The 230,686-nt window shown below is 54.1% G+C and carries 197 protein-coding genes, 2 tRNA genes, 1 other RNA gene and 1 pseudogene (1 of these 201 only partly in view); 110 read left to right on the forward strand and 91 right to left on the reverse strand.

The window, feature by feature from the left end; all coding sequences use genetic code 11:
- The 9 genes from AB0A83_RS05970 to AB0A83_RS06010 form a co-directional block, all read right to left on the reverse strand.
- Positions 1 to 75: the 5' portion of a methyltransferase domain-containing protein gene (locus tag AB0A83_RS05970; RefSeq protein WP_150047387.1), read on the reverse strand. Its footprint begins 843 nt before the window's first position; only the first 75 of its 918 coding nucleotides appear in the window; it begins with the start codon at positions 73 to 75; the stop codon falls past the left edge of the window.
- Between the two features lie 7 nt (positions 76 to 82).
- Positions 83 to 784 carry a methyltransferase domain-containing protein gene (locus tag AB0A83_RS05975; RefSeq protein WP_150047388.1) on the reverse strand — a complete coding sequence of 234 codons (702 nt, stop codon included), beginning with the start codon at positions 782 to 784 and terminating at the stop codon, positions 83 to 85.
- 49 nt (positions 785 to 833) lie between these two features.
- Positions 834 to 1,925 carry a DUF1972 domain-containing protein gene (locus AB0A83_RS05980; RefSeq protein ID WP_367155685.1) on the reverse strand — a complete coding sequence of 364 codons (1,092 nt, stop codon included), beginning with the start codon at positions 1,923 to 1,925 and terminating at the stop codon, positions 834 to 836.
- Positions 1,926 to 2,454: 529 nt separating this feature from the next.
- Positions 2,455 to 2,835 carry a nitrogen fixation protein gene (locus AB0A83_RS05985; RefSeq protein ID WP_150047390.1) on the reverse strand — a complete coding sequence of 127 codons (381 nt, stop codon included), beginning with the start codon at positions 2,833 to 2,835 and terminating at the stop codon, positions 2,455 to 2,457.
- An 84-nt stretch (positions 2,836 to 2,919) separates the two neighbouring features.
- Positions 2,920 to 6,090, reverse strand: coding sequence for an HD domain-containing phosphohydrolase (locus tag AB0A83_RS05990; protein ID WP_367155686.1), 3,171 nt, complete (start codon positions 6,088 to 6,090; stop codon positions 2,920 to 2,922).
- Positions 6,091 to 6,348: 258 nt separating this feature from the next.
- Positions 6,349 to 7,407, reverse strand: a complete 1,059-nt coding sequence (gene arsB, locus AB0A83_RS05995; protein WP_367155687.1) for an ACR3 family arsenite efflux transporter — start codon at positions 7,405 to 7,407, stop codon at positions 6,349 to 6,351.
- A gap of 24 nt (positions 7,408 to 7,431) precedes the next feature.
- Positions 7,432 to 7,875: an ArsI/CadI family heavy metal resistance metalloenzyme gene (locus AB0A83_RS06000; RefSeq protein ID WP_150047393.1), complete on the reverse strand. Its 444-nt coding sequence runs from the start codon at positions 7,873 to 7,875 to the stop codon at positions 7,432 to 7,434.
- A 20-nt stretch (positions 7,876 to 7,895) separates the two neighbouring features.
- On the reverse strand, positions 7,896 to 8,375 hold the full coding sequence (locus AB0A83_RS06005) for an arsenate reductase ArsC (protein WP_367155689.1): 480 nt from the start codon (positions 8,373 to 8,375) through the stop codon (positions 7,896 to 7,898).
- A gap of 23 nt (positions 8,376 to 8,398) precedes the next feature.
- A complete protein-coding gene (locus AB0A83_RS06010; RefSeq protein ID WP_150047395.1) occupies positions 8,399 to 8,734 on the reverse strand; it encodes a helix-turn-helix transcriptional regulator in 336 nt (111 codons plus the stop codon).
- Between the two features lie 322 nt (positions 8,735 to 9,056).
- On the opposite strand from AB0A83_RS06010, the gene AB0A83_RS06015 reads away from it, so the two are divergent.
- Positions 9,057 to 9,533: a NifB/NifX family molybdenum-iron cluster-binding protein gene (locus AB0A83_RS06015; protein WP_150047396.1), complete on the forward strand. Its 477-nt coding sequence runs from the start codon at positions 9,057 to 9,059 to the stop codon at positions 9,531 to 9,533.
- 126 nt (positions 9,534 to 9,659) lie between these two features.
- Here the strand turns inward: AB0A83_RS06015 and AB0A83_RS06020 are convergent, their stop codons facing one another.
- On the reverse strand, positions 9,660 to 9,965 hold the full coding sequence (locus AB0A83_RS06020; protein ID WP_150047397.1) for a hypothetical protein: 306 nt from the start codon (positions 9,963 to 9,965) through the stop codon (positions 9,660 to 9,662).
- Positions 9,966 to 10,133: 168 nt separating this feature from the next.
- Entirely contained in the window at positions 10,134 to 10,877 is a 744-nt protein-coding gene (locus AB0A83_RS06025) for a VacJ family lipoprotein (protein WP_232056795.1), read from the reverse strand.
- A 372-nt stretch (positions 10,878 to 11,249) separates the two neighbouring features.
- Here AB0A83_RS06025 and hrcA point away from each other — a divergent pair, with 372 nt between their 5' ends.
- From hrcA to greA, 8 genes are all read left to right on the forward strand, one after another.
- The gene (hrcA, locus tag AB0A83_RS06030; protein ID WP_150047399.1) at positions 11,250 to 12,290 is read left to right on the forward strand and encodes a heat-inducible transcriptional repressor HrcA; all 1,041 of its coding nucleotides are present in this window, start codon (positions 11,250 to 11,252) and stop codon (positions 12,288 to 12,290) included.
- 50 nt (positions 12,291 to 12,340) lie between these two features.
- A complete protein-coding gene (grpE, locus tag AB0A83_RS06035; RefSeq protein ID WP_150047400.1) occupies positions 12,341 to 12,985 on the forward strand; it encodes a nucleotide exchange factor GrpE in 645 nt (214 codons plus the stop codon).
- A gap of 68 nt (positions 12,986 to 13,053) precedes the next feature.
- Positions 13,054 to 14,988 carry a molecular chaperone DnaK gene (dnaK, locus tag AB0A83_RS06040; RefSeq protein WP_150047401.1) on the forward strand — a complete coding sequence of 645 codons (1,935 nt, stop codon included), beginning with the start codon at positions 13,054 to 13,056 and terminating at the stop codon, positions 14,986 to 14,988.
- Positions 14,989 to 15,105: 117 nt separating this feature from the next.
- Complete coding sequence (gene dnaJ / locus AB0A83_RS06045; protein WP_150047402.1) at positions 15,106 to 16,239, forward strand: molecular chaperone DnaJ; 1,134 nt, start codon at positions 15,106 to 15,108, stop codon at positions 16,237 to 16,239.
- Between the two features lie 4 nt (positions 16,240 to 16,243).
- A complete protein-coding gene (gene dapB / locus AB0A83_RS06050) occupies positions 16,244 to 17,053 on the forward strand; it encodes a 4-hydroxy-tetrahydrodipicolinate reductase (protein ID WP_367155691.1) in 810 nt (269 codons plus the stop codon).
- Positions 17,054 to 17,157: 104 nt separating this feature from the next.
- A complete protein-coding gene (gene carA, locus AB0A83_RS06055) occupies positions 17,158 to 18,276 on the forward strand; it encodes a glutamine-hydrolyzing carbamoyl-phosphate synthase small subunit (protein WP_150047404.1) in 1,119 nt (372 codons plus the stop codon).
- A gap of 30 nt (positions 18,277 to 18,306) precedes the next feature.
- The gene (gene carB, locus AB0A83_RS06060; RefSeq protein ID WP_150047405.1) at positions 18,307 to 21,528 is read left to right on the forward strand and encodes a carbamoyl-phosphate synthase large subunit; all 3,222 of its coding nucleotides are present in this window, start codon (positions 18,307 to 18,309) and stop codon (positions 21,526 to 21,528) included.
- 26 nt (positions 21,529 to 21,554) lie between these two features.
- Complete coding sequence (gene greA, locus AB0A83_RS06065) at positions 21,555 to 22,031, forward strand: transcription elongation factor GreA (protein ID WP_150047406.1); 477 nt, start codon at positions 21,555 to 21,557, stop codon at positions 22,029 to 22,031.
- Positions 22,032 to 22,064: 33 nt separating this feature from the next.
- Here the strand turns inward: greA and yhbY are convergent, their stop codons facing one another.
- Entirely contained in the window at positions 22,065 to 22,334 is a 270-nt protein-coding gene (gene yhbY, locus AB0A83_RS06070; RefSeq protein ID WP_190303262.1) for a ribosome assembly RNA-binding protein YhbY, read from the reverse strand.
- 48 nt (positions 22,335 to 22,382) lie between these two features.
- Between yhbY and rlmE the strand changes: the two genes are divergently transcribed.
- The 14 genes from rlmE (at position 22,383) to AB0A83_RS06140 (ending at position 34,121) form a co-directional block, all read left to right on the forward strand.
- Entirely contained in the window at positions 22,383 to 23,000 is a 618-nt protein-coding gene (gene rlmE / locus AB0A83_RS06075) for a 23S rRNA (uridine(2552)-2'-O)-methyltransferase RlmE (protein ID WP_150047408.1), read from the forward strand.
- Positions 23,001 to 23,126: 126 nt separating this feature from the next.
- A complete protein-coding gene (gene ftsH / locus AB0A83_RS06080; RefSeq protein ID WP_150047409.1) occupies positions 23,127 to 25,049 on the forward strand; it encodes an ATP-dependent zinc metalloprotease FtsH in 1,923 nt (640 codons plus the stop codon).
- Positions 25,050 to 25,127: 78 nt separating this feature from the next.
- Entirely contained in the window at positions 25,128 to 26,468 is a 1,341-nt protein-coding gene (glmM, locus tag AB0A83_RS06085; protein ID WP_150047410.1) for a phosphoglucosamine mutase, read from the forward strand.
- A 54-nt stretch (positions 26,469 to 26,522) separates the two neighbouring features.
- The gene (tpiA, locus tag AB0A83_RS06090; protein WP_150047411.1) at positions 26,523 to 27,269 is read left to right on the forward strand and encodes a triose-phosphate isomerase; all 747 of its coding nucleotides are present in this window, start codon (positions 26,523 to 26,525) and stop codon (positions 27,267 to 27,269) included.
- 20 nt (positions 27,270 to 27,289) lie between these two features.
- Positions 27,290 to 27,682 carry a preprotein translocase subunit SecG gene (gene secG, locus AB0A83_RS06095; RefSeq protein ID WP_197737415.1) on the forward strand — a complete coding sequence of 131 codons (393 nt, stop codon included), beginning with the start codon at positions 27,290 to 27,292 and terminating at the stop codon, positions 27,680 to 27,682.
- Positions 27,683 to 27,688: 6 nt separating this feature from the next.
- Positions 27,689 to 27,773: transfer RNA gene (locus AB0A83_RS06100), tRNA-Leu, on the forward strand.
- Between the two features lie 176 nt (positions 27,774 to 27,949).
- Positions 27,950 to 29,203, forward strand: a complete 1,254-nt coding sequence (locus AB0A83_RS06105; protein ID WP_367155692.1) for a tyrosine-type recombinase/integrase — start codon at positions 27,950 to 27,952, stop codon at positions 29,201 to 29,203.
- Between the two features lie 110 nt (positions 29,204 to 29,313).
- Entirely contained in the window at positions 29,314 to 30,012 is a 699-nt protein-coding gene (locus tag AB0A83_RS06110; RefSeq protein ID WP_367155693.1) for a hypothetical protein, read from the forward strand.
- A gap of 66 nt (positions 30,013 to 30,078) precedes the next feature.
- Positions 30,079 to 30,321 (forward strand): helix-turn-helix transcriptional regulator, encoded by a 243-nt coding sequence (locus AB0A83_RS06115; protein ID WP_367155695.1) that lies wholly within the window; start codon positions 30,079 to 30,081, stop codon positions 30,319 to 30,321.
- Positions 30,322 to 30,324: 3 nt separating this feature from the next.
- On the forward strand, positions 30,325 to 30,480 hold the full coding sequence (locus AB0A83_RS06120) for a hypothetical protein (protein WP_367155697.1): 156 nt from the start codon (positions 30,325 to 30,327) through the stop codon (positions 30,478 to 30,480).
- Positions 30,473 to 32,890: a DUF3987 domain-containing protein gene (locus AB0A83_RS06125; protein ID WP_367155698.1), complete on the forward strand. Its 2,418-nt coding sequence runs from the start codon at positions 30,473 to 30,475 to the stop codon at positions 32,888 to 32,890. Before AB0A83_RS06120 ends, AB0A83_RS06125 begins: the two co-directional genes overlap by 8 nt.
- A gap of 176 nt (positions 32,891 to 33,066) precedes the next feature.
- Positions 33,067 to 33,495, forward strand: coding sequence for a hypothetical protein (locus AB0A83_RS06130; protein ID WP_367155699.1), 429 nt, complete (start codon positions 33,067 to 33,069; stop codon positions 33,493 to 33,495).
- A complete protein-coding gene (locus AB0A83_RS06135; RefSeq protein ID WP_367155700.1) occupies positions 33,488 to 33,676 on the forward strand; it encodes a hypothetical protein in 189 nt (62 codons plus the stop codon). Before AB0A83_RS06130 ends, AB0A83_RS06135 begins: the two co-directional genes overlap by 8 nt.
- Before the next feature lie 238 nt (positions 33,677 to 33,914).
- Positions 33,915 to 34,121 carry a hypothetical protein gene (locus AB0A83_RS06140; protein WP_367155701.1) on the forward strand — a complete coding sequence of 69 codons (207 nt, stop codon included), beginning with the start codon at positions 33,915 to 33,917 and terminating at the stop codon, positions 34,119 to 34,121.
- A gap of 23 nt (positions 34,122 to 34,144) precedes the next feature.
- On the opposite strand, the gene AB0A83_RS06145 is transcribed toward AB0A83_RS06140, so the two are convergent.
- A complete protein-coding gene (locus AB0A83_RS06145; protein WP_367155702.1) occupies positions 34,145 to 34,513 on the reverse strand; it encodes a hypothetical protein in 369 nt (122 codons plus the stop codon).
- 1,069 nt (positions 34,514 to 35,582) lie between these two features.
- Between AB0A83_RS06145 and AB0A83_RS06150 the strand changes: the two genes are divergently transcribed.
- A complete protein-coding gene (locus tag AB0A83_RS06150) occupies positions 35,583 to 35,837 on the forward strand; it encodes an Arm DNA-binding domain-containing protein (RefSeq protein ID WP_367155703.1) in 255 nt (84 codons plus the stop codon).
- A 3-nt stretch (positions 35,838 to 35,840) separates the two neighbouring features.
- Here AB0A83_RS06150 and AB0A83_RS06155 read toward each other — a convergent pair whose 3' ends face one another.
- The 3 genes from AB0A83_RS06155 to AB0A83_RS06165 form a co-directional block, all read right to left on the reverse strand.
- Positions 35,841 to 36,455 carry an HAD-IA family hydrolase gene (locus AB0A83_RS06155; RefSeq protein ID WP_367155704.1) on the reverse strand — a complete coding sequence of 205 codons (615 nt, stop codon included), beginning with the start codon at positions 36,453 to 36,455 and terminating at the stop codon, positions 35,841 to 35,843.
- 212 nt (positions 36,456 to 36,667) lie between these two features.
- Complete coding sequence (locus AB0A83_RS06160) at positions 36,668 to 37,126, reverse strand: SRPBCC family protein (protein WP_150047427.1); 459 nt, start codon at positions 37,124 to 37,126, stop codon at positions 36,668 to 36,670.
- Positions 37,127 to 37,187: 61 nt separating this feature from the next.
- The gene (locus tag AB0A83_RS06165; protein ID WP_367155705.1) at positions 37,188 to 38,150 is read right to left on the reverse strand and encodes a hypothetical protein; all 963 of its coding nucleotides are present in this window, start codon (positions 38,148 to 38,150) and stop codon (positions 37,188 to 37,190) included.
- A 173-nt stretch (positions 38,151 to 38,323) separates the two neighbouring features.
- Between AB0A83_RS06165 and AB0A83_RS06170 the strand changes: the two genes are divergently transcribed.
- Positions 38,324 to 41,359 (forward strand): PKD domain-containing protein, encoded by a 3,036-nt coding sequence (locus AB0A83_RS06170; protein ID WP_367155706.1) that lies wholly within the window; start codon positions 38,324 to 38,326, stop codon positions 41,357 to 41,359.
- A gap of 292 nt (positions 41,360 to 41,651) precedes the next feature.
- Positions 41,652 to 42,224: a cohesin domain-containing protein gene (locus tag AB0A83_RS06175; protein WP_150047430.1), complete on the forward strand. Its 573-nt coding sequence runs from the start codon at positions 41,652 to 41,654 to the stop codon at positions 42,222 to 42,224.
- Here AB0A83_RS06175 and AB0A83_RS06180 read toward each other — a convergent pair.
- The 3 genes from AB0A83_RS06180 to AB0A83_RS06190 all read right to left on the reverse strand — a co-directional run bounded on the left by AB0A83_RS06180 (position 42,214) and on the right by AB0A83_RS06190 (position 46,306).
- Positions 42,214 to 43,347 (reverse strand): HupE/UreJ family protein, encoded by a 1,134-nt coding sequence (locus AB0A83_RS06180; protein ID WP_150047431.1) that lies wholly within the window; start codon positions 43,345 to 43,347, stop codon positions 42,214 to 42,216. The two genes, AB0A83_RS06175 and AB0A83_RS06180, sit on opposite strands and share 11 nt — an antisense overlap.
- Positions 43,344 to 44,513 (reverse strand): hypothetical protein, encoded by a 1,170-nt coding sequence (locus tag AB0A83_RS06185; RefSeq protein ID WP_367155708.1) that lies wholly within the window; start codon positions 44,511 to 44,513, stop codon positions 43,344 to 43,346. The genes AB0A83_RS06180 and AB0A83_RS06185 overlap by 4 nt, the downstream gene beginning before the upstream one ends.
- 152 nt (positions 44,514 to 44,665) lie before the next feature.
- A complete protein-coding gene (locus AB0A83_RS06190; protein ID WP_150047433.1) occupies positions 44,666 to 46,306 on the reverse strand; it encodes a DUF4331 domain-containing protein in 1,641 nt (546 codons plus the stop codon).
- A gap of 404 nt (positions 46,307 to 46,710) precedes the next feature.
- Here AB0A83_RS06190 and AB0A83_RS06195 point away from each other — a divergent pair, with 404 nt between their 5' ends.
- From AB0A83_RS06195 to AB0A83_RS06210, 4 genes are all read left to right on the forward strand, one after another.
- The gene (locus AB0A83_RS06195) at positions 46,711 to 48,147 is read left to right on the forward strand and encodes a hypothetical protein (RefSeq protein WP_367155710.1); all 1,437 of its coding nucleotides are present in this window, start codon (positions 46,711 to 46,713) and stop codon (positions 48,145 to 48,147) included.
- Positions 48,144 to 50,111 carry a DUF3857 domain-containing transglutaminase family protein gene (locus tag AB0A83_RS06200; RefSeq protein WP_367155711.1) on the forward strand — a complete coding sequence of 656 codons (1,968 nt, stop codon included), beginning with the start codon at positions 48,144 to 48,146 and terminating at the stop codon, positions 50,109 to 50,111. The genes AB0A83_RS06195 and AB0A83_RS06200 overlap by 4 nt, the downstream gene beginning before the upstream one ends.
- Before the next feature lie 804 nt (positions 50,112 to 50,915).
- Entirely contained in the window at positions 50,916 to 51,275 is a 360-nt protein-coding gene (locus tag AB0A83_RS06205) for a hypothetical protein (RefSeq protein ID WP_150047435.1), read from the forward strand.
- Between the two features lie 8 nt (positions 51,276 to 51,283).
- Positions 51,284 to 52,102 (forward strand): hypothetical protein, encoded by an 819-nt coding sequence (locus tag AB0A83_RS06210; RefSeq protein WP_150047436.1) that lies wholly within the window; start codon positions 51,284 to 51,286, stop codon positions 52,100 to 52,102.
- Positions 52,103 to 52,125: 23 nt separating this feature from the next.
- Here AB0A83_RS06210 and queA read toward each other — a convergent pair whose 3' ends face one another.
- The 15 genes from queA to AB0A83_RS06285 form a co-directional block, all read right to left on the reverse strand.
- Positions 52,126 to 53,145 (reverse strand): tRNA preQ1(34) S-adenosylmethionine ribosyltransferase-isomerase QueA, encoded by a 1,020-nt coding sequence (gene queA, locus AB0A83_RS06215; RefSeq protein WP_367155712.1) that lies wholly within the window; start codon positions 53,143 to 53,145, stop codon positions 52,126 to 52,128.
- 149 nt (positions 53,146 to 53,294) lie between these two features.
- Positions 53,295 to 53,636: a zinc ribbon domain-containing protein YjdM gene (locus tag AB0A83_RS06220; RefSeq protein WP_150047438.1), complete on the reverse strand. Its 342-nt coding sequence runs from the start codon at positions 53,634 to 53,636 to the stop codon at positions 53,295 to 53,297.
- 59 nt (positions 53,637 to 53,695) lie between these two features.
- The gene (locus AB0A83_RS06225) at positions 53,696 to 54,352 is read right to left on the reverse strand and encodes a thiopurine S-methyltransferase (RefSeq protein WP_367155713.1); all 657 of its coding nucleotides are present in this window, start codon (positions 54,350 to 54,352) and stop codon (positions 53,696 to 53,698) included.
- A gap of 14 nt (positions 54,353 to 54,366) precedes the next feature.
- Positions 54,367 to 54,576 (reverse strand): hypothetical protein, encoded by a 210-nt coding sequence (locus AB0A83_RS06230; RefSeq protein WP_367155714.1) that lies wholly within the window; start codon positions 54,574 to 54,576, stop codon positions 54,367 to 54,369.
- A gap of 362 nt (positions 54,577 to 54,938) precedes the next feature.
- Entirely contained in the window at positions 54,939 to 57,206 is a 2,268-nt protein-coding gene (rnr, locus tag AB0A83_RS06235) for a ribonuclease R (protein ID WP_150047441.1), read from the reverse strand.
- Positions 57,207 to 57,269: 63 nt separating this feature from the next.
- Positions 57,270 to 58,862 carry a hypothetical protein gene (locus tag AB0A83_RS06240; protein ID WP_150047442.1) on the reverse strand — a complete coding sequence of 531 codons (1,593 nt, stop codon included), beginning with the start codon at positions 58,860 to 58,862 and terminating at the stop codon, positions 57,270 to 57,272.
- A gap of 322 nt (positions 58,863 to 59,184) precedes the next feature.
- A complete protein-coding gene (locus AB0A83_RS06245; RefSeq protein ID WP_232056796.1) occupies positions 59,185 to 59,628 on the reverse strand; it encodes a hypothetical protein in 444 nt (147 codons plus the stop codon).
- A 79-nt stretch (positions 59,629 to 59,707) separates the two neighbouring features.
- On the reverse strand, positions 59,708 to 62,680 hold the full coding sequence (locus AB0A83_RS06250; protein ID WP_150047443.1) for a DUF748 domain-containing protein: 2,973 nt from the start codon (positions 62,678 to 62,680) through the stop codon (positions 59,708 to 59,710).
- An 8-nt stretch (positions 62,681 to 62,688) separates the two neighbouring features.
- Positions 62,689 to 64,461 (reverse strand): hypothetical protein, encoded by a 1,773-nt coding sequence (locus AB0A83_RS06255; protein WP_150047444.1) that lies wholly within the window; start codon positions 64,459 to 64,461, stop codon positions 62,689 to 62,691.
- A 205-nt stretch (positions 64,462 to 64,666) separates the two neighbouring features.
- Complete coding sequence (locus tag AB0A83_RS06260; protein ID WP_150047445.1) at positions 64,667 to 65,065, reverse strand: RNA-binding S4 domain-containing protein; 399 nt, start codon at positions 65,063 to 65,065, stop codon at positions 64,667 to 64,669.
- On the reverse strand, positions 65,058 to 65,417 hold the full coding sequence (locus AB0A83_RS06265) for a rhodanese-like domain-containing protein (RefSeq protein ID WP_150047446.1): 360 nt from the start codon (positions 65,415 to 65,417) through the stop codon (positions 65,058 to 65,060). The genes AB0A83_RS06260 and AB0A83_RS06265 overlap by 8 nt, the downstream gene beginning before the upstream one ends.
- Before the next feature lie 43 nt (positions 65,418 to 65,460).
- Positions 65,461 to 66,417 (reverse strand): 4-hydroxy-3-methylbut-2-enyl diphosphate reductase, encoded by a 957-nt coding sequence (gene ispH / locus AB0A83_RS06270; RefSeq protein WP_150047447.1) that lies wholly within the window; start codon positions 66,415 to 66,417, stop codon positions 65,461 to 65,463.
- Positions 66,418 to 66,454: 37 nt separating this feature from the next.
- Positions 66,455 to 66,940: a ribonuclease E activity regulator RraA gene (gene rraA, locus AB0A83_RS06275; protein WP_367155716.1), complete on the reverse strand. Its 486-nt coding sequence runs from the start codon at positions 66,938 to 66,940 to the stop codon at positions 66,455 to 66,457.
- A gap of 12 nt (positions 66,941 to 66,952) precedes the next feature.
- A complete protein-coding gene (gene yegQ / locus AB0A83_RS06280) occupies positions 66,953 to 68,311 on the reverse strand; it encodes a tRNA 5-hydroxyuridine modification protein YegQ (protein ID WP_150047449.1) in 1,359 nt (452 codons plus the stop codon).
- 34 nt (positions 68,312 to 68,345) lie between these two features.
- A complete protein-coding gene (locus tag AB0A83_RS06285; protein WP_367155717.1) occupies positions 68,346 to 68,591 on the reverse strand; it encodes a hypothetical protein in 246 nt (81 codons plus the stop codon).
- Positions 68,592 to 68,639: 48 nt separating this feature from the next.
- On the opposite strand from AB0A83_RS06285, the pseudogene AB0A83_RS06290 reads away from it, so the two are divergent.
- The 8 genes and pseudogenes from AB0A83_RS06290 to AB0A83_RS06325 form a co-directional block, all read left to right on the forward strand.
- Positions 68,640 to 69,302 (forward strand): annotated as a pseudogene (locus AB0A83_RS06290) (IS3 family transposase); the annotation flags it as partial.
- A gap of 51 nt (positions 69,303 to 69,353) precedes the next feature.
- On the forward strand, positions 69,354 to 69,794 hold the full coding sequence (gene ureE, locus AB0A83_RS06295; protein ID WP_367155718.1) for an urease accessory protein UreE: 441 nt from the start codon (positions 69,354 to 69,356) through the stop codon (positions 69,792 to 69,794).
- Entirely contained in the window at positions 69,784 to 70,458 is a 675-nt protein-coding gene (locus AB0A83_RS06300; protein WP_367155720.1) for an urease accessory protein UreF, read from the forward strand. Before ureE ends, AB0A83_RS06300 begins: the two co-directional genes overlap by 11 nt.
- Before the next feature lie 90 nt (positions 70,459 to 70,548).
- Positions 70,549 to 71,169, forward strand: coding sequence for an urease accessory protein UreG (gene ureG, locus AB0A83_RS06305; RefSeq protein WP_150047452.1), 621 nt, complete (start codon positions 70,549 to 70,551; stop codon positions 71,167 to 71,169).
- 782 nt (positions 71,170 to 71,951) lie between these two features.
- Positions 71,952 to 75,389 (forward strand): dockerin type I repeat-containing protein, encoded by a 3,438-nt coding sequence (locus AB0A83_RS06310; protein WP_367155721.1) that lies wholly within the window; start codon positions 71,952 to 71,954, stop codon positions 75,387 to 75,389.
- 80 nt (positions 75,390 to 75,469) lie between these two features.
- On the forward strand, positions 75,470 to 76,090 hold the full coding sequence (locus AB0A83_RS06315; RefSeq protein WP_367155722.1) for a hypothetical protein: 621 nt from the start codon (positions 75,470 to 75,472) through the stop codon (positions 76,088 to 76,090).
- Between the two features lie 99 nt (positions 76,091 to 76,189).
- On the forward strand, positions 76,190 to 76,609 hold the full coding sequence (locus AB0A83_RS06320) for a hypothetical protein (protein WP_367155723.1): 420 nt from the start codon (positions 76,190 to 76,192) through the stop codon (positions 76,607 to 76,609).
- A 16-nt stretch (positions 76,610 to 76,625) separates the two neighbouring features.
- Positions 76,626 to 76,916 (forward strand): hypothetical protein, encoded by a 291-nt coding sequence (locus AB0A83_RS06325; protein WP_367155724.1) that lies wholly within the window; start codon positions 76,626 to 76,628, stop codon positions 76,914 to 76,916.
- A gap of 50 nt (positions 76,917 to 76,966) precedes the next feature.
- Here the strand turns inward: AB0A83_RS06325 and AB0A83_RS06330 are convergent, their stop codons facing one another.
- From AB0A83_RS06330 to AB0A83_RS06340, 3 genes are all read right to left on the reverse strand, one after another.
- A complete protein-coding gene (locus tag AB0A83_RS06330; protein ID WP_150047456.1) occupies positions 76,967 to 78,355 on the reverse strand; it encodes a sensor histidine kinase in 1,389 nt (462 codons plus the stop codon).
- Entirely contained in the window at positions 78,348 to 79,022 is a 675-nt protein-coding gene (locus tag AB0A83_RS06335; RefSeq protein ID WP_367155725.1) for a response regulator, read from the reverse strand. The genes AB0A83_RS06330 and AB0A83_RS06335 overlap by 8 nt, the downstream gene beginning before the upstream one ends.
- A gap of 118 nt (positions 79,023 to 79,140) precedes the next feature.
- The gene (locus tag AB0A83_RS06340; RefSeq protein WP_367155727.1) at positions 79,141 to 80,520 is read right to left on the reverse strand and encodes an L-serine ammonia-lyase; all 1,380 of its coding nucleotides are present in this window, start codon (positions 80,518 to 80,520) and stop codon (positions 79,141 to 79,143) included.
- A 600-nt stretch (positions 80,521 to 81,120) separates the two neighbouring features.
- On the opposite strand from AB0A83_RS06340, the gene AB0A83_RS06345 reads away from it, so the two are divergent.
- The 8 genes from AB0A83_RS06345 to AB0A83_RS06380 all read left to right on the forward strand — a co-directional run bounded on the left by AB0A83_RS06345 (position 81,121) and on the right by AB0A83_RS06380 (position 92,864).
- Positions 81,121 to 81,426 (forward strand): hypothetical protein, encoded by a 306-nt coding sequence (locus AB0A83_RS06345; RefSeq protein WP_367155729.1) that lies wholly within the window; start codon positions 81,121 to 81,123, stop codon positions 81,424 to 81,426.
- Between the two features lie 322 nt (positions 81,427 to 81,748).
- Positions 81,749 to 82,210: a DUF4381 domain-containing protein gene (locus tag AB0A83_RS06350; protein ID WP_367155730.1), complete on the forward strand. Its 462-nt coding sequence runs from the start codon at positions 81,749 to 81,751 to the stop codon at positions 82,208 to 82,210.
- On the forward strand, positions 82,207 to 83,199 hold the full coding sequence (locus AB0A83_RS06355) for a VWA domain-containing protein (protein ID WP_367155731.1): 993 nt from the start codon (positions 82,207 to 82,209) through the stop codon (positions 83,197 to 83,199). Before AB0A83_RS06350 ends, AB0A83_RS06355 begins: the two co-directional genes overlap by 4 nt.
- Positions 83,199 to 85,079 (forward strand): VWA domain-containing protein, encoded by a 1,881-nt coding sequence (locus AB0A83_RS06360; protein ID WP_367155733.1) that lies wholly within the window; start codon positions 83,199 to 83,201, stop codon positions 85,077 to 85,079. Before AB0A83_RS06355 ends, AB0A83_RS06360 begins: the two co-directional genes overlap by 1 nt.
- Before the next feature lie 266 nt (positions 85,080 to 85,345).
- On the forward strand, positions 85,346 to 86,461 hold the full coding sequence (locus tag AB0A83_RS06365; protein ID WP_150047461.1) for an efflux RND transporter periplasmic adaptor subunit: 1,116 nt from the start codon (positions 85,346 to 85,348) through the stop codon (positions 86,459 to 86,461).
- Positions 86,462 to 86,475: 14 nt separating this feature from the next.
- Entirely contained in the window at positions 86,476 to 89,634 is a 3,159-nt protein-coding gene (locus tag AB0A83_RS06370; RefSeq protein WP_150047462.1) for an efflux RND transporter permease subunit, read from the forward strand.
- A gap of 5 nt (positions 89,635 to 89,639) precedes the next feature.
- Complete coding sequence (locus AB0A83_RS06375) at positions 89,640 to 91,079, forward strand: efflux transporter outer membrane subunit (protein ID WP_367155735.1); 1,440 nt, start codon at positions 89,640 to 89,642, stop codon at positions 91,077 to 91,079.
- Positions 91,080 to 91,178: 99 nt separating this feature from the next.
- Positions 91,179 to 92,864, forward strand: coding sequence for a BatD family protein (locus AB0A83_RS06380; RefSeq protein WP_367155736.1), 1,686 nt, complete (start codon positions 91,179 to 91,181; stop codon positions 92,862 to 92,864).
- Between the two features lie 60 nt (positions 92,865 to 92,924).
- Here the strand turns inward: AB0A83_RS06380 and fae are convergent, their stop codons facing one another.
- Positions 92,925 to 93,476: a formaldehyde-activating enzyme gene (fae, locus tag AB0A83_RS06385; RefSeq protein ID WP_150047465.1), complete on the reverse strand. Its 552-nt coding sequence runs from the start codon at positions 93,474 to 93,476 to the stop codon at positions 92,925 to 92,927.
- 138 nt (positions 93,477 to 93,614) lie between these two features.
- Between fae and AB0A83_RS06390 the strand changes: the two genes are divergently transcribed.
- Together AB0A83_RS06390 and AB0A83_RS06395 are read left to right on the forward strand one after the other, a co-directional pair.
- Positions 93,615 to 94,487: a fumarylacetoacetate hydrolase family protein gene (locus tag AB0A83_RS06390; RefSeq protein WP_150047466.1), complete on the forward strand. Its 873-nt coding sequence runs from the start codon at positions 93,615 to 93,617 to the stop codon at positions 94,485 to 94,487.
- Between the two features lie 100 nt (positions 94,488 to 94,587).
- The gene (locus AB0A83_RS06395; RefSeq protein WP_150047467.1) at positions 94,588 to 95,085 is read left to right on the forward strand and encodes a hypothetical protein; all 498 of its coding nucleotides are present in this window, start codon (positions 94,588 to 94,590) and stop codon (positions 95,083 to 95,085) included.
- Positions 95,086 to 95,136: 51 nt separating this feature from the next.
- Here AB0A83_RS06395 and AB0A83_RS06400 read toward each other — a convergent pair whose 3' ends face one another.
- A complete protein-coding gene (locus AB0A83_RS06400; RefSeq protein ID WP_150047468.1) occupies positions 95,137 to 97,026 on the reverse strand; it encodes a potassium transporter Kup in 1,890 nt (629 codons plus the stop codon).
- Positions 97,027 to 97,232: 206 nt separating this feature from the next.
- Between AB0A83_RS06400 and AB0A83_RS06405 the strand changes: the two genes are divergently transcribed.
- The 3 genes from AB0A83_RS06405 (at position 97,233) to AB0A83_RS06415 (ending at position 99,298) form a co-directional block, all read left to right on the forward strand.
- A complete protein-coding gene (locus tag AB0A83_RS06405) occupies positions 97,233 to 98,042 on the forward strand; it encodes an energy transducer TonB (RefSeq protein WP_367155737.1) in 810 nt (269 codons plus the stop codon).
- Positions 98,043 to 98,212: 170 nt separating this feature from the next.
- Positions 98,213 to 98,878, forward strand: coding sequence for a MotA/TolQ/ExbB proton channel family protein (locus AB0A83_RS06410; RefSeq protein ID WP_150047470.1), 666 nt, complete (start codon positions 98,213 to 98,215; stop codon positions 98,876 to 98,878).
- A gap of 9 nt (positions 98,879 to 98,887) precedes the next feature.
- Entirely contained in the window at positions 98,888 to 99,298 is a 411-nt protein-coding gene (locus tag AB0A83_RS06415) for a biopolymer transporter ExbD (protein ID WP_150047471.1), read from the forward strand.
- Positions 99,299 to 99,475: 177 nt separating this feature from the next.
- Here the strand turns inward: AB0A83_RS06415 and AB0A83_RS06420 are convergent, their stop codons facing one another.
- Entirely contained in the window at positions 99,476 to 100,207 is a 732-nt protein-coding gene (locus tag AB0A83_RS06420; protein ID WP_367155739.1) for a class I SAM-dependent methyltransferase, read from the reverse strand.
- A gap of 48 nt (positions 100,208 to 100,255) precedes the next feature.
- Positions 100,256 to 101,044: a sterol desaturase family protein gene (locus AB0A83_RS06425; protein ID WP_150047473.1), complete on the reverse strand. Its 789-nt coding sequence runs from the start codon at positions 101,042 to 101,044 to the stop codon at positions 100,256 to 100,258.
- 3 nt (positions 101,045 to 101,047) lie between these two features.
- On the opposite strand from AB0A83_RS06425, the gene AB0A83_RS06430 reads away from it, so the two are divergent.
- Entirely contained in the window at positions 101,048 to 102,193 is a 1,146-nt protein-coding gene (locus tag AB0A83_RS06430; protein ID WP_367155741.1) for a GlxA family transcriptional regulator, read from the forward strand.
- A gap of 98 nt (positions 102,194 to 102,291) precedes the next feature.
- Here AB0A83_RS06430 and AB0A83_RS06435 read toward each other — a convergent pair whose 3' ends face one another.
- The 13 genes from AB0A83_RS06435 to AB0A83_RS06495 form a co-directional block, all read right to left on the reverse strand.
- Positions 102,292 to 105,591: a diguanylate cyclase gene (locus tag AB0A83_RS06435; protein WP_367155742.1), complete on the reverse strand. Its 3,300-nt coding sequence runs from the start codon at positions 105,589 to 105,591 to the stop codon at positions 102,292 to 102,294.
- The gene (locus AB0A83_RS06440) at positions 105,588 to 107,339 is read right to left on the reverse strand and encodes a TadG family pilus assembly protein (RefSeq protein ID WP_367155743.1); all 1,752 of its coding nucleotides are present in this window, start codon (positions 107,337 to 107,339) and stop codon (positions 105,588 to 105,590) included. The genes AB0A83_RS06435 and AB0A83_RS06440 overlap by 4 nt, the downstream gene beginning before the upstream one ends.
- 3 nt (positions 107,340 to 107,342) lie before the next feature.
- Positions 107,343 to 107,684 carry a DUF3613 domain-containing protein gene (locus tag AB0A83_RS06445; RefSeq protein ID WP_367155744.1) on the reverse strand — a complete coding sequence of 114 codons (342 nt, stop codon included), beginning with the start codon at positions 107,682 to 107,684 and terminating at the stop codon, positions 107,343 to 107,345.
- A 5-nt stretch (positions 107,685 to 107,689) separates the two neighbouring features.
- On the reverse strand, positions 107,690 to 108,469 hold the full coding sequence (locus tag AB0A83_RS06450) for a tetratricopeptide repeat protein (protein WP_150047478.1): 780 nt from the start codon (positions 108,467 to 108,469) through the stop codon (positions 107,690 to 107,692).
- A 98-nt stretch (positions 108,470 to 108,567) separates the two neighbouring features.
- On the reverse strand, positions 108,568 to 109,479 hold the full coding sequence (locus AB0A83_RS06455; protein ID WP_150047479.1) for a type II secretion system F family protein: 912 nt from the start codon (positions 109,477 to 109,479) through the stop codon (positions 108,568 to 108,570).
- A gap of 4 nt (positions 109,480 to 109,483) precedes the next feature.
- Positions 109,484 to 110,389 carry a type II secretion system F family protein gene (locus tag AB0A83_RS06460; RefSeq protein ID WP_150047480.1) on the reverse strand — a complete coding sequence of 302 codons (906 nt, stop codon included), beginning with the start codon at positions 110,387 to 110,389 and terminating at the stop codon, positions 109,484 to 109,486.
- Positions 110,382 to 111,620: a CpaF family protein gene (locus tag AB0A83_RS06465; RefSeq protein WP_367155745.1), complete on the reverse strand. Its 1,239-nt coding sequence runs from the start codon at positions 111,618 to 111,620 to the stop codon at positions 110,382 to 110,384. Before AB0A83_RS06465 ends, AB0A83_RS06460 begins: the two co-directional genes overlap by 8 nt.
- Before the next feature lie 367 nt (positions 111,621 to 111,987).
- The gene (locus AB0A83_RS06470) at positions 111,988 to 113,190 is read right to left on the reverse strand and encodes a response regulator (RefSeq protein ID WP_150047482.1); all 1,203 of its coding nucleotides are present in this window, start codon (positions 113,188 to 113,190) and stop codon (positions 111,988 to 111,990) included.
- The gene (locus AB0A83_RS06475) at positions 113,187 to 114,515 is read right to left on the reverse strand and encodes a type II and III secretion system protein family protein (protein WP_367155747.1); all 1,329 of its coding nucleotides are present in this window, start codon (positions 114,513 to 114,515) and stop codon (positions 113,187 to 113,189) included. Before AB0A83_RS06475 ends, AB0A83_RS06470 begins: the two co-directional genes overlap by 4 nt.
- The gene (cpaB, locus tag AB0A83_RS06480) at positions 114,512 to 115,339 is read right to left on the reverse strand and encodes a Flp pilus assembly protein CpaB (RefSeq protein ID WP_150047484.1); all 828 of its coding nucleotides are present in this window, start codon (positions 115,337 to 115,339) and stop codon (positions 114,512 to 114,514) included. Before cpaB ends, AB0A83_RS06475 begins: the two co-directional genes overlap by 4 nt.
- 70 nt (positions 115,340 to 115,409) lie before the next feature.
- Complete coding sequence (locus AB0A83_RS06485) at positions 115,410 to 115,925, reverse strand: TadE/TadG family type IV pilus assembly protein (RefSeq protein WP_367155748.1); 516 nt, start codon at positions 115,923 to 115,925, stop codon at positions 115,410 to 115,412.
- Positions 115,903 to 116,403 (reverse strand): prepilin peptidase, encoded by a 501-nt coding sequence (locus tag AB0A83_RS06490; protein ID WP_367155749.1) that lies wholly within the window; start codon positions 116,401 to 116,403, stop codon positions 115,903 to 115,905. Before AB0A83_RS06490 ends, AB0A83_RS06485 begins: the two co-directional genes overlap by 23 nt.
- 13 nt (positions 116,404 to 116,416) lie before the next feature.
- The gene (locus AB0A83_RS06495; RefSeq protein WP_150047487.1) at positions 116,417 to 116,605 is read right to left on the reverse strand and encodes a Flp family type IVb pilin; all 189 of its coding nucleotides are present in this window, start codon (positions 116,603 to 116,605) and stop codon (positions 116,417 to 116,419) included.
- A 393-nt stretch (positions 116,606 to 116,998) separates the two neighbouring features.
- Here AB0A83_RS06495 and AB0A83_RS06500 point away from each other — a divergent pair, with 393 nt between their 5' ends.
- Positions 116,999 to 118,606: a methyl-accepting chemotaxis protein gene (locus AB0A83_RS06500; protein WP_150047488.1), complete on the forward strand. Its 1,608-nt coding sequence runs from the start codon at positions 116,999 to 117,001 to the stop codon at positions 118,604 to 118,606.
- A gap of 97 nt (positions 118,607 to 118,703) precedes the next feature.
- The gene (locus tag AB0A83_RS06505) at positions 118,704 to 119,564 is read left to right on the forward strand and encodes an HDOD domain-containing protein (protein ID WP_150047489.1); all 861 of its coding nucleotides are present in this window, start codon (positions 118,704 to 118,706) and stop codon (positions 119,562 to 119,564) included.
- Between the two features lie 162 nt (positions 119,565 to 119,726).
- Here AB0A83_RS06505 and AB0A83_RS06510 read toward each other — a convergent pair whose 3' ends face one another.
- Positions 119,727 to 120,236 carry a hypothetical protein gene (locus tag AB0A83_RS06510; RefSeq protein ID WP_367155751.1) on the reverse strand — a complete coding sequence of 170 codons (510 nt, stop codon included), beginning with the start codon at positions 120,234 to 120,236 and terminating at the stop codon, positions 119,727 to 119,729.
- 205 nt (positions 120,237 to 120,441) lie between these two features.
- Between AB0A83_RS06510 and AB0A83_RS06515 the strand changes: the two genes are divergently transcribed.
- From AB0A83_RS06515 to AB0A83_RS06545, 7 genes are all read left to right on the forward strand, one after another.
- Positions 120,442 to 121,266 carry a class I SAM-dependent methyltransferase gene (locus tag AB0A83_RS06515; RefSeq protein WP_367155752.1) on the forward strand — a complete coding sequence of 275 codons (825 nt, stop codon included), beginning with the start codon at positions 120,442 to 120,444 and terminating at the stop codon, positions 121,264 to 121,266.
- Between the two features lie 134 nt (positions 121,267 to 121,400).
- Complete coding sequence (locus AB0A83_RS06520; protein WP_367155753.1) at positions 121,401 to 123,614, forward strand: heavy metal translocating P-type ATPase; 2,214 nt, start codon at positions 121,401 to 121,403, stop codon at positions 123,612 to 123,614.
- 69 nt (positions 123,615 to 123,683) lie between these two features.
- On the forward strand, positions 123,684 to 124,085 hold the full coding sequence (gene cueR, locus AB0A83_RS06525; RefSeq protein WP_150047491.1) for a Cu(I)-responsive transcriptional regulator: 402 nt from the start codon (positions 123,684 to 123,686) through the stop codon (positions 124,083 to 124,085).
- 142 nt (positions 124,086 to 124,227) lie between these two features.
- Positions 124,228 to 124,443 (forward strand): hypothetical protein, encoded by a 216-nt coding sequence (locus AB0A83_RS06530; protein ID WP_190303265.1) that lies wholly within the window; start codon positions 124,228 to 124,230, stop codon positions 124,441 to 124,443.
- Positions 124,444 to 124,764: 321 nt separating this feature from the next.
- The gene (locus tag AB0A83_RS06535) at positions 124,765 to 125,415 is read left to right on the forward strand and encodes a phage tail protein (protein WP_367155755.1); all 651 of its coding nucleotides are present in this window, start codon (positions 124,765 to 124,767) and stop codon (positions 125,413 to 125,415) included.
- 279 nt (positions 125,416 to 125,694) lie between these two features.
- Entirely contained in the window at positions 125,695 to 128,190 is a 2,496-nt protein-coding gene (locus AB0A83_RS06540; RefSeq protein ID WP_367155757.1) for a DUF2339 domain-containing protein, read from the forward strand.
- On the forward strand, positions 128,187 to 129,542 hold the full coding sequence (locus AB0A83_RS06545) for a DUF3999 family protein (RefSeq protein ID WP_150047494.1): 1,356 nt from the start codon (positions 128,187 to 128,189) through the stop codon (positions 129,540 to 129,542). The genes AB0A83_RS06540 and AB0A83_RS06545 overlap by 4 nt, the downstream gene beginning before the upstream one ends.
- A gap of 14 nt (positions 129,543 to 129,556) precedes the next feature.
- On the opposite strand, the gene ylqF is transcribed toward AB0A83_RS06545, so the two are convergent.
- On the reverse strand, positions 129,557 to 130,471 hold the full coding sequence (gene ylqF / locus AB0A83_RS06550; protein ID WP_150047495.1) for a ribosome biogenesis GTPase YlqF: 915 nt from the start codon (positions 130,469 to 130,471) through the stop codon (positions 129,557 to 129,559).
- A gap of 172 nt (positions 130,472 to 130,643) precedes the next feature.
- Here ylqF and AB0A83_RS06555 point away from each other — a divergent pair, with 172 nt between their 5' ends.
- The 3 genes from AB0A83_RS06555 (at position 130,644) to AB0A83_RS06565 (ending at position 135,683) form a co-directional block, all read left to right on the forward strand.
- The gene (locus AB0A83_RS06555) at positions 130,644 to 131,612 is read left to right on the forward strand and encodes a Cache domain protein (protein ID WP_232056800.1); all 969 of its coding nucleotides are present in this window, start codon (positions 130,644 to 130,646) and stop codon (positions 131,610 to 131,612) included.
- Between the two features lie 48 nt (positions 131,613 to 131,660).
- Positions 131,661 to 132,200: a C40 family peptidase gene (locus AB0A83_RS06560; RefSeq protein WP_150047496.1), complete on the forward strand. Its 540-nt coding sequence runs from the start codon at positions 131,661 to 131,663 to the stop codon at positions 132,198 to 132,200.
- Between the two features lie 177 nt (positions 132,201 to 132,377).
- Positions 132,378 to 135,683 carry an EAL domain-containing protein gene (locus AB0A83_RS06565; protein WP_367155759.1) on the forward strand — a complete coding sequence of 1,102 codons (3,306 nt, stop codon included), beginning with the start codon at positions 132,378 to 132,380 and terminating at the stop codon, positions 135,681 to 135,683.
- Between the two features lie 145 nt (positions 135,684 to 135,828).
- Here the strand turns inward: AB0A83_RS06565 and trpC are convergent, their stop codons facing one another.
- The 12 genes from trpC to AB0A83_RS06625 all read right to left on the reverse strand — a co-directional run bounded on the left by trpC (position 135,829) and on the right by AB0A83_RS06625 (position 147,963).
- Positions 135,829 to 136,629, reverse strand: coding sequence for an indole-3-glycerol phosphate synthase TrpC (gene trpC, locus AB0A83_RS06570; protein ID WP_367155761.1), 801 nt, complete (start codon positions 136,627 to 136,629; stop codon positions 135,829 to 135,831).
- Positions 136,630 to 136,810: 181 nt separating this feature from the next.
- Positions 136,811 to 137,413, reverse strand: coding sequence for a hypothetical protein (locus AB0A83_RS06575; protein WP_367155763.1), 603 nt, complete (start codon positions 137,411 to 137,413; stop codon positions 136,811 to 136,813).
- Positions 137,414 to 137,513: 100 nt separating this feature from the next.
- Complete coding sequence (trpD, locus tag AB0A83_RS06580; RefSeq protein ID WP_367155764.1) at positions 137,514 to 138,521, reverse strand: anthranilate phosphoribosyltransferase; 1,008 nt, start codon at positions 138,519 to 138,521, stop codon at positions 137,514 to 137,516.
- Positions 138,522 to 138,552: 31 nt separating this feature from the next.
- Positions 138,553 to 139,011, reverse strand: coding sequence for a DUF411 domain-containing protein (locus AB0A83_RS06585; RefSeq protein WP_150047502.1), 459 nt, complete (start codon positions 139,009 to 139,011; stop codon positions 138,553 to 138,555).
- Positions 139,012 to 139,077: 66 nt separating this feature from the next.
- Positions 139,078 to 139,497, reverse strand: a complete 420-nt coding sequence (locus AB0A83_RS06590; RefSeq protein WP_367155766.1) for a secondary thiamine-phosphate synthase enzyme YjbQ — start codon at positions 139,495 to 139,497, stop codon at positions 139,078 to 139,080.
- A gap of 262 nt (positions 139,498 to 139,759) precedes the next feature.
- Positions 139,760 to 140,299 carry a GNAT family N-acetyltransferase gene (locus tag AB0A83_RS06595; protein WP_232056802.1) on the reverse strand — a complete coding sequence of 180 codons (540 nt, stop codon included), beginning with the start codon at positions 140,297 to 140,299 and terminating at the stop codon, positions 139,760 to 139,762.
- A 13-nt stretch (positions 140,300 to 140,312) separates the two neighbouring features.
- Positions 140,313 to 141,035, reverse strand: coding sequence for a phosphate signaling complex protein PhoU (phoU, locus tag AB0A83_RS06600; RefSeq protein WP_150047505.1), 723 nt, complete (start codon positions 141,033 to 141,035; stop codon positions 140,313 to 140,315).
- Between the two features lie 12 nt (positions 141,036 to 141,047).
- Positions 141,048 to 141,881 carry a phosphate ABC transporter ATP-binding protein PstB gene (gene pstB / locus AB0A83_RS06605; protein WP_150047506.1) on the reverse strand — a complete coding sequence of 278 codons (834 nt, stop codon included), beginning with the start codon at positions 141,879 to 141,881 and terminating at the stop codon, positions 141,048 to 141,050.
- Positions 141,882 to 141,916: 35 nt separating this feature from the next.
- On the reverse strand, positions 141,917 to 143,572 hold the full coding sequence (gene pstA, locus AB0A83_RS06610) for a phosphate ABC transporter permease PstA (RefSeq protein ID WP_367155768.1): 1,656 nt from the start codon (positions 143,570 to 143,572) through the stop codon (positions 141,917 to 141,919).
- Positions 143,569 to 145,851, reverse strand: coding sequence for an ABC transporter permease subunit (locus AB0A83_RS06615; RefSeq protein WP_367155769.1), 2,283 nt, complete (start codon positions 145,849 to 145,851; stop codon positions 143,569 to 143,571). The genes pstA and AB0A83_RS06615 overlap by 4 nt, the downstream gene beginning before the upstream one ends.
- A 447-nt stretch (positions 145,852 to 146,298) precedes the next feature.
- Complete coding sequence (locus AB0A83_RS06620) at positions 146,299 to 147,288, reverse strand: PstS family phosphate ABC transporter substrate-binding protein (protein ID WP_150047508.1); 990 nt, start codon at positions 147,286 to 147,288, stop codon at positions 146,299 to 146,301.
- Positions 147,289 to 147,474: 186 nt separating this feature from the next.
- Positions 147,475 to 147,963 (reverse strand): dihydrofolate reductase, encoded by a 489-nt coding sequence (locus AB0A83_RS06625; RefSeq protein WP_367155770.1) that lies wholly within the window; start codon positions 147,961 to 147,963, stop codon positions 147,475 to 147,477.
- Between the two features lie 48 nt (positions 147,964 to 148,011).
- Between AB0A83_RS06625 and AB0A83_RS06630 the strand changes: the two genes are divergently transcribed.
- The 3 genes from AB0A83_RS06630 (at position 148,012) to AB0A83_RS06640 (ending at position 149,789) form a co-directional block, all read left to right on the forward strand.
- The gene (locus AB0A83_RS06630; protein ID WP_367155772.1) at positions 148,012 to 149,034 is read left to right on the forward strand and encodes an asparaginase domain-containing protein; all 1,023 of its coding nucleotides are present in this window, start codon (positions 148,012 to 148,014) and stop codon (positions 149,032 to 149,034) included.
- 61 nt (positions 149,035 to 149,095) lie between these two features.
- Positions 149,096 to 149,172 (forward strand) — tRNA-Pro (locus AB0A83_RS06635).
- A 125-nt stretch (positions 149,173 to 149,297) separates the two neighbouring features.
- Positions 149,298 to 149,789: a hypothetical protein gene (locus tag AB0A83_RS06640; protein WP_367155773.1), complete on the forward strand. Its 492-nt coding sequence runs from the start codon at positions 149,298 to 149,300 to the stop codon at positions 149,787 to 149,789.
- Positions 149,790 to 149,900: 111 nt separating this feature from the next.
- Here the strand turns inward: AB0A83_RS06640 and AB0A83_RS06645 are convergent, their stop codons facing one another.
- A complete protein-coding gene (locus tag AB0A83_RS06645) occupies positions 149,901 to 150,317 on the reverse strand; it encodes a PIN domain-containing protein (protein WP_150047512.1) in 417 nt (138 codons plus the stop codon).
- Positions 150,314 to 150,571, reverse strand: a complete 258-nt coding sequence (locus AB0A83_RS06650; RefSeq protein WP_150047513.1) for a hypothetical protein — start codon at positions 150,569 to 150,571, stop codon at positions 150,314 to 150,316. Before AB0A83_RS06650 ends, AB0A83_RS06645 begins: the two co-directional genes overlap by 4 nt.
- 314 nt (positions 150,572 to 150,885) lie before the next feature.
- Here AB0A83_RS06650 and AB0A83_RS06655 point away from each other — a divergent pair, with 314 nt between their 5' ends.
- The 24 genes from AB0A83_RS06655 (at position 150,886) to AB0A83_RS06770 (ending at position 177,071) form a co-directional block, all read left to right on the forward strand.
- Positions 150,886 to 151,116, forward strand: coding sequence for a DUF1902 domain-containing protein (locus tag AB0A83_RS06655; protein ID WP_150047514.1), 231 nt, complete (start codon positions 150,886 to 150,888; stop codon positions 151,114 to 151,116).
- Positions 151,116 to 151,310 (forward strand): type II toxin-antitoxin system HicA family toxin, encoded by a 195-nt coding sequence (locus tag AB0A83_RS06660; RefSeq protein ID WP_150047515.1) that lies wholly within the window; start codon positions 151,116 to 151,118, stop codon positions 151,308 to 151,310. The genes AB0A83_RS06655 and AB0A83_RS06660 overlap by 1 nt, the downstream gene beginning before the upstream one ends.
- 497 nt (positions 151,311 to 151,807) lie before the next feature.
- The gene (locus tag AB0A83_RS06665; protein ID WP_150051834.1) at positions 151,808 to 152,119 is read left to right on the forward strand and encodes a helix-turn-helix transcriptional regulator; all 312 of its coding nucleotides are present in this window, start codon (positions 151,808 to 151,810) and stop codon (positions 152,117 to 152,119) included.
- A gap of 122 nt (positions 152,120 to 152,241) precedes the next feature.
- Positions 152,242 to 152,679 carry a rhodanese-like domain-containing protein gene (locus AB0A83_RS06670; RefSeq protein ID WP_150047516.1) on the forward strand — a complete coding sequence of 146 codons (438 nt, stop codon included), beginning with the start codon at positions 152,242 to 152,244 and terminating at the stop codon, positions 152,677 to 152,679.
- Positions 152,680 to 153,264: 585 nt separating this feature from the next.
- Positions 153,265 to 153,741 carry a protein-export chaperone SecB gene (secB, locus tag AB0A83_RS06675; protein ID WP_150047517.1) on the forward strand — a complete coding sequence of 159 codons (477 nt, stop codon included), beginning with the start codon at positions 153,265 to 153,267 and terminating at the stop codon, positions 153,739 to 153,741.
- Between the two features lie 5 nt (positions 153,742 to 153,746).
- The gene (locus tag AB0A83_RS06680) at positions 153,747 to 154,754 is read left to right on the forward strand and encodes an NAD(P)H-dependent glycerol-3-phosphate dehydrogenase (protein ID WP_367155777.1); all 1,008 of its coding nucleotides are present in this window, start codon (positions 153,747 to 153,749) and stop codon (positions 154,752 to 154,754) included.
- A 238-nt stretch (positions 154,755 to 154,992) separates the two neighbouring features.
- Entirely contained in the window at positions 154,993 to 156,081 is a 1,089-nt protein-coding gene (locus AB0A83_RS06685; RefSeq protein ID WP_367155779.1) for a hypothetical protein, read from the forward strand.
- 71 nt (positions 156,082 to 156,152) lie between these two features.
- Complete coding sequence (locus AB0A83_RS06690) at positions 156,153 to 157,871, forward strand: hypothetical protein (RefSeq protein WP_367155781.1); 1,719 nt, start codon at positions 156,153 to 156,155, stop codon at positions 157,869 to 157,871.
- A gap of 6 nt (positions 157,872 to 157,877) precedes the next feature.
- On the forward strand, positions 157,878 to 158,414 hold the full coding sequence (locus AB0A83_RS06695; RefSeq protein WP_367155783.1) for a serine O-acetyltransferase: 537 nt from the start codon (positions 157,878 to 157,880) through the stop codon (positions 158,412 to 158,414).
- Between the two features lie 61 nt (positions 158,415 to 158,475).
- Positions 158,476 to 159,291: a glycosyltransferase gene (locus AB0A83_RS06700; protein WP_367155785.1), complete on the forward strand. Its 816-nt coding sequence runs from the start codon at positions 158,476 to 158,478 to the stop codon at positions 159,289 to 159,291.
- A gap of 36 nt (positions 159,292 to 159,327) precedes the next feature.
- Positions 159,328 to 160,533, forward strand: coding sequence for a lipopolysaccharide biosynthesis protein (locus AB0A83_RS06705; protein WP_367155787.1), 1,206 nt, complete (start codon positions 159,328 to 159,330; stop codon positions 160,531 to 160,533).
- A 4-nt stretch (positions 160,534 to 160,537) separates the two neighbouring features.
- The gene (locus tag AB0A83_RS06710; protein ID WP_367155788.1) at positions 160,538 to 161,698 is read left to right on the forward strand and encodes a glycosyltransferase; all 1,161 of its coding nucleotides are present in this window, start codon (positions 160,538 to 160,540) and stop codon (positions 161,696 to 161,698) included.
- A 23-nt stretch (positions 161,699 to 161,721) separates the two neighbouring features.
- Positions 161,722 to 162,510 (forward strand): WecB/TagA/CpsF family glycosyltransferase, encoded by a 789-nt coding sequence (locus AB0A83_RS06715; RefSeq protein WP_367155790.1) that lies wholly within the window; start codon positions 161,722 to 161,724, stop codon positions 162,508 to 162,510.
- Between the two features lie 610 nt (positions 162,511 to 163,120).
- The gene (locus AB0A83_RS06720) at positions 163,121 to 163,378 is read left to right on the forward strand and encodes a hypothetical protein (protein ID WP_367155791.1); all 258 of its coding nucleotides are present in this window, start codon (positions 163,121 to 163,123) and stop codon (positions 163,376 to 163,378) included.
- Positions 163,379 to 163,581: 203 nt separating this feature from the next.
- On the forward strand, positions 163,582 to 163,956 hold the full coding sequence (locus tag AB0A83_RS06725; RefSeq protein WP_367155793.1) for a VOC family protein: 375 nt from the start codon (positions 163,582 to 163,584) through the stop codon (positions 163,954 to 163,956).
- A gap of 40 nt (positions 163,957 to 163,996) precedes the next feature.
- Positions 163,997 to 164,686 (forward strand): YafY family protein, encoded by a 690-nt coding sequence (locus AB0A83_RS06730; RefSeq protein ID WP_150047530.1) that lies wholly within the window; start codon positions 163,997 to 163,999, stop codon positions 164,684 to 164,686.
- 759 nt (positions 164,687 to 165,445) lie between these two features.
- Complete coding sequence (locus AB0A83_RS06735; RefSeq protein ID WP_367155795.1) at positions 165,446 to 167,722, forward strand: hypothetical protein; 2,277 nt, start codon at positions 165,446 to 165,448, stop codon at positions 167,720 to 167,722.
- A gap of 30 nt (positions 167,723 to 167,752) precedes the next feature.
- Positions 167,753 to 168,370: a VPLPA-CTERM sorting domain-containing protein gene (locus AB0A83_RS06740; RefSeq protein ID WP_197737418.1), complete on the forward strand. Its 618-nt coding sequence runs from the start codon at positions 167,753 to 167,755 to the stop codon at positions 168,368 to 168,370.
- Between the two features lie 197 nt (positions 168,371 to 168,567).
- A complete protein-coding gene (locus AB0A83_RS06745; RefSeq protein WP_367155797.1) occupies positions 168,568 to 169,446 on the forward strand; it encodes a peptidyl-prolyl cis-trans isomerase in 879 nt (292 codons plus the stop codon).
- Positions 169,443 to 170,393: a HupE/UreJ family protein gene (locus AB0A83_RS06750; RefSeq protein ID WP_150047533.1), complete on the forward strand. Its 951-nt coding sequence runs from the start codon at positions 169,443 to 169,445 to the stop codon at positions 170,391 to 170,393. Before AB0A83_RS06745 ends, AB0A83_RS06750 begins: the two co-directional genes overlap by 4 nt.
- 192 nt (positions 170,394 to 170,585) lie before the next feature.
- Positions 170,586 to 171,209, forward strand: a complete 624-nt coding sequence (locus tag AB0A83_RS06755; RefSeq protein WP_367155799.1) for a putative 2OG-Fe(II) oxygenase — start codon at positions 170,586 to 170,588, stop codon at positions 171,207 to 171,209.
- Positions 171,210 to 171,385: 176 nt separating this feature from the next.
- Positions 171,386 to 174,052 (forward strand): fused MFS/spermidine synthase, encoded by a 2,667-nt coding sequence (locus AB0A83_RS06760; protein ID WP_367155801.1) that lies wholly within the window; start codon positions 171,386 to 171,388, stop codon positions 174,050 to 174,052.
- 164 nt (positions 174,053 to 174,216) lie between these two features.
- Positions 174,217 to 175,776: an alkaline phosphatase D family protein gene (locus AB0A83_RS06765; RefSeq protein ID WP_197737419.1), complete on the forward strand. Its 1,560-nt coding sequence runs from the start codon at positions 174,217 to 174,219 to the stop codon at positions 175,774 to 175,776.
- Between the two features lie 83 nt (positions 175,777 to 175,859).
- A complete protein-coding gene (locus tag AB0A83_RS06770) occupies positions 175,860 to 177,071 on the forward strand; it encodes a glycerophosphodiester phosphodiesterase (protein ID WP_150047537.1) in 1,212 nt (403 codons plus the stop codon).
- Positions 177,072 to 177,252: 181 nt separating this feature from the next.
- On the opposite strand, the gene AB0A83_RS06775 is transcribed toward AB0A83_RS06770, so the two are convergent.
- The 3 genes from AB0A83_RS06775 to AB0A83_RS06785 form a co-directional block, all read right to left on the reverse strand.
- The gene (locus tag AB0A83_RS06775) at positions 177,253 to 181,791 is read right to left on the reverse strand and encodes a PAS domain S-box protein (RefSeq protein ID WP_367155804.1); all 4,539 of its coding nucleotides are present in this window, start codon (positions 181,789 to 181,791) and stop codon (positions 177,253 to 177,255) included.
- A 498-nt stretch (positions 181,792 to 182,289) separates the two neighbouring features.
- Complete coding sequence (locus AB0A83_RS06780; protein WP_150047539.1) at positions 182,290 to 183,465, reverse strand: phosphoglycerate kinase; 1,176 nt, start codon at positions 183,463 to 183,465, stop codon at positions 182,290 to 182,292.
- A 190-nt stretch (positions 183,466 to 183,655) separates the two neighbouring features.
- On the reverse strand, positions 183,656 to 189,019 hold the full coding sequence (locus tag AB0A83_RS06785; RefSeq protein ID WP_367155806.1) for a PAS domain S-box protein: 5,364 nt from the start codon (positions 189,017 to 189,019) through the stop codon (positions 183,656 to 183,658).
- A gap of 329 nt (positions 189,020 to 189,348) precedes the next feature.
- Here AB0A83_RS06785 and AB0A83_RS06790 point away from each other — a divergent pair, with 329 nt between their 5' ends.
- Entirely contained in the window at positions 189,349 to 190,863 is a 1,515-nt protein-coding gene (locus AB0A83_RS06790) for a GGDEF domain-containing protein (RefSeq protein ID WP_150047541.1), read from the forward strand.
- Between the two features lie 76 nt (positions 190,864 to 190,939).
- Here the strand turns inward: AB0A83_RS06790 and AB0A83_RS06795 are convergent, their stop codons facing one another.
- Positions 190,940 to 192,256 carry a hypothetical protein gene (locus AB0A83_RS06795; protein ID WP_367155809.1) on the reverse strand — a complete coding sequence of 439 codons (1,317 nt, stop codon included), beginning with the start codon at positions 192,254 to 192,256 and terminating at the stop codon, positions 190,940 to 190,942.
- A 175-nt stretch (positions 192,257 to 192,431) separates the two neighbouring features.
- Here AB0A83_RS06795 and AB0A83_RS06800 point away from each other — a divergent pair, with 175 nt between their 5' ends.
- A complete protein-coding gene (locus AB0A83_RS06800; protein ID WP_150047543.1) occupies positions 192,432 to 193,238 on the forward strand; it encodes a ParB/RepB/Spo0J family partition protein in 807 nt (268 codons plus the stop codon).
- 27 nt (positions 193,239 to 193,265) lie between these two features.
- Here the strand turns inward: AB0A83_RS06800 and rimK are convergent, their stop codons facing one another.
- From rimK to AB0A83_RS06830, 6 genes are all read right to left on the reverse strand, one after another.
- Entirely contained in the window at positions 193,266 to 194,153 is an 888-nt protein-coding gene (gene rimK / locus AB0A83_RS06805) for a 30S ribosomal protein S6--L-glutamate ligase (protein ID WP_367155811.1), read from the reverse strand.
- Between the two features lie 10 nt (positions 194,154 to 194,163).
- The gene (gene mtnC / locus AB0A83_RS06810; protein ID WP_367155813.1) at positions 194,164 to 194,841 is read right to left on the reverse strand and encodes an acireductone synthase; all 678 of its coding nucleotides are present in this window, start codon (positions 194,839 to 194,841) and stop codon (positions 194,164 to 194,166) included.
- Positions 194,838 to 195,395, reverse strand: a complete 558-nt coding sequence (locus tag AB0A83_RS06815) for an acireductone dioxygenase (RefSeq protein WP_367155815.1) — start codon at positions 195,393 to 195,395, stop codon at positions 194,838 to 194,840. Before AB0A83_RS06815 ends, mtnC begins: the two co-directional genes overlap by 4 nt.
- Positions 195,392 to 196,015: a methylthioribulose 1-phosphate dehydratase gene (locus AB0A83_RS06820; protein WP_367155817.1), complete on the reverse strand. Its 624-nt coding sequence runs from the start codon at positions 196,013 to 196,015 to the stop codon at positions 195,392 to 195,394. Before AB0A83_RS06820 ends, AB0A83_RS06815 begins: the two co-directional genes overlap by 4 nt.
- Positions 196,016 to 196,041: 26 nt before the next feature.
- An RNA gene (gene rnpB / locus AB0A83_RS06825) (RNase P RNA component class A) lies at positions 196,042 to 196,393 on the reverse strand.
- A 194-nt stretch (positions 196,394 to 196,587) separates the two neighbouring features.
- Entirely contained in the window at positions 196,588 to 197,178 is a 591-nt protein-coding gene (locus AB0A83_RS06830; protein ID WP_367155819.1) for a hypothetical protein, read from the reverse strand.
- Between the two features lie 586 nt (positions 197,179 to 197,764).
- On the opposite strand from AB0A83_RS06830, the gene mmoX reads away from it, so the two are divergent.
- From mmoX to AB0A83_RS06875, 9 genes are all read left to right on the forward strand, one after another.
- Complete coding sequence (mmoX, locus tag AB0A83_RS06835) at positions 197,765 to 199,348, forward strand: aromatic/alkene monooxygenase hydroxylase subunit alpha (RefSeq protein WP_367155821.1); 1,584 nt, start codon at positions 197,765 to 197,767, stop codon at positions 199,346 to 199,348.
- 32 nt (positions 199,349 to 199,380) lie between these two features.
- Entirely contained in the window at positions 199,381 to 200,559 is a 1,179-nt protein-coding gene (mmoY, locus tag AB0A83_RS06840; protein WP_367155823.1) for an aromatic/alkene monooxygenase hydroxylase subunit beta, read from the forward strand.
- A 12-nt stretch (positions 200,560 to 200,571) separates the two neighbouring features.
- Positions 200,572 to 200,994, forward strand: a complete 423-nt coding sequence (mmoB, locus tag AB0A83_RS06845) for a methane monooxygenase regulator MmoB (protein WP_367155825.1) — start codon at positions 200,572 to 200,574, stop codon at positions 200,992 to 200,994.
- Positions 200,995 to 201,004: 10 nt separating this feature from the next.
- The gene (mmoZ, locus tag AB0A83_RS06850; protein WP_367155827.1) at positions 201,005 to 201,508 is read left to right on the forward strand and encodes an aromatic/alkene monooxygenase hydroxylase subunit gamma; all 504 of its coding nucleotides are present in this window, start codon (positions 201,005 to 201,007) and stop codon (positions 201,506 to 201,508) included.
- A 320-nt stretch (positions 201,509 to 201,828) separates the two neighbouring features.
- Positions 201,829 to 202,080, forward strand: a complete 252-nt coding sequence (mmoD, locus tag AB0A83_RS06855) for a soluble methane monooxygenase-binding protein MmoD (RefSeq protein WP_367155829.1) — start codon at positions 201,829 to 201,831, stop codon at positions 202,078 to 202,080.
- Between the two features lie 13 nt (positions 202,081 to 202,093).
- Positions 202,094 to 203,122: an aromatic/alkene monooxygenase hydroxylase FAD-binding subunit MmoC gene (gene mmoC / locus AB0A83_RS06860; RefSeq protein WP_367155831.1), complete on the forward strand. Its 1,029-nt coding sequence runs from the start codon at positions 202,094 to 202,096 to the stop codon at positions 203,120 to 203,122.
- 5 nt (positions 203,123 to 203,127) lie between these two features.
- Positions 203,128 to 203,415: a hypothetical protein gene (locus AB0A83_RS06865; protein ID WP_367155833.1), complete on the forward strand. Its 288-nt coding sequence runs from the start codon at positions 203,128 to 203,130 to the stop codon at positions 203,413 to 203,415.
- 66 nt (positions 203,416 to 203,481) lie between these two features.
- Positions 203,482 to 205,164, forward strand: a complete 1,683-nt coding sequence (gene groEL / locus AB0A83_RS06870) for a chaperonin GroEL (protein WP_367155835.1) — start codon at positions 203,482 to 203,484, stop codon at positions 205,162 to 205,164.
- Positions 205,165 to 205,385: 221 nt separating this feature from the next.
- Positions 205,386 to 207,131 carry a sigma 54-interacting transcriptional regulator gene (locus tag AB0A83_RS06875; protein ID WP_150047558.1) on the forward strand — a complete coding sequence of 582 codons (1,746 nt, stop codon included), beginning with the start codon at positions 205,386 to 205,388 and terminating at the stop codon, positions 207,129 to 207,131.
- A 24-nt stretch (positions 207,132 to 207,155) separates the two neighbouring features.
- On the opposite strand, the gene purM is transcribed toward AB0A83_RS06875, so the two are convergent.
- A complete protein-coding gene (gene purM, locus AB0A83_RS06880) occupies positions 207,156 to 208,199 on the reverse strand; it encodes a phosphoribosylformylglycinamidine cyclo-ligase (protein WP_367155837.1) in 1,044 nt (347 codons plus the stop codon).
- Between the two features lie 93 nt (positions 208,200 to 208,292).
- Here purM and AB0A83_RS06885 point away from each other — a divergent pair, with 93 nt between their 5' ends.
- Positions 208,293 to 209,093, forward strand: coding sequence for a DUF2066 domain-containing protein (locus AB0A83_RS06885; protein WP_367155839.1), 801 nt, complete (start codon positions 208,293 to 208,295; stop codon positions 209,091 to 209,093).
- Between the two features lie 32 nt (positions 209,094 to 209,125).
- Here the strand turns inward: AB0A83_RS06885 and AB0A83_RS06890 are convergent, their stop codons facing one another.
- From AB0A83_RS06890 to AB0A83_RS06910, 5 genes are all read right to left on the reverse strand, one after another.
- Positions 209,126 to 209,626 carry a hypothetical protein gene (locus AB0A83_RS06890; RefSeq protein ID WP_150047560.1) on the reverse strand — a complete coding sequence of 167 codons (501 nt, stop codon included), beginning with the start codon at positions 209,624 to 209,626 and terminating at the stop codon, positions 209,126 to 209,128.
- Positions 209,627 to 209,648: 22 nt separating this feature from the next.
- Positions 209,649 to 211,007 (reverse strand): hypothetical protein, encoded by a 1,359-nt coding sequence (locus AB0A83_RS06895; RefSeq protein ID WP_150047561.1) that lies wholly within the window; start codon positions 211,005 to 211,007, stop codon positions 209,649 to 209,651.
- A 90-nt stretch (positions 211,008 to 211,097) separates the two neighbouring features.
- Entirely contained in the window at positions 211,098 to 212,519 is a 1,422-nt protein-coding gene (gene ntrC, locus AB0A83_RS06900) for a nitrogen regulation protein NR(I) (protein ID WP_150047562.1), read from the reverse strand.
- 49 nt (positions 212,520 to 212,568) lie between these two features.
- On the reverse strand, positions 212,569 to 213,633 hold the full coding sequence (gene glnL / locus AB0A83_RS06905; RefSeq protein ID WP_150047563.1) for a nitrogen regulation protein NR(II): 1,065 nt from the start codon (positions 213,631 to 213,633) through the stop codon (positions 212,569 to 212,571).
- 276 nt (positions 213,634 to 213,909) lie between these two features.
- Entirely contained in the window at positions 213,910 to 214,698 is a 789-nt protein-coding gene (locus AB0A83_RS06910) for an ATP-binding protein (protein ID WP_150047564.1), read from the reverse strand.
- Positions 214,699 to 215,031: 333 nt separating this feature from the next.
- Here AB0A83_RS06910 and AB0A83_RS06915 point away from each other — a divergent pair, with 333 nt between their 5' ends.
- Entirely contained in the window at positions 215,032 to 215,379 is a 348-nt protein-coding gene (locus AB0A83_RS06915) for a DUF6316 family protein (protein ID WP_367155842.1), read from the forward strand.
- Between the two features lie 13 nt (positions 215,380 to 215,392).
- On the opposite strand, the gene AB0A83_RS06920 is transcribed toward AB0A83_RS06915, so the two are convergent.
- The 3 genes from AB0A83_RS06920 to AB0A83_RS06930 form a co-directional block, all read right to left on the reverse strand.
- Entirely contained in the window at positions 215,393 to 217,129 is a 1,737-nt protein-coding gene (locus AB0A83_RS06920) for a bifunctional protein-serine/threonine kinase/phosphatase (RefSeq protein WP_150047566.1), read from the reverse strand.
- Between the two features lie 76 nt (positions 217,130 to 217,205).
- Positions 217,206 to 218,684, reverse strand: coding sequence for a NarK family nitrate/nitrite MFS transporter (locus AB0A83_RS06925; RefSeq protein WP_150047567.1), 1,479 nt, complete (start codon positions 218,682 to 218,684; stop codon positions 217,206 to 217,208).
- A 448-nt stretch (positions 218,685 to 219,132) separates the two neighbouring features.
- Positions 219,133 to 219,570: an FxsA family protein gene (locus tag AB0A83_RS06930; RefSeq protein WP_150047568.1), complete on the reverse strand. Its 438-nt coding sequence runs from the start codon at positions 219,568 to 219,570 to the stop codon at positions 219,133 to 219,135.
- A gap of 238 nt (positions 219,571 to 219,808) precedes the next feature.
- Between AB0A83_RS06930 and cutA the strand changes: the two genes are divergently transcribed.
- From cutA to AB0A83_RS06945, 3 genes are read left to right on the forward strand one after another with little or no spacing between them, the layout of a single operon-like run.
- Positions 219,809 to 220,126 carry a divalent-cation tolerance protein CutA gene (cutA, locus tag AB0A83_RS06935; RefSeq protein ID WP_150047569.1) on the forward strand — a complete coding sequence of 106 codons (318 nt, stop codon included), beginning with the start codon at positions 219,809 to 219,811 and terminating at the stop codon, positions 220,124 to 220,126.
- Positions 220,096 to 222,336: a protein-disulfide reductase DsbD gene (gene dsbD / locus AB0A83_RS06940; RefSeq protein ID WP_367155846.1), complete on the forward strand. Its 2,241-nt coding sequence runs from the start codon at positions 220,096 to 220,098 to the stop codon at positions 222,334 to 222,336. The genes cutA and dsbD overlap by 31 nt, the downstream gene beginning before the upstream one ends.
- Positions 222,333 to 222,857, forward strand: coding sequence for a TlpA disulfide reductase family protein (locus tag AB0A83_RS06945; protein WP_150047571.1), 525 nt, complete (start codon positions 222,333 to 222,335; stop codon positions 222,855 to 222,857). Before dsbD ends, AB0A83_RS06945 begins: the two co-directional genes overlap by 4 nt.
- Positions 222,858 to 223,182: 325 nt before the next feature.
- On the opposite strand, the gene AB0A83_RS06950 is transcribed toward AB0A83_RS06945, so the two are convergent.
- A complete protein-coding gene (locus AB0A83_RS06950; protein ID WP_367155849.1) occupies positions 223,183 to 226,638 on the reverse strand; it encodes a hypothetical protein in 3,456 nt (1,151 codons plus the stop codon).
- A gap of 459 nt (positions 226,639 to 227,097) precedes the next feature.
- Positions 227,098 to 227,841 (reverse strand): polyphosphate--glucose phosphotransferase, encoded by a 744-nt coding sequence (gene ppgK, locus AB0A83_RS06955; protein WP_150047573.1) that lies wholly within the window; start codon positions 227,839 to 227,841, stop codon positions 227,098 to 227,100.
- Between the two features lie 337 nt (positions 227,842 to 228,178).
- On the opposite strand from ppgK, the gene AB0A83_RS06960 reads away from it, so the two are divergent.
- From AB0A83_RS06960 to AB0A83_RS06970, 3 genes are all read left to right on the forward strand, one after another.
- On the forward strand, positions 228,179 to 228,808 hold the full coding sequence (locus AB0A83_RS06960; RefSeq protein WP_150047574.1) for a sigma-70 family RNA polymerase sigma factor: 630 nt from the start codon (positions 228,179 to 228,181) through the stop codon (positions 228,806 to 228,808).
- 13 nt (positions 228,809 to 228,821) lie between these two features.
- Entirely contained in the window at positions 228,822 to 229,667 is an 846-nt protein-coding gene (locus tag AB0A83_RS06965) for a cupin domain-containing protein (protein WP_367155852.1), read from the forward strand.
- A 116-nt stretch (positions 229,668 to 229,783) separates the two neighbouring features.
- Positions 229,784 to 230,686 (forward strand): cation diffusion facilitator family transporter, encoded by a 903-nt coding sequence (locus AB0A83_RS06970; protein WP_150047576.1) that lies wholly within the window; start codon positions 229,784 to 229,786, stop codon positions 230,684 to 230,686.

Consider the following 230,686-nt stretch of genomic DNA (forward strand, 5'->3'; position numbering starts at 1 on the left):
GGCCTGTAGCGGATAGGTTTGACAATGCGGACAGCAAAAATCGGCGGCGTATTCGGCGAGTCTGGACGATAGCATAAGCACCTTAATTTTTTTCGGCGACGAGTAAAATGTCGGAATCCGGACCGGGCCAATCGGCAAGGCCTAATTTTTCGCCGATTCCGGCGATGAAATAGTAGGGCAAGGCCGCCAATTTACGTTTTAAACTGCCCGAGGTAATTCCGTAGGCTTTGGCGCCGTCGTATCGGCGGTAAAACATCACCTTCATGCCGTGCTGGTCCAGCCAGGCCGATATGCGTTTGTCGTCGACCAAAGGATGGAAAGGCGTCGGAAACACATCGTAATGGCCGTCGCCTCGGTCTTTTTTACCGACTATCCAGCGGTAGTACCAGCGATGAAAGCCATACGGCGTCAAACGGGTAATCAGCCCTTTCAAACTGCCGCGGTTGGGAAAACCCAAAATCATGATGCCGCCCGGAACCAGGCTTTGGATCAATTGGGTCAAGGCGATATCGGGTTGTTGCAAGTGTTCGATCACGTTGAAACAAATCACTGCACGGATGCAGTCGGCGCGAATAGGCAAGCGGTGTAGATCGGCTTGCACCCTGGCTTCGATTTGCCGGTTGCGCGCCAGTTGGCCGTAGTCGATATCGATGCTCAGAAATTGACTGGCGCCCGGCAAGTTAAAATGGCTGAAACTGCCGCCTCCCGCCTCCAGCACAAAGCCTTCCCAGGCGGTATTCCCGGCATAACGTTCGGCAAGATAACGGTTGCATTCGGCTATCATATTGCAGCTTTTGGGGGGTCAGGTTTTAAAGTAGCGAAGTGAAAGCGGTTTAGATCCATTGCTCGAATAAAGCCTGATACTCGGCCAGAATTTTTTCCCAAGTGAAAGCCTCCTGGTGCCTGCGTAGCGCTTGCGATTTTAATTTCGCCAACTGTTTATCGTCCGTCAACAAGGTATCGATGATGGCCGCGCAGCCGTCTTCATCGGAAAAATACAGCGCCGCATCGCCGGCAACCCAGCGGTTGAATTTGTTGTCGTGCGCGACGATGGCGTTACCGGCACCCAAGGCTTCCACCAAGGACGGATTGGTGCCGCCAACCGTATGTCCGTGCAGATAAAACAGCGCGTTGACTCTTAAGGCCTGCACAATCTCTTTATCGTAAATGGCGCCGGTGAACAACACCTCGTCGGACGCCGCGGCTTTAACGGCTAACTGATAAGGCAAACCGAGCTGATAATCGCCCAATACTACCAGCGTTAGTTTGCGAGTTTTACGCGACCAAGCCCGCACCATGTCCAAAATAAGGTTCTCCGGTTCCGCGCGGGCAATGACTACCGCATACGTTTCCCGGCGCAAGCCGTAGGGTTCCGGCGCATGCATCTTTATGCAATCCGCCCCGTAGGGAATCATCGCGATCTTGTTCGGACTCACCCTGCCCGACAATAGCGCCTTGATTTCCGGATGGTCCGCGATTAAATGATTCCCGATAAAACAGCCTAGCCAGTCGTTCAACCATAGCCAAAATCTAGCCCAAGCCGGCCATTTTTGCCGGCGCCATTCTATGCCGTCCATGTTGATGATGTTACGGGTTCCGGTAAGTCGGTAAATCAAGCCGAAAACAGCGGTGTTGTAGCCCAAGGTCAAAACCAGTCCGCTTTCCCGGCAGGCATGCCAGGTGGATTTCCAATCGAACAGAACGGTACTAATCGCGCCTTGAACGGTTACGGGAACATGAACCCGTCTGATGCCGCGCCATGTGTCTTCGGAAATGGCGTTTCCGCTACAGGCTTGACAATACACCGTTACTTGCCAGCCCTGTTCCTGTAAATAAACAGCCAGATGTTCGGCGAAAGTCTCGAAACCGCCATGGGCCGCGGGTACCCCCCGTGTACCCAGAATACGGAGTTTTTTATTCGTCACGATAACTTTAGTTGGAATATTGAAAGAATAAGCAGGTAGTTAGCCAAGTCAGCCGTCGGATTGCCTACGGGCTTGAGTGAAAACCAAACGATATTGTCCCGGTTTTGACAATCAGCTTGTTTAAACGGCATTTTTTGTAGTCTGGCAGACGAGAATTTAAGTTTAGGGCGAAGTTTTCCAACCGTAGTCATACAGGAGTCATACAGGGGGCGATGAACGTGTTTACGCAACTTAACACAGATAAATTTCAGCGTAAATTTAGGTTACGCATTCGGAACGATTTAAAGACGGAATTTGTGCGAATGCGGCCAAGCAGTTGGAGTGGCAGAATCGCCGATGTATCGGCGGCAACTCGCAAGGTGGAGTTTGGAAAGGTTTTTTAAGCGGTTAAGACATGAAACGTAGCCGTCGAGCGGTAGAGTCGAATGTATTCGACCCGATACCGCCGGCCGCGTATAAATCAATCCGCATGATTTTTTAACAACGGCATTGCATTGGTTTATGGGGGAGGGCTGAATGAAGGGCGATCTTATTGCTTGTGGCAGGCGTGCTCATCATGCGGCAAGCCTGCGGCCAAATTGCCGCGCATGTAAGCCTCGATGGCGCTTAACGGGTTGGTTTCCGCGGTTGTCAACAATGCGGTATTACGCAGGCCGAGATTGCGGATGACGCCTTCCCCGGCCGAACCGGCAATCGCAACGTCCACGTAATGCAGAGGGTGGCGGTTTCCGTCGCCGCGAATGTGCCATTCGTGCAGGCTGCCGGTTTTCGATAAGGCCAATTTCCAAACCGGATCGGCGGTTCCGTTGGTTAGGTCGACCGCAAATATTTGCCAATCCGCAGCCCTGCCGGCGTGAGCTGCAATGTTTCCGCTATCGTCAAGCGCGACCGCAACCAGGACTTCCGCCACAATTCTCCCCCTTAGCAATATAAATTCTGCATAAATTGTATGGGAATTACTTGCAAATGCCAACCGTTACAGAGTTTGTCCGGCTTAACAGTCGAACCCGCGCCGATCGCCGTGACCTGCGAGTGCGCTGAAGTCTAAAAAACCGGAAATATCGGCGCAATCCAGCTGATCCGGGTGTAAAAACTGCCAGCCGTATTCCAAATAAACGCCGCTGGTCAGAAAAAAACGGAATACTTCAGCATCGATGTGCCGATCCAGCACCATGTTCCGCATAATCGCCAAGGCTTCGCTGAGTCGTTTGGGTGTTTTATAAGGCCGGTCGGCGGCCGTTAACGCTTCGAAAATGTCGGCGACGGCCAGCATCCGTTCCGGTATGGACAAGTCTTCGGCCGTTAAACATCTGGGGTAACCGGTGCCGATTAAGGTCTCGTGGTGCGTGGATGCGTAACGCGCGACCTTGGCCAGTTCCTTGGGGAAGGGGAGGCTTTCCAGCATTTTGATCGTGCTGATCATGTGTTCGTTGATTTTGAAACGGTCTTCCGCGGTTAACGTGCCGCGCGACACGCTCAAATTGTACAGTTCGCCTTGGTTATACAGCAGTTCGGGGATGGGCATGCGGATGCCGAATTTGGCTTCGTATCCGTTATGGTGCAAGCGCGGATGCCAATGTTCGGGTTTGTCGGCCAACAGGGGTTCCTGGGTCGGCAACGACGCTGGTGCGGTGGGGTAACGTTGCAGTTCGACGGCGGATAAGCCCAGCCGGTCGTCGAAATGGCGTAGCCAGGTGGTGTTGGCTAATGTTTGCAAGCGAGCGATATCCGATGCATCCAAATGTTCGCCACCGAGGTTGGTTCGGGCGACGAAGGCAAAGTCCTCTTGCAAGCGGGCTTGGATTTCGTCTCTACGCAATGCCGCTGCGGCACTGGGTGCGGTCAAATAGTCGATCTGTGCGTCGCGCCACAGCACTTCGAAACGCATGCGGACCTCGTGGATGCGGTTGTATATGGTTTCCAGTTTGCTGGCTTTATCGACGATGTGTTCCGGGGTGGTGATTTTGCCGCAATCGTGTAACCAGGCCGCGATGCGAAACTCGGTCCTCTCGTCTTCCGATTGGAAACGAAAGTCTTTAAACGCACCCGCCGTCGCCCGTTCGGCGGCTTGGGCTATCATCAAGGCCAACTGCGGTACCCGGGCGCAATGCCCTGCGGTATAAGGCGATTTGTCGTCGATCGCTTGGGCAATCAAGCGGATGATGGACTCCATCAGTTCTTTTTGTTCCCGCTCGTGTTGCTGCATCGCCGCGGCCATTTCGCCTATCGAATGCGACAACTCGTCGATTTCGATGATCGCGCTATCGCGGACCCGTACCGCCTGGTAGTCGCGATGTTGGATTTTTTGGTTTTCCTGGGCCAGACTTTTGATCGGCCTGACGATAGGCGAAGCGAATAGCCAGGATACCGGGAGCAGCAACAGCAAGCCGAAGGCGGAAGCCACTGCGGAAATCGCCACTTTCTGCAAGCTGGGTGTCAGGACGACGTCGATAGGGACCAGGACGGCGAAATATTCATCCGGGTTATCGCTGCCGTGTAGCCGGGTCAGGTAAATGAAATGCTCTTGCCCGGCGATGTCGGTTTGGAAAAACCGGTCGCCACCGGGCGCAAGGTCGGGTTGAGGCAATATTTGCGGATAAGGTACTACGGCTAAGTCTGCAACGGCGTTTTGTGCATCGCCGTTGCCGAACCATTTGCTTTCCAAGCGCTTTAGCTGTTCGGGCGAGAGTGCCGCCAAGGCTTGATTCAAAATGTCCAGCAATTCGGCGTGGTGTTTGTGCACCAACAAGTTCAACTGGTCCGGAAAGTCCAAATCCTGTTTGTTCAGGTTTTCGTTGAAGCGCAAATGTTCCAGAAAATATTGATTGGCAGTGAAACGCAAAATAGCGGCCGAATCCAAGGTCGCGTGTGCCGTGCCGTTCAATACGGCGACTAACGACTCGCGCACCGAGCCGGTCTCCAGTACCGTGATTTGCGGGTAGGCGGCCCGGACGGCTTGAATGCTGGACCAGCCGGCCGGAATGGCCAACACTTTACCGTTCAATTGCGTCAGACTGGTCACGGGTTCGACATCGTCGCGAGTCGCTACCGCCGGCGGCAAGCTGATGATGGGGGCGCTGAACAGGCCTAAATCCCGATTGGCGGAGGTCGGAACCAAAGGTTGCAAAATGTCCAATTCACCTTTTTTAAACAGCTCCACCAATTGCGGCCAACTGTAGCCGTTAACGAATTCCACCTGCAGTCCGGTCATTTGCGCCAGCAAATTGATCAAATCGATGGCATAACCTTTCGGTTGTCCCGAGACCGCGTAGTCGATGGGCGGCCAATCCATTTCGTTGGAAACCCGTAGCCTTCCCGAATCGGCCACCGAACGTCGCTGTGCCTCGGTCAATGGCAGGGGAGAGACGCCGGCTAAAGGCGGGACGTCCAGCGACAGTCGATTGCCGGCGACAATGTCGCCTGTGGCGCTATAGATAAAAAGTTCGCCGTCGTGGCTGACCGGCAAGCGGTTCAGATAAGCGGATAAAGACGACAAAGCGATATCGACCGCCAATACCGCGCCGCTGCCGGCGACCACGGTCGAATACGTTTGGCCGGGCGCTTGTAAATGCTGAAACAAATAAGGCGGCGATTTTTCCACCTTGTCTGCGCCGGCTTGTTTAAACCACGTGCGTTCGCGCGGATCGTATGCGCTCCGTTCGCGCTGCGTGCTGCGCTTTTCGAACGCCGCATCGTAATAGTCCACGCTACGAAAGCGTCCTTCCGCATCGCTGGATAGCTGTATCACGGCCCAGCGGTCTGCCGGCATTGCTTTCAGCAGCATGCGAACTGCAGGGTCGGCCTCCAGATTGACCAATTGATACAAACTGCCGTCCGGGAAGGCCACGTATATGGCGTAAAACAGCGGGTTGCGTTGCATGACTTCCGCGAACAAACCTCGCGCCTCCGGATTGATCCGCGGGCCGAGCAGCAAATTCGGAAAGCGCGCCAACAGGGCCGCGCTTTCGCTGGCACGCGTGTCGATTGCGCTCAGGTAATCCCGCGTTCTGGCGGCGCTGAGCCGGTATTGCGCCAGTGCGGCGTCGACCGCCATCTGCCGGCTGAAATGGTATTGCAAGCCTATCGCCGCGGCGGCGGTAAGCAGCGTCGCGATCACGAAAATGCTGACTACCGTCAGGCGGATGGAAAAGCGCAGTCTTTGCACGGGGGCGGCTGGATTAAATGGCGCTGAGAATGGTTACGGCTTGCGGCAACTATAGAACATTTGGCGACTAACTACCGATGAGAGTTGCAGACGTGGTAAAGCTTGGGTTGACGGCGTTAACGAACCTTGAACGGGGGGATGTCAAGTTACAGGAATCTCGGGCTATTCAGTCGGTTTAACCCTTAACGCACGCCACCTGACGGTTGGCTGGATTATTGTCAGACGGAGCCTTTGCCGCAAGGTCCGCATCCTTAGACGTTAGCGGACAACAAACCAGCGTTTCTGAAATAAAAAGGCCACATTGACCAAGGCGATCATTACCGGTACTTCAATCAACGGCCCGATGACCGCGGCAAAAGCGGCTCCGCTATTAATGCCGAACACCGCCACCGCCACGGCGATAGCCAATTCGAAGTTATTGCTGGCGGCGGTAAAGGCCAACGTGGTGGTTTGCGAGTAATCGGCGCCAACCATTTTGCCCATGGCAAAGCTGATCAAGAACATCACGACAAAATAAAGCAGCAGCGGTATAGCGATACGCAATACGTGCAACGGCAATTGCACAATCAACTCGCCTTTCAGCGAAAACATCACCACGATGGTGAATAACAAGGCAATCAACGTCAGCGGACTAATCTTAGGGACAAATTGTTGCTGATACCATTGATTGCCCTTGGTTTTCACTAGTATCCAGCGCGTGCTGAACCCGGCTATAAAAGGTATGCCCAGATAAATCAATACGCTTTGGGCTATATCGACCATAGAGACGGCAACCAAACTGCCTTGCAAGCCGAACAGCGGCGGCAGTACCGTCACAAACAGCCACGCATAGACACTGAAGAACAACACTTGAAAAACGCTGTTGAAGGCGACTAAAGCGGCGCAGTATTGCTTGTCGCCGTGCGCCAGCTCGTTCCAAACGATGACCATGGCAATGCAGCGTGCCAGGCCGATCAGGATCAATCCGGTCATGTAATCGGGATAGTCGCGTAAAAACCCAATCGCCAACCCAAACATTAGCAGCGGGCCGATCAGCCAATTCTGAATCAGGGACAAGCCTAAAACGCGCCAGTTGCGAAACACGTCCCCCAGTTCTTCGTAATGAACCTTGGCCAGAGGAGGATACATCATCAGGATTAAACCGATTGCGATGGGTATATTGGTCGTGCCGACCGATACCAACGTATTGATTCGATTGACCTGATCGGGTAACGCGAAGCCTGCGGCCACTCCGATCGCCATCGCGATAAAAATCCAAAGCGTCAAATATCGATCGGGAAACGACAGTCGCGGACTCGGGCAAATTGGCTGATTCATGATGGTTGCCTGCGGGATGAAAAATCAGCTTGGGCGGCAATTTGACGAGGGACCGCAACAAGACGTACTCCGGTCGGTCGGCAAATCGGAGTCGTTACCGAACGTCGGAATATTTTTGAGCGAGTGGAAGGCTTCCCAGGGGATGCCCTGCGGGTCTATCGTCCAATACTTATCGGATTCGGCGTAACAGCAGGCTGCTTGTTTTTGTTCAATCACCGGCAAAGCCGCACCGTGCAGAATCTGTTGCACTTGTTCCAAGTCCGACGCCGATTCGACCTGAATGCCTAAATGATCCAATCCGGTTTGGCGGCCGCGGCTGGAAATCGCGAAATTGATGCGCGGGTCGTCCAGCATCCATTTGGCGTAATCGTCATGCAGCACGCTCGGCTCGGTTTGGAATAAGGCGCTGTAGAAGGCGATGTTTTGTTGCAAATTGTCCACGGCGAGATGGATATGAAAACGTTTCATAGGGATACCCCTTTGTGTGGTTAAGACAGCAAGCTGCCGATACGATCGAGTTCCGCTTTCAGGCTTTGCGGATCAGTTTGTAAGGACTGTAGAGGAAGAGCCAGAAACTGTTCGATGCGGAAACGGAGAATGCCGTATGCAGTTTCGAATGCCGCCTTGATTTCCTGCTCGTTTCCTTCGAAGTGCGCGGGATCTTCGACGCCCCAATGACTGCGCAAAACCGGACCGAGATAGGCCGGGCAGGTTTCTTTGGCGGCGTTGTCGCACACGCTGATCACGATGTCCGGCACAACCGGTAAATCGTTCCAGGATTTGCTGTAATAGCCTGCCGTCGAAATGCCTTTTTCCTGCAGCAAAGCCACCGCCCTGCTATTTAGTTTGCCGATGGGATTGCTGCCGGCGCTGATGGCATGCCAACCGTCAGGCGCCAAATGATTGAAAATCGCTTCACCCATCAACGAACGGCAAGAATTGCCGGTACAGAGAAACAAAACATACATAGCGGAATCATCCAGTAAAAAAATCAATCGGTCGGACGGCAAGACGATGGCGAGGTATCGAAGCAGCAATCCGGCTGTCCTGCGCAGCATTCGGCCGTCAGGTAATCGATCAATGCTTGCATCACGCTCAGATTGGCTCGGTAACGTAGAAACCGGCCTTCCTGGGTGACCGTCACCAAGCCTGCATAAGTCATGGCTTTCAGGTGAAAAGACAAATTGGTCGCGGGTAGCGCCAAAGCGCTAGCAATTTCCCCGGCAACCAAGCCGTCCGGCGCATGCTTAACCAGTAAGCGAAAGACGTCCAGACGTACGCCGGAGGCCAAAGACTCGAATAAGGTGGTGGCAAGTTCTTTATCCATAAATCCACTATACAATAATTATTGAAATAATGAAATATTTATTGCCGGGTCTCGATAGTCGGCTGTTAGCTGTAAGCGGACCGGCCTGCCGGGTAACTTGATATTGGCTTGCGCGTCGTGTCCTACAAGGGTTTGCCCTAAAAATAAACGTCTTCTAAGCGATTAAATAGCGGTATGCTAAACCGGGTTGGGGTCGGCCGGCCGAATGGCCGCCGATGTTTGCTTATCGGCTGCTGCGAGTCGGTAACATACCCGTCATTCAATTCGGCCCAAGACTTGCTGCGCTCAAGTTTTGGCCCAGTCGTTTATTGAGGAGTTTTAAATGAGTCAACTTGCTGAAGTAAATAGTGTTGCGGAAATAGAAGTCGATGAGAAAACCCTGAAAGTCGCGTTTGCCACTTCAGACGGTGAAATTGTCAATCAGCATTTCGGTTCGGCTTTGGGGTTTCACGTATACGGTATCGACGGCACCACCGCCACACCGTTGGCAGTTAAATCGTTCGATAAAGAAAAACGTGACGGCAATGAAGACAAACTGGTGCCTAAGCTTGCCTGGTTAACCGGTTGCGATTTGGTGTATTGCGGCTCTGCCGGCGGCTCGGCCACCAATCAATTGATTAAGCTGGGGGTATATCCCGTCGTCGTTAAAGACGGCCCTGAAATTGCTGAGATCATTGGCGACTTGCAAAAGGAAATAACCGGCAGCATGTCGCCTATGCTGGACCGGATTTTTAAACAAAAAGTCCGTAAAGATGAGGGGCGGTTTGACGAAATCGCGGATGAAGAGTGGGAGGAATAAGCGCGCCTTCCACCCATCATTAAAATGGCTCGCTCCCCGGACATTGATCGTGGGAGCGATGCTCTCGCCATGACGTTAGGCGCAAACAACTTGTGCCAGGCGTTTGAACGGCTTAAATCTAGCGCTTTATTCGATATCGCCCGCTAAAGCGGTGTCCACCGCCCGCAAAATGTAATCGTTGCCGCGAATGTTGCGCGCAAGATCGACGATTTCTTCATAAGCATAATTGTGCAGATTGAAGCTCATTTGGTCGATTTGTTTGTCGTCTATAAAAATATCGAGTAGCAATAGCACAAGGTTGTCGTGCTGATGTGCGTTATCCAACACCTTTACGCTGGATACGATGCGCATATGCTCGTCGATGTTGTTGATGTATCGTAACGACGATAAATGCTCGATTTGTGAGGGGCTTAGAACGTTGTTATTAGTCATCATGAAGCTCGAATTAAGGCCAAGACGGTTTATCCGGAGTCATTGGGCAACAAAATTTATGCCAAATTTTCCGGGATCGAATCCTGATTCGATCCCAAGTCGCCAAATACTAACGCGTGCTCCAGCCGGCATTTTTATTCGGAGCGATTTGCCTTGGCGGCATCCGCCTCAATAAGGATTTACCGGGGACAGTTTGTCATCCAGTTCCTCGATGTCCAGCAAGTCTTGCGGCGGTACGTTGCCGTCATGAACCAAATAATTTCTTTGCGACAGGTAGGCACCGCGGAAAAAAGCGTAGCGATCTAAAGCGGCTTCAGTGGCGATTTTTTCGTTTTCCAAATTATCCGCCCGTAAATCGGTCGTATTTAGCGCGCCTAGGCCGATGGATACGGCCCGGGAGACCGTGGCCGAGGAAAAATATAAGCCCGTATAGCTAATCGGATTGGTGGCTGTGTCGCCCAGCAAACCGAATATTCCACGCGGCGAACTCGGTCCTAATAACGGCAAGACTAAATACGGGCCGGCGGGGACTCCCCAGACGCCCAAGGTTTGATCGAAATCTTCCTTATGCTTGGGGAAGTCCAAGCCGCTGGCAACGTCGATTAATCCGCCTATACCCGCCGTGGTATTGAGCAGCAAGCGCGCGGTATCCTGGCCGGCTTCGTCCAGCTTACCTTGCAGGGTGTTATTGATGACGACGCGGATGTCGTCCAAGTTGCTGAAGAAATTGGTCACGCCGCTGTCTACGATGTCGGGCGTTATCCAGCGGTAACCTCTGGCGACCGGTTTCATCACGTAATCGTCCAGGCTATCGTTGAATCCCTGCATGCTGCGGTTCCACCCCTCGAACGGGTCGTCCGGGTTTTTCGCAGCGCTTGAGGCGCATCCGGTCGCTAATATGATGATGGCCATTGCGGGCGCTAATAAACGGGATGGTCCCAAACGCATGCTTTTATACCTCGTTAGTTGTAGGCCGGCACAAGGGGTGGCGCAACATAGCACACAATGCCGGCTAGTCGGCAAGGAATTATAGGCGGTGGCGGAACAAATAGGACCTGCCGGCTTAGCTACCGATTAAAGTTAAATTTCGCTATCGCAACAGGGCTCGTTTGCCAGTTCTTCGCAAGCAGCATACGTAAAATCGGCTCATAAAGCGTTAGCCCGTGTAAGTCGTATTTGGAGAAACCGGCCGGCAGGGCGGTTGACAAGGTTTCGGCTTGCTGTTAGCTTTCCTGGCACTCTTGGGCTTAGAGTGCTAATAGTGGTTTTTCGGGTGGAGTGGTTGTGGCCAGTAATCCAGATTTAAACGACAGGTCTTTGTACCTATTAAAAACCTTGGTTGAGCGTTATATCCAAGACGGACAGCCCGTTGGATCGCGCGTGTTATCCAAGGATGCGAATCTCAAACTGAGTCCGGCAACCATTCGCAACGTGATGGCCGATTTGGAAGATTTGGGATTGATTCATTCGCCGCACACCTCCGCCGGCAGAGTACCCACCGTCAGCGGCTACCGTTTGTTCGTCAACAGTTTGCTGACGGTTAAGCCTTTGCAATTGCAGGAATTGGATCAGTTGCATAGCCACATGTTGTCGGAAGCCGACGCGCCGGCCGAGTTATTGTCCAAGGCTTCCAAGTTGTTGTCTGAAGTCAGCAAAATGGCAGGTGTGGTGACTTTGCCGCGCCGGGAGTCGGTCACGCTGCGGCACATCGAATTCCTGCCGATGTCGAGTGGCCGGGTTCTGGTGATATTCGTGACCGACGGCGACGAAGTGCATAACAAGATTATCCATACCGAGCGGGTTTTCGCCGCATCGGAATTGCAGCAGGCCGCCAATTACCTGAATTCGGTCTATAGCGGTCAAAGTCTGGCTCGCATCCGGGAACTGATTTTATCCGACATGGAACAGGATAAGAACCAGGTCAATCAGGGCATGATAGATGCGGTGAATATGGCTAAATTGGCGTTCGAGCAGCAGCCGAAGGAAGATTATGTGCTAAGCGGCGAGACCAATCTGATGGGGTTTTCGGAATTGTCGCATATGGATAGATTGAAACAGTTGTTCGAGGCATTCAGTCAGAAGCAAGGAGTGATTCACCTGTTGGATCAATGTCTTAACTCGGAAGGCGTGCAGATTTTCATCGGCGAGGAGTCCGGGTACCGGGCCTTCGATCATTGCAGTTTGGTGACTTCGTCCTATTCGGTCAACGATGAAGTGGTCGGGGTACTCGGAGTGATCGGCCCTACCCGGATGGCTTACGAGAAAATCATTCCCTACGTCGACGTTACCGCAAAATTATTGGGAGCGGCCTTGAATAGTAAATAATCGTCCCTATCGTTTACGGACTGAAAAAAATTAATACTGTGGAGTAGAACATGAGTCATCAGCAATCAAGCCACGAGCAGCAGACAGACAGTGAATTAATTGCCGAAGTGCTTGAGCAAACCAAACACGCGTTTAACGAGCCGGTTGGAGAAGAGGCGCCGCAGTCTGCCGAGCAAAGCGCGGAACTGGATGCTTTACGTGCCCAGTTGGAAGAAGCGCAGCAACAGGCGGCGGCCAATTTGGATAAAGCCATGCGTGCTGCGGCGGAGATGGACAATCTGAAAAAGCGCATACAAAAAGAATTGGACGACGAGCGCAAATACGGATTGGCCAAGTTCGCAAAAGAATTGCTTTCGGTCCTGGATAGCCTGGAATTAGGTATACAAGCCGCTACCGGCGACAGCCCGGAGATGGCTAAATTACGCGAGGGCAGCGAGCTGACGATTAAGCAGTTCGAATCCGTATTTGCAAAATTCAACATCGAAGCAATCGATCCCACCGGTCAACCGTTTAATCCGGAGTTGCATCAGGCGATGGTCATGCAGCCGAGTACCAGCGTTGAGCCGGGTCACGTTATTACCGTATTCCAAAAAGGTTATGTGCTGAACGGCCGCTTGTTGCGCCCGGCTATGGTGGTCGTGGCAAAAGCGGAAGACAAACCCGCCGATAGTGCAAAAATCGATGAGCAGGCTTGAAATTTAAATCATCAACCGCATATCGCTAACAACTTATTTACAACTAAATTCAAGTCCGGAGAACATCAATGGGTAAAATGATCGGTATAGATTTGGGAACCACCAATTCTTGCGTGGCGGTGCTGGACAACGGCACCGCGCGCGTCATCGAAAACAGCGAAGGCGCGCGTACCACGCCTTCCATCATCGCCTTTACCGGCGACAACGAAGTGTTGGTCGGTCAGTCCGCCAAACGTCAGGCGGTCACCAATCCGGAAAACACCTTGTTTGCGATCAAGCGTTTGATCGGCCGCCGCTTTAAAGAAGACGCGGTGCAAAAAGACATCAAAATGGTGCCTTACAAAATCATCGAAGCCAACAACGGCGACGCTTGGGTGGAGTGTCACGGTAAGAAAATGGCGCCGCCGGAAGTGTCTTCCCGTGTATTGATGAAACTGAAAAAAGACGCCGAAGCCTTTTTGGGCGAAGAGGTTACCGAAGCGGTCATCACCGTGCCGGCCTATTTCAACGATTCGCAACGTCAAGCCACCAAAGACGCCGGTCGTATCGCCGGCCTGGATGTGAAACGTATCATCAACGAGCCGACTGCGGCGGCGTTGGCCTTCGGCATGGACAAGCCGAAAGGCGACACCACGATTGCCGTGTACGATCTGGGCGGCGGTACTTTCGATATTTCCATCATCGAAATCGCCGAAATCGAAGGCGAACACCAGTTCGAAGTATTGGCCACCAACGGCGACACCTTCCTGGGCGGTGAAGATTTCGACTTGCGCATCATCGATTTTTTGGCGAACGAATTCAAAAAAGACAACGGTATCGATTTACACAACGACCCTCTGGCTTTGCAACGGCTGAAAGAAGCGGCGGAAAAAGCCAAAATCGAACTGTCGTCGTCCGAACAAACCGACATCAATCTGCCTTACATTACGGCGGATGCGTCGGGTCCGAAACACTTGAACATCAAGCTGACCCGCGCCAAATTGGAGTCATTGGTCGAAGATTTGATCGAAAAAACCAAGGGTCCGTGCTTGCAGGCGATCAAAGATGCCGGCATATCCAATGCCAAAATCAACGACGTGATTCTGGTCGGCGGTCAAACCCGGATGCCTAAGGTCCAAGCATTCGTCAAAGAATTGTTCGGCAAAGAGCCGCGTAAAGACGTTAATCCGGACGAAGCGGTGGCGTTGGGTGCGGCGATCCAGGCCGGCGTATTGGGCGGCGACGTCAGAGACGTCTTGTTGCTGGACGTGACCCCGCTGTCGCTAGGTATCGAAACTTTGGGCGGCGTGATGACCAAATTGATCGAAAAAAACACCACGATTCCGACCAACGCCTCGCAAGTGTTCTCGACCGCCGAAGATAATCAAACCGCCGTGACCGTGCACGTGCTGCAAGGCGAACGGGAAATGGCGTCGGCCAACAAGTCGCTGGGCCGTTTCGACTTGCAGGACATTCCGCCGGCACCGCGCGGCATTCCGCAGATCGAAGTATCCTTCGACATCGACGCCAACGGTATTTTGAACGTGTCGGCTAAGGACAAAGCCACCGGCAAGAAACAATCGATCATCATTAAAGCGTCCAGCGGTTTGTCGGAAGACGAAGTGCAGCGCATGATTAAAGACGCCGAAGCCCACGCCGACGAAGACCGCAAACTGAAGGAATTGGTTTCGGCCCGCAACAGCGCGGAAGGCATGATCCACGCCACCGAGAAATCGCTGAAAGAACTGGGCGATCAAGTCAGCAGCGACGAAAAATCGGCTATCGAGTCGGCTATCAAAGATCTGCATGCCGTGTTGAAAGGCGACGACAAAGACGCCATCGAAGCCAAAACCAATGCCTTGACCGAGTTGTCTGGCAAGCTGGCCGAGCGGGTTTATGCGCAAAAAGGCGGCGCGGAAGCGCAGTCCGGTGAACATACCGCCGGAGGCGCGCATCAGCAAGCGGCGCCGGACAACGATGTGGTCGACGCCGAGTTCGAGGAAGTTAAAGACGACCACAAATAAATCGTCACCGGCGGTTTAATCGAAGTAGGGTAAGAAGCGGGGGGTTGGATAACCCCGGCTTCTTAGTGCTGAATCACTCTATATAACCGCCAATTTACGTTGGCGGTTTTCCACGTCATGGCAAAAGAAGATTTTTACAAACTGCTGGAAGTCGATCGCAACGCCAGCGAGGCGGAGATCAAGAAAAGCTATCGCAAGATGGCGATGAAGTTTCATCCGGATCGAAACAAAGACAATCCTGAAGAGGCCGAGCAAAAATTCAAGGTGATCAAGGAAGCTTACGAAGTGTTGTCCGATCCGAAGAAGCGTTCGGCATACGATCAATTTGGCCACGCCGGCGTGGATCCGTCCATGGGCGGACGCGGCGGTTTCAGCGGCGCGGAAAGCTTTAGCGACATCTTCGGCGACGTATTCGGCGATATTTTCGGCGGTGGCCGCCAGCAACGCAGCAGCGTACAACGCGGTGCGGATTTGCGTTACAACCTGGAATTGACCTTGGAGGAAGCGGTAGGCGGTACCGAAGCGGTCGTCAAGGTGCCTGTGTTGGTTGCCTGTGGCGAATGTAACGGTTCCGGCGCCAAGAAGGGCAGCAGTCCCGTTACCTGTACGACTTGTCACGGCCACGGTCAAGTCAGAATGCAGCAAGGCTTTTTTTCGGTTCAGCAAACTTGTCCGAATTGCCGCGGTACCGGCAAGCAGATCAAAGATCCGTGTCCCAAGTGTTACGGTCAAGGGCGGGTGCAAGAGACTAAAACCCTCAACGTCAAAGTGCCGGCCGGGGTGGATACCGGCGACCGGATTCGTTTGGCCGGCGAAGGCGAAGCCGGGATGAACGGCGGTCCGGCGGGCGATTTGTACGTGCAAGTGCAAGTTAAAGAACATCCCATCTTTACCCGCGACGGAGCGAATCTATATTGCGAGGTGCCGATCAGCTTTCCGACCGCTTGTCTGGGCGGTGAAATGGAGGTGCCGACTTTGGATGGTAAAGTCAAACTGAAAATTCCTGCGGAAACGCAAACCGGCAAATTGTTTCGCTTGCGCGGCAAAGGCGTTAAACCGGTACGCGGCGGCTCGATCGGGGATTTATTGTGCCGGGTGCAAATCGAAACGCCGGTACGTTTGACCAAAGAGCAACAAGTCTTGCTGGAAAAGCTGCAAGAATCGCTAACCGGCGGCGGTAAGCAGCACAGTCCGCAAGAGCATAGCTGGATGGATGGCGTGAAAAGCTTTTTCGATAAATTGACAGGATAGTTTCATGGTGCGTATTGGATTGGTCGGAGTTTCCGGTCGTATGGGCTTGTGCTTGATCAAGGCGGCAGCCTTGACGGAGCATGCCGAATTTACCGTCGCGGTATCGCGTCCGGAAAGTCTGGCCATAGGCAAAGATGCCGGCGAGCTGGCAGGGATCTCCACCCTCGGGATAACCGTGAGCGATGATTTGCCCGCTGTCTTGGACTATTTCGATGTGTTGATCGATTTTACCCGGCCGGACAGCTCGATGGACTATCTCGACATTTGCCGGCAAGCCGGCAAGAGGGTAGTCATCGGCACTACCGGTTATTCCGATGCGCAAAAACAAGCGATAGCCGTTGCAGCGCAACAAATACCTATCGTGCTGGCGCCGAATTTCAGCGTAGGCGTTAATTTGTCGTTGAAGTTGCTGGAAACCGCTGCCAAAGTGATGGGGGAATACACAGACATTGAAGTTATAGAAGCCCATCACAGACATAAAGTCGACGCACCGTCCGGTACTGCCTTACGGATGGGCGAAGTGGTTGCGGCAACATTGGGGCGTGATCTCAAACAATGTGCAGTTTATGGCCGGGAGGGCGAAACCGGGACCCGCGATCGGAAAACGATTGGCTTTTCGACGATCAGGGCGGGAGACATTGTGGGCGAGCACACGGTAATGTTTGCGGATGAGGGCGAGCGAGTGGAAATTACCCACAAAGCCACCAGCCGGATGACGTTTGCCAACGGCGCCGTTAGGGCGGCAATTTGGCTGGAGGGCAAGCCGGCCGGGCTGTACGACATGCAAGATGTGTTAGGTCTAAAAAATTGTTAATGACCGGCACGGCATAATTTCGTAAAATTACATCAGTTTTTCTCACTCCGGAACGGGATTAGTCGTCAGACTCATCCCGTTTTCTACATCTAAGGTGGCCTAATTTGAATAATCCCGCAATACTGGTATTGGAAGACGGAGCTGTGTTTCAAGGCACATCGATCGGGGCAGACGGTTGTTCAGTGGGCGAGGTGGTTTTCAATACGGCATTGACAGGATACCAAGAAATTTTAAGCGACCCCTCGTATGCCCGGCAGATCGTTACCTTGACCTACCCGCATGTCGGCAACGTCGGCGTCAATGCCGAAGACGACGAAGCCGGACAGGTTTTTGCCAGCGGATTGGTTATCCGCGATTTACCGCAGCTTGCCAGCAACTGGCGCATGCAACAGAACTTGCCCGATTACTTGCGCGCGCGTGGTGTAGTGGCCATCGCCGACATCGATACCCGCCAATTGACCCGCTTGTTGCGCGATAAAGGCGCGCAGCGCGGTTGTTTAATGGCCGGTGCAGACCTGGATATAGAAGCCGCCAAACAAGCGATCGACGGTTTTCCCGGTTTGCAGGGCATGGATTTGGCTAAGGAAGTGACTACCGCCGGCGTTTACGAATGGAGCGAAAACACGTGGCAGCTAGGTAAAGGTCATCCGGCGGCGACTCATTTGACCAAACACGTGGTGGCTTACGATTTCGGCGTCAAACGCAATATTCTGCGTCTGCTGGTCAATCGTGGCTGCCGGGTTACCGTGGTGCCGGCTACTACCCCTGCGGACCAGGTGTTGGCGATGAATCCAGACGGCGTGTTTCTATCTAACGGACCGGGGGATCCCGAGCCTTGTGATTATGCGATCGATGCGATCAAGACAATTTTGGAACGCAAAGTACCGGTATTCGGTATTTGTTTAGGCCATCAATTGCTGGCATTGGCGAGCGGCGCTAAAACAGAAAAAATGAAATTCGGCCATCACGGGGCCAATCATCCGGTACAAGAACTGGCAAGCGGCAAAGTGATGATCAGCAGTCAGAATCACGGTTTTGCGGTCAGCGCCGAGAATCTACCGGTCAATCTGAAAGCAACTTACGTATCGCTATTCGACGGCAGCTTGCAAGGCATAGCCCGTACCGACGTACCGGCATTCAGTTTTCAAGGTCATCCAGAGGCCAGCCCCGGCCCACATGACGTCGAAGCTTTGTTCGACCAATTCGTCGCATTGATGAACTAAGCGTCTTTTGCCCAATTTTCACTGAGTATCATGCCCAAAAGAACTGACATAAAATCGATTTTATTACTGGGGGCCGGCCCTATCGTGATCGGCCAGGCTTGCGAATTCGATTATTCCGGCACCCAAGCGTGTAAAGCCTTGCGCGAAGAAGGCTACAGAGTCGTCTTAGTGAATTCCAATCCGGCCACCATCATGACCGACCCGGATATGGCGGATGCCATTTACATCGAGCCTATCGATTGGCAGACCGTCGAAAAAATTATCGAAAAAGAACGTCCGGATGCGATTTTGCCAACCATGGGCGGGCAAACTGCACTGAATTGCGCGTTGGCATTGGACAAACACGGGGTATTGGCGAAATACGGCGTGGAAATGATAGGGGCCAGCAAAGACGCCATCAACAAAGCCGAAGATCGGGATTTGTTCAATAAGGCCATGCGCAAAATCGGTTTAGAAGTGGCTAAATCCCGCGTGGCGCACAGCATGGAGGAAGCGTTCGCCGCACAAGAGGAAGTGGGTTATCCGACCATCATTCGGCCGTCGTTTACCATGGGCGGTAGCGGCGGCGGTATTGCTTACAACCGCGAGGAATTCATCGAAATTTGCGAGCGCGGTTTGTCGCTGTCTCCGACTAACGAACTTTTGATCGAAGAGTCGGTTTTGGGTTGGAAAGAGTTCGAAATGGAAGTGGTGCGCGACTCTAAAGACAACTGCATCATCATATGCTCCATCGAAAACTTCGATCCGATGGGCGTGCATACCGGCGATTCGATTACCGTCGCGCCGGCGCAGACCCTGACCGACAAGGAATACCAGATTCTGCGCAACGCTTCGTTGGCGGTATTGCGTGAAATCGGCGTCGATACCGGCGGCTCTAACGTGCAGTTTGCGATCAATCCGCAAGACGGCCGTCTGATCGTGATCGAAATGAACCCGCGGGTGTCGCGTTCCTCGGCTTTAGCGTCCAAGGCTACCGGCTTTCCCATTGCGAAAGTCGCCGCCAAATTGGCGGTCGGCTATACCCTGGACGAACTGCGTAACGAAATAACCGGGGGTAAAACGCCGGCTTCGTTTGAACCGACGATCGACTACGTCGTCACCAAAGTGCCGCGCTTTGCCTTCGAAAAGTTTCCGCAAGCCAACGACCGGTTGACGACGCAGATGAAATCGGTCGGCGAGGTGATGGCGATAGGCCGGACTTTCCAAGAATCGTTGCAAAAAGCCTTGCGCGGCCTGGAAGTCGGTGTGGACGGTTTGGACGAAACCGTTGATTTAAGCGACTCCGGCAGCCAAGACATCATACTGCGGGAATTGCGCTACCCTGGCCCTCGCCGCTTATGGTTTTTAGCCGATGCGTTTCGTAGCGGTTTGAGCTTCGACGAAATCCATCAAGCCTGCAAAATCGATCCTTGGTTCTTGGCGCAAGTTGAAGATTTGATAGTCACCGAAAAAACCTTGGCTACCAAAACCTTGGCGACCTTGGAAAAAGGCGAATTGCTCAGGTTGAAACGCAAAGGTTTCTCCGATGCGCGTCTGGCCAAACTGTTGGCCACTAAAGAATCCGAAGTGCGCAACGTCAGGCATAAACAAGGCGTGCGGCCGGTTTACAAGCGCATCGACTCGTGCGCGGCTGAATTTGCTTCCGATACCGCATATCTTTATTCCACTTACGAACAAGAGTGCGAAGCCGCTCCGTCCGCGCGCGACAAAATCGTCATTTTGGGCGGTGGCCCCAACCGGATCGGGCAGGGTATAGAATTCGACTACTGTTGCGTACACGCGGCATTGGCCTTGCGTGAAGACGGCTACGAGACCATTATGGTTAACTGTAATCCGGAGACTGTTTCTACCGATTTCGATACGTCGGATCGCTTGTACTTCGAGCCCTTGACCTTGGAAGATGTGCTGGAAATCATCGATTTGGAGAAACCCAAGGGCGTAATCGTGCAATACGGCGGGCAAACCCCGCTGAAATTGGCGCGGGCGTTGGAAGCGGCCGGCGCGCCTATCATCGGGACTTCCCCGGATTCGATCGATTTGGCCGAAGATAGAGAGCGCTTTCAGCAGTTGTTGGAGCGCTTGAACTTGAAACAGCCGCCGAATGCGACTGCGCGCTCGGTGGAGCAAGCGGTGAGTTTGGCCAAAGAAATCGGCTATCCCTTGGTGGTGCGCCCCTCTTACGTGCTGGGTGGCCGGGCAATGGAAATCGTATTCAACGAGGAAGGTTTGCGCCGCTACATGAAAGAGGCGGTCAGCGTGTCCAACGATTCGCCGGTATTGCTGGACCGCTTTTTGGACGACGCGGTGGAAATGGATGTGGACGCGATTTACGACGGCGAAACCTGTTTGATTGGCGGTTTGATGGAGCATATCGAACAAGCCGGGGTGCATTCGGGCGATTCCGCTTGTTCTATCCCACCCTACGATTTGCCGGCGCACATTCAAGACCAGTTGCGCGCACAAGTAGCGAAAATGGCCGAAGCTTTGGGTGTTTGTGGTTTGATGAATACCCAGTTCGCCATTCAGGGTGAGACTATTTTCGTGTTGGAAGTGAATCCGCGTGCCTCGCGTACCGCGCCGTTCGTATCCAAAGCGACCGGTTATCCGCTCGCTAAAATCGCCGCGCGTTGCATGGTTGGTAAATCGTTGAAGGAACAGGGCGTTACCGAAGAGCGCATACCCGAGTATTTTTCGGTTAAAGAGGCGGTGTTTCCGTTCATCAAGTTTCCCGGCGTCGATCCCTTGCTAGGTCCGGAAATGAAATCGACCGGAGAAGTGATGGGGGTTGGCAGAACATTCGGCGAGGCTTTCGCCAAATCACAACGGGCCGGCGGGGTGGATTTGAGTCAAAGCGGTAAGGTGTTGATCAGTATTCGGGATGCGGATAAGCCGAAATTGCCGGATTTGGCCAAACGCTTGATCGAGAAAAATTACGAAATCGTCGCGACCCGTGGAACGGCAAGAGTGTTGAAAGAGGCCGGAATTCCTTGCCAGGAAATTTTCAAGGTCAACGAAGGCCGGCCGAATACCGTCGATATGATCAAAAACGGCGAAATTCAATTGATCGTCAACACGACGGAAGGCGTCAAAGCCGTAGCCGACTCCTTTACCATGCGTAGGGAAGCGTTGCAGCGCAAAGTAACCTATTACACCACCATGGCGGGGGCCAGGGCGGCCTGTTTTGCATTGGGAGAGCTGTCTGCGGGCAATGTCAATTGTTTGCAGGATTTACACAAAACCTTCGAGGGATAAAAATAACAAATGTTTAGGAGTTGTACATGAATAAAGTGCCGCTAACCGTGGCAGGCGCAAACAAATTACGCGCCGAGTTGGAAGAGCTTAAAACGGTGACTAGACCCCGTATCATTCAAGCCATCGCGGACGCCCGCGAGCACGGGGATTTGAAAGAAAATGCCGAATACCACGCTGCGCGTGAACAACAAAGCTTTGCGGAAGGCCGTATCGCCGAAATCGAAAGCAAATTGTCGAACGCCAACATCATTGACGTTACCAAGACCGACGCCGGCGGCAAAGTCGTATTCGGCGCGACCGTCAAAATAGAAGATTTGGATTCCGGTAAACAAGTAAGCTACCAGATCGTCGGCGAGGATGAAGCCAATATCAAGGAAGGCCGTATTTCTGTCGGATCGCCTATCGCCAGAGCCCTGATCGGTAAAGAAGAGGGTGATACGGTAATCGTCAAAGCCCCCGGTGGCGACATCGAATACGAAATTATCTCGGTAGAATATCTATAAGCGGAAATAGAGGAGGCGAATCGCCTCCTCGAATTATTTTTTCTTGGGATTTTTTCTATACAGAACCACGATTTGGCCAATCGATTGCACCCAGTCAGCGCCTGTGTCGGCGATAGCCTGCTCTGCGATTTCGGCCCGCTCGTCGCGTTCAGCCCGAATCCTGATTTTGATCAATTCGTGGGCGTCTAAAGCTGCATTGATTTCTTTGACGACTGCAGGCGTCAAGCCGGCTTGGCCGACGATCACTACCGGTTTGAGCGTATGAGCTTGCGCTTTCAATTTTTTTCTTTGGATAGGGTCCACTGCGAGTCCTTTAAAATTTAGCCGCGCAATTTTACACGAATCGAATTCATGGCACGTAGCAAAAGTAGCCAGCAATGGATGCAGGAACATTTTCACGACGAATACGTCAAAAAAGCCCAAGCAATGGGTTACCGTTCGCGAGCGGTATTCAAACTCAGCGAAATTCAGGAAAAGGATAAAATTATCCGGCCGGGTATCAATGTGGTCGATTTGGGGGCCGCGCCCGGCGGCTGGTCCGAATATGTTAGAAAACTTTTAGGAAAAAACGACAAGATTGTCGCGCTGGATTTATTGGAGATAGAACCTATCGCCGGAGTCGACTTCATCCGCGGCGATTTTCGCGACGACGACGTGCTGCAAAAACTTTACGAAATTCTTGCCGATCAGCCCGTGCACTTGTTATTGTCGGACATGGCCCCCAATATGAGCGGTAACAAGGAAACCGATCAGCCGCGCAGCATTTATCTGGGGGAACTTGCACTCGATGCCGCCCAACAACTATTGGCTCCCGGCGGCACCTTACTAATCAAAATGTTTCAAGGGGAAGGATTCGATGCCTATATGCAGGAAGTGAAACGCAATTTTAAATCTACAGTTATTCGCAAGCCGAAAGCCTCGCGTCCCAGAAGCAACGAAGTCTACATTTTGGCGAAAGGTTTTAAATAGGCTGGTAAACTGTGTTATTAAGGTCTGTCGGAAGCTGTAATTTAGTTTCGAAAGGCATTTGAACAAAAATTAAAGTGTTTTCAATTTTGGGGCCGAAGTCGGTCCGGAGCGCGTAAATTGAGCGATATGTTAAAAAATTTAGTGCTGTGGGTTGTCATCGCAGTAGTGTTGATGGCGATTTTCAACAATTTCGGCGCCAGGTCGATGCGTAGCGACGCGACTTTATCGTATTCGCAACTGATAGACGCAGTTAAGGCCGGTCAGGTGCAGCAAGTAGCGATTAACGACAACACCGTGCGCGGCAGAATGCAGTCCGGCGAGAAGTTTAAAACCTACATGCCGAACGATCCGCATTTGATTGACGACTTGCTGGCCAACAACGTTGAAATCGTCGTGCAGCCGCCCGAAGAACCGTCGATGCTGATGCAGATTTTCGTGTCTTTCGGACCGATTTTGCTGTTGATTGCGGTGTGGGTGTTTTTCATGCGGCAGATGCAAGGCGGCGGCGTTGGCGGGCGCGGCGGGGCGATGGGTTTCGGCAAGAGCAAGGCTCGCATGTTGGATCAGGATCAGAACAAGGTGACCTTTGCCGATGTTGCCGGTTGCGACGAAGCCAAGGAAGAAGTCGAAGAAATGGTCGACTTTTTGAAAGATCCGTCCAAATACCAAAAGCTGGGTGGCAAAGTACCGCGCGGAGCATTGATGGTCGGTCCTCCGGGTACCGGCAAAACCTTGCTGGCGCGGGCTATCGCCGGCGAAGCGAAAGTGCCGTTTTTTACCATTTCGGGTTCGGATTTTGTGGAAATGTTCGTCGGGGTCGGTGCTTCCAGGGTGCGTGACATGTTCGAACAAGCCAAAAAGCACGCACCTTGCATCATTTTTATCGACGAGATTGACGCCGTCGGCCGCTCGCGCGGTGCGGGCTTGGGTGGCGGTAACGACGAACGCGAACAAACCCTCAACCAATTGTTGGTGGAAATGGACGGTTTCGAAGGTCACGAGGGCATCATCGTGATCGCGGCGACCAACCGTGCCGACGTGCTGGATAAAGCCTTATTGCGCCCCGGACGCTTCGACCGTCAAGTCGTGGTCGGTTTGCCGGATGTCAGAGGTCGCGAACAAATTCTGAACGTGCACTTGAAAAAAGTGCCGGTCGCGGACGATGTGAAAGTCAAATATATCGCACAAGGTACACCCGGTTTTTCCGGCGCCGATTTAGCCAACCTGGTTAACGAGGCGGCTTTGTTTGCGGCACGCTTCAACAAGCGCTTAGTCAGCATGGCCGATTTGGAAAAAGCCAAAGACAAATTGATCATGGGTGCCGAACGCCGTTCGATGGTGATGGACGAAAAAGAAAAGCGCATGACCGCTTATCACGAAGCCGGCCACGCCATCGTCGGTCGTATCGTCCCCGAACACGATCCGGTGTACAAAGTCAGCATCATGCCGCGTGGCCGAGCACTGGGTATTACCATGTTCTTGCCGGAACGCGACCAATACAGCGCCAGCAAATGCAAGCTGGACAGCATGATTTCCAGTTTGTACGGCGGACGGATTGCCGAAGAACTGATTTTCGGCTGGGAACAAGTCTCCACCGGCGCTTCCAACGATATCGAGCGTGCGACCGAGCTTGCCCGCAACATGGTAACGAAATGGGGCTTGTCGCAACGGTTAGGACCTTTGGCGTACAGCGAAGAAGAAGGTGAAATCTTTTTAGGTCGTTCCGTTACCCAACATAAATCGGTCGCGGAGGAAACCGCGCACACAATAGACGAAGAAATTCGGTCTATTATTGATCGGAATTACGAGCGTGCTGAAAATATCCTGAAAGAAAACGAAGATATATTGCACGCAATGTCCGAAGCGCTGATCAAGTACGAAACCATAGACAAAGATCAAATCGACGACTTGATGAATCGGCGTCCGGTGCGCGAACCCAAAGGCTGGGACGACACTCCGACGCCGCCGTTCAACAAGAATGCCGAGGCGGAACCTTGGGGTAAAGGTGCCGATCAGCCTTCGATAGGAGGGACTGCCGAGCAAGGTTAAAACGCTTGGGCAGTTGGAATTGAAGGGAGAGAGACTTCGGTCTCTCTTTTTTTTGCAAGTAGATATACAGGATCATAGATGGCGAAAAAATATTTTGGTACCGACGGTATTCGGGGAAAGGTAGGTCAATATCCGATTACGCCGGATTTTATGCTAAAGCTGGGCTGGGCGACGGGGAGGGTGTTTGCGAAAGAAGGTAGCGGTTTCGTGCTGGTGGGTAAGGATACGCGTATCTCGGGCTATATGTTCGAATCCGCGCTGGAAGCCGGCTTATCAGCGGCCGGAGTGGATACCAGAATGATAGGGCCTATGCCGACGCCGGGGATCGCTTATTTAACCCGCACCTTGCGCGCAAAAGCCGGCATCGTGATCAGTGCTTCTCACAATCCTTACTACGATAACGGCATCAAATTTTTTTCGGTCGACGGCACCAAATTGCCGGACGAATTGGAACAGGAAATCGAGCATTACATCGACGCACCGATGACGACGGTCGAATCGTCAAAACTCGGTAAAGTGAAGCGCATCACCGATGCCGCCGGGCGCTATATCGAATTTTGTAAATCTACGGTTCCGGCTTCGCTGGCCTTCAAAGGCCTTCGCATTGTCATCGATTGTGCAAACGGGGCGACCTACCATATCGCGCCGCACGTATTCAGCGAAGTCGGCGCGGAGGTAGTCACGATAGGCTCGGAACCGGACGGGCTGAATATTAATGACGAATGCGGTGCTACCAAGCCCGAAATATTGGCGGCAAAAGTGTTGGAATGTCACGCTGATTTGGGTATTGCGTTGGACGGCGACGGCGACAGAGTAATCATGGTCGACCACAAAGGCGAAATTGTCGACGGCGACGAATTGATATACATCATTGCCAAATCGTTTCAGGAGAAGGGTAAATTGTACGGCCCGGTAGTCGGTACTCTGATGTCGAATTTAGGCATGGAGCATGCGTTAAAAGCAATGGGCGTGCCGCTACTCAGAGCGAATGTCGGCGACCGTTACGTGATGGAATTACTAAAAGCGCGCGGCGGTTGTTTGGGCGGGGAAGGATCCGGACATATCATTTGTTTGGACAAAACCACCACCGGCGACGGTATTGTTGCCGCGTTGCAAGTATTGGCGGAAATGCAATTTACCGGCAAAAATCTGCACGAGTTGAAATCCGGTATGAAAAAATATCCACAAGTGCTGATCAACGTCCGGGTCGATAAAAAAGTCAATTTAAACGAGATGGATGGGGTCAAAAAAGCCGTGGCGGCGGTCGAGCAAAAGCTTGGCGATAAAGGCCGGGTGCTGCTGCGCGCTTCCGGCACCGAGCCTCTGGTTAGAGTCATGGTGGAAGGCGTAGACCAGGACGATGTTAGTCAATACGCCAGACAATTGGCCGACGATGTCAAGCAGGCAATCGCAGCTTGAACTGAATGCGTCTAAGGTTTATCATTGCCGGCTTTATTTGCTTCGGAGTTTGTGATGCGGCAATCATTGATCATGGGAAACTGGAAAATGAATACCTCACGGGACGAGGGCGTGCAGCTGGCCAAAGCGTTAGCGGAAGGCTTGGGCGGCGTCAGTCAGGAAGTGGCGGTATGCGTTCCGTTTGTTTACCTGTCTGATATTCGCAATGCACTGGCCGGCTCGCCGATTGCCGTTGGCGCGCAAAATGTCGCGGACCAAGCTGTGGGTGCCTACACCGGCGAGGTGTCTGCAGCTATGTTGGCGGACTGCGGCTGCAAATATGCATTGGTCGGCCACTCCGAACGCCGCAGCTATTACGGCGATAGCAACCGAAGTGTGGCGCAACGCTTTTGTCAGTCACAAAAACAAAACATCATTCCGGTTTTGTGTGTCGGCGAGACTTTGCAAGAGCGCGACGACAACAAAACCTTTCAAGTCGTCGACGAACAATTGGATGCCGTCATAGACGCAGCCGGAATCGAAGCGTTTGCCAAGGCCGTTATCGCCTATGAGCCGGTTTGGGCAATCGGTACCGGTAAAACCGCGACCGATGAACAAGCCCAGGAAGTTCACCAATACATCCGCCAACGTATCGCAGCTAGAAGCCAGGAAATTGCCGACAAAGTGCAAATTTTGTACGGCGGTAGCGTTAAACCGGATAACGCCAAAGGCTTGTTCGCAATGCCGGATATCGATGGCGGTCTGGTAGGTGGGGCGTCGCTCGATGCCAAAGGATTCTTACAAATCTGCCACTCGGTTTAGAATTTATCGTTAGGATTAACATGCTGTATCAAATTATCATCGTTTTTCATATCCTGTTGGGTATCGGCATTATAGGCTTGGTATTGATGCAGCAGGGTAAAGGTGCCGACGCCGGTGCGGCTTTCGGCAGCGGCGCGTCGGGTTCGGTATTCGGTGCCCAGGGTTCCGCGTCTTTTCTGTCCAGGAGTACCGCGATATTTGCGACTCTGTTTTTTATCACCAGCCTGGGCTTGGCGTTTTTGAGCGGGCATCAAAGCAAAAAAGCCGACATCATCATGGACACACCGGCTGCACCCGCACAAAAAGAAGACGTCCCCCTCACACAAAGTACTGTTGAGCAATCGGTCCCGGTCGCGACCTTGCCGAGCGAACAACCGATCAAAGAAGTGGATCCCTCAGCCCCAGCAGAATAAGACATTGCCGACGTGGTGAAATTGGTAGACACGCCATCTTGAGGGGGTGGTGACGCAAGTCGTGCCGGTTCAAGTCCGGCCGTCGGTACCAAATTAGGGTTTGAAGAAACCCAACGAAGTACAAAAACCCGCAAGTTTCCTGGCTTAGCGGGTTTTTTATTGTCCAGCGATGTGCAAAGAATACTTATACAATGCACCAAAATTAGTGACACTGAGAGTGATAGCGGCTAAAGTTACTTCATCCAGTATCACTTTTGGTGTCACAAAATGGCTGAAAAAATCAACAAGGATGCGGCTTACAAGGCTGCCAAGCCAAAAGAAAAGGATTACACGATTAGCGACGGTGGCGGGTTGTCGCTTTTCGTTAAATCAAATGGCGTAAAGCGTTGGATTTTTATCTATCGCTTTGACGGTGTTCAAAATCGGTTAGGTTTTGGTACTTACCCCGATACCTCTTTAGAGAACGCCAGACGCAAAGCCGAAGAAGCGCGCGAACAAATCGCCAATGGTATAGACCCCGGCGGAATCAGAAAAGAAGCCAAGGCAGCCAAGCAACTTGCCAAGGCCAATGACGAGCGGATCAGCGAAGGTTTGCCAATATTAAACAGCTTTGCGGATATTACCCGGCAATGGCTGGATTCTATCGCCCACCTTACCAGTGATAAAACCCACACCAAGAAAACCAGCAGGATTGAACGCTTAGCCATTCCATTGCTGGGGGATAAGCTAATCAGGGAAATCAAGTCGTCTGAAATACTGACAGTGCTAAAGCCGATGATTGATAAACAGCAGCTTGAAACGGCCCACCGGCTACACGCTGAAATCAGTTCGATCTTTGCCTATGCCATTGTCCACAACTTTACTGATTACGACCCGGCGCAACCAGTCGCCAAACAGATACCGGCCCAAAAGGTTAAACATCGAGCTGCAATCATCGATCCTAAGCTTGTGGCGCAATTGCTCAGGGATATAAGCAACTATCAGGGAACCTTTGTGGTGCAATCGGCGTTCAGGCTGTCGCCGTTGTTGTTTCAACGTCCCGGCGAAATCCGGAAAATGCTTTGGTCTGATGTTGACCTGGTGGCTCGGGAATGGCGGCCTTATGTGTCGAAAACAGATTTTCATCATATCGTTCCTTTATCAACGCAAGCTATCGCCATTCTAGAGGCAGTTCAACCCCTTACAGGTGGCGGCCAGTATGTTTTTCCGTCAAGTCGTGGGGATGGTCGGCCTATGTCGGATAACACCATCAGAACGGCGCTTAAATCGCTAGGTTATGAATCTGACGTGATGACCGCTCACGGCTTTAGAACCACAGCATCAACGCTACTCAATGAACAGGGATGGAATCCGGACGCTATCGAGCGGCAACTAGCCCACGCGCCACGGGATCAAGTGAGAGCGGCCTACAACCGCGCGCAATACCTGGATGAAAGGCGGCGCATGATGCAAAGCTGGGCGGATTACCTGGACGGCTTGAAGGCTGGCGCGCAAGTCTTGCCATTTAAGCAGGTAAGTTAAAACGTTATAATCAAATTTAACCGGATAGCCCGACGGGGCGACAAGCGGGATTCGTCCCCCGTTTCCGGTTAATCCTTATAGACGGCTTGCACTTTGACGAGGTGTTTTGAATGATGATTAGTTTTGGCCGACTTAGTTATGACAATTTGTCTGATTTAGAATGGATTGCTTTAAAACATTATCTTGATGAAAACGACCAGAAAATTTTGTCGAACATAATACTCAGCCAAAAAGAATTAAGTCCTGATATGCGTCGCTTTATAGTCGATCATATCGCCGGAAGAGTTTCGCGACCAGCAGGCAAAAAAACCTCAGTCAAAACGAGGAACAGCGCTATTGTTAAAGGCATTTTTTACCTTTTAAAAATTAGACACAAACTCACTTCCGGCGCACATGGCGATGGATCCGCCCAGATAATGGCCAAAAGGTTTAATGTAACGGAAGACGTTGCTCTCGATGCCTATAAAAAATTAAAACATCAAAAAGCCGATATTATGCAGCCTGGTTTGGAAGACGTAACATATTACAACGATCTGCCATCACCGCCGCCGATAAGACTCACGCCAGATTACCGCAAGGCATTGGCTAAGAGTGAAAAGGCTATTCTGGACATGCTGAACAGCATCCGAGAAACAAAATCTAGCATACTAGGTAAGGCTTCGCCGAAAGCGTCCAAGTGCAAAAATTTGTCGTTCGAAGCTATCGAAGCGTTAGAAGCGCAAATGCGCGAGGAACTCCGGGATTTACTGCAACTGGCAAGAGAACGAGCCAAGAAAAAAATGGAAAATGAAATAACGCATATTCCATGACACCATAAAAAATATTCCCATAATGCAGTGCCATATCCTACACAAGCCAAAGGAGGCTTATACGATATGGCAACATTCAAAACAAACATTACCGACCAACAAACTGTAATAGCTTTCGGCTATCTGCGAATCTGGCACATCGTCGGCGACCGCAAACGCGGCATTGAACCCTTATTACCGGTTGGCCGCTCCACCTTTCTGGCTGGCGTCAAATCCGGCAAATATCCCAAACCCGTCAAGCTAGGCGAGCGAACCACCGCCTGGAGAAAGGCTGATATTCTAGCTTTGCTGGATAGCGTGGAGGGTTAAGGAATGACGGGCAATAAAAAACCGCAAGAGGTAGGCGAACCCCAAGCGGCTTCAAAATCATTCAGCGATGGCAATTTTAACCAGTTCTTACACCGTATAAAAGCAGCAATTTACAAGCTGGCCCCTTGGTTGTTTTTCATGGGGGTGATGCATGGTTAATGCCGTCGAATCTTTCAAAACCGCAATACAAGCCCACGGCCTGCAACCGCCGGACACGATCCAACCCGGCAAATTGCACCGTTTCAGCGGCTATGACAAAGGGCGCGGTAATGATGCCGGATGGTGCAAATTGTTCGATGACTTGCGCGGCGGCGTGTTTGGCGATTTTTCCACCGGCTTAGATGAGCATTGGCAAATTGAAACCGGACACACCTACCCCGCCGAAGAACGGGCAGCCTTTAAGCAACGGATTGAAGCCGAGCGCCAGCAACGCCAAGCCGAGGAATTACAACGGCATGAATCGGCAGCAAAGCAAGCGGCTGAAATCCTGGCGGAGGCTGGTGGCGATCCGGCGCAACACCCTTACAGACTGAAAAAAGCCGTGTCGTTTGGCCCCAGGGTGAAGCGTGGCGAGTGGACGCAACGCGGCTGGCCTGATGCTTTGCTGATTCCGATCTATGGCGCAGACGGCAAAATCTGGACGCTGGAAGCGATCAACGCCGACGGCGAAAAAGACTACCTGAAAGGCGGACGCAAGGGCGGCGGCTTTCATCCGTTAGGCAAAATCAGCGGCACCAACCGGGTTTTGATTGGTGAAGGCTTGGCAACGGTGGCGGCGGTTCATGCAGTTGACGGCGCGCCAGCAGTCGCAGCCATGGACGCGGGCAACCTAACCGCCGTGGCGCGGGCTGTTCGTGTGTTGGCCCCGGATGCTGAAATTGTTTTGCTGACCGACAACGACATTAAACCGGACGGCAGCAACCCAGGCGTAAAGGTAGCCACCGAAGCGGCGCAAGCCGTGGGCGGGCGCGTGGCGGTTCCTGAGCTGGATGGGCAAAAATGCGACTTTTGGGATGTGTGGCAGCAACGCGGCGCTGATGCCGTGCGGGAGGCGCTGGTTAATATTCCGCAGGTTGCCGCCGTTGAAGGCTTAGCCAGCCCCTGGCCTAGGCCGCAGCCACTGACGGCCAAAATCGAACCAGAAGCCTATCCCCTGGACGCCTTGCCGGACACGATCCGGGCGGCGGTGGAAGAAGTCACGGCCTTTGCCAAAGCCCCGTTGCCATTGGTGGCGGGTTCGGCACTGGGCGCGCTGTCGTTGGCAATTCAAGCCCATTGCGACATCCAGCGAGCCCCGCTACTGGCCGGGCCGGTTGGCCTGTTCCTGTTGAGCATTGCCGATTCCGGCGAACGGAAAACCACGTGCGACGGCTTTTTTACAAAAGCGATCCGCCAATATGAAGCTGAGCAGGCCGAACTTGCCGTGCCATTGTTGAAGGATTACGCTGCGGAATTAGCGGCCTGGAATGCCGAACGAGATGGCTTGTTATCTGCGATCAAGGATGCAGGCAAAAAGGACAAGCCGACACAAAAGCACCGCGACGACCTGAAAGAACTGGAACACCACAAACCTGAACCGCCCAGAATCCCGCGGCTGATATTGGGCGATGAAACCCCGGAAAACCTTGCCTATACCTTGGCTAAAAACTGGCCTAGCGCGGGCGTGGTTTCGAGTGAAGCGGGCGTCGTGTTTGGGGCGCATGGCATGGGCAAGGATTCTATAATGCGCAACCTTGGCTTGCTGAATGTGCTTTGGGATGGCAAAGAATTGTCGATAGGCCGCCGGTCGTCGGAATCCTTCACCGTGAAGGATGCGCGGCTTACCGTGGCCTTGCAGATTCAAGAAGCCACCTTGCGCGAATTCTTCAACCGATCCGGCGCACTGGCACGGGGCACCGGCTTTTTAGCGCGTTTCCTGGTGGCGTGGCCGGAATCAACGCAAGGCTTTCGGCCCTTTACCGATCCGCCGGACACATGGCCGAAACTGGCGCGGTTCCATCAACGCGTTACCGAGATATTGAACACCCCGGCACCCTTGAAAGAACAAGGCGGGCTCAGCCCTGTCCTTCTCACATTCGCCCCGGCGGCAAAATCGGATTGGATAGCCTTTCACGACGCCATAGAAAATGAATTGAAAGCAGGCGGCGAACTGTACGACGTGCGGGATGTTGCCAGCAAGACCGCCGATAACGCGGCACGATTGGCGGCGCTGTTTCATGTCTTTACGCATGGCATAGGCGGCGCGGTGGATATAGATAGCTTCGAGGGCGCAAGCCGTATAGCGGCCTGGCATTTATCCGAATCGCGGCGTTTTTTCGGTGAACTGGCCTTGCCCGCCGAACTGGCGAACGCGGCGCGGCTGGATGCCTGGCTGATCGATTACGCCAAACGGGAGCGGACGCACCTAATCAGCAAGCGGCATGTGTTGCAGCATGGCCCAATCCGAAATAATGCGGCGCTCGTGGCGGCATTGAAAGAACTCGACGACCTGGATAGAGCAAGACTGGTTCAGGACGGCAAGCGTAAAACCATCAAAATCAACCCGGCTTTGCTGGTGGGCGGTGAATAATGGCGCTGTCGGCATTGATCCACAAATCCCAATCCAAGCCAATTGCTACAGCTACAGTTGCTACACCTGCTACAGATAGCCCCTATAGCCTCCCAAGTGTAGCAAACGTAGCAAGTGTAGCCGTAGCAAACCCCAGGAACGAAAACAGGCTAAAACCGGGCGACCGCCAAAAACTAATGGATTACTTGGCAACCATTGGCGAAACCGACCGGGAAAGCATCGACGAATATCTGACCGAATGCGGCAAGGATGCCGATATTCTGACGAGAGCATTACAACAGGCCGACGACTGCTTAAGGATCAATTCCGGCGACGTTTCCGGGCTGGCGCAATGCTCAGGCTGTCGGCAATTATCCGGCGATACTTGCCAGCGTCACGGCTGGCGCGTCGTGGTCGATAAGTGGCGGCGCTGTTCTGACTTCGAAGTACTACAGAAAACTCCAGTTTGTGAACTAATCACCTGCAAGGCCTGTAGTCACTTCCAGAGCTACCACCCACACGGTGGCGGCGCTGGTTCATGTGCTGCTGACGTTCAACCCTTCGGCGCTTGCTGGTGGGCGGATACCCTGCACGAGTGCAGCCAGTGGAGCCGAAAAGATGATTGAAACCGAATTGAAGGCGCTTAGCGACTTGGCCGAAGAGGTTTTGATGGCATGGCTTGCGGCGGAAAGTCCGAGCGATAGGCGACGGCAACAGGCCTTAGCCTTGCTGGCCGATGCTGGCATGTTGCTATTGAATGCTCACAAGAACCTGACGATTGACACGAAGGGAGATTGGTATAATTAAACATGGTTCAACTTAATTGTTTGGTATCTTTCCTCGTACAGTATGCTGACACAAGACCATAACAATCAATAACCTACCCGAAACACCTTGTTAATTGCCTGGTAACCAAAACCTGGTATCCAACCGAGTCTCCAGAAAATCCAACTAAGTAGGCAGCTCACTTCCAGCCTTAAAAATCAATCACCTACCTAATAAAACCCAATACCAAAATACTAGCTTTTACTAACATCGGGGCTTAATGATGGCTGCATCGAGTTTTAAAACATCCGCCGAATATCAACGGGAACGGCGAGAACACAACCGACAGCGCGGCGTGCGTCGGCTGGATATTGAAATCGACGCAAAGCTAATGGCAAGGCTACAACGAGAACTTGCCGACTATGGCGCGGCCACGCATCCGGGCGCGGCGCTGGTGGAGTGGTTGGGCGATGTATTACCGGAATAAATAATGACCTAATTATGTTTTTATTATCTACATTCAGTGCCGCCGCCTGGCTTGCTCCGGCATAGCTTGGGCGCGGTACAATCAGTATCTACTTTACATTCCATAACCTCGTTAAAGACAACTTCTTTTGATGTCTCGTTTGATTCGCCTCGCTCAACAACGTAACCGCGTTTAGTCATGCACTCTTCATAAGATGAAGCAGCTACTTCCCTGTAGATTATTGTGCCAATTCCAAACAACCACGGCCCCTCAGTTCTGCTAATTGCGTTACATTCAAGGTTATCGAGTTGTGTTTGTTGCTTTGTTGCTGATGCCGGCTCTCTTTTAATAGTAAAAGGCACTGTAGAGCAGCCGGATAAAATCAGCATTGAAATAATAATCATATTTCGCATAACGTCCATTCCGTAGAGATTAAAGCGGCTAGGGTAGTTGCATTATTTGCAGTTATCAACCAAAGCATGGAAATCGCTATAATTGAACATCGTTTAATTAAGGTTGGCACATGCCTCCTAGTATTTCGGAAGTCAGAAACATTTCAGGCTATGAAGGCTTGTCGGATGATGCGAGCATCCCATCTTGATTCATTTGGCGTACCGTAAAAGCCCTATAAAAAACAGCCACCGGCCGAAGCGACCCAAGACGAAGCCCGCGCTTTACGCAGTTATGGCGTTACCCCATTTGCCAAAGGTTTTAGGGTACGAGAAACGCCAAACTGCCGATAACTTATATGATTTGGTGAAGTGGACGGTAGTTTACAAAAACAGCGTTCACAATGCCCCTGTAAGCCGCATTCCGCTTAACTTTTGGCGTTTTGGCGTTCACGATAGTACGAACCAAAGGCAACACAGTAACCCAGGCGCGGCGCGGCTTGAAGGGCAAACGCAACACATAAAACGCCGCAGGTTTCCGCTCAGTTCTCGAACCAGTTAGCTATCTAATCGCCTAATAAATCAAGCTGATATATATTGTGATAATGTTGCAGTTATGTCGAAAAAACCTGTATTCATTATCGAATCTCACTGGTGTATTTTCTGTCGAAATTAAGGCAGCGTCGAGCGCGTGCCGGTAGTGTATAGAGCGAACCTAAGCGGTTTAATCGATCATGGACAGCAACCGCAAACGGCCAGGAATCGGCGGCAAGCTTTGAAGCGAATCAGATAACGCCATCCAAAATGAGGGCAAAAACCAAAAGTGTGACACTAAAAGTGATACTGTCTTATTGTGTTGTTTGTATTATTAATATTTTCAATTGGTTAGTATTTAATTCAAGTCCGGCCGTCGTACCAATCGCGCATCTTAAGAGATGCAAAGAAGTCCAGAAACCCGCAAATCTTCTAGGTTTGCGGGTTTTTTTATGCCTTATTACCGCTCAATAAACTTAAGGGAATACAACAAAAGTTGTTGTACCGAGCGTTGTATCAGGTAAATTGTAGGGCCTCAGTACAACACCGCTACAACAAAATGGCTCTGAATCTCAATAAAGACGCGGTCTACAGGGTAGCTAAGCCCAAAGAAAAAGATTGTCGGATTAGCGACGGCGGTGGGTTGGCATTGCTGGTTAAGTCAACCGGTTTGAAACGTTGGGTGTTTGACTATCGGTTTCAGGGGAAGGGAAATCGCTTGGGGGTTGGCGAATATCCGGCTGTGACTTTGGAAAATGCTCGTCGCCAAGCGGAAGCGATCATATTCGTTCCGGTTTTCAACCCGCATGGCTAGCTGTCAAATCACCCCAACTGCCTCCAACCCCTCGGCAATGTCCACACTCGATCTTACCAGCACCGCTTGCAGGCCGGCCCGTTTGGCGGCCTCGATGTTTTCGGCGGTGTCGTCGAAAAACAGTATGTCGGCTGCGGCTACGCCGGTCGTTTGCAAGACGTGCCGGAAGATTGTGGGCTCGGGTTTGCGCAGGCCCAGTTGGTGAGAAGCGAACACGGCGTCGAAACCGGGGAGGAGGTCGGGATAGCGTGCGGACCAAAACCGCATATGGCTTTCGTTGGTGTTGGTCAGCAAGTAGCAGGGCAAGCGGCTGCGGGCCGATTGCAGCAGTTGCGCGGTTTCGGCGATTTCGCCGACGAATATCGCGTTCCAGCCCGCCTCGATTTGCGCGGGGCTAGCCGACAACTGCAATCGAGCCGCCAGATGGGCGAAGTAGGCCGCCGAATCCAGTTCGCCGCGCTCGTGTTGCCGATATTCGCGGTCGAAATGAAACAAGCGCGCTAGCTCGGTCTCCGGCAAGGCCGAGTAGGCGGCCCAGGCGTTGATCGCCAAGCCGAAGTCGATGTCTAGCAGGACGCCGCCGAGGTCGAACAATAGGGCGCGAGGTGTTGTAAGCATGGTTGGGAAGTTGAGTTAAGGTGAAGTTTGAAACCATGGAGGTCGCCCGCTATCAATGCTTTTCATCAGCGAGGACGATTGCCAGCCCTGCATGTTCGTTACTCTGAAAGTCATTACGGGCGCGCCGCAGGGCATTCTCCGGGGCGATGCGCCACTATCCTGAGCTTTAGGATAGTCATCACGACCCGATTGAAAACCTGCAAGGATTGGTTTCATTGATGGTCGGGGATTTCAGGCTCGACCAGCTTGGCCAGTTGCTCCAGCGATTCCTGCCAGCCCAAATAGCACATTTCCACCGGTATCATCGAGGGTATGCCTGCTTGAACAATGCTGACGGAGGTTCCGCAGGACACCGCTTCCAAGTCGATCGATACCTGCATGGCAGCGGCGGAATCGGCGTGGTCGAAACGGTCAATGTGACGGATGCGTTGGTTAGGCACCAATTCGAGGTATTCGACCGTGAACGAGTGGCTACCGCCGGTACCGAAGTTGGTAAACGACATACGGTAGCCGCCGCCTACCCGCACATCCATCGTGTGAACCGTGCCGAGAAAGCCGTACGGTGGCAACCAACGCTCTAAAGCGGCTTTATCGGTAAATGCTTGGTAAATACGCTCCGCCGGCGCCCGCAGCACGCGATGCAGCCGAACGGTTCCGGTTGGGTTGGTCATATCAAGCTCCTGAGTTGAACGAGCGGGGGGGATTACCTTAACGCTTGTGCGGACTGTGCGATCAATCGGCGCCGGCGACCAAACTTAGCCAGGCTTCGGCGGCGACTCCGCTCATCCAGGCCAATTCCATGGCCATCCAATCGTCGCAGATTTGCGCAAATTCCGCACTGAGCTTGACTTGATACGAGCCGCGTGAGATTTCGTGCAGCCAGCCGGCGGCTTGCGCTTGTTTCAGCATGTTGCGCACCGTGCCGCGCGATACCGACAAGCTTTGCGCCAATTCCTGAGTCGGTGCCGCTGCCAGCAAATTGCCTTGCCCGTCGGTTTCGGCGCTGGCTATCAATGCCATCAAGACCAGATAACCGTTGCTGCGGCCCATAAAGGCCCGCACCATCGGAAACTCTTCGGATAGAAAAAAGCTGTTGTGCACGTAGGCGCTGACGCCGTAAGCGAAAACCCGGTACAGCATGGCCGGCTGTTTGCCGAGGTTGGCGGCGGGTTCCGGGAAAGGGTGGATCAATTCGACCGCGGTCAGATTGGCGGTAAACCAAACCGCCAAGGTTTCCAGCAGGCTGTCGGTCGGCGCCAGCAGTTTGGTGCGGCTACCGGCAACGTGATGCACGCGCAAATAACCGCGTATCCTCGCCAAGCCTAGCAAGGCTTTTACCAAGGTAGGGCTGCCCATGTTTAGCAAGCCGAACAATTCTATGACGCGCGAATAACTGGCGCCGGATAACGGATCGCCGTCGTCGCGTTGGTGGTGCAAGGACAGTACGAATGCCAAAAAGGCCAGATCGTGTTCGCCGCGCAGCAAGCGGGCCAGCGGTTGGTGATTCCTGAAGGCGGCCAGCATGTTGTCGGCGAAGCGGCGTTTGGCCATGTCGAACTGCGGATGCCGCTTGAGCGTGTCTGCGTAGCCTCTAAGCGCCTGACGATCCAGGGTTTGCTCGTTCCACAGGTTGGGGCAATTTCTAAACCAGGGTGCCCGGTTTAGGCAAAAATCGGAATGGATGTCGTAGTTCATCTGGAGTTGTCAGTGCTTGCTATCCGTTAACGGCAGCGGCTGGTTTTAGCCTATTGGTTTAACTTTGCCAAATTCGTCACAGTTTAGATCGTTAGAATCGCCGTTCCAATTTTATTTTCCATCGATCCCGCCGGTTCAGCAGGACGGCGCATTCAGATAGTAGAGGTCTGATTATGATGAGTTCCGCATTCCGCTATGTTTGCCTTTACGGCGTGTGGCATCTGCCGCCGCTACGCTCTTGGGCGGCATTATCGTTTGCCATGGCCGCATTGCTGGTTCTGGCGTCGTCCGCCGCGGCGCAGGAACGCGCGCGTAGCTTGCCCAACGTGGTCAGCCAGTTTCAAAACTTGAAACACCATGGCGAATGGTTGGGTTTTAACACGGGGCTTTACAGCTTCGACGATTTTCACGAGCAAACCGATTCGATTTTCACCAATACCAGCAGCCACTGGCAAGGCATACAGCGGTTCGACGCCGCCAACGGCACGCCTTATTGGTTGGTGTCGCGCAGCAGCAACGCTAGTTCGTCGGCCGGACATCTGGCCGTGGTGCAGCTGGCCTCGCGCGACAAGGACGGCGAGCGATTGCGCTCCAACCGGCTGCTTAAAGGCGAAAAAACCGAAGACACCTCGCCGCCTAGTCAAGACAAAATCGTTAACTTGATCAGTTTTAGCGATTACCAGCACATCGGCGGTACCCAGACGGTCGGCAACATTCTGGCGGTGCCGGCCGAGGAAAAGGTCGACGAATCCGCCGACATTCCGGACGGACGCATTTATTTTTACGATTTGTCCACGCTGCCCAATCCGACCTTGCTGTCCTACCATTTGGATATCGAAGGCCACAAGGCCGGCGTGGTCGGTATCACCGATTTGCCGGACGGCCGTTATTTGTTGGCGTTGAGTTGGGGCTACGGTGACAAGATTGAGTTTTATAAATCCAACGGCAGCGACTGGCACGATCCCAACTTCGCCTTCAGTTTGCACAGCGAGTGGAATTATTACGATTTGCTGGGAGACCAGGATTGGCCTTGGCAATTTGCATTTACCGTGGGCGGTAAGGATATTCCGTTGTCGTATTCGCATCAGACCTTGAATTTCATCAAGCAAGACGACGGCAAACTGTACTTGCTGGGCACGCACAATACCGCACCCACCGCGCCCAGCGACTATTTGGGTAAAGACGTCGGCGTGTTGTATCAAGTCGGCGGTACCGGCGACGGCGAAACCGCTACCTTGACCTCGGTCGTCGGCCAGCGTTTTTATTCGCGTTCGCCCGGGTCAGTCGATCCGCCGCTGGGCTTCAAAATTATTAATTTCAGCGCCAGCGTCGGCGCTTATGTCAGTCCGAGCCAGGAGCTGTTGCTGTATGCGACCGAGCATTATGCGCAAGGCCCTAGCGGGTCGGTACAGGTCGCCGAATTTCGCCATCGCGACGTCTATAGAGCCGGCAGCCCGAATTATTATCCGACCGCCAAAATCAACGCGGCCGGCAGCGTCACGGTGGGTAACAGCGTGGCCTTGAGCGCGGCCGGCAGCAAGCCGCCGAAAGCCAAGGCTTGGGTAGAGCTTTATGCCGACGCCTCAGGCTGGCAAAATCAAACCGCCAGCGTGGAGCAAACCGCGGTTGCGACCTGGACTTTTTCGCCGTCCTCGGATAGAGACCGCAGCCTGGTGATCGATGCGGCCGACATCGGCAAAGACGATTACAACAACTTCGGCGATCTGGATCAGACTGACGGCATCATTACCCCGAAAGGTTTCCACGACACCGCCAGTTCGGTGCGTTATTGGGCGCCGCCGGGCTGCGGGCCGAATCTATACGAACAAGACAATTACGGCGGCAAGGTGTTGAATTTGCGGGTGGAATCGGGTTACGCGGCGGACAGGATCTGGGTTGTTTCGGATCTGAAGAATCTGGCCATGCGCGATTCCGGCGGCAATTCCACCGGCGCCAACGATAAAACCAGTTCCTTGACCTTGACAACCGCCGGCTGCGACCAGCCATTAACCAAATACACCTGGTCGCTGGGCAGCGGTTCGGTCGGCAGCATCGCCGATGCCAATGGGGTGCAGACTAAATTTGTCGCCGGCAACGTGCCGGGCAAGGCGACCGTCAAACTGACGGTGTGTACCGCGACCAATCTGTGCAATACCGGTTCGCAACAAATTCAAGTGACGCAAATAGGGCCTTTGCTGGAGAAAGTGAACGGTCCGGCCGAAGTGCGCAAAAATCACGCGTTGACGCTGGACATTTCCTTCAGCAACCCGGACCCCGCCGCGCAGCACAGCTTGAAAATCCTGTGGGGCGACGGCACCGGAGTAAACGAAACCCTGCCGGTCTCCGAGCGTTTCGTCAGCCGCAGTCATAGTTATGCCGAGGCCGGCAATTACCAAGTAGCGATCAGCATCAGCGATCAAAACCGCAATAGCACCAGCCAAACGCACGTGGTGACGGTGACGGACCCGGCGCCGCGCATCCAGGCGTTTTCGCTGACCGAGCAAATTCAGGAAGGTGACAGCGCGCGGCTGACGGTCGGCTTTGCCCTCAGCCAACCGGCGGAGGCGTCCATAGACTGGGGCGACGGCAGTGCGGCGCAAGATCCGCGCATCGGCCAATCGGCGAATAATCAAGTCGTTGCCGACCACGTTTATGCGGACAACGGCGAGTACACGGTGACGATCAGCTTCGACGACGGGGTGGACGTGATCAGTCAAAGCGGCACAGTCAGGGTCGGCAACGCGGCGCCTGCGATTACCAACGCAGGCATCAACGCCCAAGGTTTGTTCCTGCGTTTTACCGATCCCGGACTGAGCGATCGGCATACGGCCAGCGTCGATTGGGGCGATCAAACCGCGCTTAGCACGCAGGCTATACCGGTCGGCAACCGCGAGTTCGAGGTCAAGCATAGCTATCGGCCGGCCGCACAGGGTTTCGGCAAAGCGGCATATCAGGTTGTGGTTACGGTGTCGGACGGCGTGGACAGCGGCAGCAAGACGGTGACTATCAGCGTGCCGAAAGGCGATTTGGACAGCGACCGCGACGTGGACCGCAACGACTTGAATCTGTTGCTCGGCGAACGCAATAAAACGGTGGCCGCCAGCGTATGCGGCAGCCGTTGCGACTTGGACGGTGACGGCAAAATCACCGTCAACGACGGCCGGAAGTTGAGCTTGCTGTGTACCCGCAGCAATTGTGCGCCGCAGTGAGCCGTGGGCGTTGGTTATGATGGATTCTCGTCAGGTAAGGATTTCGCTAAAAATCATGTCCCGAAATGATTTTTCCCGGCAAACCGTTCGTGTTGAACTCGGTCGACGCATGAAGGGTTGGGCGCGGCGGATGCTCGGATTTTCCCGTTCATCCCTCGACAAGTTCAGGACGAATGGGAAAATCCTTGCAACCCGAAACGGGGAACGTATTGATAACCCTATTCTTGGTGCCTGGCTCAGCTACTCTGGCCTATTCAGCCAAAAACCTTTACAGACTCTTTAGGAGGCAGTTATGCAACGTTTTTTAACCGGCGCGCTGTTTTGTACGCTCTGCGCGTCCGCTCAAGCCATCCCGCTGCTGGAACTCAGCCCGCTGCAGCAAAGCGTGACTTTGGGTTCGACGGCCAGCATCGAGCTACGGATCAGCGGTCTGGACGAAGCCACGGCCTTGTCGGCCTTCGACGTGCAAATCGTATTCGACCCGACGGTGCTGGCTTACGACCATAGCGCATTCGGCGATCAACTGGACTTGTTCGGCTTGGGCGACGTGCGCGGCGTTGAAAGCGAGTACGGGGTGCTGAATGTGTGGGAAATTTCTCTGGATGGTGCAGCCGACTTGTTGGGCGGCCAAGCCGACGCGTTTACCTTGGCTACCCTGAGTTTCCAGGCGGTAGGTGAAGGTTTCAGCGCATTGACCTTATCGCTGAACGCCTTGGCCGACGCCGACGGCAACGGCTTGCCGGCGCAACTCGGCGAAGCGGGGGTGACGGTTAGTGCCGTGCCGTTGCCGGCCTTCGGTTACAGTCTGGCCTTGGCGCTGGCCGGCTTGCCGCTTGCCGGCCGCCGTCGTCGGCTTAGCCGCTAATCAGGTTAATGTCCAGGCTGCGTTCGGCCAGCCAGATCAAGGCCAGCCCGGCGATGGCGGCCGAACCGGCGTGCATGGCCACGGCAGGGTAGTAGCGATAGCGGCTGAAATAGCCGATCAGCGGCAGTACCGCCGCCACTACCGCCAATTGGCCGAGTTCCACGCCCAAGTTGAAACTGAACAAAGCCCAGACGATGTTTTGCGGCGACAGTTGCATGTCCAGCAGCACGCTGGCTATCCCCAAGCCGTGAATCAGGCCGAAGCCGAACGCGACCCAATACTTGCGGTGGGTGACGCACGGCACGATATTGTTCAGCGCGGCCAGTAGCACCGAGGCGGCTATCGCGGCTTCCACCCAGCGGCTGGGCAGGCTGACGATTTGCAGTACCGCCAGGCTAAGGGTCAAGGAATGGGCCAGCGTGAAGGCGCTGACGACCGCCACCACTTCGCCCAGCGTGGTTTTGAATCCGGTTTTGGGCTGCCAGCCTTCGGATTCGCGAATCAACGCGGCCGGCAGCAATAAACTCAGTAAAAACAACAGATGATCGTAGCCTATCCAAATGTGCCAAACCCCTTCGCGGGCGAAGTCTTGCAAGCGCGTCCAAGCGCCGGCCGCCGGTTCGCCGCTTATCCCGTTCCAGTGTTGCTGACGGACTTCCGGACTGAATATCGCGGTTTGTTGGGCGTCGCCCGACTGTAACGTCAGCAAGCCGCGGTGCTGCCGGTCCAGGTCGAAAAACAGGCTGTAGTCCAGGCTCAGACTGTGCACTGGCTTGGGGCACCGTGCGGACAGCGGCACTACCGCGTAGCGGCCGTCGCTGTGTTGGTCTATCAGTAAGTCGCCGGCTTGTAACGGACAGGCCGTGTCATTCGCTGCCAGCGCTAGATGGGCAAGCGCATAGGCTTTGATGGTCTCGGCCGCGGCGCGCACTTCGCCCCAGGTCAAACGGCCGTCGCCGTTTCGGTCCAGGCCGAGCGCGTAGTCCAAATCGCGCAAGGCGATATCCCATCGGCCGCGTAGCGAATCGTCCTGCGCATGCAGTTGTAAATAGCTGTCGCTGGATTTATGCGCATGGGCTGCTTGGCCGGTCACTAACATAACCAATAACAATATGCGGATCATGAGCGCGCTCCCAATGTGTTAGCCAACGCTTGCAAGCGGGCGTCCTGCACACCCGATTCGGCGATAAAGCGTAAAACCGGCGCGGCTCTGGCCGGAGCCGCGGCGGCCTTAGCCGCTTGCAGGAAAATTAAGGCGTCGCGCGGCTCGCGCTGCACCGCCCAATTCGCTTCGGCCAAGCGCAAGGCTTCGGCGGGATTGCCGGCCAGTTCCAGGTAAAAGCGCGCTTCCTCGGCTTGGTGGCTGGTTTCGCCACGCAGCCGGCCGGCGGCGAAGCGGGCTTGCAGGGCTTGCACATGCTCGCTGGCCTCCGCGCGCTGCAAACGGCGTTCGGCCAGCGCCAGTCGCAGTAACAAACCGTCGGCGCGGGTTTCTCCTTTTAGCAAGTCGATTACTTCCGGGTAACGTTGCTGCTGTAACAAAAAGTCGGCATAGGTCGACAGCAAATAAGCGCTGGCTTGCGGGAAGGCCAAGGCTTGGCGGTAAGCGACCTCAGCCGCCGCCGGGTCGCCCAGCCGCTCGTCGATCTCCGCCAACATGGTCCAGGCCCATTGTCTATCGGCTACCGGGGCCTCGGCTTCGCCGGCCAGGGTTTGTTGCAACAAACCTTGGGCTTCCTTCAGCCGGCCTGTCATGCTTAGCGTCGCGGCCAGGCAAGCGTTGGCGGTCAGGGTCGGGGTGCCGCGTCGTGCGGCCAAGCAGCTCTGCCAAGCCCCGGTGAAATTGCCTTGCACTTGCTGGATGGCGGCTTTGCTTAGCCAGGCCAATCCGGAACGCGGTTGCAAGGCCAGGGCTTGGTCCAAGGCTTGCAAAGCCGGGGCGAATGCGTGCCGGTTTTGTAATAGCGTGGCGTGCAGAATCAAGGCTTGCGGATGCGGAGTGGCCGCGTTCAGCCAGGGTTGCAAGTTGGCTTCGGCATAGCCGAAATAGCGCGGGTCGGAAGTGGCACGGCCACGTTCGATCAATAAAGTCGTCAAGCGTTGCACGGCTTGCCAGTCGTTCGGTCGGTTGCGAATTTGGCTTTGCAAGTCGCGCATGCGTCGGTCGGTTTCGTCGCGGGCCGGCAAGGTTTCCAATAGTTCGGCGTCTGACTTGGGCAGATAAGGGCTTGCGTCGACGACGCCCGGGCTAACGAGTAAATAGCAGCTGATGAAGAGTACGCATTTCATGGTGTTGTCCCGCCGGTATTTTCAAACATCGAAAACGACAAACCTGCAGTTTGGTTTTTGCTGTTAGTATCGAATTCGCTATCGCCTGATTGCTTATCAGGATTTACCGGCATCCCTGCCGGTCCGAAAGCCTGTCGTTCGGTTTTTTTTCGTTATTGCGCCGGACAGTTGACGGCTGTCAGATTGCTTGGGTCTTGGCAACCGGCTTCGCCCGGATCGACGTGGCGGCTTTGCCGGCCGCTATGGGCGAAGGCCACGTAGGGGAAGGTTTCCTGGTAGCTTTGATCGTTGGCGTTGACGCCGTCGGCAATGCGGTTGTTAGGAAAGATGTTGAAATCCGGGTGTAGTACCCCGACCACGGCTTGCGCGGCGATGTCGGTCACATCGTCGGACACCCGCCGGCCGTTCGGAAAGCCGGCCGTATCGCCGGCCAGGAAACCCATGCGTTTACGATTGGCCGGCGCCGTGGCGGGGATGCCGGTATTCAAGCGCAGCAAGTCGGCGACCGGGCCTTTTTGTGCCGGCGTGCAGCCGGGGCAAATCGGCGCGGCGTAAAACACCAGCGGACCTAAGTCGAAACTGGGGTTGTTGGCGTCCACCCGCGGCGGTGTCGGGATGCTGACCGCGCCGCCGTATGCGGCGTTGACGACTCTAGCCAGGAGCGGATCGGCCACGTAGCCGGCGAATGCGGCGTCGTTTTTAGGTTCGCTCATGCTGAATTTGTTCTTGTCGCCGGTGCCTATCAGCAACTCGTTAACCAAAGGGTTGCCCATGCGTTGAATTTGCGCGAAGGTTTTGGAGGTTTTGGGGTTGATTGCCGGGTTGCCGCGGTAAATTTTGATGCGCGGCCGCGAGGTGGTGGCATAGGTGCCGATCACGGCCAAGGCTTCGTCGGCCGCATGGGGTTTGCCGTCTTGGGTCAACAGCGTGATGGGAACTTGAATGGCGATGGTGTTGACGTTGAAGCCGGCCACGTCGTCGGAAGCGAAATTGGCGGTTTCGTTGGCGTATTGTGCATCGGAGAATACCCCGGCGATTCCGGCCCCGGAGGCGCCGGAACGGAAATTGAAACTGTCGAAGGTGGCGCCCAGATCAATGTAAAACGGATCGTCCACCGTGCCGGCGAATACGCTGATGCCGTTGCCCAACTCATAAATGCCTTGTTTGGCCAGATTGGTGTAATCGGGCATGGTGCGTGGGCCGACGTTGGACGGTACCGCGTACAGGTTCATGTTTTTGGTCAAGTCCACGATTTTGCGGTGTTTGCCTTTGCGCTTGATCATTTTCACCGAATAGCTTTGCCGCAAGCCCAAGCCTTCCGAGCCGGGTCCGTCCAGCGCCGTGATCGCCGGCGGAATCAGCGGAGTGCCGGCGACGATGGGACTGGGCGAATTGTCCGGCGCCGCCACGCCGTTGCCGACGCCGACGAAGCCGGTGAATACGCTGGGCAGACGCTGTTCGGTGTTAAAGCGGAATTGAAAAATGATGTCTTCTTCGGCGTCGAAATTGTTGTCTACTTTCATTTCGTACACGATGTCCGGGTCGAACGGAAAGTAGTTGGGGCCGTTGCTGGGTTCCAGTAGCGGGTCCACGTTTAAGATCATGGTCACTTTGCCGGGATCGTCGTAGGAAACGAAAGCGTACCAATCGGTGATGTCGGCTTTGGTGTCCAGCGCGGTCAACGGCGCTTCGCGGTGGTTGGCGGCGTCGGCGTGCGGTACGTTCAGCAAAGCGGCAACCGCGCCGGCTAACAGAGCCAGCGGCCAGAGTTTGGTTTTAGTTGTTTTGGTCATGGGATCAGTCCTCGTAGTTGGGTAAGGCAGCGAAGATCGCTACATTTCTCAATACGTGGGCAATAGCCGGCCGGATGCAAAAATTCTGAAATTTTTTTAGCGGGGCGGTTTAGCGGTAGTTAAGGGCGGATGCTGCAATTTCTCGGGAAGGCAATCGTCGAATTTGTCGCATGCGCTTGGATTTTCCCGCTATTTCCAGAGAGGGATGTTTTATACCGGAGACGGCTTAGCCTATTCGTTTGACTTACAATGCCTGTTATCATGCCAGCCTGTCGGCTAACCGCTCTTTTCATTTGCTCGGCGGTGATTAGGCAAGGGATACAGGACAAAGCGTTATCGGGCCGATTTTTAGATGCCCGATGTCGGCCGGACATAGGTGTTAAGACAATTCGGAAGGATAAGCAATGGATAAAAAATCGAGTAGATCGTCGGTGTGGATGATTTACGGAGTCAGTTTGATATATGGATTGGGGTTAACTGCAAGCATAGTAACCGGCACCGGAGCGCTTACGGCTGGGTTCGGAGCGGCCGCAGTGTTGACTTTGGTGGCGGCATCAAGCGGTTACGGGGGAGGTGCAAGGTTTTTAGGCGGAACCTTGGCGATGTTCTTGTTTATTGTTTGCGGGGTAGCAAGCTATCAAGAGTATCGACAGGCCAACGATACATTGCCGGGTGGCCTCTTCTTTTGCGCGGAATTTGCTTTGGCCTCCGCAGCCTTGTTTTGGTCCGGGCATAAGCAGCATCTAAAAAAATTCGGGCAATTCGAAATAGAAAAAAGCGGGGACGAGGCTGATCCGGGGAAGCAGTTTTCCGCTGCTGGTGCTGCGGACCCCGCTGAGGCGCTGCTCTATCCCCCGACGCCGGTTTGGCGGGTATTTTTGTTGCTCTTTTGTAGCATGATGATCTATAGCTGTTTCCTCACTTACCGCATCGTCAAGGATCTTACGCAGATAAGTGATACCCGTTTGAACCCAAAACGTTGTAGCTGGATGATGCTTGTACCCCTCTATAATTTCAGCGTTTTTTACAAAATAGCGACGCGGGTTAACCGCACGGCGAAGAGTCAGGGCATCGCGTTAAAAGCGTCGCCCGGAGTCTTGTTGGCGATAGCGGCCGGCGGAGAAATCGGCGGATGGATAACGCCGGATTTTATGTTTCCACTGAGCTTGATGGTTGGTGCTGCGCCGTGGTTGATCTTGCACGCCGGAATGAACGGCCTACGGCGGAATGCCGGTTTGTGCTGGCGGGAGGAGCCTGAACGTTATAGCTGGCGGCAACGCGCCGTACTGCTGGTGGGGATACCCCTTATAGGAATTGCCTTGTATGCAAGCAGAACCGAATTGGCATATTACTCAGGTGAAAAACTGGTTGCCGAACAGGTTGTTGAAGGAGTAGCGGGGAATTATCGTTTGACGATACCTAATCGGAGTTGGCGACGTTTGCAACCGGGGACCTTGATTGCCGATTCGGATATGGAATTGCGGACTGACTCAAATGATGAATGGGTTGTGATCCGAGTCTCGCCGAGCGAGCGTCAATCGTTGGATCACTACGTCGATCAACGCCAAGCCTTGATTGCCGAAGATTGGAGAGATTTCAAAGTAGAGGAAGCCAGAACCTTAATGGCGGAAAGCGATTTGCGAACGATATCGCCACTTTCGCTGGCGCGCTACACCAAGAGCACACCGTCCTTTGGCGGGGCGGAAGAAATATATGTGGCAACGCTAATAGAGCATGACAAATTGATAGAGGTCATCGGTCAAGGCGGAAAACGGTTTGGAGGGCATGTCGAAGAATTGGTGAGAAGCTTTCGTTTGAGTGCGGGTGGGAATGAATCATGAACCAGATATGCGTTTGGGTGCTGTTATTAAGTTGGACGCTGCCGTGTTTGTCCGGCGAGGTGGAAAACAAATTGCGGCAAATCGGTTATTCGGCCAACTTGCTGCGCTGGCAACCAACCGGTTTATATAGCAGCTATAAAGACTTAGCGCCTACGGCGGAACGAATGCAAGTTTGGGAAAAGGCCGGCTATGGCAGCGTGGCAATTGGCGAGGACCATCAAATCAAACTGCTAAAAAGCGGCCAAGTCGAGGAAACGATCACCCAAACTTGGCTGTATCTTACAACCAGCGGTATTGAGAGCGACGGCAATCTGGGACTTTGGTTCAATGCGGATTCACAACGGGTTGACATTCTGGCTGCTTATGTTCTGCAGCCGGGTGGAACTGTCGCTTCCGTAGAACCTAATACGTTGCAAATCAACACCGATAACGCTCCCAACATCTTCGACGACAGTCTGTATGTAACGATTCCGCTCGCTCAATTAAAACCGGGAAGTATTGCGGTGTTGCGTTATCGAATCGTTTCCGCACGTGATAAATCACCGTTACCCTGGGCTCGTAATCTGTATACCGCCAATTTTTATCCGTTGGAGCGGTTGCAAGTCGACGTGCATTGGGACGATATGGCGCGTAAACCGGCTTGGCGTAGCGACGATACCGATTTTCTCTGTCGCGAAGAGCGTTTGGATTTGCATTGCGTGAGCCGGCATACTGCCGCGCCGCAACCGGTCGACAATCAAATGCCCGCACCGCAAGACGTGCTGCCGGTATTAATCTTGGCTGAGCCCGGCGATTGGTCTGCTATTTCCGATCGGGTTCATGCTATTGCCGAATCCGCATTGACTAAAAACGACAAGCTGGACGACGAGGTCGCCCGATTGACCGGCGGAAACAACGATCAGCGTAGTGTGTTTACTCGTTTGGCAAGCTTTGTGGCGCGGGAAATTCGCTATGTCGGTCTCGAGCGCGGTCATGGCGGAGTGATTCCTCGGCCTAGCTTAACAACCTTAGAGCGTCGTTTCGGCGATTGTAAGGATAAAACCATGCTGTTCGTGGATTTGGCGAGGCGCGCCGGCTTGGACGCGTATCCGGTGTTGACTTCCACAAAACGTACAGCGCTAAACAAATTGTTGTTGCCTTCAGCAAATTATTTTAACCATATGATTGCTTGCGTTAAGCTTAGCAAGGGTGGTGAGCAATGCGCGGATTTAACCGATCCGGAGACTGCCGGCAGACATTTACCTCACAGTTTGCAAGGAGCCGTGGCATTGCGGTTAGGAAGAAACGGCAATGCACCGCATACTTTACCCAGAGAACCTTATACATGGGTGGCAAGGCTTAAAGCGGACAATGTTCTGACTGAAGCCGGCAGTGTCGTTGAAACCTTGGCTAGGCGTTATGAGTCGCACTGGGCTGCCGGATTAAGGCGTGTTTTGTCCGCTAAATCCAAGATCGAATCCGAGCGCTGGCTATTGGAGGATTTTCAGGCGGTGATGGGCGCTCAAGCCGAGCCTACCTTCTCGGTACAGGGTCTCGAAAACCAGGAAGCCGAGATGGCGTTGAACACGACGGTGGAGTACCAAAATTTGTTTACGCTAGGGCAACTTACTTCTTATCAAGAAAGCGATTATTGGTTACGCGATTTGACGAAAGACGCCAAGACTTCCAATCGGCATTATCCCTATCAATTTAAGGGGATTGACTACCGTAGCGAACTGAGTTTTCGCGTGCCGTCAGGTAAACACGTCACTAGCGTTGGTCCAAAAATGGACTATGTGTCGCGTTGGGGGAGCTTCCATCGCAATTACCGTCAGGACGGCGAAACCGTAACGGCTGATACAACTTTGGTAATGCCGAGTACCGAGATTCCGGTCGACAAGATGGCTGAGTTCAACCAATATCTGGATTTAGTAGGTTACGAAACCCGATTTTGGTTTAGTCTCAAAGCCGGTATGGAGAAATGAGTCAAGCGGCTGGACACGGGGAAACCGTAACCTAACGATCATGAAGGCCTGGCAATCGCCTCGGCAAATGAAAGGTAGTTTGGTAGGAGCGACGCATAGTCGCGATGAGGGCCTTGCGAATCGCGACTATGTGTGTTCCCACCATGACTTTCATAGTAATTTTTTAGCGGGACTGTTTAGCGGCAGGCAAAGGATAGATGCCGTTCATTGCGCCGCTTAACCTGTTACCTTGTTCCAACACGCTACGTTGGAATATAGGGTTGCGCCCTGGGTGTTGCAGCGCAGCGTGGTGCCTTCTGGTTACTACGCGGCGCGTAGTAACCAGGGAATACATTCGGTTTTAATGTCAAAGCGTGCTGGCGTGGCCGAAACTACAGGGCCAATTTGCCCGCCATGCGTTAACAAACGCGTCTGTCCGGACATGGAGTGGTATCGAGCCCCATCGCGCCCAGGCGTAAAGCCGAAACATTCGCAAACGGCAGGGCTTGGCGGCAACAAGCCAGCCCTTCTCATCCGCAAAAAAGTCGTCTATCAGGTAAACGTTCATGCCGCACGCCTATGCGCTTTGCAATGGCGACGGGTAAGCGGTGTATTTGCGTTGGCAGGAGATCGTCCGGTTCGTTACGGCGCTCAGCGTCCGGCGACACAATAGGCCTGCTTTTTTAACCGCTCGTATTTCAGAAAACAAGCTATGTTTGTTAGTTATCAAATAAGTTTCGCCTTGGTTATTTGGACGGATTTTGCCGGCACAGGACGCAATAGCCATTCAGCCGGAATTTAGAGCTTTTGCGCGCGAGTAATGCCATGTGTTTTCTGAAATTCGTATTTTTATTATTCACCGCTTCTATCTGTTTATCCGGCTGCGCAATTAACTATTACGATGCGGATACCGGGGCACAACACTTATTCGGAATCGGCCACATGGTGATGAAAATCGAACAAGGCGAATCGCAACCGATTGCGGTCTATAGCGGCTTAAGCAGCATTGGCGTAGCAGCCGGTTCGACGCTGGACGGTTATTCGTTCAACGGCGGCTGGGCGTATCATCAAAGCATCCACGTTTTGCAGCATGATGCGAGTTTTAATCTGCTCTGGCCTAATGCCGATTGGCTGAATATCAAAGTGGGCAGTTGGCCGGATCCGTTGTCGGCCGAGCATAAGTAGGGGGAGATATGATTTATAAAAATAAGGCAATTAATTTCATTCTATCGGCATTGCTTGTTGTTGGCGTATCAGGTTGCGGCATAGGCCAGAAGAAACTTCTATTTGTCTCTAAGACCAATGTCGGGGTAGATATTGATGCCGACAGGCTGACGGCACAAATCAATATCGATCGCGAGGAAGCGGCTATCGGGCCCACTTTTGAGGGCGGAAAACACGTGCCGTTGGTTGCCGGCTTTACCAACGAAAACCGTTTTCTGGCGGGGTTCGGCGTTTCTACCTTGTTCGCGGGTGGAGACGCGGCTGAAGCGTTTTCAAGTCACTGGCAAAAAGAGAATGTTGCCTGCGACCAAAACACCAATGAAGGCTCAAGTGCGATTTCATTGCAACAAAAACCGAAATTCAAAAAGGGCATGTTTCGCAGGTTTTTCGACTGGATGCGCGGAGACGATGAGGAATATACCTATCTACCGGGTCCGGGAGACGTCAAGCCGTTTATATTTTCGACCGATTCCAGCTTGGGCTTGAAAGTATCCTGGTCTGCCAGCAGTGCCGCTTCCGGAATTCCGGATAAGGTATTGATAGGCTTTAATCGAGAAGAATTGGCTTTGGCTCCGGTGATGGGGGAGAAGAAAAAAGGGGAGCCTTATAAGGTTTCCAGTCCTTCCTTTATTGCATCGTTAATATCCGATACCAACCTGTCGTCGATCAGACGCTCCAAACTGGCCTGGATACAGACTTTTGCCGTCGGTACGGCGGCGACAAAAATTGCGTGCGATTCGGTGATAAGAAACGATTTGCATAAGACATTTGCCATCGATGCGGAATAGTCATTTCATCGGGTGAAAACCGCTTACAAGATGACCATCGCGTCGCCGTAGCTGAAGAAGCGATAGCGGTGTTGCACGGCATGTCGGTAGGCCTGCATGACGTTGTCGTAGCCGGCAAAAGCGGAAACCAGCATCAGCAATGTGGACTCCGGTAAATGGAAGTTGGTAAGCATGCCGTTAACGGTGTTAAAGCGATAGCCGGGGGTTATAAACAGTTGGGTATCGCCGCTACCCGGCTGCAATTCGCCGGTGGCCGAGGCTGATTCCAAGGCCCGGACCGCGGTGGTGCCGATGGCTATGACTCGGCCCGCGCGGGCCTGGGTTTGTTTTATCGCGGCTACGCAGGCTTCTGAAACCTGAAAATATTCTTTGTGCATGACGTGTTGCTGCAGATCGTCCACGCGTACCGGCTGAAATGTGCCGCTGCCGACGTGTAGCGTCACGAAACAATGGCGAATTCCGAGTTGCTGTATACGCTGCATAGTGGCCTGATCGAAATGTAAGCCGGCGGTTGGTGCCGCCACTGCTCCGGCGCGGTTGGCGAAGACGGTTTGATAGCGTTCCGCATCGTTTTGGTCGTCGGCCCGGTCGATATAGGGGGGTAGAGGCATGTGGCCGATTTGCTCCAATAGTTCCAATAGCGGGCAGGGCGCTTGAAATTGCAGGCGAAACAAGTCGTCGACCCGCTCCAGGACTCGGCATTCGATGTCGTCGGTCAGGCGGATCATGGCATCGGGTTTAGGCGACTTGCTGGCGCGCAGATGGGCAATGACTTGGTTTTCGGATTCGATGCGTTCGATCAAAATCTCGACCTTGCCGCCGCTGGTTTTGTGGCCGAATAGGCGAGCCGGAATGACTTTGGTATCGTTGAAAACTAACAGATCGTTAGGCTGTAACAGCGATAAGAAGTCGGAGAATTGGCAGTCTTTTATCCTTCCGTTATGCCGCTCCAGGTGCAATAGTCTACTGGCGCTCCTTTCGGCCAAGGGCTTTTGGGCGATGAGTTCGGGCGGTAGTGAGTAGTTGAAATCGCTTTTTTTCATGACTGAGCACTTGCTATCGGCGAGCGCGAAACGCAGTCGATCAACGGCAGACTGGTTAAGTGGCGTTCTATGGCATTCGAAACAAACGATTTAACGGCAGTTAGGACTTACTCGAATTCGCGGTGTTGTGTCGGGCATATTCAAAACGATCAGGCTTTTTTGACGAATTCCGATTTCAACTGCATGGCGCCTATACCGTCTATTTTGCAATCTATATCGTGGTCTCCTTCGACCAGGCGAATGTTTTTGACTTTGGTGCCGACTTTGACGACCAACGAACTGCCTTTGACTTTGAGGTCTTTGATGACCGTGACGCTATCCCCGTCTTGTAACGGGTTGCCGTAGGCATCTTTGATGGTGCGTTGTTCTTCGCTCGCTGCGTTGTGCGTTTCGGTCGGCCATTCGTGCCCGCATTCCGGGCAAACCAACATGCCATGGTCTTCGTAACTGTATTCGGATTGGCATTTTGGGCAGTTAGGCAAGGCCGACATAAGATTTCACCTTTAGGTTTGGTAAGCAAACCTGACATTATCTTAAGTTATCGAACAAATTACAAAACGGATATGCGATAAATTTGTTCGTGCATATAGCTTAAGCCGCGTTCGCGAAAACGGGCGTCGGCTGCAAGAAGATCGCTGGAATATACAAATTCGATATTGCACCACTCGGCGTATAAACCATGGATTTCTTCGGCCGGCACCGAAAACGGCGGCCCTTGCATTTCATGTTGCGGATAATCGAAGCTAACCAACAAGATGCGAGTGCCGGTTTGCAGCAGTTGCGTCAATTTTTCGACGTAGGCGGGACGCATTTTGGCCGGTAATGCCACTAACGAAGCCCTATCGTAGACTGCATCGATGTTTGCCAGCTGCTTGGGATCGAGCTGGAAAAAATCCCCGCAAAAAATTACGAGATCGCCGTAGCGGTATTCACTGAGCGCATCGGTGGTTTTAACTGCAGGGCAAAGGCCGTTTTCGGAAAAAAACGCTTTAACGGCCAACTCGCTGATTTCTACCCCTATTACCCGGTATCCTTGCGCAGTTAGCCACAACATATCGTTGCTTTTACCGCAAAAGGGTACGAATACCGTAGCGCCTGCCGGACAATTCAAGCCGGGCCAGCAGGCGGTCAGGTGCGGATTGATGTCCGGGTTATGAAAGCCGATCTGATTTTGCTGCCAACGCTCCAGCCAGAAGTGTTTTTCCATGAGGTTGGAGATAGTTACGAACGCAGTTTACGGATGCATTGCCGGGCAAATTGCAAAATCGGTAGATCCATGCCTTGGAAGTTGGCGTATAGCTGTTCGATGTCTATCGGGTCCAGATGCACGTATATACCGTGTCCGGTTGCGGCGATAAATTCCCGGCTTAATGTTTCAATGAACGTGAAACGATCGATGTAGTTGTCGCTAACTTTATTGTTGGTACTCATGGCGTTCACCCTGGTATCTGATTGTCTTCGTGAACTAATCTGCATTTCTAGCGCCAATTAGTGCAATTTAATTGAAATCAATCACATAAAAATCTGTTGCGATAAAAGTGGTTTTCTGGCAGGGACAAAGTGTCAAATTTGTCATACACTTTGACAAAATTGTCGGAAAAGCCTGGCAAGTGTTTTACGGTCGAAAGTAAAAAATCGCATGTGTCGATGCTTCAGTTGCCGGGGCGTCAAGCGTTGCGCAGCAGCCCGCGACTTTGTCAGTGTGGCCGGGGTTTCGTAGGCCGCGGGTTGTAGGTAATATCAGATTCCGTAGTGCATGAATCGCTATAGCGGTCGTTCAGGGACGAGTATGATTATTGTTTGCGCGATTTGGATTTATTTTTTGCTTTGGTTTTGCCGGCGGTTTTTGCCGGTTTCTGGTTTTTTTTGCGTTGTACCAACTCGAAGTCGATTTTCTTGTCGTCCAAGTCGACCCGGACCACCGTCACCCGCACCGAATCGCCCAAACGGTAGCGTTGTCCGGTGCGGCTGCCGTATAGCTGGTGGCGGCTAGCGTCGTATGCGTAATAATCGCCGTGTAAAGAAGCAACATGCACCAAGCCTTCCACGTAAATGGCTTGCAGTTCGACAAACATGCCGAAGCTGGTGACGGCGGAGATTACGCCGTCGAATTCCTCGCCGATTTTATCCATCATATATTCGCATTTAAGCCAGCTGACCACATCCCGCGTGGCGTCGTCGGCCCGGCGTTCGTTTGCGGAACAGTGTTCGCCGAGCAAGGTCATGTCGGAATGGGCATAATGAAATTCGCTCGGTTTCTTACTCGACAGGCAGTGACGTATGGCTCTGTGTACCAATAAATCCGGATAGCGGCGGATGGGGGAGGTGAAATGGGTATAGGCCTCCAGTGCCAAACCGAAGTGACCTTTGGTCTCCGGGCTGTATACGGCTTGAGACATGGAACGCAGTAACAGGGTTTGAATCAGGTGGGCGTCTTTACGTTCCCTGACTGAATCCAGCAAATGCATATAATCCTGCGGTGTCGGTTGGGCGGCGCCGCCTAACCGCAAACCCAGTTCGCTCAGGAAGGTGCGCAAGGCCAACAGTTTTTCGTTGCCGGGCCCGTCGTGTATTCGCAGCAAGCGCGGGATTTTTTTGCGATTCAAGAATTTCGCCGCGGCGGTGTTGGCGGCTATCATGAATTCCTCGATCAATTTATGGGCATCGTTGCGGACCAGCGGCACGATTTCGGCAATTTTGCGGTTAGGCCCGAATACTATGCGGGTTTCCTGAGTATCGAAATCCATCGCTCCGCGCAGTTCCCGTTGAGTTTGCATCGCTTTGAACAAATCGTAAAGCGTGTGCAAGGTCGGCAGCAGTTCGGTGTGTTTTTTAGCGAGTTTACGATCGTTTTCGACCAATATCTTTGCGACTTCGCTATACGTCAAGCGGGCGTGCGAACGCATCACAGCTTCGAAAAAGCGCGAGCGCAGCAATTTACCGTCGCTGCTTATCAGCATTTCGCAGGCCATGCAAAGACGATCGACGTTAGGATTCAGCGAACATAAGCCGTTCGACAGGATCTCCGGTAACATAGGAATGACTTTTTCCGGAAAATAAACCGAGGTGCTGCGGTTTTGCGCTTCCGCGTCCAAGGCTGTACCCACGCGCACGTAATGCGACACGTCCGCTATTGCCACCAGCAGCTTCCAGCCCTTTGCGGTTTTTTGCGCGTACACCGCATCGTCGAAGTCGCGGGCGTCTTCGCCGTCTATCGTGACCAACGGCAGATCACGGAGGTCTTCGCGGCCCTGCTTGGCGAGTTCGGGGACTTCCGGTTGTAGCTCGGCTATTTCCGCCAGTACACTGTCCGGCCAATGATTGGGCAGTTCGTAGGATCGAATGGCCATTTCGATTTCCATGCCCGGCGCCATGTGCATACCCAGCACTTCCGTGACTCTGCCGATGGGTTGGCAATGGGCGCCGGGCTGTTGCACGATTTCGGCCACCACGATTTGGCCTTTGCGGGCGCCGCCGCTGTCTTCTTTGGCGATTAAAATTTCGTGGGCGATTTTTTTGTTGTCCGGAACGACAAAGCTGGCTCGGCCCTCGACGAAAAACCGGCCGACGACCGAATGGGTATTGCGCTCGGTGATTTGTACCACCGCCGCCTCGCGCCGACCTTTTCTATCGATGCCGGTGACTCTGGCCACAACGCGGTCGTTGGGCATCAACGGTTTCATTTCACGCGGAGACAAAAATAAATCGTCGCTGCCGTCGTCTGGCTTTAAAAAACCGAAGCCGTCCGGGTGGCCTAACACTCGGCCGGCGATGGTATTTTGACCGTTGCCGGGGCTGTATTTTTGCCGGCTATTAAAGGTCAGTTGGCCGTCGCGTTCCATGGCTCTAAGCCGTCTACGCAGCGCTTCCAAGGCGTCAGGCGATTCCAGGGCGAATTGTTGGGCGATTTGTTGGCGCCTAAGCGGTTTGCCTGCGCTTTCGAGCAACTGCAATATGGCTTCGCGGCTGGGAATCGGGTGTTCGTATTTTTCGGCTTCGCGTTGCGCAAAGGGGTCTTCGAAGCCGTGTGCTTCGGGGTCCTGATCGCTTGAAGTGCTCATTGCCGTGTCGATTGCGGATTTGCCGGGGCGGCAAACCGGGGATAACGGTGTTTGGGAAAACTGTTAAATGAAGTCATAACCTTTTTTGTTCTCTTGCTGTTGAGCCGGATTTTCCATAACGCGACGGCATTCGAACTGCCAGTAACCCAATCCGATATTTTTACGCCCCATAAGGATGATAGGAAAGCTTTCTTGTCCTAAATTCATGCGCAGTATATCGCCATCTTTGATCATAAAGGATTCTAAAATGATAAAGCTTTTCTCCTCATCGGCGAATTTGGCCCAATAAATGAGCGCTCGGCGCGGGTCGCTGCCGGCCGTAGCGCCCGGTTCCAAATAAGTGACCGGGAAAGACTGGGCGGCTATGATGCTGATTTCGAAAATCAGTTTGTCGTCTTGTTTGGGTAGTTGAATTTTGCAGACCACCCCTAATGCTCGCTGTTGCGGCGGAATGTTGGTTTTCCGGAAGCTGACCAGACTGCCTATAGACAATACCCCTTCTTTTTCGAATCGGCAAAATAGCGCGCGGTCGGAATAGGTCTCGGCCGATACCTCCAGCTCGGCTGACGGCGATTTGCCGGGGTCTTGCAGTTCGTGGGTGGCGTCCAAACCGATGGCGACATAGCGGCTCAAGCGGTCGGAAAACAACACCGTACCCTGCGGCTCCCGGCCTTGCCAGCGTTGCATCAGATAGTCGAATAATTCTGCGGACAGTTTATATTGATCGCTTTTGCGAGTATCCAAAGAACTGAATCTGACTTCGTCCTTGCTGCAGTATTTATCCTGCTGGCGCGCGATTTTATGCAGTTTTTGCAAGTTCAAGTACATCCTGGCGGATTCGGAGCGGCTATCCTGCTGCATCCGTTCCGGATCGACGAAATGCGGCGGCAGGTCTTCGTCCATTAGAATCACGCATTGCACGAATTGCTCGGCCACGGGCTTTTTTTCAAACGAGACCAAGTCGCCGATTCTTTCGATGAAGTCGTAAACCAGCTGAAATTCCTTTTGCATCAAGCCTGACGGAAACGTCAAGCTAAGCAACAGAATTTGTTTGTAAGCATCTTCTACGCAACTCGCTCTGCCGAACAGGCTTGTTTGTTCGCCGACCCGGTTCTTTTCCTTGCCGAGTTTAACCGCCAATTTATATAAAGAATGCAGATCGTACCAAATCCAGTCCGGGACCGGATAGCACATCGTATAGTGGGTGATGACTATGCTGCTCAAGCCGGTGATGCAGCGGTGTATGGCCAGTGGTATGTTTTTGCTCTGCAGCCAGCCTACTTCTCTGCGCGTGAGTTCGCGTGCGATTATCCAGTAACCAATCGTGAATTGCTTTTCCAGGGTCATGGTCAGCGCGAAAATTTTCTTTTCGATTTCGCCCTTCGGAAATCCGTACTTGATCAAGCGCGAGCGCAGGTAGTCTTCGATGGTTAAGAATTGTTGCCGCAGTAGCTCCAATGCAGTTAAACGGTTGTTGGCGCTGAGTTCCAAGCTGATCAAATCGTTGACCAAATCCTGAAACAGTCGGGTGGCTAAGCCCGGATTGGCCGCCGGCAATTCGGCCAGCCATTGTTTTAACGCCGGTTCGGCGAAGGTGGCGGCCAAATGCGGGTCTTTTCGTTGCTCGGGAATGACCAGAAAAAAAGAGTTTTTCACGCACAGTCCGAATAGATGATGGGATTCAGCTTCGTTTTGGGTTGGAGAGTTTCGATACTGAAGTTGTGAGAAATCAGCATCGGATTAGCCAGATCGTTTAAGAGCTCCGGAGGGTGCAGCAGGTTAACGGCAAATCGCCGGCAAACTTGAACCGACGGCGCAAGGCGGGTTGGTTTGCAGGCAATTTCTATGTAGGTTAGTAGGTTCCGTAATATCACTTGGAGTTAGAGTCGAAAACTGTCGCTGCAAATGGCCGGGTTAAGGCTGCGTCTTGCCGGTTAACCATTGAGTCGGTTTTAACGCTTAGCTGTGACGACGAAAGCTAACGCGGCGAAATCGTTAACGCGCCCAAGGTTACCCCAATGTCTACTCCGCGACCGTTACCGGACAGGACCAAGGAAATTTCCCCGGCGGTCAGAATTTGCCCGTCGAAGGAATTGGTCATCCCCGCGTGTCCTCCCAGCGCTACGTAGTGGCCGTAAATCTCGTTGATGTTGCGGACTTCGGAAAACACGCCGGTGCCCTCTATCTCCGATTTGCCGATAGTGAAGCCTATGCTTTTGGAGGACAAGCCTACCTGGGCGCGTTGACCGTTGCTGCAGCTGATGTGGCCGACTCCGTCGTATTGTTTGTATACCAAGGACCAGCCGCTGAGTTTGTAGGTCATGGTGCAGGAGGTCATATTGCTTGCCGAATAGACCGGCGCGCTGGAAAGCGATGCCGCCAGCGCGCAGGCGAGTAACATCTGGGTGGATCGGTTTTTCATAAGTTCTCCGTTATTTTCGCTGCCGAGGCCGGAAAATAAGTTTCGGCAGCCGATTATAGTACAAAGCCCCTACCGGCTGTCAGGAAGACACGTTCAGGGACAGTTGGGCGTCGATGCCTTCGGGGTTCTCCGCCTTATTCAGTTCCGTTGCCAAAATATATAAGCGGCTGCTGTCGACGCCGGCGGTTTCCACCAAATATTTGGCGATGCGGTTGGCTCTGGCCATCGCTAACTCGTTTAAGCGTTCCGGCTCGGGTTGCATCACGCTTTCCAGCTCCTGTTGCGCGCTGCTGTAAAAGTCTGCATCGGGTTTGTTTTTGATGCGGGGAGAACCTAACAGCGAATAATCAATGCTGTTGGGGAATACTTCCGCGTAAAATTTTGCCAGCAGGCGTTTGTATTCGCCGTCTGAAAGCTCGATATATTCGGCGCGGATTTTTTCGCCTTTGTCGCGCAGTTCGCCGGACTTCATTTTTTTCAGAATATCGGTTACTACAGCGGAGCGAAGCTTCGGCCAATCGGCGGTTTCATAGGCGATACCTTTGATTTCTAAAACCAACTCGGTTTTTTGCGCCAGCGCTTTGGCAATTTCATCCAGTTTTTGAGTTTGCTCGACGTCCAAATCGCTGTCTCCGGCGGCGAAACGGACTACGCTCAAATCCGCGTCGTCGTCGAACAAGGACGATAAGGCTTTGAACGGTGCCGATACAGTTTTGGTAATAAGGTTGACGAATACATCGGTGACCAAGGAGCCTACGCTGAAGCTCGGGTCTTCCAAGCTGCCGGTAATCGGAAAGTCCAAATTGATTTTACCGTCTGCGTCTTTCAGCAAGGCTATGCCTAGCTCCAGGGGCAGGGACACCGCTTTGGGGTTTTCCACCTTCTCGCCCAACGTCAGTTGGTCGATGAAAATTTTATTTTCCGCGGCTAATTGGCCTTTTTTAACGCTGTATTGCAAATCCAAATCCATTTGGCCTTTTTCGATTTTGTATCCGGCGAATTCGGCCATGTAGGGAGTAATCAGCGGCAGGGGTAAATGACTGAAATTCAGCACGATATTGGCGTCGCCATTTTGTAAGTTGTAATCGCCTTGTATTTTGACCGGCGCAAGATCGTGCACTTTGCCGCGCAGTTTCAGTTTGGTGGAAACGTCGGTATTGGAACTGAAGCCATCCACTTCGCCGTTTAAATCGTTCATTTTGACGACGAACGGCAATATCAATGAATAATCGGCAAAATCCGATTTACCTTGCGTCAATTCGATTTTGCCTATCGTCACGACCGGCCCCCGCGCTTGCTCGATTGGGGTTGATGTTGGCTTGTCCGGCTTAAGCTTGGCTTTAGCGTGCGGTTTTGGTTCGGCGCGACTCACCAGCAAATCGTCGACGTTGTTGCTACGGTCTTTATTGATGATGAAACGGACGTAGGGTTGCTCAAAATTGACCGCGCCCAAGGTGTAGTCTTGTTTGGGTACGTCTATCGTCATTTGTTTCAGATTCAGATGGGTCCATTTGACGAAATCCTGGTTCTTGCGTTTGTCGCGGGTAATCAAGTGGGCGATATCGGCGTCGCCTTGATACACAATTTGCAAGGGTTCGGCGGCGGCCATTTGCAAGTGGCCTTGGGTATTGAAGTTGCCGTCCACCAGTTCCAGCTTTATGAAGGGATCGATATAGCTTTGAAAGGTTTTCAGCTTGATATTTTGTATGGCGACCTGCCAGTTGGCGCTAAACGGAGACAGCACTAAATCTCCTTGTAATTTGATGCTCCCGTCGTGGTTGAAGCGGGTATCGAACTGCAGCGGCAAGTGCAGCCCGTCTTTGTTTTTATAATCCTGCAAGCCGATATGCAGGTCGCCGAGTTCCATGGCCACCGGTTTGGCTTGGGTGTAATCGGTAAAACGAATTCGATAACCGTTTAAATCCAATGAGTCCACGGCAATTTGCCAGGCTTTGCCGCCGGTTTGCGCGGCGGTGGGCGGTGGCTGTGAGGCGGCGGGGGCGGCGTCGGCGTCGAACAGACTTTGGTAGTTCAGCTTGCCGTCCGCTTGCAGCCAAGCGTTGATCAGCGCTCCGCGCGAGTGGATTTGGCCGATTTCGACCAGTTGACGTTGCAGATCTAAGCCTATGTGGTCGACGGAGAAATCGGCAATGGAAACCAAGGAATCCGGCTTGGCTTTTTCGTGTAGATTCAGCTCGGCGATGTTCAGCTTGCCTTCGGCTAAGGTGGCTTGCAGCCCGGTGGGGGCGTGCGCGTCGAGGCTGAAATCGACTTGTAAAGCCAGGCGGCCTTGCGCGATTTGCATAGGGGTCAACGGTTGCAGAAACAAACTCCAAATTGCCGGCAATTCTATGTCTTGCAAACTGAGGCGACCTTTGCCGATCAAAGAGGCAATGTCCAGACTGCTTTGCAACTCGATCTTGCCGCCGGAGGCCGGTTGTGCACTGATTAAAATCTCGGTAGGCGAGTTCGGCTGCAGGGACAGTGCGTTCACGCGGATATCCACCGGGGCCAGGGTTTCCGCCAGTGGTTGTCCGGCTTGATGGTCCAGCCATGCGATGCGCGCGTTTTCTATGCCGGCTTGGCGTATGAACAGCGGAAGCGGATCTGTGGTGGGTTCGGCGGTGACCGGTTCCGTTGCGGAGGGTGGATCGGTTTGTGCGAATTGGTCGACCAAGTCGCTGAAATTGAAGCGGCCGTTTTCCAGGCGTTCGAGGTTGACGGACGGGGATTTCAATTGAAGGTAAGCCAGCGTCAGACCGCGCTGTTTGATGGAATCGACGACGTCGATATCCAAGGCCAACTCTTCCCAATTCAGCAAGGTCCGATGGTCGCTCAGGGTCAGGGCAACACCCTGGATGTCGGTTTTCAAGTCGAAGGGATCGAAATGCGCTGCCTGGATTTGTACGCTGTGTCCGGTCAGTTCGCTGAGTAGGGCGGGCAATTTATTTACGGCCCAATAGGGCACCAGATAGTATCCGGCCGCCGCGTAAAGCGCGAGTAGGGCTAGCGGTACGCCACCGAGTAACAATAAGGTTTTCCGCTGACGCATCGGTTGGCTCAATGCAATTTATTCAGAAAATCGGTTTCGATCCGGCAGCCGGCCAAATCGGGGTAGTCGGCGAGGTTTTGTTCGAAATCTCGGAATGTAGAATGCTGGAAGGTCAAGCGGGTGATTTTGTTGGCGCTCAGTTCGAATTCCAAAGCGCCGCCTTTTTCGCGCGGACTGCCCGGTTTAGTCAAAAACAATACGATACCGATATTGGGCAGGGGGTGTCCCAGTTCTTGCGCCGGCCGCACGCAGCTATAACTGTCGATGCTCAAGCCCAGCATGACGTTGGCCAACTGCGCCGCGCTGACGACTAATCCTTCGTCGGAGATGGCGGGTACTTGCAATAGGCCTTCCAAGCCGAAATTGCTTAAATGGTTTTGCAACAGTACGTTACCGTTACCGGCCGTGCCTGAAAATAATAGCGGATAGAGTTGTCGGGTCATTTCGTCTTTGTCCGGGTGGTTCAATGCGGCCAACAGTTGTCGGCCCGCCGATTGCACCATACCGATCACGCCCTCTTTTTTTTGTCGGTTATTTGTCAGCAAATCCCAATCTTCGGCAGTATTGACCGGTAAACGCAGGGATTTCATCACCGCATAATCTTCCGCCGCCAGACAGGCGGAAAAGTTTTTAGCACGGTACTTTTCCAATAATTGCGGACGTAAGGCGTCGGTCATCGCCCGTTGCGCCGTAATGTTGTAATTACGCCAATCGGCGGACTGGGCTAAAAAATAGTACAGCACCGCATTGCGGTCGAACTTGTTGAAGCCTAGACCTTTAAGCACTAACTTCAAGCGCCGGCATTGCGCATCGACTTGATCGGCATCGCGCCAGTCCGGGTTTAGCAGCGGTTTTTCCGCTTCCGGGCTTTGATCGATCACCTGTTGCAGCGGTAATTGTCCGGCACTGGTTTGAATCGGCGTGCGCATCAATTCGTCCAGCGATAGATCGTGAGCATCCGGCAGGCCGGCACTGTCTGTTTTCAATAACAGCGAGGCACTCAACTCGGGATAAATTTTCAGGTTTCCCAGCAATTTGGGCTCCGCACTCCATAGGCTTATGCCGCCTTCCTCTATTTCGTAAACCGGCAAACGACTGGCATGCAATTTAGCGCCGTCCGCACCTAGGCTGACCGCCGGCGGCAGGGTATGGGTTTCGGTGCTGTATTGGGCGTTAGCGCTAGGTTTGTTCTGTACGCTCTGATTGGCGGCCGTAGCGTCAAGCCAACTGCCGGCCAATTTGCCCATGACCGCGATTCCGGTGCCGACGCCGGTCAGCATCATCAGATTGCTGGTGGTGTTGATGTCGTTGACCAGTTGCGACAAATTGGTTTCGCTGCTGTGGCTGGTCAGAAAACTATATTCCAACTGGGTGTCTTTGGCGGAATCCAGACGCAGCCACGGGGTTAAATAAGCCCGCTTGGTTTCCAGTTTGTAATTGCATTTGCCGCTGGTGGCTTGATACAAAAAACCGCTGGCTTCGCGTTTGAATTTTAGCGATTCGTTGTTGATGTTGAAAACCAAGGCGGCGGACAAATCGCTGCTTTCATAGGCGCCGCCCAGAGTGCTGCAGCCGCCTTTGAGGGAGTTGTCGCCCTTGAACTCGAATTCTGAAACGAGTTGCACGTAATAATCGTCGGCGCTGACCGCCGCTTGCCCCGGTAACGGGCTGAGCGATTGAGCGTCGGTTTTGGGAAAATCGACCGTAATTTGCCGGTTAGAGGCACAGCCTGACAGCCACAAGGCTGCTAGCGGAATCAAGAAAGTTTTGGTGAGTGACATGCAGTATCCGGTTTGTCTTCTGCGGTTTGATTCATAAGCGTGTGATCGAAACAGAACGGATTGGTGGATCAACGCTGCGACAAACTTATCGGAGTTGCCTTGCGGGCGTTGAATAATCCGCACTTTGCGTCTGAGAAACGCAAGCGCAGCATGATAAATTGAAGTTGGAAGCGTGGCTATTGTTTTTACCGGATCAGTCCGGACATCAAGAAATGTCTTGTTTGAAGCGGTGAATTTGCCGACGCTGTTTTTTGTTGGGTTTGCGTTCCCGCTCGCTGGGGCGCTGTAATGCCTGCTGTTGCTTTTGCAGGGTTAGTTGTTGCTGGCGTTTGCTGTGGCTGGCTTCGTCTTCGTGGTACAGCTGAGCGGCTTCTTTAGCCGGACGGCGCTGTTTGTTAAGGTCGGTGACTGCCAGCTCCCAGGTCAATTGGTCTTTGCTGACGGTGATGATGTCGCCGACCTTGACGTCTTTTCCCGGCTTGCAACGCTGGCCGTTGACGTGAACCTTGCCGCCGCTGACGGCTTCGGCGGCCAAGCTGCGGGTTTTGAAAAAACGCGCAGCCCACAGCCATTTGTCGATGCGGATTTCCTCCAGGTCAGCCAAGCGGCAACCCGTTGTCCGACCAGGCTTTAAAACCGCCGGCCATGCTGACCGCGTGCGCGTAACCCATTTGATTCAGCACCTGCGTGGCGAGTGCCGAGCGGCCGCCGGTTTGACAATACACCAGGATAGATGCCTCGTGCCGTCCTTGTACCGCCGGATGGGCGTCGATTTTGAATTCCAGCACTCCGCGCGGAATATTGATGGCGCCCGGCAAGTGTCCGGCGGCGAATTCTTCCGGTTCGCGCACGTCCAACACGATGCAGCCGGCCAATTTGCCGTGAGCGCCGGCCGTATCGATTTCAGTGATCTGTTGCTTGGCCGCAGCCACCCATTCTTGCGCAGTGATGCCCATATACACTCCTAAAAACCAAATCGGGAACAGGCCTGACGCAATCTCAGGCTTCCATGGATTTTTTCAATTCTTTCGGGATGGAAAATACCACTTTTTCTTCGATGCCGGTATTTTCCCGCACCGTGGTGTCAGCCCCACCCCAGGCTTTCAACTGTTCTATGACTTCCTGCACCAACACTTCCGGCGCGGAAGCGCCTGCGGTGACGCCGACGACTTCGATGCCGTCCAACCATTCTTGTTGCAAATTGCGGTAGGTATCGATCAAGTAAGCGGGTTTGCCCAGTTGCTCGGCAATTTCACGCAAACGGTTGGAATTGGAGCTGTTAGGCGAGCCGACCACGAGTATCAGGTCCGAGATTTTGGATAAGTCGTGTACCGCATCCTGACGGTTTTGGGTGGCGTAGCAGATGTCGTCTTTTTTTTGTTCTTTGATGGACGGGAATTGTTCGCGCAACGCGTCGACCATGACTTTGGTATCGGTCATGGACAGCGTGGTTTGGGTGACGTAAGCCAGATTGTCCGGATTGTGGACCCGCAAGTTTTTGACGTCTTCCGGGGTTTCCACCAGATAGATATTGCCGTTTTCGGTACATTTTTCGTACTGGCCCATGGTGCCTTCCACTTCCGGGTGACCGGCATGGCCGATCAAGATCACTTCCCGGTCTTGTTTGGCGTGTTTGGCCACTTGCATGTGGACTTTGGTAACCAACGGGCAGGTAGCGTCGAATACCGTGAGCTGGCGCTCTTGCGCTTCTCTTTGTACTTGTTTGGAAACGCCGTGGGCGCTGAATATCAGGTACGAACCGACCGGAACGTCGCTTAAATCTTCGATGAAAACGGCGCCTTTTTGCTTTAAACCGTCTACCACGGTGCGGTTGTGCACGACTTCGTGTCTGACGTAGATCGGTGCGCCGAAAGTATCGATGGCTTGGTCGACGATTTCGATGGCTCGATCGACGCCGGCACAGAATCCGCGGGGGTTTGCGAGTACGATTTGCATATTCTTGACTAATTTACTAGGTTACGACAACGGAATTCTAATCCAATTTTGCGTCGACGACGATAATACCGTCGCTATCCGCATATAAATACTGATCTTTTTTAAAGTTGACGCCGGCAAAAGTAATCATGATGTCCCGCTCGCCGTGGCCGTGTTTGCGGCTGCGCAAGGGATGAGTGTCCAACGCCCTGACGCCGATAGGCATCTCGTTGACGATTTCCGAGCCACGCAGGCAGCCGTAGATGATGATGCCTTGCCAGCCGTTATTCAGCGCCATACCGGCCAAGGTATCGCCGAAGAGTGCGCAACGCCGGGAGCCGCCGCCGTCGACCACCAGCACCCGACCGGTGCCGTCTTCTTCCAGTACTTGCCGGACCAGGGAATTGTCTTCGAAGACTCTTAGCGTGGTAATTTGCCCGCAAAATTGTTTGAGCTTGCCGAAGGGCCGGAATAAAGGTTCGGCGATTTGAAACGATTCCCGCTCGGCGAACCGGTCACACAAGTCTGCGGTTAAGAATGACATCGTTAAACTCCTTTACGCGTAATAACGGGCTAACAGACCGTACTGGCAGTCGGCGTCGGGCAGGGGGATGCGAACTTCGTAGCCGCCGCCCGGCGCTTCTTGCATCGGATTGCCGAATTTATCGCTCATTTGCTGCACGGTAATATCGCGGTTGCCGTCCGGCAATATGATTTCCAGGCGGTCGCCGACCGAAAATTTATTTTTGACGCTGACGTCGGCCAGACCGCTGGCCGGGTCGTAACCGGTGATTTCGCCGCAAAATTGCTGCTGGTGGCTGCGAGAGTAGCCGGAAATGTAGTTTTGATGTTCGTGGGTGTGATGGCGCTGGTAAAAGCCGTCGGTGTAGCCGCGATTGGCCAGATTATCCAGGACGCCTATCAGTTCCGGCTGAAACGGCCGGCCGTTCGTCGCGTCGTCTATCGCTTGCCGGTAGGCTTGCGCGGTGCGGGCGACGTAAAAATGCGATTTGGTACGGCCTTCGATTTTCAGACTGTCGATGCCGATTTCCACCAAACGTTGCACATGCTCGATGGCACGCAAGTCTTTGGAGTTCATGATGTAGGTGCCGTTTTCGTCTTCCATGATAGGCATCAATTCGCCTTTACGGCCTTCTTCTTCCAGAAAGTAAATCTGGTCCGCCAAGGGATGGCGTTCGCCGCCGCCGCAACCGGCGCCGGTCATGCCGGTTGTCAGGTCGGCCATCGACAGCGTGGCGGCCGGAGAGGGTAGGTAGTCGCCTTCGGCGTTTTCCACCGCCGGTACGGTATCGTATTTCCAGCGGCAGGAATTGGTGCAGGTGCCTTGGTTGGGGTCGCGGTGATTGAAATAGCCGGATAGCAGGCAGCGGCCGGAATAAGCGATGCATAAGGCGCCGTGCACGAACACTTCTAACTCCATGTCCGGGCATTCCTGACGGATTTCGGCGATTTCGTCCAACGAGAGTTCGCGAGACAGAATGATGCGTTCCACGCCCAGGCTTTGCCAGAATTTGACGCTGGCGTAATTGACCGTATTCGCTTGAACCGACAGGTGAACCGGCATGTCCGGCCATTTTTCGCGGGTCAGCATGATTAAGCCGGGGTCGGCCATTATCAACGCGTCCGGCTGCATGGCGATGATGGGCGCTATGTCTTTGATAAAGGTTTTGACCTTGCTGTTATGCGGGATGACGTTGGCGGCTAGATAGAATTTTTTGCCGAGCTGGTGGGCCTCGGCGATGCCTTTAGCCAGGTTATCGGCTAAAAAGTCGTTGTTTCTTACCCTGAGGCTGTAACGGGGTTGACCGGCGTAGACGGCGTCAGCGCCGAATGCGAACGCGTAACGCATATTGCGTATCGTGCCGGCGGGGGAGAGGAGTTCTACCTGTTTCATGTGCGGAGTACGGCTAACGGGAGGGGGCAGAATTCTAGCAAAGTTCCGGCCGTATCGTCGCATCTTTTGCTATAAAACCCCGCGAACGGTGGGGCTGAACGGTACGATACCGTTCTAAATTGAGTTCGTTGTACGGGACTTTATCAAACGCTTGCCGTAAGGCGTCAACATGCTCTATCAATAATCTGTTGCCATAGCGTTCGGCCGGGTTGACGGTAAAAAACCAGGTGGCTCCGGGAAGATAAACAGGTCGGTAATCGGTCATGGCGAACAGCTTCAAGTCGGTTACGCGAATGATGCGGTTCGTGCCTCACCGCATCCACGGACTCGTAAAGTCCGGAACCCATTGAAGCGAGAAGGCTTGACGGTGGCCCGCTGCACCGTGGAGCGCCTGATGAAAGACCTGGGTCTTAAAGGCGCCAGGCGCGACAAAACCATCAAGACTACGATCAGCGACGCCGATGCGGCATGCCTCCTTGGATCGGGTGAACCGCCAATTCAGCGCCGAGCGGCCGAATGCTTTGCGGGTGGCGGATTTCACCTATGTCAAAACCTGGCAAGGCTTTGTCTATGTGGCTTTTGTAATCGACGTATTTGCTCGCTACATCGTCGGTTGGAAAGTCTCGTCTTCCCGCATGCCGACTTTGTACCGGATGCGCCGGAGCAGGCGTTACATGACCGGCAACCCCAGCGCGACGGCGGCCTGATTCACCACAGCGTCCGCGGTGTACAGTACGTGTCGATCCGCTATACCGAACGTCTGTCAGACGCCGGCGTTGAGGCATCCGTGGGTAGCGTCGGCGACTCGTATGACAATGCCCTGGCTGAAACCATCAATGGCTTGTATATGGCCGAGCTGATTCATAAACCATCCTGGAAGCATCGCTAAGCCGTCGAGCTTGTGGGTCTACCGGTTTAATCATCGACGCTACCAGCCGAAGCCGAGGCCGGGTATTATCAACATTTTTCCGAGTCGGCTAAGGCAGCATGACTCACAACAATCAGCCGCCGAGATTCCCGGGGCGATTCAATGTAAATAGCCATGATAACTATGCTTAAACTCACCGAAACCGCTCACCCCGAAGCCTCCACCGACGATATCCTGACCCTGCCTTACGATGCCAGGCAAAAATCCAGGCAACCGGCCGTGACCGCCAGCGGTTTGGAAGTCGGCGTGTTCCTGCCGCGCGGGCAAACCTTGCGGCACGGCATGGTGTTGAGCAACGAGCAGGGATTCAGGGTGCGGGTTAACGCTGCCGCGGAGGAGGTATCCGTAGTCAAATGCGCCGATGCCTTGCAGTTTGCCCGCGCGTGCTACCATCTGGGCAATCGCCACGTGGCGCTGCAAATCTTGCCGGGCGAATTGCGCTTTTTGACCGATCACGTGCTGGACCAAATGTTGGTCGGTTTGGGCCTGAACGTGGAACACCACACATTGCCATTCGAGCCGGAAGCCGGCGCCTATCATCAGCATGGTCATTGACCTGCCTTTGCTGCGGTTATTGCAACTGGTTAGTCCCGGCCTGCCGATCGGCATGTTCTGCTATTCGCAGGGTTTGGAGCGGGCGGTGCACGACGCTTGGCTTGGTAATGCCGAACAAGCGGACGAGTGGTTGCGGGGCATATTGCACAACAATTTGGCCCGCACCGACGCGCCGTTGTTGGCGCGGCTTTACGACGCCTGGTTCGCGGTAGACCTCGATCGGGTAACGGTCTGGTCGCAAACTTTGCTAGCCTATCGAGAAACCGCCGAACTGCGCGCCGAAGACAAGCAAACCGGCCAGGCCTTGGCGCGCTTGTTGGCGCAGCTGGACATGCCGGAAGCCGCTGACTGGCAGAAGCGGCCGGATACCACCTTGGCGGCTTTATTCGCCTTGGCTGCGGTGCGCTGGCGCATAGACAAAGCCGCAGCCGTCAACGGCTACTTGTGGGCTTGGTTGGAAAACCAGGTGCTGTGCGCGGTTAAATTAGTGCCGTTGGGGCAGGTTGCCGGCCAGCAGTTGTTGCACGGTTTGGCGACGGACATACCGCGCTTGGCGGAACAAGCGTTAAGGCTGAGCGATGCGCAAATCGGTGCCGGCAGTTTTGGGTTGGCCTTGGCGAGCAGCCGGCACGAGACGCAATACTCGCGCTTGTTTCGCTCTTGATTTTTCCCAATTTCAGGCGGATGGCGGGTATTGGGGAAAGCATTGTTTATCCGGTTAATTCAACATAGATTCGCAACGGGGAATATCGCTATGAACGCTAAACAGGTATTAAGAATCGGCATCGGCGGTCCGGTCGGTTCCGGCAAGACGGCATTGGTGGATGCTTTATGCAAAGCCATGCGCGACGATTTTCAGATCGGCGTGGTGACCAACGACATTTATACCCGCGAGGACCAGCAGTTTTTGATACGCAGCCAAGCCTTGCCGGAAGAGCGCATATTCGGCGTGGAAACCGGCGGTTGTCCGCATACCGCGATTCGCGAAGACGCGTCCATGAATCTAGCCGCCGTGGACGAGTTATGCGAGCGTTTTCCCGAGCTGGATTTCGTATTGGTGGAAAGCGGCGGCGACAATCTCAGCGCCACCTTTAGTCCGGAACTGGCGGATCTGACCATTTACGTGATCGACGTGTCGGCCGGCGACAAGATACCGCGCAAGGGCGGCCCGGGCATCACCCGTTCGGATTTGCTGGTCATCAACAAAATCGATCTGGCACCTTACGTCGGCGCGTCGCTGGAGGTGATGGACCGTGACGCCCGAAAAATGCGCGCTGACAGGCCGTTCGTGTTTACCAACATCAAAACCGGTGAGGGTTTGGATCAGGTTGTGGCCTTCATCGTCAAACAAGGCATGCTGCAAGCCGTTGCCTAACAGCGGACATCAATCAAACTGCAGTGGATAGCGGATGCCATGTAAGGCCTTTCGCCCAAGGCCGCCGCGTGTTCAGCCTATGCCGTTGTTTGAATGTTGTTACAGTCCAGTCCCGCCGGCAGAGCGGAGCCACAGTCGGCGAATCCCCCGCAAAATTTTGCCGTTCCGAATAAGCCGATCGGCCTGTCCGGCAACCGGTTCGGCTACAAATCAGGCTAGCGCTTCCGGTACGAATTCGTCAGTGGCGCCGGCCTTTGAGTGCGACGGATTTTCGCTGATCGCTTGGTATGCCTTTCCCGATAAGGCGACTCTTGATTAACTGCGGCCGATACAACTTGTGCATTAAAGGCGATTGAAATACGCAGTTGCATGGCCTGATTTTTTGCGTTAGTAATCACAAAAAATCAGCTAAACTCATCGAGCGGTGGCGGTGGAAAGTCGCGGATTCTTAGGGGAGAGTAGGATTACTCCCGTGACAGCCAACGTATTTCTGTTTTGGCAGCTTGGTTTTGGGGTTTGAAGTTGATTGAAAACTGGCTTTGTATCCCCCGCGAAGCGGCAAGACCAATGGTCGGTAATGAATTAACCCAGTGTTTTAATCGCAGAACAAGCCGAATCTTTCGGTTCCGGGCAACTAAAGGTGAGTGTTTGATTGGTCTCGGGGGAATGAATTCGGTAACTAATCTTTGTTTCTAAATACTTACTCATCAACTAGGGTTGCTAATAATTTCATTGATCCGAAGTGCAAATGTACTGAAAACTTTTTTACCTACGGAGTAGTTATGCAAATCCGTCGAGATTATCGCAGGCCATATCTTGTGGCGAGAATATTGATGCCGTTAGGCACACTTTTGGTGTTGTTGCTGGTGCCGGCGGCATTCGCGGCCGGGCAGGACGGAGACGACAGACTTTCGCTGCCTAAAGCCCCTCGAGTTTTGTCGCGTAGCGTTCTGGGACCAAGAACTTCGCCTTTCGACCCGCCTTCTCAAGATGTTTTTTTTACTGATGGCGGGGCAGGATTGGACACTGGCTGTACCTTCAACAATGACCCGAATCACCCACTAGTTATCAACATAGCCATAGACAAATTTGTGGGGGATGTCGACGCGAACGGTTATTTGGTCAATCCCGCGCCGCTCGTTTCCGCCGGCATTATTCCGGCGACGGTCGACATCATCATGCCCGCGTACGACATTGATGTTAACGGTTCGCCTCCACCGGAACGGGATGAAGCCTTATTCAATGGTCAAAGCTTGGGATTTCTGACCGGCGATGATGGGATCTGGAAGCTGAATAGTTTTAGTATCGACATTCGGAAAGTGAAATTTCCTTCCCGGCCCGCTAGTGGCGGCAATGTGGTGCCGGTCATCAATACAGTCCAAATCCATGTAGACACCTTGAGTAGCGGTCGCTGGTGCGCTGCGATTGACTGGGTAGCCTTGGTTATACCGGTACGGCCTAAACTAGCGCTGGAACTCAAGGTTATAGACGGCAACAAAATTCGGCGGAATACCGGCGCTGCGACTATCGATACGATCTACCAGCAGGATTTCGATGCGGCCTGTAACGTAAACACGACCATAGGGCCAATCGACGACTATCCGTTTTCAGGGCCGGCGACTTCCGGACTGTTCGGCTGGTTTAGCGGCGAATCCAAACTGCGGGCCAAACTCAAAACTTGTCCCGAAAACAGTATCGACCCACCCGAAATCGAAGCCGAATGGACCGTCAGCGGAGGCGGGCCAAGCGCTTCTACTGCCTGGAATGGTTTCGAGGGAGATGTCACGGTCAAAATGCCGGACAACGTTGGAAGCTACACCGTGGATTTCACTTATACCGTCAACGGTACACAAAACCTTACCGCAAGCCGCAAACTGTTTGTTACCAAGGCAACGCCGCTAGGGAGTGTCAACCCGCCCCGTTTGAGCTGGTACGAGAAGGCTACCGATTGGGCTTCCGGCCAGTCGGACGAAGAGGCGATTATCAAGGCGGTACTGGATGGCGTTTACGCTTTTGGCGGTGCTAACTGGCGTTACGGCTATGACTTCGGGGCCGTACCAAAATGCAGCTGGGAAAACTTGGTAGCTAATCCGATTAGCTGCAACTACTCGGACTGCTATGTTTTTAGCGACGTACTGACCGGCATGACGGCCACTCTCGGCATAAGCGGAATGTCTCCTGTGCCGCCAGTAACGGCACCCGGCAACAATCATTTCATAACCACCGGCTCGCCCTCGCTTGATCCGGCGTTTCGAGGGAGCGCCAAACCACTCGGTGGAGGAGCATTTGATCGCTACTACTTTTCCAGCCATAGCCTGGTCAAGCGCGGATGGTTTTTTCCGGATTACTACGACGCCACGTTTGATGGAATCTACGGCAACAAAACCCAATTCATCGCATTCAACCTAACCGGCGCAACCGCGAACGATGCCGGAGGGCGGGAGTACTATGTCACGACGGAAGGAGCCAAGGTCTACGACCTTTACAGCGGCCATTATGACGGTTGGGGCGACTACGAATACACGTTGCCGGCTTCTCCCGCTCCCAAGTTGATGGCACCGGCTACCCTGGCGATGGCAAGCACGGATCTGCAACTTCCGGGTACGGCAAGTTTCCGAACGCTCGATAGCAATGGCGACGGCATTTATGAAGGCATTGCTGCCGATGTTGACGTAGAGGTGCTGACTGCAGGTAGTTACACGATAGTCGGGCGGCTTGAGAAGAACGGCATTTTGGTGGCAAACAGGCCGGCTTATGAATCGCAGTTATCCAGCCGCGTTACTTTTCAGGTAAACGCTCCGGGTAGCCAAAAGGTAACTATCATCTTTTCCGGGGAGCTGATTTATCAATCCGGGCAAGACGGCCCTTACGATCTGGTGTTGAGAGGTAACAACATCCATCTTTCGCTGCAGACCCCGGCTTACGACCATCGTTCCTTTGGCGAGCTACTGACCACCATCACCGGGGTAGGCGACGAGGGAATTGACGAGAACAGTGACGGCACACTGGAAGGCATCCGCGCCAATGTGGATTTAACCGGCCGCGCCGCCGGCAACTATCGCATGATAGGCAGTCTGATCAAAAACGGCGCAACCTTGGTCAACGCCGGTGCCGAGATTACGCTCTCGGCCGACCGGCAGACCGTATCCTTGGTATTTCCCGGTCTGCCACTGAAACGATCCGGGCAGGATGGTCCGTACGAAGGCGTGGTGTACTTGCAGGACGGCAACGGTCATACCGTTTCCAGCTTCGATTTTCCGACGCAAGCCTACCAAGCCGGTGTTTTCGAGTCGGTGATCGAGCCGGTCGGGGCTCAATCGGACCAAGGCATAGACAGCAACGGCAATGGCCTGCACGACACTCTCTCCGTCAGCTTTGGGGCGTCGTTCTCCCGCGGAGGAACCTTCCTGTTGACCGGCGCCCTTAGTAACGCGGCCGGAAGCAAAACCGTGTTCGGCGAACAACTGATCAGCGTCGTACCCGGTACCCGGCAGCTGACCCTCAATTTTGCCGGTCCCGACATCTATGGCCAGCAAATAGACGGTCCTTATCGGATAGAGGTTTCGCTCCGCGATCCATCGACTCAGGCAGTCATTGACCGGCTGGCGCTGCCGCAAGAAACCAAGGGGTATCTGTATACCGACTTCGATTCGTCTCGGAACGTGTCCGCCATTACGTTAACCGGCGCTGCAGACGACCAGGGTATCGATACCGACGGAAACGGTTTGTTTAATCAACTGCAAGTCGGCGTGGCCGTGAAACTGATAAACAGCGGTACTTATGAATGGAGTGCGCGGTTGGTCGATTCACGCGGTACGGAGATAGGTTTTTACACCAAGAGAGCTTTCTTGAATGCCGGCAACAGCCAAATCGATTTTGTCTTCGACGGCAGCCGAATCGGCAAGAACGGTAGAGACGGGCCTTATTTCGTCAAGAGCCTGTTGATGTACGGGACTAGCACCAATTTGGTAGCTACCGACGTGGCGGCGACCTCGGATTATAAGGCCGGTGAGTTTGAAGGTTACGTAGCCAAAATAGCGGGGGATATCAACGGCGACGGCAAAGTGGATCAAGCGGATGTAACGCTGTTCCAACAAAGCCTGGGTAGTGTGATCGGCGACCCGAACTACAATCCGGACGCTGATCTGGATGGCGACGGACGGGTTACCGTCAATGACTTGCGCATACTTCGCGATCTGATCAAAAAATCCAAGCTGTGACTTATAGACACGGAGCGGCGCTGTATTGGCCGCTCCCTTCAGTCGGCTAAACGCATTACAACCAAGCTACGGAGCATTTCATGTCAATAAAATCAATTATTTATGGAATTTTATTTCCGGTCGGATTTGTATTGATGCAACCCGCAAGTGCGGCGTTCATCAACTTAACCCCCTCCAGCACGTCGATATTACTCGGCAATACGGTACAGGTGGCAATTTCGGCGGATATTGATGCGGCGGAAGCCATCATAGGCTTAGGGTTCGATCTCTCGCTAAATCCCGGCGGGCTGTTTGATTTTGTTGGGTTTACGCCCGGAGCGCTGTTCGCAGATGATCCTTTATATCTTGCCCCATTAAGTGACAGCGACGGTATTCGCGGTGCGTCAAACGGTGATTTGTTTACCGGCCCCGCCATTTATGGAAGTGATATTCTGCTGGGCACCCTACACCTAAAAGCTGTCGGTATGGGGACGGGCGTTGTTAGCCTGTTGGCGGATGACCTAAATTTCTTTTTCACGGAAGGACTTATTCCTGAAGACCCCGGGCTTGTCAATTTTCTTCCCCCCGTTACCGACGCGAGTATCACTGTTACCGCAAACAATACAATTCCGGAGCCGCCTCTGGGCATACTCATCGGCATTGGCGTAGCAGCAATGCTGCGATCCGAGCCAAGACTGCGAAGGTATGATGTAAACCGTTGATAGATGGGTTGTAAGCGAAATGGGCTATCAGCTGCCGGTCAATGCCTGCTTCAGGATTACGCTATCGTTAGCAAAGTCTAACGCGAGGAGATTATTTCAATGTCAGCAGACATCTTGCTCACGCTGATGGCAACGGCTATCGTGCAATCGATTTTCGGTGCGGGGGTTTTATTGTTCGGTACGCCGATTTTGCTGTTGCTCGGCTACGATTTTGTCGATGCTTTGGTGGTCTTGCTGCCGATTTCCTTGGTCATTAACGGCCTGCAAATTGCCAAACATCATGCCAATATTGATGTTGGCTTTTATCGCCGCATCCTCTGGCTGAGCCTGCCGCCAATTGCGCTATTTCTGTTCATCGTCACGCATGCCCGAATCAACATCGGTTTGTTCATCGGTGCGTTTTTGCTGTTTATCGCGCTAAAGGATTTTTCGGCCGGTGCGGCTCGCGCGATAGATGTGCTGATGAGATACGAAAAGCCTTACTTTGTGATGATGGGGGGTCATCCATGGGGCGAGTAATCTCGGCGGCTCGTTGTTGACGGCACTGGTTCACCACAAAGCTTACCCGAAAGATACTGCACGGGTTACAGTAGCTTCCGCCTATGCCACTTTTGCGCTTGTGCAGTTGCTGACCTTGTTTTTATTTAGCGGGCAGCAAATCGAAATTACTTTATACGACGAAGCGATTTATGCCGTGATCGCCTCGCTGGTCTTCGTCATGACCGATGACATGCTGTATTTGAATATTGACCAAAGCAAATATCAGCACCTGTTTTCGGTTTTTCTCGGGCTGTCGGGCATGTTGTTAATCGCCAAGTCTTCATAACCAGCCTCTGCGCAATTTGGCACAGTAGCGGCTCTAAGACGGAGACGATTTTAAGTCTCGGTTAGCGATTCAAACCCGATTTCAATGCGGGTGCCGCGGCCGCCGTGGCCGGCGCCTATCTGTATCCGCGCGGCGTGCAGTTCGGCGATTTCCTTGACGATGGCCAAGCCCAGCCCGCAACCTTCGCCGGGACTGCCAGGGATGCGATAAAAGCGCTCGAAAATTTTGTCCAGCTCGTTTGCTTGAATACCGGGGCCATCGTCTTCGACAATCAAGCTTGGTTTCGGCGTTGCCTGGATTTTTACCCCGATATACCCGCCCGGCTTGCCGTAATCAATGGCGTTATCCAGGAGATTGCTGAGTAATTCTCGCAACAGCGTTGCATCGCCGGCTACCCGGACGATTTGTGCCGGCGCGTCAAAGCCCAATTCGATAGTACGTTCTAAAGCCTTGGGTACCCAGTCCATCGCACAGTTGCGAGCGAGTTCGGCCAAGTCCGTCGCTTTAAATTCCCGCGCGCTTTGCAATATCGATTCGGAGCGGGCCAACACCAATAATTGCGTGCTCAAATGAGTGACGCGGTCCGCCGAGTGCTTGATATGCGTCAGGGCCGGCTTCATGCTTTCGATGTTATCCGTCAATAATGCCCGTTCCGCGTGCACCTTCAAACCGGCCAACGGGGTGCGTAATTGATGGGCGGCATTTTCAATGAATCGCTGCTGGCTCTGCAGATTGGCGCTCAGTCTGTGCAGCAAAGCATTGATGGTGTGCGTCAGCGAACGGACTTCCAGCGGCACGCCGGCATCCGGAATGGGATTTAAGTCTCTCGCGGAACGTTGGGCGATGAGTTTGGCCAAGTCGTTTAAAGGCCGGAGTCCGCGGTTGATGCCGGTCCAGATGTGCAAACCGGTAATCAATACCAACAAAATTTGCGGCAACACCACTGCAAATAGAATTTCATTCATCATGCTGCGGCGTTTGTTGAGCGTTTCCGCGACCGAGACCAGCACGTCGCCTGATTCGTCAGCGGCGCGGCGAGGCTGTACAGAAACGATGCGAACCCTTTGGCCCTGGATTTCCCCGTCATAGTAAAAAGGTTCCTGCTTGGTGAATAGGGTCGGCGCCGAGCTGGGAAATCCCTTGTCGCCGGATACGAACTCTCCCGTCGCCGATTCGATTTTGAAAAAGGTTTTATCCATGGCATCCCAGCGAAAGACTTCGACGGCATCGGGCGGCAATTCGAAACTGGTTTTGTCTTTTTGCTCCTCGACTTGTTGAGCCAATGATTTGGCCGAATCCAATAACCAGCGGTCGTAGACCAGGTCTGCATAATGCAGGGCGATGAAGTATGACACCGCGGCATCCAGCATGACGACGACAGTCAACGGCACCGTCAGGCGCAATAACAGCTGGGCCCGTAAGCTTTGCGGTTTACGCATCCTTGCTTTGCTCCAGAAGGTAGCCGAGTCCGCGCACCGTTCTTATGCCTATCCCCAGCGGTACAAGGCGTTTGCGTAGCCTATGCACGTAAACTTCAATGGCGTTGTCCGCCAGTTCTTCCGCACGATCGGCAAGGCGTTGGGCAATGCTATCCTTGCTCACCACGTGCCCGGCGTTTAACAACAAGGCTTCCAGCACGCCGTATTCCCGCGGCGGCAATAGCATAGGCAGGCCATCCACGCTAAGTTGTAGATTACGGGTGTCCAGGCGCAAGCGGCCGTAGCCGATGTCGTGGCCGTAGCCGCCGAGACTGCGCCGCAGCAAGGCTCGGATTCTGGCCTCCAGCTCCCGCAATTCGAAGGGCTTGGTCATATAATCGTCGGCGCCCAGCTCCAAACCGCCGATGCGGTCGCTCAGGCCGTCGCGGGCGGTGAGTATCAATACCGGAATGGCCGACTTGCGGGCTCTTAGCTGCCGCAACAGTTCGCGTCCGTCTAGGTCCGGCAGTCCCAAATCGAGTATAAGCATGTCGTAAGGCTGGGTACACAATGCACTACCCGCATAAGTGCCGGTCACGGCCAGCGTAACGTCGAACCCCCAATCGCTAAGACTGCGGGAAAGGCCGTCGCCCAATGACGCATCGTCTTCGACTAATAAAATTCGCATGGAAAGATCAGGATTGAAAGGTTGGAGAAAGCTTGCACGGCTGTGCCGGTTCGGTTTGCTAAACATACTGAAGCAACTGCTCCTGTCAAGATTAACGCATGGCAATCACTCCGGCCGATCAACATTCAATCAAATTCACCGCCAAACCACCCCGTGAAGTCTCCTTATATTTGGTTTTCATGTCGGCGCCGGTGTCGCGCATGGTCTTGATGACTTTATCCAGCGACACGAAATGGCTGCCGTCGCCGCGCAAGGCGATGCGGGCGGCATTGATGGCTTTTACCGCGCCCATCGCGTTGCGCTCTATGCACGGTACCTGCACCAGGCCGCCGACCGGGTCGCAGGTCAGGCCCAAATTGTGTTCCATACCGATTTCGGCGGCGTTTTCCACTTGCGCCGGGCTGCCGCCCAGTACTTCCGCCAGCGCGCCGGCGGCCATGGAGCAAGCCACGCCGACTTCGCCCTGGCAGCCGACTTCGGCCCCGGACAGCGAGGCGTTTTCTTTGTACAAAATCGCAATCGCCGCGGCGGTCAACAAAAAGCGGATCACGCCGTCTGCGTCGGCATCCGGACAGAAGCGCCAGTAATAATGCAACACCGCCGGGATGATGCCGGCGGCGCCGTTGGTCGGCGCGGTCACCACCCGGCCGCCGGCGGCGTTTTCTTCGCTGACCGCCAAGGCGAATAGGTTGACCCATTCCATGGTGCCGACCGGCAGATTGGGCGTTTGCCGCGGAATTTCGCCGCTGAGCTGGCGATATAGATTGGCGGCGCGGCGTTTGACCTTCATGCCGCCCGGCATCACCCCTTCTTGGCGCAAGCCGCGTTCGACGCAGGCTTGCATCACTTGCCAGATGTGCAGCAACTTGGCGCGGATTTCGGCTTCCGGCAGCCAGGCCTTTTCGTTGCGCAGCATCAGTTCGCTGATCGGCTGGCGGTGAGTTTTACACAGTTTCAGCAAGGCGTCGCCGGTTTTGAACGGGTAGGGTAGGCAGGTGTCGTCGTTGTCCAGCTTGTCCTGCGCTGCCGCCGCGCCTGTGACTACGAAGCCGCCGCCGACCGAGTAGTAATCGCTTTGCAGCAATTCGGCGCCGCCGACATCGTACACGGTGAAGCGCATGCCGTTGGAATGAAACGGCAGGACTTTACGCTGAAACAGCAAATCGGTTTTTTCGTTGAACGGCACGGGCCGGCGCTGCAGCAGGCGCAGATGGCCGGATTCTCGGATCGCCGCCAGCCGGGCCGGAATGATTTCCGGATCGATCAAATCCGGCGTTTCGCCTTCCAACCCCAACAGGACGGCTTTATCGGTGCCGTGGCCTTTGCCGGTGGCGCCCAGGGAGCCGAACAATTCCACTTTCAAGCGGGCAACTTGCTCTAGCCGGCCTTGCTCGGCCAATTTGCCGGCAAAGGTCATGGCGGCCCGCATCGGCCCGACGGTGTGCGAGCTGGACGGGCCTATGCCGATTTTGAAGATGTCGAATACGCTGATGGCCATGATTCACCCGATTGGTGCGGAAAGTGGGCAGGAAACGGTTAACGCTGAAATCCAGCAATTGCTGTGCCGCTCCGCCACCGTAGCATATCCGGTTGGCGTATGCGGCTTAATGTCGAACGCCGTAACTATCCCTTACCAAGTCTTAGTGTGTATTCTGAAATTAACATGCCATTTGCACTTGTCAAAGTCCGGGTTGGCGTGCCGTGCGACGGATTCCGGGCGGAGAGTATTTTAGAGCCGGAGGCAGCTGATTATTCGCAGCTAAAGTGCGGATCATCTTTGCTTATTACTAAACATTGTTCAATTTCATGCGCTGGATGCGGAAACGAAGTGTTGGCGAACAACGGTTACGGATAGTTGACCCGGGTTATCGCAAAATTATCGGGTTACTTTGTCTGTCTTGCTATTAAGGCGATCGTTGACGGAATAGTTTTAAGCCATTGAATGATCCTAACGTTCATGAAAAAGCGGCATTCACCCCAGCAAATAAAAGTTTTTCTGTGGGAGCGACGCCCTCGTCGCGACGAGGGCGTCGCTCCCACTATGACTTTCATAGTAAAGACATTAATTCGCCAATCAAGCATAAGGGCTTAACCGAAAGTGATCCACTGTTTGACCTGCTATCAAACCCAATACTACGCATGGCTGTTGACTCGTCGCTCGGCGGGCGACAGCGTGGAGTCGTTGGCGTCCACCTTGGTCGATGCCCAAGTAGACCTTAATCCGCACCAGGTCGAGGCGGCACCGTTTGCTTGCAAGAATCCGCTTTCTCGCGGTGTAATTCTGGCCGATGAAGTCTGCTTGGTGATTTCCCGGCACTGGGCGGAACGCCGTTGGCAGATTTTAATGACCGTTCCCGCCAACTTGCGCAAGCAATGGTATCAAGAGCCTCCTGCGTCAGCGTAAACGCGATGGCTTGGTTGCGGAAACAAAGGCTTGCACTTGGTCCGGTGTTTTTAATCCTTGAGTTTGTATGGTCACGATCATGCCTCCATGATCCCAACTTTTGCGCTTCCGGGCTCATCTCACGCTGGAAATACAGCACCTCGCTCAGGCTCATGTGTCATTGGACAAGGCTTGGGCTATCCGGCGGAACAGACATAGGTATAATGGCCTGATGAAGTGCCGACCGCATATAGGGAACTGTCGAATCAATATCCTGTCCTCAATGGGTCGCCGCCTGTGGTTGCGGACGGCGGATTGACTCTGTTCGGGTATCGTCGAAAACATGGATCAGCTACCTTTAAAAGACATTCATTTACCGCAAACCATCGGCTGGTGGCCGCCGGCTCCCGGCTGGTGGTTAGTCGCATTGGCGCTTGGGCTGGCTGTGTGGGCCGGCGTGCGTTGGTTTAGACGTTTACGCCGGCTGCCCGTTTATAAGGAAGCTCAACGCGTATTAAACGACTTGCGCGCACAAGGCGGAGATAGCCGAACGATCGTCTCCGCCTTATCCGAATTGTTGCGCCGGGTGGCTATTTCCGGCCAGGCAAGAGAACAAGTCGCCAGCTTGCGCGGGGAAGCATGGCTGAACTATTTGGACCGCTCTTTGCCGGATGCACCTTTCAGTCGTGGATTGGGGCGCTGCCTGGCCGACGCCCATTACCGGCCGGAATTAGCGGACGTGGACGTGGCGGCTTTGTTCGATTTGTGTGAACGCTGGCTGAAGCAGCAGGGAAAACAAGGATGATCAATTTTCAATGGCCGTGGTTACTTGCCGTGATGCCGTTGCCGTTGCTGCTGCGCTGGTGGTTGCCGCCGAAACCGCAAGCCGAGCAGGCAGCCCTGATCGTACCGTTTTTGGATGATTTGCCTAGCCGGGTGCCGCGTTACGTGGTTAATGTGCAAACCTGGCCTTGGCCTTGGCGCTTGGCGGTTATGGCCTGGATATGCTTGGTGGTAGCCGCTACCCGGCCGCAATGGCTGGGCGAGCCGCTGGAGCTGGCCGTCAGCGGACGGGATTTGATGCTGGCAGTCGACGTGTCCGGCAGCATGGAAGAAAAGGATTTTGTCATCAACGATAAGCGCTACGATAGATTGACGGCGACCAAATACGTCGTCAGCGATTTCGTGCAGCGCCGGGTAGGCGATAGGATAGGCTTGGTCTTGTTCGGCACCAGGGCCTATTTGCACGTGCCGTTGACCTTCGACCGCAAAACCGTGGAAACCTTGTTGAACGAAGCGTTCATCGGCATTACCGAAGACGATCCGCAAACCTCCATAGGCGACGCGATCGGTTTGGCGGTCAAGCGGCTGGAAAACGAAAAAAGCGAAAGCCGCGTGTTGATATTGCTGACCGACGGCGCCAACACCGCCGGCGAATTGACGCCGCTGAAAGCCGCGGAAATTGCCGCCCGGCACCATCTGAAAATTTATACCGTCGGCATAGGCGCCGACGAAATGCTGGTCCGCAGTCTGTTCGGGACCCGGCGGGTCAACCCGTCCGCCGATTTGGACGAAAAGACCTTGCAAGCTATCGCCAACACCACCGGCGGACGCTATTTTCGGGCTAGAAATACCGAGGAATTGGAGCAGATATACAGCTTATTGGATCAATTGGAGCCGGTGGAAAAAGACAAACAATTTTTTCGGCCTCGCACCGATTTGTTCTATTGGCCGTTGGCCGCCGCAGCCTGTTTGGTCGCGGGCTTGGTGTGGCTGCGCTTGAGGACGGCTTGATGGCGAGTGAGTTTCATTTTCTGCGTCCCTGGTGGTTGCTGGCTTTAGTGCCGGCGGCCGCGTTGCTGTTTGCCTTGTGTATTCGGCCGTTGCGGCGCGGCGACTGGTTACAGGTTTGCGACCCGGAACTCTTGCCTTACATTTTGCGGCAACAACCGCAGCTACGCCATGCGGCGGCTTGGCTGCCGCATGGCGTAGCGGTGTTGTTGACGGTATTGGCCTTGGCCGGGCCGACTTGGCAGCGTTTAGCAGGGCCGGCGTTTCGTAACGATTCCGCATTGGTGATTGCGCTGGATTTATCCAAATCCATGGACGCCGGCGACTTAAAGCCCAGCCGTCTGAGCAGGGCCCGATACAAAATAGCGGATATATTGCAACAACGTAAAGACGGGCAAACCGCGCTATTAGTTTATAGCGGCGACGCTTTTACCGTGACGCCGCTGACGACCGATACGGCGACTATCAACAGTCAACTGGAAGCGTTGACGACCGGGATTATGCCCAGTCCCGGCAGCAATACCCGGATAGCCTTGCAGCGTAGTGCGGATTTGTTGCGCCAAGCCGGTTTGACGCAAGGCAATATTTTATTGGCCACCGACGGCGTGGAAGCCGACAGCGTTGCCGCAGCGCGTGAGTTAGCCGCCACCTACCCGGTATCGGTTCTGGCGTTGGGCAGCCCGGAAGGTGCACCTATCCCGTTATCCGGTGGAGGTTTTTTGAAAGACGCCGGCGGCAATATCGTGATCGCAAAAACCGATACCGATCAGTTGGCGGCACTGGCGGCGGCAGGCGGCGGAGTGTTTCAGGCCGCCACCGCCGACGACGCCGACGTGGAACGGCTAAGTCGTTTGTTTAATCGTCCGCTCGAAGATGGGCGGGGGCCGCAAGCCGATTTGCAGCTGCAGCAATGGGACGACAAAGGCCCTTGGTTATTGCTGCCGGTTTTGGCTTGGGCGGCTGTACAGTTCAGAAAAGGTGTGTTGCTTTTGGCGTTTGCCGTTCTGCTGCCCTTGCCTAAACCGGCGATGGCTTGGGATTGGCCGGATTTTTGGCGGACGTCGGACCAGCAAGCGCAACAGGCCTTCGACCGGCAAGCGTATGCGCAAGCGGCCGAGACCTTCACCGATCCCGAATGGCGCGCGGCGGCCCACTATCGGGCAGGGCAGTACCAAGCGGCTGCCGATACCCTGAAGGATGTCCAAACTGCCGACGGTCTATACAATCGCGCTAATGCATTGGCAAAAGCCGGGCGGTTGCAGGATGCGCTAACAGCCTACGAGCAGGCCTTGCAGCACGACCCCAATCACGCCGACGCAAAATACAACAAGCAACTGGTCGAACGGCAGTTGCAGCAGCAACAAGCGCAAAACCAACAAAATCAGCAAGATCAGAAAGATCAGAAAGATCAGAAAGATCAGCCGTCGTCGGACTCGCATTCCAGGCAACAAGAGGGCGCTTCGGCTGAAAATTCTCGGCAAGAGTCTCGGCAAGAGTCTCGGCAAGAGTCCGGCGAGCTGCCGAAACCGGCCGAGGCCGAACAGGCGTCCCCCCAATCCGCAGCCTCGGAACTAAATGCCCAAGCTGCTAATTCGAGTTCGGATGAAAATCCAGCGAAATTCGATGAGGACAAAAAGCCTGAGCGGGAAGAGTCGTCGGATTTGCCGGACGACGCGCGGCGGCCTACCAATAATCCTAAGCCCGACCAAGTCCGGCATTCGGGACAAAAACAGGCGTTAGCCAGCGACGAAGACGAAGCGACTCGTGCCAATCAACAGCTGTTAAAACGCATTCCGGACGATCCGACCGGATTGTTAAGGCGAAAATTCAAGTTTCAATACGGACAGCGCGACCCGCCCGGGTATTCCGGCCCGGATTGGTGAACCCGGATGGGGCGCCAGTTCGATCGAGTGCATGGCGGCTTAGGCCGAAGCCGGAAGCGAAGCGGTTTCTCGCGCTTGCAACGGCTCTGCAAGCCCGTAAAGTTCGCACGCTTTTGAGCGATTTACTGCACTCTGTCATTTATTAGTATCCGATTAATGACCGGGTATGCCTTTATTTAACGATAGAATTAGTTACGGTTTTGTTTTAGCGCCGTATCCGGCTATTGCACCTGCCGAAATATAATTCGTACAGATCGCGATTTAATATGAACTATCAGCAAATATTGTTTATTTCTAGCGCTATTTTGGTTCAGGCCTGCGGCCAGCAGCAAGAGCATAAGCTTAAACTAGAAACTTATCAGGTGATTACTCCGTTGGTGAAGGATACGGTTTATATCAGCGAATATGTCGCCGAAATACAATCGGTGCGCTACGTGGAAGTTCGCAGCAAGATCAAAGGTTTCATCGAAAAGAATTACGTGGACGAAGGCCAGATCGTCAAAAAAGGCCAATTATTATTCACGCTGAATTACTTGGAGTTCGAAAAGGAACTGCAAAAAGCCGAAGCCGATTACAAAGCGGCGTTAGCCGACCTGAAGGCGGCGGAAGTCGAATTCGGTAACGTCAGGCATTTGCAGGAAAAAAACATCGTCTCCAAGGCGGAATTGGATGTATTGCAGGCCAGGGTAAATGCCTTGAAGGCCAAGGTGGAAGAAGCCGTGGCGCATAAAGAGCAAGTGGCTTTGCATTTGTCGTATGCGCAGATCAAGGCGCCTTACGATGGCATTATCAACCGCATACCACACAAAATGGGTAGTCTAGTTGAAGAAGGCGATATGTTGACCTCGATTTCCGATAATCACGAGATTTTTGCCTACTTTAATTTATCGGAAATCGATTATCTCAATTATATTTCCAGTGGTGAGAAGGAAATAAAAACGGTGAGTTTAAGGCTTGTTAATAACGAAGTTTATCCTTACAAAGGTAAAATCGAGGTAATAGAAAGCGAGTTCGATAAAGAAACAGGAAACATCGCATTTCGGGCTCGATTTCCCAATCCGGACGCCATATTGAAACACGGGGCAAACGGAAAAATTATCGTAGAAAAGCAGCTGGAAAATGCGCTGATTATTCCGCAAAAATCTACATTCGAAATTCAGGATAAAACCTATGTATTCACGGTAGATAAAAATAACGTGTTAAAACAGCGCAATATCGTGCCTAAAATGCGCTTTACCGATTTTTATGCGGTGGAGTCCGGTTTAAGCAAAGACGAAAAATTAATTTTCGAAGGTGTAGAAACCGCCAAAGACGGGGCCGCAATCGAACCGGTTTATGTCGATCTGGCGGCGGTTATGCCTATGGACGGCAAAGCCGAATAAACGGAGTCAAGCCCATGACCTCTAAATTCATCCATCGTCCGGTCCTGTCCATCGTCATTTCGGTGTTGATAACCTTGATCGGACTACTCTCATTGCTACAAATGCCGATCACCCAATTTCCGGATATTGCGCCGCCGGAAGTCACGGTGACTACCAAGTTTACCGGTGCGAATGCGGAAGTGGTGGTCAAAGCGGTGATTACCCCGTTAGAACGGGTGATCAACGGCGTACCCGGCATGAGTTACATGTCGTCCGTGGCCGGCAACGATGGCAGTGGTTTGATTAGCATCGTATTTAAACCGGGGACCAATCCGGACGTGGCGGCGGTTAACGTACAGAACCGGGTATCTTCGGCCATGGACGAACTTCCGGCCGAGGCGATCAAGGCCGGGGTGATCGTCGAGAAGGTGCAAAACGCCATGCTGCTATACATCAATATCCTCAGCACCGATCCCGGCATAGACGAAAAATTTCTGTTCAATTTCACCGATATCAACGTGCTCAAGGAGCTGAAGCGCATAGAAGGCGTGGGTTTCGCGGAAATTTTGGGCTCCCGCGAATATGCGATGCGGGTATGGCTGAAGCCGGACAAATTGGTGATGTACAACATTTCGGCCAACGAAATCGTCGACAAATTGAAAGAGCAAAACGTCGAGGCGGCACCGGGCAAGATAGGCGAAAGCTCCGGCAAAGAGGCGCAGGCCCTGCAATACGTGTTGCGTTATACCGGCAAATACAATACCCAGGAAGGTTACGAAAACATCGTGTTGTCCGGCAGCGATAGCGGCGAAATCGTCCGCTTGAAAGACGTTGCCGACATTGAATTCGATTCCAAGGATTACAACGTGTTGTCCAAAGAAAACGGCAGGCCGTCCGCCGCAATTTTGCTGAAACAGCGGCCCGGCAGCAATGCCAAAGAGGTGATCGAGAACATCAAGAACACCATGGCGACCATTAAAGCCAACTCGTTTCCGCCGGGTATGGATTACAACGTCAGCTACGACGTGTCCAAATTTTTAGACGCGTCGATACACGAAGTACTGAAAACCTTGTTCGAAGCGTTCGTGTTGGTTGCGCTGGTAGTGTTCATCTTTTTGCAGGACTTGCGTTCCACCGTGATTCCGATTATCGCCGTGCCGGTTTCCTTGATAGGTACCTTTTTCTTCATGCAATTACTGGGTTTTTCGCTGAATCTGATCACCTTGTTCGCCCTGGTGCTGGCGATCGGCATCGTGGTGGATAACGCCATCGTGGTGGTGGAGGCGGTACACGCCAAAATGGAGCACGCGCACATGGGGCCCAAACGCGCTACGGAAGCCGCGATGCGGGAAATCAGCGGTGCGATTGTGGCTATTACCCTGGTCATGTCGGCGGTGTTTATACCGGTTTCGTTCATGGAGGGGCCGGAAGGGGTGTTTTACCGGCAATTTTCGTTGACCATGGCAATTTCAATTGTGCTGTCGGGGGTCACCGCTTTGACCTTGACACCGGCTTTGTGCGCGATGTTTTTGCAAAACTTGCACGACCATAACAGCCGGGAAGCCTCGCGGATGCAAACGTTTTTCGGCGGTTTCAACCGTTGGTACGACGGCTTGTCGGCGCGGTACAAACGCATTATTTCCTGGATCGGCAACCGGACTCTGGTGACCTTCGCATTTTTGCTGGTGTTTTCGCTAGGTGCCGGCTTGATTGGCTCCACGGTGCCGTCGGGTTTTATTCCGGAAGAAGACCAGGGCACGATTTACGCCAATATCACTACCCCGTCCGGTGCGACGTTAGAGCGGACCGAGAAAGTATCCAACGAGGTGCGCAAAGTGGCGGCGGAGTTGACCGAAGTCGAGTCGGTTTCCAGTTTGGCGGGCTATAGCATTTTGTCGGAAGGCACAGGTGCCGTGTACGGCATGAATCTGATCAGCCTTAAAAATTGGGAGGAGCGGCAAGCATCCGATAAAGACATCATCAAGTCGTTGGAAGAAAAAACCCGTTACATCAAAGACGCCAGTGTGGAGTTTTTCACGCCGCCGCCGGTGCCGGGCTACGGTAATTCCAGCGGTTTCGAAATGCGCTTGTTGGACAAAACCGGTTCCGACGATCTGGGCAAGCTGCAGAAAGTCGCCGACGCCTTTGTGGAAGAGTTGAATAAAAGGCCGGAAATCAGCAATGCATTTACTACTTTCAATGCCGCTTTTCCGCAATTCGTTTTACATATCGACGGCGACAAGGCCGCCAAAATCGGCGTGACGGCGGACAATGCCATGAGTACGCTGCAAACCTTGATAGGCAGCGAATACGCCACCAATTTCATTCGCTTCGGCCAATTGTATAAAGTAATGGTGCAAGCCTTGCCGGAATACCGCGCTCAACCGGAAGATTTGATGGAGTTGTACATCAAAAACGATGCCGGCCACATGGTGCCGTTTTCCTCGTTTTTAAGCGTGGAAAAAGTTTACGGCCCCGAGCAAATCACCCGCTACAACATGTACACCTCGGCCTTGGTCAACGGCCAACCGGCTTTGGGATATAGCAGCGGCCAGGCATTGGCGGCGATCAAGGCTGTCGCGGCGCAAAAATTGCCCAAGGGTTACGGCTACGATTGGGCCGGTTCGTCGCGCGATCAGGCCAACGCCGGCCACCAAGCTATATACATCTTTATGATTTGTTTGTTGTTTGTTTATTTGTTGCTGGCTGCGCAATACGAAAGTTTTTTGCTGCCTTTCGCGGTGCTGTTGTCGTTGCCGATAGGCGTGTTCGGCGCGTTGTTTTTTTTACTGTTGATGGGTCTGGAAAACAATATCTACGCGCAAATCGCCATGATCATGCTGATCGGCATTTTGGGTAAAAACGCGATTTTGATTATCGAGTTCGCCGCCCTGAAGCATAAACAAGGCAAAAACCCGTATGAAGCGGCCATAGAGGCTGGGGTTTTACGCTTAAGGCCGATTCTGATGACTTCGTTTGCCTTCGTCGCCGGTTTGATTCCGCTGATGTTCGCATCGGGAGCCGGCGAAATCGGCAACAACACCATAGGTTCGGCTGCGGCCGGCGGCATGATTTTCGGCACCATTTTCGGCGTCGTCGTGATTCCCGGCCTGTACGTGACATTCGCGAGTATCGCGGACAGACGCTACCCTCAGGGCAAGAAAGAAGAAGCCCCCTTTACCGAAACGATTTAATTTCCATGTTGCAGAAACCAAAACGTTTTATAGCGGCGGCCTGCCTGGCGTTAACCGCCGGTGCGTGCAGCCAGTTGGACACAGAATTGTCCATTCAAAAACCGGAATTGCCGGCCGAATTCAGCGGGTATAAAGATGCCGGCAGCAGCGTTCGCCTGGCGGAAATCGATTGGCGCGATTATTTTTCCGATCCGCAATTGATAGTCTTGATCGATGCCGCAGTCTCCAATAATCCGGATCTGCAAATGGCGTTGCAGCGCATCGAAGCCTCGCGCTCCAGCGTCAAATTGGCCAATGCGGCCTTGTTGCCGAAAGTCGATTTGGCTATCGGCGGCGGTATGCGTAAATTCGGCCAATACACCATGGACGGGGCCGGTAATGCTACCACCGATATAACTCCCGGCAATACCGTGCCGGAGGTGTTGCCGGACATTTTCGTCGGCTTGCAATCGTCTTGGGAAATCGACGTGTGGGGAAAGCTGCGCAATCAACGCAGCGCCGCGGCTTCCAGCTATTTGTCCAGCATAGACGCGGCAAATTTCGTCATCTCCAATCTGGTTGCGGACGTGGCGATCTATTACAACGAGTTGCTGGCGTTGGATCACGAGTTGGATATTATCCGGGCGACGATACGTAAAGAACAGGAAGCCTTAGACGTCATCAAATGGCAAAAAGAAGCCGGGCGCGCCAATGAACTGGCGGTACAGCAATTTCAAGCGGAAGTGTTGAATACCCAGGTGTCGGAAAAAAACGCCTTGCAGCACATCACCGAAATAGAAAACAAAATCAATTTTCTGTTGGGCCGTTATCCTCAACCTATCCCGCGTAGCAAAGAGGTGTTCTTCGTCGAACCCAACCACAGACTTGCGGCCGGGGTGCCGTCGCAATTGCTGGAAAACCGGCCGGACATCCGGGCGGCGGAATTCGACATACAGGCTAGCCAGTTCGATCTGCAAGCCGCTAAGGCCGCGTTTTATCCCAACGTCAACATTACCGCCACTTTCGGTTTTCAAGCCTTCGATCCGGAATTTTTGTTTCAATCCCCGGCTTCTTTGGCTTATTCGGTATTCGGCCAATTGATCACCCCCTTGGTCAACAAAAATGCCTTGGAAGCACGCTTCAACACCGCCAAAGCGACGCAGTTGACTGCGATGTACAATTACCAGAAGACCATACTGAACGCTTACGTCGAAGTGGCGAATCAGTTGTCCAACTTAAAAAACCTGCAACAAGTCAGCGCACTGAAACGGCAGCAAAGCGATGCCTTAAGGCATTCGGTCGAGGTATCCAACGAATTGTATAAAGCCGCCAAAGCGACCTATCTGGAGGTGCTTTACGCGCAACAAAGCGCGTTGCGCTCCAACTTGGAGTTAATCAACGCGACCAAGCAACGGCACGTTGCCGGGATCAATTTGTACAAAGCGCTGGGCGGGGGATGGCAGTAGCGCCGTTTGCACGCTAGGGATAGCTTTTGCGCCGCAACGGTCAGGTGCGGCGGAGGGTTTAGGGTAACGGTTTCCATAAAAGCATCGGTGGCTTCTAAGATGAAAAAATGGCGTTTTTTCTGGTTGGCAGGCGCGTTTGTCTTGATCGGTAATGGGGTGTTTGCGGCGGAAATCCGCGTGAATGTGGATCGCAATCCGGTCAGTCTGAACGAATCGTTTCGCATCGTGTTCAAGGCTGTGGCGCAGGTGGACGGTAGTCCGGACTTCTCCCCGTTGGAGCGGGATTTCGATATATTGAATCAGCAACGCAGCAGCAATATGTCGTGGATCAACGGCAAGAGTAGCCGGGAAGAGCAATGGATACTCGACGTGATGGCCAAGCGGGCCGGAGACTTGACGATACCGCCGATAGCCTTTGGGGCCGATCTGAGCCAAACCGTAAGCGTAAGCGTGACGGATTCCCCGCAAGCGCAGGCTGCCGACAATGCCGGCGAGGATCTGTTTTTACAAGTTCAAGCCACTCCGCAGGCACCTTACGTTCAATCGCAAGTGCTGGTTAGCGTAAAATTTTTTCGCAGGGTACAAGTTGCGCAGGCCAGTTTAACCGAGCCGGATTTGAACGACGCCTTGGTGGAAAAGCTCGGAGACGACAGTACTTATTCGACGCCGATAAACGGCGTGGACTACACGGTCACCGAGCGGCAATATGCGATTTTTCCGCAACAGTCCGGTAAATTGACCATACCGGCTTTAGTCTTGAACGCGGAAGTATTGGGCGGCAGGCAACCGCGTTTTAACGGCTTTTTTAATAGAGCGCCAACCGAAACCCGGAGAGTGAGCTCCGATGCTATCGTCCTGGACGTACAACCCGTGCCGCAAACCTACCAAGGTTCGGCCTGGCTGACGGCGGACAGTTTAACCCTCAGCCAAGTCTGGTCGGACCAAAGTCTGAGCGTTAACGTCGGCGAGCCTTTAACCCGTACCATCACCTTGAGCGCGCACGGGACGACGGTCGGGCAGTTACCGGAATTGGTGGAATCCAACGGTATTGACGGGATCAAAACCTATCCGGATCAACCCTTGTTGAAAGAAGATAAACTCAGCGGCGGTTTGACGGCTGTGCGGCAGGAAAAAATCGCATACATTCCCGGCAAGCCCGGCAGTTACACGTTGCCGCCGCTACAACTGGTTTGGTTCAATACCCGTACGCAAAAAGCCGAGACCGCCAGCTTGCCGGCTGTGACGATACAGGCGGTTGCCGCGGACGGCGGTCAAACCCGGCCGGCCGAAGTCTTGGCCCAAGACGCTTCGACCCGGCCCGATAGTCCGATTGCCGCTGCGAATACAGCCGCAATTCCTAATGATGCCGGTTACTGGCCTTGGTTGTCCGGGTTTTTAGGCTTGGGCTGGCTGCTTACCCTGGTCTGGATAGTGGTTAAATCGCGGCAGGCAAAAGCCGTGGTCGAAAGCGCGCGGCCGGTGGCGCCGCTGTTCGATTTTTCCAAACCGTTGCGCGACGCCTGCCGCCGACACGATCCCCAAGCGGCGAAAAATGTGTTGCTAGCGTGGGGGGCGCAACAGTACGGGGTGGATAATTTGGCGGCGCTGGCCGGCTGTTGCGCGCAACCGCTCCAACTCGAAATCAAGCAGCTAAACCGGTGTTTGTACGCCGGCGATTCCGGCGATTGGGACGCGCACGCCTTGGAGCGGGCCTTTGCCCAGCACGGCAAACAGCCGGATCGCGCGCCGCCGCCGCAAACCTTGGAGCCTTTATACCGGTTGTGAGCGAAACGGGCCGGCGCCTGGCAATAGAATGTCAGGCGCTTTGCACGCTTTATCAGGCATTTACCACTGGGATTCGCCGGTCTCCGGGTCGTACATTTCGTGGAAAATTTTGTGCCGGTTGGCGATGAGCTCGTCTATGCTGGGCGAATTGCTCATGGCGCGTTGAATCGCCAGTTTCATCGCTTCGTAATTGGTGCGGTATAAGTCTTTGCGGTCCAAGTCGGGATTGCCGGCGCAGGAAGGGTCTATCCAGAGCATCGCGATGATGCAGAGTTCGTTGGCTTGCAGCCGAGGGATGACGCCCTCGGCCACGCTGTCGATCACCGCATCGGCCACGGCCGACTGGACCGGGCCGCCGAGTAGGTTGACGTAGTCCGACGATTTGATGGTCACTTTAGGCACCATAATGGTTGCGGGACGCACCTGTTGATTGCAGGCGCGAATCGCAAACATGCGGGTATGTCCGGCGGTTTGTCCCATCAAGTTGGCGAAGGCATGTCCGGCCGGGCCTTTTACGTCGCCGATTAAAATTTCCGGCATCGCGTCGGTACCTTGCCCTTCGCTGGAAAATACCGTTGCTTCCCCTGTTCTGAACCAATACGAATCTGACATTTTTATCTCCTGGATGATGGTTACGAATAACGATTTTTAGCTGAGTGTCGGCGGCGGCATGGATAGGCTTGCGGCTTCGGCGATGCGCGCCGCCGGTACGATACAATGGCGATCTAAATATAGGTGAAAAGGCAAACGATGAAATTGGCGACATATTCCTACGGCGCTAGAATTTGGGTCGGTGCCGTGGTCGGCGACAGCGTGGTTGCGGCGACTGGGGCGGTCGACGGCGCAGGATCCATGCCGGAGTTGTTACAAGCCGGCCGGCCGGCGTTGACGGCATTGCAGGCCCTGATCGATTCCGGGGAGAATAGGCACCCGTTAGCCGAGGTGCAATTGTTGGCGCCGGTGTTGCGTCCGGGCAAGTTTTTGGGAGTAGGGTTGAATTACCCGGATCACGTGGGCGAAACCGGGCTGGAAAAGCCGGAATACCCGACCTTTTTTACCAAACAAAGTACTTGCGTGATCGGTACCGGGGCAGCGATTCATTGCCCGGCGGTTTCCGATAAGGTCGATTACGAGGGTGAATTAGGCATCGTCATCGGCAGGCGTTGCCGCAACGTTTCGGCCGGCGACGCGCCTAGCGTTATCGCCGGTTTTACGATCTGCAACGACGTAACCGTCCGCGATTGGCAACACCGTTCGCCGACTTGGACGCTGGGTAAGTCGTTCGATACTCATGGACCGATGGGGCCCTGGATAGTCACCTGCGACCAGATTGCCGATCCGCATCAATTAAACTTGAAAACCTGGGTGGACGGCGAGTTGCGGCAAAACGCCAATACCGGCGAGATGATTTTCAACGGTTACGAATTGATCGCCTATCTGAGCCAGGCGATGACACTGGAACCGGGCGACGTGATAACGACCGGGACGCCGGCCGGAGTCGGGGTAAAAATGAAACCGCGCGGTTATTTAAAGCCGGGGCAAACCGTGCGGGTGGAAATCGAAGGCATAGGTGCGTTGGTCAATCCGGTGGTCGCCGAGCCGCAAGATTTTTTCGTGGCCTGAAACGTTTTTGCACATCGCTTTCCAGTTAAGTGTCGATTAAGTGAGCATTCGCTATCCTAATATCCGGTTTCGATAAAACAGGCAGGGCCTAGAGGTCGTTATGAAAACCACAACACTATTGATGCTTACTTTGGCGGCTTCAGCTGTGGTTGGCTGTGCGCCTGCGGGCTATCACCGGGGATATTCGAGTTACGGCTACGGTGGGGGCGGTTATTATGACTCCCCGTCTTATTACCAACCCGGTGGAGTCATTCAATACCGGGAAACCTATGTGGTGCCCGGCTATGGCGGCGGGGGGCATGGGCATCACGATTGGCACGGGCACCGTGGCGGCGGACGCGATAGGGATCGCCACGATGGTCATCAGCATAATGGTGGAGGCGGCCGCGGCGGCAAGCAGTGGTCCGGAAATTTCGGCTCGGCGGATGCCTTGGAAAACATGCGCAACAGCAATCGTTCCTGGCGGCAAGACCGTTCGGGCTTAGAGCGCGACTGGCAGGCTAACGGCGGCGATAGGGCCGGAGCCGGGCGTAGACGAGGCGGCGAAGGTTTCGGAAATCACGGCGGCAATCAGCAACATCGCCACCGTAAAGATTGAGATAGCCCGCTACCCCGTGCGGGCGCAAGGCTTTAGCCGTTTTGCCGACGGCTAAAGTTCGATGCGAATCCCCAGTTCTATCACCTTGTCGACCGGAATTCTGAAGAATGCGATAGGGCTGGCCGAATTGTGGGTTAAAAATTTGAACAACGACCTGCGCCAGCCCGGCATTGGGTTGTTTCGCCGGAAAGACAGCCGTTCGCTACCGACGAAAAACGAGACGGTTTTAGAGTCGATTTCCAGCCCCTCGTTGCAGCAGAGTTGCAAGGCGCGCCGCACATCCTGTTCTTCCTGAAAACCGAAATATAATTTCACTCTGTAAAAGTGGCCGCTGTCGCCGAATTCGCGAATTTTAACGCGGTGCGCTTCGTCTACGTAGGGTTCCTCTTTGGTCACTATGGTTAATACCACCATTTTGGCGTGCATCACGTGGTTATGTTCCAGATTGTGCAACAAGACTTGCGGTACGCCGTGCAAGCTGCGAGCCATGTAGATTGCGGTTCCCGGAACTTTGGCCAGCGGGTGTTCGCTGAGTTGCTGCTGCAATTCTTCGAATAACACCCGGCGTTCTTCCAAATATTTGGCCAACATTTCTTTGCCCATGATCCAAGTGGTCATGCAAGCGTACAGTGCGGCAGCCACTACCAGCGATAACCAGCCGCCGGTCGGAATTTTCAAGCTGTTGGACAGCAGGAAGATCATGTCTATCAGTAAAAAGATCGACATAAAGCCGATGCTGCTGAATTTGCCCCACTGCCATAAGATCTGAAAAACCGTATAAGCCAGTACCGTGTCGACTATCATCGTTCCGGTTACGGCGATGCCGTAAGCCGATGCCAGAGCCGACGAGGTTTTGAAGCTTAGAATGACGATGACGACCGAGGCCATCAATAACCAATTGACCGATGGAATGTAGATCTGCCCGGCATTGTTGCGGGACGGATGGAAAATTTCCATGCGCGGGCAATAGCCCAGCTGCACGGCTTGCCGGGTCACGTAAAAAGCGCCGGAAATGACGGCTTGCGAGGTGATTAACGCGGCGCATGCCGCCAAGCCGAGCAAGGGATAGCGCGCCCAAGCCGGGGCTAGCAGATAAAAGGGGTGGCTTGCCGCGCCGGGATTGTCCAGTAGCAATGCGCCCTGGCCGAAATAGTTCAGTAATAACGCCGGAAAAACCAGGCCGAACCAAGCCAGCCGTATCGGCTTCAAGCCGAATTGCCCCATGTCCGCATACAAGGTCTCCGCGCCGGTAATCACCAGCACAATAGCGCTCATAATCACAAAGCTGGTCCAGCCGGTTTCCAGGATTAAACGTACCGCATAGCTGGGATTCAAGGCGGCTAAGACTTCGGGGTGATGAACGATATTGGCGACGCCTAGAAATGCCAGGGTCGAAAACCAGACTAGCATGACGGGAGGGAAATAACGGCTGATTTGCCGGTTGGCCTTGAGTTGCAGAATAAACAAACCGGCAATAAGCAACAGGGATAGGGGGACAATCAAATTCTCCCGTTTCGGTGAAATGACGCTAATGCCTTCCATCGCACCGAGTACGGATATCGCCGGGGTGATGATGCTGTCGCCGTAAAATAAGGACGCGCCCAGCAGCCCCAGCGTGACGACCAGCTTCTTGCGTTCCGGGTTGGTTTTGCAAGCTTGCGAGGCCAAGGCCATCAAGGCCATAATGCCACCTTCGCCTTTGTTGTTGGCCCGCATGATGAAAATCGTGTATTTGCTGGTGACCACCAGCACCAAGGCCCAAAAGATCAACGAGAGCACCCCCAATATGTGTTGAGGGTCTGCCGGTAAATTGCTATCGGCGAATACCTCTTTCAGCGCGTAAAGAGGGCTGGTGCCAATATCGGCAAATACCACACCGATTGCGCTATAGGCCAAGCCGGTTAGCGGCAATTTGGCCGAGTCAGGAAAACTTGCGGGCATACGGTATCTGCAAAAATGAGACAGTTGTGGAAATTATGCCACAGGCAGCAATTTTTACCGCGAATTTATCGGCGGCTATGGATAAAAAATGCCGCGGCATTTTGTTCGAATTAGGAAATTGTAAAGAGATGTTTTTTAAACCTGACAGTCGATGGGTTTATCCCGTAAAATGAGAATCGTTTCCATCCGTTTCTTACATGATTGATATGTTTTTTCTCAATGGCAGGGACGACGGCTTGTCCGGCCCCGCCACGTTGACATTGGGCGGCAGTCCTTCCGAGATTGTCGGGAAATCCCGTTTTCACGCGTTTTTGCGCGGCGAGGAACGTCCCAGGAATATGTGGGTTCTGCTGACCTTGTTGGTGGGGCTGGTGCATGTATTGTTATTGACCTGGCTGTATAAACCCGTCGAAACGCTGACGGAAGCCAAGCCGTTAGTCATGGAAGTATCCATGGTCGTCATCCCGGCCCCCCAACCCCAAGTGGCTCCGCCAAAGCCTGCGCCGCCGCCACCGCCTGCAGCAAAGCAGCCTACCCCGCCGAAAAAAACGCTGCCTAAGCCGCCGGTAAAAAAACCGCCGCCTGTTGTACAAAAGCCGGCCGATTTTGCACCGCAACCCGCGGCCGAACCGGTTGCCGCCCCGGCGGAGCCTGCAACCACTAGTAGCGCCAGTAATAGTCCGGCGACTAGTAGCACCAACACTAGTGCGCCATCGAGTAGTCAGCCGACTTTTACCGAGGCGAACTACCGGGCCAACTATGCCCACAATCCCAAACCATACTATCCGCCGATAGCTAAAAGCCGCGGCTGGCAAGGCAAAGTGTTGCTCAGAGTGCAGGTTTCGGCGGACGGAACCAGCGATGCTGTGAGCGTAGAGACCTCCAGCGGGCACGAGATATTGGACGAATCTGCCGTGGAAGCTGTAAAAAAATGGCGGTTTATCCCGGCAAAACGCGGCGAAACCCCGGTAGCAAGTTCGGTCATCGTGCCTATCAGCTTTACGTTGCGCGACTGAGGTTATGTCGGCGCAATCGTTTCCGCCGGCAGGGAGGCGCGGCCAAAATCAGCATTTGGAAATTTTGATTTTGTTAAGCTTGCAAAGAACCGTATTTGCAAGCTTGTGCGGCCGAATCAGACAGAATTAGCCGGCATTTTTTTATAGAAATTACTTAGGAGAGAGTTTTAATGCCTTTTCATGTTGCACCTGCCTTCATCATCGATGGCACTCTGTACACATTGCTGGTGTTCTCGTTGATCACTTGGACCTTGATATTCTTTAAGACTTGGCAATTCGCCAGGAATACTCAATACAACAAGCGCTTCAGCAGCGCGTTTTGGGATGCGGTAGACCTGAAAGCAGCCGAACAATTGCCTGCCGAAACTCAGCGCGGCCCCAAAGCGAGGATAGCGTCTTGCGGTTTTTCCTGGCTGAGTGAATGGCGCGATCCGGTTGCCGCTGCCGCGTTAAAATTCCGCGGCGCGCCGCAGGATTTGTTGGAACAAGCCCTGCGTAAGCAAACCGAGCAAGAACAAAGGCAGATGGAAAGCGGCTTGACCATGTTGGCCAGCATTGGCAGCACGGCGCCGTTCGTCGGTTTATTCGGCACCGTGTTGGGTATCATGCATGCTTTGCACGACATCAGTGCTAGCGGTTCGGCCAGTCTTGACGTGGTGGCCGGCCCTATCGGCGATGCCTTGGTGGCAACCGCTATCGGTATCGCAGTTGCAGTTCCGGCAGTATTGGCCTATAACTTTTTCATCCGCCGCGCCAAACATCATCGGGCTTCGCTCGAACATTTCGTCGACGGTTTCTTGCATATCGCTTTCGGCAACGGGAACAACAAGGAGTAAGCAACGTTTATGGGATTCAAAACACAATCGGATGACGACGAAGCGGTAAGCGAGATTAACGTTACGCCACTGGTTGACGTGATGTTGGTGTTGGTGATTATTTTACTGGTTACCGCTCCGTTATTGACGCAATCGGTGAACGTGGCGCTGCCCAAGACCGAATCCACCACGCCGGATATCGACAAGCAACCTATGCAGCTCGGTATAGATGCTCAAGGCGGCATCACCCTCAACAAGGCGGTTGTAGCCAACTTGCCCGAACTGGAAGCGGCGTTGCAGAAAGAATTGGCAGCCAATTCCGAGTTAACTGTGCATATTTACGCCGACCAAGCGGTAACCTACGGCAAGGTGGCCGAAGTCATGGCAGCCGCTCAGCACGCGGGCATCTCCAAACTGGCCTTTGTTACGCTAGAGCAATAATTTTTGAACGGGCCGTAGGCCTGGTCATTCGGGCCCGACATACACCCGCAACGAATTCTTTACGTTCAGGCAAAGCAAATGCTGCGATTAGTCTGCGGGCGGATTGCTTGGCTGGACCGGCTCGGCGAGTCTCGCCGCCGGTAGCGGCGCAAGCCGAATGCGTGCTTGATCCGCGGGCTATGGCAGGCGTTTAGCCGTTAGCTGTTGCATGCCGCGCGGGCCTGGGGCGAAGGTTACCGCAAAACCCTTGGCTTTCAGCCACTTGCCCAATTGCCCGGGTGCCAGCCTTAGTTTAGGATAATGGCTGACCCGGGTATGCCAGTGATCATCCCGGCGTTCGTGCAGAATATCGTGCACCCATACCGTTTCCGGCTGATATTCCAAAAAACAGGTCAAGATGCGATCGGCGTCGCTACGAACCGGAATGAAACGCCGCTCGCCCGTTAACGGCAGGGAATAGTCTCTAAAGCTAGCCACGAAAACCCCGTTTTCCGCTAGTGCTACGGCAAGCTGTTCGCACAACGTTTGTACGGCGGTCGTCGACGGCAGATGGGTGAGCGTGTCGCCCAGGCAAAATACCGCCGCCGGCGCCTCGGCTATGTAATTTCGAAAATTCAATAAATCGTCGTTGACGGTTAAAATCGGCAAATCGCCGCGCAGTTGGCTCAGCGTTTCCAGCAGTAACTTCGAGGTATCCAGCGCAGTAACCCGAAAGCCGGCTTGGGCCAAAGGAATGCTGTGCATGCCGAATCCCGCTCCCAGATCGACGACGCGGCCGGTGCGCGGCAACAGGGCGGACAGCGCGGCGATGTCGTCGCTACCCGCTTGTAGCGCGGCTTGGGCGCCGCCGGCCATCCAAACATATATCGGGGCTAGGTGCAGGGCATAATGATCGTTAACGGTGGACATGCTGTTTCTCGGGTTAAACGGTAATCGTTGCGGTAGTGGAAGGGGGGATTAGCCCACATTGATCCGGCCCTGAGCGCGTGGCCGGATTTGTTGACCGGAGACGTCGCGCATCAGCAACATATCCCATAGACGTGCCGAGGCACCCGGATAAAAACCGGTTCGATCGGCGAAGCCGCGCGGATTTTTAAACGTACCGAACACAATGTCCAACAACGGCAGGTCGGCGTAGTTGCCGGCATGGATGCCCTGTTGATGATGCAGGGAATGGCTTTCGGGACGTTGTACGAAATACCCCAGCCAGCGCGGGGTGCGGATGTTGGTATGCTGAAAGATACTGAAAAAGGTAGTGGCGTACAGTACCCAAACGGCCGCTTGCGGGGTGATGCCTATCAGCCAGATCAAGGTAAGACTGTTCAACGCAGTCCAGCCCAGCATATCCAGCGGGCTGAACCAAAAGGCCCCGTAACAATCCAGGCGTTCCGCACTATGGTGCCATTGGTGGAAACTGCGCCACAGCAAAGGGCTGGCGTGCATCGCCCGATGCCACAGGTATACTCCCAATTGATACAGCAGTAGGCCCAGCAAGGCGCCCGGCCAGTCGCCCAAGCCGCGCAGATCCGCCAGCGTATGAGCTTGCAAACTATCGTTCCAGATCAGCGGCAAGTAAGACGATAATAACCAAAAACAAAAGAACGCGCATAGGCCGCGCCAGTGCCAGCCGCGTACCGCCGGCAGCGCTTTGGCCGGACGCAAGGCTTCGGCCAGCATCAGTAGGCCGTACATGACAAACAGGGTAAGCGAGACAGGGTCTAGCAACAATTCGAGCGGAGTGGGCATGGCATGAATCCTAAAGAATTACGGACGGGCGTTAACATAGCTCTTTGCGGCAAAACGGACCAACGGCGTTTCGGCGCCAAACCGGACGATTCGGCCACGGGCCCGGATGCTTCGCCGTTGCCGGTAGCCATACTGGCGTTTCCGGCCAGCAGCGCCTCGGTCATTTTCGGCATGTACGATTTATTCATGTCGGTCGGGCGGGATTGGCCGCTCATCGTCAGCGGCCGGCCCGGCCCGCAGCTGCTGCAACCGCTGATCGTTTCCGCGGATCCTGGGCCGGTGGAAGTCTGCAACGGCATTCCGATACCGGTGGACTATGCTCTGGCGGACTGCCCGGACGCGGCGGTAATCTGCGTTCCGGAAGTCAACATTCCGCCCGGAGAGCCTCTGACCGGGTTATTCGATCGGGAAGTGGACTGGTTAAAACGGCGCTATGCGGCAGGTGCCACTTTGGCCACCGCTTGTTCCGGCACAATGCTGCTGGCGGAAGGCGGGCTGCTGGACGGACACGATGCCACCACGCATTGGGCTTATTGTCCGGTCCTGAGTCAACGTTTTCCGCAGGTCAAGGTGCATAGCCGCCGTTCCCTGGTGTGTTCCGGCGACGGCCAGCGTCTGGTCATGGCCGGCGGCGGCACCTCCTGGCTGGATTTGGCATTGTTTTTGATTGCCAGACTGGTATCGGTGGAAGCGGCGATGCAGGTTGCCAAGCTCAACTTAATCGATTGGCACCACGTCGGCCAGCAACCCTATGCCAGATTGGCGCGTACCCGCCAGGTCGACGACGCGCTGATTGCCCGTTGTCAAACCTGGATTGCCGAACATTACCGTACCGCTGCACCGGTAGCCGCGATGGCCAAGTTAAGCGGTTTGAGCGAGCGTAGCTTCAATCGGCGCTTCAAAGCCGCCACAGGATTATCGCCGCTGGAATACGTACACACGCTCCGTTTGGAGGAAGCCAAACAAATGTTGGAAGCTGGCGATTTGCCGGTAGAAACCATCGCTTTCGACGTGGGCTACGAAGACGCCGGATTTTTTAATCGCTTGTTCCAGCGCCGGGTGATGTTGACGCCGGCCCAATACCGCAAGCGGTTTCGAAGTCTGCGTCTGTCGTTGCGCGGCCAAGCGGACCCGGGAGTCATGCCCTGAGGATAGTCGAGCGGGTCCGGCAACCGCCGGATTTCCCGTGCAAACGCGGCGGAGCGGCGCTCCCGGCTCAGTTTGCACGTCGGCCGACTCCGCCGAGGCTAAATTTGCTCCAAGGGGATCAGTGTCGTCTGAGCGGATTGGCGGTAATCGACGCCTAATTGAAGCAAAAACGCCTCCAATTCCGGTCCGGCCGGGTTGGTGGCTAGGGTCGCAATGCCCAAGTACCGGGCAATCGATTGTATCGCTTGCACTAAGTAGGCGTCGATGGGCTCTTCGGCTATGCGGCCGGTTAAGGCTTTGTCTATCTTCAAAAAATCGACTTTCAGGCTGCGTAAATATACAAAAGACGAGGCGCCGCCGCTGAAACGGGTCAGGCAGATGCGATAGCCGGCATCGCGGGCGTCGCTGACCACGTCGCGTAACGCACTGAAGTTTTGCAGGAAATCCTCCTCGGCGATTTCGAAGCAAATGCATTGCGGGTTTACCCCGTTGCGTGCACTTTGTTCGGATAAAAACGGCATAAAGTCGGCGTCGCTCAGGGTGGCAACCGACACCGGCAGTGCGTAAATCCGTTTGTTGGCCAACTGCCTGGACGGCACGCTGAGCAAGCCGAACAATTTGCCTATCGCCCAACGCTCGATTGCCGAATCCATTTTCAAACGGTGGGCGTTGGGCATAAAGGCCGACGGTATCAACGGCGTATGTCCGGGTTCGTGCAATTGCAAAATCACGTCCATATAATCCGGCAAGCCGTCGGCATGAACCGGGCTGGTGTTGACCTGCAGTTGAAAGTAGTCGTGATCCAACGCTTCCGACAACCTTTGATTCCAAGGCAGCAAGGGTTTATCGCCCGACTTTTCGCCCCCGCTGGCGACATGCACCCGGTTGCGGCCGCCCTCCTTGGCTTTGTAGCATGCGTTGTCGGCCGCGGCTATGGTTTCCTCCACGGATAAACCGGGCAATAACGCGAACAAACCGATACTGACGCCGATTTCGAATACTTTGCCTTCCCAGGTGAAGCGGAAGCGTTGTACCGACTCGCGCAATTTCTCCGCCACGTTGATGGCGTTTTCCGCGTTGCTGTCGCGCAGCACCGCGCAGAATTCGTCGCCGCCGATGCGCGCCAGCATGTCGGTCGTGCGCAGACAATTTTTCATCAGGTGGGAGACTTGACGCAGCAACTCGTCGCCGGCGTTGTGGCCGCAGGTGTCGTTGACGATTTTGAATTTATCCAAATCCATATAGCACAGGATGTGTTGCTTGGCTTGTTCGTCGACTTCGTATTGCAGGCTCTCCAATTGGGTCAATAACTCGCGCCGGTTGATCAGGCCGGTTAAAGGGTCGCAGCTGGCGCGCTGATGCATTTTTTGGCTGGTGGAACGCTGCTCGGAAACGTCGCGGATGACGATAGCCGCCCCGGACACTTTGTGGTCGCCGGTAAAAATCGGCGTGGCCGATACCTCCACCGCCAGCTCTTGTTGATTGTCGCCGACGAACAACACGTCTTGGCGAAATTTGACGGTTTTGCCGACGCGAATGGCGCGAATGGCGGGGTCGGCCAGTGCCTGACGCTTGCGTTCGTCGATCAAACGCACGATTTGGCCGAACGGCAAGCCGCGGTACTGTTGTTCGGTCAAACCGGTCAGGCGTTGCGCGCTTTGGTTTAAGGTTTGGATGAAGCCGTCCTGATCGGTGATGACGATGCCTTCGCCTATGCTTTCCAAGATACTGTGAAAACGCTCCAGTTCGTAAGCCGTGCGGCTGGTTTGCCGGTAACTTTGGCTGACGTCTTCCACGAGATAAGCTGCTTTAGCGTCGCCGAGTTCGGTGAACCGTAATTTGTGCAGGCGCAAACGCAATTCGCTGGTTCCGGAGCGCAAGCTGAACTCGCCTTGGTAACCGTAATTGGCGCTTGCGGGCAAATTGGGCAGCCAGTGGTTTATCGGCGTGTCGCGCAAGCTGTTCTCGCCGGTTTGCAGAATGTCGGCGAACTTCGGATTGCTGCGCACGATGCGGTTGTGCGCGTCCACCAAACATAGGCCGGCCGGTAACGCGCTCAGCAGCGACCAAGCTAATGCGCGCTCCTCCGCGGCGTGAGCGGCGGCATGGTATTGTTCGGTGCGGTCTTGCAAAGTCAAGGCAAAGGCCGGCCCGGCGGGGGCGCTGTCGAGCGGCGTCAACCCTAGCGTGAATGAACGCAGTTGTCCGCTAGGACCGGTACAGATCCAGTCGATAGCGGCGGTACAACGTTGCGCAATCGCCTGCCGCCATTGCTGCACAGCCGGCTCCGGCAGCTGTTGAAGCAGGGGGAGTAGGGAGTTTTTAGTGTCCTCAAAGCTGCGGTCGGCCTGCAGCAGCTGTTGAAAAGCCCGATTAGCGTATTGCAGTTCGTTGCCATGCTGCGGCGCGGTCAAGGCCAGACCGGTTTCTATGGCGTCCAGCAGGTTGTCGCGCAGGGTCAAGGCTTGTTTAACCGCCTGCTGTTCGGCGTTGTTGCGTACCGTCACCAACCACAGCTCATCGGAATCGCCGGCCGAGTGGCAATCTATCGATACGGCCACGGCGCCTTGCGTACCGCGTGCCGTCAAGGCTTCCAAGGGTATCGGTGCGGTTTCCTGGGGGTTTTTAGCCAGAATGCCGGCCAATTTTTCCCGTACCCATGGTGCTACCAAGTCCAACAGATTGTTGGGGGCGTCCTCTTTGTGCAAGGCGAACCAATTGCCGGCCAGTCGGTTGAAATAGTGAATGCGGCCGTTACGTTCCACCGTCAATAGCGCAATCGGCAATTCGTTGAGCAGTGCAGCCGGATCGCCGGCTTCCTGCGGCGTTGCCGGCTTGGGGGGGGCGGATTCGTTTGGCAGTTGCCAGCGGCGGGGAAGTTCGGGTTGCCAGCCGGAGCGGCGCCAAATCAACAATGCGGCCAGATTGATACTTAGCATGCCCATGCCGAGTAAGGCCGTTACGTAGGGCCATTGGGTCTGCCAACGCGCCAACGCAGCGTCGCCGACCGGGGTCAGTCGCAAGCTAGGCGCGCCTTTGCCGGGCAGCGGCAACTCCAATGCGCCCAGGCGCAACCAGACCGGCAGAGCGGATGGCGGAGCGGGCTGGGAGCGGGCGACGGCCAGCACCCGGCCGGCTTTATCGACAAATTCGATTTTGAGATAGCTTTCTGCGGCGGGCGCGCGGGCCAAAGCGGCGGCGGCGGCTTTGTAATCGCCGTGCTGTTGGCTCAGGCTTTTGACTGCCAGGTCATGCAATTCGGTCGCGTTGCGCTCGGATAGCGCCCGGCAGTCGTATAACACCCAAACACCCCAGGTCGCCAGCAGCAATACGGCCGCGCCGAAGAGTTGCAGGTTTAAGGTGCGCCAACGGTTAGGCGAAAAAGCATTGAAAGTCATATCGCTAAAGTGGTGTTAGTGGCGTCCAGCCATAGTAAAGTCACGTCGGCGCCGCCGAGTTGAATGCCAAGGGCAGTGAGCAGGGGGTCTAGGATAGCGGTGCCAATCGTGGTGAACACGGGAGTTAATATAGCCTCTATCGCTGGAGCTATTAGAGAAAGCAGGGGCTGAACAAGCAGCAAGTCTAATAGTGAGAGACCTAAGAGTGTGGGTGTCAGTTGAAGAGATGCAACAAGATCGGAAATCGCGTTTGCTAGGCCGGCAGCTGCGTCGGAATGAGCGGTTTGGGTTAAGGAATTGGGCGGCGGCACTGAAATTGGCGTCGAACTAACTTCGAAGGTCAAATCGGTGGCGTTGGGGTTGGCGACGGCGGCGGCGGCGGAGATTGTTAACTTTACCGCATCTAGCGAGCCTAATTTGACCATGATGGTCGGGCTGGCGGTGGTAGCGCTACCGCCAGCGATGTTGGAATACTGGCCGATGCCCAGTGTTATGACACTGGGCGTTACGCCGACAACGACTTCATGTTTGCGGTTGTTCGAGGTGGCGCATTTGACCGACGTTAAATGAGCCTTGGCTTTTGCAACGTCCAAATACAGGTTTAGGTTGATGCTGGTATTCAGTATTCCGAGCACGGATAAGTTCAACAGTGAGACGTCCAACTGCAGGCGAAGCTGTGCCGTAGATACTTCGGTGCGCCAGCTGCCGTCGCTGTTTTTGCCCGGCGGGCCGATGGCGATTTTGGGTGCTTCTACAATGTAAAGATTTAGCGCCACGGTAGCGATTGGCGCCAAATCCACGCCGAAGGCCGGCACGCTGATCGCATGCTCTTTGTTGGCCAATTGGACTGCGGCGGTCACGATGTCCAACGCATTGAGCTGCGCGTCCAGCGCCGCTTCCGGATTGTCGCCGGTCACAGCCAGAATGTCGCCTAGTCGTATGGTCGGCAAACCGGCTATCGCGGCCAGACTCATCTGATTCAAGGCCAGCCCGGCCGTGGTGTTGGGGCCGACTGCTTGCGCGACGATGTCTATGAATTCGCCGACGCCCAAGTCGGCGGCCAACAGCTCGTTGACCGTGCCGACCCCGGCTGTGGCGTTGATCAAGTCCAAAAGACTGACTTGCGCTGCGGCTATGCCTTTATAGCCGACCAAGTCCAGCGCAAGCGCGCTGCCCAGCATGCCGCCCAGCAAGGGGTTCAAAATGGAGTCGCCGGTATCTACCCGGGCCAGAAAACTGCCCAGGCGGAAGCCGGCCAGCACTTGCTTGGTAGCCACCGCAGTGGCGCTAAGCTGGGTATTGCCGAAGCCGCCGAGGATCAGCGAGCCGGGAAATTGGCTGGTGGCGACGACCTGCACCGCGTCGGCGTCGGCGGCATTGGCCACAGTGTTGAACTGGCGATTGCCGCTGACGGTTTGCGTGCTGCCCAGGGTGACCGCGCCTGCGGTATTCGTCAAATTGCCGCCGTAGCCGTTGGCGGCGGCGACCGTTTGCGCGGCGGCTGCCACCAAGGCTTGCGAAGGCTGTTCGGTGCCGCCGCAGACCGCGACGCTGGCGGCATGCAACGCGCTCAAGTCGGCGATTCTTTGCAGGCGTTGTTTTTCCCAAGCAATGCGGCCGGTATCGACTGCCAACACCATGAACAGCAATGCCGACATCAACGCCAGCGTGCCGTAAAAGCCGATGTTGCCGCGTTGGCTGCGAAAGCCGAAGCGCCCGTCGCGCTTGGCGTTGAGCGCAAAACCCACGCCTCAGCGCCCGCCGCTGCTACCGCCCGATCCGGAACCACCGCCGGAAGAGCCGGAGCCAGTGGTTTCGAAATGTAAAGGTATGGGATGGCTGAAGCTTTGCAGGTAGCGCTGAAAGCTGGCGGTGGCCGCTTGACCGGGAATGGCGTATCGATTGCCGGCCACGGCGCCGGAGCTTTGCCGCTGCAGCCATAACCGGGTTTGGTTGTCCGCGAATTGAGGCGGGTCGACGGCCGGGACCGGCTGTTCCACGCCTAAAGGCGGTTCCGGATACGCCGCTTCGTCGGCGACGCCGGCGCGGCTGACGGTTAAGCCGATCAAGGCCAGTAATAGGAAGTAACGCATGCTTGTCATTCGCTCGTGGAGGTAGAGTCGGAAGCGGTTTGCCGTTCGCTTAATTCGCGCGCGCGTCGGCGGAGTTTATCCGCCTGTTCGCCGGTCAATTTGTAAAAATCGATGTAACCTTGGGCCTCGGCTTCTCTATGCTCGAGCAGGGCCAAAACCACCATGTTTTCTATCGGCAGTGAATTGTTGCGGTCCAATTCGATGGCGGTGAGAAAGGCTTGCCGGGCGGGTTCGAACTTGCCGCGCAACAGTGACACCATGCCGAAATCGTTGTGGTAGTCCGCTGCTACCGGCCGTTCCGCCAGGGCGTTGCCGATGAATTCTTCCGCTTTGTCCAGTTGCCCGGCGTCGGCGCTTAATAGGCCCAGGCCGTGCCAGCCCTGGCCGGCCATGCAGGTATTCAGCAAGGCACGGTACGCCGCCTCGGCGGCGTCGGTTTGCGCTGCGCCGCGCAAGGCTTCGGCGCGCAGATAATCGAGTTGCGGCACTTTACCGGTTTGTTTTTGTAACTGTGCCAGGTTGGCCAGCGCGGCGTGGTAATTGCCGCGTTCGACCATCTTGTGGATTAGCTCCAAATACATGCGGTCGCCGGCTTCCAGCCGGCCGCCGCAGTCGGGCGGCGGCATAAAGTTATTGACCGCGGTCGGCGCCGGTTCGGGAGACGGCGTTACGGCGGGTTTGGCCAAAGCGGCCAGATAGTCGCCGCATCCCGTGCATATCAAACTGAGGCTTAGCCAGACCAATTTAAACGACCGACCGGAGTGGAACTTGAAGCTAACGATCATCAAGGCACCTCTCCGCCGTAGCCAAATGAATTGATAGGGCGAGCGACACCCTTGTCGCAATGAAGGGGACGCTCCTAGAAGGATTTTCAGCGTAAAACTTAACCGGCTGCATTTTTTAAACCCGCGGCTACGGCCATGAAGCCGGGCGCTGCCAATAAGATCAGCAGCGCAGGGAACAGGAACAACATCATTACTATGGTCATTTTTCCGGATAGTTTGGATACGCGTTCTTTAAGATCCGTTTGCATGCGGCTTTCCAACAAGTCCGACAATTCCCGCAGCGAATTGAGCACGCTACCGCCCAAGCGCCAGGTTTGTTCCAAGATCATCGTTAAATCGGTCAGGGCCGGCACGTCCAGTTGTTCGGCGTTTCTACGCATCGCCAGCGCCAGATCTTCACCGGCGGTGACCATGCGTAGAATGTAATCCAGCTCGTGCGCCATGTCCGGCAACAAGGTGCGGATGTCCTGCGCCAAGGCGCGCAAGGCTTGTTCGACGCTGAGCCCCGTGCTCAACAGCACGCGCAGCAAGTGTACTAAAACGGGTACTTGCTCGGCGATGCGCCGCTGTCTGGACGAAGCTTTGAACGCGAGCAGGCGTTTGGGCAATAAATAAGCGGCGCTGGCGACTAAAAACATCGCGGCCCAATCGTTTTCCTTGGAACCGCCGACCAGAATAAAAGGGCCTGAGAAGATGACCGCGCATAGGGGTAGCAGCCACTGCACGGCGTAGAACAGAGCAAAATCGCTTTTGCGTTTCCAGCCGGCTCTGACCATAAACAGTCTGATTTCGCCGCTGTCTTTATTTTCTTTGTCCGGGATGACTTTATTGCCGAGTTGTTCCAGCCAACTCCGGGGGGCTTGCGGTTGTACGGCTTGGCCGAACGCTTGCTTGAAGCGGCGGTTCAGCCTATCGGCGTCGGCGCTACGCTGAAGCGTCAGGATGGCAAGTATAGCCGTGGCGATTAAGAGTATGGCTAGTGCGAACATGACTGACCAAAACTGCGGCATGCTGTTACCTCAAGCTGCGCATCATGCGCCAAATGACGAAGCCGCCGAACACCTGCAGGCCCAACGAGGTGTAGATGATGTTCATCCCGCCGGGGCTTTCCAACAGAAAGCCTATGTAAGAAGGGTTGGTTATCATCATGTAGCCCGCCAACGTGCTGGGCATCAGACCGAGAATCCAGGCGCTAAGCCGGGTTTCGCCGGTAATTGCACTGAGTTCGCGTTCCGCTTCTTCTTGCCGGCGGATTAAAGCAATGATGTTTTCCAGCATTTCTCGGATACTGCCGCCGTAACGTTGGTTGATGCGCAAGGCCAGGGTGATCAGGTGCAATTCTTTAAGCCGGTAGACTTCGGCGGATTCGGACAGGGCTTCGACGATGTCGCCGCCCAGCGCCTGTTCGGCAACCACGTTGGCCAGGGCGTCGGATAAGGGGGCCGGGCAGTCTTCTATGGCCTGTAGCAAAGCGCTGTCGAAACTGCGGCCAACCGCCATGATGCGGACGATATGGTCGATAAACCCCGGTATTTGTTCCAACAATTTGCGCTGGTTGGCGCCGATTTTCCACAGCAATGCCAAGTAAACGGCTAGCGTCGCCGACAAGCCGGTAACTAACAGGCCGTCGCTGCCGTTAAACAAGTAACCGCATGCGCCGACGATGACCGAAAGTACCCCGGCTGCGAACACATAGGCCTTGGAGCGTTCCAGACCGGAACGTTGCAAGGTGGCTTTGGCCCAGTTGATCGGTGCTCTGGTGACGGTTGGGGCGGGCGGATGGCGGCGTTCTTCGATTTGGTTGAGCCGTCGGTCCAGGGTCGATTGGTAACGATTGCGGTTGTCCAGCAAAAAAATAGCCAAGGCGCTGGCGGCCAACATCACGGCGGCCGTGATCATCAGCAGGATTTCGCTAGACATAACGCCGGCCGCCGGAGCCGGCGTCGCGGCCGGCCATTTTACTGAGTTTGGGCCTCAAGCGGGTTAAGGGCTCGAAGTTGTACAGGCTTTGGGTTACGTAATGGCCGTCCGCCACTTGCAGGATTTCTTCGACGGTCAATACCCGACGGCGGCCGTCGCGCATGCGGCCGATATGCACGATCAGGTCGACCGAGCTGGCGATTTGTTGGCGCAGGGTTTCCTCGCTGCCGTTGTAGCCGGCAAAACCGGACAGCAATTCCAGGCGGTTGAGGGCGTCGCGCGGGCTATTGGCGTGCAGAGTGGCCATGGAGCCGTCGTGGCCGGTGTTCATGGCTTGCAGCATATCCAATACTTCGGCGCCGCGAATTTCGCCCAAAACAATGCGGTCCGGCCGCATGCGCAAGGCGTTGCGCACCAGTTCCCGCGCCGTGACGGCATGGGTGCCCTCGGCGTTGGCCGGACGGGTTTCCAGACGCACCACGTGGGGGTGGCGCAAGTTGAGTTCCGCGGCGTCTTCGATGGTAATCAGGCGTTCGCCATGGGCGATATAGCTGCTGAGCACGTTTAACAAGGTGGTTTTGCCGGCACCGGTGGAGCCGGCCACCAGAACGTTGCAGCGGCATTCGACGGCCTGCCGCAATAAAGCCAGGGTTTCTTCGTCGAAGGTTTGATAAACCAATAAGTCGGCCGCCGTTAACGGGTCGGCGCGAAATTTACGGATAGACAGGCAAGCGCCGTCTATCGCCAGCGGCGGGATGATGGCATTGACCCGGCTGCCGTCGGGCAGGCGGGTGTCTACCATCGGGCTGGTTTCGTCTATGCGCCGGCCCAAGGGCGCCAGGATGCGGCGGATTACCCGCAGCAAATGTTGGTTGTCGATAAATTGCAGGCCGGTCAGTTCGAGTTTGCCGTTGCGTTCGATATAAATTTGATGCGGGCCGTTGACCAGGATGTCGTTGGTTTTGTCGTCTCTCAGCAAGGGATCTATCGGGCCGTACCCGAGCAGTTCGTCCACCAAGTCCTTGACGACGATTTCGGTTTCCATTTGATTAATCGCGATGCGCTGCTCGCGGATGTAGTGTACGGTTTTGTCTTTGACGAACTGCATCAGCTGTTCGTCGTTACCGCTGGGCAGGGTTTCGATTTCGTCCAGAATGTGCCGGTGCAAACGGTTTTTGATGGCCCTCAGTTCGGAGGCCAATTCGGCGCCTATGTGTTTACGAAATTTCATCTGCGTCTACACGTCAAAGGCAGCGCCGTGCGGTCTTAGCCCGGTTCGGATTGGCCTGGGCGGGCGGTAGTTTGAGTCGATGTTTTTTGTGTTTAACAACCATGAAGTCCTCTTGCCGCTTCGGCTAATGAAAAGTTTTGATCGTGGCAGCGGCGTTTCGTCGCGATTTGCAGGCGAATGTCCCGACAAGCGGTTGCTACCGGCATGGCTTTCAGATTAAACCCAATTTGAAATTTGACAACTCTTTATTGTGGCGCCGTTGGAGCAGCTTCCAGTCGCGACGCAAGGCCCGCATCGAGGCTATGAGCCGTGCCGTTTTCCGCTTTCGTTAGCCGGGTATCGCTATGTTTTCCCCAACCTTAAACAGTTACGGCCGAAACCAACGGGTGACTTTTGCCAAGGTATTTCGAGAGCGTACAGCGGTGATACCCAACAAGCTTTTGGCTAACTGTTCGACCGAAAGCGTGTATTTATCGTTAGGGGCAAATTCGAATAGGCTTTGCCCGCTGTTTTTCATAAATAGCCGCGCCATGCCGGACGGGGGCAGAGTGGTCTTTAGCGAAAGGTGTAAACGTTCGGCAATTTCTTCGGCGTTCGGCTGTTGGCTGGCCAAATAGCGGTCGACAATCAACTCCAGCTTGTCCGCGGAATGATAATGTTCGAGAAAGTCCCGGAGTTTTTTATTGCTGCGGCAACTGGGCACGGTTTGCTCGCACAACAAGAATGCTTGATCGGCGCGCGAGGTGACCAATTGTAGAAACTCCGATTTCGGTAGGCCGCTGAGATTGACCACCACGTACTGAAAATGCGTACACAATATGTTCAGCAACACGATGATGTCGGCCGCCAAGATGCGGCCGACTTCCGAATCTTCCGCCATGGCCAGCAGCATCAAGCCGCTGGGATGTTTGGCGAACGCCGTCTCGATCAAGGTTTCGTCGAAACGCCGGATGCTGCGGATGGCGTCGTCGAAGGTATAAGAGACTTGCAAATCCAAAAACGATAGGGAATCGGCTTCCGGGATGCCCAGGTCCAGCAATAACACCTTGCTTTGCGGTGCGAATTTCACCAAGGCCAGGCCAAGGTGCAGCGACAGCATGGCCGAATCGGCATCCGGGCGGGCACTGACTACCGCGAGCAATTTGCCGTTGGGACGGTCGCGGGTCGGCGCATACTGCGCGCCTTTTTTCATCAAGACTTGCAGGCGTTCTAAGGTTTCCCGCTTCGGGGTGTCCAGGGTGACCAAATCATTGGCACCCGCGCGCATGGCGTTGAGCAGAAAATTGGGCTCGTTATCCTCGGCGAACACCAGGATAGGCAGTAAGGGTTTGGCTTCGTGCAGTTCCTCGATCAGCGTCAAGCGTTGATAGGCCGTGTCGCTTGCAACGTGCACGACCACCATCAAAATGTGAGCCGAGTCGACGACTTGCAGTACTCGTTCGAGCGCCGAGGCTTCGGAAATCAATAATTGGCCTTCGTTGCCTAAAATTTCGCTCAGGCGGCGGGCGATGAATTCGTTGTCCGCAATCAGCAGCACATTCCGTTGGGGGCCGTTGTCGTTCGGGCTCATCGTGAAAATCCCTCCATGCTGCCGGGCAAGCCGCGTTTGGGTTGCTGGTTGTGGAACAGGAAACGATTGAACGTGGGATTTTCGGTTCGATAATTTTCGCCGGGCAGTTGCGGTAGCGGGGTGTGTTTGCCGAGCGGGTGGACGATGTGCGGGGTGACCACCATCAATAGTTCTTTGTCTTGTTTTTCGAAACTTTTCGAGCGGAAAAACGCACCTATGTAAGGCAGATCGCCTAACCACGGTAGTTTGTCTTCGTTGGCTACCGTGTTTTGGCTGATTAAGCCGCTGATGACGAAACTTTCGCCGTCGCCGAGTTCTATCGTGGTATCGGTGCGGCGCACTTTTAACGCGGGCACTTGGGTGCCTGCACTTTGCACGCCTACCGAAAAATCCAGGTCGCTGACTTCCGGCGCCACTTTCATGACGATGCGTTCGGCGTCCAGAATAGTGGGGGTCAAGGCAAGGCGTATCCCGAATTCCCGATATTTGACGGTAATCGCACCGGAAGCGCCGCTACCTTGCGCTACCGGGATGGGAAATTCGCCGCCGGCTAAAAAGTTGGCGGTTTGTCCGGCCATGACGACCAAACTCGGCTCCGCGAGGACGTAGGCGTAGCCGCCTTGTTCCAGCAAGCTGACCGTGCTCAGCCAGCCTTCTTGAGAGTCGCCGAACACCATTTGGAAGGCCTGCGCATAAGGAAAGAAACCGGAAGCGCTTTCCAGCAGCAGACTGCCGGTGTCCGAGGACTCGACGCCGGACAAGGTGCCCGGAGGCGCCACCGAAACGACAGTATTTTTGAAGTTTTTATGGAAGAAAAAGCCGGCTTCTTTTAACGCGCTACGGCTGATCTCGACGATTTTTATGTCGGCTTGAATTTGCGTGCCGCTAACATCGACGCTTGATAAATCGCGCGGATCGGGTTTGGGCTCTTGGATTTTGCCGGCGTGCTCGAGCAAGGATGAAAATTCGCCTTCGGTGGTGGCGGGGTCGATGCGCAAGCGATAGCGTTGCGGCTTGGAGTGACCGGAAAGCCAGACATGCAAATTGGTAGTGCCGGGTTTTTTGCCGACGATCAGCAATTCGCGCGGCGTGTTGGTCAAGGTGACGTCGGCGATTTCCGGGTCGCCGATGGCAATCCGGGTGGGGTCCGCGCTTAAGTGCAAGACTTCGTGTTGGCTTTCTACGATGACGTAGTCTTGGTAATCGGGTTTATGGCGGTGCTTGTTTTTGGCAAATACCGTGGCCGACGCCAGGACCAGTAATAAAAGTAGGGTAAACCGTCTGGCGTTCAGGGTCAGTTTACTAGGGGTTGGGTTTAAGCTCATGGGTATTGTATTTGTTCTAATTGTGTACCATGGTAAATCTCGACCAGCGGGCCTTTTTGATTGAATTCGGCTTGCGAAATGACGTCTTTCAGCGTGATGCCTCCCGGACTGCTATCCGTGTCCACGGCGTTGGAAGGGCGTAGTGCCATTCTGAGCGTCGCCGCATTTTCAATCAAGGCGATGCGCGGTAAATCGGCCGAGTCTACTGCAAGCACGGCGGTATTTCTACCGGTTTTGCCTTTTTGCCCGGCTTCCCGTTCTTCGGATTTTTCGGCGCTGGGGGCGGAAAATTCGCTGCCGTAGCTGATGACTCTGACCGCGCGCAAAATCATCACGGCTTGGTTGTCTTTGACGGCCTGGTGATCTCCGCGCACAAAGGCGACCAAATCCACTAAGTCCCCGGATTCGACGAAACCGCCCACGCCGATGATTTCATCGACTTTGACGGCGATGGCGCGTTCGTTTTGCCGCAAGGCGCGGCCTAAAGGATTGTCTCCGCTGAAATAATTGCGCAGTATCGGTTGTTCTTTGGCAATAGCCGCCCAAGGGCGCTTGCCGGCCACTTCGTTGAGGTTGTTGTAGACCTTATCCGGCGGGGTGTCGGTTTTGACGATGCGCAGTGCGTCGTTAGGAATGGGTTCGCCGGGGGCAAGATTGCGCGCAGCGACCACCATGGAAAACTTCGGTTCGGCAACGACGGGCTGCCCGTTGCCGGCCGAAGCCGGCGCGGGAGGCGCGTTGCCGAGTTTGTAGGCGATAACGGCCAATATCAAAGCACCCAGCAACATCACCAAGGCGAAAATTTTCAGGATCTGGTTATTCATGGATAGGCTAAATGCTGTTCTGAAAGATGGTCGAATCGAAAGCGGCTTGTTAACGATAAGCCGGCTTTAGCTAAATCTGTGCTTGCGCGGTTACCGTTAAGGGATCCGGCACGTTTGGGACTTTTCCGATACCGGGAAAAGTCAATATAGGCATCAAAGGTACCGTCGAATAAGGGTAGGAGACGCTAATGTTGATCCAGGCCCCATTCAGGGTTACCGCGATTTTATCGTAATTCGGCGAGCTGCCTAATGTCGCCGCTTGTTGCGAACTCGTCAGCCAGCTCAAGCTTTGCACTACCGCGGCACGCGATACGCCGGTCACTTGCGCCAAGTAAGCGTCATTGTCGGCAAAACCGGTCGGATCGACTTTGATCGCGGCGCGTGCGCCTTCCTTGGTAGCTAAAGTCAACGCTTGTTCCAGGGTGAAAACCAGCGCATAAGATGAGATGGCGTAAAAAAGCGTGAAAAAAATCGGAAAGGTAAACACAAATTCGATGGCAGCGCCGCCGCGTTGGCGTTTGCACGCCATTCGCTCCGGTGCACTGTGAGCGGCGAAGCGGCGGTTAAAGTAGTCGGCTGCCATCATTCAGGATTAGGGAAAATATTAAACCCAGACCGATAAATACGCCTTGCGGGAGGCGGATCGAAGCATGGGGTGCTTTGAGACCCTCTGTGCGGTGTTTGCGCCAATGGACGGCCATAGCCGCGGGTAGGCTCAGAAAGCTGCATAATACAAAGGTATTCAGCAGCAGTTCCAAGCCGCCGAGACAGCCTATGGCGGCAAAAAGCTTCACGTCTCCGGCGCCCAGCCAGCCTAGCCAAAACAAGGGGCCCAATGCCAGTGTCGCGGTTAGCACCGAAACGAACACCGACGTTGCCGACGCGCCGGTGACGCTATGCCCGAAAACCGCCAGATAAACCAGGCCGGCAAAACCGCCGCCCAGGGTTAAATAATTCGGTAAACGGCGTTGGCGCAAATCGAACGCGGCCAGACAGCCTATCCAAATAAAAACCGCCCATATAGCGGGCGGAAAGTATAAATGGGAGGCCGAGCCGGCAGTCATGGCTGTTAGGCTGCTAGCTTACAGCTGTTCCGCCTAGCGCGGTCAGAATCGTATTTAAAATACTTTTAATCTGAGTACTTACGGGCGTGACAAACGCAGCGATAACGACCGCTACCATGGCGGCCAGCAAGGCGTACTCCAGTGCGCTGGCTCCGTCTTCTCGGCGCGATAACTCGGTGAAAAATGCTTTGATTTTGGACATGGCAATTACCTCTCAATTTAAACGGACAGTTAAATTAATGAAATGGCTTGAACAAACACAGCGATGAATGTCTTCGCCGGATAACGAGCGGTTACAACGGTTTACTATGTTTATTTGACATTCCGGTCTAAAACAGCTTTAAAAATATCAATAAACAAAAGGGAAACAGTGTTGTAACGAAGCGGCAACAATATAGTACCGCGTTAAATCAAAAGCTAGTAGAGCTTGACTATTCTGCTAGGTTTGTTGGGTGCTCGGCATTTTTTGCCGGGAGGGTTTAGCGGTATGTTGCGCATTTTTGTAGCATTTGCTTTAGATAGCGCGATAAATGGTCATGTAATTTCTCCGTTTGCCGCTATATTAGCTTGAATTTGTTGATTACCGAGGAGCCCAATGAAAGACTCAGTTTCAATTCAGGGCAAAATTTTGCTCAGTATCGCTAGCGTCTTCTTTTTGGTTACCGCCATTAGCATGTGGTTTATGGTGGAGCGACAAAAAGAATTGGTGCAAACACTCGCGTCCGAAAAAGCCTTGGAGGTGGCCAATAGTTATTTCGACGGCTTGAATTCGATGATGATAGCCGGCTCCATCGCGAAAAGCCGTTTGCTTGAAGAAAAGGTTAAAGCGCGCGACGATATTTTCGACATTCGCATGATTCGCGGCCCAGCGATAACCGATGCCTTTGGCCCCGGGGGGGCTGAACAAGCCCCGGAGGACGATTTAGACCGGACTGCTTTAAGCGGCAAAACGGTGATAAAACGGGTCAGCGATGCGCAAGGCGAACGCATCATTGTCGTCAAGCCGGTGGTCGCCAGCAGCAATTTTAAAGGTACCGACTGTTTGAATTGCCATAGGGTCGCGGAAGGAACTGTATTGGGTGCAGTGCGCTTGGAGTATCTGCTGGACGGTTTGCACGAGATCATCGGCCGTGACTTGCTGGCTGCCGGCGGTATTGCCTTCGGTTTGTTCGTGATCGCCGTGCTGCTCGTTGCCATTTTAATGCGCAACATCGTGGTAAATCCGCTGAGCGAAATGCGCAATCGAATGAATCTGATCAGTCAAGACGCGGATTTACGCCAACGCTTGACGCATGATTCGATGGATGAAATCGGCCAGCTCTGTTCCGCGATTAATACGATGCTGTCTACCTTTGCCGGCAGTTTGTCGCGCGTGTCGGACGTGGGGTTGCAGCTGAACAGCGCGGCGGCGCAAATTTCCCAAGTGGCTGGTCAAACCGCGCAAGCGGCCACACAGCAACGCCAGGAAACCGAGTCGGTGGTGCATGCGATAAAACGTTTGGAAAGTTCCGTCAACGAAGTGCGCGAATGCGCGGAAGGCGCGGCCAAGGCCTCCATAGAAGCGGACCAGCAGGCCGGTAACGGTGCCGTTACTACCAAGAACGCCATCGACGGTATTTTTGGCTTGGTTAGCGAAATCGATCGCGCCTCGGAAGTGATCAAACGTTTGGCCGAAAAGAGTAAAGGCGTGGGTTCGGTGTTGGACGTCATCAAGGGTTTGGCCGAACAAACCAATCTACTGGCCTTGAATGCGGCCATCGAAGCGGCCAGGGCGGGCGAGCAAGGGCGTGGGTTTGCGGTGGTCGCCGACGAGGTGAGAACCTTGGCGACGCGCTCGCATCAGGCTACCGAGGAAATTGAAAAAATTATTGCCCAGTTGCAGCGCGAAGCGGTCGATGCGGTTTCGGTGATGGATAATGCGAAAAGCAGCGCCGAACAAAGACGTTCGCAAGTGGAAAGCGCCGATCAGGGTTTAGCCTTGATCGCCGAGCGCGTCGCGCGCATCAAAAAGCTTAATGCCAAGGTAACCGAGGCCTCGGGCAATCAAAACCAGGTGGCGCAAGGCGTTAGCCAAAACATAGCCAATATCAGCCGGTTGACCGACGCTACGGCCCGGAATGCGGAAAGAACCGATCTTTCCAGCGGGGAGCTGGTCGATTTGGTCAGGCAGCTAAATCAATCCGTAGAACAATTTAAACGCTGAAAAAATGATTGCACAGACGGCGATGGGTTGGACGTAAATTTGCTAATCTTTATCCGGACGCTAAGTCCGACTCGCAGACCGCCTCCCCTACGACGATATGGTTAACAATTTAGACGAAGAGAAGACCAAGAAGATACTGAAGGGCATCACGATTCCACCGCAACCGCAAATTTTGGTGGATTTGCAAATGGAGAGTGCCTTCGAAACCGTTTCATTGGACAAAATTACCTCCATAATCGTTAAAGACATTGGCATATCCGGCGCGGTGCTGAAAATCATCAACTCGCCGTGTTTCGGTATGCGGGGTAAGGTATCCTCGATCAAGCAGGCCTTAAATTTATTGGGTCTCAAAAATGTATTAAACATCATTCGATGTTTGACGTTACGCAACGCCTTCGATTTCGAGCATTTGGCGAGAATGACGCAAGTTTGGGACAATTCTTCCGATGTTGCGATGGCGTGTATGGCGATCTCCAAAATGCTGGGAGTAGGGTCCGTCGACGAATCCTATACGCTGGGCTTGTTTCACGATAGCGGCATTACGTTGATGATGGATAAGTTCGAAAATTATCCGGAAGTGATCAAGCGAGCATACGCGGAACCCAAGCGGCGCATCACTGACGTAGAAAACGCCGAATTTCACACCAACCATTCGGTGGTAGGGTATTTCACCGCTAAAGCTTGGAACTTGCCCAAGCACATTTGTCAGGCGATAGCCGATCACCACAAGACCGAACCCATTTTCCGAGAGGAAGTTTCCTACGATCCGCAAGGGAAGAATTTGCTCGCAGTACTGAAGCTTGCCGAAAATACTTGTACTTCTCACAAAAGCATCGGCGATGCCGGCGACCATTTCGAATTCAAACGAATCAAAAAAGATCTGCTGATTTATCTTGGGATAGGCGAATACGATTTAGAGGACATCCAGGCTTCGGTGCGGGAAATGTTAGTAGTCTAGTTACGCCATTTTTCCGCAAAATTGCCTGGGGATGGCTCGTGCATAACACAAGAATGCTATTAATTCGTTCGCAGAGCCAAGGTTTTCAGGTCGGGTCAATTCGAGTCCACGGTCTGCACCAACAACTCAGTTTTACGGTATAGCGGTAACTTGCGTTGCGCTTTAAACGTTTCGCTGGAAGAAGGCCATGTCGGCAATATAGCTTTTCGTATCGTGACAGAGTGCCGCGCTTGCCCAAAGCTCCTCATTGAACGGGGTGATTGCATATACGCTGAAAAAAGCATCCGAAATGCCTGGGGTGAACGAGGCGTTGGACAGGTCGAGCGCAACCGAACCGCTCCACAGCAAGGCCACATGTGTCGATCGCCACTGTACACTCGCCGACAAAAAGTGAGGATCGGCAACCTCGCGCACAAAACCAGTCGCGTTGTCTTTCGGCAAAATAATAAATTTCGGCCGCTTATTTGCGTTTTCCTGTTGCCGCAAATTTAAGCTTACTCGACAGCAGCGAGTTGTCACAAGAGGATCAAGGCAATTCCATGTAAGTCTAGTGACAAACGTCGCCTCACTAACATTCGTTTCAGCAACGAAAGCCTTGCAACTACCAATCCCTGTATAGTGATTAAATAAATTAGCGACCTCCAGGCGCCGCATGGATTCGGTCAATTCCACCACGTAGCCCGTTGCGTCAGTTCGTCACGGTAATAGCGTAAGAAACCTTTCACTGCATCCGATCGATAGTCTGACGGTCATTACGAACTCTTAATTCTGCTTGACCTTCCAATTATGTAAACCTTTAGATTGATGCAGGCAGATGGTCTCTTATGTAAGGTGACTATCCATGATTAAAATTAGAACGATTTTTCAGGAGGTTGAAATGGAATCCCATTCGATAGCCAATAAAAAAACCGCACATGCCTATAACACCGCCGCGGATTTATTCGATCACCCCGCCAACACGTTTTGGAATCGTTTTGGCACCAGCACCGTTAACCGACTAGGGCTAAGTAAAGGAGACAAGGTCTTGGATGTTTGTTCCGGAACCGGCGCTTCAGCCTTACCGGCTGCTCGTCAGGTTGGCTCGGATGGCCGAGTGGTTGCCGTCGATCTGGCAGAAAAATTATTGGCCAGGGCGGCTGAAAAAGCCAAATCGGACGGTCTTGAAAACCTGGAATTTCGGGTCGATGACATGCTCGTTTTGGGTTATCCGGATGGTTATTTCGATGCTGTCGTTTGCGTGTTTGGGATATTTTTCGTGCCTGATATGGCTGCAGCGGTCAGGGAGTTATGGCGGCAAGTCCGGCCGGGCGGGCGGTTAGCGGTTACCACCTGGGGGTCCGATTTATTCGAGCCTGCCAACACCTCGCTTTGGCAAGCCATATGCGATGAACGCCCCGATCTGCACAAAGACTTCAACCCGTGGGATCGCATTTCCACGCCGGAAGGGCTTTTGGCGATGTTGGCCGAAGCCGGTTTAACCGACATGCACATTTTCGCTGAAGACGCGACTCATAGTCTGTCCGGCCCCGAGGATTGGTGGACCTTGGCGATGGGTAGCGGCTATCGGGGCACCTTGGATCAGCTCAATGAGGAACAGCTCCGGAGGGTGAAACAAAGCAATCTCCATCACTTGGCCAGTCAATCGGTTACCGAAATTTCAGCCAATGTGCTTTATGCCGTTGTTGAGAAACCACTTATTTGAAGACTTGCCTCGTCTCCAGTATCGATTTTTTCAATAAGTGCCTGTAACCCGAAAAAGCGAAAAAAACTGTTGACCTTCCCATCGTGGTAAGCCGAACACTTTGATCACAGTCAATTACATCAGGAGACTTGATCATGAAAACTTTAAATTCCAACCAGTTGGCGGACCATTCGGTTTACTTGTCGATAGAGGGCATGACCTGCGCGTCCTGCGCCGGGCGTGTCGAGAAAGCGCTGAACAATATTCCCGGCGTAGAGCAAGCCAGGGTAAATTTAGCCACCGAAAGTGCCGTTGTCCGCAGCGACGGCTCGGTAGCTTCCGACGCACTGATAAGCGCGGTTGCGGCCACAGGTTACCGTGCTTATCTCAAGCAGGATCGGCCGGCAAACAAACCAAGGTCGCGAGACGGACTGACGGTGGTGATGGCGGCGCTATTGTCGCTGCCACTACTGGCGCCGATGCTACTGGAGCCTTTCGGTATCCATATTGCACTACCGGCCTGGTTGCAATTGAGTTTGGCAACGCCGGTCCAGTTTGGATTGGGAGCGCGTTTTTACCGGGCAGGCTGGAAAGCGCTGAAAGCCGGTGCCGGCAATATGGATTTGCTGGTGGCCCTGGGTACCAGCGCGGCGTACGGCTTGAGCGTTTACCAATTGATGGGCTCGACTGGCGGCATGGCGCCGCATCTGTATTTTGAGGCATCGGCGGTGGTGATCAGCTTGGTGTTGACCGGCAAATGGTTGGAGGCTTGGGCGAAACGGCAAACGGTTTCAGCGATTACGGCGCTGCAAGCCTTACAGCCGCAAGTCGCGCGGGTCAAACGCAACCATCGAGAGTTGGACATTGCAATTGACAGCGTCAAGGTCGGGGATCTGGTCGTGGTCCGCCCCGGCGAACGTATCGCGGTCGACGGCACCATCGCCGATGGCCGCAGCCATATCGACGAATCGATGGTTACCGGCGAAAGCATGCCTATCGCCAAACAGCCCGGCGATAAGGTGACCGGCGGTGCCATCAATGGCGAAGGCTTGTTGCTGGTGCATACCGATGCGGTCGGCGCGGAGACTTCCTTGGCAAAAATGATTCGCTTGATCGAGGACGCACAATTGGCCAAGGCGCCGATTCAACATTTGGTGGATAAGGTCAGTGCATGGTTCGTGCCGGCGGTACTAGCTATTGCCTTGATGACCTGGCTGGGTTGGTGGTTGCAGGGTGCCGCCATGGAAACCGCGATTATCAATGCCGTGTCGGTTTTGGTGATTGCCTGTCCGTGTGCGTTGGGCTTGGCAACGCCCGCTGCGCTGATGGCCGGCACCGGCATGGCCGCCCGCCACGGCATCCTGATCAAAAACCCGGAAGTGCTGGAAGTTGCCCATCGCATTACCACGGTCATCTTCGACAAAACCGGAACCTTGACCCAAGGGAAAGCTTATCTGGTCGAAGCCGCGCCCTTCGGCATCGACCGCAAACGCTTGTTGCAACTGGCCGCTGCGCTACAAACCGGCAGCGAGCACCCTTTGGCAAAGCCAGTGCTTGAAGCCGCACATGAGTTACAGATCGAAACTATGCCGGCAGATGCGGTCACGGCCTTGCCTGGACGCGGGCTATCCGGGCGAGTGGATAATTTCGATTTGCGTTTGGGCAATAGCCGCTTGATGTCTGAATTGGGCATTGATCTAGGTGAGCTGGCGGAACGTGCCCAGGCCTTGGAGCTTGCCGGCAATACGGTGTCCTGGCTGGCAATGGCCGCGCCGCAAAAACGCTTGCTCGGCATGCTGGCCTTTGGCGACCGACTCAAATCGTCTGCTTATCCCGCCATCAAGCAATTACAGGCATTGAATATCCAAACCGTATTGTTGAGCGGGGACAATCGCGGCAGCGTCAACGCAGTCGGCCAGGCGTTAGGCATCAGCGACATTATCGCCGAGGTATTGCCGGCGGATAAGGCCTATCAAGTGGAATCGCTGAAACAGCAAAACCAGCATGTGGCAATGGTCGGCGACGGCATCAACGACGCGCCGGCACTGGCGGCCGCCGACGTCGGCATTGCCATGGCGACCGGCACCGATATCGCCATGCAATCTGCCGGCATCACGCTGATGCACGGCGACCCGATACTGGTAGGCGCTGCGCTCGATATTGCCCGGCGAACCTATCGCAAAATCCGGCAAAATTTGTTTTGGGCGTTCAGTTACAACCTCGCGGCCATTCCATTGGCGGCATTGGGTTTGCTCAATCCGCAACTGGCCGGAGCGGCGATGGCCTTCAGTTCGCTGAGCGTGATTGGCAACGCCTTGTTGCTGAGGACTTGGAAACCTGCCGGCTTATTGCCATCCGTCAGGCATTAACCCAACCTGTGTGCGGGCAGCGTACTTGCCGCCCGCAACACGGTGTCCATCTGTGTTGGAGAACGATCGATGAATATCAGCCAAGCCGCGAAAATGACCGGCGTATCCGCCAAAATGATTCGTCACTACGAAAGTATCGGATTGATCAAAAAAAGCGTGCGCACGGTATCGGGCTACCGGACCTACAACGACACCGATTTGCAGGTGTTGCGGATGATCAAACGAGCGCGGGGCCTGGGATTTTCGCTGGAGCAAATCCGCGATCTGGTCTCGCTGTGGCAAGACCCGGCACGGGCCAGCGCCGACGTCAAAGCGCTGGCCCAATCCCATGTCGACGATTTAAACCAACGCATCGCCGAATTGACTGAAATGCGCGACATTCTGGCCCGGCTGGCGCAAACGTGTAGCGGCGACAATAAACCGGATTGTCCGATTATCGAGACCTTGGTACTCGGCCAGCAGCTGGTTTAAAGCTAATCAATCCCTAGCATCTGGTTTTGTCCGGTAAAACAATCGGGTCAATCATATTTACTCGGGTGAAAAAAAAGACGTACCGGTCACCGTTGCCGGGACACGTGCTCGATCTGCATACGGCATCCAGGTCCGATGGATTGTGTTGTATGCCGAGGTAGCGCGCTTCGATGCCGTCGACCGCAGCTGGCAGTGTGGTTTTTTGCAGACAATGCGTTCCTTGCCTTGGGTGCCGGGGAACAATGCGCACCGCAAAGAGGCATTGGCCGTTCCGCCGATTACTGACGGCCTGTTGGGCAGCGCAGTCAGAGATTCGACGATCCGCAATTTGGCTAGTTTCCGTTCCGTCAGCGACTGAAAGCGTTCGGTGAGATTTTTCAGTAAATGGGGGGTGTACTATCTCTGTCCATGATGGCCGCCTCACTTGTCCGGTTGACACACATGCAGGGCTAGGAACGTTGTACCCGATAGGTTTATTCGGCCGGTGTGGGTTCAGCGGCTGACCTGCGAGCATTTCCTTCAAAATCTTCTATGCTGATCACAGTAATGACGGTGCCGGCCCAGCCTGCTCGTCCTTACTCACGCCGCCGAATCGTATCACTGCAAATCAAGGCCGGAAAAACTTCGGTCATCCTGCGATACGGTGTATTCCAATTTTTGCCAGACGAGGAAAACAAAAATGAATAAACGTTCTGCCCGTTTACTATTCGCACTCGCAGCAGCGCTTCCGGCTCAGGCCTTTGCTTGCGGATCGGAGCCTTTCATCGGAGAGATTTGTCTCTTCCCTTATCAATACTGCCCCACCGGCTATACGGAGGCAAACGGGCAATTGTTGCCTATCAACGCCAATAGCGCGCTGTTTTCTTTGGTAGGCACCACATTCGGTGGCGACGGCAGAACGAATTTCGGGGTACCTGATTTGCGCGGACGCGCGCCGGTAGGATTCGGTACCGGTAACGGGCTTGCGCCGTTAGTCATCGGGCAAGCGGGCGGGGTGCAGTCGGTTACCTTGACGCAGGCGCAAATGCCGACGCACCAGCATACTGCGACGACCACCGTGGACGCGATCTCGTCGGTCAATGTCGTCAGCGCGGCCGGGAATGCTTCTACCCCGGTCGGCAAAGTGATCGCGTCTTCATCCAGCCGCGATAATCAATATTCCGACGCCGCGCCCACCGATAAAATGGCGGCGGGTGCGGTGACAACGACTGCGAACGCAAACACCACCGTCGGTGCGGCGGGCAGCAGCCAGCCGGTTGCAACCCAGTCGCCTTACCTGGCGTTGAGATACTGTATTGCTGTGCAAGGCCTATATCCTTCCCGGCCCTAGGCTGCTATCGGGAGGGGGGGCGTCCGTAAAGACTTGATTCGTGGCAGATGCCGCTTTCATCGGCGTCTGCCGGCGGGCTGTTCACGACGGTCATGCGTTGTGCCGATGCGCACTCGCGCTACGGACGGGCTTTACTCCGGAGAAACAGGCTCTTAACCGGTTTGAACCGAATTCGGTCCAGCGGGGCTTCGCGGTTGGCCGAACTGCGGTTTTTCCGTGCAATGCACGCGCTGGCTTGCATGGCGGGTATGCATAATTTTATTTAGTATGAGGATGGCTGTGGACGACTTGATCGGTTTCGGGGTGTTTTGCTTGGTTGTAGGCCCTTTAATCGTCATCGCTCTGCTGTTCGTACTGTTATCGCGGCAGGCCCGTTATCAACAAGACCTCAGCCGTGCCTTGCAAAATCTACAACACGCTGTAGCGGCGCTGAACCAGGCCGACCCGCCGCTTGGCATTGGTCAAGCGACGAGCGACAAAACTGCTCGCTCAACCGCGACGGCGTCCGATATCGAGACGCTAGCGGCCTCGGAAGTTGCCACGGTTACGGTTGACGCGCTGCCCGAGCCTGAACGGCAAACCGAAGCCGAACCGGAAAAACAAGCAAGCGTGGACGCCTGGGACTCGGTCGGCGAGCCCGCTCCGCCCAGCGATTTCGAATTGGCCGCCAAACGGATTCTGCAGGAAGTTTGGAACTGGATCGTGGTCGGCGAAGGCCACAGGCCGGCAGGCGTGTCCATGGAATATGCCATCGCCAGCAATTGGTTACTGCGGATAGGCGTGTTGATTCTGGTAACCGGTATCGGTTTTTTCTTGAAGTATTCAATCGATAACGGCTTGCTGGGCGAACAAGCTCGAGTCGCCTTGTCGGTGTTGACCGGCGTGGGCATGATAGTGGCCGGGGTTAGAGTTCTGGGCGGCCAATACCATTTGTTCGCCTTGGGCCTATTGGGCGGCGGGATTGCCGTATTGTATTTTGCGGTGTTTGCCGCTTACGCGTTTTATCACTTGTTGCCCGTCTATCCGACATTCGCGCTGATGATAGCGGTAACCGGCTGCGCCGCGACCTTGGCGGTGCGGTTGGATGCGATGTTGGTCGCCGTATTCGCCATCCTCGGCGGCTACGCTACCCCTATTTTGCTGTCTACCGGCCAAGTCAATTTCATCGGCCTCTATAGCTATATGCTGTTGTTAGGCTGCGGCATTTTGGCCATCAATGCTTACAAGCATTGGCATTTGCTGAATTTCCTCAGTTTCGTTTGCCACTATTTGCTGTTTTTCGGCAGCTTGCAGGCTTATCAATCCGGCTATTTTTGGCAGGTTTTTCCGTTCCTGCTCGGATTTTTCACGCTGTATTCGACCATGGTGATTTTGTTCTGCCTGGTCAACCGCAGCCCGTCCAGCCTGTTGGATCTATTGGCGTTGCTGTCAAATGCCGCGATATTTTTCGCGACGGCGGCGGGCTTGATTAGCCGGGATTTTCCGCAGATTTGGTTGGCGTTGCTAAGCGCAACGCTGGCCGGATTTTACCTGGCCCACGCTTACTATTGTTTGGTGCGGCGTATCGCAGACAAAGCCCTGTTACTCAGTTTTATCGGCTTGGCGGCCTTCTTTCTGACCGTAACCTTGCCTTTGCTATTGTCCGCACAATGGCTGACCGCCTGTTGGGCGCTGCAAGCGGCGCTGATGCTGTGGTTGTCTGGAAAACTGCGTAGCGCCTTTTTACAACAGCTGGCTTATGCCGTGTATGCGCTGGTCGTGCTTCGCTATTGTTTCCTCGATTTGCCGGCGCAATACGCCCAGGCTTTCGATCGCCAACAATCGCTGGCTGGCTTCGTTTGGGGCTTGCTGCAACGGGCGATTAGTTTGGGCATTCCGATTGCCGCGTTGGCTGTCGCCTATCGTCTGACCGAACGGCCGGCACAAGCCGGCGACATGGCCTGTCCGCCGAATACCGACGTGGCGATGTATCTGCAGCGGAACGGCTTGATGCGGGCGATTGTCGTGCTGGGGTGCGGCATTGTGTTTGTGGCGTTGCAATTGGAATTACACCGCAGCTTCGGGTATTTATATCCGCCGCTGCAATTGCCGATGCTGACCTTGGTTTGGTTAGCAGCGGCTTGGCTGTTGTTGCTGTTTTACCAGCGTAGCGCTTTTGCCGGTTTGTTGACGGTACTGGCTTGGTTGCTGGGCGGATTGGCGTTGAAATTGCTGTTTGTCGATTTGCCTTCCTGGCAGTTGACCTTGGCGCCGATCGCGGTCGGCGACGGGGTTTGGACCTTACGCTACGCCGGGGCGTATTCGTTTCAACTGTTCTTGATGCGTTTGCTGGATTTTACCGCCGTTATCGCTTTTCTGGGTTTGGCCTGCAAACGTTTGCAGGGCGCCGCGGAACAAGGCGAACTACGCAAGTGGTTGGCCTGGAGCGCGTTGCTGTTGCTGTTCGTCAGCAGCAGTTTGGAAGTCAATTCCCTGTTGTATCACTTCGTGCCGGGACTGCGTTCCGGCGGGGTATCGATACTATGGTCCGCCTTCGCACTGGCCTCGGTGTTTAGCGGCATCAAGCTCAGGGTGGCCGCGTTGCGTTGGACCGGGCTGGCCTTGTTCGCCTTGGTGGCCTGGAAAGTATTTTTTATCGATCTGGCCAGACTCGAACAACTGTATAGAATCGTCGCGTTTATTCTGTTGGGTTTGCTGGCTTTGGGCGGCGCCTTTTTCTATATGCGCTATCAGCAAAGTTTTACCGGGCATCGGGACGAAGGGCGTCAGCAATGAAATTTCAGTGGCTATGGTGGGTATTGATGGGATGGATGCAGCTTGCCGACGCCGGCGGGCAGCGCTTTAGCCGCGAGGTCGTCGTCCCGCCGGGCCAAAAGCAAGCCCTGATGGCTGTGCCCCTGGACCCGGCGGTGTATAAAGCCAGTGCCGACGACTTTCGCGACTTGGTGTTGCTCGATGAGCAAAATGCAGAGACGCCGTTTGCCTTGCAAAAAATCGCCAGCCATAAAACCCAAACCCAACGCTATGCGCTGGAAAGCGGGCCGCCGAGTTTACAAACCGATGCCGCCGGCGGCATTGCCGTGACGGTGGAATTAAAAACCGAAAACCTTTTCGCCGACGGTTTGACCCTGAAAACCGCGCAGCACGATTTCGAATACGCCATACGGGTGGAAGGCTCGGACGACGGCCGGCAATGGCAGCCTTTGCTGGCCGATGCCAGGATTTTCGATTACGCGCGCTACATGGCTGTCGCCAAGCGCGACGTTGCATTGCCGGCCAACCGCTATAAGTTTCTGCGCATAGGGGTGGATAGGGCCAGCCAAGCCCGGACGGCCGCGCTGAGCGAATTAACCCGCACCTTGCGCGGGGACCAAGAATTGCAACGCGACGAAAAAGTCAGCCTGATCGAACACGCTTTGCATATCGACGGGGTGGAATTGTGGCGCGAGCAAACGGTAAGCGTGCCGGATCAATTGCAAACTTTCGACTATCAGAGCGACGCGATCACTATCCGGCACGACGCCGACAACAAATTGACCTTGGTGGACGTGGTCAGCGGTCGGCAACCTTTGGCCGGCTTGGAGCCGGCGATCTCGACGCCGAATTTCAGCCGTAGCGCCCGAGTGCTGGTAAACGTGCCGCAAGGGGTGGACGCCGGGTTCCGGGAAATCGCCAGCGGCCGCTTGGAAGCCATCCGTTTTCAGGACATCGAGCAAGTCAATACGCATTTGGCTTTTGCCGAACAGCGCCGCAGCGTTTATCGCATCGTCATCGAAGACCGGGATAACCCGCCTTTGCAGATAGCCGGGGTAACCGGGACCGGGCCGGGCTATCAGCTGGTGTTCATCTATCAGCCGGACAAACGCTATCGTTTGCTGTACGGCGCCAAATTAGAGGCCGCGCCGCGTTACGACATAGAGCCGATAGTGCAGCTGCAGCGCCAAGGTTACCGGGCCGAGCCGGCCGGTTTGGGGGCGGAAACCGAAATCAGAGCGGCCGATACCGGTTTGGATATGGTTGGCTTGTTGAATAGCAATGGGTTTCTAGGCCTGGTGATTGTGCTGATGGTCTTGGTGTTGGGCTGGAGTTTGTACCAAGTCGGCAAGCGCACTAACGAGATGCCTTAGCAGTGTCGGCCTCGTCACTGCGCTTTACCGCCGTGGGTCCCGGCCGCTTTCTTTGCGGCTTTTGCGGCGCGCATGGCCGCCAATTCCTGTAATTCGCTTGCCAGCATGTCCGGCGTTTCCAGGCTGATTTGGCCGAGCGTGCCGGCTCTCAGTTCGGTCAGAAACAGTTTCGCCGCCTTGTCCAGCTCCACCACGCCGCCGGCGCGCAGGCAGCCGCGCTTTTTGCCGATGAGCGCCAGCGCCTGCATCGCGTCTGCCGGTAACGCATCCAGCCGGTATCGGGCTATCAGCAGATCCGGGTAGGCGCGCAACAGATAGTCCAGCCCGAATATGGCGATGTCTTCATGCTGAAACGCCGTATCTTTAATGGCGCCGGTCACCGCCAAGCGGTAACCGCTGTAACGGTTTTCCAGGTTGGGCCACAGCACGCCCGGCGTGTCCGACAACACGATGTTGTTCTTCAGCTGGATGCGTTGTTGTTGCTTGGTAACGGCCGGTTCGTTGCCGGTTTTGGCGATTGCGCGTCCGGCCAGGCTATTGATGATGGTGGATTTGCCGACGTTGGGAATGCCCATGATCATGCTGCGCACCACTTTGCCGGCGGCGGTTTTTTCCGGCAGCATTTTGCTGCACAAGTCCAGAATCTGTTTGACTTTATCGGCCTGCTGGCCGGATAGGGCCAGGGTCTTGACCGCCATTTCCTTTTCCATGAAGGCTTGCCATTGCCGGGTGACGGCGGCATCGGCCAAGTCGGCTTTGTTCAATACGCGTATGGTCGGCTTGTCGCCGCGCAGTTGGTCCAGCATCGGGTTTTGACTGCTGTAGGGGATGCGGGCGTCCAATACTTCGATCAGCAAATCGATGTCCGGTAGGGTTTGTTTGATTTCCTTGCTGGCCTTGTGCATGTGACCGGGATACCACTGAATCATTGTGTTTCTCGCAAGCGGGTCGTGATTGCGCCATTTTACCGGGAATGCGTTGGTCTCTTGCGCCACTCCGGTGCAAAAACTCCGGGCTTATCGGAAAATCGTAGGTTTGCCGGCGTTGCGGCATAATTACTGCTTGAATTTCAACTCTTCTATCGGAAATTGGAAATCCCTGATGCTGCAAATGAGCCCCATCGTCGTTATCGAGTTGTACGAGGAACATCGCCTGGCCATTCAACGGTTATTGTTGTCGATCTTGACGTGTTTCGCCGATGAACGATTATTCGAACAAACGCCGGAGCAACTGCGAGAAACGCTGAATTCCCTGTGCGAATACTATCCGTGCGTGAGCTTGTTGTATTTGCTGGACCCGGACGGGGTGCAAATCAACGGCAACATTGCCGGACACAACTACCCGCAGCACGCCGGCTTGGGCATGGGGGCGGACCGCAGTCAGCGGCCTTATTTTGCCGCCGTGCAAAAAAGCCGGACGGCCGTAATCACCGAGCCTTATTTGTCCAGCATCAAGAACGAACTGTGTGTGTCGGTTTGTGGTCCGGTTTGCAACAAAGACGGTGCCGTGCGCGGCTATGTCGTCTTGGACATCGATCTGCCTGCGATGCTGAGTTTTCTGACCGGCGAGCGTAAAAGGCGCCACTTCGAGCCGGGTTTTAAGCTGATCTATACCTTGATAGTCCTGGGTTTGTTCACCGTGTCGCTGATCTTGTTGTTTGCGGCGGGACAAGAATGTATTGAGGTGTTGCAAACCGCGGCTCTCAAACAAGAAGCCAAGCTGATTCCGTTCAGCGTGGTGATTTACTTGACCTTGGCCTTGGCCATCTTCGATTTGGGCAAAACCACCTTCGAAGAAGAAGTCTTGCTGTACAAAGACATCATGAAACACAGCTCCACGCGGCGGACCATTACCCGTTTTATCGGGGCCATCATCATCGCCTTGTCGATCGAAGCCCTGTTGATGATTTTCAAAGCGGCGCTACAAGGTAGTGCCGGTCAATATATCGTCGAGGCGGTCTGGGTGGTATTGGCAGCGGCTTTGTTGCTATTGAGCTTGGGCGTCTACGTGTTCTTAGGCGCCAAGGCGGAAGTGATGCTGATCAATCAGAAGCAGCGTAAGCGTCAATAAGGTAAATCGCGTTATACTTGAAGCGTTTGCTTTCATCGTTCAGGGTTCATGCAGTCGTCATTCTGCCGTTGGTTCGGATTAGCCTCGCTGGTTTTGCTGCTGTTGTCCGGTTGTTCCGGTACCGACAAAAAGCCGCCTGTTTCCGATTATCAGCCTAGCGGTCCGGGCAATACTCAGGCCGCCCGCGATGCTTTGCAGTTGCAAGGCCGTCCCTACGTTTACGGCGGTCAATCGCCGGAGGTAGGTTTCGATTGCAGCGGTTTGGTCGCTTACGTTTATCGGCGGCAGGGTTTGAAACTGCCGCGCACCACCGAATCCTTGGCCTACTTTCTGCCTGCCGTCCCCCCCGATCAGCGTTTGCCCGGAGACTTGCTGTTTTTCAATACCGGTAAACCGTTTTCCCACGTCGGTATTTATGTCGGCGGCGACAACTTCGTGCATGCGCCCAGCGAACGTACCGGCCGGGTCATGCTTTCCAACCTGCATCAGCCTTATTGGCGGGAGAGGTTCATCGGCGTTCGCCGCCCCGGCGCGACGCAACCATTGTCGTTGAATAGTCGGCAGGCGGACGTTTGTCTGCTGAATTGATTTGCCGTCTGAGCCGTTGGATGAAGCGTTGTCGCCTAACGCCCGGCCGATTGCAATGCGTTCAATTGCAGGCGTGCCGGCGTTGGGCTAAGCGCCGGCTGTTTTGCGCTGTTTGACGGGTCCGCCCTTAGCCGTCGAATCGAGCCGATGCGTTCCATGCTTGCAAAACGAACCACCGTGCTAACCAGTCCTCAAAAAAAAGCCTTACCCCAAGCCCCTTCGTTCACCCAAACCTTGGTCGTCAATGTGGTGGCGGTAGTAGCGGTGTTAGGTTTGGGGCTGTTGCTCGCCATGATGTTTCAGGGGGCGGCCGGAACCGAGCAGGCGAGCCGGCGGGAGCTGGAAGAAACCCTGGATCGAGCGACCGAGCGATTGCGAATTTTGGTGCGCGCCGCGGAAATGACCGCGGAATCGGCCGAACGTGCCGCTCGTTATCCGGAGCTGAGGGCTTCATCCATGCGTGCCATGCTGGAGCATTCGCTGGCCGCGTTCGAACAACGTCCGGAACTGAGCTACCTGGGGGCGGTTTTGCCCGCTAACGGAGAATACGGCACATTGCAGCGTATCGAAAGCGGCGACTTGCTGCTTTGGTGGTTTCCGAGCCGTGACAGCGGCCGGCTCACTCAAGTTTATCGCTTGGCCGCGCGCGGCTTCGAGCTGAGCGAGCAGCTGGCCACGCATGATTACGATCCGCGCAATCAACCGTTTTACCAAGCGGCATTGAATAGTCCTAGTGGAGAAACCTGGCTGCCGGCGTATCGGTGGATTATCCATGCCGGCAGCTTGGAGCCCCTGTGGGGCATCACCTATGCAAAAGCGCTGCGCGATCCTGCCGGCAAGTTGATTTGCGTCTTGGATGCGGATTTGGACTTGCCGGCACTCAACCGGTTTTTATCGCCTTTATCGGCGGAATACCGGTCGCATTTTCAAATCGTGGAATTGGGGGAGACGCCGCGTTTGATAGGCGGGAAACACGTCGGGCGCACACCACTGCCCGTGCCGCCGGAGCTGGCGCCGCTGTTGGCGTTTTCCGGCGAGGTGTTTGTGGACAGAATGCAGATAGAGGCGGAAACGCGTTGGGTTGCAGCCAGGCGGCTGGCGCTCAAGGGCGGCTCTTCTTGGCTGGTGGTGGCATCGCGGCAAATCCCGTTTATCGAAAGTGCGATGCGCCGACAGCTGTATCAGGTGGCGGCGATAGGCGTGGTCATGGTAGTCGGTTTGGTGATGGTGTCGATTCGCATCACCCGCCGCTTCGGCAAGCCGCTTGCGGAACTGGAACTGCGCGTTGCGGGGATAGGCAGACGAGAGTTGCAGGCGCCCGTCGCGGCGGCTACCTTATCCGCCAACGATTTTCGGGAAACCCAGCTTCTCGGCGAAGCCTTGGACCGGATGGCGCTGGCGGTCAGCCAATTGCTTGAAGCGCAAGAACAGGCCGCAACCTCCCTGGCACTGAAAGGCGCCGTCTTCGACTCGACCAATACCGCGATTATCAGTGTCGATTCGGAGTTAGCCATCGTCGAATGGAACGCCGCCGCGGAGCGTTTGTTCGGCCGGGCGCGCAACGGCGTGTTAGGCCGTTCGGTTACCGAAATCGTCATGGCCCCCGAGGGGACGGCCGATTGGCCGGCCATTTTGGCGAGCGACGGCAGTGCGGCGTTTCGTTTTGTCGGCGTATCGGGAGCGTTCGACGCCGAGCTGCGCTTGTTGGCCTTCAAGCAAGACGGCCGGGAAATTTGCACGTTGTTTTTGAACGATGTGTCGGAGCGCAAGCGCGCCAACGCAGCCTTACAAGAAAGCTTAAACCGCTTTCACGCGGCGGCCCGTGCCACCGGCGACGTCATCTGGGATTGGGATCTGCTCGCAAACCGGATATGGTGGAACGAGAATTTTCAACTGCTGTTCGGCTATAGCGCCGAAGAGATTGGATGCGACATCGAATTCTGGACGACTCGTATTCACCCGGAAGACCGCGCGCGGGTAGTCGAACATATCTACGCGGTACTCGCCGCGGACGAGGAAAATTGGCTGGAGGAATACCGCTTTCAGCGTAAAGACGGCAGTTGGGCGGATGTGTACGATAGAGGCCACGTATTGCGTGACGCTGGCGGGCGCGGTATCCGCATGATAGGCGCCATCCAGGATATTACCGAGCGTAAGCGTGCGGAACAACGCATTCATTATCTGGCGACCCACGATGGTCTGACCGGACTGCCGAACCGGGAATTGCTGCAAGACCGCATGGCTCAATCCGTCGCCCAGGCGCGCCGATCCGGACAGCAGTTGGCCTTGTTGTACATCGACTTGGATAGATTCAAAGTGGTTAACGACGGTTACGGTCATCCTTTCGGCGATGCGGTGTTGCAGGCCGTAGCCGCAAGGCTGAGTTCGCTGGTGCGGGAGGGCGATACGGTTTCCCGCCAGGGTGGCGACGAATTTCTGGTTTTGTTGGCGAATATAGGCAGTGCCGGCGACGCTTACCGGGTTGCGCAAAAGATCGTGCGCAGCCTGGATTGCCCGCTCGATTTGCAAAGTCGGCAGATCCATCTGTCGGCCAGCATAGGCGTCAGCGTCTTTCCCGAAGATGGCGAAACCGCCGAGCAATTGATTGACAACGCCGATGTGGCCATGTATCGCGCCAAGGAATTAGGCCGAAACACCTGCAAAATCTTTACCCGGGAAATGAGCGAGGAAACCTTGCGCAGGGTGGATTTGGAAACCCGGTTGCGTGGCGCGCAAGCGGCCGGCCAACTGCAGTTGTTCTACCAGCCCAAGGTGTGTTTGCAATCAGGGCGGATTACCGGCTGCGAGGCTTTGCTGCGTTGGCGGCATCCCGAGCTAGGCATGGTTTCGCCGTCCGATTTCATTCCGATAGCCGAAGACTCCGGTTTGATCGTGCCTATCGGCGATTGGGTGCTCAGGCAGGCGTGCTCGCAAGTCAAGACCTGGACCGAAGCCGGCTTGCCGCCGGTGTGCGTAGCGGTGAACGTGTCCACTCGGCAATTTCTGCAGCAAGATGTCGTTGCTTGGGTGTTGCGGACACTGGCGGAAACCGGCTTGCCGCCGGCTCAGCTGGAATTGGAGCTGACCGAAAGCCTGGTTGCCCAAGACGTTAATAAAGTGATAGAGAGTTTCAGCCGGCTGCGGGCGGCCGGGGTGAAATTGTCCATAGACGATTTCGGTACCGGTTACTCCAGTCTCGGTTATCTGAAACGGCTGCGGGCCCACACCCTGAAAATAGACCAGTCTTTCGTGCGTGACATGCTGACCGATCCGGAAGACGCCACCATTGTTTTGGCCGTCATCGCGTTGGCGCATAATCTGGAATACAAGGTTATCGCCGAGGGCGTGGAAACCGAACAACATTGCCGGTTTTTGCGGCAAAACGGTTGCGACGAGATCCAAGGATATGTGTTCAGCAAGCCCGTACCGGCCGAGGCATTTGCGGCGCTGCTCGGCAACGGTGCTTGCTTGAGTCAAGACTAGATTAGGGCGGTCTCGAACGGAAGGGACGCTAATCGTGCCTGCCCCCTGCCGTTGGCTGGGCGGAACCGCAGCCGCACGCCGGTTCGATTCCATCCTGCTTAGGGGGCTAGCGATGCGGTCGGCGCTCGCAGATACCCGGTCCCGCTTAAAAAAACAGCTCGCGCATTTTTTGCCCCGGCGACGGCGCGCGCATGAAGGCTTCGCCGACCAGAAAGGTGTAGATGCCGTTGTCCTGCATCAATTTGACGTCGGCCGGGGTATGGATGCCGCTTTCGGTGACGATCAATTTATCGGCCGGTATGGTGTTTTTCAGATCCAGCGTGGTTTGCAGCGACACCTCGAAGCTGCGCAGATTGCGGTTGTTGATGCCGATCATGTGGGTGTTCAGCTTCAACGCCCGCTCGAGTTCTGCGGCATCGTGTACTTCGACCAACACATCCAGCCCTAAGCCGGTGGCGGTGTCGGCCAATTCCTTCAGCGTCGCGTCATCCAATGCCGCAACGATCAGCAGCACGCAATCGGCGCCCAGCGCCCGCGATTCGTGGATCTGGTAAGGATCGATCATGAAATCCTTGCGAATTGCCGGCAGCGGGCATTTGTCGCGCACCATCTGCAGATTGGCCTCCGAACCCTGGAAGAATTCCTTGTCGGTCAATACCGATAAACAGGCGGCACCGTTGAAGGCGTAATCGACCGCAATCTCGACCGGCTTGAAATCCTCGCGGATCACGCCCTGGCTGGGCGACGCTTTTTTGATTTCGGCGATGATCGCCGGTTTTTGCTGGTCGGCCTTGCTACGCAAGGCTTGGTAAAAGCCGCGCGGGCCTTGCACGCTGCCGGCGATTTCCTGCAGCAACGCAATCGGCGTGTTGTTCTTGCGGCGGGCGACTTCTTCGGCTTTTTTGGCGAGTATGGTTTTGAGGATGTCGGGGGTATCTGTCGTCATGTGTTGTTTGGTTTAATAATGTGTCGCTATTGCGACGGGTTTATTCATAGTCGGTTCGCAGACCGACAGCTGGTGGCCCGCAGGGCGAAAACCATGGATGGTTTTCGTAGCGAAAGTATCGCGCCTGTCGGTGCGCGAACCGACTCCAAATCAACCCGTCGCGGCAGCGACACAAAAGTCTTCATAAACCATCCCCGGAACGCTGCCGTTTATTTTTGGGCGAGTTCAGGTTAGAAGGTTTTTCGATCAATCGACCGGAAACATATTTGTGTAAAACGCTGGCAATTAGCGTCTGATAAGGTATGCCTTCTTCCAAGGCACGCGCTTGAATATCCATCAGGTCTGGCGACGACAAGCGAATGTTGACTCGTTTATCCTTGATGAAGGTGGCAGTGGCGGCGGCTTTAAATTTAGCCAGGTTGGTTTTTGAAGGCGCAATCGACTTAAGTTCACCGTCTTCATAAGCATCCAGAATATCTTGCTCAAATTCATCGAGTTTATTCATCGCCTTTGTTCCCCTGTAAATAATCTCGGGTTGCCTTTCTGCTTGGAATGACTGTTTTAGGAAGAAGAAATGGGTTTCCTCGACGTATGGTACTAAATACACGTAATTATCGAGCGCCACCACCAGAATGGATTGGTTGGGATATTTATCCTGGTCAGGGTGAAGCAATTCATCCAGTAATCCGCCTGCCTCAATAGCCAGCACCATTTCCTCGAAAGAGATGCCGCGATCCTTTTTTAATAGCTCGTTTTTATCGTGATTCCAACGAAATGGCTTCATGGATCGAGTTTACGTCGGCGTGTGCCTATTGTCACCTTTTTTGGTGAACGCTATGGAGACAATTTGGTTTTGGTGCGTCGAAACGCTGGCGCCGAAACGTTCAAGAATACCCAATCAAAGCTTCAAACTTCGCCAACGCACTCCCGTCGGCCAACACCTCATGTGCCCGGCGAATGCCGGCATCCAACGAATCGGTAAGGTCGGCGGCGTAGATTGCCGCGCCGGCGTTCAGAGCGACGATGTCGCGGGCCGGGCCGGGCTGGTTGTTCAGCACGGCGCGGACTATGCTCAGGCTATCCGCCGGGCAGGTAATCGCCAGGGTTTTCAGGTGGGCGCGGCGCAAGCCGAATTGCTCCGGCGTCAGCGTGTAGCTGTCGATCACGCCGTCTTTGAGTTCGGCCACGTCGGTCGGCGCGGCGATGCTGATTTCGTCCAGGCCGTCCTGGGCGTGCACGACCAGCACGTGGCGACTGCCCAAACGCTTTAGGACTTCGGCCACCGGCAGCAGCCATTGTTTGTCGAACACGCCGATGAGCTGGTGCGGGGCATTGGCCGGATTGGACAGCGGGCCGATTAGGTTGAACAGCGTGCGCACCCCCATTTCCTTGCGGGCCTTAACGGTGTGGCGCACCGCGCTGTGGTGTTTGGCGGCGAATAAAAAACCGACGCCGATGTCGGCTACGCATTGCGCCACTTGTTCGGCCGGCAGGTCCAGATTGACCCCGGCCAGCTCCAGCAAGTCGGCGCTGCCGCAACAACTGGATACCGAACGGTTGCCGTGCTTGGCGACTTTGCCGCCGGCCGCCGCGACCACGAAAGCCGCGGTCGTCGAGATGTTGAAAGTGTTGGCGCCGTCGCCGCCGGTGCCGCAGGTATCGATGACGTGCTCGCCGCTGATCGGCACTTTATGCACCAATTCGCGCAACACGCCGACTGCCGCGGCGATTTCTTCTACCGTTTCGCCCTTGCAGCGCAAGGCGATCAAGAAAGCGGCGATTTGTGCATCGCTGAGTTCGCCGTTCATCATGGCCCGCATCGCGGTTTGCATTTGTGCGTCGCTTAAATCGCGACGTTCCAGCAGTTGTTGCAAAATAGGTTGGATGAGCATGTCGATCGAACGTGGTGTTGCGGATGGGTTTTTATTGGCCGGCTTTGTGGTCGGCAAACACTTGGGTGTTGCCGGCGCTGTCGTAAGAAACGACTTCATAGTCGTCTTGTTTGCCGCCCATTTCCATGCCGGGGCTGCCCATGGGCATGCCGGGCGCGCTGATACCGGCGATTTTGGTTTTTTCGTTCAGCATTTTGCGGATGTCGGCGGCCGGAACGTGGCCTTCGACGAGGTAACCGTCTACTACCGCGGTATGGCAGGAAGCCAATTGTTCGGGCAGGCCGAGTTTTTGTTTGATTGCTTGCATGTCGTCGCTGACGATGTCTTTGACTTTGAAGCCGTTTTTGCTGACGTGCTCTATCCATTTACCGCAGCAGCCGCAGGTGGGGCTGCGGTATACCGTCATTTCCGTGACGGTTTCGTCGCTGTAGGCCGTTTGGGCGAGACCGGCAGCGCCCAGTAAGACGATTAATTGGCTTAGCCGCTTCATAGTTGCTTCCCCCGTGGTTGGTTTAGCCGCGTATTGTACGCCGCAGGTTCAGCGTTTGCACGGCAGCTATTCGCCGCTCAAGGTCAATACCAGCGAGCGGCTGCCGCCTTGGTTGCGGTGTTCGCATAAATAAATGCCTTGCCAGATTCCCACATTCAAGCGGCCGTTACTGATGGGCAGACTGAGGCTGCAGCCGAGCAGGCTGCTTTTCAGGTGTGCCGGCATGTCGTCCGAACCCTCGTCATCGTGCAAATAATAGGGCTGATTTTCCGGCACCGCTTGGTTGAAATAACTTTCGAAGTCTTGACGTACGCTGGGGTCAGCGTTTTCGTTGATGGTCAATCCGGCCGAAGTGTGTTGAATAAACACATGCAACAAACCGACGTTAAGCGATTTAAGCTCGGGTAGATGGGACAGAATTTCCTCGGTGACCAGATGAAAGCCGCGGTTTCTGGGTTTTAGGCGTATTTGTTTCTGTATCCACATGGTAATAGGTAAAAGGAGTGGGGCAATCGTAAAGGATGCACCACTGTAGCTTATTCGCTGGGGATGGAAAACCCGGCTGCTGCCTAGCCGGATGGCTTAAGGGCGGCCTAAAACCACTTGGAACCAAGCAGGCATGCTGCCCCATTCGCGCGAAGTGGGTCTTGGCCTGATCCGCATGCCGTACTTGACCGCCGGCAACAGGCAGCAACCTCTAGGGTTGTTGGTGTTTTGCCGCCACTACAATAACAAAAGGACTAAATGATTAACCGGGCCTATCGGCCACGGTTTTCTCCAGCATTTCCAGGCTTAGTCCTTCGACTTTTGCGCGCCACAATTGCGGTTGCACGGGAAAGGGTTTGAAGGTTCCGGTGGCCCTGTAACCGCGCCGACGGTAGTAATCGATCAATTCGCTACGACACGGAATGACGAACATTAAAAAGCGTTGCAGCGGCCAAAGGTTTTGGGCTTGCGTTTCGGCGGCATGCAGCAGCCGTTTGCCGATGCCGCCGCCCTGTAACGGCGGACTGACGGCCAGCATGCCGATATGCACGTCGGCATCGACCCTTTGCAAATGCACGGAACCGACCGCGACGGCGCCGGCTTTACAGGCTATCAGCAAGGAGTCGGTTCGCTTCAGCAGACCGGACAATTCCGCGGCGTCGGTGCGCTTCCCGTCCAACAGATCGGCTTCGGTAGTCCAACCCGCGCGGCTGGATTCGCCGCGATAAGCCGAATTAATCAATTCCACCAAAGCCGGCACGTCGTCGAGGCAAGCCGGCGCGAACTGCAAATCGAAATCCACGAAGCCGGCGGCTTTAACGGTCGGACGACTTGATGGTATGTTCCAACTCTTCGCGGCTCAGGTGGCGAACGTCTTTGCCCTTCACCATGTAGATCACGTGCTCGCACACGTTGCAGGAATGGTCGCCGATACGCTCCAGCGCACGGGCTGTCCACAGCATGTCGAGCGCGCGCGTGATGTTGCGCGGGTCTTCCATCATCTGGGTGATGAGCTGGCGGGTGATGCTGGTATATTCCCGGTCCACCTTGCTGTCTTGCGCGGTGATGGCGATCACTTCCTCGGTATCGGTACGGGCATAGGCGTCCAGGGCGCCGTTCAGCATTTCCTTGACCAATTCCAGCAAATGTTCGATTTCGTAATATTTATCCTGATAATAATCGCCGCTTTCCAGACGCATGGTCATTTTGGCGATACGGGCCGCTTCGTCGCCTATCCGCTCCAGATCGGTAATGATCTTGATCGTGGCGATCAGCATGCGCAGGTCGAATGCGGCCGGCTGGCGTTTGGCCATGATTTCGGTGCATTCGTGATCGATGTCTTTTTCCAGCGCATTGACCAATTGGTCTTGCTGTATGACTTTCTCGGCGCTTTCCATGTCGTAACTCATGAAGGCGTTGGTCGCCAAATCCACTTGTTGTTCGACCAAGCCGCCCATGGTCAACACTTTGTTGCGGATGTCTTCCATTTCCTTGTTGAACTGACGGGAAATGTGTTGGTTGATGATGGTGTTATCCATGTTGGCGTGCTCCTAGCCGTAACGGCCGGTGATGTAGTCTTCTGTTTGTTTTTTAGCCGGATTGGTGAACAATTCGCTGGTTTCGCCGAATTCGATCAACTCTCCCATATACATGAAGGCGGTGTAGTCGGACACCCGCGCCGCTTGTTGCATGTTATGGGTGACGATGACGATAGTGTATTTTTCTTTTAATTCGTCGATCAACTCCTCGATTTTCAAGGTCGAAATCGGGTCCAAAGCCGAAGCCGGCTCGTCCAGCAAAATCACTTCCGGTTCTATCGCTATCGCCCGGGCGATGACCAGACGTTGCTGCTGACCGCCGGACATGCCCAAGGCGTTGTCGTTCAAGCGGTTTTTCACCTCGTCCCACAACGCCGCGCCGCGCAGGGATTTTTCGACGATTTCATCCAACACCCGCCGGTCGTTGACGCCTTGGATACGCAAGCCGTAGGCGACGTTTTCGTAAATGGTCTTGGGGAAGGGGTTAGGCTTTTGAAACACCATGCCCACTCGGCGCCGCAGGGCGGCGACGTTGATGTTTTTATCGTAAATGTCTTCGCCGTCCAGCAGGATCTTGCCTTCTATCCGCACGCCGTCGACCAGGTCGTTCATGCGATTGATGCAGCGCAACAAGGTGGATTTACCGCAACCGCTGGGACCGATGTAGGCGGTCACTTTCTTGCGCGGCATGGTCATGGTGACCTTGTGCAAGGCTTGTTTGCTGCCGTAAAACAGATTCAGGTTCTCCACGCTGATGCAAGGGTCGAACGAATCTTTGCTGTCTTTATCCGCCCGGTTCAGCGCACTGATATCGATGGCGTGGGTTTTTCTTACTTCAGTTGTCATGTGATTAATCCGAACCTATCGTGTTGATTACGAACTTAGTTTTCCAATGCGCGGTATTTCTCGCGAAGGTTGTTGCGGATGGCGATGGCGAACATGTTCAAGCCAACGATCACCATCACCAACAACAAGGACGTGGCGTATACCAAGGGTCTGGCGGCTTCGACGTTGGGACTTTGAAAGCCCACGTCGTAAATGTGAAATCCGAGGTGCATGAATTTTCTGTCCAAATGCAAATACGGGAAGTTGCCGTCCAACGGCAGGGTGGGGGCCAGTTTCACGACGCCGACCAGCATCAGCGGCGCCACTTCGCCGGCCGCGCGGGCCACTGCCAAAATCAGACCGGTCATAATCGCAGGGCTGGCCATGGGCAACACGGTGCGCCATAAGGTTTCCGCTTTGGTCGCCCCCAACGCCAAACTGCCTTCCCTGATGGATTTGGGAATGCGCGACAAGCCTTCTTCGGTGGCCACGATCACGACCGGCAAAGTCAACAATGCCAGGGTCAAAGAGGCCCACAGCAAGCCCGGCGTGCCGAACACCGGAGCCGGCGCGGCTTCCGGAAAAAACACTTTGTCTATGCTGCCGCCGATGATGTATACGAAAAATCCCAAACCGAACACCCCGTACACGATGGACGGTACGCCGGCCAAATTGTTGACGGCGATGCGAATGATGCGGGTGATAAAACCTTGTTTGGCGTATTCGCGCATGTACACGGCCGCGATCACCCCGAACGGCGTGACCACGACGGCCATCAACATCACCATCAACACGGTACCGAATATGGCCGGGAAAATGCCGCCTTCGGTGTTGGCTTCGCGCGGTTCGTCGCTGACGAAGGTGCCGAAATTGGCAATGTATTCGACTGCCTTGTCCCACACGTTCATCGCGTTGGGCCGGGTCAGTTTGACGACCCGCTCCAGCGGAATGTTGATTTGCCGACCGCCGGCCTCGGCGACCACCAAGATGCAGCACTTCATCTCTTGGTTGAGCTGAGAAATGCTTTGTTGCAAGGTTTTGTATTCTTGCTCGTATGCCACTTTGCGGGCGGCAAACTCGGCGCGCTTGGCCTCGTTCCATTGGCCTTTCAATTCCAGTCCCCGCTGTTTCAGGCGCAAGCGTTCCAGGTTGTAGTTGATGGCGCCGATGTCCTTGTCCTGCAATTTGTCGATTTTGGCAAATAGCTTCAGCACCTGGGCCAACTTTTCTTGCGCGACTGGCCAAGCGTGTTCGCCTTCGGCGATGACTGCCCGGTTTTGCTTGACCGCGATCAACCGCCCGTAAAAATTGCCCCATTCGCGGCGCTCGACGGTAATCAAATCTTCCGGGGTGGTTTTTTGCACAATGTATTGCTCTTGAATCCAGCGAAAGTCGCTACCTAAAATGTCGCGATTGCCGGTCTTGACCAAAAATTGCTTTAGATACTCGGCGCCGTTAAGCACCTCGTGGCCGGCCGCTCGCGCTTGCGCTTCCGGCAACAGGGATTGCTCGACTTCTTCGCCGATGATCACCGTTTCTTGGGCCTGTCGATCTTGGTAACGGTATTCGACGATGTCGGACGGCCAAAAATGGCCCAAGCCGCGTAGCGCAATCAACAACAGCAAACCGATTACCAGGATCAGGTTGATACTTACCGCGCCGGCCGTCATCCAAATCCACGGCGAACCGCTTTTAAACCATGCCTTAATCATAACGAACTATATTTTTGTCTCAGATTTTGCCGGATCAACTCAGCCAACGAGTTGACGATGAAGGTAAACATGAACAACACCAGCGCGGCCAGGAACAATACCCGGTAGTGGGTACTGTTGACTTCCGATTCCGGCATTTCCACCGCAATGTTGGCCGACAAGGTGCGTAAACCTTGAAATATGCTGAAATCCATTACCGGGGTGTTGCCGGTGGCCATTAACACGATCATGGTTTCCCCGACCGCCCGGCCCAGGCCTATCATTACCGCGGAAAAAATACCGGGGCTGGCGGTCAGGATCACCACTTTGGCCAGGGTTTGCCAAGGCGTGGCGCCCAGGGCGAGAGAGCCTGTGGTCAAATGCTTGGGAACGCTGAAAATGGCGTCCTCGGCAATCGAAAATACCATAGGGATTACCGCAAAACCCATCGCCAAACCGACTACCAAGGTATTGCGCTGGTCGTAGCCTATGCCCCAGGCTTCGCGCAGCCAGGTGCGCAAATCGCCGTTGAAGAACAAGGCCTCGATGCCGGGACTGACGGCAAACGCCAGCCAGCCGCAGATCAAAATCACCGGCATCAACAGAAAAGCGTCCCAACCGTCCGGCACCAGACCACGTACAGGTTTAGGCGCGAATTGCCAGACGAACGCGAACGCCATGACCCCGGTAGGCACGATCAGCAACAACGCAAAAATGCCGGTCAAATGCATTTCCACGAACGGCGCCAACCACAGGCCGGCTAGAAAGCCCAAAATCACGGTCGGCAGCGCCCCCATGATTTCCACGCCCGGCTTGACGTATTGGCGAATTTCCGGGGCCATGAAATAGCCGGTGTAAATCGCGCCGAACAAGGCTAGGGGAATAGCCACCAGCATGGCGTAAAACGAGGCTTTGAGGGTGCCGAACACCAACGGGGTCAAGCTCATTTTCGGCTCGAAATCGTTGCTGGCGGCCGAAGACTGCCATACGTAGGCCGGTTCCGGATAACTTTCGTACCAAACCTTGCCCCACAAAGAGGTCCAGGATACTTCCGGATGTTCGTTTTCGATGCGCCAGTGATGCAATTTACCGGCGGCGTCCTGCAACAGCAGCGCGTTAGCCCGGGGCGACAGGGCCAAAGCCAAGGGCTTGCCGTTCGAGACTTTCTCCCGAATCAATTTGCGTTCCGCCGTGGCGTTGTACACCCCTAATTCGCCGTTGGCGTCCACCGCCAACATGCCTTTGCGGCGTTGTTCCGCATTAAGCAACAACACCGGCGCATCCGCCAGCTTGAAAGCCCTGAGTTGCTGCACGCTGAAGTGATTTTGTTTGTCGCGCACCAGCGACCATTGTCCGAAGGTGCCGCTGCTGTCACCGATCAACAGGGAAATATCGCCGTTCAAAAACGTCATGTTGGTGATTTGCGCGCCTTGTCGCATCACGTTCAGCTTGTGTCGGATCACCGGTTCGGTTTTATTGCTGACGTCGAGCACGGTTAGATCGCCGTTGTGGTTGGATAAATAGAGTGTGCGCAGTTCTTTATCCAACAACATGAAATCCACGTCGCCTATGCTTGCGGTATCCAATACGGCTTCGTTACGCTCCAGTTCCACCTCGTCGTCGAACATGGACTCCTTTTTTTCCAAGCTGGTCAGGATCAAACGGCCGTCGGCGGTTTTGGCCAGCAAGCTACTGGCCGCGTCGCCCAATTTAACGGCGACTTGTTGAATGGCTTGCCCTTGTTTGTCCAGCACGATCGCGTCTTTGCCCAAGGGGTAACTGATTTGCGGGGTAATCACCCGTTTGTTGTCGGGATAGGTCAATTTGTAGTCCACTTTGGCGACCACGGCCCGGCCGTCGGAAAGCCCGTAAGCCAGAACGCCTTTCGGTAAGTCCCCGAAGGCCCAGCTGCTGATCGTGACGCCTTGCGGTATCGGTAGATCCTCCACCCGGAGAGGGGAACCGTCATCGACTCTAAAGAACACCGCTTTGCCGGTATCGGTAAAGCGTACCGCGATTTCGTTTTGCTCCTCCATAGCCAGCAATGCCGTCGATCCGGCCGCTGGCTCGGGTACGCCGTATTCGCTTACCGCCTGGGCATGGGCCGGCAGCAACAGCGGAAATACCACGTACAGCAAGTAAAAAAAGATCAACACGATAGCGAAGATAATGCTCAAGCCGCCGAAAACCACGGCTTGGGCCACAATCTTGTCCTTCAATAGCCGCCAGCGTTGATAAGCATCGTTAGACGACAACTGTAACAAGGTCGCTTTAGCAGGTGTAAATTGAGGTTCGGGCATAACTGATTCGAGGTAGTGATTTGTGGCATCCCTTAGCGCGTTAGAAGCTGTCGTAAAAAAACCGATCTCGGCAAATCAGACTCTCCGTTAGAGACTTGATCGACCAAGCCGCCCTCTGCTCTGACAAGCGCTTGGCGGGTGTTTGCCTATTACAACGGCCTCCTTTAAGCCAGGAGGTTAAGGAAACGCGGTCTTAAGCGCGCATCTCCAAAGTGCAGAGCATGGTTAACGTCAACGCCGGTATTGTTGACCTTTTACGCCAAACCTTGCTTGTCGCAACATTCAACGCGTCCTTGACTATAAAAAAGCCGACAAATCACCGCGGTAATTTATCGGCTTTGAAGTTGACGGATCATCAGCGTAATGTTCATTGCCGAATAATCCCGAATATCCTGTAAGCGTCCTTGCCGGCGAATTCCTTGTATGCTTCGTCCGTGGCGGATGAACCTATTCGATCAGCGTCAAGGCTTTTTCAACCGCTTTGGCGGGCAGCGGAATGTAACCGTCTTTTACCACCACTTGTTGGCCGGTTTTGGACAGCACCATTTTCAAAAACTCTTTTTCCAACGGCGCTAAAGGTTCGTTAGGCTTTTTGTTGACGTAAACGTACAAAAAGCGCGACAGCGGATAAGCGCCGGAGGTGGCGTTTTCCGAGGTCGGCTCTACGAATGGGGCGCCGTCTTTGGCGGCCAAGGCCACGGCTTTAACGCCCGAGGTGGTATAGCCGATGCCGGAATAGCCGACACCGTTATTGGAGGTGGTCACCGCTTGCACCACCGACGCCGAACCGGGTTGTTCGTTTACGTTGCTTTTGAAGTCGCCTTTACACAAGGCTTCGTCTTTAAAGAAGCCATAGGTGCCGGAAACCGAGTTGCGGCCGTACAATTGAATGGGTTTGCTGCTCCAGCCGCCGGTCAAGCCGACTTGTCCCCAGGTGCTGACGTCGGCTTCGTGGCCGCATTTACGGGTGGAGGAGAAAATTGCATCGACTTGCGCCAGGCTTAAACCCTTTACCGGATTGTCTTTGTTCACGAACACCGCCAAGGCGTCGATAGCGACCGGAATCGCGGTTGGCTTATAGCCGTGCGCGCTTTCGAAATCGTCGATTTCGTTGTCTTTCATTTTGCGGCTCATAGGCCCCAAATTGGCGGTACCCTCGGTCAAGGCCGGTGGCGCGGTGGAAGAGCCGGCTGCTTGAATTTGAATGTTAACGTTCGGATACAGTTTTCCGAATTCTTCCGCCCATAAAGTCATCAAGTTGGCCAGGGTGTCGGAACCGACACTGGAAATATTGCCTGCTACGCCGCTGGCCGGCGCATAGTCGGGGAGCGACGGATCGACGCTTGCCGGTGCTGCGGCTACGCCGTTAGCCAGAAAAGTGGTGGTGGCAAAGCCGAAACCCAAGATCAATGACCTGAGCTGAAACGTTTTTTTCATATTCTTTCTCAATCAATGTTTAAAACCAGTATCAATACTGCCCTTTGCGGGTGACAATAGTATGAACCGAATATGACAGTTTTGTGACAGCGGTAAATTGTAAGCCGCTACCGAAGTTTGTGCTACTTTCAGCTGAAATTTCCCGGCCGGCCGTTAATCGGCCTTCGCTTCCGATGAGCAGAGCCGTTAACGCATCCGCTGCAGGGTGACGAAGCGATAAGCGAAATCGACGCCGGGATCGTTGTCCACCCGCTCGCAATTTGTTTGCCGCCATTCACGGCGGTCGACATCCGGAAACAGCGTGTCGCCGTCGAATGCTTTGTCGATCAAGGTCAGATACAGGCAATCCGCAACCGGCAGCAAGGCCTGGTACAAGGTGGCCCCGCCGATGACGAACAACTCCGGCGCATCCGCGGCATAGTTCAAAGCCTCGTCGATATGGGTGAACACCCGGCAGCCCGGTGCGGAAAAACCGGAATTGCGGCTGATGATCAAATTGTCACGACCCGGCAGCGGTTTACCTATCGCCTGATAGGTTTTGCGCCCCATTAAAATAGGCGCCCCCCAAGTGATTTGTTTGAAACGCCGTAAATCGGCCGGCAAATGCCAAGGCATTTGTCCGTTGGCGCCGATCACCCGGTTAGCGGCCATCGCCGCGATCAGTGATATTTTCATGAATTCTGTTTAACATGCCGGCCTACGAAAAAGGCTGGGCATCATACTATGAAACACGTTTTACTGGTTTTTACCGGCGGTACTATCGGCTCGCAGCTCAAAGGCGATACCGTCGATACCGACCCGAACGCCGGCCATTTATTATTGGACTTGTTTGCGCAGGCTTACCCGCAGGCGGAACAGTTTCGCTTCACGTTGTTGAAGCCGCTGCAGATGCTCAGCGAAAACCTGCATCCCGATGCTTGGCGGCACATCGTCGCCGCGCTGGCGCAACAAGATCTCGGCACTTACGACGGTATCATCGTGACCCACGGTACCGACACCTTGGCGTATAGCGCCGCGCTGCTAGGTATTTACTTTCACCGCCTGAACATCCCGCTGTTGCTGGTTTCCAGCGACTTGCCGCTGCAACATCCGTCGGCAAACGGCCTGCCCAATTTCATCTGCGCCGCCGACTATATTCGCCAAGGCCGCGCGGCCGGCGTCTTCGTCCCTTACCGAAATCCGGGGCGGACCATGCAAATCCACATCGGTACCCGCTTGAGCAATTGTCTGCCGTTGGGTAGCGACTTTATCAGCGTGCAAGACAAGGCTTTTTTAAGTTACCAAGACGGCGAATTTCAGGCTTGCCACGAACTACCCGAAAAGGGGAGGTTCGCCGGCACCTTGCAAAACCAATTCGGCAAAATTTTGCTAATCAGACCATATCCCGGTCTCGACTATCTTTCGTTCGACCTGAACGGGTTCGATGCGGTATTGCACGAGCTGTATCACTCCGGCACCGCCTGCGCCAGCGACGCCTGGGGGCTGCGGCATTCCTTGATAGCCTTCAGCCGCCGCTGTGCCGAGCAAGGCCTTCCGCTCTATCTGGCCCCGGCCCTGCAGAGCGATAGCGCCTACAGTTCCACCCGCGCCATCTTGCAACACGGTGCCCGGATGCTCTGGAATACCGGGTTGGAAGCCGCCTACGCAAAGCTTGTCTTGGCCTACGGCAACTTTAGCGCCGCGCCGGACATCGCGGAATTTCTACAATGCAACCTGGCATGGGAGCACGTGAAACCTACTGTTTAGAATTGCTGAAAATCGCCGGAAATATTTGTTACAATCTCTGCGTTTTTTCCCGCCATGATTGCGGAGTGTAGCTCAGCTTGGTAGAGCACTGCCTTCGGGAGGCAGGGGCCGGAGGTTCGAATCCTCTCACTCCGACCAGTTCAGTTTGTTGAAAATAAAAGATTATTTTCAAATGTCATCGCTTGACACCCTAGAAGAAAATGCGGCGCGTACACTAAAACGTACACCATGCCGCTTTCGTAACCCTAAATTTGGGGACTTCTATGGCGTACACCATTCGAAAAATACAACGTAAATCCGGCGTCGTCTTTTCGGCGATCATCAAAAATCAGCTCGGCGAACATTTAAAAAGCAAGACCTTTCAGCGCAAAGGCGACGCCGAAATCTGGGCCAAGCGTATCGAGGCAGACACGGAAAAAAAGGAAGCGCTGGGCCTATCCGGCGCAGGCATGACCTTTGTTTTACCCACAAACCACCCTCTCCGATGCACGCCGCAAGGCAACCGAAGCGAGAACAATGTAGCCAACGACATCGATCCCAGCGACGTACGCAAAGAGAAAAAACAAACCCAACAAATCGTTAACGAAAACCAAAAACGCATTGAAGCCGGCCTGCCTGTGGTTGGCAGTTTCGGCGAAGTCGCTTTGGAATTTTTCGAAATGATGCAAACCTGGGCCGGCTATCTGGACGGCTTAAAGGTCGGCGCAAGTAATACCGTTCAGAAAGCAAAGATAAATTGCGTAATTCATTCGTGATCAAAGCGGATCAGCTATCTACAGAAAATTGGCGCGATGCTAACTACGGCCCCCAATAGTCTGATACAGCGACTTCATGGATATATAAAACGTGTGGGCAATTTTCCGTTTTCAAGGTAACAACAGATTTTGAAATGGCCGGGTATTTTTCCAGCGATAGGCATGAAAATCGCGCAGGTCGGTGCTGAAAATTCGGCCATGCCCCAAGTCTTCGGCCAGTAGCACCAGCGAAGCGTCGGCCAAATCCATCGGTAAATCGGCGTATTGGTGCATCAGCTCCACGATACGCGCCTTATGCTTATCCTGGATTTCAAACACCTCGAAAGCGCCCAACTGGTACATTTGCATGAAACTCAACTGCGCCGCCACGCCCCGGCGTTTTAACAGAATGTGGCAAACTTCCGTCATTACCGGAAAAGTGGTTATCAAACTTTCATCCAGGGACTTGGCGGCGGCATCGGCTTTGGCATGATGTTTGTCGTTTTTATCGGCCAAGGCAATCCAAAACCCGGAATCGGCGATGATCATGTTTTGTCGCTCCAGTCCAGCATGTCCTTGTAGTTTTCCGACAGATTGCCGTCGCCCGCCATGCTGCCGATAAAGCCGGTTTGCAGCATGATTTGATAAGCTTTTTGACCTTCGCTGAGCGGTGGGCTGACTTGGCGCTGGTAAATTTCATCGATAGCCAGCGAAATCAATTCGGATGTGTTTTTCTGCAAAGCCTTTTCCAGCTCATGCAGCTTTTCGAGATGTTGGTTATCCAGTTCGGCGGTAATTTGCATGACTTTTACCCTTCATTAAAATTGTTATACGCTAAAATCACTAAGATGAATTACCCCACCATCGAGCGCGGGTCATACATCCTCGGATGCATTCTCGATTTCACCAAGTTTATTTTCCCAATCCCAGACCATCTCACGCTGCAAGTCTCTGGCAATCGACTCAACAATTTCCCAACCGTATAGCTGTCGTCGGACAAGTCGAACGAATTGTCTGGGCAGTAGCCCTTTAACCTGGGATCGTAAGCCATGCAGATGTTTAACATCTATTGAGCGACTACTTTACAATGCTTGGGGAACAACAGTGAGGTTTAAACATGCAACCGCTAAAAGTGAATGCCGCATGGGATTCGGAAGCCGGCGTCTGGGTGGCAACCAGCAATGACGTTGAGGGCTTGGCGATTGAAGCCAGTACGATGGATGCGTTGATTGAGCGGCTTAAAATCGTCATTCCGGAATTGATGGAACTGAATCATAAAGAGTTGGCAGACGAAGATTTACCGTTTGTGCTGGATGGTTTCATGGCGAGCCGCACCCACTCGCACTAATGGGCGACTTTACGCCCTTACTTAAAAAGGCACTCACAGCTCAGGGTTGTTATTTTGTCCGCCAAGGTAAAGGAGACCACGAAATTTGGTTTAGCCCTATTTCGCATAAAAACTTTGTCGTCGACGGCAAGATCAAATCCCGCCATACCGCCAATGCTGCCCTGCAACAAGCAGGGTTAGAAAAGCAGTTTTGACCTGATCTGCTCGGAGCGGCCTTCGGGAGACAGGGGCCGGAGGTTCGAATCCTCTCACTCCGACCAGTTCAGTTTGTTGAAAATAAAAGATTATTTTCAAATGTCATCGCTTGACACCCTAGAAGAACATGCGGCATCACCCCAGCAAATAAAAGTCTTGCCGTGGGAGCGCCGCCTTCGTCGTGACGAGGGCGGCGCTCCCACCATGATTTTCCTGGTAACCATGACCAAAACAATAGCCGCATGAGGACTTACCGCGAGGCGGAGATCGGCTTGAAATCGTCCGACAGCCCCCCCCGGCTGAGCGCAAACGGGAATAGCATGACGGATTGCAGGGTTGAGCCTAAATCGCTAGTCTGTTAGATTCTCTGGCCTTTTGTGACGCCACAAGCGAAAATACGACAATCCTTGCGATAGCAAAACGATAGGCCGCGCTGCCTTGTAATGGCGGTTGCCGCACTATACCCATGCTAAAGCGTTCCCACAGCGAAGACTCGATGGAAGACAACGACGAACACATACCCTACGACGACGGAGACATCAGCCGCGCGGCGCGCTGCCTTAAGGCCATGTCTCACCCTTTGCGACTTAAAATTCTGTGCGTGTTGGGCGATAGATCGGTCAGCGTGCAAGATATCGTTGACCAGGTAGGCACCAGCCAAAGCAACATTTCCCAGCATCTGGCGATACTGCGGGATAAAGGCATCCTGGATTTTAAAAAAGACGCCAATCGCGTCTATTACTACATCGACGACAAGCGCGTGATCAACCTGATCGAAATGATGCGCACGGTATTTTGCGAAACCTAACGCTGATGAAAGCATGGCAAGCGCACCCATGGATATAAAAACGGCGCTGCGCCGCGATTTAAAGGCTGTCTTGCCATCACTTTCATAGTAATTTCATTCAACCGAAACTTTCCGCCACTACAATGGAACAATACATAGAATTTCTAACCAATCATTACCTGCTTTCGTTTTCCTGGATATGCGTTTTTTTCCTGTTGGTTCAAGACTTGATAGCCAACTCCTTCAACGGGTTCGAAAGCGTATCGGCGTTGATCGCAGTAACTAAAATGAACGACGAGCGCACAGTGATACTTGACGTCAGGGAGACAGCGGAATTTACCAAAAGCCACATCGAAAATGCGATTAACGTACCGCTAGGTAAATTGGAAGAAAAACTGCCGACGCTGGAAAAGTACAAGTCTAATCCCCTCATTGTTACCTGCCAAACCGGCGCGCGTTCGGTACCGGCTTGTAAAACGCTCAGCAAAGCCGGCTTTGCTCAGGTCATCAACATGACCGGCGGCATGCAATCTTGGGAAGACAACAAACTGCCGATCAAACTAGGCAAAAGCAAAGACTAAGCTAACGATTCAGCGGGTGCTCGGTTTATCTCGGAGCGGCGATAGTCCGAACGCATGAATACGTAGGAGCGACGCGAGTCGCGAAAAAGACGTAAGAACAACGCAAGCCGCGATTCTACGCCGCAGCCAATTCGCGACTCGCGTCGCTCCTACTGAATACCAAACTGGCTGAATAGTTACAAACTAACGATCATGAAGGCCTGGCAATCGCCCCGGCAAATGAAAGGTAGTTTGGTAGGAGCGACGCATAGTCGCGATGATGGCCTTGCGAATCGTGGTTATGTGTCGTTCCCACCATGACTTTCAGAGTAAAATCCATAAAAACACGGCAATACCCCCGGTCGATAAAAGCCGGAAACAAAGGAACGACGCGAAGACGCGAAAATAGCCTAGAATCACGACCCATGTCATTTAACCGTTCGCCCTGAGCTGGATGGAGGTCGAACGGTAAAGCCGTTCAAGCTTCGCAAAGCGTTGTCGAGCGCGGCCGAAAGGCTCATTGGAACGGCATGGCATGGAAATCGCGACTAGGTGTCGCCCCTACGCGGACTTTCAGATTAAATCTTAACTAACGGAACAGGAAAAATGGCTGAAACCACCCAAACCGGCGAAAAACAATTCGCCATCCAAAAAATCTATCTAAAAGACGTATCCTTCGAGACCCCGAACTCCCCCAAAATCTTCACCTTAAAATGGGAACCCGGCCTGGACCTTAACCTGGGTACCAACGTACAGCCCTTGGAAAATTCCATGTACGAAATTACCTTGAGCATCACCGTCACGGTAAAAGTCGGCGAAACCACCGCATATTTGATAGAGATAAAACAGTCCGGCATTTTTGCCATCAGCGGTTTTACCGAACAAGAAATGGGCCACATGCTGGCCAGCTTCTGCCCGAACATCTTGTTTCCGTATGCGCGCGAAGCCATTGCCGACATCGTCAATAAAGGCGGTTTCCCGCAACTCAACCTGGCGCCGGTCAATTTCGACGCCTTATACATGCAGCACTTGCAACAAAATCAGCAAAATCAAGCCGCTGCCGAAAATAAAACCATCAACTAAACCCTATGCCCCCAAAACTCAGCGTCCTCGGAGCGGGCTCCTGGGGGACGGCACTGGCGATACAGGCCGCCAGAAACGGCTGCGACACCAGGCTTTGGGGGCACAATCCCGGCCACATCCAAAGCCTGCGGCAGACCGCGCAAAACCTGCGCTATCTGCCGGGCGTCGCATTTCCGCCCAATCTCCAGCCAACCGCCGACTTGGCCGCATGCCTTAAAGGCACCGACCTGATTTTGCTGGCCGTGCCCAGCCACGCCTTCAAAGCCACGCTTTATAAGCTGCGAGAGCAACTACAAGAATTAGAGAGCATCCTCTGCATCGTTTGGGCAACCAAAGGCTTCGATAGCGAAACCGGCGCCTTACTCAGTCAAGTTGCCGTTGAAGTATTGGGCGCGCAAACGCCAACCGCCGTGTTATCCGGCCCCACTTTTGCCCAAGAAGTGGCGGAAGGCTTGCCGACCGCGGTGACCGTCGCGTCGGAATACCCGGAAATAGCCGAACAAGTAGCGGGTGTATTTCACAATCACTGCTTTCGGGTATACACCAGTACCGATATGATCGGGGTGCAGGTGGGCGGCGCCTGCAAAAACGTACTGGCCATCGCCGCCGGCATAGCCGACGGCCTGGGCTTTGGCGCCAACACCCGCGCGGCCTTGATTACCCGCGGGCTCACCGAAATCATGCGGCTGGGGATAAAACTGGGCGGCAAAGCCGATACCTTTATGGGTTTGGCCGGCCTTGGCGATTTAATCTTGACCTGCACCGACAACCAGTCCAGAAACCGGCGGTTCGGACTGGCACTAGGTCAAGGCACGGAACAGGCCCAAGCACTGGGCGAAATAGGCCAGTCGGTAGAAGGTATTTCGGCGGCGAAAGAAGCCTACCTTCTCGCGCAGACGCTGGACGTGGAAATGCCGATTACCGAACAGGTTTACCTTGTCTTATTTGAAAAATTAGACCCTAAAAAAGCGGTTCATAATTTATTGGGGCGGGATCAGAAGTCTGAATGTTGAACTCTACGAGCTCTTATGGAAAGTTGCTAGCTACCTGTAATAAAGCGAAGCGCAGTGAGAGCGACGCCTCGTGGCGATTGAGGCGTACCAAACTCTTTCACTTGATTAGAGAATTTCAACAATTGTTTGTGCAAATATTTGTAATGATCAATGAAAAATGATTACAAATATATAAAATTACAGTAGTTGTAGTGGGCAACTGCTGTCGACGTTTTTTAAATCGTATGAAATTTAAATTATGGATAACAAAGCAGAAAAATATGCATTTGGAATAATAATCATTCTGCTCGGATTCTCTATGTCCGGAGTTCATATCTTAAGATACGCATTTTATCTTTCTCCATTATTTTGTTTTTTTATATGGTTGGCTTTTGGGAATTTTAAATTCTATAACTATGCCACTCCTTTTTTGCTATTGCTATTGGCCGGTTTGCCATCCGTATACGACGTAGATTTTAATGGGTTTAAGATGTTTTATTTTATATTCGTATACTCGTTTTTGTTTTCTATTTTTAATTTTTCAAAGATAGAAATAGACTTTCGCTGGATGTTGTTTTATCTGTTTTTTCTATTTATTTTAAGTATGCGTGGAGTACTTGGCTCCGGACAATTTTCGTTTTCGATAATGAATTCAGAGTCCTCGTTTGAAAGTACGTTGGCGTTTCCCGTTGGATTAATAGCAGTTTATTTTTTTACCGTAAAAAGATATTTTTGGTTTTTATTGGCAAGCGCACTGTGCATATTAATGCTGAAACGAATAGTGTTATTGGCAATTATAGCGTTGGTTTTATTGCGTCTGTGCAATAAGTTAATCCAAAGATTAATATTGAATCCCTATGTCGTTACTTTGGGTAGTGCGATCGGTCTTGTGATTTGTATAGAATTTGCCACTGGAAGTTTCGACCAACTAATTCACGATACCCTTAAACAATCCGCAAATCAACTTGCTATGGGGCGGCAAGTACTTTGGTCGCTATCGTTAAAGGCGTTAAATTTTAACTATTTTGACTATATGTTTTGGGGGGCTGGCGAAAATAAAGTGGTATATACGTTAAATCATTTATTCATGAATGCGTTTAAAACTCAGGATGTAAGGTTACATAATGATTTGCTATTAATAATTTTGCAATATGGAATCTTAATTTTTCTTGCTTTTGTTTTTATGTTAAACAATCGATACTCACTAGAGCAGCGCGGAATATCCTTGTTTATGACTATTATATTCATGACGGATAATGTATTAATATATCAGCATGTAATGGTTTTTTATTTTTTCATCATGTCGCAATTGGAAAGGGCGGATAAGCTGCGGAGTAGTTCTCCGTGAATGTGTAATATCGTTATTTATCTCGTCTGGGGGAGGACGAATAGATGTTGTCTTGATATATAGGAGGGCTTATGTTGAGTCTAAATAAAATAATTTTATTGGTTGTCCTAATCGTTACTCAGGCCGGTCAAGCCGCTGAAATGCAAGAATGGAAAGTCAATTCATGGGGTACGGTTGTACCGGAATTTGATTACAATCCGATCGATCCGGCTTGCTCGCTGCTGTCCGATGACAGTGCGAGCACCGCAGGGCTTACATCGTTTAAGCTCTTATCAAGAGGTAATGGAGATGCCGAGCTGGTTATTCCAGCAATATTAAAGGCGAATAAAGCGTATAACTTTCGAGCCTGGATAAAAAGCAGTGCGCCTACGCAAGTAGAAATATTTTTTAGAAAGGATTCCGCGCCCTATGAGGCATTTTCTAGTCGTATAGTTTCCATATCGAATTGGCAAATTATTGAATTAAATGGAATCAATACAACTGGGGAAAATGGCTCTGTCAGGCTGGCGGTAAAAGATACCAACGTATCGATTTGCATGAATTCCGCCAGCGTCGGAGAAATTCCATTAGCCAAAGTTGGAACGGACCAAGGAAATCTAACTGGAGTTTACAATGTTAATAATGCGTATTTTGGAGTACATGTTAACCGTTTAGGTGCTCATAATATATGGCCTAGTTTTAACCCGGGGACACTGCGGTTATGGGATACAGGTACTACCTGGGCACTGATTCAACCGGAACAAGCAGGAATCAATTGGACACAGAATCAATACGCAAAGCGCCTGGATTATTATATTAAATATGGGCGAAACAATAATTTTAACTTACAGTTTATTTATACCTTAGGTATGACACCTGTTTGGGCTGGTACCAATAGCGCTACGCAATGCAATTCCTCTCCCTATGGGCCTTCATCGTGCACGTTACCAAGCGATTTAGATAATTGGCGCAGTTATGTTCAGGCGCTAGGTAATCGTTATAAAGGTATTATTAAAGTATGGGAAGTATGGAATGAAGCCGATATTAAGAAGCATTGGGAGAATAGCCCGGCTAAAATGCTGGAACTGGTTAAAATTGCATACGAAGAATTAAAGGCAATCGATCCGGAAAATAAAGTTATTGGGCCTAACGTGACAACTTACGGTTATCGCTTTCTTTCTACGTTTATTGCTGCCGGCGGAGGCGATTATGTAGACGGTTTTAGCGTTCATTCTTATACGGGCAGAACGCCGCTGATTTCATATTGGCAATTAAAAAACCTCCGGGAAATGTTAAACGAAGCAGGACTTGGACAAAAAGAAATTTGGAATACAGAAACGAATTCCGGATGTACGGGGACCACGGCTTGCGCACTTCTATCAAATGAAAGCGCTTTGGCGCAGGGGTTGGCTTTGAATGCGGCGTTAGGGGTAGATAATTACTCATATTACACCTACGAAGGCTCTCAAACAAAAACCAGTAATCCGCCATTAGTAGAAAGCGACTTTGCAAATTTAACCACAACTGGCGTGGTATATGACACGGTAAAAAAATGGCTTGTAGGTTCGGATGTAAAGATTATTCAATCCGGAGAAAAAGGATTTGTATTAATTCAGGTCGATAAAAATGGTTCCAGAGGATATATAGTATGGGCTACAGTAGGGGCAGCGAGTATGCAGTTAAGTGATTTCGCTAGTGTAAACAAGCAATGGTTTTCTGACCAAAGTAGAGGCGAATTGCTAGGGGCGTCTACTGTGAGCTTGACAGCCATGCCTATTCTACTGTATGGCGATGAGATGTTTGTTTATTAATTTCTTATGTTATATATATTTCAAGATTGGATAGCGAACAAAGCTAATCCAAAAGGAAGAATGATTGCTACTTTTTTTAGGTTAGCATCATTAGTAAGTGAAGCTCCGAACGCAATTAAACTTATTATGTTTCCTTACGCTGTATTTTATAGAGTGTTTGTAGAATGGATTTTAGGAGTTGAAATTCCATGGAAGACGAAGATTGGCAGTGGTTTAATTATTTATCATGGACAAGGTTTGGTTATTAATGATGGAGTCAAAATCGGATGTCATTGCATTCTAAGACATAATACGACTATCGGTGTAGGAAAGACTGATGCTTCATCTGCAGACTCTCCGATAATTGAAGATTATGTTGATGTGGGAGCTAATGTAGTTATTATAGGTAAAATAACTATTGGAAAATGTTCGATAATTGGGGCTGGTTCAGTGGTAGTTAAAGATGTTCCGCCGTATTCTGTAGTTGTTGGAAATCCAGGAAAAGTAATTAAGACCGTTAGGGAACCTCTGATTAATGAAAATTTTCAAGAAAATGATGTGTAAGCTATTTATTTAATTGAAGCTGAAGTTTGGAACAACGAATTAATCAGAGGTCCTTAAGTAGATGAAAGTATGTTTTTTGATTCCGGCCTATAATAATCAAGATGGATTGAATTGTACTTTAGATTCAATTTCTCAAGACGATTATTTGAGCACAACAATTTTTGTATATGATGATGGAAGCCCTCAGCCATTAAAAACAAACGTCCAATGTGGCGTACATATGGTCGAACTCATTAGAAGTGAGGCTAATTTCGGTGTTGCTCATGGATTGAATACCATTCTAGATATTTCGTTAGAAAGAAGATTCGATTATGCTTTAAGAATTGACGCAGGTGACATATATAAGCTCGGTCGACTTAAAGTACAACTAGATTATTTAACTAGTAACACGTGCTGTGCTGTATTAGGGGGGGGCGCTGATATAATTGATCAAAATGGCGCTAAAATTGGTGAGTTTTCTCCTCCAATTACAAAAAAAGAATTATTAAAAGCATTTCGATGTGGTTATCCGCTATCTCATCCAACTGTCGCTTTTAGATTAGATGCTTTCAGAAAAAATAATTGGAAATATCCAGTTGAAATAAAGTCTGCGCAAGATATATATTTATTTTACGATATTTTTTCTATAAACAATGACTATGTTTCCAATGTTCAAGATAGTTTAATTGAGTACGTGAGATCAGATAACTCTATTGGAGTGCGCAAAGCTCGAGCCCAAGCATTTAATCATCTTAAAGCTAGAGTCAAGCATGTTGAATTCAACAGTATTCAATCTATTATCGGAGTTTTAGATCCTGGTCTTTGGTGTCGTGTGATTTCACCAAAATTGGCTAAAAAAATTAATAGCATAAGGACTTTAATAAAGTCAGCTTATTAAGTAAGTGTTTGTTTATGTTTGGAGCTTAATTTACCTGTGATTAAAGGGTTGTTTTCTCATTGGATTTATAATTTTATTAGCATACTTGTTCCTATGTTAATGATTCCATTGTTAACTAGGAGATTAGGGGTTGATAATTATGGTGTTTTAGCTTACCTACAAATCCTGAATTCCGCATGCTTGACTTTTGCCGATTTCGGTTTGTGCTCCATAGGTCCAAGATTGTTGGCGAATAATGGCGGCGATGAAAATCGAAGATCAGTTTCTTTGATTTCAATTCATTTATTAATGGTTGTTGTGTCTACTATTATTTGCATGTGCTTGCTCTATTTTTCAGGATCGTTTAGTTATGCAAAAATTTTCATATTATCTCAAGCAACGGTGTTTTTTTCTTTTTTTCCTCCTAGCTATCTCTTAATTCATAAGGGGTGTCAAGTGGGTTACGGAGCAATCAATTCTATAGCCCGGCTTGCTCATGGTGTGTTTGTTTATTTATACGTTATGACTCCTGATGATATTTGGATTTATTTTTTATCTAATTTTGCATTGTGTTTTTTTGTTTCAATTGCTCTTTTTTCCTTATTATGCAGAAAGGGGTTTAGCCTCTTTGTAAAGACTGATTTCTGCTTTTTTGTAGAAGCAATAAATATGGGCTTCTCATATTTTTTAAAGCGAATTTCTAGTTTGATCTTGTCTTTAGGTATTCCTTTTTTAATACAGAGCTTTTGCGGATCCCGTGAATTAAGTTATTATTCGCTTGCTGACAAGATAAGAACTTTAACTTGGCAAGTAGTAAACCCTGTACTATATACATTCTCTCCTATCATTCACAGATATTCAGGAATTGATAAGCTAAAAGGAGAAAACATGGCTCACAAATGCTTAATAACAGTAGTCTCAATTACATTCATAATAAGCTCATTTTCTAATTTGTTTTCAGAGGAAATTTTACGATTGATTGCGGGTAAAAGTTTTTTTGATGGTGTAAATTCCTGGAGCATGGCTTCTTTGGGTATTGTTCCTAGTGGCATTGTTTCTTATTATATGGTTATTAAGCTATCTTCTTATAAGAAGTCTTCTGTGTTAACAATTAAATTTATTTCTCTCTCTTTGTTTTGCTTGCTAATAAGTATTTTTTTTATAAAATCTGCAGGCGCATATGGGGCTGTTTCAGTTTTAATAATGTATGATCTTTTAGTAATACTTTTGCTAAAACGGAACTCTTCATACAATACCCCATAGAATTATGCGAATTTTATATGTGCACAATTACTATCAGCAAGCAGGTGGCGAAGATAGTGTTTTTGCAACAGAATTGAATTTACTTTCAGATCATGGACATATTGTCGAAACATTTTGTGTTGATAATAATCTGTTAAAGACCAATTTTGCCGGCAAAGTGCAACTGGCATTAGCGACGCATTATTCTGTAAATAGCCGTAATCTGGCATTGGCAAAAATAAATTCGTTCCGTCCTGATTTGGTTCATGTTCACAACTTTTTCCCACAAATTTCGCCTTCCATTTACGATGCGTGTCAACTGGCAGGCGTTCCCGTTGTTCAGACTTTACACAACTATCGTTTGATTTGTCCCGGCGCTTTGTTAATGCGGGACGGCAAGATTTGTGAAAAGTGTATTTCCGGCAGCCCTTTTCAAGCAGCTTTATATCGCTGTTATCGAGGCTCTATACTAGGTAGTTTAGTTGTAGGGAATATGGTGGCTGTACACCGGCGAAAAAAAACTTGGTTATCCAAAGTGGATAGATTTATCGCATTAACACAGTTTGCCAAATCAAAATTTGTAGAAGCAGGATTTTCTGATAACAAAATTTCCGTAAAGCCCAATTTTGTGACAGCGAATAATAAGGATGTTAACTTAGATCATCGGGAAAATTTCGCTTTGTTTGTTGGACGCTTGAGTTCTGAAAAGGGTTTGTCTACTTTGGTTCGTGCTTGGGAATCGTTGGGTGAGAAATATCCTCTGAAAATTATCGGCAGCGGGCCTTTAAATGAAATCGCGGTTGATAGACCGGGCATTGAATATTTGGGACAACTACCGGCAGAGGCTGTTTCGATGTACATGAGACGAGCGTCTTTCCTGGTCATGCCGTCCGAATGGTATGAAGGATTCCCGATGGTATTGGTGGAAGCGTTCGCTAATGGGCTACCGGTATTGTGCAGTCGTTTGGGCGGCATGGCGGAAATCGTAGAAGACGGGGTGACAGGTTGGCATTTTGAGTCAGGTAATTCGCAAGAACTTGCCGATAAAGTCCGTTGGATATTTGATAACGAACAGTGCTGCAGACAATTCGGGCGTAATGCCTATACTACTTATTTGGAAAAATATACGGCGGAAAAGAATTATCAGTTGCTAATGTCTATTTATAATGATGTTTTACACACTTAATAGTATTTATTTTTAACAATGTTATGAAAATTCAAACGATGGGAGAAAAAAGCATTGATATTTTGGGAGTCGGATTTTCGATTCGCAATTATCAAGAGGTCCTTCAGCAATTTGAGTCATGGATAGTTGAAGGTATTTCTCATCAAGTGTGTATCGCCAACGTTCATACTGTAATCACCTGCCTGCATGATCAAGATTTTCGCGACATTAACAATCGTTCGCTCGTATCTTTGGATGGTTTGCCTTTGGTCTGGTACGCCAATTGGGTATTGGGCGCGGCGGCTACCCGCGTTTGCGGGCCGGACCTGATGCTGAAGTGTCTGGATCAAGGCCGGAGCAAGGGTTGGCGGCATTTTTTCCTGGGCGGCAAGCCGGACGTACTGGAGGATTTGGTCAGCAAAATGCGCGCGAAATATCCCGGCGTGGAGATAGTCGGCTGGCATTCGCCGCCTTTCCGACCGTTGAGTGCGGAAGAAGATGGGCAATTGGTGTCGCTGATTAATGACGCTAAAGCGGATTTTCTTTGGGTGGGACTAGGCGCGCCCAAGCAGGAAAAATGGATAGATGCGCATCTGTCGCAAGTTCAGGTGCCGGTGCAAGTCGGTGTCGGGGCGGCATTCGATTTTCATTCCGAGCGGGTTCCGCGCGCGCCGCTGTGGATGCAAAGACACGGCTTGGAGTGGCTGTTTCGCATGTGGAACGATAAGCGCTTGGTCAAACGTTACCTCACTACCAATCCGATATTCCTTGCGATACTGCTGCGCGATTTTGTATTGATCCGGCTATTGAAGCGCGCCGTTAAGTTTGGCTAACAAGCGATTGGCCTGTCCGTTATGTAATGGGCTTAACGGGTATTCGCCGTTGTTCCGGAGCCGGAAAAGTTAAGCCCTAGTGTCCAATTGCCCAAACGTTAAGGCCGCTCAGCACGCGTAGATTCCGTTCGTCCACTGTTTGCCTTGTTCCAACGCACTACTAGAAAATCCTCGTAGGAGCGACGCGAGTCGCGATTCGGCAAATTATTCGCGACTCGCGTCGCTGCCACTATCAATGCTTTTCCTTGGCCTTGTTTCAGAAGGTTAGTGTTTCTATAACGGCGCATGAGTCAAAATGTGCTGTAATCCCGTATAAAGCCTATCCGGATGACTCGCACCCGAAGTTGGGAAAGCCCTTCCGGAGACTACCGGAAGCGTAACCGAAGGGATGCTGGCATCGAAATGGCCGATTACGCAGCAAAGGATATGGTTAAAAATAATTCCCTGTTTCAGGTTACAAGGATTTTCCCGTTCATTCTGAGCTTGTCGAAGAATGGACGGGAAAATACGAACATCCGCCAAGCCTAACCGTTTGTGCTTCGACTGAGCTCAGCACGAACGGTTAGGCAGGAAGAGTCATTTCGGGACGTTATTTTTAGCGAAACCCTAATTGCGTCTGGAGTGGCTTGCATTGAAACCCGGTTTAATCAATGTGCTGGATCTCAAGTGGCTCCAGCCCTGTCCGTGGACAAATTGGAACTACGCAGCGTTGAAACGGCATTTTTTTACAGCGATTATTTTCTTGCTTGCTCTGGCCTGCTATGCGGCTGGTTATAGCGCGGCCGGTAATTTAGGTTTTGCGTTCGGCGCCGCATTTGAAGTTTGGTTTTGGCTGCGTCTGTTCGGCGATAACAACTCCGGTAATTGATGACGGGGTTGATGCCGCATGCGGATATTGATAGTGGGAGCGATGCGAGTCGCGATTCGATGCTGCAATTTGCGACGCGCACCGTTCCTACCGGAATGGCTGAATCGTCAGAAAAAATTTCAACCGGATTCAGGCTACTGACATCACGCTGTCAGGAGGCGCCGCTTAACATAGCCGTTCCTTAACACGCAACGGAGTATCCGATGAATAACAATATAGCCACTTGGTTTGAACTTCCGGTCACCGACATGGCGCGCGCCAAAGCGTTTTACCGCGAAGTGTTGGCGGCGGAATTCAAAGACGAGGCCATGGACCCTTTTCAGATGGCGATCTTCAGTGCCGAGGATGGCGCGGTCAGCGGCATGTTGGTCTTGGGCGATGGTTACCAGCCCAGTCAAACCGGCGCCGTGGTTTATTTCAACGGCGGCGCGGATTTGAGCGCACCGTTGGACAGGGCTGTTAGCCAAGGCGGCAGTGTGTTGGTGCCGAAAACGCCGATACACGACGGCGATTGCGGTTATTTCGCGCTGTTTTTAGATAGCGAAGGAAACCGGGTCGGTTTATATTCTCCCGCTTGACCGACTCTGCAGGCGGCCTTAACCGGCCGCCTTTTTACCCATGCGCCGCGCCGACCGCTTGTTTCAAATCGTCCAAATCCTGCGTAACAAACGGCAGATTACCGCCAAGGCCTTGGCCGAACGGCTGGAAGTTTCCGAGCGTACCATTTACCGCGACATCCAAGATCTCAGCCTATCCGGCGTACCGGTAGAAGGCGAGGCGGGCGTGGGTTACCGCTTGCGGCACAGTCTGGACATTCCGCCGATTATGTTCAATGCCGACGAGATTCAGGCCTTGGCCGTAGCGGCGCGTTTGGCTAAAAGCTGGGCAGGGCAGGAATTGGGACATGCGGTGCAGTCCGCGCTGGATAAGATCAGCGCGGTGATCCCCGGCGATCTGCAGCACAACATCGATAGCAGCAAGCTGTTTGCCTTGCGTTTCGGTACGCGCGCCGATTTGGACGTTTACCTGGATGCCTGCCGTAAGGCCATCGATCAAAAGCGCTTGTTGCGGATGGATTATTGCCGGGCCGACAATCAGGTCAGCCGGCGCGTGATCAAGCCGTTGGGCTTGTATTTTTGGGGCAGCGTGTGGACGCTGGTCGGTTGGTGCGAGCTGCGCGGCGATTTCCGCAATTTCCGGGTCGATAGAATTCAAGCGCTGCAAACCCTGCCGGACAGTTTCGAGGATGCGCAAGGGCAAAGCCTGCAAGATTTCATCGACATCATGCATAGGTTGCATGCTTGTTAAACGGGCTGTACATAAAATTGGTGCATATACTCTTACTCTGAAAGTCATGGTGGGAGCGACGCCTTCGTCGCGACGGGGCGTCGCTCCCACCGAAAAACTTCAATCCTCAGAACGTCTTGGTAGGACCGACGCATAGTCGCGATTTGCAAGGCCTCTCATCGCGACTATGCGTCGCTCCTACCAAACTGGCTTTCATTTGCCGGGGCGATGCACCAGTTTCATGATGGTTAGGCGGTTCGAGACGAAAGCATCGGGTTGACCTTAGATGTGGCGGCCATTTTCACCCACTCTGAATCGGTAAATAAAGCTCTAAGGGCTATTTTGTCGGCTTTACCGAATCGGTAAATAAAGCTCTAAGGGCTATTTTGTCGGCTTTACCGAGCACAAAAACGCTTAGCGTATGAGGTATAACAGAGGCCGAATATATGGCAGCAATTTCTACTACGGAGTTGCTCAACCGGCAGGTCGTTGCCGCGCAGAATGAAAGCTAGTTGAATGCGGTTCGGCTTGGTCGGTTTCGCTCGCGCTTTTTCTCTCCGGACGAATTTCTGACCGAATTTTACGCTGCCGGCAAATGGCTTGAATCTCGCGTTTAGGCCCGGCGCTTATGAATTCAATTTGTGAAGCACCGCTAAATTTTTTTATAGTAAAGACCTTGTAACACTGCCTTGATAGTAATTGCGTAACGGATTGAGTGTCGCCCGCAAAGGAATCATGCGACTAAAAACTATCCTAACAATTACTCAGAGGAATCGTGATATGCAAACCGCGTTCAGAAAGAACCAGGTTGCCTTGGCCGTCGCCGCCGCCATCGGCGGCGGTACGTTGGCGGCAACTCCGGTCGCCGCCACGGCAGCAGGTAAGGCGCAGGGCCAATACGTCTCCGGTGACTTCCACAACCATACCACTTGCTCGGACGGTTCGATTTCGATGCAGAAGCTGGTCAAGAAGTCTACCGATAAAATCGATACGCCTTGGGGCCTGGATTGGTTCGTACAAGCCGGCCACGGCGGCAGCGGCAACCGCAACTGTACCCTGGCGGAAGACGCCAGTCTGGAAACTCCGGCTTATCCTTTGGTGTATTCCGGCAGCGGCGAGCTGCAAGGCCCGACCACCACCTGGCAGAGCAGCAATCCTGCGGTTCAGCCTAAAGGTTTGGTGTCCGGTTCGGCCCCCAATCAAAGAATGTGGCGCTGGCAGTCGCTTCAGGAATTTCAGTATCCGATCGTGGAGTACCTGAACGCCCAAAAGGATTTGCCGTTGTTCATAGGTGTGGAAACAGTGGTTCCAGGCCACGAGCATACCTCCATGTCGGTGATTACCGGACAAATTCCGGCCGAGCTGGATAACGCGCAATTGCCGGGTTCTGCCGGTTATGTGGCGTTGGGCGACGCCAATGCCTTGGCTCAATGGGAATATTGCTTCGACCGTAACGATACCGATACCGGGCGCGGCAATACTACGGTGGGTTCCAGCGAGGGCAACAACTGGAATTGCTCGGTTCCGGGCAGCTTGAATGAGGCCGATCCCAACTGGAACAGCACCGCGCAAAAACTGATGCCCGCCAGCGGCAGCGGTGCCGGCGAGCGGGGGCACGCCAAAACGCTGGAAGCCTTGAAATGGATGGCGGCCTTCCACCCGAACACCAGTTACTACGCGCCCGCCCACTTGGAGCGCGCCGGTCCGTTCAATCCGAACGGCAACAACGGTTTCAACGTCGAACATTTGCGTAACTTCAACAACATTGCGCCTAACATCGTCTTCGGCATGGAAACCCAACCCGGCCACGGCGCATCGGACGCGCGCGGCGAATACACCATCCGCCGCAACAATATCGGCGGTACCAACGTCGATTCGGCCGGCGGCACCACCTGGGGCGGCACCGGGGTGTACGGCGCGCAAGTCGGCGGCGTATGGGATGCTTTATTGGGCGAGGGACGCAATTTCTGGTTTTTCGCCAGCTCGGACTGGCATAACCGCGGCAGCTTCGGCCCCGACGACCGCCGTACCACCCAAGACTTTTACCCCGGCGAATACCAACGCGATTACGTGATGGTGCGCAACGGCAACGACAAGCTGCGTCCGCAAAGCATCGTAGACGGTCTGCGCAGCGGTAACAGCTTCGCCACCAGCGGCCAATTGATCGACCGCTTGGGTTTCATCGCTTGCGCCTCTTATCCCGGCCCGGGCTACCGGCCTAATGCGGCCGTGGAAGCGTTGGCGATTGCCGCGGCTAAACAAAACACCGACGTCGACAAATCCGGTTGTGCCACCATGGGCGAGAAACTGGTGGTGCGTAAAGGTGCGGAAATCGTCGTCTCCGTCGTGGTGCGCGATCCTGACGGGCACAACTACTCGCCTTATTCCTTCCCCAACCCGTCTTTGTTGCAGGTCGGTATAGATCAAGCCTTGAATGCGCCTGAGCTGGATCATATCGATTTGATCCGCGGCATGGTCACGGGCTACCGCACGCCGGGCGCAGAAGATTACGCCGGCGCTTGGCCGAACAACTGGGTCAGTAATCCGGATATGAGCTTGGTACCGGCGGCGGCGAAAAATACTTCGGCTGCGGTGATCATGAGCTTTAACGACGCCAGCTGGGCCGATGCCGGCAACGAGTTTTTGAAAATGACTTACCGGATTCCGGCGGTAAGCGCTTCGCAATATGTGCGCTTGCGCGGCAGCAACTTGCCGCCGTCGGTACCTTACGAAACCGATGCTGACGGCAACCCCTTGGCGGATATTCACACCAATGCCACCGCGGTTAATCCAAGCGTATCCGGCGGTAACGATGCCATCGCCGAAAACGCCAATCTGAAAATTCCGTGCACCACCACCGGTAGCAACGTTCCGGACAACGGCGCCACGTATACCGAAGGTTCGACGCCTATCGACGGCTGTCCGGCGCATTTGCCGACGGTCAACGGCCGGAAAATGCTGGCTTACGACGTGGCAGCCTGGGCGGATTTGTGGTTCTACAGCAACCCGATCTACGTGCAAGTGGCCGGTTCCACCGTCGTGGCCGGCGTGAAGTAATCAATTAACTCGACTGATTAGGAATCGAATATGTTTAGCAAACGTTTGCTTGCGGCGGCGCTGTTTACCGCGTCGCCTGCGTTCGCGTCCACCACGTTTCTGGTGGATTTCGAAAAAGACTGGGACTACGCCACGGGCGACGTCGACGACTATTACAACGGCGGTACGGCGGCGGACGGCTCCGGCGGCGGTGCCGATCTGGGCGTGTCCTTCGTCAATATCTCCGGCCTGTCCAACGACGCCGATTTCACTTATTACAGCAATGCGCCGTCCATGCAAGGCACGGCTTACGCGCACGATACCGCCTATATGAACGTCGCGGCCGGCGTGGATGCTGCATTGTCTTTTTACTACGCGAGTCCGTCCGACGTCAGCGGCGCGGTCAAGGCCTACTCGGGGTTGAACGGCAGCGGCGAGCTGTTGGGTAGTTTCGATTTGGCGGCGAATAGCTCAAGCGCTTACGACAGCTGGAGCATGGCGACGTTTAACTTCAGCGGCACCGCGCTGTCGTTCGACTTCACCGAAGCCGGCGTGAATTATGTGGCGTTGGATAACGTCAGTGCGGTACCTGTTCCGGCGGCGGCCTGGCTGTTGGGCTCCGGCTTGGCGATGTTGGGTGTTGCCGGCCGGCGCAAAGCGGCGGTTTGAGTTTGAACCGGCTTAAATCCGGTTAATCGTTACTCTGAAAGTCATGGTGGGAGCGACGAGGGCGTCGCTCCCACAGAAAAACTTTTATTTGCTGGGGTGATGCCGCTTTTTCATGAACGTTAGTTCGAAGCGCCGCACGTTTATGGCCTGCGGCGCTTTCGGTTGCTTGTTTGGATTTAATTTTTACGATGTGTCCTATGTCCAGTTTACCTATTTCGGCGATTGCCGATTCTAAACCCGCCGCCGATTCCGCCCGGCCGGAGGCTACGCTACGCACGCCCGGTTGGCTGCGCGAACCGTTGTTGCATTTTTTGTTGTTGGGTGGCGCTTTGTTCGGCATCGATCATTATGTGGTCGGTTTGCGCGACGACCCCGACACCATAGTGATTACCACCGAAGTCGACGACGAAATCGAAGGCGTGTTCGAAACCGCCAGCGGCCGCGAGCCCAGCCCGCAGGAAATGACGTCTTTGCAGCAAATCTGGCTGGATAACGAAGTGCTGTACCGGGAAGGTTTGGCGATGCAGTTGGACAAGGGCGACGATGCGATTAGGGAGCGCGTGATTTTCAAGGCCTTGAGCGTGATAGACGCCAACACCAAATTGCCGGCTTACGACGACGAGGTGCTGCGCGCTTGGTTCGAAAGCCATCGCAACAAGTACGACGAGCCGGCGCGTTACGATTTTCAGGAAGCGGTGTTGTCCGGGGACAACTCGGAGGCCGCGGTGCGGGCGTTCGCGGCCCGCTTGAATTCGGCTGAAACCGGCGAAGCCAACGCCGGCTTGCGGGTGTTCAAAGGCCGGCCGCAGGCAAACCTGGAGCAAAGTTACGGCAGCGACTTCGTCGCGGCTTTGACGCAAGCGCCTACAGGCGCCTGGCAAGCCTTGCCCGCCGGCAAAGGCTGGCGGGCGATCAGGCTGGAAGGGCTCTCGCCGCCCAAACCGGCGGATTTCCAAGCCTTGCGCGGAATCGTGCTGCAAGACTGGACCGACGCCACCATGGCGGAACAGCGTACCGCGGCGGTACGGGCGTTGGCCAAGAAATACCGGATCAAATTCGAGGTGGTCAGCGAATGAGGCGCTTGATAGTAATTTGGGCGGTTTGCTGGTGCGCGGCTTTCAGCGTCACGGCAGCGGCGCACGAAATGAGCATGGCGGAATTGCAATTGCGCGAGTTGGCTCCCGGCGAATTTCTGTGGCAATGGGGCTCGGGCGAAAAGCGCCCGGTCAGCGAGGATCTCAGCGTGCAATGGCCGGCCCGTTGTCATGTCGCGGAAAACAATCTGCATTGCGGCGCGGAGGGCTTGAAAGGCGAATTGACGGTCAACGGCGTAGGCGAGCGTTATTCGGCCGCGTTGCTCAAGGTATATTGGCTGGACGGCCGCGACCGGGTATATACGCTGACGGCGAGCCGGCCCGGCGTGCAGTTGTTCGGCGGGGCGGACGACACGCGCGGGGCGGCGGAGATTGTCGCCGTCTATACCGGCCTGGGTGTCGAGCACATCTTGAGCGGCGTCGATCATTTGCTGTTCGTGGCCGGTTTGCTGTTTTTGGTCGGCTTCGAACGCCGGCTGATTTGGACGGTTACCGCCTTCACCGCGGCGCATAGCGCCACCTTGGCCTTGAGCGCATTGGGGTGGCTGACGTTGCGCTCGGCACCGGTGGAAGCCTGTATCGCCTTGTCCATCGTGTTGGTAGCCGGCGAAGCCTTGCATACCCGGCCGACCTTGGCTCGCCGCTATCCGGGGGTGTTGGCGTTTTTGTTCGGCTTGGTGCACGGGCTGGGGTTTGCCGGCGCCTTGCAGGACATCGGCTTGCCCGAGCATCATTTATTGCCGGCCTTGCTGACCTTTAATCTGGGCGTGGAAATCGGCCAGCTGGCGGTGCTGGCATTGGCTTGGACACTGTGGCGGTTTGCGCGCGCGCATCCGCAATGGGCGCTAGCCAGAACGCCGGCGCTATACGGTATCGGCTCGCTGGCGGCTTATTGGTCCTGGGAGCGGGCCTTGGCGATTTTTGCTTGAGCCTGATGCCGGCGAGATCAAGATCATCGCTCCGCAACTTTTGTAGGAGCGACGCGAATCGCGATTCAAGTCCTCTGTCGCGTCCCGCAACATGAGCAAGGCTGAATCATTGGCAATTTTTCCAGGCTAATTAATCGCCCCGGCCATAAAAATTAAGAAACCTATTTGTTACCGGATTTTAAGGCAATCGAAATGGATGAAGTGATCGGTTTGTTTCCGACCCCGTTGATGCGCGCTCCGGCCTGCGTGCCGGAGGCGATAGTGCAGGGTTTGGCGGCGCATTTCAGCGCATTGGCCACCGAGGAAAACAATTCTTCCGCCAATTTGGTGCATACCCGCATGTTGCAGCCGGGCGACAGCCCTTTACTCGTGGAGGCGGCCGGGTTGATAACGCCTAAGCTGGTCGAGTTCGGCGCGCTGTTGTTCGGCGAGCGCTTGGGCTGGTCCATCAAGGAAATGTGGGTCAACGTGTTGGATAACGGCGGCCACCAAGCCATGCACAACCATGCCAACAGCTTTATTTCCGGCGTGGTGTATTTGACCCCGGCCGATCCATCGTCGCGCACGGTGTTCATGAAGTCGCCGGGCGGGGTCGATTTCAGTTTTAAAAACGATCACGCGGGCGTGGCGACCGGCCCGTACAACGCCGAAAAGTGGATCAGCCCCGCGCCGTCTCCCGGCGATCTGGTGCTGTTTCCGAGTTATTTGATGCACGCGGTGCCGCCCAATGCCGGAGCCCGGCGTATCACGCTGGCCTTGAACGCAATTCCGGCCGGTTTGGATTCCTGGGGTTACACGATCCGCTTCGCCGGCTGATGCCGAGGTCTTTAGATGATTGTGAAAATTACCATGGAAGTCATGGTGGGAGCGGCGGCCTCGCGGCGAACAGGCATTGGAATCGCGACGGAGCGTCGATCCAACTTTCAAAACTTTACATTGTCGGGGCTGATTGCCATGTTGTTATGCGCGTTAGGCCGTTAAGACGCCGCGGTATGTTAGCGCCGGTCCGGACAACCGATCCGGCGCCCGGCGGCGCATCCGGCCTGAAAGCGGATGTCGGTTCGGCTTCGGTAACCGGGGCGCGGCGAATTTCGCTGACCCTGATGCTCGCCTCCGGCTTTGCCGGTTTGGGTTATCAAATCGTCTGGACCCAGCAATGCGCATTATGGCTGGGGCACGAATCGGCGGCGGTGCTGGCCGTGTTGGCGGCGTTTTTCGGCGGTTTGGCCTTGGGCGCTTTGGTGCTGGGGCCCGGCATAGAGCGCAGCCGCAAGCCGTTGCGCTGCTATGCCGCTTGCGAAGCCGTGATCGCCGTTTGGGGGGTAATGTTGATCATAGCGATGCAGCCATACAGCGAATGGATGCTGAGCTTGACAGGCGGGCAACCGTCGGCGGTCCGGCAATGGACGGTGGCGTTTTGCGGCACTTTTTTATTGCTGTTGCCCGCCACTGCGGCAATGGGGGCCACGCTGCCGGCGATGGAACGGGTGCTTGCCGGTTGGCAGCACAGTCAACGTTGTATCGCGCGGCTGTATGCGGCCAATACCTTGGGCGCGGTGTGCGGGGTGCTGGCGGCCGCGTTTTGCTTGGTTCCGGAGTTAGGACTGACGGCGACGACCGCGCTATGCGTGGCGCTGAACGCAGTGTGTGCCTGGGCGGCATGGCGCTGGCTGTCGGCGCCGTTGGCTGGTCACGGCCTGCCGGCGCAGGATAAACGCTACGAGCTCGGTTTGGTTTTGTTCGGATTGGCGGCGAGCGGTTTTTTAGGCATCGGTTACGAAGTCATGGTGGTGCGGGTAGTGAGCCAGTTGGCCGAAGACACCGTGTACACCTTCGCCGTGTTGTTGGCGGTGTATCTGCTCGGCAGCGCCGCCGGGGCGGCGGTGTACCAGCGCATGCGTCCGCGCGAGACCGCTTTCGCCAGGGTTGCCGGCCTATTACTGTCCGGCTTGGCCTGCGCGTGTTTGATCGGCACGGCCGGTTTGTACGCAGGGGATGCGCTCAAGGTCTGGGCGGCGCGGAATATGGCGGGCAGTTTGGCCGGCGCGATCGGCGCCGAAGCCTTGCTGGCTTTGGTCGCTTTCGGCTTGCCGACCGTTTGCATGGGGGCGGCTTTCAGCCATTTGAGCCGATGGGCGGCTGCACGCGGGGCCGGTTTCGGCCGGGCTATCGGCGCCAATACTTTGGGGGCTGCGTTCGCCCCGGCAGTGTTCGGAGTCTGGCTGACGCCGGCCTTCGGGGCCAAAGCTGCACTGCTGGCCGTCGCCGCAGGCTACGCCGTGCTGGCGGCCATTAGCGCGCGCCGGTTGCCTCGCTTAGCGTGCTGGCCGCTGGCGCTGATCTTGGCCGTTGCGCTATGGGCGCCGCCGTTGCGGTTTGTCGAGCTGGCGCCGGGCGGCCGGCTGGCCAGCTACCGGGAAGGGGCGATGGCGGCGGTCAGCGTGGTCGAAGATGCCGACGGGGTGGTCACACTCAGAATCAACAACCGCCAGCAAGAAGGCAGCAGCGCGACCGGGTTGGTGGACGGTCGGCAAGGCATGCTGCCGCTGCTGTTGCACCCTGCGCCGCAGCGCGCGCTGTTTCTCGGCTTGGGTACCGGCGTCACCGCCGCGACCGCCGCCGAGGACCGCGCGCTGCAGGTGGATGCGGTGGAGTTGTTGCCCGAGGTGGCTCAAGCCTCGCGGTTTTTCCAGGATGTAGCGGCCGGCGGCGCGCCGGCGCGGCTGCATCTGCAAATTGCCGACGCCAGGCGGTTTGTCCGCACCAGCCGCCGGCAGTACGATGTGGTGGTTGCCGATAATTTTCACCCGGCCCGTAGCGGTTCCGGCGCGCTTTACACCCTGGAGCATTTTCGGGCGGTGCGGGAGCGCTTGGCGCCCGGCGGCCTGTTCTGCCAATGGTTGCCTCTACACCAGCTGGATGCCGATACCTTGCGCAGCATCGTGGCGACGTTTCTGGCGGTTTATCCGCACGGTTGGGCAATGTTGGCCAGCAATAGTTTACAAACCCCGGTTGTGGGTTTGCTGGCGCGCAACGACGGCCGCCGATTCGATTTAGCGGCGATCCGGCAACGCTTGGCGGCTAACGATTTCGGGGTCGAGCCGGCGGATTACGGCTTCGAAGACGAATGGGCCTTGCTGGGCAGCTTCCAGGCGGGCCCTGCGGCCTTGGCCCGGTTTAGCGGGAATGCCCAGCTCAATACCGACGACCGGCCGGTGGTTGCCTATCGGGCGCCGCGTATTACCTATTTACCCGATTCGCAACCCGGCGACCGCCTGCTGACGCTGCTGCAGGAATGGTCGTTGCAGCCCGGCGAGCTGCTCCAAACGGAGGATAGCGAGTCTTCCGACCGGCTGCGGTTGGCGGCGTATTGGTCGGCCGGAAAGCGTTACCTGCAAGTCGGCCGCAACGTCAGGCCGTTAGCCGATCCGGGGGCGATGCTGACCCAAGTGCGCGAACCGTTGCTGGCCGTGTTACGCACCAGCGCGGACTTTCGTCCGGCCTACGCACCTTTGCTGAATATGGCCATGGCGTTGGCGAGCCGGGATTCAAGCGCCGCAATTACTCTTTTGCGCGAGCTCGCCCGGCTGCAACCGGCACGGCCGGAAGCGGCGGAGGCCTTGCGCCGTTTGGAATCCGGGGCGTTTGAATCGCGCTAAGTCGGCGGTTCACCGTCTACAAACTGTCATTGCCGGGTCACGCTGTTGTCACGGCTGCCTGCCTAAAATCGGCCTTCCATTTACATTGAGGGGGAGGCGACATGCGCAGCAAGGTGTTATGCAGTAGCAAGAAGAGGATTAAGGCTTCGACGAGGGCGGCACTGATGCTGGCAGCCGCTTCGCTGGCCGCGCCGTTGGCGGCCGGTGCCGACGACGTTCCGCAAATGGAGCAGGGCATTCAAATCGGCGATCTGGCGCCGGGCCGGGCGGTGATCTGGAGCCGTACCGATAGGCCGGCACGGATGATGGTCAAATATGCGTTCGACGAGCAGTTTAGCGATGCGGTAACGCTACGCGGTCCCTACGCGTTGCCGGAAACCGATTATACCGCGCGCCAAGATTTGACCGAGTTGCCGGAGGGTTCGGACGTATTCGTGGAGGTTTGGTTCGAGGATTTAACCAATCAGCGCAACCTCAGCCAGCCGGTTGCCGGACATTTTCACAGCATCGGCGCGCGCGACGATATCCGTTTCGTTTGGGGCGGCGACATCGGTGGCCAGGGTTGGGGTATCAATCCGGATTTCGGTGGCATGAAAATATACGAAGCGATGCGGCAAGTGCATCCGCAATTTTTCATCGAAAGCGGCGACAGCGTGTATTCGGACGGTCCTATCCAGGCTTCGGTAGTTGCCGAAAACGGGCGGATTTGGAATAACCTGGTGACGCCTGAAGTCAGTAAAGTCGCGGAAACCTTGGCCGAGTTTCGCGGCCGCTACAAATATAACTTGCTGGACGACAATGTACGGCGTTTCAACGCCGAGGTGCCGCAGATCTGGCAATGGGACGATCACGAAGTGGTGAACAATTGGTCGGATGCCAAAGATTTGAGCGCCGATCCGCGCTATAGCGTCAAAGACGTGCCGCTGCTGGTGGCACGTGCCGCGCAAGCCTTCCACGAATACGCGCCGCTACGCCCGCACGGCGCGGACGAACCGGAACGCATTTACCGCAAACTGTCTTACGGGCCGCTGCTGGACGTATTCGTTTTGGATATGCGTAGCTACCGCGGTCCTAACACTGCCAATTTGCAAAGCGAACAAAGTGCCGTCACGGCATTTTTAGGCGAGCGGCAATTGGCTTGGCTGGAGCGCGAATTGGACGATTCGAACGCGGTGTGGAAAGTGATTTCCGCCGACATGCCGATCGGCCTGAATATCGGCGACGGAAAAGACGCCGAGGGTAATCCGCGCTGGGAAGCCATCGCCAACGGCAACGACGGCTCTGCCGCCGGACGCGAGTTGGAGATTGCCCGCCTATTGAGTTTCATCAAACACCGACATATCGACAACGTCGTTTGGTTAACCGCCGACGTGCATTATGCGGCTGCGCATTATTACGATCCGGCTAAGGCCGCCTCGACCGATTTCGCCCCATTCTGGGAATTCGTATCCGGGCCGTTGAACGCGGGTAGTTTTGGCCCCAACAGTACCGACGCAACCTTCGGACCGCAAGTCGTATTCAGCAAAGCCCCGCCGGCCGGCCAGGTCAACTTGTCGCCCTACGCCGGTTTGCAGTTTTTCGGCGACGTGCTGATAGAGCGCCGCAGCAAGGCGATGACGGTAGCGCTGAAAGACATCAACGGTGCCACCGTGTTCAGCAAAACCTTGAACGCTAAAGGCGGCGCACATCGCTTTGAGCATCGGGAGCGCGGCGGGTACCGATAACGGAATGACAACCGCCGTTCCTTGTCGGTTTGTGTCCGGTGGGGAAGGGCAGCGGCAAAAAATTCAATCTTGAGGAAAACGTTATGAAATGCGATTTGTCCAACACGCTGTTATTGACCGGTATAGCAGCGAGTCTGATCATGCAAACTCCCGCACAAGCGCACGAACGGCATAGCCATGGCCATCAACCCGTCGTTATCGGCCACCGCGGGGCGGCCGGGTATCGGCCGGAACACACGATAGCCGGCTATACGCTGGCGATAGAGATGGGGGTGGATTTTATCGAGCCCGATTTGGTGTTGACCAAGGACGGCGAGATGATTGCCCGCCACGAGCCTATGATAGGTTCCACCACCGACGTGGCCGATCATCCGGAGTTCGCCGAGCGCAAAACCACCCGGATGGTGGACGGCGTGGCTTACGACGATTGGTTCGCCTCGGACTTTACCTTGGCGGAAATCAAAACCTTGCGCGCCAAGGAACGCTTGCCGCAGTTGCGTCCGGCCAACACGGCCTACGACGGCTTGTACCAAATTCCCACCCTGGACGAAGTGATTGCGCTGGCCAAGCAAAAAAGCCGGGAATCCGGACGTATCGTCGGTATTTATCCGGAAATCAAACATTCGACTTTTCACGCCGGTTTGTTCGGCCAACATGTGTTCGAGAACAAACTACTGCGCAAACTGCACCGGGAATATGGCAACAGCGCTTGTGCGCCGGTTTATATTCAATCCTTCGAAGTCTCCAATTTGCAGTATTTGAGCAAATTGACCCGGATTCCGTTGGTGCAGCTGATCGATGCCGACGACGTCAATCCGGACGGCTCGATGTCGCTGGTGGCGCCGTATCGCCAGCCTTACGATTTCGTGGTGGCCGGCGATAGCCGCAGCTTTGCCGATTTGCTCAGCCCGCAAGGCTTGCGTTTCGTCAAACGCTATGCGGATGCGATAGGCCCGTGGAAACCCTATTTGCTGAAAACCGTGGACGACGGCGTCGACCGAAACGGTGACGGTAAGTTGACCATCAACGACCGGCGGGTGGAAGGCAGTACCGGGGTGATCGAAAACGCGCACGCCGTGGGATTGAAAGTGCATACCTGGACCTTCCGCAACGATTCCAGCGGATACGGCTTCAGCGATCCGCAAGCGGAAATGACCTATTACTTCGATTTGGGCGTAGACGGCTTGTTTACCGATTTCGCCGATACCGGGGTGGCCGCCCGCGAGGCTGCCGTCAACGCCGGCGAGGCCCTGCACGGCGGGCGCTGCCGGCCGTCTTCCCATCCCCGCCGATAAGGATTGCGCTGCAAAGCGCTTGGGCTTACGGTCCCCACGCGTGGCGTTGGGACTCGTTTAGGGACGCTCCTATATCGCCAATTGCCGCGCGTTAAGGCCGTATGCCTGGAATATGAAAACGCTGCCTGGAGTATGAGTTTTCGCCTCTTCGCCGCCGGGTTTTGAATGGCGAAGGAAGGCGTCAACTTGCGGCTTGCCGTTTTAGCCAGGCATTCGCCGCATTAAGCAGTTCTTCGAAATGCCGGTAAAACTGGTCCAGCAAAGCGTCCGCGTTGGGGGCGCCCGAGCGTAAAGCCTTTTCCGCCGCGCTCGACCGTTCGACCACTTGCATGGCGCTGACGCTTCCGGCTGCACCGCGTAGCTTGTGCAATTTAGCGGCGGCGGCTTCAATCTCGCCGTTGGCCATATCCATTTTGATCAGCTCGGCGAAGTGACGGTGATTGTCGATAAACACGCCGAGTAGGGTGGCGAAAAACTCCAAGTCGCCGTCCATTTGCGATTCGGCGCGCTGTTTATCTATCCCGTCGATGGATGGAAAGTCCTTGTTTTCTGACTGAACCGGCGCTTCGACGCATTCCGGGCCGGTTTCGCCTATGCAGTGCAGTAGCGCTTCTTTAAGTTGATTGATGTCCACCGGCTTGGGAATGAAATCGGTGACACCGGCATCGAAAATCGCTTTGCGCTCCTGACTCATGACGCCGGCACTAAAGGCTAGCACCGGTAAATTCTTCAGATTCAGCTCATTGCGAATGGCGCGGGTAGCCGCGATGCCGTCCATGATCGGCATTTGCACATCCATCAGTACGGCGTCGAAGCCTTCGGGTTCGGCTTTTAAGGCATTGACGGCTTGTAAACCGTCGCTGGCAAACACCGTGTGCGCGTTTTCCTTGTGCAGTATGCGTTTAACGACTTCCAGGTTCATTTCGCTGTCGTCCACGACCAAGATGCGCTTGCCTGCCAGACTCTTGGCCGGTTTTGCGGCCAAAAGGTCGGGAAGCGATGCGATTTTCGCTAGCGTGACTTTGAAAGGTACTTCGAACCAGAACAAGCTGCCGAATCCCAACCGGCTATTGACGCCGATCCGGCCGTTCATCAGTTCGACCAAGCGTTTACAGATGGATAAACCTAATCCGGTACCGCCGAATTTACGGGTGTAAGAGGCATCGGCTTGGGTGAATGGGCTGAATAAGGCGTGCAGATCGTGTTCCGCTATGCCGATGCCGGTGTCGCGCACTTCGAAGCGCAGCACGGCACAATCGGCGGCTCGATCGACCACGCTGACGCTCAGGCTAACCTCGCCACGTTCGGTAAATTTGATGGCATTGCCGACAAAGTTGATCAAAATTTGCTCCAAACGCAAGCAATCGCCTATAAGCTCGACCGGAACCTCCGCTTGCCGGTTGACCTGCCACAGCACATTTTTGTTGGCGGCCAAACTACTCATCAAGTTGTCTATATGCTGGAGTTTGGCATCCAGATTGAAGGCTTGTTCGTCTATGCGCAATTCGCCGGCATCGATTTTAGAGAAATCCAGAATGTCGTTGATGATGGCCAGCAACGAATTGCCGGCTTGGCGTATCCGTATCACCATTTCCCGCTGAGACGGCAATAAGCGCTCTTGTTCCAGTAGCTGGACCAAGGCTAAAACGGCGTTCATCGGCGTGCGGATTTCGTGGCTCATGTTCGCCAGGAAACTGCTTTTAGCCTGGTTGGCTTGCTCGGCGGCGACTTTGGCATTGCGCAGCTCGGTAACGTCGTAAAACCAAGCCAACACCGCAGGTTGTCCTTCATACTCGATAGGCATGAACGAGGCTAAGGTCCACACGGCGCCTTTCTCCGGAAAGTCGGGGTTATGCAATTGCACCATGTGATCGATGACGGCTGTTCCGGCGCTCAATTGTTGGAAAAGTTCGTTAAACACTTGCTTGTCGACGTAATACTTTTGCACGTCTATCCCGGTTACCTGAGAGCGCTCGACATGCAATAAATCCGCGAACCGTTGATTGGCGAATACCACTTTACGCCCGCCGTCGACCGCAACCCTGACCGCAACCGGGGACGATTCCAACATGCTGCGGATGGTAGCTTGCTGCTTTTTGAGCTCGGTGACGTTCTGTGCGATACCCAGGTAGCCGTTGATTCGGCCTTGCGTGTCGAGCATGGGCGTCACTACCAAGGTCACCGGCACGGGCACACCGTCTTTGTTTAGGTAGGTCCATTCGCGATGTTCCGACCCTTCTTTTGCCGCTTTATAGGCCAATACATCGAAACCGGCGATATTGCATCCATACTCGCGGCTGAGTTCGGTGGCTCGATTCGCGATTTCGGCCGGGGCGTGGAACGCCAGCGGACTGTATTTTCCTATCGTCTCTTGCGCACTGTAACCCAGCATGTTCTCGGCGCCGGAATTGAACAACTGGATGATGCCGTCGGCATCGGTGGCGATGATCGCCACGCGGGTTGCGGCCCGCAATACGTTTTCCAAAACCTCGTTGACCCGGTTCAATTCGGCGACGGCCATTTTCTTAGAGGTAATATCGATGCTCATGGAAATGTAACGGTCGATAGCGCCGCGTTCGCCCATGACCGGAGCGATGACGATATCCACCCAGTACAAGCGTTCGTCTTTGGCGCGGTTGCAAACCTCGGCACGCCACGCTCTGCCGGATTTAACGGTATCCCACATCTGTTTCCAGAAATCGTGCGAATGTAAGCCGGAACTGAGCAGATTATGGTTATGGCCAATCAATTCGTCCGCACTGTAGCCGCTGAAGCTGCAAAAATTGTCGTTGATCTGCCGTATACGCCCATCCTTGTCGGTAACCGAATACAACAAATGTTCGTTGACGGCCCGCGTCAACAATTCGTTTTCTTGTAAGGCTTCCGTCAGTTGCCGCCGGTTTTCCGCGATTTCGCTGACGTCGTGCAAAATGGAATAAAAGCCCTTAACTTGCCCGCCCACTTTGTCGGGCACGTAATGCACCAGGCAATAACGCATGGCAGAGCTACCGGGAATAGGCAGGGTCCGTTCATACTGCTGAGTTTTTCCCTCCAGGGCGCTTTGAATGTAAGACTTGTTTAATTGATAAAACTTTTCCCCCAAAGCTTCGCGGATATGCATGCCGGAGATTTTACTTGCGTCGATTCCGAACCAGTCTTGATACGCATGGTTAGCTACCCGGTTCAGCAAGCGGCTGTCCCAATAGCCGATGACGGACGGTACGCTATCCAACACGTTTTGCAAATGACGTCGGGCCGCTTCCAACTCGGCGGTGCGTTGTCGTACTTCCCGTTCCAAGTTGTTGTTGAATTCCAAAATTTGGGCTTCGGCCATTTTCTGCCGGGTAACGTCCCGGATAATTTCCGCAATGCCCACCGTGCGTCCGCTTACGGAGCGGATCGGAAACATGGTAATTGCCGCATCGATCATGCCGCCGTCTTGCTTGCGGCGTAGCGTGATGAAATCGGCGACCGGTTCTTCCCGTAAAATTTTGGCTCTGGTTTGCCGCTCTTGATGGAGATAGCCGTCCGGAATGATCAAACCGGCCAAGTCCCAACCAACCGCTTGTGCGGCCCGATAGCCGAAGATCTGTTCCGCCGCCGTATTCCAGCTGGTGACCATGCCGTCCAAATTTACGCTGATGATGGCATCTCTGGAGCTTTCTACGATGACCGCCAAATGCGCTTGATAAAACAAACCCTGGCGTTGCCGCAGTCTATTCAATAAAAAACCGTATAGCAGCAGCGCGATTAAGCCGCTCAAACCTATCAGCGCGACAATGACTTGTTTGGGATTGGTAAGATTCAGCGCCTCGACGAATTTAGGCAAGGGTTTGACTTCCAGGCGCCAGTGACGGCCGTAGATCGATAACGGCACGGTGACGGCCAAGTTTTCGATAGGCGCCGAATTATTGGTATAGGTGAAAAACCGGGACCAATTGCCATACTGATCAGCCTCGTCGATGGCTAGTGCAAACTCGCCGTCTTGATAGTCGAATTCCGCCAGCACCTCGTCTATCAATAGCGGGGTATAGACCAGGCCGATAGCCGAAGCCATGCGTTGCGCCGGATTGCCGGGCGTAGCCCCGGATCGGTAAACCGCTAACGATAATAAAAAACCCCGGCTAGGCTGGCCGCTGGCTTGTACCAGAGTTATCGGCCGAGTGAGGACGGCTTCGCCCTGTTCGATTGCCTCGACCGCGGCCTCCCGTCTATTGCGTTCGGAGGCGATATCCAAGCCGATTGCCGCGCGATTGTCGGATTCCGGCTCGATAAATACAATGACCAAGCGCTCGCCGGCATGCGCTGTGAGTTGCGAGATGTTGAAGTCCGGCATACCGTCTTGTCGAGCTGCGGCGACGAATTCGGTTTCCTGCTCCGGCAGCACCCGGCGGATGAAACCGAAACCGCGCGAACCGGGAAACTCTTTTGCGATGTCGCGCGAAGCTATGTATTGCCGGAACACCTCTCTCGGAATGTTTTCGTATCCGCCGGCTATCACGGCGCCTCTAGCGCCGCGCAAACCGAGTTCGTATCTGCCGATGCGCATTTGCAATTGTGTCGCCACCCGGTTGGCGACTTGGGAAAACTTTTGCACCTTTTCCGCCTGTTGCCGGGCTTGCAATTGCACGCCCAGGCCGACCGCCAGCAAGCAAGCAAAAGCAAAAAATAGCAAGGCTGCTATTAAAGGCTTATGCGCTTTCAGAAAATTGGAACCCATGGGCGGAGCCATTCACGGTAAATGTAAAGACAATCTTAACGCCAGCCGTCAAAATCGTGCAGGTAATATCGCCAAAAACGGCCTCTACCCGCAGAAAAGCCAGTGTTGCTGCGCTGCACAAGCGCTTGGCTTTTAAAACAGTCACTTAGTCCCGTGCTCAGAGCGTCACCAAGCTGTTTTTTCTAGCTTTATCACTGAACAAAGATTCAGTGCCGTTCGAGCATCCTTATTCGTGGCAATCGCCTTAACAAGCGTAGGTGCGAATTTATTGGCCACCGGTTGGCGGCTTCAGGCCGAATAAATTCGACCGGTTTGGCACGCACAGTCCAACATTTCGGCATCGGGTGATAGGGTAGGGAGGGGGCTCATCCGCTGTAGGACCCGGGCGCTACGGTTTCGCGGGGGCAACTGATTGTTTCCGGGCGTGCCGGTTTAGCATGCGGCTGTTAACAGCGTAAGGCTACTTCCCTGTAAGCCTTCACTCCGAAAAAGGCGGGTTTATTGTGCCCGAGCCAGCAAGACGGCAACGGCCGGTAGTTCCTTGCCTTCTAAAAATTCCAAGAAAGCGCCGCCGCCGGTAGAGGTGTAGGACACTTGCTCGGCTATGCCGTATTTGTCGATTGCCGCTAACGTGTCGCCCCCGCCGGCTATCGAGAATGCGGGGCTGTCGGCAATCGCTACCGACATGGCTTTAGTGCCTTCGCCGAATTGATCGAATTCGAATACGCCGACGGGGCCGTTCCAGACTATGGTTCCGGCTTTAGCCAGGATTTCCGCGTACAGCTTGGCGGTTTCCGGACCGATGTCCATGATCATGTCGTCCTCGGCCACGTCGGCTACGTTTTTAACGGTGGCTGCCGCGCTTTCCGAGAATTCCTTGGCGCAAACGACGTCGACCGGCACCGGGATTTCGCCGCCGCGTTCTTTGGCTGCCGCCATCAAACGTTTGGCTTCCGGAAGCAAGTCTGCTTCGTACAGGGATTTGCCGACGGTATAACCCGCCGCCGCGATAAAGGTGTTGGCGATACCGCCGCCGACGATCAGTTGATCCACTTTGGCAGAAAGCGACTCCAGCACCGTCAATTTGGTGGAGACCTTGGAACCGCCGACTATGGCGACCAGCGGCTTTTGCGGGGTTTCCAGGGCTTTTCCCAATGCGTCCAGTTCCGCCGCCAACAGCGGACCGGCGCAAGCGACGGCGGCGTGTTCCGCGACCGCATAAGTGGAAGCTTCCGCCCGGTGCGCGGTACCGAAGGCGTCCATTACGAAAATGTCGCACAACGCCGCCATTTTTTTGCCTAACTCGGCGTCGTTTTTCTTTTCGCCTTTATTGAAACGCACGTTTTCGCATAACACGACTTCACCGCGTTTCACCTCGACGCCGTCCAGCCAATCCTTTACCAATTTGACCGGTTGGCCTAGCAGTTGCGAAAAGCGCTCGGCGACCGGTTTCAAGCTGGAAGCTTCGTCGTACTCGCCTTCGGTGGGCCGGCCGAGATGCGACATCAAAATGACCGCCGCTCCGCCCGCCAATGCCGCCTCTACCGTGGGCACGCTGGCTTGAATGCGCAGATCGCTGCTGACTTTGCCGTCTTTGACCGGCACGTTCAAGTCTTGCCGTATCAATACGCGCTTGCCGGACAAATCCAGATCGACCATTCTTTTAATAGACATAAGCTCTCCTCAAGGTAAAAAACTCGGGCATTATAAAGTGAATCGGCCGGCCGATTCGACAATTCAGCGCGGCAATGCTACGAGCGGCCGGGGCTGGACGCTATCCGCGCCGTGCGGGCAGCTAGCAGGCAAGTTAATGAAATGAAAGACTATTCCGTTCAAAAACGGCGGGTTGAAGTTCGGCGTCTCGTCAACCGTTAAGGCCGGGTGGTTCGATTGCATCCCAAAAGTCGCTGAAATCTTTGGCCGGCATAGGCCGGGCGTACCAAAAGCCTTGGCCGAGCAAACAAGCCTCTTCGAACAGGAAGTGGTGCTGGGCTTCGGATTCCACCCCTTCGGCGACTACTTGTAAGCCCAACGTTTCGCCCAACTTCAAGATGGCCCGGGCGATAGCGGCATCGTTGCCGTCGCTGGGAATGTCGTTGACAAAGGATTGATCCAGTTTCAGCTTGGTCACCGGCAAACGTTTCAGATAGGACAAGGACGAATACCCGGTGCCGAAATCGTCGATGGCGATGCCGAAGCCGAAGTCGCGCAATTGGGTCAATAACTCTATCGCGCCTTCGCTTTCCCGCATGATGTAACTTTCGGTGAGTTCCAATACGATACGGTCGGCGGGACACTGGGTATCCCGTAGCACTTGGCTCGCAATACCGACGAAATCGCCCTGGGCGATTTGCTTGCCGGAGACGTTAACCGACAAAAAATCCAAATGAATGCCGGCGTCCAGCCAAGTTTTCATCTGCCGGCAGGCGGTCAGCAGTACCCACTGTCCCAATGAATGTATCAAGCTGTTTTCTTCGGCGACCGTGATGAATTTGCTGGGCGGAATCCAGCCTTTGCTGGGATGCTGCCAACGAATCAATGCCTCGGCGCCCACGCAACGGCGGCTGGTCACGTCGATGACCGGTTGATAATGTAATTCGAATTGTTCGTGCTCCAAGGCATGGCGCAAATCATTGTGCAGCATCATGCGTTCCTGCACTTTCAACGACAGGTCTTGGGTGAAGAAGTGGAGTTGGTTGCGCCCGGCTTCTTTGGAGCGGTACATGGCTAAGTCGGCGTGCTTAACCAAGGTATCGATATCGTCGCCGTCGTTCGGGAACACCGCAATGCCGATGCTGGCCGAAATGAATACCCGTCCTTCCGCCAGCTCCACGGGTTGCGCCAATGCGGTCAAAATTTTGCGGCCGGTTACGTCCAAGCCGCTCCATCTTTCGGCGTCTTCCACCATTAACATGAATTCGTCGCCGCTCAAGCGGGCTAAAGTATCGCTTTCGCGCACCGTGCGTTTCAGACGCTCGGCAACTTGGCGCAGCAGTTCGTTGCCGGCCGAATGACCGTAGGTATCGTTTACCTGTTTGAAGTTGTCCAGATCGATGAACATCAGGGCCAGGGAACGGGCTTGACGTCTGGCCTGGTTCAAGGCGTGCTCCAATCTGTCCATGAACAAGGTGCGGTTGGGCAAATCGGTCATCGCATCGTAATGCGCCAAATAGTTGATGCGCTCTTGCGACATTTTTTGATCGCTGATGTCGTAAACCACCGCTGTGTAGCGGTCTATATCGCCGGCTTGATTGCGCACCCCGGCGATGCTCAACCATACCGGCAAATCGCGGCCTTGCCGATGCTTGCACCACACCTCGCCCTGCCAGCTGCCGGTTTTGCGCACGGCTTTAATGACCGGCCGGTAGTAGTCTTGCAGGTATTGTTCCGTCGCCGCAAAGCCGATAGGTTTGCCCAGTGCCTCGCGTTCGGCATAGCCCAACAGACGCTCGAACGCCTGATTGACTTTCAAAATGGTAAAATCGCTGGAGGCAATCACAATGCCGTCCTGAGTATTGGAAAATACGCTAGCCGCCAAGCGCAACTCGTCATCCGCCTGTTTGCGCTGGGTGATGTCTTGAATCTGGGCAATGTTGTACAGCGGGGTACCAAGCGGGTCGGCTACCTGGGCGACGTTGAGTTGTGCCCAAACCACGCCGCCGTCTTTGCGCAAGTAGCGCTTTTCTATTTGAAAGGTCGGGATTTCGCCGCGCTGCAGACGTTGCAGGTGGTGTTGCCCATCGGCCAGATCGTCCGGATGCGTGACCGACTGTTCGTCGCGGCGCAACAAGGCCTCGCTGTCGTATCCCAATATCGTGCACAAGGCCGGATTCACTTCCAAAAACCGGCCGTCCTCGGCTATCAAGGCTTTACCGGTCGGCGCAAAATGCATGGCCAAATGAAATTTCTCCTCGCTTTCGCGCAGGGCCTTTTCGGCGCGGACTCGTTCGGACAGATCGCGGATGAAACCGACGAAACGATGCTGGCCGTTTTCCAGACGAAATTCGCCCAAGCTGATGTGTACGTCTTTGCCCTTGCCGTCTTTGCAATACGCGGTGACGTCCCGTCCCATTCCCATGACCCGCGACTTGCCGGTGCGCAGATAGTGCGCGAGGTATTCGTTGTGCATTTTGCCGTCTTCGCCACCCATTAAAATACTGATATTACGGTTGATCAGCTCGTCGGGGGCGTAGCCGAAAATGGTTTCGCAAGCAGGATTGCACAGTTCTATGCTGCCGAGTTCATCGATGACGATAACGGCATCCGGCGCGTTTTCGATTAACGCCCGGTTACGGGCGTCGATTTCCCGTAATGCCAATTCCACTCGCTTACGCAAGCTGATGTCCGAGATCGAGCCGGACATACGGATGGGCGCCCCCGCATCGTCGCGGATAGCTTGGCCGCGGGCCAGCACCCAAATGTAATGGCCGGATTTATGCCGCAAGCGATATTCTCTATGGTACGGCAGACTTTGTTTTAGGTGCGCTTCCAAGGCGGCAAGCGTGGCTTGACAATCGTCCGGATGCAAATGCGATTCCCAAACCGCTAAAGACGGTTCCCATTCCCGGTCCGTGTATCCCAGTATCTCGGCATAGCGTGGGGAGAAGTAAATCCGGTTATTGGCGATATCCCAATCCCACAAGCCGTCGTTGCTGCCGCGTACGGCCAATTCGAAACGCTCGTTGCTAACTCTTAACGCTTCCTCGGTATGGTGTTGCCGGGTGATGTCCTGGAACACCAGCACGGCGCCATCGACATCGCCCGCCGGTTTACGGTAGGGCATCACGAATAGGCGAAACATCGCCGCGCCGGTGCCTTTTAGCGTCGCTTCGTAACTTTGGGCGTCGGACACCACCCGGCGCACCTGTTCGACCAATCCCGGCACTTCCAATTGCCATTGCACAGTCGTTAGGGAGCTGCGTTCCAGCGGGGTATCGAACGCCGCGATATGCCGGCAGGCCGAATTGGCTTGGGTAATGCGCAATTGTTTGTCGACCACGATTAAAGGAAACGCCAAGCTTTGTTTGACGTTGGTCAGATCGTTGACCACCGCTTCCAGCTCCGCCGATTTGATCAACATTTCTTCGTTAACCATTAACAGTTCTTCGTTGGCGGATTGCAATTCTTCGTTAGAGGTTTGCAATTCTTCGTTGGTGGACTGCATCTCCTCGTTGGCGGACTGCAGTTCTTCGTTCAAAGATTGCAATTCCTCGTTGGCGGTTTCCAGCTCTTCGGCAATGATGTTCAAATGGGCGCGAGTGTTGGACAACTCCTGTTCCAGCTCGCTGATGATGTTATGGTCTCTGTCGCCCGGGTCGACTTCCGGGCTTTGTTCGGCTTCTACCGGCACGGCCTTAAACGAAATCAGCAAATACCGGCCTTGTTCCGGCTCCAACGGCGACACGATAGGCGTGACGGTATGCGCTTGCCCGGCTACGGTAAAATGCCAGGAGCCGCCCGGTATCGGGCGCAGTTCGCGTCGGCAGCGGTACACCAATGCCCGAAGTTCGGCGCGAACCGATTTATCCAACAAATCGAATAAATGCATGTCGGCCGGGCCTTTAGGAAAACATAAAAACGGCTTTAGGTTGCCGTGAAAATAGACGATGTTGTCCGATTCGTTGATCAGCAAAGACGGTGGTGCGTAGTGTTCGGCCAAGCATTCCAAGGTGCGGATGTTGATCGAATCCGCTCCGACGGCCGGGTTTCGGGTAGCGTTGCGTGGGTTGTTACGCGCGTTGTTCAGGCCTTGGCTGAGCGGCAAACTGTAGCGGGCCACGCTGTCTTGGCGCAGATACAGTCTTGCCCGGTTATCCACGTCCTCGAACAAGTGTTTATAGCTTTCCGGGCTTTCGGATTTGCCTAAAAACAAGTAACCGCCTCGATTCAGCGAGTAATGAAATATCTCGAAAATCCGTTTTTGCACCGGCGGATTCAGATAAATCAATAAATTACGGCAGCTGATCAAATCCAGGCGAGCAAACGGCGGGTCTTCGATCAAGTTTTGCCGGGCGAACACCAAGCGGTTGCGGATGTTTTTTAAGATTCGGCAATAGCCGTTCACGGTTTCCGTGTAACGCAGGCGCAGCGTTTCCGGTATGTTGTCTAGCGAGGAGGCGGGGTAGCTGGCGGTTCTGGCGTGTTCCAAGGCCTCGTCGTCCAAATCCGAGGCGAAAATCACGTATTGCAGATCGTTACGATTTTGTTCGAGTAGGGCTTCTTCGAACAACATGGCGATGCTGTAGGCTTCCTCGCCGGTAGCGCAACCGGGTACCCAACAGCGTATTACCCCTTGTTCCGCTTGATTTCTGACGATCTCCGCAATGGCCCGGCCCAGTACCGGAAAGGTTTCCGAATCGCGAAAAAATGCCGTGACGCCGATGAAGGTATCGCGGACCAAGGCGTGGGCTTCGGTTTTATGCGACTTCAAATATTCCAGGTATTCCACCAGCGTCGCGATGCCTAGTATCCCCATGCGCCGCGCGATTCGGCGTTTGATCGTGCCTATCTTGTAATCGCTAAGCCGGAACGCGGTATTTACTCTAACCAAGGTGCCGATTTGTTGGAATTCGTCGGCTTCGTCGTCGTTGCCGAAAATTTGATTCAAGCCTTGCGGATTGGCGATCAGGCGCTGCAGCGCGGTGCCCATTTGCGCCGGGCGCAACACCAAATCGATGCTGCCGGTATGAATGGCGGCTTTCGGCATGGCGTCGTATTTGGCGGAGTCCGGCTCCTGCACCATGGTCACGCCGCCGGCGGTCTTGATAGCCCTTAACCCGGATGCGCCGTCGGTGCCGGTGCCCGACAACACGATGCCGACCGTCCGCTGGCCTGCGCCGTCGGCCAGCGAATGAAATAAATGATTGATGGAAGGTTTGGGGCCGGACGCTCGTTCCGGTTCGGTGATATGTAACAAGCCCGCGCTGAACGCTACGTCTTTGTTAGACGGCGTGATGAAGATGCACCCCGGTTCGGGGCGTTGTTTATCGTTCAGTTCCCGCACTTCCAACGTAGTCAAAGGCGACAATAAATGGGGCAAGATGCTGGAATGATTCGGCGATACGTGTTGTGCAATGATATAACACAAACTTTTACTATCCGGTAAAGACTCGACTAATTCCCGTAACGCCTCCAATCCGCCGGCCGATGCGCCGATTGCGACTAAATAATCGGGCGCGCTTGCGGTGTCCCCGGTCTGCGCTTGTGTGCTGTTATTGCCGGCCGCCATGATTATCCTTGGCCTTGCCGAATTGCATCCGTATGCACGGGTGCGTAACGAAGCAGTTTATTATTCATTCGAATCAACTATCCGATTTTATTGAGCCGTTTTTTAATCTATTGTAGTCGGCGGTATTGCAATTTTCACCGTAGCCTGTAGCTTAGGATTTTAGCTCACGCCTTCAGCCGGCGTCCGTCCGGCGAGCTTGCAAAGAATATCTGCGAGCTCATGCGCCTAAACGCCGTTCGATCTTTCCGGTGTAAGAATAAACCCACTATACTTTCGCTTTTGGGTCGCACAGCCGCATAGGCGGTTTAAGCAATCAGCTCTGGTTAACCATGAAAATCAGCCAATACACCAAGCGCGAATTGTGCAAGGAATTTGAGGTACTCAGTCAGCGCGAAGCGCATTTTCGTAAAATTGCCGAATTGGCTCCGGTCATGTTGTGGATGACGGATCAGGATGGTAAGAGCTTGTTTTTTAATCGGAAATGGATGAAGTTTACCGGTTTTCAAGGCACGTCCGATCCCGGGGCGATTTGGTACGAGGCATTGCACCCCGACGAACGCAAAGATTGTCTTAAAGCGTTTCAAGCGGCATTTAAGGCGCAACAGCCGTTCAAAATGGAATATCAATTGCGGCGGCACGACGGCGAGTATCGCTGGATATTGGATAACGGCGAGCCGTATTACGACAATGCAGGCCTGTTTGCCGGCTTCATCGGTTCCAGCCAAGACATTACCGAGCGCAAGTTGGCGGAAAAGTCCTTGCAACGCTCCTATGCGGAGTTGAATCGGCACGATTGGGAAAACACCTTGCTCGGCGAGATGAACAGTTGCCTGCAAGTCTGCCGTACTTTGCCGGAAACCTATCCGGTGATCGGCTTGTTTACCCGCCGCTTGTTCGCCAATACTTCCGGTTTGATCTGCGTGATCAACGACTCGCGCTCGTTGCTCGAATCCATCGTCGAGTGGGGGGACAGCCACGAGAGTCAAAACGTGTTCGCGATCGAAGACTGCTGGTCTTTACGGCAAGGCAAGACCCACAAGGTTCCGGACCCTGGCAACGGCTTGGTTTGTTGGCATATGCAGCCCGGTGCCGATCACGGTTACGTGTGTCTGCCTATGAGCTCCTACGGCGAAACCCGCGGCATCCTGCATTTGCAACTACCCGACCTGCAAGGCAGCGAAGCCGAACGCGCCGCGGCGATAGAGGCGATTGTCAATACCGCGACGCTGTTTACCGCACAGGTTGCGCTAGCCCTCAGCAACATTCGCTTGAAAGAGGCCTTGCAAGACCAATCGGTGCGCGATCCTTTAACTCAACTTTACAATCGCCGCTATTTGATCGATTCGCTGGAACGCGAATTGGCCCGTGCCAAGCGCAACCATACGCATTTTGCGGTGATCGTGCTGGATATCGACCACTTCAAGCGGTTTAACGACACGTTCGGTCACGATGCCGGCGACGCCTTGTTGTGCGAATTCGGCAAGTTGTTAAAACAACATACCCGTCGCGAAGACATCGCCTGCCGTTACGGCGGGGAAGAATTCGTCATGGTGTTGCTGGACGCCAATTTGGAAGATGCGGTTCAGCGCTGCGAAGATTTGCGGCAGAAGACCAAATTGTTGCGGGTCGAATTACGCGGTCAAAAGCTCGGAGCTATCTCCATTTCCATCGGTCTGGCCATGTTTCCGTTTCACGGCCATAAATGCGAAGAACTGATTACCTCGGCCGATACCGCTCTGTACCGGGCCAAACGCGAGGGGCGCGATCGGACCGTGGTGGCCCAGACTCAGTTACCGGACTTGGAGCCGGCCAAGCTGGGGCAACTTGCCAATGGAAAAAGTTAAGCGGTTGCCATGCTGAAAGTTGTTCCTCCATTCCCGGTTTTACTTGATCGGGGCGCTTGAGATGTTCTCAGAAAGGTTAGCGTGTCCAAGCTTGCAGTTCGCACCCCAAGCGCCGGGTCTTGCCCGAACGGTCTTTGACGCGGAAATAGCGTTGATCGGCTGTCTCGCTCAAGCCGTCCAAATCGGCAGCGCTAGTTTTGCCGTACCAGAGTTCGCAACTGCCGGCGCAGTAATAGCCCGAGCAAACCAAGCCGGTATCGATGTCGAAAGCTATCCGGCCGGAATCCGGCGACCAGACGCCGTAATTGCTCATCTTGGTTTTGGTAAAGCGCTTTAGCGCGCTGCCGTCGATATTAGCCAGCCATAAATCGCTTTCGTCTATGCTGTCGTCTATGGCCAACACTGCCAGGGCCAGCAGCATTTGCTTGCCGTCCGGACTGACCGATACATCCCCAATATGCCGCCCTTCCGGCATGCTCAGCGAGCCGGTTGCGGTTTCCGCGCCGCCGACAATGCCGGTACGAATGGTGCCGTCCGTGCTAACCCGCAAATAGCGGCCGTCCGGCAACCAATCGATCACGCTGCCGGCGTATTCGAACACATCCAGTATTTGTTCGGTGGCGAAATCGAAAAACAGCGCATATGGCGTCGAAATGCTATCTTCGCTCCAAGTCGCCAAAATCACCGATTGACTGACCGGCGAAGGGCGTTCGCCGCGCAAATATTCGCTAAACGTGTATTGATACAGTTGTTCGCCGGTTTGCAGCGAATATACCCGTGCATCGGTGTAATCCAGATCCGACGAGTCGGTGGTTAGGTATTGGTTGCCGTCCAACCACGGATAAGCCGGTAATTTGCCGGTGACTTGTTGCGGCGCCGCGCCGTTTAGCGAGGCGATTTGGGAGCCGTCGCGGTAATCCAGCGCATAATTGTTGTGCCATAGTTTGCCGCTTAAGTCGACGTTCGGCGTTTGTCCGTCGTCTTGCGCCAGCACGTCGCAACTTAGAGTATCCATCTGGGTAGCGGAATCCGCCGCCAATAGAGCGGCTTTAAAACCGACGTCGCCGGCTCCCTTGGTACGCCAAGCAAAGTTGATTGTCGCGGTTTTACCGGGTTTGACGCTGATTTTGCGGATTCTCAACGGATACTCCTGACCGTTTTGGCTGGCCGTAACCGCTAATTTGACTCCGGGTTTTCTGACATCGCCTTGATTGCCAAGGCCGAGACTAAGTTTGAGTTTACGATTTTTTTTGTCTACTTTACCGCCGCAGCTAGCAACGCCGGTAAAACCGTAATCCGGCTCCGCTTGTACTGGTAGTGGACCCATCAGTCCGACTAGCGTGCCAAGTAGCAGGAACTGCAGCCGGCGATTCGCCCGCTTAAAAATCTTCATGTCGGCCTCCACGCTTTGCATATGCTTAAAAACTTAACTTGTTTGCTAGAGGTTCGCAATTAATATCCGATTAAGATCAAAAGCAATGTTCAGGGTTAAATCGCCAAGTATTTGCGCGCCGTTTTGCCGGCCGGCTACAATCGCCGCATCCCCACCGCATTCTCTGAGGTTAGCCATGCTTGCGACTAAACGCTACGAATATTTGCCGATCGACTTGATTCAATATCACCATACGTTGACCAACCATAGGGATTTGGATATGGCTAAAGTGGCACATCTTGAGCGGGACATCATCGCTAACGGCTTGTTCGAGCCTTTGGTCGTTTGGGAGCGGCAGAGCAAGGAGTATTATCTGGTGGGTGGTTTTCACCGCATGGAAGCGATACAAGGCATTCGGCGCGCCAATCCCGGTTATTTCGACCGAGTGGACGTGCGGGTGGTTACCGGCGATCCCGACGAGATCAAGGCCTTGAATTTGAAATTGAATTCCGACCGGGTGGATACCCGGATCACCGATTATTTTCAAACGGTGCTTTATCTGAACAACGCCAATTGGCCGAAGGAGCGGATTGCCGAGTTTTTCGACAAAAGCGTCGGTTGGATAGACGAAATTATTCGCTACGCGCCTTTGACCACCGAGCCGTTGCGGGAGAAGCTGGCCAGCGGCGAAGTTTCTTGGAGCCGGGCCAAGGACATATTGCGCAAAGCCTTGAAAGCGCCGCCGGGCAACGAAAAGGCGATTATCGAATCCGAGCTGAGCCAGCCGATGCCGGCAGCGGCGGCTAGGCCGTTGCGCTACAAAGACTCCCTCAAGCGGCTCAGCGATACCATTAAAAAACAGCCCAAGCGCACCTACAAGATTAGTGCGGCGGATCTTTATGCCTTATTGGTTACGTTAAGAAGTAAATCGGTGGATGCGGACAGCTTGGCAAGAGCGCGTCAGGCCTTTCCGATGTTGTGGGACGACGAACAGGATACCTAACGCCCGGTCGCAGATCTTTGTCGAAAATCAGCGCGGTTTTTGCGCGATGACCTTTTCGATATACGCGATCATCATGCCGGCGATGTCGCGTCCCGAGGATTTTTCGATGCCTTCCAAGCCGGGAGACGAGTTGACTTCCATGACCAATGGGCCGCGGTTGGAGCGCAGCAAGTCCACCCCGCACACGTTCAAGCCCATGATTTTGGCGGCGCGCACCGCGGTCGCGCGTTCTTGCGGGGTTAGCTTGACCAAGCTGGCGCTACCGCCGCGATGCAGGTTGGAGCGGAATTCGCCTTCTCGGCCCTGACGTTTGATGGCCGCGACTACTTTATCGCCGATCACGAAACAGCGGATGTCGCTGCCCGTGGCTTCTTGCACGAATTCCTGCACCATGATGTTGGCGTTCAGACACATAAAGGCCTGAATCACGCTACGAGCGGCATTGTCGGTTTCGGCCAGGACCACGCCTATGCCTTGCGAGCCTTCCACCAGTTTGATGACCAGCGGCGCGCCGCCGACTTCGGCAATCAAGTCGTCGATGTTGTCCGGATTGTGGGCGAAGGCGGTGATCGGCAGATCTATGCCTTTACGGGCTAGTAATTGGGTGGAAGCCATTTTGTCGCGCGAGCGGCTGATAGCCGCGGAATCGTTCAAGCAAAAGATGTTCATGACTTCGAACTGGCGTAAAACCGCGGTGCCGTAGAAGGTGATGGATGCGCCGATGCGCGGAATTACTGCGTCGTAGCCGAGCAAATTTTCGCCCTGGTAATGGATGGACGGCTTCATCGAGGTGATGTTCATGTAGCAATGGGTGGGGTCGAGCACCCTAGCCTCGTGACCGCGCGCCGCCGCCGCTTCCATTAACCGGACGCTGGAATATAGCGTTGGATCGCGGGATAAAATCGCGATTTTCATCGGTTGCGGTTTATTGCAGATGGATGCCGGCGAAATCGACCGCTTGCGGGTGCGAGGCGTCGATGTTTACGCTTTGGCCCCTGACCAGCCAATAGGTTTGCAGATTAGCGGCGCGGGCGGCGTCCAGTTCCGCTTCTATGTCGGATAAGAACAAAATGCGGTCGGCGGGTAAGCCGATCCGGCCGGCGATGGCCCTATACGATGCGGCTTCGCGTTTGCCGCCGATGCGGGTGTCGAAATAGTCGGAGAACAGCGGGGTCAAATCGCCGAATTCGCTGTAGCCGAATAGTAGCTTCTGCGCTTCCACCGAGCCGGAGGAATAGACGTAAAGCGCAAGGCCTGCTTGCTTCCAGGTCTGCAACTGTTTTGCGGCGTCCGGATAAACGTGGCCTTTGAAAGCGCCTTGCCGGTAGCCGTCGCGCCACACCATGCCTTGTAACGACTTGAGCGGGGTAATTTTTTGGTCTTGATCCATCCAGGCGATGAATTGCTGGGTTTGCCGGCTCAGGTCCAAGCTTTCGCCGGCGATTTGGTCGACTTCCTTTAAAACCTGCCGTACTTCCGGCTGATCGGCGTGCTGCTGCAAATAAGCGGGAATTTTCGCTCTAGCGTAGGGAAATAACACGTCTTTAACGAAGGACAGCGACGAAGTCGTACCTTCAATATCCGTGACGATGGCTTCGATCATAAGGTTTCGAGGTATTGCTCCAGTGTCGGAAAACGTCCGGCAATTTGATCGCCGGTAAATTGCGCGACCCAGCCGTCTTCGGTGGTAAAGAAGCGAATGCACTTGAAGTCCGGATTTTCGCCCATGTCGAACCAGTGCTTGGTGTCGGCGGGTACGCTGATCAGGTCGCCTTGTTCGCACAGAATGGCGTAAACCCTGTCTGCTATATGCAGAAAGAATAATCCGCAACCTTCGACGAAAAAGCGTACTTCGAAATCGCTATGTATGTGTTCGGACAAAAATTTTTGTCGCATGCCGTGTTTGTCAGGGTGGTCTGCGGTCAGGCTGACCACGTCTACCGATTGAAAACCGTATTGTTGCTTCAGCCGTTCGATAGGGCCTTGGTAGGCATCCATCACGGTTTGTACGCCGGCGTGGGCGACGGATTCGCATTCCGCTAGCCAACGTTCGAATTGCACGCCTATCGCGCTCAATTGTTCGGCAATGGCGGAAAATTCCCGGGTGGTCACACCGTCTTGCGGACGGTCGGCCGGGTAAACGGTTAACGCGCTCATGGTTGTTTCACTCCGTATAAACGAATTTCACAATCGAACAAAAACTCCAGCGCTTCCAAATGGCGTAATGTTTCCGCCACCGAGCGGCCCCAGGTATAAAAACCGTGGCCCGCTATCACGTAGGCGTGGATGTCGCCGTGTTTGTCCAGATAGCTGTTGACCGCTGCCGACAAACGGGGAATATCTTGGTCGTTGGCGAAAATCGGGATGGTGATCCGGGTTTCGTGGGTTTCGATGCCCGCAAGGGCTTTTAATAGCTCGTAGTCTTCTAGGACAATTTCGGAATCGAACAGTCTTGCCGCCAACGTGGCGTTAATGGAATGCGGATGCAGTACCGCGCGGATGTCGGGATAACGCTTATAGAGCGCGGTGTGCAACAAGGTTTCCGCAGACGGTTTTTTGCCGTCCAAAGCATTGCCGTCGGCGTCGATCAGCATGATGTCGTCGCGTTGCAATTGGCCTTTATGCCTGCCGGATACGGTAATCGCGATCGTGCCGTCGGTCAAGCGGGCGGAAAAGTTGCCGCTGGTTGCCGGCACCCAGCCCTTGCTGTCGATCAGGCGCCCGGCGGCGATCAATTCGTCGGCTTTGCAATTAAATTCGTCGGATTTTAGCGTCATCGAATTTGCGGTGCGGCGGAGGAGAGAAAACGAGTCGGCCTGTAAGCCGGGTTCTGTCGAGAACAGCCATTCATCTAGGCACCAAGTCACCTTGGCGCTCAAGCAATCTACCCAGGCGCCGCGCGGGCCGCGCGTATGCGCCTCTATTTGATCTTGCTCCGGATGGGGTTTGCCATGCCACGCCTGTTACCAGCCGCGCGGTGCGCTCTTACCGCACCATTTCACCCTTACCGAAACTCTATAGAATTTCGGCGGTATATTTTCTGCGGCACTTTCCGTAGGCTCGCGCCTCCCAGGTATTACCTGGCATCCTGCCCTATGGAGCCCGGACTTTCCTCCCTTTCATCTAAATGAAACGGCGGCTGTTCGGCCGACTCGGGGCGCGATTATACCCAACTTACGCTAACCGGCGCGGAATTATCTGTGCTTGAGGCCGGCCAACCGCGCTAGATGCGGTTAAAGGCGGCTTTGGCCATCATTCCGCGATAGATTCAGCTTAAGTCGTGTGGCGCGCTCGCAACTTAGATTTAAGCCGATTGAGTCGGTCGGCTCATCGTGCATCCGGGCGGTGGTTAACCATGGCTACGGTAGTGGGTGTCCATGTCGCCTTCGTTATAGATTTCTTTACCGCGCCCCATGATGCCTGCTCGGCCGCTTTCGGCAAAAGCCAATATTCTCGCCGCCGTAGTGTTAGCGATGTTCAGTTGTCGCAAGGTATTGGCTAGGATTTCCATAACGGTATCGAAGGTATCGTCGCTCGGTTGTAAACGAATGAAATGCGAATGCGCAGGACACAACAAAATCAACTCCGAGGGTTTGCCGGCATTGACGATATCGCCCGTTACAAAAGCTTCCAAGAATGCGAAATCGCGGTTGTTTACCAAGCTGGGCTTGGCGTTGCCTCTGGCGAACGCGGCGGTAAAAAAGTCGTTGGCTAATTCCCAGACTTGCTTGTCGGTATATCGGCTTCTGTTCAACAGCGCGGCTACAAGCAATTTCAGGGGCTTGGTCTGCTCGGCGATCGGGCGGGTGTAGAAATACCGGTTGACGCGATAGTCGTCCAATAGGTTCTGGTAGAACGCATCGACAACCGTGGCAATCAAATTCGCGTCCGCTAAATCCGCATAGTTTTCCGCTAGTTGCGGCTGGGTGTATTCGCTCATTGTTCAATCTCCGCGCGTGTTGTAGTAATAGTTATTAAATTCGAGCTTGTTTTCGAGACAAGTCTGCCGGCCTAACCGGGATCAGGCCTAAAACTAACGCTGCTTGCGTGATAAAAGCGTCGCTAAGTCTTTGGATTTAAAAGATGCCTCAAATTCATCGGAGTATTCCCAAGTTTCTGTTTTTGTCAATGTGAAGTTGTCCGAGCGTTTCCGGGATGCTCATAAAGGGCACTCCGACAAAACAGTAGCCGGATGCGGTTAGGACGTTAACAATCGCCATGCCGGCTTACAGACGGCCGAAATCGAAGTAGGCGACAAAAACTGAACGTTTGCTTTCTGGACATTGTTCAGTTTTTAGACAGCGCACGGCAGGTCGTTTGCCTGCAAACGAATAGCGACTCGGCGCTAGTTTGTTGTTTATAAAACATAAATTGATTCTTGCCATAGGTTGGCATAGCCGCTGCATTAAAGGGCTGGGGTCGGCGGCCTTTCGATACATGGCAGCCTTTCAAGACGACGGAATTCGTACCGTGCTTCAAGCGTCGCCGATCTCTTCGATAGCAAGACCCAACAACGAGGAGAAATCATGGCAATAAGTGCAGCAACTAAAGCCGCAACCGACGCGTTAGCGGTTAACCGTGCGCCTACCAGCGTCAATGCGCAGGAAGTGCATAGATGGTTACAAAGTTTTACTTGGGATTTCGAAAAAAACCGGACCAAGTATCCGACCAAGTACAAAATGGCTAACCAGACCAAGGAGCAGTTCAAGCTGATCGCCAAAGAATACGCGCGCATGGAATCGGTCAAGGACGAGCGTCAATTCGGCAGTTTGCAAGACGTGTTGACTCGCCTGGATGCCGGCAACCGGGTGCATCCGAAATGGGGCGAAACCATGAAAGTGGCGTCCAACTTTCTGGAAGTGGGTGAATACAACGCGATAGCCGCGACCGGTATGCTGTGGGATTCCGCCACCGCACCGGAACAAAAAAACGGCTACCTGGCACAAGTGTTGGACGAAATTCGGCATACCCACCAGTGCGGTTACGTCAATTACTATTTCAGCAAGCATTACCACGATCCGGCCGGCCATAACGACGCCCGCCGAACCCGCACCATCGGCCCACTGTGGAAGGGCATGAAACGGGTATTTTCCGACGGTTTCATTTCCGGCGACGCGGTCGAATGCTCGATCAACCTGCAACTGGTCGGCGAAGCCTGCTTTACCAACCCCTTGATTGTGGCGATTACCGAATGGGCGGCGGCGAACGGCGACGAAATCACCCCGACCGTGTTCTTATCCATCGAAACCGACGAATTACGGCACATGGCCAACGGTTATCAAACCGTGGTGTCCATCGCCAACGATGAGGCAGCGTCCAAATATCTGAACACCGACTTGAACAATGCGTTCTGGACCCAGCAAAAATATTTCACGCCGGTGTTGGGCATGTTGTTCGAATACGGGTCCAAATTCAAAGTCGAGCCCTGGGTGAAAACCTGGAACCGCTGGGTGTACGAAGACTGGGGCGGCATCTGGATCGGCCGGTTGGGAAAGTACGGCGTGGAATCGCCGCGCAGCCTGCGCGATGCAAAAAAAGACGCTTACTGGGCTCACCACGATCTGTTCCTGTTGGCCTACGCCATGTGGCCTACCGGGTTCTTCCGTTTGAGCCTGCCCAGCCGGGAAGAAATGGATTGGTTCGAAGAAAACTATCCGGGCTGGTACGACCACTACGGCAAAATTTATGACGAATGGCGCGCCCGCGGCTGCGAAGACCCGAGCAGCGGCTTCATTCCGTTGATGTGGTTCATCGAAAACAACCATCCGATTTACATCGACCGCGTCTCGCAAGTGCCGTTTTGCCCCTCCTTGTGCAAAGGCGCCAGCACATTGCGCGTACACGAATGGAACGGCAAAAAGCATTCGTTCTCCGACGACTGGGGCGAACGCATGTGGCTGACCGAGCCGGAGCGTTACGAGTGCCAAAACATGTTCGAGCAATACGCCGGCCGCGAATTGTCGGAAGTGATCGCCGAATTGCACGGCGTGCGTAGCGACGGCAAAACCCTGATCGCGCAACCGCATACCAATAAAAACGGCAAGCTGTGGAGCTTGGACGATCTGAAAAAACTGAACTGCGTATTCAAAGACCCGCTGCAAGACCTGTAATCCCTACCCAAACATGCAAGGAGACATCCGATATGTCTATCGAAGTACAACAAGGAAAACGCGGCTTGACCGATCCGGACATGGTGCGCGCCATTCTGGCGGAAATTCCGGATCAACCGTTGGATACTCAACGCAAGATGAATTACTTCGTCAAACCGCGCTGGCGCCGCTTGACCGAATACGAAGTATTGAGCTGTTACGCGCAGCCGACCCCGGACTGGATACCCGGCGGCCTGGACTGGGGCGACTGGACCCAGAAATTCCACGGCGGCCGGCCTTCCTGGGGTAACGAAACCACCGAACTGCATGCCACCGACTGGCATAAGCACCGCGACCCGGCCAAACGCTGGCACGCACCATACGTGAAAGACAAGGCCGAAGAGTGGCGTTACACCGACCGCTTCTTGCTGGCTTATTCGGCGGAAGGCCAGGTGCGCTCCATCGATCCGGTGTGGCGCGACGAGGTGTTGAACGACTATCTGGGCGCGTATTGCTTCAACGAGTACGGCTTGTTCAACGCCCATTCCTCGGCCTCGCGCGATTGTCTGGGCGACACGCTCAGACAAAGTATCGCCATGATAGGCTTCGACAAGGTCGACAACGCCCAAATGATACAGCTGGAGCGCACGTTCCTGGCCAAGTTGGTGCCGGGCTTTCCGGAATCGACCGACGAGCCGAAACGGGAGTGGACCCAAGGAACCATCTATAAAGGCGCCCGCGAGACGGTGCAGGACATCTGGCAGGCCACTTACGACTGGAACGAAATCCTGTGGGCTTGCCACATGGTGTACGACCCCTTGTTCGGCCAGTTCGTGCGCCGCGAGTTCTTTCAACGTTTGTCGTCGTATTACGGCGACACCTTAACGCCGTTCTTCATCAATCAGATGCAGTTGTATTTCTCGCAAGCTAAAGGCATTACCGGCGACATTTTCTTCGAATGCCTGGGCGACGATGCGGAATTCGGCGATTACAACCGGCGGGTGATGCGGGCTTGGACCGACAAATGGTTGCCGAGAACGGTGCAGGCTTTGCAGGATTTTATGGGCATCTTCGCCAAGATCAGCAAAATTTCGGGCGTGACCGACCGGGCCGCGGTAGAGGCCGCGCTGGGCAGGGTAGTCGACGATTGGCTGGTCGATTTCGCCGACCGGGTCAGCTACAAGGCCGATCCGGACACGCTGATCGCCACCGTCATGAAAGGTTACAAATAAGGAGAATCGAATATGTCAGTTAGTTCAAACGCTTACGGCGCCGGCATCATGGCCAAAAAAGGCAAGGAGTTTGCCGACGAGTATTTTGCCGAAGAAAATCAAGTGCTGCACGAGAGCAACGAAGTCGTACTGGTGCTGAAAAAATCCGACGAAATCAACATCATCGTCGACGAAATCCTGCTCGGCGACCGCCGTAGCGACAATCCGACCTTGGTGGTCGAAGATCGGGCCGGCTATTGGTGGTTGAAAGCCACCGGCAAGATCGAAGTCGATTGCGAAGAAGTCTCCGAATTGCTGGGCCGCAACTTCAGCGTCTACGACTTTCTGGTCGACGTCTCGTCGACCATAGGCCGGGCATTTACCTTGGGCGAGAAATTCACCATCACTTCCGAGTTGATGGGCTTGGACCGCAAATTGGAAGACTTGAAATCCTAGGGAGACGGGCATGGCAAATTATCACATTCACGATAATCCGGTACGCGATCAATGGCTGCAAAAAATCGGCGGCCTCAATACCTTGGCCAAAGGCGTGGCGCTATTGAGCGAGTTTCGCAGCAAATACACCACGCCGTTACGGGAAAGCTATGAGTTGGAGCTGGACTGGGGCTGGATAGAGTGCAAGCTGGAAGAAAAGGTGGCCTTACTCAAGCACAAGGAGTTCAACGACCAACAAATGCTGAACCGCTGCGCCAACGGCAGCGACGCCCAGCAGGAAGCCGATGCGGTGTTGGCCAAAATGGCGGCCTGTACCGACAAATACCAGGCCGAGAAGATTCATATCGGTTTCCGATTAGCTTTCAAACCGCCGCTAATGCCGGTCAACGTGTTCATGGATACCGACCGCATCCTCGGCAACAAGTTGATGGAGCTGCGCAATATCGGCTACTACGACCTGCCGCTGGAACAGTTGCGTGCGGAGCGTGGGGTCAAGGTCGTGACCTTGCAGTAGAGGTAGAGGCGGCTGAATGTGCCGGCCTAGCGGCTTTTAGTGTGCGAAAGCCGCGCGGTCGGCACAGGGGCGGAAAGCGGGTAAAACCGGCTTTCCGCCATGCAAGGATGCACGACCGGCATCGGGCTCTGACGTGCTCGATGTGGTTAAGCCGATGAAAATCGCATGTTCATCGGTTGAGCGCGCAAAAAACCGGGATGGATAGACGGCGCGCTGGCTTGGGGAATTTTGCCAGGGACGGCGGAATTTTTTCCGCCGCGTATCGATGCGCCGGATATGCGCATCGGCGCGACTCGATTAGACCGGAAGGATGTAGGACGATGGAGTTAGAACTCGAACAAAGAATGCAAAGCTTGGCCTTGCCGCTTGGCGAACCGGAGGGCTTGACCAAACTGTACGATGCGGGACCTTATACCGCCTATGGCGAGGATTTGGATTTCATGTGGCGTTGGACGATATACCGTGACAGCCGATTGGTACAGGAGGGCTGTTCTCTGACTTTGGATGCGTCGCGTCGGGCGGTGGCGCACGTGATGGCGGTATTCCAATCGTCGTGGCCCGAGATCGGTTAAGGAGTTACCCGACATGTATAACGTCAAAATCGTTACCGAAGACGGCGAAGCGGTGTACTTCGATTGCGGGCCCGGCGAAGATATCGTCAGCGCTTCGTTGCGGCAGGACATCTATTTGATGACGTCTTGCCGGGAAGGCGGTTGCGCAACCTGCAAAGGCCTTTGTACCGAAGGCGAATACGAAATGGGCAAGTTCAGCGTGCAGGCGTTGCCGCCGGAGGAAGAAGAGGAAGGCTACGTATTGCTGTGTCGCTGTTATCCGACCAGCGACCTCGAGATCGAAGTGCCATATACCTACGACAGAATTTCGTTCTCGGCGGACGAATTGTGCTTCGACGCCGAAATCGTCGAATTGACGCCGGTGTCCTGCAACGTCGTCAAGCTGCGCTTGCGCAAACTCGGGGTGGATCAGTGGGTGAGGTTGGAATCCGGGCAATATTACGACTTGGAAATTCCCGGCACCGGCGTTAGCCGTTCGTATTCGCCGGCCAATACCGCCAACCACAACGGTGAATTGGAGTTTCTGATCCGCATTGTCGACAACGGCAAATTTTCCACCTATCTGCAGCGCGACGCCAAAGTCGGCCACGTCGTCAGAGCCAAAGGTCCGCTAGGCGTGTTCGGTTTGCGCGAAAACGGCTTTACCCCGCGTTACTTCGTGGCCGGCGGCACCGGCTTAGCGCCGATCATGTCGATGGTGCGGCGCATGCACGAATGGGAGGAGCCGCAACCTTGCGTGATTTATTTCGGCGTCAACACCGAACAAGAGGTGTTTTACACCGAGCAACTCAAAGCCTTGGAACAAGCGATGCCGACGTTGTCGGTGCACATTTGCGTCTGGAAAGCCGGTGAAGGCTGGAACGGCGAAAAAGGCAGCGTAGTCGACATTTTACGCCGCGATTTGCTGGATAAGGGGATCAAGCCGGACCTCTATCTATGCGGCCCGCCCGGCATGGTGGACGCGACGTATCAGGTCTGCGCCCAAGTCGGCATACCGCGCGACAAAATCTATTTGGAAAAGTTTTTACCTAGCGCCGCTTGACTGGGATGAATCGGGAAGACCGGATATTTGTCAACGAAATGATCCAAGAATTGGAAGAAAGCATTCGTAACTTGGTAGCCGAAGAACGGCGGTTGACCGCCAAGCTAGGCGAAGCGCGGGTCGCCGAATTGCTGGAGTATTGGCAAAAACGCATGCCGCCGGACGAAGAGGACGCTTTCAAACTGGCCTTGGATCACGACGATAAAAAACTCACCTGGATTTGGTTTCGCTTGCAACGGGCTCGGCAATCGCGGGCTAAAGCCGGGCAGGCGTTAATGCGCGGAGGCACGTAACCAGTAAACATCAATCAGTCGGCGGGAGCGGCGCTAGCCTGACCTGCCTTTATACGGAAATAAACTATGGCGAAACAAATCATTTATAACCCGGAAGCCAGACGGCGCATCATGCACGGCATCGATACCGTAGCGCGCGCCGCCGCCGCAACCTTCGGCTGCGACGGGCCGGCAGTGTTAATCCAGCACCGAACCGACGGCATGCCGCCGCTTTTTACCCGGGACGGCGCCACAGTGGCCAACGCCATCGTGCTGGAAGACCGTATCGCGGATTTGGGCGGGCGCATGTTGCGCGAGGTGGCCGGTTCGGTAGCGCGGCAAGCCGGTGACGGTACAACCACCGCCATCGTACTGGCCCGCGACATCGCTAGCGAATGTATGAAAAGCGTCGCGGCGGGTTACCACCCTTTACAACTGCAAAAAGGTTTGGAATTGGCTTTGGCGCTGGTTGATACCGATATGCAGCGCCGGGCCTTGACGGGTGTGACCCCGGCCTGGACAGCCAGGGTGGCCGAACTGGCCAGCAAGCACGAGCCTGGCGTCGGTGACTTGCTGAACCGGGCGTTCGCGGCATTAGGCTGTGACGGCCCGTTGACTTTTCAACTCGGTAACGGCCGTTACGACGAATTGGAGATTGTCGACGGCGTCCGCTACGAACAAGGTTATCTGTCGCCGTATTTCGTGACCGACCGGGATAGGCAAATTGCCGTGTTGGAACGGCCGTTCGTACTGCTGTGCGATTACGAAATCACTGACCTGATGGACTTGGTGCCCATATTGGAGCAAGTCACACAGCAACAGCGTTCGCTATTGCTTATCGCCGAAGACGTGCGCGACGGCGCCTTAACCGGCATGTTGCTGAATCATATTCGCGGCGTGTTCAAAGCGGTGGCGGTTAAACCGCCGGGATACGGTGACCACAGAGCGGAGCGTCTGGCCGATTTGGCGGTGCTGACCGGTGCCGCGCCGGTACTGCGCAGCCAAGGCGCACGTTTGCAAGACCTGAGTTTGTCGTGCTTGGGGCAGGCGCGGCGTGCATTCATCGGCAGCGACACGACCACGCTCGTGGCGGTTGACGCCGATGCGCAAGCAGCCGGCATTCGGCTGGAGGCGTTACGTTGGCAACTGGGGCAAGTGCTGGCCAGGAAACCCGGCCAAGGTTCGCCGACCGGAAACCTGCACGAAGCGGAAGAATTGGCACAGCGTATTGCCCTGTTGTCCGCCAAAACCGGGGTAATTAGCGTCGGCGGCACGACGGACCTGGAAATCAAGGAACGTTGGGTGCGGATAGAAAACGCTTACAAGTCGGCGCGAGCGGCGCTGGAACAAGGCGTGATAGCAGGCGGCGGAGCGGGATTGCTGGCTGCTCAAGCGGTTTTGGACGGCATCATCGCCGAAAACGCCGAGCAGCAACGCGGCGTTGCGATTTTGCAGCAAGCCTTGGCGGCACCGATTCGCCGGTTGCTAGCTAACGCCGGTTTGGAAAGCGAACCGATTATTTCGGCCATACGCCGGCAAACCCGAGAGGCCTTTGCTTACGATTTGCAAACGAGGCGCTTGGGCCCGTGTTTGGAGATCGGGATTGTGGATGCGGTCAAAGTGCTGCGTTTGGCTTTGCGCAATGCGGTTAGCGTAGTCGGAACCTTGATGACCTGCGAATCCGTGGTGATGCCGTTGGCGGATCCCGATTTTATGGCCGGTTATTCAGCGGAATGGGCCGCCGCGACCCGCGAAGACCCTCGTGTTTAATTTCCTAGCGTGAGATAACCTCCTCTCGACTAGAGGGTTCCCGTCCTGGGAATCGTTCGCCTCCGAGATAAGGCAATGTGACGTTATGCCGCATTGCCTCTTTTTTTGATTTTGATATGGTGCGCAAACTATAGCTCTATGAACAAAAAGCAGGCTAAGCTACTGTTTTTTATTTAGTTTCGCGTCAAAACCAATTTGGCGCCCGGATCGAGAGACTTGAAATGGATATTGCATTGCGCCTACCGGATACCGGCAAAATCGTGCAGGAAGCATTTTGGCAGCACAGGACGCCGGACTTCGAAATCGATCGCCCGGTACAGGCCTGGCGCTGGATGACTCAAACTCGCACGCTGCCCGAACAACGCGACTGGGTGCGCCCGGCGGTTGCGGACGCTTGGCGGCGTTGCTTGGAAGATTACCAATTACCGTTAGGCCATCATGCCGGCTGGCAGCGCCTGCGCACGGCCGCGGCTTCCCCGGGTCCACGGACGCAGCAGGTCGCCGATGCCGTGGCCGAATTGGGGCGGCAATTTAGAGTGTTCTTGCAGGAGGCCGGAGTCATGATGGTGGTCGCGGCGCCCGATGGTGGCGTACTTCAGACACTAGGGGAAAACCTGTTTTCCAGTCCGGCGATGCGCAAATTGTCCGAGCGGCAGAGCGGGTGGACCGAGAGCGTGCTGGGCAATAACGGCATCGGTAGCGCGGCGCTGCTGAAACAACCGGTTGCTTTTCAGGGTATGGAGCATTTTTTCAGCCTGTTGCATCCTTACAGTACGGTCGGCTATCCCTTGGCCGACGAGAGCGGCGAGTTGTTGGCGGTCGTCGGTTTGGTTGCGGATAGGCAGGAAAGTATGAATTCGCTGTTTGCCTTTTTGCATTTGCTCTGCGTGGTGCTGAATACCAACTTGCCGTTGACGCGTAGTCCGGCTGCCCAAGTGAGGATATTGGAGCAAATTCCGTTCAAACTGGCGAAAAAAACCGCTGATACCTCAAGCCCCGCGTTGTCGCAGCCATTGTCTTCCCTGCTCGAAAAAGCGGTGAAATTGCAGCAGCATAAAATTCCGATTTTGATTACCGGCGAATCGGGAGTGGGCAAGGATCATTTCGTCAATCTGTTGAAGCAAGCCGGCTCGCGCCGGGAACAAGCGCTGGTGGCCATCAACTGTGCCTCTATCCCGCACGACTTGATCGAGAGCGAATTGTTCGGCTACGAAGCCGGTAGTTTTACCGGCGCGCGTAGCGGCGGCAAACCGGGTAAATTTTTATTGGCTAACGGCGGGATGTTGTTCTTGGACGAAATCGGCGACATGAGTTTGGATTTGCAGGCTACGCTGCTCAGGGTTTTGGAAACCTCGGAATTCACGCCGGTCGGCGGTTCCAAGCCGATTCGGGTCGACGTGCAAATCGTGGCCGCTACGAATGTGCCGTTACTGGAAGCTGTAGAGGCGGGGCGGTTTCGGCGCGATTTGTATTACCGCTTGAACGGTGCGCAAATCCATTTACCGGCGTTGCGGCAGCGGGCGGACAAGCATGCGATTATTCAGCAGATAGTGCAGCGCGAATTGGCCGGATTGCCGAATGCGCAAACCGTGCGCATTTGTCCCAGCGTGCTGCGGTTGATCGAACAACACCCGTGGCCGGGCAATATCCGTCAGTTAATCAACGTGGTCAGGGCAACCTTGTGTACCGCTAAGGACGATTTGATCACTCAGCAGGATTTGCCCGCCGACTTCGTTGCGGAAGGCAAGCGTTATGCAGGCCCGGCCGACAAGTGCGGCGAGTCTGCCGAGCGCCCCGGTCAGGCGGTCATGACCTTGGAGGACTGGGAGCGGCACGGCATCAAGGCAACCTTGCAAGCCTGTTCCGGCAATATTTCGCTAGCCGCCAAAACTTTAGGCATAACCCGTACCACGCTGTACAAAAAAATCGGTCGTTTCGGTTTGGAGGTGGATAGGGCGGCGGGTTAATGGCCTTGAGTCGAAATAAATGGATTAACGGTAAACAACGCGTGCGTCCGTTTGCTGCGGGACGATTTCGCCTATCGTAAATGCGGTTTCACCCTGTTGTGTTAAGCCGTCCAGCGTGGCCTGTTCGTCGGCCGGATCGACGCAAACGATCATGCCGATGCCGCAATTGAAGGTTACCAGCATGTCGGCTAACTCGACGTTGCCTTGCTGTTGCAACCAAACGAAAATGTCCGGCAGTTGCCAACCGGATAAGTCGATGGCGGCGCCGAGGCCTTCCGGTAGCACTCTGGGCAGATTTTCGGTAATGCCGCCGCCGGTAATGTGCGCCATGGCGTGGACGTCCACCGACTTAAGTAAATTCAGCAGCGGCTTAACGTAAATTCGGGTGGGTTCCAGCAGCAGTTCCGACAAGGGTTTGCCATTCAGCGGGGTCTGTAAATCCGCATTGCTGCGCGCCAGAATCTTGCGGATTAGCGAGTAACCGTTGGAATGCGGGCCGGACGATGCGAGGCCGATCAATTTGTCGCCGATTTTGACCTTGCTGCCGTCGATGATGCGTTGTTTTTCCACGATGCCGACGCAAAAGCCGGCCAAGTCGTATTCGCCGTCCGGATACATGCCGGGCATTTCCGCGGTTTCGCCGCCGACCAAGGCCGCGCCGGCCCGTTCGCAGCCTGCGCCTATCCCTTCGATGACGGCGGCGGCCGAAGCCACGTCCAGCTTGCCGGTCGCGAAGTAATCCAGAAAAAATAGCGGCTCGGCGCCTTGCACGACGATGTCGTTGACGCACATGGCGACCAAATCGATTCCCACCGTGTTGTGGATGTTCGTGTCGAATGCCAGTTTTAATTTGGTACCGACACCGTCGGTGCCGGATACCAGCACGGGCTGTTTGTAGCGCTCCAGCGGCAGTTCGAATAACGATCCGAAACCGCCCAATCCGGCCAGGACGCCCGGAATACGGGTTTTGGCGGCTATCGGTTTAATTCGGTCAACCAGGGCGTTGCCGGCTTCAATATCGACGCCGGCGCTTTTGTAATTCAGGCGGTCTGATGGTGGTACGCTCAAAGGGTGCCTCTTGTTAAAGTTAAGCTTGAACTATCCGATATTGTACTATAGTTCCGTCTCGTTCTTGGCTGGGGTAATTTCTAAGTGATGATTTTGAAAAAGAAAACGCGCCGGGCGTTTTGTCTGACGACTTTTGCGCTCGCACTCTTATGCGGACAACCTGGAGCGGTAGAAGTTAAGGGTTTGTTCGAAATCGAGTTGATCGCCAATAGCCAATCGGCACAGGATAGGGAGGTCGCCATCAAACAAGCGTTGTTCGGGGTATTGAATCGGATTTTGGTCGCGGACGACATTGCCAAATTGGCCGTGGTGCAACAGTTGTTGAACGGCGCGCAGCATTACGTCAAACAGTTTCAATATTCGTTGATCGCGGCCGACGAATATGCGTCCGGCGACGCGCGGTTAATGCGGGTCGAATTCGATCAAGAACAATTATTGGAAGTCATCCGGCAAAACCGTGTGGGCATTTGGAGCGAAATTCGCCCGGAAACCTTGCTTTGGTTAGTGGTCGAAGACGGCAACGGCCGGCAGTTTTATAACGCCGATAGCATGCCGGAAGTCGAGAACGCCCTGACGCTGGCCGAAAAGGTTAAAGGGGTGCCTATTATTGTGCCGATTCTGGATTTGGAGGAACAACAGAAAATTTCGGTCAATGAAGTGTTGGGTGTCGATTCGCGCAATCTGTTGGCCGTTTCGGCGCGTTACGAAGTGCCTGGTGTCATGACGGGGCGGCTCGTCCGGAAAGGTCAGTGTTGGCAAGGCGAATGGGCGTTTTATTTCGACGGTAAAATCAAGCAGTGGGATAATCCTTGCTTGCCGTTAAAAGGCGCCATGTTGGAAGGCTTGCAAGGCGCATACACGATTTTAGCCGGTTACTACGGCGTTAAACCGTAAATTGTAGGTGAATTGACGATAACCGGGATTTCTCAGCCGGTAACCAGACTGTTGATCGCAAAGCCGCCGCCGAAACTGAACAAGACATAAAACAACGACATGACCAGGCCGGCGACTAAATTAATCGCCAAGGCTTTTTTGAAAATAGCGGCGATCATCGCTCCCGCCCATAACAGAAAGAACGCCAATACGCCGTAGCTGTACCAATCTTCCGCTACCGTCACCCAAAACATGATAGGCACCAGAAAGAGCGATACCAGATTTTCGCTGAACAAGATGGCTGAACTGACTTGGACGTAGCCGGATAAGGTGTCGTTGAGCCATAGGGTTAAGCCTATGAAACCCAGGCTCAATAGTGTCTCGAAAAATACTTCGGTGACCGATTCGAATTCATCCGTCATATTAAAATGGATGAAAAAGAACACCAGAAAGTTGAAGATCAGGTTGCGTTTGAAAAAGGGTATGGATTTTGGTAGCTCATAGGGCGAGCTATCAAACCAGCACAGTGCCAAATATTGTTTGACAATGTCCATACGCAGTTGCCCCGGCGTTCAGTTAAAAGTCTTCGCTGAGTTGAGCGTCGTATGAGGTTGGGAATTCTTGGAATTGATTGCGGCTGAATTGGTCGTTCAGGGCCTGAACCAAATCTTTGGTTTGCTCCAGTAACAGCGCCAATTTCTTGCGATTTTTTTTGGTTTTGCCGACCGGTTGGGTCATGGGGAGCAAGGTGCGCCAAAAGCCCAGGCTTTTTTCGAACAAGGCGGATAAATCCTCGCTGATATTCAGTTGTTTCTGGCGCTTTTGTAATTGATTGATAATGAATTTGGCGTGTACCCGGCTGACTATCATGTGCATCGGCGTCAGTATCGCCGCCAAACCTAGTACGATTATGGGGCCGATAATAGGGTCGAAGAAAAAATCTAAAATGCCGACAGCGATTTCCGCGAACAAGATCAGCATGATGATGAAGGCTAAAATGATCAGGGTGGTTGCGTTGCTGCGCTCTTTCCAAGTGGCTAGAGCGGCTTCGACTTCCGGAAATACCACGTCATCGACAGCGCGTATGCTGGTCTCCAGATTGTCCAACACTCGATAAGAGCGGTCGTTGTTCAGCTGATTAACCCGCGATTCGATTGCGCTCGTGTCGGCATTTTGCGCCAGTACTACGAATTGCCCGGTAAATATGCCGAATTCGGCGAGGCGTCGCTGCCATGAGTTTATTATGTCGTTGATTTTATTGGTGTCTAAAGAAAGTTCCGAATGATCGACGACGAACAAAAACTTGTTGGTATCTTGGTATTTAACGATGGCTTCTATGGTTTCCTTGTTGAAATTAGGATCGGCTTCGAACAAATCGCTGAAAACCAGTACCAGATCGGAGATTGCTATGACGTGTTGGCGTAGCAAGCGATTGGCGGCGTTTTCGGCCGCAGGGTTGAGCACCGGGGTGTCTATGATCAGTTTGTTTTTGAGTTTGCCGCTATTGACCGTGACGAGTTCCAAATAACTGTTGACCTTGCCGCTTTCGCCGGCCGAGGCTTGTTCTATGGTTTGACCGATTTGGTAAAACGGCAGCCTGTGGTCGGCGTCCAGCGCGGTGCCGGGCAGTATGGCGCTGTTGGTTTGAGGGGTGTATTGCAGTACCGTGAATTTGTGTCTGGACGTGTGTAATTGGCTGCCCAGAAAACGATTCAGAAATTCCGATTTGGCCGGGGAATAGCCGCCTAAGGTGCTGATCGTCGGCCACCACGAGCTTTTTCTGGCAGTGGTTTCATCGTTGTCCAGCAAGCCCATCTCGAATTCGAGATTGTCCAAATCGTGAAAGACTTTTGCCGCTTTTTGCAAGACCGGGTCGGTTGCGGCGAACTGTTTTTCCAAGCTGCTGAGATATTTACTGACCGATTTTTCTGCCATAAGCCCTGCACCCGCCGATTGAAAGTCTGTTTAAATGCGGCGGAGTATACACCGATGTTTACGGCAGATGAAAATTCTCGGGTGAAGCCACTATTCGTGAATATCCAATTCCTTGAGCTTACGGGTAAGCGTGTTTCTGCCGTATCCCAACAACAGTGCGGCTTCGTGTTTTCTGCCGTGGGTATGAATCAAGGCGGTTTGGATCAGCAAGGTTTCCACGCTGGCAATCGCTTGTTTGGCGATATCGTGTTTTCCGGTAACCAGCTGTTGTTTGATCCAATTTTGCAGCAAGCTTTCCCAGTCTTGTTTGACTAAAGCGTGGGCGGAGGTTTCGGTGGGGCTATGGCTTAATTCCGGCGGCAAGTCCTCGATGTGAATTTCCCGTCCCGAAGCCATAACCGTCAGCCAGCGGCAGGTGTTTTCCAACTGCCGCACGTTGCCCGGCCATTTGAGCCCGCTTAAGAACGTCTCGGTCTCCGCCTTCAAAGTTTTGACTTCGGTACCTAGCTCTTTGGCGCTTTGATATAAAAAGTGGCGCATCAGTAAGCCGATGTCTTGCCGGCGTTCCCTAAGCGGTGGAATATGAATGCGTATGACGTTCAAACGGTGGAATAAGTCTTCTCGAAACCGGCCTTCGGCTACCAGGTTTTCCAGGTTCTGGTGGGTCGCGGCGATAATGCGCACGTTGACCTTGACCGGCGCGTGTGCTCCGATCGGGTAAAACTCGTTGTCGGCCAGTACCCGCAGGAGGCGGGTTTGCAGTTCGGCCGGCATGTCGCCGATTTCGTCCAAAAACAGCGTGCCGTTATTGGCCTGCTCGAAGCGGCCTATGCGGCGCGATTGCGCGCCGGTAAACGCGCCTTTCTCGTGGCCGAACAGCTCCGATTCCATCAAATCCTTGGGAATCGCCGCCATATTCAGCGCAATAAACGGTTGATCCGAGCGCGGACTGTGGCGGTGCAACGCCTTGGCCACCAGCTCTTTGCCGGTGCCCGATTCGCCGTTGATCAGCACGGTGATGTGCGAACGCGCCAAGCGGCCTATTGCCCGAAACACCTCTTGCATGGCCGGGGCTTCGCCGATGATTTCCGGGGTGGAGTCTTTCAACTGCACCGGTGGCATTTGCGCGCTTTCTTGCTGTCTGGCGTGCAAGCAGGCGCGTTGTACGGTTTCGACGACGACGTTCACGTCGAAGGGCTTGGGCAGATACTCGAACGCCCCGCCGTGAAACGCCGACACCGCGCTTTCCAAGTCGGAATGCGCAGTCATGATGATGACCGGCAGCGCCGGGTAGTCCTTATGAATTTTTTTCAATAACTCGAAACCGTCCATGCCGGGCATGCGTATATCGGTTATCAACACTTGCGGGCGGCTTTTATTGATTTCTTTGAGCAGCTCGGCGGCGTTGGCAAAGCATCGAGTATCGAGGCGGGCTTTCTGCAGGGCTTTTTCCAGTACCCAGCGTATGGATTTGTCGTCGTCGACAATCCAGACTTTATCCGGCAATGACATGAAATTCTCCGTAAGTTGAAAGGGTTGTCATCGTTACGCAATCCTTGGATTAATTAAGCGCGGTGTTGCCTTGGTGATCTACGATGGGCAAATACACCGAAAAAACGGTGTTGCCCGGCTCGCTGTCGCATTCGATCATGCCGCGGTGTTGATTGATCAGCGATTGTGCGATGGATAAACCTAAACCGGTACCTTCCGGGCGGCCGGTGATCATCGGGTAAAAGATTTGCCCCATCAACCCGGGCGGAATTCCGGGGCCGTTGTCGATCACGTCTACTTTGATCACCAATTTATACAGCTTGCGGCCTATGGTCATATGACGTTGGATTCTAGTTTTCAAAACGATTCGGCCCATGGTTTGGATCGCTTGAATGGCGTTGCGGACTATGTTCAAAAAGGCTTGAATCAGCTGGTTTTTGTCGGCGAATAGTTCGGGGATGCTGGGGTCGTAATCGGTTTTCAAGCTTGTACTGCTGCCGGCTTCTACCGCAGCCAGTTGCCGTACCCGTTCCAGCACCTCGTGGATGTTCATCAGGCTTTTATGCGCGGGTTTGTTGGGGCCGAGCATTTTATCCATCAATTCCTGCAAGCGGTCCGATTCGGCAATAATGATCTGGGTGTATTCCTTCAGTTCCGGGTCGCGTAGTTCCTGATCCAGCAGCTGAGCCGCGCCGCGTAAGCCGCCTAAAGGGTTTTTGATTTCGTGGGCCAAACCGCGGACTAACATGCGGCTGGTATTTTGTTGTGCCAGCAATTGCTCTTCTTTGGTGATGCGCAAGTGCCGGTCGACTTGTTGCAACTCGATCAGAATTTCCTGCAATTCGCCGCCTGCCATTATCGGCGTGGCACTGAGGCTGACGGTCGATGATTGATTCATCGATTCCAGTATCAATTCTCTGTCAACCAAAGGCTCGTGTTGGTGCATTCGTGACAATAAATCGCTAAATAAACCGGGATGTGCGGATTTGAATAAACGCTGCGCGGGATTGCCGAGCAAATGCTTGGCACTGTCGGCAAACAGCATCTCTCCGGCCGGATTGATGTAGGTTAGCGCCAGATCGGTATCGAACAGCAAAATTGCTTCGTTCAAATGATCGAGTATTTTTTTATGCACAGTGAATAAGGTTTAAGGAGAACTACACCCGTTAAGCAAGTAACGAGCCATATGTAAATTGTCCGTCCGGGAAGCAGTTAAGTGCTTTGGGTGGCCGATTGCGGTTTATTATGGTGCAAAATATTTTGGGTTTGTATTATTTTGGTGCGATTTAGCGGAGGTGTCTGGCCGAATTGGCGTTTTCGGGCGGATTCGTGGTACTGGAGGTTGGTTGTTGGGAAAACTTTGGATAGCGGATGAGTGCCGTTTAGGAGGATGCAATTGGAGGCGGCCGGTTTAGTCCGGTTTCAGGCTGGTCGAATGGCCTGAGGATTGACAGTAGGCGTTGTAAAATTGCTTGGCGGTGCGGCCGTTTTTCGCAGCGTTCAAATGGGCGAAATCCAATGCGGCTTGGTAAAGCGCGTTACGATCTCCGCTGAAATCGCTGAACAAGCTATCCACTATGGCTAAATAAGCATCGGTATGTGCGGGATAAAACGCTAACCTGAGGCCGAAGCGATCCGATAACGAAATCTTTTCTTCAATCGTATCCGAATAATGCACCTCGCCGTCGACGAGTTGGGTTTCCAAATTATCGCGCATATGCTCGGGCAGCAAATGGCGGCGGTTGGACGTGGCGTAGAACAAGACATTTTCCGGCGGTAGTTCGATAGAACCCTCTAAGACGCTTTTCAATGGCTTGTACAGGGTATCGCCGTGTTCGAAAGACAAATCGTCGCTATAAATCACGAAGCGTTGGGTCAGGTCGCGAATGTCGTCGACGATGTCCGGCAAAAATACCAAATCGTGTTTATCGACTTCAATGATGCGTAAGCCGCGGTCTTTATAAGCGTTCAGTAGGGCTTTGATTAAAGACGACTTTCCGGTGCCGCGAGCGCCCCACAACAGTGCGTTGTTAGCGGGCTTGCCGGCTAAAAATCTTTCAGTGTTGGCAACTAACTGTTGCTTTTGAGAGTCTATTCCCAGCAAGTCTTTCAGTTGGATCGAATCCAGATGTTTGACCGGCCTAAGGTATTTTCGTTGTTGGCGCCAGATTGCGGCGAACGTGGTATTCCAATCAATCATATAAGTGCCATGGGTTTGTGTTGTATGCAAGCAGTCTTCGAGGAGCGCTATATCCGGTTTCTTTTTTATTCTAACGGTCGTGAAGGCGTCTTGTTACCCCGAATGAACGGTCTGGAAGCAGCTGAAAACCGTTCGTGCCGAGCTCCCCGGTTAAGCATGAGCGGTTCGCTTGCTCCCTAGCGCGTTCCATTCCCCGTTTAGCTTTATCGGGCTTAGAACGAGCAGCGTTTGGATGCTGGTCGATTATTGCATCAAAGCAGCGTACTCGTCACAAATCCGAGTAGGATGCGTCCGAAATCGGCATAGAAGCTGTAAGCCTCGGCCGCTACTGTTATGATGCAAAACGCCATTTTAGGTTTTCCTGTCGCTCGCGCATTATCAAGCGTCAGCATATTGAGTTTTGCGGAAAATGTGTTTATGTTCGAAGTCGACAGAGTATATTCATCGATAGACCCTCGCACGGGCAAATGCGGGTGGTATTTCCAAGCGCGGGAAGGCGATTCCGGGCCATACGAGACCCGGGCCGAGGCTCAGGCGATGTTGAAAGAGTATATTCAGGAATGCATTGAAATGGGGATGACCGGCGGCCGCAAGCCGGGAGATAAGACCGGTAAGCCGTTCGATGCATCCGGGCAGCAGCCGAAGTTCAGATATACGGGGCGTAAACGCTGGTACGGTTAGCTTGGTTCGTCGGCTAACAGGCCATTTTTTTACTCAGCATGATCAATAGTCCCAGGCTGCATAAAAAAAACAGCAGTGCGGTTCCCCGCCAAAAGGCTATAGGGTTGCGCTCTAGTAGCGGTAATTTTTGTTCCCCTTTCAAGAATTGCGGATTTGGGGTCGATAGATCGTGCAAAAATTCCGAAAGTTCGTCGTAGCGTATTTCCGGGGTCAAGCAAGTGGCTTTTTTGAGTGCGCCGTCTATCCATACAGGCACCATATTGTTGAACTGGAAGCTGGGTTTGTATTTCAAACGGGCTAAATTCGCCCGATTGGGTTTTTCCGGCAGGGAGCCGAACGGTAACTCACCGTTCAACATTTGATAACAGATGACGCCCAAGGAATATAAATCGGATTTTACCGAGCCGCGTTGGCCGAGGTGGTATTCAGGGGCAGTGTAATTCAAGGTGCCCAGTATATTCTCCTGAACCGCGTGATCCAGCGGTGTTATTTCGGCAATGCCGGCGATTTTGACCGAGCCGAAATCAATAATTTTTACCCTGCCGTCTTTGGCAATCATGATGTTTTCGGGCTTCAAGTCTTGGTGCAGCATCTCCATGCGATGAAAAGCCCGTAAACCCTTGGCGACTTGTTCGATGATTTTGCGGACCGGTTTGATGTCCGGCAGCGGATTTTGCGTCATCCACTCGGCTAAGGTTTGTCCGTCGATATATTCCGTTACGTAATAAAGGCAACTTTTGCTGCGATCGGTTTCCAATATTTTCAAGACGTTTTCGTGTTCCAGGCGTTTGCCGGCCCATTCTTCGTGCAAGAAGTGTTCGATGTAGTGGGTATCGTCGCTGTATAGCACTGACGGCGTTTTTAAAATGACGTCGCGCTGCTGAAGCGTATCGTACGCTTTGTAAATTTGTGTGCGCTTGCTGGCGTGCAGTTCGGCATCTATCCGGTAGCCGTCCAGGATCATGCCGGTTTCCAGCGGCGGCGGGAACGGCAGATAAGCATGTTGCCTTAGGACTTCGTCTTCTTTCAATCTCGGCAAGGATTCTACCCGCAGCAGTTGACAGGTGGCGTTATCATCACTGCCGTTTTCTATTGCCGTTTTAATCAAGGCGGTGGCAATGTCGTCCAGATCGTCCGTTTGGCTGAGCAGGTTTTTCAGCGCTTTGGCGTCCAGGAAGTCGTGGACGCCGTCGGTGGTCAATACAAACAAGTCGCCCGGCTCCAGTGCGATATTTTTATAGTCCACTTCCAAATGCGGCTCTATGCCCATGGCGCGGCTCAAATAGTTTTTGTCGTCGGAAAGCCAAAGCCTGTGGTCGCGCGTGAGTTGTTCCAGTACGTTTTGTCTGAGCAAATAAATGCGCGAATCGCCGATGTGAAAAAGATGGGCGGTATTGGATTTCAGTACCAACACGCTTAAGGTGCTGACCATGCCTTTGGCCGACGCGTAGCGGCTCTGGCCTTGGCTATGCAGCCACGAGTTGGTAGCCGACAGAATCTTTTGGCCGGCTTTGGCGACGGACCAAGTGTCCGGGGTGCTGTAATAATCTTCCAAAAAAGCCGTTATGCAACAATGGCTAGCTTCTTTGCCGGCGTCGCTGCCGCTCATCCCGTCGGCCACGGCTGCGGTTATGCCCTTCAAGGTTAATTGTGGTTCTTTAGGGATTAAGACGCCCCAGCAATCTTCGTTGTTTGCTTTGACGCCTTTGTCGCTGCAGGCGCTAGTGCTGACGGTTAACGATTTGACCATGATGGTATGGGATAGGCTGTCGAACGGGTTAAGTTTACCCTTAACCCGTTACCGGAAGGGACTTGTCGGTTGCCTATTATTCCACTTCTATCATCGCGACGCTGCCGTCTTCCATGACTTCCGCCATATGGCCTTTGGGTTCTTCGATAAACTGAATTGCGATGGCGACTACCAGCGCGGTTGCGGCTATCGTTAGAAAAAATGCACTCGGCGATACGAACGACAACACCGTTAAAAAGATTACCCCGCCGACATTGCCGTAGGCGCCTACCATGCCGGCAATTTGGCCGGTCATGCGGCGTTTGATTAACGGTACCATCGCAAACACCGCGCCTTCTCCGCCTTGTACGAAGAACGAGCAGGCCATGGTAACTACGGTAGCAATCAACACCGGCCACTGCGGGGTAATTTGCGACATGGCGAAATAGCCCAACGCCAAACCGCCGATGAAAATGCTTAACGAAAGTTTGCGTCCGAACTTGTCGCTGATCCAGCCGCCTCCGGGGCGGGCTATCAAGTTCATAAAGGCGAAACCGGAGGCCAACAGGCCGGCTTCGACCATCGTGATGCCTTGCGATTCGTTGAAGGTTTGGAAGAAAAACATCGGCAACATGGATACCACGGCTAATTCCGAGCCGAAAGTCACTAAATAAGCCAAATCCAAAATAGCGACTTGTTTGAATTTGTATTTGTGAATTTCTTCGATAGGGTGGGTTAAATGTTCTTCGTTAACGTGGACGATCTTGTATACGTTAAAAAAGAATAAGACCCAAATCAGCACGTAGGCGATGAGGGCCGCCGGGTCGGACAATAATTTCATGCCGGCCGGCGACAGCTTCCAGGTTAGCAAGGTTAATGCGGCATACAGCGGAATGGTCATCAGTATGTAAAAGAACAAATCCCAAATGCTGGTGACTTCCATGGCACCTGACTTTTTCGGTTTGAAGTAAGTCGAGCCTTTCGGGGTGTCGCTGACGCTGAAGAAATATATAACCGAATACAGCAAGGCGATGAGGCCGGTCGCGCCGATGGAATAGCGCCAGCCGTTTTCGCCGCCGAGCAGTAATGCCAAGGTCGGTAGCGTCATGGCTGCGGCGGCGGAACCGAAATTTCCCCAGCCGCCGTAAATGCCTTCGGCAATACCCACTTGTTTGGCCGGAAACCATTCTCCCACCATGCGAATGCCGATCACGAAACCGGCACCGACAAAGCCCATCAGAAATCGAGCCAGTGCCAACTGTTCGAAATTTTCGGCCATCGCAAATAAAAAACAGGGCAAACTGCCGACTGCCAGTAGCGTGGAATACGTGCGCTTAGGACCGAATTTGTCAACCAGAATGCCGATCAGTATGCGAGCCGGAATGGTTAACGCCACGTTCAAAATCAGTATGGTCTTAACTTCGGCCTCGCTAAGTTTCAGGCTTTCGCCGATGACCAGCATTAACGGCGCATGGTTGAACCAGACCACGAAGGAAATAAAGAAAGCTAACCAGGTCATGTGCAAAATTTTCATTTTGCCGGTAAAGCTGAGTAGATTGAGTTTGCTCGCAGACATATCGGTTTTTGGAGTTAGGACACGAGTCAATTGAAAAGCAGTTTATATGCCATGGCTTCTAACAGCGTTCATTCGACAGGATTGACGCCAACTTGGTGAGTTTTGCCGGGACAAAAATATGGCAAGCGCTTGTGTTAATTTGGTGCGATTTTGTGAAATCCAGATTAAATTGGTGCAAGTGTCTTAAAAGGTCCCGGCATGCCTAGATTCCGAAGGGTGAGTTATTAGGCTGTTTTGGGGCGTCTGCGCAATTTGGTTTGGCGGATAGGTGCGCTAACATAGTGCATATGACAGGGCAAGGCTGGCATAGGGTAAGCTTTTAGTGAACGGAGGTGGAGGCCAATTGTGAGCGGCACTGTGTTTCCTTTCGCGGCAGGCGGGGTGATTTGGAAGCGCGGGATCCTCGGCCCTGCCATCGACATTTACAACAGTCTGGGGCGTCGGGGCCCTAGTCCTGTTTTTTGCTGAATTCGCCTTCGATAACGTCCGGGTTTTTCGAAGGGCTGCCTGCGTAAAACTGCGTCGATACTTTATTAAGCAGATGATGGTCTATGAGGTATTGTGCAATTCGGCGACGTAAGGTCGGTATCAGGCAGGCAAAGCCAAGGGCGTCGGTAAAAAAACCGGGCGTCAAAAGCAATGCGCCGCCAACCAACAGTATCGGGCCCTCGATCATTTCGTACGCCGGAATCGTGCCTTGAGCTAAGTTGCGTTGAAAGCGTTGCCAAGTTTCCAGGCCTTGACGGCGCAGCAGCCAAGCGCCTAATACGGCGGTGAATACGACCAAAGCTATCGTCGGCAATGCACCTATTAAACCGCCTACTTGCAGCAGTAAATAGATCTCGATGAAAGGAATGATTAAAAAACCTAAAAATATTATCCGCATAATGGCGTGCCGGCTGGTGGTTATGGAGCGACTGGGTCGATAGCGGGCCTAAACATTGGCTTTCGTCTCAATGCGCTTAGCGTTGTGGTCGCCGCAGTCTTTATTTTGTGGAATTAGAAATTCGAATGGTTAGGCTGATGTTCCGGATAGAACAAGCGCGAGCGAATATGAAACGGCATTGCCCGCGCTCCCTATTCAAACAGTCCAATTTTGCGACGTTTTACAGGATAATAGTGCGATGTATCAAATGATTTATTGTACCTGCCCGAACATGGAAACGGCCGAGCGCATTGCCGGGCATTTGGTTGCCGGGAAATTGGCGGCCTGCGTGAACATCCTGCCGGGCGTGCGCTCAATTTACCAATGGCAAGGTGCAATCGAGAGTGCTGAGGAACATTTGTTGTTGATTAAAAGTCCATCAGCCCGATATGCGGCCGTCGAAGCGGCGATTAAAGGGCTGCATCCTTACCAAATCCCTGAAATTGTAGCCGTGGCGATACAACGCGGTTCGGAAGATTACTTGAAATGGATAGACTCGTGTGCGTCCGGCGCCTGATCCGGTTCAGTTGGTTATTTCTGTATTGGAGTCAGGCGTTTGCATTGAATCCGGACGATGTGTTACCTCCGGAGCAGGTGTTTCAATTAAGCGCAAACGCCTTGTCGGACCGGCAAGTGCAACTGAACTGGCGCATTGCCGACGGCTATCACGTTTACCGGGACAAGGTCAAAATCGAATCCAAAACGCCGCAAGTACCGGTCGGTAGCTTTGAAATGCCGGCGGGTGCGACCGAACACGACCCTATGTTCGGCATGGTCAGCGTGTACCGTAACAATCTGTCCATCCCGTTGCCGCTGCAAAACGCGTCGGCACAGACCAAAGTCCAGCTCTCGGTTAAGTATCAAGGTTGTGCTGATCAAGGCGTCTGTTATCCACCGCAGACCCGGCTGTTAGACGTCAATCTGCCGGTAGTCACCGCGAACGCGGGGGCGTCGGGAGGCGGCTTCTTCTCGGGTTTGAAAAAACTGACGCCGAGTTTGTTCGGCAGCGAATTATTGCCGCCCGAGCAAGCGTTTCAATTTTTCGCCACGGTCAAAGACGCTCATCACATTCGGGTGAGCTGGCTGATTGCCGACGGCTACTACTTGTACAAAGACAAATTGGGATTGAGTTTCGAGCCCGATTCCGGCGCTGTGTTAGGCGAATGGCCGTTACCGGTCGGCGAAGCGCACTTGGACGAAGAATTCGGCCAAGTCGAAGTTTACCGGCAGGAGCTGAGTCTTGACATACCGCTTGGCCGTAACCGTTTGCAGGCGGAAACCGTCACGCTAACCGCTAAGTTTCAGGGTTGCGCCGATCGCGGCGTGTGTTACCCGCCGATGAACAGTCGTGTCGAGTTGGCGCTACCGGCCGCACCAAGCGCGGTTGCCGCCGATTTCCCGGCGCCGGCGGCTCAGCCGATTTCGGAACAAGACAAAATTGTAGCCGCGTTAAAGCAGGATAGTTTCTTACTGACCTTGTTGAGCTTTTTCGGATTCGGCGTTTTGTTGGCCCATACCCCGTGCGTGTTTCCGATGATACCGATTTTGTCCGGCATCCTGGTTGGTCACGGCCACCGCGTCAGTACCCGCAAAGCGTTTTTACTGTCCGCCAGCTTCGTCCTTGCTTCGGCCTTGATGTACACCGCGTTTGGTATTTTGGCGGCTTTATTCGGCAGCAATTTGCAAGCAGTATTTCAGGAACCTTGGGTTATCGCCACGTTTTCCGGCATGTTCGTCCTGTTGTCGTTGTCCATGTTCGGTTTTTTCGACTTGCAGCTTCCGGCGGCTTTGCAAACCAAGTTGTCGCAGTCCGGCGATAAGCATCGCGACGGTTCCTATTGGGGAGCCGGCATCATGGGCGCTTTGTCGTCGTTGATTGTCGGGCCGTGCGTCGCCGCGCCTCTGGCGGCGGCCTTGATTTACATCGGTCAAACCGGTGACGTGGTATTAGGCGCTTTTGCGCTGTTTGCGATGGGTTTGGGCATGGGCCTGCCGTTATTGCTGATAGGCGCTTCGGCCGGCAAATTGCTGCCTAAGGCCGGCCTATGGATGAATGCGACCAAAGCGGTATTCGGCGTAATCATGTTGGCAGTAGCGGTGTGGATGTTATCCAGGATCATACCGCCCGGCGTCACCATGTTTTTGACGGCGATGCTGCTGATCATTCCGTCGATTTATTTGAACGCTTTAGAGCCCTTGCCGCATCCTGTGACCGGCTGGAAGCGACTATGGAAAGGCGTCGGCTTGATGATGCTGGTATTCGGGGTAGCGCAACTGATAGGTTTGAGTGCCGGCAACACCAATCCGCTTAAACCCTTGTCCGGCTTGGCACTGGCTAGCGGTGCCGACGCGGCGGCCGCAGAAAAGGGACTGGCGTTTCAGCGGGTGCACAGTTTAGCCGAGCTGGAGCAAAAATTGACGGAAGCCAAAGCCGCCGGCCAGCCGGTGATGTTGGATTTCTATGCCGATTGGTGCGTATCGTGCAAAGAGATGGAAGCCTACACCTTTACCGATACCGCCGTGCAACAGCAGTTGGCCAGCTTTGTGTTGTTGCAAGCCGACGTCACCGAAAACAACACGGACGATAAAGCCTTGCTGCAGCGCTTCAAGCTGTTCGGTCCGCCCGGCATTATGTTCTTCGATGCCGAAGGCCGGGAGCAAGCTGAACTGCGGGTCATCGGCTATCAGGACGCGGCCACCTTTTTACAATCCTTGAAACAGTTATGAAAACCAAATTGATTATTGTCGTCGTGGCTGCGCTGGCCTTGGCGTTAGGCTTTTACCTGCAACAACACACCGGCTCGACCCGGCCCGCGCAAACGCCGGCCAAGCTGGATTTCAGCTTCCCGGATGTGGACGGCATTCAACATTCCGCGGCGCAGTGGCAAGGCAAGGTGTTGGTGTTGAATTTCTGGGCCAGTTGGTGCGGTCCGTGTTTGAAAGAAATTCCGGAGTTCGTCAAATGGCAGGACGAATACGGCTCTCGAAACCTGCAATTCGTGGGATTGGCCATAGAGGAGCGCGATGCCGTGGCCGAATACCTGCAGCGAGCCAAGGTCAATTACCCGATGCTGGTTACCGGCGACGCCGGCACGCTATTGGCCCGGCAATGGGGCAACATCATCAACGCCGTACCGTTTACCGTGGTGGTGAATGCGCAAGGGCAAATCGTGCACCGGCAGCCGGGGGAGTTGACCAAAGACAAGTTTCAGGAAATCGTCGAGCCGTTATTGACGGCGACAAATTGATCGGCGTTTGCCACAGTACAGTGCATCCCAACCCGGCCAGCCGGCGGGGTGATGCGAATCCAGTCGGTAAGCTATCCATGCGAATAGGGTCGCCCCGAGCGGCCATGCGATAAACCCGGCCGCCAAGGCGTAGATGCGTATAGAGAGTGGCCGCTTCATGGCGGGCGTGCTTGGGTCTGTTCGCTGTAAAGCGCTTGCGTAAAAGTTGCGTTGTCCGTGGGGCGGACTATAGGGCCGAATTTATTCAGCCTCTTGCCGCCGCCGGTCGCGTCAATGGATTCGCCCCCTACGCTTCTTCACTCGACAGCATTGCCCGTGTCCCGGATTAATAGGGTTCCAGTGGATCCGCGCCTATGGTGCCGACCAAGGCTTGCAAATAATCGGCCGATTGCAGGTAAGCCAGTTTGGTTTCGGTGTGTTGGCGGCGTTGCTGTAAATTCAGGCCGGCAATGCGCGGATTTTGGCTGCCGGATTTGAGGGTTTGCTCCAGGTAGGCCAAATGCCGTTGCCACAGCGCTACATCGCGTTGCTGTTTGGTTTCGAGGCGTTTGCGGTACCAAGCCGATTCCAACAAATACTCGCGGGTGAACATTGCTCGAAGTTCCGGGGAATGTGCGTCCATACCTTGGTATTGGCCATGGGCCATGATGTGCAGCAGGGCGTACAACGGCGGGCAGGCGTCTGCAATGCTGCCGTCCTCTAGGTATAGCTGGGCGACGCGCTGCTGGGTTTCTACGATATTGTTGACTCCGTCGACGAATACGTCCAGGTTTTGCCGCTCCGGCTGCAGGATTTCGTCGGTGAATACGGCATAGGGATTGTCGAAAATCTTGCCCATCAGGCCGTGCACGAATTGGCTGGTAATCCGGTAGCCCAAGCGGCTGGCCAATACCGGCTTGCCGTTGTGTTCGAAATCGGCCACCGCTTCCAAATAGCCGTGCTTCAGCAAATAATCCGGCTGGCGTTCTTGCGGCGACAAGCGCGCCCAGATTTCCGGGATCAATAAACTAATGTCGTGGTCGACCCGTATGTCCGGGCCGATGTAGCCGGCGGAGCTGGAAAAACCTGGGTAGCCGGTCAGTATGAACGAGACCAGCGCGTTGTTGAGGTCGGCGGTAGGGCGCAAGGCGTTGAACGGACCCTTGGTCAGCGCGCCTTCGCTGCCGGCCCCGGTGGTCGACGGCGATTTGCCGGTTAGCGAGCAGACGAAGTCCATGAACAATTCCGGCAGCTCTTGGTAATGAATGGGGTTGTAGACCGCCAGCGGGCGGATAGCACCGTCAGGCGGATTGTTGCGGCGGCCGGTCAGTACCGCGTCGACCGGGTGGCATAACGGCTGATTCAACGGAATCTTGCGGTGTAAGCGGGCGCCGATTTCCGCAACGTATTTGCGCATCGGTTTGATCAAATCCAGCCGGGTTTCCAGATAGCGCGGATTTTTGGACGGCTTACCGTTAACCAAACGCGGGTAGGCGGACGACACCACGAACGGTACTTTTTCGGTGTAGGCTTGCTCCAGCAATTGCCGCATCGGCGGGGTGAACTGGGAAAAACGGGTGACGTCTTCCACTACTTCGGCCAGTTTTTCCGGATCCAGCGGTTCGAAATTGGCCATGAAATTGCCGGGAGCAGCCATGTTGGTTTCGGTTTGTTTGTCGTAACCGGGGATGATGGCGTCGTCCGGGCGTTGAAACAACCGGTATTCGCAGTTTTTGACCAGTTTGACGCTGGTTTGATAGTGACCGTTTTTAGCCAGCCACGGTTTGACCGCGGCGGTAGCGACGACCCCCGATGCACTGATGTCGTCTTCCATTTGCACTTTTTCACAAGCGATGTAGTCCTGGCGAACCTTAAAGGTGCGCCAGCCGCCTTCCTGGTCGAAGCCGACCCGTAAATACGTGGCGACGATCTTGCGTTGTTCCAGTTTCAATTCATGTCCCGGCGCGCCGTTGATCACGTCGACCGACAAGTGGTCTCGCCAACGTTCGCCCCATTCGCTACGGTAAAAACGTTTGATCAAAAACACCAAGGCCAGAATGCCGGGCGGGATAGTAGCCAGCCAGGCGTTGAATTCCGGGGTGTGGTAAGGCGAAGGAGTCAGCAGCTTGATCACCGAACCCAAGCTGCGTTCCTCGCTCAATATCGGCCGGGTAGGGGCGCGGTCTTCGTGTTCGTGGCCGGGTAAAAAGCGGCCGGTGTAGTCTTTGTCGAAGATGGCCTGGACTTTGTCCAAATCGTGCTGCAAATCGTCGACGAACAGTGGGCCGTAGATCACGGCGTCTTCTATCGATTTGGAAATTTCCGACTTGCCGCCGCCGGATACCGTGCAGGGTTTGTGACAGAAGGTGCCCTCCGCAACCGTGCCGACCAGCCGCCAGGACGGCGCGCCGGGGTGTTTGCACATCTCTATCTTGTAACCGTTGGGTTGTACGTAAATTTTGCTCGGTTGCAAACGAATGCTGTGGCTTTGGCCGTTTTTGACCCAGCTAATTTTTTGGCTGGTCAGATTCATCCGCAAATCTTGCGGCACATAGACTATGTCGGGAAACCGGTTGTCGATCGCATAGCCTTCGGGCTGTACGGTCATGATTTGCCCGTAGCGGTAGGCCATTTCATCGAAATCGTAGCCGGGTTCGCGGGTCAGGCTGCCGACGCCGAATTCGTCGCCGTGGTTAAAGCGGCGGAAGGCCAGGGCGCCGCCGGCGTGCTCTTCTTCGGCGCTGCCGAATAAATTGGCGGCGTAGCTGATTTGAGTTTTGACTTCTTTCTTGCAGTAGCCGTAATAATTGTCGGCCAACAAGGTCACGATCACGCCGGACTTGTCGCGGGCGGTCAGCTTGAAGGCCTGGCCGTTGTTATACAACTCGTCTTCCTGCTGCCAGCACATGCCGTCGGCGCGTTGCCGTTCGCTGGCGTCGTCCCAATGCGGCAAGCCCAGTTGTTTTTTGGTCAGTTTGGCCAAATGCGGGGCCAGAATCACGCAGCCGCTATGCCCGCTCCAATGCTCGATGTCCAAAGCCGCGTCGCATTCCGGCAGGGCCGGATTGCCGCCGTTGCCGAAGATGCTTTCCACGAAATCCAGGTTGCTGACCAAATTGCCGGGTGCGAAAAAGCGGACTTCCATGGATTTTTCCGCTTCCAGGCCGGGAAGTTCCGGGCAAATCACCGGACGCAACAGCAGTGAGGCGAACATGCGGGCCGGTTGGGGCTGATTGGCCGTAAAGGGGACGATGAGCATGTCGGCCGGTGGATTCAGCGCCTGCTCCAGCATTCTGGCAAAGGTCAGCTTGGGTACTTGTTTTTTGTCGCCCGGTACCGGCAAACCGCCTTCGGCGATGTGGAAGGAACCTTCCGTTGTGCGCCGGTCGCTGGCCGGATTGTGCAACACTCCTTGTTTGACGCGGTAGCTGGAAACGATGTCCGACACGAAGTGATCGGCTCCCAAGGGGAGCGACAATTCGCGGGCTACGCCGTGCCTGTCCAGCTCGAAAGTCATGGTCGGCAGGGTAGGCAGCTGTTCCAAGCCGAGATCGGACAAATAGCGGTCCAGAAAATCTTGAATGCGGCGATCGGCCGGGTAGAGGGTGGAATTGGCCAACAGGCGGTTTTTTTCCAGGTAGCTGTCCAACAAGTCTTGCGCGGTCTCCATGAACGCAGCGGATTCGGCATCGATACAGGTGGGTTGGCCGCAGGATGCCAATTTCAAATTGATGTATAGATGTAATTGCTGCTTGCTGATTGCGTGCTCGGGACCAAGTCCCAGCGCCCGTAACATGTCCATAGAAAGATCCCCCGGTCGGTGTTTTTAGTTATTGTTGCCTCATGATATAGCAAACCGATATCTCTGGCATTATTCCGAGTAGTCTCCGGTAAGCGCGGAGCGAGTCCGGCGGGCTGCTTGCTTAGGTGTTTGTAACACGGCTTGACGGAACGCGCGCTTCTCGAGTTCTTGCCTAACGATCATGAAAGTCTGGCAATCGCTCCGGCAAATGAAAGGTAGTTTGGTAGGAGCGACGCATAGTCGCGATGAGGGCCTTGCGAATCGCGGCTATGTGTCGCTCCCATCATGACTTTCATAGTAAACGTTGGTAAAGACGACAGTAACAGAGCCAGAGGGGGAAGAAATACACGTCAGCTTTTCACAATGTTTGTGCGCAGCTAAAACGTTCGCTATCTGAAGGCAGCAGCCTACTCGGGTGCTTTGTTGAGTATTCAACACAGCATATCGGTTAGCACGGATTCAGCCGTAGCGTGCCCGCGCATATAACGCGGCGCCGACGATGCCGGCTTGATTTAAAAATGCCGCCGGTTGGACTTGCGCGGCTACGCTGAGGTGGTGGCTGAATTTGTCGAATTTTTGGCTGGCGCCGCCGCCCAGGATGATCAAATCCGGCCAGAACAGGCTTTCCATCAAGTTCAAGTATTTATCGAAGCGTTTGCCCCAGCGTTTCCAGCTTAGGTCTTCGCTTTTGCGCACGGCGTCGGAGGCGTAATGTTCGCCCTTGATGCTGTCAGGCATGTAAATGTGGCCCAGCTCGGTATTGGGCAGCAGTACGCCGTCGGTAAACAGCGCGGTGCCCAGACCCGTGCCTATCGTTACGATCAGCACTACCCCCGATATGCCGGCACCGGCGCCGAAGCGCATTTCGGCGATGCCGGCGGCGTCGGCGTCGTTTAGGTTGTAGCAAGGGCAATGCACGGTTTCGGAAAATAACCGGTCAATGTCGGTGCCGATAAAGGAGGCGTCGATATTCGATGCGGTGCGGGCTACGCCGTGCTGTATGGCGGCTGGGAATCCGCAACCTATCGGGCCTTGCCAGGCGAAATGCCCGGCTAATTGTGCCAGGGTGTAGGCTATGGCTTCCGGGGTGGCTGGTTTAGGGGTTTCGATGCGCCGGCGTTCGCTGAGTAACTCCCCGGTATCGGTTTCGACGATGGCGCCTTTGATGCCGGAGCCGCCTATATCTACACCTAGAATTTTCATAGTTTTGCTCGCATGAGATTGAAAGTGGCTATGGCGACGCGGTCAAGCATTCGCCAGGGTTGGCGACGCCGGATAAGTTGGATGCTATGCCGTTTGGCGGACATTTGTGCGGCCGGCAACTAATCCGGTTAACAAAGTTAGCTCAAATTCGGCATTGTCGAAAAAACGACGCGGGTACTTGCGTCGGCCGATTTGCTCCGGATAGGCGTCCGTCAATACAATAACCGGCCAGCGGCGGAGTTTCGGTCGGCCTATAAAATTGCCAGCCGGTCCGGCAATGCATTGCATCCAAACCGCCGCGGGTTACGTATTAGGATTTAAACACACTGAACTTCGTATGTCGCAACTAGGTCCGGAATCCGACGAGTTGAACCAATCCGCCCAATCGGCGGACGCGGGTGCTGCTGCGCCGGAGGAAACGCAACTGCGGCAATGGATAGACGCGATAGTGGATCAAGATCAAGCGGCTTTAGCTAGTTTGTACGATGCCTTGGTCCATCAGGTTTACGGTGTGGCTTTAAGAATAACCCGACAAGCCGAGTTGGCGGAGGAAGTGGTGCAAGATACCTTTTGGCAAATTTGGCGGCAAGCGCCGCGTTTCGATCCGGCCCGCGGCAGTGTCAAGGCCTGGGTGATGACCATGGCCCGCAGCCGGGCTTTGGACGGGTTGCGCCAATTGAACGTTGCGGAAGACGAGTTGGAGCAGGAGCACATGGAAGCAATAGCGGGGCCGGACTCCGAAACGCCGCACAATTTGTTGCAAGCCGTGCAACAAGAAGGCGTGTTGCATCAAGCGTTGGCGGCGCTGGAGCCCTTGCCGCGGCAACTATTGGCTTTGGCATTTTTCCGCGGCCTGAGCCACGACGAAATCGCCCAATGCACCGGTTTACCGTTGGGGACGGTGAAATCGCACATACGCCGCTCCTTGGCGAGTTTACAGCCGATGTTGGCGCAATTGGCGCAATAAAGGATGCACGTTTATGAATGACGAAACCGATTCGCTAGCTTCGGACGACGACACTTCCCAAGACCGGCTCAACCGGTTGCTGCTGGATCATTTGTCTCCCATTCCCATGCCGCAAGCGCGTAAAACCGGGTTAAGGCAAGGTTTGCTGGCCCACGTCGCGCACAGTGCGGCGAGGCATGCCGGGTTGCTGACGGTGCGCGGCAAGCACGGCAGTTGGCGTTGCCTGACCGCCGGCGTCAAGTTCAAAACCTTGTGGGACGGGCCGCAGGGCAGTTCGGTGTTGATCGAATTCGCCGCCGGTGCAGGCCTGATTCCGCACCGGCATCATTGGCTGGAAGAGGGCATAGTATTACGCGGCGGCTTGCAGATGGAGGCTTTGGAGCTGGGGCCTCTGGACTATCACGTATCGCCGCCCGGCAGCCGGCACGCGACGATCAAATCCCGGCAAGGGGCTTTGGCTTATTTGCGCGGAACTTCTCTGGGCGATCAGGCCGGGGTATTGCGCGAGGTATTGGGCGGTTTGCTGCCCGGCGGTGAGGACTCGTCCGATAGCGTGTTTATGGAGAGCAACGAAGATTGGCAGGACTTGGCGCCGGGGGTGCAAAAAAAAGTCCTTTATGGCGACCGGGATTATCAATCCTGTTTTTATCGCTTGTTTGCCGGTGCGCAGCTGCCGGACTATTCCCATTCAGTCGACGAGGAATGCATGGTGTTGGCGGGCGAGGTTTTTTTCGGCGACATGTTGTTGCAAGCCGGCGATTTTCAATTGGCTCCGGCAGGCCGCAAGCGCGGTGACTGGAGTTGCGACAGTTCCGCGTTGCTGTTCGTACGTGGGGCTATCGTCGATTTGCCGGGCTGAGTCGGGGGGCATCGAATTTTCGGCTTGAGGCTCCGATTGGTCTAAGCTTGTCTACAGCTGCCAATTCAATTGGTAAGATTGCCGCCATATCCGGCCCACTTTATTTAGCCTTGTTTATGTCGCACGCCAACTCCACAAAAGCTATCGCTTATGCATTCGCCGCCAATTTGGGCATAGCCGTCAGTAAAGCCGGAGCGGCGGCCTGGACCGGTTCCGGCTCGTTATTGGCAGAAGCGATTCATTCGTTTGCCGATTGCGGTAACCAAATTTTGTTGTTCGTCGGCATGAAGCGTTCCTCGCGGCTGGCCACCGCCAAACATCCCATGGGCTTCGGGCGCGAATCCTACATTTGGTCGATGATGGTGGCGATCACCTTGTTTTCGGTCGGCGGGCTGTTTTCGATCTACGAGGGGTGGCTGCGGCTAGGGGAACGGCACGAGGTCGAAAATGCCGGTTTGGCGCTCGGTATTCTAGCGGTTGCGGTGGTGTTGGAAGCCTTGTCTTTAAAAGGCGCTTTGGCGGCCATGCAAGACGAGAAAGCCGGGCGCGGCTTGTGGCAATGGTTTAAGGAGACTCACTCCAGCGAATTGATGGTGGTGGTCGGCGAAGACTTGGCGGCGCTGTTGGGTCTGGTGATAGCCGCGCTGATGCTGGGATTGACGCTGGTAACCGGAAACACGGCTTACGATGCTGCGGGCTCGATCTTGATCGGCGTGTTGTTGGTGGTTGTGGCCGTGTTGGTGGGAAAAGAGGTGCACGCGCTAATGCTGGGCGAAGCCGATAGCGGGATACGCGACGCGGTAGCCGATAGCTTGGCGCGGCAACCCGACGTCGTTCGGGTGTTGAACGTATGGGCTATACACCACGGCAGTCAAGTGATGGTAGCGCTCAAGGCCGAATTGCGGGCCGACATGCGGGTGTCCGAGGCGGTCGAATTAATCAATGCGTTGGAAAAAACGATCAAAGTCGAGCATCCCCGGGTGGCTTGGGTCTTTTTCGAAATCGATAATTCTGATTAA

The organism is Methylomonas sp. HYX-M1 (genome assembly GCF_040741385.1).
Lineage (GTDB): Bacteria > Pseudomonadota > Gammaproteobacteria > Methylococcales > Methylomonadaceae > Methylomonas > Methylomonas rhizoryzae.

What these genes read in the sequence shown, in the direction of transcription:
- AB0A83_RS05975 (WP_150047388.1), bottom strand. Translation starts at nt 784, where the DNA reads ATGATAGCCGAATGCAACCGTTATCTTGCCGAACGTTATGCCGGGAAT.
- arsB (WP_367155687.1), bottom strand. Translation starts at nt 7,407, where the DNA reads ATGAATCAGCCAATTTGCCCGAGTCCGCGACTGTCGTTTCCCGATCGA.
- AB0A83_RS06000 (WP_150047393.1), bottom strand. Translation starts at nt 7,875, where the DNA reads ATGAAACGTTTTCATATCCATCTCGCCGTGGACAATTTGCAACAAAAC.
- AB0A83_RS06005 (WP_367155689.1), bottom strand. Translation starts at nt 8,375, where the DNA reads ATGTATGTTTTGTTTCTCTGTACCGGCAATTCTTGCCGTTCGTTGATG.
- AB0A83_RS06010 (WP_150047395.1), bottom strand. Translation starts at nt 8,734, where the DNA reads ATGGATAAAGAACTTGCCACCACCTTATTCGAGTCTTTGGCCTCCGGC.
- AB0A83_RS06015 (WP_150047396.1), top strand. Translation starts at nt 9,057, where the DNA reads ATGAGTCAACTTGCTGAAGTAAATAGTGTTGCGGAAATAGAAGTCGAT.
- AB0A83_RS06020 (WP_150047397.1), bottom strand. Translation starts at nt 9,965, where the DNA reads ATGACTAATAACAACGTTCTAAGCCCCTCACAAATCGAGCATTTATCG.
- AB0A83_RS06025 (WP_232056795.1), bottom strand. Translation starts at nt 10,877, where the DNA reads ATGGCCATCATCATATTAGCGACCGGATGCGCCTCAAGCGCTGCGAAA.
- grpE (WP_150047400.1), top strand. Translation starts at nt 12,341, where the DNA reads ATGAGTCATCAGCAATCAAGCCACGAGCAGCAGACAGACAGTGAATTA.
- dnaK (WP_150047401.1), top strand. Translation starts at nt 13,054, where the DNA reads ATGGGTAAAATGATCGGTATAGATTTGGGAACCACCAATTCTTGCGTG.
- dnaJ (WP_150047402.1), top strand. Translation starts at nt 15,106, where the DNA reads ATGGCAAAAGAAGATTTTTACAAACTGCTGGAAGTCGATCGCAACGCC.
- dapB (WP_367155691.1), top strand. Translation starts at nt 16,244, where the DNA reads ATGGTGCGTATTGGATTGGTCGGAGTTTCCGGTCGTATGGGCTTGTGC.
- carB (WP_150047405.1), top strand. Translation starts at nt 18,307, where the DNA reads ATGCCCAAAAGAACTGACATAAAATCGATTTTATTACTGGGGGCCGGC.
- greA (WP_150047406.1), top strand. Translation starts at nt 21,555, where the DNA reads ATGAATAAAGTGCCGCTAACCGTGGCAGGCGCAAACAAATTACGCGCC.
- rlmE (WP_150047408.1), top strand. Translation starts at nt 22,383, where the DNA reads ATGGCACGTAGCAAAAGTAGCCAGCAATGGATGCAGGAACATTTTCAC.
- ftsH (WP_150047409.1), top strand. Translation starts at nt 23,127, where the DNA reads ATGTTAAAAAATTTAGTGCTGTGGGTTGTCATCGCAGTAGTGTTGATG.
- glmM (WP_150047410.1), top strand. Translation starts at nt 25,128, where the DNA reads ATGGCGAAAAAATATTTTGGTACCGACGGTATTCGGGGAAAGGTAGGT.
- tpiA (WP_150047411.1), top strand. Translation starts at nt 26,523, where the DNA reads ATGCGGCAATCATTGATCATGGGAAACTGGAAAATGAATACCTCACGG.
- secG (WP_197737415.1), top strand. Translation starts at nt 27,290, where the DNA reads ATGCTGTATCAAATTATCATCGTTTTTCATATCCTGTTGGGTATCGGC.
- AB0A83_RS06105 (WP_367155692.1), top strand. Translation starts at nt 27,950, where the DNA reads ATGGCTGAAAAAATCAACAAGGATGCGGCTTACAAGGCTGCCAAGCCA.
- AB0A83_RS06110 (WP_367155693.1), top strand. Translation starts at nt 29,314, where the DNA reads ATGATGATTAGTTTTGGCCGACTTAGTTATGACAATTTGTCTGATTTA.
- AB0A83_RS06115 (WP_367155695.1), top strand. Translation starts at nt 30,079, where the DNA reads ATGGCAACATTCAAAACAAACATTACCGACCAACAAACTGTAATAGCT.
- AB0A83_RS06120 (WP_367155697.1), top strand. Translation starts at nt 30,325, where the DNA reads ATGACGGGCAATAAAAAACCGCAAGAGGTAGGCGAACCCCAAGCGGCT.
- AB0A83_RS06125 (WP_367155698.1), top strand. Translation starts at nt 30,473, where the DNA reads ATGGTTAATGCCGTCGAATCTTTCAAAACCGCAATACAAGCCCACGGC.
- AB0A83_RS06130 (WP_367155699.1), top strand. Translation starts at nt 33,067, where the DNA reads ATGGATTACTTGGCAACCATTGGCGAAACCGACCGGGAAAGCATCGAC.
- AB0A83_RS06135 (WP_367155700.1), top strand. Translation starts at nt 33,488, where the DNA reads ATGATTGAAACCGAATTGAAGGCGCTTAGCGACTTGGCCGAAGAGGTT.
- AB0A83_RS06140 (WP_367155701.1), top strand. Translation starts at nt 33,915, where the DNA reads ATGATGGCTGCATCGAGTTTTAAAACATCCGCCGAATATCAACGGGAA.
- AB0A83_RS06145 (WP_367155702.1), bottom strand. Translation starts at nt 34,513, where the DNA reads ATGCGAAATATGATTATTATTTCAATGCTGATTTTATCCGGCTGCTCT.
- AB0A83_RS06150 (WP_367155703.1), top strand. Translation starts at nt 35,583, where the DNA reads ATGGCTCTGAATCTCAATAAAGACGCGGTCTACAGGGTAGCTAAGCCC.
- AB0A83_RS06155 (WP_367155704.1), bottom strand. Translation starts at nt 36,455, where the DNA reads ATGCTTACAACACCTCGCGCCCTATTGTTCGACCTCGGCGGCGTCCTG.
- AB0A83_RS06160 (WP_150047427.1), bottom strand. Translation starts at nt 37,126, where the DNA reads ATGACCAACCCAACCGGAACCGTTCGGCTGCATCGCGTGCTGCGGGCG.
- AB0A83_RS06165 (WP_367155705.1), bottom strand. Translation starts at nt 38,150, where the DNA reads ATGAACTACGACATCCATTCCGATTTTTGCCTAAACCGGGCACCCTGG.
- AB0A83_RS06170 (WP_367155706.1), top strand. Translation starts at nt 38,324, where the DNA reads ATGATGAGTTCCGCATTCCGCTATGTTTGCCTTTACGGCGTGTGGCAT.
- AB0A83_RS06175 (WP_150047430.1), top strand. Translation starts at nt 41,652, where the DNA reads ATGCAACGTTTTTTAACCGGCGCGCTGTTTTGTACGCTCTGCGCGTCC.
- AB0A83_RS06180 (WP_150047431.1), bottom strand. Translation starts at nt 43,347, where the DNA reads ATGATCCGCATATTGTTATTGGTTATGTTAGTGACCGGCCAAGCAGCC.
- AB0A83_RS06185 (WP_367155708.1), bottom strand. Translation starts at nt 44,513, where the DNA reads ATGAAATGCGTACTCTTCATCAGCTGCTATTTACTCGTTAGCCCGGGC.
- AB0A83_RS06190 (WP_150047433.1), bottom strand. Translation starts at nt 46,306, where the DNA reads ATGACCAAAACAACTAAAACCAAACTCTGGCCGCTGGCTCTGTTAGCC.
- AB0A83_RS06195 (WP_367155710.1), top strand. Translation starts at nt 46,711, where the DNA reads ATGGATAAAAAATCGAGTAGATCGTCGGTGTGGATGATTTACGGAGTC.
- AB0A83_RS06200 (WP_367155711.1), top strand. Translation starts at nt 48,144, where the DNA reads ATGAACCAGATATGCGTTTGGGTGCTGTTATTAAGTTGGACGCTGCCG.
- AB0A83_RS06205 (WP_150047435.1), top strand. Translation starts at nt 50,916, where the DNA reads ATGTGTTTTCTGAAATTCGTATTTTTATTATTCACCGCTTCTATCTGT.
- AB0A83_RS06210 (WP_150047436.1), top strand. Translation starts at nt 51,284, where the DNA reads ATGATTTATAAAAATAAGGCAATTAATTTCATTCTATCGGCATTGCTT.
- queA (WP_367155712.1), bottom strand. Translation starts at nt 53,145, where the DNA reads ATGAAAAAAAGCGATTTCAACTACTCACTACCGCCCGAACTCATCGCC.
- AB0A83_RS06220 (WP_150047438.1), bottom strand. Translation starts at nt 53,636, where the DNA reads ATGTCGGCCTTGCCTAACTGCCCAAAATGCCAATCCGAATACAGTTAC.
- AB0A83_RS06225 (WP_367155713.1), bottom strand. Translation starts at nt 54,352, where the DNA reads ATGGAAAAACACTTCTGGCTGGAGCGTTGGCAGCAAAATCAGATCGGC.
- AB0A83_RS06230 (WP_367155714.1), bottom strand. Translation starts at nt 54,576, where the DNA reads ATGAGTACCAACAATAAAGTTAGCGACAACTACATCGATCGTTTCACG.
- rnr (WP_150047441.1), bottom strand. Translation starts at nt 57,206, where the DNA reads ATGAGCACTTCAAGCGATCAGGACCCCGAAGCACACGGCTTCGAAGAC.
- AB0A83_RS06245 (WP_232056796.1), bottom strand. Translation starts at nt 59,628, where the DNA reads ATGAAAAACCGATCCACCCAGATGTTACTCGCCTGCGCGCTGGCGGCA.
- AB0A83_RS06250 (WP_150047443.1), bottom strand. Translation starts at nt 62,680, where the DNA reads ATGCGTCAGCGGAAAACCTTATTGTTACTCGGTGGCGTACCGCTAGCC.
- AB0A83_RS06255 (WP_150047444.1), bottom strand. Translation starts at nt 64,461, where the DNA reads ATGTCACTCACCAAAACTTTCTTGATTCCGCTAGCAGCCTTGTGGCTG.
- AB0A83_RS06265 (WP_150047446.1), bottom strand. Translation starts at nt 65,417, where the DNA reads ATGGGCATCACTGCGCAAGAATGGGTGGCTGCGGCCAAGCAACAGATC.
- ispH (WP_150047447.1), bottom strand. Translation starts at nt 66,417, where the DNA reads ATGCAAATCGTACTCGCAAACCCCCGCGGATTCTGTGCCGGCGTCGAT.
- rraA (WP_367155716.1), bottom strand. Translation starts at nt 66,940, where the DNA reads ATGTCATTCTTAACCGCAGACTTGTGTGACCGGTTCGCCGAGCGGGAA.
- yegQ (WP_150047449.1), bottom strand. Translation starts at nt 68,311, where the DNA reads ATGAAACAGGTAGAACTCCTCTCCCCCGCCGGCACGATACGCAATATG.
- ureE (WP_367155718.1), top strand. Translation starts at nt 69,354, where the DNA reads ATGATAACTATGCTTAAACTCACCGAAACCGCTCACCCCGAAGCCTCC.
- AB0A83_RS06300 (WP_367155720.1), top strand. Translation starts at nt 69,784, where the DNA reads ATGGTCATTGACCTGCCTTTGCTGCGGTTATTGCAACTGGTTAGTCCC.
- ureG (WP_150047452.1), top strand. Translation starts at nt 70,549, where the DNA reads ATGAACGCTAAACAGGTATTAAGAATCGGCATCGGCGGTCCGGTCGGT.
- AB0A83_RS06310 (WP_367155721.1), top strand. Translation starts at nt 71,952, where the DNA reads ATGCAAATCCGTCGAGATTATCGCAGGCCATATCTTGTGGCGAGAATA.
- AB0A83_RS06315 (WP_367155722.1), top strand. Translation starts at nt 75,470, where the DNA reads ATGTCAATAAAATCAATTATTTATGGAATTTTATTTCCGGTCGGATTT.
- AB0A83_RS06320 (WP_367155723.1), top strand. Translation starts at nt 76,190, where the DNA reads ATGTCAGCAGACATCTTGCTCACGCTGATGGCAACGGCTATCGTGCAA.
- AB0A83_RS06330 (WP_150047456.1), bottom strand. Translation starts at nt 78,355, where the DNA reads ATGCGTAAACCGCAAAGCTTACGGGCCCAGCTGTTATTGCGCCTGACG.
- AB0A83_RS06335 (WP_367155725.1), bottom strand. Translation starts at nt 79,022, where the DNA reads ATGCGAATTTTATTAGTCGAAGACGATGCGTCATTGGGCGACGGCCTT.
- AB0A83_RS06340 (WP_367155727.1), bottom strand. Translation starts at nt 80,520, where the DNA reads ATGGCCATCAGCGTATTCGACATCTTCAAAATCGGCATAGGCCCGTCC.
- AB0A83_RS06350 (WP_367155730.1), top strand. Translation starts at nt 81,749, where the DNA reads ATGGATCAGCTACCTTTAAAAGACATTCATTTACCGCAAACCATCGGC.
- AB0A83_RS06355 (WP_367155731.1), top strand. Translation starts at nt 82,207, where the DNA reads ATGATCAATTTTCAATGGCCGTGGTTACTTGCCGTGATGCCGTTGCCG.
- AB0A83_RS06360 (WP_367155733.1), top strand. Translation starts at nt 83,199, where the DNA reads ATGGCGAGTGAGTTTCATTTTCTGCGTCCCTGGTGGTTGCTGGCTTTA.
- AB0A83_RS06365 (WP_150047461.1), top strand. Translation starts at nt 85,346, where the DNA reads ATGAACTATCAGCAAATATTGTTTATTTCTAGCGCTATTTTGGTTCAG.
- AB0A83_RS06370 (WP_150047462.1), top strand. Translation starts at nt 86,476, where the DNA reads ATGACCTCTAAATTCATCCATCGTCCGGTCCTGTCCATCGTCATTTCG.
- AB0A83_RS06375 (WP_367155735.1), top strand. Translation starts at nt 89,640, where the DNA reads ATGTTGCAGAAACCAAAACGTTTTATAGCGGCGGCCTGCCTGGCGTTA.
- AB0A83_RS06380 (WP_367155736.1), top strand. Translation starts at nt 91,179, where the DNA reads ATGAAAAAATGGCGTTTTTTCTGGTTGGCAGGCGCGTTTGTCTTGATC.
- fae (WP_150047465.1), bottom strand. Translation starts at nt 93,476, where the DNA reads ATGTCAGATTCGTATTGGTTCAGAACAGGGGAAGCAACGGTATTTTCC.
- AB0A83_RS06390 (WP_150047466.1), top strand. Translation starts at nt 93,615, where the DNA reads ATGAAATTGGCGACATATTCCTACGGCGCTAGAATTTGGGTCGGTGCC.
- AB0A83_RS06395 (WP_150047467.1), top strand. Translation starts at nt 94,588, where the DNA reads ATGAAAACCACAACACTATTGATGCTTACTTTGGCGGCTTCAGCTGTG.
- AB0A83_RS06400 (WP_150047468.1), bottom strand. Translation starts at nt 97,026, where the DNA reads ATGCCCGCAAGTTTTCCTGACTCGGCCAAATTGCCGCTAACCGGCTTG.
- AB0A83_RS06405 (WP_367155737.1), top strand. Translation starts at nt 97,233, where the DNA reads ATGTTTTTTCTCAATGGCAGGGACGACGGCTTGTCCGGCCCCGCCACG.
- AB0A83_RS06410 (WP_150047470.1), top strand. Translation starts at nt 98,213, where the DNA reads ATGCCTTTTCATGTTGCACCTGCCTTCATCATCGATGGCACTCTGTAC.
- AB0A83_RS06415 (WP_150047471.1), top strand. Translation starts at nt 98,888, where the DNA reads ATGGGATTCAAAACACAATCGGATGACGACGAAGCGGTAAGCGAGATT.
- AB0A83_RS06420 (WP_367155739.1), bottom strand. Translation starts at nt 100,207, where the DNA reads ATGTCCACCGTTAACGATCATTATGCCCTGCACCTAGCCCCGATATAT.
- AB0A83_RS06425 (WP_150047473.1), bottom strand. Translation starts at nt 101,044, where the DNA reads ATGCCCACTCCGCTCGAATTGTTGCTAGACCCTGTCTCGCTTACCCTG.
- AB0A83_RS06430 (WP_367155741.1), top strand. Translation starts at nt 101,048, where the DNA reads ATGAATCCTAAAGAATTACGGACGGGCGTTAACATAGCTCTTTGCGGC.
- AB0A83_RS06435 (WP_367155742.1), bottom strand. Translation starts at nt 105,591, where the DNA reads ATGACTTTCAATGCTTTTTCGCCTAACCGTTGGCGCACCTTAAACCTG.
- AB0A83_RS06445 (WP_367155744.1), bottom strand. Translation starts at nt 107,684, where the DNA reads ATGCGTTACTTCCTATTACTGGCCTTGATCGGCTTAACCGTCAGCCGC.
- AB0A83_RS06450 (WP_150047478.1), bottom strand. Translation starts at nt 108,469, where the DNA reads ATGATCGTTAGCTTCAAGTTCCACTCCGGTCGGTCGTTTAAATTGGTC.
- AB0A83_RS06455 (WP_150047479.1), bottom strand. Translation starts at nt 109,479, where the DNA reads ATGCCGCAGTTTTGGTCAGTCATGTTCGCACTAGCCATACTCTTAATC.
- AB0A83_RS06460 (WP_150047480.1), bottom strand. Translation starts at nt 110,389, where the DNA reads ATGTCTAGCGAAATCCTGCTGATGATCACGGCCGCCGTGATGTTGGCC.
- AB0A83_RS06465 (WP_367155745.1), bottom strand. Translation starts at nt 111,620, where the DNA reads ATGAAATTTCGTAAACACATAGGCGCCGAATTGGCCTCCGAACTGAGG.
- AB0A83_RS06470 (WP_150047482.1), bottom strand. Translation starts at nt 113,190, where the DNA reads ATGAGCCCGAACGACAACGGCCCCCAACGGAATGTGCTGCTGATTGCG.
- AB0A83_RS06475 (WP_367155747.1), bottom strand. Translation starts at nt 114,515, where the DNA reads ATGAGCTTAAACCCAACCCCTAGTAAACTGACCCTGAACGCCAGACGG.
- cpaB (WP_150047484.1), bottom strand. Translation starts at nt 115,339, where the DNA reads ATGAATAACCAGATCCTGAAAATTTTCGCCTTGGTGATGTTGCTGGGT.
- AB0A83_RS06485 (WP_367155748.1), bottom strand. Translation starts at nt 115,925, where the DNA reads ATGATGGCAGCCGACTACTTTAACCGCCGCTTCGCCGCTCACAGTGCA.
- AB0A83_RS06490 (WP_367155749.1), bottom strand. Translation starts at nt 116,403, where the DNA reads ATGACTGCCGGCTCGGCCTCCCATTTATACTTTCCGCCCGCTATATGG.
- AB0A83_RS06495 (WP_150047487.1), bottom strand. Translation starts at nt 116,605, where the DNA reads ATGTCCAAAATCAAAGCATTTTTCACCGAGTTATCGCGCCGAGAAGAC.
- AB0A83_RS06500 (WP_150047488.1), top strand. Translation starts at nt 116,999, where the DNA reads ATGAAAGACTCAGTTTCAATTCAGGGCAAAATTTTGCTCAGTATCGCT.
- AB0A83_RS06505 (WP_150047489.1), top strand. Translation starts at nt 118,704, where the DNA reads ATGGTTAACAATTTAGACGAAGAGAAGACCAAGAAGATACTGAAGGGC.
- AB0A83_RS06515 (WP_367155752.1), top strand. Translation starts at nt 120,442, where the DNA reads ATGGAATCCCATTCGATAGCCAATAAAAAAACCGCACATGCCTATAAC.
- AB0A83_RS06520 (WP_367155753.1), top strand. Translation starts at nt 121,401, where the DNA reads ATGAAAACTTTAAATTCCAACCAGTTGGCGGACCATTCGGTTTACTTG.
- cueR (WP_150047491.1), top strand. Translation starts at nt 123,684, where the DNA reads ATGAATATCAGCCAAGCCGCGAAAATGACCGGCGTATCCGCCAAAATG.
- AB0A83_RS06535 (WP_367155755.1), top strand. Translation starts at nt 124,765, where the DNA reads ATGAATAAACGTTCTGCCCGTTTACTATTCGCACTCGCAGCAGCGCTT.
- AB0A83_RS06545 (WP_150047494.1), top strand. Translation starts at nt 128,187, where the DNA reads ATGAAATTTCAGTGGCTATGGTGGGTATTGATGGGATGGATGCAGCTT.
- ylqF (WP_150047495.1), bottom strand. Translation starts at nt 130,471, where the DNA reads ATGATTCAGTGGTATCCCGGTCACATGCACAAGGCCAGCAAGGAAATC.
- AB0A83_RS06555 (WP_232056800.1), top strand. Translation starts at nt 130,644, where the DNA reads ATGCTGCAAATGAGCCCCATCGTCGTTATCGAGTTGTACGAGGAACAT.
- AB0A83_RS06560 (WP_150047496.1), top strand. Translation starts at nt 131,661, where the DNA reads ATGCAGTCGTCATTCTGCCGTTGGTTCGGATTAGCCTCGCTGGTTTTG.
- trpC (WP_367155761.1), bottom strand. Translation starts at nt 136,629, where the DNA reads ATGACGACAGATACCCCCGACATCCTCAAAACCATACTCGCCAAAAAA.
- AB0A83_RS06575 (WP_367155763.1), bottom strand. Translation starts at nt 137,413, where the DNA reads ATGAAGCCATTTCGTTGGAATCACGATAAAAACGAGCTATTAAAAAAG.
- trpD (WP_367155764.1), bottom strand. Translation starts at nt 138,521, where the DNA reads ATGCTCATCCAACCTATTTTGCAACAACTGCTGGAACGTCGCGATTTA.
- AB0A83_RS06585 (WP_150047502.1), bottom strand. Translation starts at nt 139,011, where the DNA reads ATGAAGCGGCTAAGCCAATTAATCGTCTTACTGGGCGCTGCCGGTCTC.
- AB0A83_RS06590 (WP_367155766.1), bottom strand. Translation starts at nt 139,497, where the DNA reads ATGTGGATACAGAAACAAATACGCCTAAAACCCAGAAACCGCGGCTTT.
- phoU (WP_150047505.1), bottom strand. Translation starts at nt 141,035, where the DNA reads ATGGATAACACCATCATCAACCAACACATTTCCCGTCAGTTCAACAAG.
- pstB (WP_150047506.1), bottom strand. Translation starts at nt 141,881, where the DNA reads ATGACAACTGAAGTAAGAAAAACCCACGCCATCGATATCAGTGCGCTG.
- pstA (WP_367155768.1), bottom strand. Translation starts at nt 143,572, where the DNA reads ATGATTAAGGCATGGTTTAAAAGCGGTTCGCCGTGGATTTGGATGACG.
- AB0A83_RS06615 (WP_367155769.1), bottom strand. Translation starts at nt 145,851, where the DNA reads ATGCCCGAACCTCAATTTACACCTGCTAAAGCGACCTTGTTACAGTTG.
- AB0A83_RS06620 (WP_150047508.1), bottom strand. Translation starts at nt 147,288, where the DNA reads ATGAAAAAAACGTTTCAGCTCAGGTCATTGATCTTGGGTTTCGGCTTT.
- AB0A83_RS06625 (WP_367155770.1), bottom strand. Translation starts at nt 147,963, where the DNA reads ATGAAAATATCACTGATCGCGGCGATGGCCGCTAACCGGGTGATCGGC.
- AB0A83_RS06630 (WP_367155772.1), top strand. Translation starts at nt 148,012, where the DNA reads ATGAAACACGTTTTACTGGTTTTTACCGGCGGTACTATCGGCTCGCAG.
- AB0A83_RS06640 (WP_367155773.1), top strand. Translation starts at nt 149,298, where the DNA reads ATGGCGTACACCATTCGAAAAATACAACGTAAATCCGGCGTCGTCTTT.
- AB0A83_RS06645 (WP_150047512.1), bottom strand. Translation starts at nt 150,317, where the DNA reads ATGATCATCGCCGATTCCGGGTTTTGGATTGCCTTGGCCGATAAAAAC.
- AB0A83_RS06650 (WP_150047513.1), bottom strand. Translation starts at nt 150,571, where the DNA reads ATGCAAATTACCGCCGAACTGGATAACCAACATCTCGAAAAGCTGCAT.
- AB0A83_RS06655 (WP_150047514.1), top strand. Translation starts at nt 150,886, where the DNA reads ATGCAACCGCTAAAAGTGAATGCCGCATGGGATTCGGAAGCCGGCGTC.
- AB0A83_RS06660 (WP_150047515.1), top strand. Translation starts at nt 151,116, where the DNA reads ATGGGCGACTTTACGCCCTTACTTAAAAAGGCACTCACAGCTCAGGGT.
- AB0A83_RS06665 (WP_150051834.1), top strand. Translation starts at nt 151,808, where the DNA reads ATGGAAGACAACGACGAACACATACCCTACGACGACGGAGACATCAGC.
- AB0A83_RS06670 (WP_150047516.1), top strand. Translation starts at nt 152,242, where the DNA reads ATGGAACAATACATAGAATTTCTAACCAATCATTACCTGCTTTCGTTT.
- secB (WP_150047517.1), top strand. Translation starts at nt 153,265, where the DNA reads ATGGCTGAAACCACCCAAACCGGCGAAAAACAATTCGCCATCCAAAAA.
- AB0A83_RS06680 (WP_367155777.1), top strand. Translation starts at nt 153,747, where the DNA reads ATGCCCCCAAAACTCAGCGTCCTCGGAGCGGGCTCCTGGGGGACGGCA.
- AB0A83_RS06685 (WP_367155779.1), top strand. Translation starts at nt 154,993, where the DNA reads ATGGATAACAAAGCAGAAAAATATGCATTTGGAATAATAATCATTCTG.
- AB0A83_RS06690 (WP_367155781.1), top strand. Translation starts at nt 156,153, where the DNA reads ATGTTGAGTCTAAATAAAATAATTTTATTGGTTGTCCTAATCGTTACT.
- AB0A83_RS06695 (WP_367155783.1), top strand. Translation starts at nt 157,878, where the DNA reads ATGTTATATATATTTCAAGATTGGATAGCGAACAAAGCTAATCCAAAA.
- AB0A83_RS06700 (WP_367155785.1), top strand. Translation starts at nt 158,476, where the DNA reads ATGAAAGTATGTTTTTTGATTCCGGCCTATAATAATCAAGATGGATTG.
- AB0A83_RS06710 (WP_367155788.1), top strand. Translation starts at nt 160,538, where the DNA reads ATGCGAATTTTATATGTGCACAATTACTATCAGCAAGCAGGTGGCGAA.
- AB0A83_RS06715 (WP_367155790.1), top strand. Translation starts at nt 161,722, where the DNA reads ATGAAAATTCAAACGATGGGAGAAAAAAGCATTGATATTTTGGGAGTC.
- AB0A83_RS06725 (WP_367155793.1), top strand. Translation starts at nt 163,582, where the DNA reads ATGAATAACAATATAGCCACTTGGTTTGAACTTCCGGTCACCGACATG.
- AB0A83_RS06730 (WP_150047530.1), top strand. Translation starts at nt 163,997, where the DNA reads ATGCGCCGCGCCGACCGCTTGTTTCAAATCGTCCAAATCCTGCGTAAC.
- AB0A83_RS06735 (WP_367155795.1), top strand. Translation starts at nt 165,446, where the DNA reads ATGCAAACCGCGTTCAGAAAGAACCAGGTTGCCTTGGCCGTCGCCGCC.
- AB0A83_RS06740 (WP_197737418.1), top strand. Translation starts at nt 167,753, where the DNA reads ATGTTTAGCAAACGTTTGCTTGCGGCGGCGCTGTTTACCGCGTCGCCT.
- AB0A83_RS06745 (WP_367155797.1), top strand. Translation starts at nt 168,568, where the DNA reads ATGTCCAGTTTACCTATTTCGGCGATTGCCGATTCTAAACCCGCCGCC.
- AB0A83_RS06750 (WP_150047533.1), top strand. Translation starts at nt 169,443, where the DNA reads ATGAGGCGCTTGATAGTAATTTGGGCGGTTTGCTGGTGCGCGGCTTTC.
- AB0A83_RS06755 (WP_367155799.1), top strand. Translation starts at nt 170,586, where the DNA reads ATGGATGAAGTGATCGGTTTGTTTCCGACCCCGTTGATGCGCGCTCCG.
- AB0A83_RS06760 (WP_367155801.1), top strand. Translation starts at nt 171,386, where the DNA reads ATGTTAGCGCCGGTCCGGACAACCGATCCGGCGCCCGGCGGCGCATCC.
- AB0A83_RS06765 (WP_197737419.1), top strand. Translation starts at nt 174,217, where the DNA reads ATGCTGGCAGCCGCTTCGCTGGCCGCGCCGTTGGCGGCCGGTGCCGAC.
- AB0A83_RS06770 (WP_150047537.1), top strand. Translation starts at nt 175,860, where the DNA reads ATGAAATGCGATTTGTCCAACACGCTGTTATTGACCGGTATAGCAGCG.
- AB0A83_RS06775 (WP_367155804.1), bottom strand. Translation starts at nt 181,791, where the DNA reads ATGGGTTCCAATTTTCTGAAAGCGCATAAGCCTTTAATAGCAGCCTTG.
- AB0A83_RS06780 (WP_150047539.1), bottom strand. Translation starts at nt 183,465, where the DNA reads ATGTCTATTAAAAGAATGGTCGATCTGGATTTGTCCGGCAAGCGCGTA.
- AB0A83_RS06785 (WP_367155806.1), bottom strand. Translation starts at nt 189,019, where the DNA reads ATGGCGGCCGGCAATAACAGCACACAAGCGCAGACCGGGGACACCGCA.
- AB0A83_RS06790 (WP_150047541.1), top strand. Translation starts at nt 189,349, where the DNA reads ATGAAAATCAGCCAATACACCAAGCGCGAATTGTGCAAGGAATTTGAG.
- AB0A83_RS06795 (WP_367155809.1), bottom strand. Translation starts at nt 192,256, where the DNA reads ATGAAGATTTTTAAGCGGGCGAATCGCCGGCTGCAGTTCCTGCTACTT.
- AB0A83_RS06800 (WP_150047543.1), top strand. Translation starts at nt 192,432, where the DNA reads ATGCTTGCGACTAAACGCTACGAATATTTGCCGATCGACTTGATTCAA.
- rimK (WP_367155811.1), bottom strand. Translation starts at nt 194,153, where the DNA reads ATGAAAATCGCGATTTTATCCCGCGATCCAACGCTATATTCCAGCGTC.
- mtnC (WP_367155813.1), bottom strand. Translation starts at nt 194,841, where the DNA reads ATGATCGAAGCCATCGTCACGGATATTGAAGGTACGACTTCGTCGCTG.
- AB0A83_RS06815 (WP_367155815.1), bottom strand. Translation starts at nt 195,395, where the DNA reads ATGAGCGCGTTAACCGTTTACCCGGCCGACCGTCCGCAAGACGGTGTG.
- AB0A83_RS06820 (WP_367155817.1), bottom strand. Translation starts at nt 196,015, where the DNA reads ATGACGCTAAAATCCGACGAATTTAATTGCAAAGCCGACGAATTGATC.
- AB0A83_RS06830 (WP_367155819.1), bottom strand. Translation starts at nt 197,178, where the DNA reads ATGAGCGAATACACCCAGCCGCAACTAGCGGAAAACTATGCGGATTTA.
- mmoX (WP_367155821.1), top strand. Translation starts at nt 197,765, where the DNA reads ATGGCAATAAGTGCAGCAACTAAAGCCGCAACCGACGCGTTAGCGGTT.
- mmoY (WP_367155823.1), top strand. Translation starts at nt 199,381, where the DNA reads ATGTCTATCGAAGTACAACAAGGAAAACGCGGCTTGACCGATCCGGAC.
- mmoB (WP_367155825.1), top strand. Translation starts at nt 200,572, where the DNA reads ATGTCAGTTAGTTCAAACGCTTACGGCGCCGGCATCATGGCCAAAAAA.
- mmoZ (WP_367155827.1), top strand. Translation starts at nt 201,005, where the DNA reads ATGGCAAATTATCACATTCACGATAATCCGGTACGCGATCAATGGCTG.
- mmoD (WP_367155829.1), top strand. Translation starts at nt 201,829, where the DNA reads ATGGAGTTAGAACTCGAACAAAGAATGCAAAGCTTGGCCTTGCCGCTT.
- mmoC (WP_367155831.1), top strand. Translation starts at nt 202,094, where the DNA reads ATGTATAACGTCAAAATCGTTACCGAAGACGGCGAAGCGGTGTACTTC.
- AB0A83_RS06865 (WP_367155833.1), top strand. Translation starts at nt 203,128, where the DNA reads ATGAATCGGGAAGACCGGATATTTGTCAACGAAATGATCCAAGAATTG.
- groEL (WP_367155835.1), top strand. Translation starts at nt 203,482, where the DNA reads ATGGCGAAACAAATCATTTATAACCCGGAAGCCAGACGGCGCATCATG.
- AB0A83_RS06875 (WP_150047558.1), top strand. Translation starts at nt 205,386, where the DNA reads ATGGATATTGCATTGCGCCTACCGGATACCGGCAAAATCGTGCAGGAA.
- AB0A83_RS06890 (WP_150047560.1), bottom strand. Translation starts at nt 209,626, where the DNA reads ATGGACATTGTCAAACAATATTTGGCACTGTGCTGGTTTGATAGCTCG.
- AB0A83_RS06895 (WP_150047561.1), bottom strand. Translation starts at nt 211,007, where the DNA reads ATGGCAGAAAAATCGGTCAGTAAATATCTCAGCAGCTTGGAAAAACAG.
- ntrC (WP_150047562.1), bottom strand. Translation starts at nt 212,519, where the DNA reads ATGTCATTGCCGGATAAAGTCTGGATTGTCGACGACGACAAATCCATA.
- AB0A83_RS06910 (WP_150047564.1), bottom strand. Translation starts at nt 214,698, where the DNA reads ATGATTGATTGGAATACCACGTTCGCCGCAATCTGGCGCCAACAACGA.
- AB0A83_RS06915 (WP_367155842.1), top strand. Translation starts at nt 215,032, where the DNA reads ATGATGCAAAACGCCATTTTAGGTTTTCCTGTCGCTCGCGCATTATCA.
- AB0A83_RS06920 (WP_150047566.1), bottom strand. Translation starts at nt 217,129, where the DNA reads ATGGTCAAATCGTTAACCGTCAGCACTAGCGCCTGCAGCGACAAAGGC.
- AB0A83_RS06925 (WP_150047567.1), bottom strand. Translation starts at nt 218,684, where the DNA reads ATGTCTGCGAGCAAACTCAATCTACTCAGCTTTACCGGCAAAATGAAA.
- AB0A83_RS06930 (WP_150047568.1), bottom strand. Translation starts at nt 219,570, where the DNA reads ATGCGGATAATATTTTTAGGTTTTTTAATCATTCCTTTCATCGAGATC.
- cutA (WP_150047569.1), top strand. Translation starts at nt 219,809, where the DNA reads ATGTATCAAATGATTTATTGTACCTGCCCGAACATGGAAACGGCCGAG.
- dsbD (WP_367155846.1), top strand. Translation starts at nt 220,096, where the DNA reads ATGGATAGACTCGTGTGCGTCCGGCGCCTGATCCGGTTCAGTTGGTTA.
- AB0A83_RS06945 (WP_150047571.1), top strand. Translation starts at nt 222,333, where the DNA reads ATGAAAACCAAATTGATTATTGTCGTCGTGGCTGCGCTGGCCTTGGCG.
- AB0A83_RS06950 (WP_367155849.1), bottom strand. Translation starts at nt 226,638, where the DNA reads ATGGACATGTTACGGGCGCTGGGACTTGGTCCCGAGCACGCAATCAGC.
- ppgK (WP_150047573.1), bottom strand. Translation starts at nt 227,841, where the DNA reads ATGAAAATTCTAGGTGTAGATATAGGCGGCTCCGGCATCAAAGGCGCC.
- AB0A83_RS06960 (WP_150047574.1), top strand. Translation starts at nt 228,179, where the DNA reads ATGTCGCAACTAGGTCCGGAATCCGACGAGTTGAACCAATCCGCCCAA.
- AB0A83_RS06965 (WP_367155852.1), top strand. Translation starts at nt 228,822, where the DNA reads ATGAATGACGAAACCGATTCGCTAGCTTCGGACGACGACACTTCCCAA.
- AB0A83_RS06970 (WP_150047576.1), top strand. Translation starts at nt 229,784, where the DNA reads ATGTCGCACGCCAACTCCACAAAAGCTATCGCTTATGCATTCGCCGCC.